The sequence below is a fragment of the Paenibacillus andongensis genome (assembly GCF_025369935.1).
GTDB lineage: Bacteria > Bacillota > Bacilli > Paenibacillales > NBRC-103111 > Paenibacillus_E > Paenibacillus_E andongensis.
In genome coordinates this window covers 765,172-940,000 of the sequence record NZ_CP104467.1, presented here as the reverse complement: position 1 = coordinate 940,000, position 174,829 = coordinate 765,172, and the positions used below count along the sequence as shown (strand labels likewise).

The following is a 174,829-nucleotide window of genomic DNA, read 5'->3' as shown; positions in this document are numbered from 1 at the left end:
TGTTGAGCTTCGTGCAGAGACGGACCTGTTCGTAGCGGTATCTGCCTGTCCCTGTTCCGAAAGCGCCTGTAATGGATATGTTTGCACACCTATTGATGTGGAAATTATGAACTAGGGACATTCACCCACTTTTCCTCCTTCGCATAGTATGCTCCGAATGAATGGAAGGAGAGTGTTGACATGGTTAACTTAATCTCAAAAGACTGGTTTGAGAATCATCAAACGGATCTACCTGAATGGCAGCAGGATGCATTTCGTAAATTTGGTCAAATGATTAATGATCCGGACCAGATGTACCCTTGCATCCCCGGTCGTCTTGGTTTTATCTCGAATAGTCTACGATTCGGATTTGCTGCAGATCCTAGGTCGGAAGAAGCCATTAATAATGTCGCTAAGCTCTTGCAGCAATACGGCGAATGTTCGCGTGAAACGGGTAAATATGCCTCTCTAGTGGTGTTTTTCAATACACCTAACGAACTAGCCGATGGCTTCTCCATAGAAGACTATGAACAATTGTTTTGGTCGGTTTTAAGCCGGGGAAGCGCCAAAGATCAGGCCCCATGGCCTTCACATATTTCGTCAGATCCTACCCATCATACCTGGGAGTTCTGTTATAACGGGCATCCGTATTTCGCCTTTTGGGGGCCCCCTGCGACCGAGATTCGGAAGAGCCGACGGACTCCATGTTTTCTCATCACTTTCCAGCCTCGATGGGTTTTTGAAGAAATCAACGATTCGACCTCCTTTGGCCGGAATATGAAAAAGCTGATTCATCAGAAGTTAGTCGAGTACGACGGCGTTCCCGCGCTTCAATGATAAATAAAGTTTAGCAAGCAAAGAAAAACCAGTACGGGTTGATGAGACCGATACTGGTTTATTTTCAAATTAGTGTACAGTTCCTGGTCTATTATTAGGTGGCATTTGCGGCATTCCTTGTGCCGGAACGAAGGTGTTAAGCATTTTTTGCATATCGGAGGCTTCAAGCTGTGGAACTTGGTAGTAGGCATTTCTATTTTGATACAAGAAAATTTCATAGGCCATCTCGATAAAGTTCTGTACTTGAGAAGCCAATACACGACGCACAGCAGGGTTAGTCACCTCAACGGAAGTCATCGTCAATAGCGCAGCATGAGATTTCACAAGGCCTAGCATATGTGCGCTAATGCCCGCATCCTTCACATCAGCTAATGATTGATTCGGCTTTTTGGGCTGTGTAGGTTTGATACCGTAGATCGGCTGGGATAGGTTTCGGATCATATATGTCTCTGTTTCTTGACTAGGTTTTTGTCCTGTAGCAAAGCACTCTGCTGTTATGTTGTAATGGAAAAGCGTAAAGTTGTACTGACGATCCAAAATATCCAGAAGCTCGTTATCTTGGACGAATTGTCTGAAGATCATGAACTGGTCCAGCACATTAATCGTACAGGCCAACACCTCGTGCAAATCAAAGAGCTCATGCCCCCCATGATTCATGTTCTGCATGCCTTGTGTCATGCTATTATTTGGCGTTTGCTGCTGCATCTCGAAGTCTCCTTTAATGAATGGAATAGTAACTTCGATAATATGAGTTATGTTGAGCGATTTTATTCGTGTTGCAGCTAAAATACCCCCGGCAGGTTGCCGAGGGTGTGGTTATTTAAGATATGGCCTTCTACGCAGCAGCAACTAAGCTTTAGGTTTATCGCCATTGCTGCTATTCGCGGCTTTGGCAGCTTTGGCTGCAGCTAATAGACCTTTACTTTTATAAGGTTTTGGGGCACTCTTTGCTCTATTGGCACTAGCTTGCCACCGGTTCCAGCCTTTACTGTCTGTTCCTCTGCCGGTTCCGCCTTTACCCTTCGCTTTGCTCATGTATTCACTCCATTATGTTGATCTCTTTATTTTTTCAGTAACGATGCCCATGTGGTTTCAAGCCATTGATCGAAGTCAGACCCTTTGTCACCTTCGTACGTATCATATACGTCACTTCTGGTCTTCTGTAACTTCTCTTTAAACTCCTCAAACGTATGACCCTCAGGCAAGCTCTTCTTAATGCGCACAAAAACTTTACCCGCTCCTTTAATCAAATCACCTTTTTTTCTTGGCGGCAGCTGAACATCCTCACCAAATGCCCGGAGTTTGCGGTAGGCAGCCTCTTGAATGGGATATACAGCATCGCTGTTCATCATACGCGTTAGTATGTTAATGGTTTGTTGGTCGTTATATTGGCCTAATGCTTCAACGGCTTCTAGACGTTCTCTCCAATTGGAGGTACGGTTGGCCGATTTTTTTAGTTCCTCAAAATTGGAAGGTATTTCGTTTTTTAATTCGATGGTCAAATGATTCAAGCTCCTTCTGTCTGCTGTTATTAGATTGATGTTACACTTTTTTGATGTAGAGCGCCAACTTTTTGGTGATTATATTTAAAAACAGGATATCAAAGTACCATTTATACAGGATTTTATATATTTTATCATATTATACGGGTATCTCATTTTATCAACGATTTCAATAACCTCAATTTGAGGTGAATGAGATGTCCGATTTTTTAAGACTAGTTGGCGAGCGTTTAAGAATGGTTAGAAAGTTAAAGGGCTTAACACAAGATCAGTTGGCTGAAAGAACAGGCAAAGACAGTATGAGTAAATCGCACATTTCGGATATAGAAAGAGGTCAAAGGAATATTTCACTTCTTACGTTGGAAATTTTGATGAATGCTTTGGAAATTGATCCCAGCGAGTTGTTTAATTTCCAAAAGTTTGATGGTGTGGAAGAAATCCACAAGAAAAAGCTGATCCTTGATATTCACAAAAGTATGCTCATGGAGAGAGGGCTTGATGAGGTTAAGTATGTCGTTCGGACAACGAATGATTTCCTGGATACTATAGATGCCAAGGAGTCTGGTAGGAGGAATAAGAATAAATAAGTATATAAAAATAAAACCATGCCGCTCATCAAGAGCTTAGTATGGTTTTCCTTTGATTCAGGGCTGCAAACTTCGAAAGAACAGCTCAAAACTAACGGCCATTTGCGTATTAAGCTTATCGTCGCCCATCCCCATCCCCCAGGAAATTAATACTCCCATATAGGTTTGAATGGCTTGTTCAGCAATCATTTCTGCCGGGAAGGTCGAAGTGAATTCCCCCCGTTGTTGCGCTTCTATAATGAGAGGAATCAGGATCTGTTTGAGTTCTTCCAACATGCGCTGCTGATTCGATAATGACTTTTCATTGCCAAGATTACTTTGGAATACAGCACGAACAAGCTGTCTCGTATAAGGCACAATCCTTACAAATTCCATAAGAAATTCGCGAAGGTGCGGGAGAATGGGTCCACTTTTATCCTTCAACTTTACGAACTCTGTCGTTGCCCAGAATGCTTGGATATCACAGAACACATCTTCTTTGCATTCAAAATAGTTGAAGAAGGTTCCCTTCGCTACACCAGCCCGTTCCGTAATCAGATGAACCGTTGTCGCTTCATAACCATGCTCCGCAAATAGCTCGAGCGCTGTGTCCATTATTTTTTTGCGTGTGGCACGCTTTTTTTCCTCACGGTTCATAAGTTCATCTCCGTTGCTGTTGTGTAAGTGGTATGGATTCAAGTATAGAGGAAATGTAAAGTTTGTTCAACGAATATAATGACCAAAGGTCCAATATTTTATAATATAAGAACATAAATCGTTTCATTTCCAGTTAATCTAGTCGAAATAAATCAGATAAAACGCCTAATTATTAATTATGACCACGGGTCTAAAATTAAACTTGACCAACGGTCATATTTGGAGTATAACTACAAATAGAAAAGTTTTTAGAGGAACAATAGGAGGCCATATCTGTATGATTGAAAAATGGATTAGAGCATTAGCAAGGACAAAATGGCTCGTCTTACTTATTTGGTTAGCTGTAACCGTAGGCTCAGTATTCGTCTTACCTGATCTGGGGCAAATCGTAAGGCAGACCGAATCCAAATTCTTACCATCGGATGCCCAATCCGCACAAGCGCAGGCGATCATTGAACAGATGGACCCGAATCGAAAATCAAAGTCCAACGCGATTGTCGTCGCGCAGCGGGAAAACGGGCTAACCGAACAAGATCAAACCTGGATCAAAGGAAAATTAGCCGATCTGAAAAAAGATCAGGATGCCATGGGCATCGTCAGCATACTCTCTGCTTTCGATGATCCATCGCTCGCTCAGAAGTTTATTAGTAAAGATAATACGACTGAGCTCGTCATTGTCGAGTTTCCAAAACAGGTACAGCAAGCCTCAACGGCGGACAGTGTCAAGCTTTTAAAGGAAAAATTCAATGCTCCGCCAAGCGGAATGTCCATTGAATTCACAGGCAGTGCGCCTATCTTCTTGGATTACAATACATCCACCAATGAAGGACTGAAAAAGACAGAGATTCTTACTCTCGTCCTTGTCCTTGGTATCCTACTCTTTGTTTTTCGCTCTCCTGTCGCGCCATTCATTCCACTGCTTACGATCGGGATGGCTTTCATCCTGACACGCGGGCTTGTGGCGTTATTCAGTAAAGCGGGTATGCCTGTATCCTCTTTTACAGAGACATTCCTTATCGCCGTATTGTTCGGAGCCGGAACCGACTACTGCATCCTCTTGATTCACCGTTTCCGTGAAGAGCTGTCCAAGACAACCGATCGAGTAACCGCCTTACTGCGAACCATTCAAACAGTTGGCAAAACAGTGCTGTTCTCCGGGAGTACCGTACTCATTGCCTTCTACTTGATTGGATTCGCTAAATTCGGCCTATATCAATCAGCGGTTGGCGTGGCCATCGGTGTAGCGGTTACCTTAGTTGCTGCCGTAACGTTGACTCCGGCCTTAATGCTTATTCTCGGTCCAGCCATGTACTGGCCTGTGAAGGTGAAAAACGGTGCCGCGCACGGAGATTCCAAGCTTTGGGGAGCTATGGCACGATTAACAGCCAAGAGGCCGATTGCCGTTCTACTTGTATGTTTGCTTTTGCTAACTCCGTTCGTCTTTCTTTTCCAAGGGAATCGCTCCTTCGATGACTTAGCCGAGATCGATCCTAGTATCAGCGCGGTCAAAGGCTTTCGCGAGGTGGAAGCCAAGTTCAGCAGCGGCGAGGTTCTGCCAACAACGGTAGCAATTACTTCCACCAGCTCAATGCGAACACCCGAAGGGCTGGCCGCTATTGAGAAAGTGAGCCAAGCCGCTAGCCAAATCGCTAACGTTAAAGAAGTGCGTAGCGCTGCCAGACCGCTAGGCAAACAAATTGCGGAGCTTACCGTACCGAATCAGCTAGAGCAAACGAATAAAGGATTAACAGAGCTTCGCTCGGGGATTAATCAGGTCAATGACGGCTTGAAAAAAGCACAGTCGCAGATTGAAACCCAGGCCGGAGATATAACCAAACTAAGCCAAGGTGCCGAAGAAATTGCACAGAAGCTTACTGAGGTTCAAGGCGGACTGAAGCAAGTATCAGGCGGGATTGTACAGTCCGAACAAGGAGCTCAGCAGTTGGTGAAGGCATCTGGCCAATTAAAAGGAACAGCAGCTTCTATGGGGGACGATTTATCAAAACTCGTGCAAGAGTACCCTGAACTAGCAAAAAACAATACGTATCAGACATTAGTTGGCAAACAACAAGGTTTAACCGGTGGATTAGTTCAAACCGAAGCCGGCTTGCAACCTTTAGCTAAGGGTCTAGCTCAGCTGGCGCCTTCGGTTAACCAGATATCCGGCGGAATCGGGCAATTAGCCGATGGACAGAAGCAAGTAAGCGGTGGGATCGGGCAGCTAGAAAACGGACTAGGCCAATTTGCTTCCGGGCTTGGTGAAGGTACTAGCGCGTTAACAAAAGTGTCCGATGGGATTACTCAAGTTGTGGAAGCCCAAAAGGGTATTGCAGATAACAGTTCCAAGCAGATTGCGGGCTGGAATGTGCCGAAAGAAGTGCTGGAGCAGGCGGATTTCAAGAAGTCTTTGGACTTCTACATGTCCGAAGACGGCAAAATCGCCAAGCTCGAAGTCGTTCTTGCGATCAACCCTTACTCCAAGGAAGCTATGGGTAAGATGGATGAGCTTAAAGAAACGATCGCCACGAGCTTGAACGGCACGACGCTTTCGAAGGCCGATGTAAAGCTGGCCGGACAAACAGCAAATTATCATGAGTTGGACAGTATCTCGCAGAATGACTTTTACCGCACTGGAGGATTCGTGCTAATAGGGATCTACCTGGTTCTGGCTTTACTGCTTCGCTCCCTCCTCATGCCGCTGTATCTCCTGCTGTCGTTGGTTTTTAACTACTTAATCACAATGGGGATTGTAGAATTTATATTTGTCAAACTGTTAGGCTTTGAAGGTCTATCATGGACCGTGTCCTTCTTCATCTTCTTGATTATCGTAGCTCTGGGTGTGGATTACAGCATCTTCCTCATGGCTAGGTTCAAAGAGGAATATCGCCCAGGCCGCATCATCGAAGCGATGGGCAAGGCCATGACGACGACCGGCGGCGTTATCATGTCGGCTGCGCTCATCATGGGCGGCACGTTCGCGGCGCTCATGTTCTCCGGCGTAGACACGCTGCTGGAGCTCGGCGCCGGCATCTCCATCGGATTAGCCATTTACACGACCGTGTTCATGGGGCTAATCGTTCCCTCTTTGGCTGTCCTTTTCGGAGAAGCCAATTGGTGGCCCTTTCCACGCAAAACCTTTGCGGTAGTGGAGAAAGCTGCTGCATCCCGTGAATCGAGGGAAGCTGCTGTGCAGCATTAATGTTTAAAGCCTGAGGCGTGTGCCTCAGGCTTTTTGTTGGGTTTTTGCAGCAAAATGAGCATTATTGTATACTCAAGTGCTTTGGCATTTCTCTGCTAATCTTTCCGCCAAATCATAAATCTCATTGTTACTAGCAAGTACGTTTATCCAAGTCTCAGGAATAGAATGAATGCCATAAATAATCCCCGCTAACCCACCAGTCACAGCGCCCGTAGTATCCGTATCTTCTCCTAAATTTACCGCCTTTAAGACTGCTTCTGCATAGGTTTCACTGTTAAATAGACACCATAAACTAGCTTCTAAGGTATGAACCACGTAACCAGAAGAATGAATATCCTCTTCGGCGTAGTTAGTGACACTTTTATCTAAAATTGCTTTAAAATGTTCCAATTCCTGTTCATCTTTGTAATAATCTTTAACCGACGTTTGCATCTTCGTATAGCTTTCATCAAGGTCAAATCCATTCAAAAGATAACAGGCAAACTCCACATAGATTACACAAGCTATGATAGAACGTATATGCCGATGCGTGATCGAAGAAACAGCAGTAATAATTGGCACTTTTTCTTCGAAGGCTGTGTTTTTCAGAAAATAAGCAAGCGGCAGTATTCTCATCAACGAGCCATTACCATTGCTGTGCGCACCTGTCATTCCCGCTAAATCGGGACGAATAAGTTCATAACACAATGTATCTAACGCCATGCGAGTTGTATTTCCGATATCAAAGACCTCACCATAAGGAGTCCAATACCCTTTGTGATACCACTGCACACACTTATGCCCAATATCATAAATATCATAACCATTACACAGACTCTCCGCTAAGCAAAAGGTTAAGGAGCTATCATCCGACCATGTACCCGCTGGTTGATCATAGGTTCCATATCCAATCATATCTCGAATAGGATTCTCCTTCAGATAGGTTCTAGGATTAAATTCAACTGGCACACCTAAAGCATCCCCTACACATAGTCCGAACAACCCGGCTAGTACTTGATCTTTCACATACACTACCCCTCTCTTTTGTATGAGATTTATGAGGTTTTTCAGTGATTTGATAATTTCTTTTTGATATTATCATTATGACATTATTATATTTATTGTCAAGGGGTCTGGCAAATTAAAGCATACTTAAATTGCTATTTAGCTAGATATAGAATGTCAAAAGTCTACAAAACAAAACAACGACCAGCCCACACTAATGCGAACTGACCGCTGCTTCATTTGCTATTCATTATATTAGCCTCAATTTACGACAACACCCCTACAGTACTTACATACTGCTGCATCGATGGCAATTTCCTCGTTACAATAAGCGCACGACTTATGTGTTTGCAATTCAACTGACGGTTCCACTTTGCGCTTCTTCACATTCATATAAATCAATAAACCAACCACAACCACGACAACAGCCAACAACCAATAAACCATACCGAAACACCTCCTAGTTGATAAACAACTTCTGATGATTCCGTATAAGTATATTCGGTCATTCTTGTCCATTTGTCTTTGTTGTGAATAAGTTATTCCCTTACATCATCATGGTCCGTTCCCGTAATGACGGCATGCCAGTCTGCAATGTCTTTTTCAAACCTTGCCGTCTTCTCTCTATACATAGCCAGCGTGTCATTGCCTAGAGGCAAATGAACCGGAGGCTTTTCAGAATTGACCAATTTAATAAAAGCTTGAGCGAGTTTCTTGGGATCTCCAGGCTGTTTTTTATTAACTTGTGTTGCAAAGCTTCGCATTTCTCCCACTGTTCCTGCATAGTCATCGATAACATGAGCGGTTCTTATCAAAGATGTTGGATCTAGAAATTCCGTTCTAAAAAAGCCTGGTGCCACGACGGTTGCATAGATCCCTAGAGGAGCTAATTCCAAAGCCATGGACTCGGTAATGCCTTCAACAGCAAACTTGGTGGAACCATAAATCCCCCAGCCTACATACCCATTCAATCCGCCCACTGATGAAATATTGATGACATGTCCAGAGCGCTGCTTACGCATGTAGGGTAAAATTGCGCGGGTAACGTTTAGCAAGCCAAAAACATTAGCATCATAAATTTGTTTCACTTCTTCATACGAAGCTTCCTCAACTCCACTCAGCAATCCATATCCAGCATTGTTGACTAGCACGTCAATTCTTCCGAATTTGTCTACTGCATGTTTCGCTGCAGTTAAAGCTCGAGCTTCGTCCGTAACATCCAGCACGGTTACAAATAAGTTTTCGTTGTTATCAAACTGCGCGGCTAATTGTTCAGGCTTGCTGCGAACGGTAGCTACCACTTTGTTGCCCTCCGCTAAAGCAGCTTTTGTAATTTCCAACCCGAAGCCTCTGGAAGCGCCGGTGATGAACCATACTTTTTGTTTTGTCATTATTTGTTGTCTCCTTCTCATCGTCATTTTTTGAATTGAATAACTCATGACCCAAGATTAACACAACACTATTCCGTCCTACTTTTCCAAAAAGCCCAAAGTTTTTGTCCATATAGCTCAAATAAAAAATCCTAGCCCGGCGGGTGCCGAACTAAGATCTCTGTTAGCTTCTAGCTTAACTGTTGCTTGTAAGAGGAAGGGGTATAGCCAAAATGCTCTTTGAAAACCCTTGAAAAATGCGCAACATTCTCAAAACCCGTCGTAAAACAAACATCCGTAACTGACATGGCTGAATGAGTCAATAATTCTTTGGCCTTCTCCAAGCGCTTCTGCCGAATCCATAGGGATGGGGACGTGTTGTAAATCGTTTGAAAATCCCGTTTGAAGCTAGACAAGCTTCTACCTGACAAATAAGCCAAATCATTCACTGAAACAGGATTCAAGATATTTTGTTCCACGACGGTTGATATGTCAGATCGTACCTGCTGCTTCAATTGAAGTAATTGCTGCATGATATTTCCGTTGGCATGGCTAAGATCAAACAGTAATTCCAACAACTTAATCTTAATTAATCCGTCCTCGATGTTATCGGGTTCATTGAAATATGGTTTTAACGACCCTAAATAGCTTAACAATCGTTCACTTATCGGATTTACGAAAATAGGTACTAACGCTGTTGGCTTCGTAGATTGAATGTCCGCCATTTTTATAAAGTCTTTGAGCAATTCATCTTTTAGAAAAAACATCATGTACTCTAATAAGTAAGCCTGATTAGATTCGCCTGATTTTTCATACTCAATAACGATGGATTTTTGCATCAACACCATTTCATGCTTATGTGCAACGTACACCTGATCACCGTAACGTACCGTATAAGTGCCATTTAACACAAACATGAGAAGGTAGTCTTCTAAGAACAGAGACCCTTGTTTCCCTACCGTATTGGTGCAGGATTCAATAACTGTGAGTCCTTTGAGTTTCAAAACGCTCTGATTGAATGGCGATTCTGCTAAGCCTTGCGGTGCTTTTATTATTCTTTGGGTCACGCGTACCCTCCTAGGAATTTTGATTCAATTATAAGAATACGATTATTTCCTTATTGTAACAGTTTGATTAACCGAATGGGAACCATTGGAAAAGGTAGACATAAATAAATTGTATGAATCACAGATACTTTGAAGATCCAAGATATTATTATTGACCTCGTTGAGAATGATGATAAGGATGAAGAGCTGTTACGAAATAAGAACAAAAAAACCTAGAAGCGTCGCTGCTTCTAGGTTTTCTTTAGATGTGAATAACCAATCCGTCATACGCGACAACGACCCCAGCAGGTTTAAAGATCTCGTCGAATTCATGATGAAGCAGCTTGGAATTATGGCTAAAATGAGTGACGACGATGGGCGCGTCCGCTTTTAATATGTTTTCTTCACGAAACACACGCTGAGCCTCCAATACGGTTTCGATGCACATATGGTTCCGATCACGGGAACGTCCTGTGTACCCATGCGTGCAGTCGAGTATGGCGCAATCTACCTTGGCTCCCTTTAACCATTCCCACGTTGCTTCCGGGAACCAACCTGAATCATGTCCGTACAGTAGTTTCTTGCCGCCCCGCTCGATCACATACAATAAACATGTTTCCATTTTGTCATGATCTGCCAAAAGGGGTGTAACAAGTGCATCGCCCACTTCAATCGTCTGGAAGGGACGCAGCAAATGGAATGCGTAGCGTTCACCCTCAAAGCGGCCGATCGCAACACGTGTATGATGCATCACGGCATCATTCCCATAAATATGTAAGGGATGCTCCAGTCCGTGGGCAATCCCCTCCCTCCGGCATTCAAGATCATAGGCATTAAAATGATCAGAGTGCGTATGCGTGACAAGCAAGTGCTCAATTGCTTGATAGCGATCTGCTTATTCTGTTTCTTCATTTCAACGGTCGGAGTTGGCTCATTTACCTGGAAAATACCTTTGTTGTCAGAGCGCCATTTTGCTGTCCGGAAAGGAAGGTCCCCCTTCTCGGCAAACGGTAAACGAGTCCCTGCTGAACCAGTTGTTCAAGCGCCAGCTTGCTCGTCATCCGGCTAACGCCAAATAGCTTCGCAAGCTCCCCTTCCGAAGGGACTGGATCATGAGGTTGAAGCCTACGTCTTTGAATAATGTCTCTTACCTTTTCGGCAAGCTGCAGATAGAGTAGATTCGGCTTTGTTGGCATTTGTTCATATTTCATATAAGGACATCCCTCGTTTACTTATAAAAATCATGATTATCGATCGACGCATTATTAATGGTGATTAGCCCTTAATGCCCGTAAAGGTAATGCCTTGAATGAATGATTTCTGCAGAAAAAAGAATAGAATGATGATCGGCAGAATCATTAAGAAGGTAGCCGCCATAAGCAATCCCCACTCTGTGCTGATCTCGTTTTGAAATTGCTGCAGACCGAGAGACAATGTATATTGGCTAGGGTCGTTCAGATATAACAACGGACCCAAGAAATCGTTCCAACTACTCAAGACCTGGAACAACCCGGTCGCCCAAAACAGCCGGCATCGCCAATGGCAGCATAATGCGCCAGTAAATATGGAATTCCCCAGCCCAATCTATGCGTGCAGCCTGCTGCAGCTCCGAGCTTGCAACCAAGGGAACAAGTGTCGGTAGATAAAAGAGCGTACGGTAGATCGCGATTCCCCTTACTCTCGTGTTCAACAGCAGCGCCAGCCCAGTACTTAGGATGATACTTAACGGAACGAAGACAAGTGCGTAATACACGGTGTTGTAAATAGAGCTCCAAAACACTTTGTCCTGCATCAAGCTTTGATAATTCTGAAGGCCGACAAATTGTCCGGCCTTCAGTATGCTGTATGAGGTAAAACTGAGAAAGATGGAACTGACAAGCGGGTACAAATAAAAGAGCAGCAGACCCACTATCCAAGGGGTGATGAATAGCCAGCCGGGCGCGTATTTCAATTTGATCTGCAGTACTTTTGCTCGTGCATCAACCGTACCCTTTGAACATATTATTAAAATAAAACGCTTCCAATATTGCTGTCGTGGAGAATTTTGTAGGAGACATTTATAAATAAGGAGTTGATGTCCATGTTCAACCCAAAAGAATGGACCAAACAACTGAAATACATTCAAGGCGTTGTAAGAACTATCTACATTAACGAACACACTGGACTGCCAAAGCTAAGCAGCACTTTCACCAAAGAGCAGCAGAAAGAGTTAGAGCGTGAAGACAGAAAGTTATCGCTTTCGTAATTAGAATTATGTTCAGAGTGCCATTTCTCAAACGGAAAGGACGCTGCTGCAGCGCTCTTTTTTACACAGTGTTAGAAACTTCAAGTTCGAAAAAGAAAGAGGACCCCACTCGGAGTCCTCTTCTCTCTACCCTAGTACTTAACTACATTAATTATTAATCTAAATGAATACCAAAATGCTCTTGCAAAGCCGCTTTATACGCTTCCTCGGTCTCCGGAGTGAAAGTTCTTACACCCGAGGATGTAAAGATGCGAAACTCTCGACCCGCCAGCGTTTTCCGTCCCTCTAAGGTGCGCATGGCTACCATTGCATTTTGGGTAAAAATTGAGTCAGGGGCATTCTCACACCAGAAGCTCGCAAAGATATAATCCTTTGGCAGCTGAGGTTCCTCCGTAAACGAGTAAATGCGATTCCATTCCTTGTTCTTCTGTTCACAAAGCATCCAACCGTAATCTTCATCGCGCTCAAGACGGTAGCACTCTCCGCCTTGGTGCTGTTCAAGACCTTCGATCCATGCGATCGGCCTGCGAGGGACGATACCGCCTACTCCAACATCGCACAAATAAGTCGTGCCTTCTGCCTCTACCTTCAGGACGTGATGACGACGTTTCGGTGGCGAATTCGGCTCATCGCGCCAAAATCGAGCGACCAAGTCAGTGGCCGAATAGCCAAGTTCCCGCAGCAGCCAGCCGAATAAAGCATTCAACTCGAAACAGTACCCTCCGCGCCCACGTACGACAATCTTCTGATATACATCCTGAGGATCCAACGATAAAGCTTTGCGGTTCATAATGTCCAAATTTTCGTACGGAACCGTGTGCAGATGACACTCCTGCAGGTCAGCAAGCAGCTTTGCGCTGCCATCGAGCGAACCTTCAAAACCGATACGTTCCAGATAGGTCTGAATCTGACTATTTTTACTGAACATGTTGAACAACTCCATCCTTTGAGAGTCTCCCTAGTTGCTATAGTTTATTTCTTTTTTCATAGATAGACAAGTTCGTGAGATTTAACAACAATATCTTTTTAAAAATACCATCATTACCCTATTTCTGCCTTATATTCCGTTTAACTCTTCATAAAAAGCTTACAAAACGACAACGGTTTTCGAGCGACATTTTAGTTCTAATCCGTTAATCTATGAAAAAAGATTCATAGGAGGTTAACTTATGATTCAAAACTTAGAGCTAATCACGACGGGCTTGTTAATTATCTCCATCATGTTTCATCTTTTTATAGATATAGTCAAAAAAAATAAAATCATTAACTATCCCATTCAAGAGGAGGAAGCCATCAAAGTTGTATACCCGCAGTACATCGACTGCAGCCGAAACATTAATCTTTCACTTCTTCCCAAAGAATATCTCTTTGCGGATGGACAGCTCAGTGAGATTCATTAATTGAAGGAGGCCATACTGTGTCAGACAAGGTAATCAGTGATGAAGAGTTGATGCTGCTGCTGTCCCCCACTAACAATAATGAAGAAAATGAGCCATCAGAGAAACCGAAGCTAACCATGAAATTACTATATGAGCTTATTAAAAAGCTTAAGCAAGAGAACATGCTGCTTGCCAAGCGTGTAGACGAATTAGAACAGCAATTGGATTTGCTGCATCAGATTCGAGATGAGGTGGCTACCACCCTAGAATTGCCGATTATCAAGGAACCCGAAATAACAGTAGGGATGGAAGCTGAGCTCGTTTCCGGCCTCCCGCAAACCATCCAAACCTCCCGCACAGAACGTCATCCTTCTAAAAAGAAGAAAAAGAATAAGATCTTTTGGACTTATTTATTGTCCCACTTAACCAATTTCCACTTCAATTAGCTTGAACTGTGTAACATCGACAATACCTCGGTTTGAAATCCGAATTTCAGGAATGACGGGTAATGCAATTAATGAGAATGTCATAAACGGGGCGTTCAACGGACAGCCAATTTGTTTCCACGCTTTTTCGAGCTCTGCAACCTCTTCAACGACTTCAAGCAATGATTTATCTGACATGAGGCCTGCGATGGTCATCGGTACTTGAGCCAGCACTTTACCGTTCTCTACAACGATCATGCCTCCTCCCATTTTGACAAGTTCATTAGCTGCGAAAGCCATATCCTGCTCATTGATCCCCATAACAATTAAATTGTGACTGTCATGCGCCACTGTAGAGGCTACCGCGCCTGTCTTCAATTGAAAGCCATGCGTAAAACCAAGTGAAATTTGACCCGTTCCACGGTGTCGCTCAATACAGGCTAAACGGATAATATCCTGCTCCGCATCTGGTTGGATGAACCCCTGCACAACACTTAGAGCTGCAGTCATTTTCTCTGTTCTTGCACTGTTTTCAATAATGCGGATGACATTGACCTCCGTCTTATTCTGATTACTGCGACTTGCAAGTTTGAAGTCCTCAGCCGCAAGCTCCCGCTTAACGTTCATGGAATTGCGAATGTGCTCGGGATAGACGAAATCGGGGAAATCAACCGTAAGCTTGCCATTATCAAAAACAACCTGACCATCAGTAATAACAGTCAAAGGCTCGACCTTCTGTAAATCATCCAGTAATAAAATGTCAGCACATTTACCGGGAGTAATGCTTCCCAAATCTTGCTCCATTTTAAAATAGCGCGCCACATTAATCGTCACCATTTGCATCGCTGTTACAGGATCGACACCCTCTTCGATCGCGCGGCGCACGACATGATTGAGATGCCCCTTCTCCACCAAAGTTTGCGGATTGACGTCATCCGTTACGAGCGAAATATTGGATGTGTTGACCTTATCTTCCGTTACCACCTTAATGACCTCTTTGACATCATGCCAGGCCGAACCTTCACGAATCATAAGGTGCATGCCCATGCGGACTTTGTGAAGACCTTGTTCCCGAGTTATGGTTTCATGATCGGATGTCACGCCTGATGCTATATAAGCCTGCAGCATACGATCATCATCACTTGGGAAATGTCCTGTGACCGTTTTACCGCTCTTGATCGTTTCTTCAATCTCCCCGCACATTTTCGGATCGCCGTAAACGACACCAGGGAAATTCATGACTTCGCCCAGTCCAACCACGTTGTCCCACTGCAGTCCCTCTTTAATATCGGTCACTTCTAAGCTTGCACCTGCATCTTCCAAGTCCGTAGTTGCTGGTACACAGGATGGGAAAGTCGTAAATACTTTAATAGGCAGCTGCTGCCCCTCTTCGTGCATCAACCTTACACCTTCTGTTCCAAACACATTGGCAATTTCATGAGGGTCCATAAATATCCCCGTTGTTCCTTTGGCTAATGCCGCTTTGGCAAACTCGGTAACGGAAAGCATCGTGCTTTCAACATGCATATGACCATCTAAAAATCCCGGGGACATATACTTCCCTGTGGCATCAATCACGACCGTTTGAGCCCCAATGGTATGGTCTGCATTCCCTACATACGCAATTCTCCCAGCTGCGACAGCAACATCCATATGCTCAAGTAATTCACCAGAATACACATTGACGAGTGTCCCATTCTTAATGACTACGTCGGCAAAAACTTCGCCTAATGCAACCTTAGCTAGCGTTCTGCTCACTTCAACTAGCTTATTTCTTTTATTTAGCGTTCTTTTATTTAGCGTCATGGGTTTTGTACTCCTTTATGTATTAATTAACTTTTACCGGTTCGGTGTCAAACGTCACATCTCCCTGAACCATCTGTTCACATTAAATTTACCATGAAAAAGGTTTTTCTCAAGGGTTTCATACTACTTCTGAGGATTCCCTATTTCTATTTATTAAATTATACGGAGCGAAGATCATTCAGATGTTAAAAAGCTTTAGGTGATGGGAATACCGATGTCTTTACGGACGGTCGAACCTCCTCGGATTTCTCATCCCTTAAAGAACAAATAAGCGCGGAAAACGCGCTTATCCAGGAGCGCCCCAACAAATAAGCGCGTTTTCCGCGCTTACAGCGAGAGCTCTGCGAGCCGAAAGAGTCTGAGAAGCCAGAAATCGACATTCGTTATTTAACATCACTTATCCACAAATCGGCATCTCACATATTTTCCTATACTCCTATACAATGAAAAAAGACCACCCGAAGGTGATCTTTTTCATTGAAGCGGGCGGCGGGAATCGAACCCGCGCGATCAGCTTGGAAGGCTGAAGTTCTACCATTAAACTACGCCCGCGTGTCTATCGGGACGACACGATTTGAACATGCGACCCCCTGCTCCCAAAGCAGGTGCTCTACCAAGCTGAGCTACGTCCCGATATGGTGGTAATAACATATGAAAAATGGCGCGCCCTGAGAGATTCGAACTCCCGACCTTTTGATTCGTAGTCAAATACTCTATCCAGCTGAGCTAAGGGCGCTTACTAAAATGGAGCGGAAGACGGGGATCGAACCCGCGACCCTCGCCTTGGCAAGGCGATGCTCTACCGCTGAGCCACTTCCGCATCGTACCTCAGGAGTATAAATACTGCTGAGGATTTGATGCGCGTAGAGGGACTTGAACCCCCACGGTCGCCCGCTAGATCCTAAGTCTAGTGCGTCTGCCAATTCCGCCATACGCGCATGCTGTAAATAAGGCAAATGGTGAGTCATGTAGGATTCGAACCTACGACACCCTGATTAAAAGTCAGGTGCTCTACCAACTGAGCTAATGACTCATGAAATTTTAATGGGGCCCCCGTAAAGTAACAGGAATTCGCTTCAGAGCTTACCTTCACTTTATGGGGTATAGTACTGGGGATCAAGGATTTGAACCTTGGCATGACGGAGTCAAAGTCCGTTGCCTTACCGCTTGGCTAATCCCCAACATAGTTTGGAAATGGAGGCTGATGGATTCGAACCACCGAACTCGAAGAGAGCAGATTTACAGTCTGCCGTGTTTAGCCACTTCACTAAGCCTCCACATATAAAGCCTTACCGGGCCCCGAAAAAGTAGTAGGCGTTGCTACAAAGCTTTGCTTCACTTTTTTGGGAATTGTGGTGCCGTCGAGAGGACTTGAACCCCCAACCTACTGATTACAAGTCAGTTGCTCTACCAGTTGAGCTACAACGGCATATTCATTTTCTAAAAATGGCGGAGCTGACGGGATTCGAACCCGCGGTCTCCTGCGTGACAGGCAGGCATGTTAGGCCACTACACCACAGCTCCATACTAGTAAATTGGTTTCTACGGGCCCCGAAAAAGTAATCGGCGTTGCTACAAAGCTTCACTTCACTTTTTTGGGTTGTATGGTGGAGGCTGACGGGATCGAACCGCCGACCCTCTGCTTGTAAGGCAGATGCTCTCCCAGCTGAGCTAAGCCTCCATGGGATCGAACTAGAAAATTATTGGTGACCCGTAGGGGACTCGAACCCCTGTTACCTCCGTGAAAGGGAGGTGTCTTAACCACTTGACCAACGGGCCAAACTTAAAAATTTACCAACGGAGAGAGAGGGATTCGAACCCTCGCACCACTTACGCAGTCTAACCCCTTAGCAGAGGGTCCCCTTATAGCCACTTGGGTATCTCTCCAATTTAATTAGTAGCGGCAGAGGGGCTCGAACCCCCGACCTTACGGGTATGAACCGTACGCTCTAGCCAGCTGAGCTACGCCGCCATATTGTCTTTCCTTTATTTAAAGAAACGGAGAAGGAGGGATTCGAACCCTCGAGACGCTTGTGACGTCTACACGATTTCCAATCGTGCTCCTTCGGCCGCTCGGACACTTCTCCATATATTTTATGGGATCCCCAAAAAGTAATTGGAATATGCTACGAAGCATCTCTTCACTTTTTGGGGGTTTGACTCCCCGAACAGGACTCGAACCTGTGACAACTCGATTAACAGTCGAGTGCTCTACCAACTGAGCTATCAGGGAATATTTGGTGGAGCCAAGCGGGATCGAACCGCTGACCTCCTGCTTGCAAGGCAGGCGCTCTCCCAGCTGAGCTATGGCCCCATAAAGGTAATAATATTGGTGGGCCCTGGTGGACTCGAACCACCGACCTCACCCTTATCAGGGGTGCGCTCTAACCAGCTGAGCTAAGGGCCCTAATGTGTAAAACAGTCTAGAGTGTGGCAAAAAAAATACCCACTAGGGGTATTCTGCTTGGCAACGTTCTACTCTCCCAGAACCCTGCGGTTCAAGTACCATCGACGCTGGAGGGCTTAACGGTCGTGTTCGAGATGGGAACGCGTGGGTCCCCTCCGCCATCATCACCAAACAGTCAAAGCGTGTTTGCGCCTTGAAAACTAGATACGAAACTTGCGTAAAGTAATCATGTGCATGGCTACGTTAGACGTAGGTGCTAGCTGCTTAGTCAGCTTTTTGGTTAAGCCCTCGACCGATTAGTATTCGTCAGCTGCATGCATTGCTGCACTTCCACCTCGAACCTATCAACCTCGTCGTCTACAAGGGGTCTTACATACTGGGAAATCTCATCTTGAGGGGGGCTTCGCGCTTAGATGCTTTCAGCGCTTATCCCCTCCGTACATAGCTACCCAGCGATGCCTCTGGCGAGACAACTGGTACACCAGCGGTACGTCCATCCCGGTCCTCTCGTACTAAGGACAGCTCCTCTCAAATTTCCTACGCCCGCGACAGATAGGGACCGAACTGTCTCACGACGTTCTGAACCCAGCTCGCGTACCGCTTTAATGGGCGAACAGCCCAACCCTTGGGACCTACTTCAGCCCCAGGATGCGATGAGCCGACATCGAGGTGCCAAACCTCCCCGTCGATGTGGACTCTTGGGGGAGATAAGCCTGTTATCCCCAGGGTAGCTTTTATCCGTTGAGCGATGGCCCTTCCATTCGGTACCACCGGATCACTAAGTCCGACTTTCGTCCCTGCTCGACTTGTAGGTCTCGCAGTCAAGCTCCCTTATGCCTTTGCACTCTGCGAATGATTTCCAACCATTCTGAGGGAACCTTTAAACGCCTCCGTTACATTTTAGGAGGCGACCGCCCCAGTCAAACTGCCCACCTGACACTGTCCCCATACCGGATTACGGTACCAGGTTAGAACTCCGATACGATCAGGGTGGTATCCCAACGGCGCCTCCACCCAAGCTGGCGCTCAGGCTTCAAAGGCTCCCACCTATCCTGTACAGATCGTACCAAAGTCCAATATCAAGCTGCAGTAAAGCTCCATGGGGTCTTTCCGTCTTGTCGCGGGTAACCTGCATCTTCACAGGTATTAAAATTTCACCGGATCTCTCGTTGAGACAGCGCCCAAGTCGTTACGCCATTCGTGCGGGTCAGAATTTACCTGACAAGGAATTTCGCTACCTTAGGACCGTTATAGTTACGGCCGCCGTTTACTGGGGCTTCAATTCATAGCTTCGGGTTGCCCCTAACCACTCCTCTTAACCTTCCAGCACCGGGCAGGCGTCAGCCCGTATACTTCGCCTTGCGGCTTCGCACAGACCTGTGTTTTTGCTAAACAGTCGCTTGGGCCTTTTCACTGCGGCCCCCTCGGGCTATTCACCCTACCGAGGCACCCCTTCTCCCGAAGTTACGGGGTCATTTTGCCGAGTTCCTTAACGAGAGTTCTTCCGCGCGCCTTAGAATTCTCTTCTCACCCACCTGTGTCGGTTTGCGGTACGGGCACCTTCGCCTGGCTAGAAGCTTTTCTTGGCAGTGTGAACTCATGACCTTCGGTACTTAAAGTTTCCCTCCCCATCACAGCCCAGCCTTACGGTTAGCGGATTTGCCTACTAACCAGCCTCACTGCTTGGACGAGCATCCATCAGCTCGCGTCACTATCCTTCTGCGTCACTCCATCGCTCATAACGGCTACGGTGGTACAGGAATTTCCACCTGTTGTCCATCGACTACGCCTTTCGGCCTCGCCTTAGGTCCCGACTTACCCTGAGCGGACGAGCCTTCCTCAGGAACCCTTAGGTTTTCGGCGGATCAGATTCTCACTGATCTTTTCGTTACTTATACCGGCATTCTCACTTGTATGCGCTCCACCTGTCCTTACGGTCAGAATTCAACGTACATACAACGCTCCCCTACCCATGCACATACGTGCAAGCCATAGCTTCGGTGGCGTGTTTAGCCCCGTTACATTTTCGGCGCAGAGTCACTCGACCAGTGAGCTATTACGCACTCTTTCAATGGTGGCTGCTTCTAAGCCAACATCCTGGTTGTCTGTGCAACTCCACATCCTTTCCCACTTAACACACACTTGGGGACCTTAGCTGATGGTCTGGGCTGTTTCCCTTTTGACAATGGATCTTAGCACTCACTGTCTGACTCCCGGATTTAAGTTTGTGGCATTCAGAGTTTGACTGGACTTGGTAACCCTTGGCGGGCCCCGCACCCAATCAGTGCTTTACCTCCACAACTCCACATCCGAGGCTAGCCCTAAAGCTATTTCGGGGAGAACCAGCTATCTCCGAGTTCGATTGGAATTTCTCCGCTACCCCCACCTCATCCCCGCATTTTTCAACATGCGTGGGTTCGGGCCTCCAGTGAGTGTTACCTCACCTTCACCCTGGACAGGGGTAGATCACACGGTTTCGGGTCTACGTCCACGTACTCAAGCGCCCTATTCAGACTCGCTTTCGCTGCGGCTCCGCCTTTTCAGCTTAACCTCGCACGGGAACGTAACTCGCCGGTTCATTCTACAAAAGGCACGCCATCACCCATATAGAGGGCTCTGACTTCTTGTAAGCACACGGTTTCAGGTTCTTTTTCACTCCGCTTCCGCGGTGCTTTTCACCTTTCCCTCACGGTACTGCTTCACTATCGGTCACTAGGGAGTATTTAGCCTTGGCAGATGGTCCTGCCGGATTCCGACGGGGTTTCACGTGACCCGCCGTACTCAGGATACCTCTAGGGGTTTCGTTCGATTTAAGCTACAGGGCTTTTACCTTCTATGCCGGACCTTTCCAGATCTCTTCGCCTACCGAACTAACCCCACATCGAGGTCCTACAACCCCAAGGAGCAAGCTCCTTGGTTTGGGCTATTCCGCTTTCGCTCGCCGCTACTGACGGAATCACTTTTGTTTTCTTTTCCTCCAGGTACTTAGATGTTTCAGTTCCCTGGGTATGCCTCTACTATTGCTATGTATTCACAATAGAGTAACTGCGCATTACCACAGCTGGGTTCCCCCATTCGGACATCCCCGGATCAAAGCCTGCTTACGGCTCCCCGAGGCATTTCGTCGTTCGCCACGTCCTTCTTCGGCTCCTAGTGCCTAGGCATCCTCCGTGTGCTCTTTCTAGCTTAACCGCTAAAAAAAGTTATTGATTCTGTATAGCCCGAAGACTACACAACCTAAGTTCTTACTTTACGTTTTGTTTCGTTATCTAGTTTTCAAGGAACAACAGTGATGCTCTTCGTTCGCTTCTCAGCGGCGGAATAACATCTTAACATCTCTTCTAAATGTCAGCAACATATAAATGTTACCAACACAAAAGCGATACTTGAAAGATTGCTCTTTCAAAACTGAACACGAGTGAGTAAGCGATTTGTGCTTTCGCACTTGACTGGATCTATCAGATCCGAGTCTCCATAGAAAGGAGGTGATCCAGCCGCACCTTCCGATACGGCTACCTTGTTACGACTTCACCCCAATCATCTACCCCACCTTCGGCGGCTGGCTCCCTTGCGGGTTACCCCACCGACTTCGGGTGTTGTAAACTCTCGTGGTGTGACGGGCGGTGTGTACAAGACCCGGGAACGTATTCACCGCGGCATGCTGATCCGCGATTACTAGCAATTCCGACTTCATGCAGGCGAGTTGCAGCCTGCAATCCGAACTGAGATCGGCTTATAAGGATTGGCTCCACCTCGCGGCTTCGCTTCCCGTTGTACCGACCATTGTAGTACGTGTGTAGCCCAGGTCATAAGGGGCATGATGATTTGACGTCATCCCCACCTTCCTCCGGTTTGTCACCGGCAGTCATCTTAGAGTGCCCACCCAAAGTGCTGGCAACTAAGATCAAGGGTTGCGCTCGTTGCGGGACTTAACCCAACATCTCACGACACGAGCTGACGACAACCATGCACCACCTGTCTCCTCTGTCCCGAAGGCCTACGATATCTCTACCGTATTCAGAGGGATGTCAAGACCTGGTAAGGTTCTTCGCGTTGCTTCGAATTAAACCACATACTCCACTGCTTGTGCGGGTCCCCGTCAATTCCTTTGAGTTTCACTCTTGCGAGCGTACTCCCCAGGCGGCATACTTACTGTGTTAACTTCGGCACCGAGGAATCGAATCCCCAACACCTAGTATGCATCGTTTACGGCGTGGACTACCAGGGTATCTAATCCTGTTTGCTCCCCACGCTTTCGCGCCTCAGCGTCAGTTATAGGCCAGAAAGTCGCCTTCGCCACTGGTGTTCCTCCACATCTCTACGCATTTCACCGCTACACGTGGAATTCCACTTTCCTCTCCTACACTCAAGTCAACCAGTTTTGGATGCGAACCGGGGTTGAGCCCCGGGCTTAAACACCCAACTTAATTGACCGCCTGCGCGCGCTTTACGCCCAATAATTCCGGACAACGCTTGCCCCCTACGTATTACCGCGGCTGCTGGCACGTAGTTAGCCGGGGCTTTCTTCTCCTATACCGTCACACAAAAGGCAGTTACTCCTCTTGCTGTTCGTCTAGGGCAACAGAGCTTTACGATCCGAAAACCTTCATCACTCACGCGGCGTTGCTCCGTCAGACTTGCGTCCATTGCGGAAGATTCCCTACTGCTGCCTCCCGTAGGAGTCTGGGCCGTGTCTCAGTCCCAGTGTGGCCGTTCACCCTCTCAGGTCGGCTACGCATCGTCGCCTTGGTGAGCCGTTACCTCACCAACTAGCTAATGCGCCGCAGGCCCATCTATAAGCCACAGATTGCTCCGTGTTTCATAGTTCTCTCATGCGAGAAAACCAGTTATCCGGTCTTAGCTATCGTTTCCGATAGTTATCCCGGTCTTATAGGCAGGTTACCTACGTGTTACTCACCCGTCCGCCGCTAACTTATCCCGAAGGATAAATCCGCTCGACTTGCATGTATTAGGCACGCCGCCAGCGTTCGTCCTGAGCCAGGATCAAACTCTCCATAATAGTTGAACGATTGCTCGTCCATATATCTGAAAGCTGAAATGCTCATTGACTTGCTAGCGAGATTTTGCAATCTCTTTTTTGAACGATTTCTCGTTCGTGCTTACTCACTCGTTGTTCAGTTTTCAAAGATCAATTTCTTTCGTTCACTGCCGTGTTACCGAAGCAGCGAGAAGTAATATACCATACTGATTTTTCTTTTGCAACTACTTTTTTTCGAGTTAGTTACTTTCGCCAGCCTGTCTTGCGGCCGGAGTGATAATATACCACGGTTCTTAAATGTATTGCAATGTTTTATTTTTCCAATTACAAAAAAGTTTCTAAGGGCTGATTCTTACCTACTCTTATAACATTACCCCACTAATAAATCCTTAAACAAAAAACACATGCCGTTTAAGCACGTGTTCATTATACTCACCTTTTTGAAATCAATCGCCAGGCCGATTAATGTTTAGTAATCAGAAAACAAAGGCATTATAATTTTGTTCACTCAGCTGCTTTAGTTTCCATCGTACGCTCATGAACTACATAACTGTTAACAATGGCAGCTGCAAACGTTGCCCGGTTGTTTCGAAAAAAATGAAATAAAATGCGAGCTTCCGGAGACTCTTCATTATATTGCGAAAAGTTGAAGAAATCATCATCTCCCCATCCTTCACTACGGAGGATTTCAATTGATTCTGCAATTATACTAGGGATGACTGGCTTGGTTATCGTTGTCATATTCCCACTCCTCGGAGTATATTCAGATACCGTTTATTACCCGTTTTTGCCCACATCAGGAAACAATAGCGATTATTTATAATAACGGGATTATTCGATGGCAGGATCGGCTTCTTTTGATTGGCTTTTTTCAGCATATTAAGATCACCTCCTTGCTTATTTTCATATGTATTTGTTATTCATTTCTATGTGTTACCCATTCTAACCAATCTATTAATCTATTAAACCTGACAAAGCTATTAATTTTGACCCGAGCCAAATAGAAGTAAATAAAAAAGGAGCAGCATTAACTGCACCTTCACACGGCATTTTTAGTATTCCATTGTTATAATCGGAGTACCTATGGTTAGACGTAACTTGCCTGTCGTAGACTCTTGATGCAAAGCTATTTGCAGATTTACCGTTTTGTCACCACTCTTAATAGAAGATTGGAACTCCCTCGAAGAGAGAGACGCACTTACCGTATTCTGGTCCTTATAGTTTTCTACGATTTTGCCTTTAAAAGCTTGAGCAATAGAATTTACCAGCTCTGTGGAACTCTTTTGACCAGACTGTTCTTGCTCATTTACATAACCTTGTACCATAACATTCCATTGTCCATTGATACCAAGTTTCTTCAATTGTTCGCCCGCTTGCTCCTGCCACATGACCAACTCCGACTGTTCGGCTTCATGAGAAGCATCTAATCGCAAGACGACATAGCAGGCAGATTGTCCCTGTGGACTTGCAACTGTTACGGTGCTGACCGCTCCGGGTACAACCTCAGATTTCGCTGTATAGGTCGGATGTGAATTGGATTCACTCAATACTTCTGCTTGAGGAATTCCAAAAGCGTGCGACAGTTTTTCCCCAACTTGCAGCATATCTCGATCAATACCACCGCACGTTCCGTAATAGCCTGTATATTTGAAGGTTATCTGATTTTCACTCGTCATGTACGGTTTCGCCGTGTTCAATAGCTGAAGTGCTTCTTGCTCACCATGCGCATCGGCATGTCGAACCCATCCAAAAACAATGCTTATAATGGTCATACACATGATCGATAATATCCAAGATTTCTGCATATAAAAAGGCACCTCTTTACTAGAATCTTAAACTCTAGTAGAAGGATGCCCAAATCTAGCAAATGTTATACAGAGGAGGTTTTCTCAAGCTCTTTTTCCCGGCGTATGATTTCTTCCATGGTGGTGTTGAGTGCGGCTTGTGGCCCAGGGAAATGATTTTTATAATAAGCCAAATCCATAATGATCAGAAGAATCAGCATCCCAGCTACAGCATAACCGGCCATTTGATTCGGAGGAATTACCATGACGATACAGATGAAAATGATCCACAAAAGCGCGACGATCGAAATGAATGTGCTGTATTTTCCGAGATTCCATGGCCCGAGATGTTTATCTTGAAATCTGCCTTCCGCTTTCGCTCTCAGCTTGAGATAGATCGGAATGCCGTAAGCCACATATAAGCCCACAACACTGACCGCGGTTAGGAACGCAATCGTCGTGTAAGTCGCATCGGGATTCACCATTTTGATGATATAGTCGATGAAAGCGAGCAGGAAGGATAGGATAATGGCCAGCCAAATGGCTTTGGCAGGTGTACGGTATTTCTTTGAAATTTGCGCCCATTGATGGCTCATCGGCATCCCTTTGTCACGAGAGAAGGCGTACATCATACGCGAAAAAGAAGTAATAGAAGCTAGACCGCAGAACCACATCGCGGCGGTGACCAGCCATAGGATAACGGAACCGAACGTCCCGCCCAGCGCTTGGCTGATGACATAGATGAATGCATTGCTTGAGCCAGCAGCAGCACCAGCATCCTTAATAGACAAGGTAACAAAAGCAAGCATAACGAACCCAATGACAAACGAATAGGCAACGGATGTGAAAATACCCCAAGGCGCGCGCACACGAGGGTTGATGGTCTCTTCGATGGTATGAGCGGACGCGTCGTAACCCGTAAATGTCCACTGCGCTTGCAAAAGCCCGATTAGAAAAGCAAACATATACGGTTTATCCGAGAATGTTTCGCCCACTTTGAATAAATAATCGACAGGATTCAAGTTGCCTTTGGTGAAAAAGGCAAGTGACAGAACCAGCACGGCCACCACAGCAATATGGTACCATGCGGAGAAATCGTTAAGCTCAGAAACGATACGAATCCCGACATGATTTAGGATACCATGTGTAAGTAAAATGATCGTGAAACAAATCAACACGGTTGTATTGTTAGATTCATAACCGAACACACTCGCGATGAGCGGATCGGCGAATAGGGCTACCGAATAATCGATACCGGCCACAATCCCGATTTGACCGATCAGATTGATCCATGCGGTGTACCAGCCCCAGCGTTTGTTTTTCAAAATAGCCGCCCAGTGGTACAAAGCGCCAGCCGTCGGAATAGCCGAAGCTAGCTCAGCCATGACTGCCGCTACAAACATGACAAAAAGGGCGACGATCGGCCAGCCAAAGCCCATCATACCCGCACCGCCATAGGTTAATCCGTGGCCGTATAACGATACAGCGCCAGTAAGAATGGAAATGATGGAGAATGAAATCGCGAAATTGGAAAATCCGCCCATACTGCGCAGCAGTTCTTGGGCATAACCGAACTTGTTTAAATCCCTTTTGTCTTTTTCATGATGATTAGAAGGTACGCTCATCTTGAATCCTCCTCATCAGATACATACGATTTGTACAAACAAGTCACAAGGCTCATTTCCCCAGGAAACTTTCATGCTTGCTTTCATCGAATTCGCGAATGCTTTTGTTGGCGATTCTGACAATCCATAAAGCAAACAAGCACGTTACCGCAATAATTACGATTCCAATCGTCAGTTCCATTCGGTCTCCACCTCCTTTTCGCGGAATCTTGACCCTTAGAATTCCTAGTTGATGAATGAAAACAAAAAGGTGACTAGGTGCAGAGAACAACATGTCGTTCTTGGACCAATGGCACCTTTGCCTGCTAGTTATGCTTTTGATTATGGATATGAGGGTTGTACAAGGAGTATTCCGTTTTTTATTTTTCTTTCAGCAAATAGTCACTCTTTGAGGAAAGACTAGGCTAGTTTATCTGTATTTAAATGTGTACATAATCCCTTTGACTACGAGATTCAGCAGCTTATTCTTGAAGCAGAAAGAAATATTGGTGCACTGGCAAGGTTGGGTCTAAAAAGTCACCCGCTAAAACCAAACATTCTGCGTAATTCATTAGTTAAGACCGCACATTTCACAACTAAAATAGAACAAAACAAATTAGAATACAAAGAAGTTGAAAAGCTCTATCAAGATTATAAAAAGAATCCATTAACCATTAAACAGAAAGCACAACTTGAAGTGAGAAACGTGTTTGAGGCGTATGAGTTTATTTATGAACTAGATCCCTTTAAAGATTTCTCAGACATGGATGAGCTTATTTTCAAAAAATTGCAACAATTACTAATGAAAGATTTAACCGGGTATCCGGAGGGCTATAGGCAAATTCCTGTTGCTCTACAAGACGGCGATGGAAACATTAGTTATCAGCCTCCCGCTTTTAATCAGGTCCCGCATTTGATGAATGCATTCTTCTCTTGGTTATATACTAGTGTAACTGGATGTATGAGTGCCTATGATTCTGAAATCATTCAAGAGAAAAAGCTTCATCCACTATTAATATCGGGCATTACCCATCATTTGATCGGATACGTTCATCCATTTCCTGATGGTAACGGACGGACAGCTCGGGCATATTCGACCTTAGTAGGACTAATTCATAACGATCTTTCTAAGATCAAAGATGCATTTAGCGTTGAAGAGTATTTCGACAAACGAATAGAAGATTATTATGATACTCTAATGATAGCTACACAAGGCGACCTAAAGCCCTTCCTCATTTTTTACCTTGAGTGTGTCAATGCCTCGCTTACAAGAGTTCTTAATGAACTTCAAAGGTATGATAAAATTAAATACATGCGAGAGATACTTGGGAAAGGCCACGCAAGGACTATGTTTGAACTAATAGCTAGAATGGAAGATGGCGAGGTCTTTCATAAACAATTATTCGACGATACCTTAGATGCATCTTCATCAAGCATTGCCAAGAATTTATCAAAACTGAAAGATTTAGGAGTAATAAAGCCTGGTGATAATCGGGGTGAATATATGATCTCTATCGTTGATTGAGAGTTAAAAGGAGATACGTCACAAGACGTATCTCCTTTTAACTGTTTTACCTACTCAATATCATCTTCATAGTCGGCTGCAAATTCATAATAAACCTCAACAAAAGCTTGCTGAATTCAGAAATCACTTTTTTTGCATCAGCCAATTTAAGCTCCGGTTCACAGCGATCGGGGTAAAACTGATGCAAAATTTTCTTTTGGGCTTCATCAAATAATTGATTTTCTGTACGTTCAGGCTTCAGCTAGCTCTTTACATCGCTACTTGATTTATAACAATCGATAATGATAGAGACCAACTCTTCAGCCTTATACGTTTTCAATTGTTTCTTAAGCTCCGGTATTGAAATCTTGGTCATAGTAACTCTCTTTCCTATCAGTTTAAGTGATTATTCTGTCTCAACTACAATTCCATCTTTTTTTTCCGAAAACCACACCCGCTCAATAAACTCCCCAGCCGGCAAAGGTTTGCTTATCAAATACCCTTGAACACAATCGCAACCTTGCTCACGCAAGTAAGTAAGCTGTTCACTCGATTCGACCCCTTCGGCGATTACTTTCATGTTTAAGCTATGCGCCAATTGGATAATACCGCTTATGATCAATTCATCTTTTGGAGACATGTTTAAGTTATCAATAAAAGACTTGTCCATTTTCAAATAATCGAATGAAAAATGCTTCAAATAGCTGAGTGAAGAGTACCCCACTCCAAAATCATCGATGGAAATAGATATACCGAGCTCTTTTATTTCTTCAAGCACCTTCATTGTATGTTGGGTATTCTGCAGCAGCATACTCTCCGTTATCTCAATTTCAAGCCACTGAGGATCAAGCTCCGTTTCCCGCAAAATTTGCCCAATCGTACTGACTAAATGATCATTCTGCAATTGAATGGAAGAAAGATTAACAGACATAACGATAGGTGGGAATCCTGCATCCTGCCAAGCTTTATTCTGCTTACATGCCGTCCTTAACACCCATTCCCCGATGGGCAGGATCAACCCACTCTCCTCTGCGATCGGAATAAACTGAACAGGCGACATAGGACCCAACTCTTGATTTTCCCATCGAATGAGGGCCTCTACTCCGTTAATTTTATCAGTAGTCAAATCGATCTTCGGTTGAAAATGTAAATAAAATTCTTCGCGCAGGATCGCTTTGTGCAAATTAGAATGTATCTTGTGCTTGGCTTCATTAAGCTCTTGAATATTTTTAGAATAAACGCTGTAGGTGTTTCCGCCGGATTCTTTGGCCCGATACATAGAGGCATCGGCATTTTTGATCAGCGTTTCCACATCGTTCCCATGTTCAGGATATATACAAATTCCTATACTAGTCGTTATATATAACTCTCTATTGTGTAAATAAAAAGGTTCAGCTAAAGCTCGTAAGATCTCATCGGCAACAGGTATGACCTCATCTGTATGGCTTAGATTTGGAAAAATAATCGTAAATTCATCACCCCCCAGCCTAGATACGATAGATCCTTCCGGAACAGATTGGATAATGCGTTTGGACACATCAAATAATAGAAGATCACCTGTATGATGCCCCAGCGTATCATTTACATGTTTGAATTTATCTAGATCAAGAAACATTAATCCAGCTAAGGAGTTGTTGGTACCAGCTTTCTCCAATGTCTCCGCCATGCGCTCCTGAAAGTTGCTTCGGTTCGGCAGCCCGGTGATTTCGTCGAAGTACGCCATCTTGTGAATAATCTGTTCTGCTTGCTTCTGTTCGGTAATATCCTTAGCAATGCCATAGACCCCAACAATTTGATCATTCACTACCGTCGGACCACAAGTTATGAACATATCACGGCTTGTACCCTCTTTCGTTAATACGCCAATTGTAAATTGTTGCGGATTTCCAAGCAGCGCTTGTTCTATACGATGTATAGCTTCTTGTTTCCCTGTAGAAATCACATATTCGAATAAATTAACGTCTAATATAGACTCTGGGGAATAGCCAAGTATTTTTTCTAACATCGGGTTAATACTCGTAAATTTACCTGATAGATCTAATGTAAAAACAATATCTGGATTACGGTCAAATAGAGATTGGTAGCGTTGTTTGCTTTCTTCTATTTTGTAGATATGCTTGTTATAGGCTGAGATTAGGAAGTTAATCAAAAGCATAAGAAAAGCTGCAATGATAACCTCAGTAATGAGATCAATAGCATTCGTAGACTGAACTAGATGATACAATAGAATGGTCAGTACTAATAAAGAAACTTGTACGCCATAAACTTTCTTTAAGGCAAATTCACTGAAAAAAGGAGATTTATTTACAAACTTCATGATTCCTGCACGTATTAATAAGTTAACGTTATCAAAAACGAACGTAATACCTAAAATTTGAACGATAAGTGGGAACTGATTCAAAACTTTCAGACTAGCCGCTGCACACATCATACTAATAAAATACATGCCTAACGTTGAAAACAATCGAAACCAGTTAATTTTATAAAAAGGTTTGCTAGCTGACAAAAAAAACATGAGTGTACTGAATATGATCGGAACCGTGCTTGCTGAGATACCTTTTGAATACATGATATAAAGAAAACTTAGTGTTGCACCGTTATACCAGAATCCATTTGGCAATTTTGTCGGAAATAGATCAACTATTGCTATTAATAAACATATTATTATTAAAGACTGCCAATCCTTATTGGATTGAATAAATCCAAAACAGACATATATCGTATATATTCCAGTTAAGAATAACACCATGGTGTACAAATTTTTGTCCTTCATGTTACTCCCTCTTTGAAGTGGTTCCTAATAGAAATCGAATAAATCCGAAACCCACAAAAACATCCCCTACACTTATCACATGTTTGAAAAAAGGAATCCAATCTCCCAACCACCAGAAGTTAGATGTATTCATTAGTTGATGTCGGGGATCGTCTGTCTCAAAAGCAGAACCATTATACCCAGACATCAAAAGAGCCTTTTCTGATACCGGCATTAAACCTCCGTGTATACTAATTGCTAATAAATTAAGCGAAGCCCCTACACATATAAAAATAATTCCTGGTAAATGCCTGTTCATCCATAGGCCTAAGATCATTATAGCAAACGAGAGTTCAAGTAGAATAGGATAATCGCGTTGTGTGCTGTTACCTAACCAAAAAATAAAAATTTGAAACGCAAACGTGCCGATCAGTAGGTATGGCATTCTGAAGGCTGCAAAGGAATCTACAAGCGTCAATAAATTGCGTTTCAGGATGATACATAATAGAACGCCTGCAAGTATAAAGTAAATCATATATGTTCATTCATTCCTTTATATAAAAAATGAAAAGGAACTAGGTCTCACCTAGCTCCTTCAAGGGATTATGGTCCCCATGGAAAAGGTACAACTGATGAATATACCATTGCTGTCAAAACCAAAGTCATAAGTACCCAACTCTTCCAATTTTTCATTTTCATTTCCTCCCCTTTGTTTGAAAAGAATGTCTAGTCAAATGGAAAAATCCATTAAAGAAATTATACTTTTAATGGATTTTTTATACAATAATAAAATTATTCAAAATATTCAAAAATTCGACCGAAAATGACTTAATGGCTACAAATTTCAGACCATTTCATAACATTCAGCCCCTTCAATTTATAAGTTGCAAAATGGACTAAGTTCCCATGTAAAGCAAACGTGGGCATTTGATAACTTATCTTTTCCTCTGCACCTGGAGCTGACTCTTTGATAATGTCTCTTAATCTGTTAAGTATCTCCTGCACCTCCTGTGAAAATGCAGAAATATATGTATCTGGGTTAGTTAATAACTTCGGCTATAGTTAATCACATAAAGCACATATACTGTAACCATTTTCACTACTTTCAATGACATAGAAACTTCGATAAAATATATAATGTCATCATGAACAATCTTCAGAACATTTAGTTTCTACTAAAATCAAGAGGAATGTGGGAGGATGAATCATGAAGTATTCGTACTTAGGGAAATCCGGATTGAAGGTCAGTCAGTTATGTTTAGGAACGATGAACTTTGGACCGGAAACCGAGGAAAAAGAAGCTTTTAAAATTATGGATGCCGCACTAGACGCGGGAATTAATTTTTTCGATACAGCTAACGTCTACGGCGGAGTTGAAAAAAGAGGATGGACAGAAGAAATTATTGGACGCTGGTTCAAACAAGGTGGAGGTCGTAGAGAGAAAGTTATTCTTGCGACGAAAGCCTACGGCGATATGAATGATCCAAATGATGGACCCAATGCTGAACGAGGATTATCAGCGTACAAAATCAGACGTCATCTGGAAGCATCGCTCAAAAGACTGCAGACAGACCATATAGAGCTTTACCAAATGCATCATATCGACCGCAACGTGACTTGGGATGAGTTGTGGGGGGTATTTGAATCCGTTGTGAACCAAGGAACTGTTGACTACATTGGCTCCAGTAACTTTGCTGGGTGGCATATTGCCTGTGCCCAAGCTGAAGCCAAAGCCCGTCATTTCCTAGGCTTAGTCTCTGAGCAGCACATGTACAATCTACTTGCCAGATTGCCGGAACTGGAAGTGCTTCCCGCTGCAGAAAAGCTCGGTCTTGGTGTCATTCCATGGAGTCCTCTTGCCGGAGGATTGCTAGGCCGCAACGCTTTGGCAGGTACAGGTGCCCGGAGTGCGCGTTCCGCCGAACGCATTGAGAAGCATCGGAGCCAGTTGGAACAATTTTCAGCGCTTTGCAAGGAAATCGATGAAAAAGAAGACGTTATCGCCTTGGCCTGGGTATTGTCTCATTCGGCCGTTACCTCGCCAATTATCGGACCGAGAACGATCGAGCAGCTCCAAGATTCGTTACGCGTACCTGAAGTCACACTTAATGAAGATACTTTGAAAAAGTTGGATGAGATTTTCCCTGGACCCGGAAAACCGGCTCCCGAAGCTTACGCCTGGTAGACCGGCAAACAGACATAAAAAGGCGGCTAATCCCTTTGAGGATTGACCGCTTTTTCAACTCCATAAACCCTTACTCTTGCTCGATGAATCAACCTCTATAGAAATCCCGAATCCAGCGATGCGGCTTCAGCTTCTCAAACTGTTCCTTTGATAATCCCAGCCCGTCTCCGACCCGCATATTATTCTCCACATTCCGAACCGAACGCATACCCGGAATGACCGTTGAAACAGCAGGATGGCCAAGCACGTACCGCAGTGCAATTTCCGGCATGGTATCAATGGAAATATCAAGATCGGAAGCGATCTTCTGAACGCGGTCATACACCTCTTGTTTTGCGGTCGCCTCGGAAATAGTTATTACGGAAGTCACCTTCACTGAACGTCGTATCCGGGGTAATTCGCCCCGTCAAGCCGCCTTCATCCAGCGAAACTCTGACAATGACGCCAACATTATGCTCCGCACAGGCTGGAAGCAGCTGATCCTCAGGGCTTTGATCGAAAATGTTATAAATGACCTGTACGGTATCTACGAGCCCAGATTCAATCAGCTTAATAGCATTGTTCGGTTGATGATCGTTAATCGATATGCCGAAATAGCGGATTTTACCTTGCTCTTTAAGCTTACGGATCCCTTCCAACCAATCTCCTTGACCGACCCACTCGTCCGACCAGACATGAAACAGCTGGACATCGATCGTATCCAAGCCAAGATTCCGCAGACTTTGCTCTGTACTCGAAATAACATGCTCCGCTGTATATGCCTCTTCCACAGGCACCCCGTCCCGAGCAGGCCATTGTCTATTTTGGGGTGGTATTTTGGTCGCAACATAAATCGGCTTATCGTGAGCCTTTACAACTTGCCCGACAAGTCTTTCACTGTGATCATCTCCATAGCCCAAGGCCGTATCGATAAAGTTCAGCCCCAGCTCGATGGAACGATTCAACGCTTGAATCGATTCGTCGTCGGATGCAACCCCCTCCCTGCTTTCCATAAACGGCAAACCGAAACAATAAAATACCTATTGACTTTTCACTTTATGAAGCATATTATTATCTCATAACTAAGAATCTTAAATTTAAGATAATTATACAACATTTACACATTCGAAGGAGTTGTTGATATGTACGATATCGCAGTGATTGGCGCAGGCCCCGCAGGAGCAAGTGCAGCATTGTTTGCAGCAAAAGCAGGAAAGAATACTCTACTCATCCATAATGATAAAAGCATGACAAAAAGGGCTTGGCTTGAAAATTATTATGGTATTGAAGAGATTTCCGGCCCTGATCTTATAGATATCGGGAAGAAACAGGCAGTTAAATTTGGCGCTGCAGTGAACGAAGAGAAAGTTCAAAATATCGTTAAACTAGATGCAGGTTTCCGCATTGAAACCAATATCAGCCAACATGAAGCTAAATATATCATTATTGCAACAGGAGCTTTAACAGAGCTTGCGGAACATTTGGGTTTGAAAACAAAACCAGCAACCGAACCGCGAATTAAGACGGTCATTGATGTTGATACACATGGTCAAACAAGTTTGGATGGTATCTGGGCAGCAGGTACAGCAGCTGGCGTTAGCGTCCATGCCATCATCACTGCCGGTGACGGTGCTAGAGTGGCGATAAATGTCCTAAGCCAAATAAATGGAGAAAGATATGTTGATCACGATATTTTGAAAACTTCTGAATAAAAATTGGCCAACTTTACACAAATCATAAAAGGAGTGGTTCACTATGCTTACCATTTTAAATAAAATTAATGAGCTTTCAAGAAAAGAGAAAGAAATCGGATTAACTGAGATTGAAAAAACAGAACAAGCCAATTTGCGTAAAGAATATCTTCAAATATTTCGTGGTTCCATAGACAGCTTGCTCTTGAATTCTACCATTATTGATCCGAACGGAGATAACGTTACCCCTGAAAGATTAAAAAATGAACAGGCCAAAATAGCTGCAAAATAACGTTTCCTGAGTGACAGGAACCAAAATATGTTAAAATTGAGGCGTACCCGTAAGGAATTCATATTCATTATTCAATGGAGGTTATACCATGGGCAAAATAGGAATATTTGGATTTGGGCGTATTGGCAGACAATTATTAAGAGTGGCTTTACAGGATCAACTATTCGTTCCCGTGTCCATCTCCGACATTAAAGACGCAGCAACACTTGCCGCTCTGTTCGAAGTTGATACCAATTATAAGCGCTGGCACGAAGCCGTATCGGCACAAGAAGGTAGTATGGTGATCGGTGGACGCGAAATTCAGTTTATCGATTCATCGAAGGAAGTCCCTAATTGGAAAGAATTAGATGTAGATCTGGTAATTGACTGTACAGGCCGCGCTGTCACCCGAGCTGTTGCTCAGGTCCATTTGGATCGCGGGGCAAATAGAGTATTAGTTAGTGGGCCTAGCAAGAGCCTTGAAGATTGTGATGCTGTCTTGCTGAAAGGGATAAATCTGGATAGTTTTGATCCGGAAAAGCATAAAATTATTAGCATGGCGAGTTGTACGACAAACGCATTGGCTCCAGTGGTCAAAATAGTCAAAGAAAACTTCGGCATTAAGTATGGCCTTTTCTCCACCGTCCATTCTTACACGAACACGCAGTCGCTAACGGATCAGCCTATGAAGGATCGCCGAGATTCGTGGGCTGCAGCTGAGAATATCATTCCTTCTTCATCAGGAGCTGCAAGAGCCCTTAAGTTTATCTGGAATGATTTGCAGATTACCGGAAAGGCATACCGGATTCCAACACGCACCGGAAGTATTGCTGAATTAAACCTTGTGACGGAAAAGCCATGTACGGTACAGCAGGTCAATGATATTTTCCGTAGTAGCGCTGCAGATGGTCAACTGAAGGGAGTTCTTGATGTTCTGGAAGGTGAATGGGCATCATCCCGTATCGTCGGCGACCCCCACTCCTCCATCATTGACCTTCCTTTGACCCAACTGCAGGGTGAAATCCTATCCGTTGCAACTTGGTACGATAATGAATGGGGCTACGCTTCGCGATTAGCAGAAGTTGCGGCTTTTCTAGTTAATAAGTAAAATCGCTACCTTTGAATAAGTAGGATCGCCTCCGTTTATATAGAGGTGATCCTTCCTACCTCAGATCGAGAATTAATTATACGACAACCATACGGTATTACCCACAACCTCAAAACCCTGCTTATACCAAAAATTACGTGACTTTTCTAATGAATAAACATACATTTTCTTATTAGGGTATGTCAGTTTAAGCCAATCCATGAAGAAAGCCGCGTAGCCCTTCCGCTCAAATTCTTTCAGTACATCCAATGCTTCTATAAATATATAATCTGTTTTGTTCTTGATATCAATATAGAAGTCTTGTTCTAAGTATTTTTCATCATCGTTGAAATAATCTTTCTCCGCTTTCTGAATTAACTGTTTGGCACTCGTGTATTCCCAAACCACGGCATACCCCACCATCGTGTTTTCAACTTCAATGAGATATACATCATTAGGCAGTTCCGAGCTTTCCTTCTTACTCAATTCCCCTGCATGATAGCCGGATTGCAATTCACTTAATATTGTTTGGAACTCTTGATCGAATGGTCTTTTCGTAATCGTAGGCATTATAAATCTCCTTTTCACAATGTCGCTAACGGAAGTATAACATATATCTACACTACATCCCTTATGTTGGTTAATAGTGTTAACTATAGCTAATCATGGTTCGAGTGAAAGCAAAAAAACCTAGAAGCAACAGCTTCTAGGTTTTTGTTTGTAGGCTGCTTATATTGGGTTGTCGGTAACTACATTAGTTTGATTGTGTAGGCATATGATGCTGTTGGTGATGATGATGATGGGTTTGCCCTGTATGATGGTGATGTTGTGTATGTTGAGGATGCTGAATATGGTGTTGAAGATGATGCATGGGATGATGATGCATGTAATGATGGTGTGGGTAGTAGGCAACGTGATGATGCATCGGATGGTACGCAAGATGATGCATGGGATGATAGGCATGATGGTGTTGTGGGTGATGGTAATGATGATGCGGATGGTAAACATGGTGAGGCTGTGTATAATGAGTATGTTCGTGATGTGGATTCATTGGATAATGCGCTCCCGGTGCTGCTGCAGGCTGCTGATAGATAGGGAGGTTATCTCCCGTTGGAGCTTGTTGAGCTGGATGGTAGGTCTCCGTCAATATCGGAGTTTGTTGAGCAGGATGGTAGGTCTCCGTCCTTGTTGCAGCTTGATAAATAGGGAGGTTATCCTCCGTTGATAAATTGCGATTTGTCATTTTCTTTCTCCCTTCTGGAGTAGGCATACGTCATCATATGCAGGGTCTCGCAAATAGGGCATTGTCTATATAAATTGGGCTCATTTAACTTATTTTGTTAAAAACCCGGTTGTTTCGAACATAAATCCAGTCTCCTACTTTCGCAATAATGGGTTTCTCCCGTACACGATGCTGAAATTCTGCGAAGTAAGAGAAATCCGGATGAACATAACGATCTGTCAGAAATGCCGATTGTGTACTGCCAAGCATTCTGTTGTTATTCAGGACTTTAATGACTTCTTCCCCAGAAATAATTCCGAGGCCATGTCCATGTCCATAAAAAAGGTCGTTTTCCATCAGGACGACGTTTTCTCCTTTCCACCAGGGTACCGTGGGTACAAAGTCGGGGTTCTCAAAATAGAGCACATCACCAATCACAGCTTCCTCCTTGTATGTCCGGTCGATTAGGTGCAATTTGCTGTTGGAATGCCAATCAAATAATAAAAGGTCCGCGAACAATATATCGAATTGTCTAGGATCTATGGATTCTAATAGGGCTTTGTACAAGACGACGACAACAGCCATTGAGCATTCGAATGCGTAAGAGCTGCCATTTGTAAATATATCCCGTATCGCATCTTGTGGAGCACATCCGCTATTCAGCTGGAACCTTCCTTGATTAGTTAAGTGCCAATACATCGGGTTACATAGCGTTTTTTTGAAATCTGCAAAATAGACACGAGCTTTACTCAGCTCTTTCGCGGACTCCGCAATCTGTGTTCGCATGTACAGTTCAAACAACAGGGTATAAACGGAATCATACCGATACTCAATAGGGCTGCTCTGCTTCTTTTGATAAATGGTTAGTTCTAACTCAGACAGCGTACCTTCTCCAAAGGCTATTTGGCTGGTACCTTCGATTAAGATCATGGACTTCTCCTCATTATGAAAGATCTACAAGCGTGATTCACCTATTTTTATATGTGGAATTTCGAAGTTATGTGAATGCGTAACTTTTCCTGTCTTGGGATAAACACCTTTCATATATTTTCATGCAGTAGGGTTCAATATGTGAGTTCTAACGGATTATCCCGTTTAAAAATGGCTAAGAAGCAAAAGAACCCGAACGATTTGTGTAATCGTTCGGGTTCTTTAGTAGATGGGAATGTTCTGTTAATTTTCAATAATTTTGTAATCCAGACTACAGATTTATGTCTAATTTTTACAATATAATACTTATATCTAATATATAGATTGTAAGGAAGACTAGTCGCGCTTCAGGACAGTCACTATTTTGTTTTCAATACTAATAACTTGCTCTTCTTGAATTTCCTGTAGCAATTTGGATACTGATTCACGAATAGCGCCTACCATGTTCGCTAATTGTTGATGTGTCAGCTTAAAGGGAATGATAATTCCCTTTTGAGAGTGGACACCGTGCTCCTCTGCAAGACGCATAATAATCTTTATTAGACGAGACTTTAAATCACGGAAAGTCAAATCATAAATTTGATCATTCGCATTACGAAGACGTTCCATAGTTTCTTCCAGAAGCTTGATACTCATTTTAGGGTTGTTCTCTAAAAAATGAAGAAAGTCTGTTCGCTTTAAGGAATAAATAATGCCGCTTTCTATTACCTCCGCGGTTGCTGATCGGGTCAAGCCTTTTTGCATCATTGCCATTTCACCAAAATAATCGCCTTTTCTTAATAACGCTAAGGTTATTTCTCTCACTTCATCCATACGAAAAATTTTAACCACACCGGATTTTATAAGATAGCATTCTTCCCCTAGGTCACCTTCCAAAAACAGAATGTTGCCTTTGGTGAACCGTCGTTCCTTAAAAAGGGGTGCAAGTAATTCAATATCCTTTTGTTCGTATCCTTCAAAGAAATACACATTTTGAATTAGTTTTTCAAAGGTTTTCATATCTTAATTCATCTCTTTCTTTATTAAGTCTAACATTGATAGCAGTAGATAGAGCAAGAAATCAAATTTGGGAGCTATGAATTCGAATCTTTATCTGGGCACTTTGATTCGTTGGAGCTGTTAGTGCAACCGACCATCTTCTTTAGGAGATGGTCTATTCTATTTTAATTTCGGGGGGTTGTGGTATGAAAAAAATGGAAATAAACATTGAAATGGTTATTAAGCAACTTGGAATTGAGAAAAAACAATTTGAGTGTTGGAAAAAGAAAAATATAACACTCCATAAAAAAGAAGAGTACTAAATTAAAGCACCTTATAAATAGTAATAATATACCATTTACCATCGAATGTCTCTCATTTTGGCTATAAAATTCGCTTGAAATCGTGCATAAAATCCTATCACCGTCTCTTCGTTTTCTTAAGCAACAAAAAAACCTCCGCCGCTTGATCCGGGGAGGCTGAGCTTAATAACTAGTTAGAATCTAGATTTTAATTAAAGAAATTGCTAGCTCGTTAGTATACGCGTGCTCCTTTATGCTGTGGCAGCCCTTGTGATCCGAGAGAGATGCTAAAATAAATCATCGAGAACCCGCGCCGAAGCCTCCCTATCCGCCTTCAAAAAGTATTCATGTCTGCCGAATTTCGATAGCGCCTCATGGTCGGGCAGCCATACCCATTCGTCGATTTCGGTCTGGCAGCGGTGGGCCCGAAACGCGGCGAGCTTTGCTTCCAGATGATCATGCACGTCGATTTTGATGACCTCTTTACGGGAATACCCGTACCGCTCCGGACGCTCCATCGCGCCTCCGAATGTAATGAAATATAAAGCGCCCCGATGTCCAGTTCGCCCAAAAGCAGCCGTCGTCGCTTTTCCAATTGCGCAATGATCTGGGTGCCCACCCAGCTTTTCGTGAAACGTAAGCACGACATCGGGATCCACTTCGTTAATGAGAGTCGCAATCCGTGCTGTCAGGCTATCCTCATCGACAAACTCAACTGTCTTGTCGCGGATATCCAAAAATAGGAGCTGCCGGATGCCCAGGCTCTCGCAAGCCTGCCGTAGTTCCATTTCGCGGGCAGCCGCCATCGATTCCCGGTTGAGATAGGGTGGATTACCCATGCGTCGTCCCATTTCACCTCGAGTGGCGCTCACCAGCGTAATGTCGATCCCCTCGCTGGCGTATTTGGCAAGAGTACCTCCACAAATAAACGACTCGTCGTCAGGATGTGCAAACACCGCGAGGAGCTTTTTGCCTTTATCGATATTGTTCATTCTGGAAACGGCTCCTTTCCCAAGTGCAGAGCAACATTCATCCGACCTCTGTCATCATATCCGGCCAGCAAGAGACGACCATTTCCATCTACCTCATAATGCGTCAGCGCCTCCATTCGCAGCCAGCCATGTCCATCGAATCGCAGAGCGGCACGAAAAGGGCCTTCCCCCGCTATAAAGACATGAGTAACCTTGACCTTAAAATTGCGAACGAAGACAAATGAAGTCGCTTCGCTGTGGATATATGCGTCAGTCCCGACGAAGGCCTGAAGCTCGGCTTCTACTTTCGACCTGATTATTTTGATCATCGTGTTTGGCTCTCTTTTCTGAAAGGATTTAAATTGCTAATAATCGTATCACAAAATTAGCATCTTTTAGCCCAATATTCAAACGCCCCCCTGCCGCGGACATAAGAAAAATATCCCTACATCACTATTCACGATGATGTAGGGATACTATTTTGCAAAGACTATTTCATTGCTCGATTGCGCTACCAAATACGGGTTATGTTCGCATTAGAAATTAAGGAATTGTCCACGACTACTCTCATTGATTAAATATCTGATAATTCGTTTCACTACATAATTTGCAGCTTCTTCGGTTGAAAACTTGCTTAAATCGACTTCGATTTCCGGGTTCCCAGGTGTATCATTTGTGCCCCGGCTGCCTGGAAGAGGTCTGTTTACATAAACTTCAATATATTCTTTGCCAATGATGTCTCGCGCGGTTTCTCGGTCGTCTTCGATAGGGGAATTATTCGATACCAATGCAATAAGTCCAGCATCGTTCATTAATTTAGCAACTTCTGCTAATCGCTGCAACGATTCTCCCTGGCCATTCCCCAGTAACATGGTATGGTGGCCTGTCGATACCAAACGTTTTTCGACTTCCTTCGCAAGCGTTGATTTATCCGAAACCGCACCGGTGAACCAGAGGGTTAATGGATTCTGTCCTTTTTGCTGGGCACGAACATCTCTGGTGATTTCCGCATCTAGCTGTACAGAGCTGTCAGAGCTTAGAAGGGCTTGGTCAATCACTCCGCAAGCGGATGTCATATTGGTTACACGATCGATCAGAATAAATCCGCCAATGCTTTTATTATGTTCAAAGGAATCAAAAACGATGTCGTCCGATAATGAAAATTCACATTTTGCCACTTCATTTTTGACAAGATGATCGGCTGAGACAGTGTTGCCTGTATTAATATCGATTTTATGTTTAATTGCCGTCACGGTACCTGGCAGGACTTTCGTTCCTACTTTGACCAGATAATTCTTGCCTGGCGTCAGTACGGAATCATCCATCCAAAGAATCGTAGCGGAGAAACGATCCGCCTCTTTGATTTGACTGTCCTTCGTAAATACACAGCCCCGCGAAACGTCAACTTCCCGATCCAATTGAATGGTTACGGGTTGTCCAGCAAAGGCTGAATCCCTATCTTGGTCTGTCACTAAGATACGTTTGACTTTCGCTTTTTCACGACTAGGTAGAGTCGTCAACTCATCGCCAACCGCGATGCTCCCAGCCTCAATCTGGCCTTGGAAACCGCGGAACGTATGGTCCGGTCGACATACACGCTGAATCGGCATCATAAATTGCTTTGAGTCGTCGTTTTGATGAACGTCCACATTTTCCAAATACGGCAGCAAAGCAAGCCCCTCGTACCACGACGTATTTAGTGATTTTTTCGTAATGTTATCCCCTTCTGTAGCAGAAACAGGAATCACCTGAATGCTTTCAAAGTGAAACTCAGCGGTCAATTGCGAGAACTCTTGTTTGATCGCTTCAAATCTCGTAGGATCAAAACCTACTAAATCCATTTTGTTCACAGCTAAAACAAGATGTTTAATGCCCATGAGTGCGCAAATCCGAGTATGGCGCTTGGTTTGAGTAATAACGCCTTTCTTTGCGTCCACAAGAATGATGGCAAGATCGGCAAAAGATGCCCCTACAGCCATGTTACGTGTATACTCTTCGTGCCCCGGCGTATCCGCTACGATGAAGGAGCGGTGATCCGTCGTAAAATACCGATAAGCCACATCAATCGTAATCCCTTGTTCACGCTCGGCCAGCAACCCGTCAAGAAGCAAGGAATAGTCAATTTTGCCGCCGCGGCTGCCAAGTCTGCTGTCCAGCTCCAACGCTCTTTCCTGGTCAGCGAACAAAAGCTTAGCCTCATAAAGCATATGTCCAATTAAGGTGGATTTCCCGTCGTCTACACTTCCGCAAGTGATAAATTTAAGCAGACTTTTCATTTTAGAAATAACCCTCCCGTTTACGTCTTTCCATGCTTCCCGCCGCTTCTTGGTCAATAACTCGAGTTGTCCGTTCGGATGAAACCGCACCAAGCGTTTCTTCGATAATGGCATCTATCGTATCCGCCTCCGACTCAGCTCCGCCAGTAAGAGGATAGCAGCCTAATGTGCGAAACCGCATCTTCTTCATTTCAACTTTTTCATGAGGTTCGAGTCTCAAGCGATCATCATCCACCATGACCATATGTCCATCGCGATTGACGACGGGTCTTTCTTTTGCAAAATAGAGAGGTACAATATCAATGTTTTCTCTGCGAATGTATTGCCAAATATCTTTTTCTGTCCAATTGGATATTGGGAAGACGCGGATGCTTTCTCCTTTATTAATTCTTGTGTTGAAAAGTTTCCACATTTCCGGCCGTTGGTTTTTCGGATCCCACGCATGGTTTTTATTCCGGAACGAGAAAATCCGCTCTTTCGCGCGCGACTTCTCCTCATCACGTCTTCCGCCGCCAAAAGCAGCCGTAAATCCGTATTTGTCCAATCCCTGCTTCAGAGCTTGGGTTTTCATAATATCCGTATACGCGGAACCATGATCCATTGGGTTGATCCCTTGCTCAATCCCTTCCTGATTGGAGTGAACAATCATCTTGATCCCGAATTCTTTTGCTTTGCGATCGCGGAATTCGATCATTTCTTTAAACTTCCACGTTGTATCAATATGCATGAAAGGAAATGGCGGCTTCTCAGGATAAAAAGCCTTCAGCGCCAAATGCAGCATCACCGAGCTATCCTTCCCGATCGAATACAGCATCACGGGATTTTCACATTCCGCCGCTACTTCTCGTATAATATAAATCGCTTCAGCCTCGAGTTGATCCAGATGCGTCATTTCTTGTATGGAATCAAGCATCATTTTTTCCATGGAAAGGTGCCTCCTTTTAATTCTCACTAAGTCTATCGTATTTCTTTATATCCTATCAGATTCTGGCTTTTATGCAAAGTGGAATAAAGTGAAATTCTCTATATTTCTAACATTTCCCTCGAAAAATGTCGCATTTTTTCGAAAAGCGGCACTCTTTAGCAAAATAATCACTGAAAGTTTACTTCGTCACGCCTGAACAGCGGATTCTTCACGTTGGAAAAAGGATTCAGAAAGGCATGTAGAATCGAACCCCTGTTCATTTATCCATGCGAGCATTAAACATTCTACTCATAATAAATTAAAGTTTCTTTACAATAAATATTGGGGACGCAACATTTCGCGTCCCCAATTAGTCAAAACCCTATTAATCTTTTACTTTAAATAACCCGCTCCGAAGTTTTTAAACGTGTTGCACCCCTTTAAGCTGTTCCAAAATATGCGGATCTTTGATTTTCGTATCTTGTGCGAGCATCACTATTTTGGACAGTATCTCTGATGTTTTTGGGTCTTCATCCATAAACGGAAGAAATAACTTGCCACGATGTTGGGAATGGACAGGCAAGATATACAGAGTGCCGGCAGCTTGCTTCTGTACTGTTCCGCTCCCTAGATGAACCCCGTATTCTCCAAGCGTTCCGGTAATTCGGGCGAAGTTTCCTTCCAAGCGTACGTTGGTAATCTTCATGAGCCTCAAAGATTCAATGACGATTGCTTTTCGAAGTTCAATCGTTGTTAGGCTCGCTTCAGGATCAACACCGCCAGCGTGTGCTATACTCACGACCAGATCCACATCCCGCATAATTTCCGAGAAGATAATGCCAGGAATGCTGCTGATTTCAAGCGGCTTATATGTTTTGCGATCCATGAAAGAGACAGTCTCAAGGGTAGGCGCCTCGATATCTGAAGGTGAGAACCAGTCCGCTAAGGCATATACCTGTGCAATGATATTCTCTTTATGGAATACCTTCTGCAATCCCTCTTCGTAGCTGACTGTCCAAAGCCTAGTTTTCAGCAGAGCGGCAGCCCGCTTTGGCTGAATTTGATGGCCGGCGTACCGTCTCGTAACTGAACCGTTCTCCAACTCGTCTTTATTTGGCAAATACAGCTCTCTGAATACTTGTTTGAACGGCTGTTTCAACTGCCGATCGAAAAGAGACTTCTGGTACAGGCTCCACTCTCCGCTTTTATACAGATGGAATGGGTGCGCAATGCAAAGAATATCTTCAGTGGACAAAGGGTAAGCTCCACCGCCAGTCGCGTCGACTAAATGACCGTCTTCATAGAACCCGAGTCTATCTCCGGTTTTAAAGACAAGTGTTCGAAGAAGAGGAGCGATTGTAGGATTCTTCAACAAACTCGAAAGCTCTTTAAGTGTAAAGGTGCTCTCCGATTCCATACATTTCTCAAATTCGCTCTTCGCCCGCTTATATTGATCCCTTAAGCTAGTGACCGTTTCTTTCAAGGAAACAATATAAGGGTGCTTGTTGTACTTGGAGGGCAAGGATTTCAGTATCTTGCCTTGCTTGGCTACCTCAATGTCTGCTCGGCCGGACTCATCGATAACAAGCTTCACTTCCATATCATCAATCACCATCGGCTCGAGTAGATGAAGTATCTCTTCCATTTTCCGTGCTTCCATATCCCATTTGAGCCGAATCACATCTTGGTACCCTGCGTTTCGAGACAAATTATCGAGTGCAATGATCGCAGCTTTTGCTTCGCTGGCACTGCGCTGCGCACCGAATTTCTTGCTCTCTTTGAGAAATTGCTGAATATATTCATATCTTCCGAGCACATCCCGGTCGCGATCTTGGCCAATCGGAATTAAGCTGTAACTAAGCAGATGGTCTTTATTCCGCTTGGCCTCCACAGAAGCCCGGATTTCATTCAGGTCCAGTTTGCCAAGAACAGCATCCGCGAACAACTGGGACCTACGGTGATTGGCTCCTGCGGAAATATATTTGGCACATTGATACAGCACGTTGAATCGCTTCTCGCCTAATTCCTGATAAGCATCCTTGAACCAATGGATATCGAATGCCCCATCGTTGAATTCCGCAGGCGAGATCGGTGAATAGTGGGCGACTATCGTTTCTTTCTCTGCGGAGAAGCTATCATTGACGTGGGCATGAAAGTACCACGCGGCGCTTCGAAGTCCGTTCCACTTCAAATGCTCGGATACAAGCTCGATCCATTGCGGAGCGTACATCGCTGCCTCCAGCAGCCGCTTATCGGAAATGCTTTTCCCTTTCAGCATTTCTGCGAGCTTCTGAGCATCGTCGCCTTCTTTCGGATGACAGACGCGAAGAAGATGGCTAAGAGCCTCCTTCTTGGTCCGATTGCCGTAAATATAACCACGCACAAACGCATCCTGGTCGAGGCCAGATAAAATGGCTATGAAGTATTCGATCCCCTCATAATAGCTTATACCCATCGCGAGGTCGGATACGTCCGTTGGTAAATCACCACGATTCAGTTCCAATTCCAGAATTACGGAGAGTACTTTCTCCTTAAACCTATGTATCGAGGAATTTTCCTTCACAAAGTCGATCCTCTTCTCGGTGATCGTTCTGATGTGCTGCTGGCTCCTTCGTTTTCGAGTCATGAGTTCTCTATAAAGTTCATCATCATCAATGAGGCCCAAATCATGTGCTCGGACAAACTCTTTGAGCTCCGGGTGAAAATCTTCATAATGAGTAAGCCTATCGAGATTCAGCGTCATCGCGAAATACTCAAGAAATGAATGATCGTCATAGGTGAGACTGCCAGACCAGGAGCTCCATGGTGACGTAAGGCTAGACCACGCTTTCGAGTTTTCCTCCAGCTCCATCCTTTGCAAAGCTCCGATGATTTTATTTAGGATCTTGCTGGACATAGAGAACCGTTCTTCCTTATCACTGTCATGGAAGTAGGCAAATAGGATTTGCCGAACTTGCTGGAGATACGGCAGGTTAGGGATAAATTCAAAGAAAGCATGAATCGTTTCCATTGGATACAGTTCCGATATAAATTCCTTCCCCCATTCTCCCAATGGCTTATACCGATTCATTTCCCAGCTTATCAGTTTATCCGTAACGTACTTATAAAGGGGTTCCGAAGTGAAATAAAAAGCAATCTGAGTGAGCTCTTGAGGCGTACATTCGCTCTCTTGTAGGTAGTGCTCCCATACTTCCGCTAGCGGATAACCTTCCAAGTATGTCTTTTCACGCTCTTGCTTCTGGTATCCCTTTAGACGATCCAACCTTGCTCCCAGCAGATGGTTCTCCTTACTGCCTGCATACCCTTCGACTGTATATTCATAGTCCCGATTTGTATGGATCAAATCCGATAAGCCTTGTAGAAACGCTTTGATCTTTGCGATCGACATCTCAAAGAAGTCTTTTACGCGGACATCTGGATAGTCCGGAAGCTTGTGGAGGTCCTGTTCCCTATTTAGATCGAATAAACCGAAACCGTTATGGAGGCCCTTCTGCTCCTCTTGATGCAAGCGATCTACCAGTAAACGCTCTTTATCAGATGGCTCCTTAATGGACGCAACGTGATGCTTCACCCGCTCAAACTGGGTAACTCGCTGATCATCTTCCTTCAACACACAGAGCATCTCCAAAGCGCCTAAACGCTGCAGCTCCACTGGACTCTCGAGAAGCATTTCAATGGAATGGTCAAGCTGATCTAAGTCCTGCTTTAGCAGAATCTTGATGGCGCTTTGCCGAAGCGCGCCGGTCTTTAGTTTTAAAAGACCTTGAATCATTTCGGCATCCAGCGGAGTAATCTTCATTTCGTTAATTCTAGTTAACGCCGCTTCACGATTGGATATACTTTTATCGGATAAGGAGTCCAAAAGAAACTGTCTCTGCACCGGATTGGTTACATCGCTCGTAAAGGACCGGATCAAAGCATTACGTAGGTCGGGACTGACCCGATCCTTAAGGGCTATAACCTGAGCGGTCAAATCAGAGTCCAGATCATAAGCCGTGAGATACAGCATCTTATTGGCGATTGCATCGGTGGAGTGGGAATATGTCATCCAGTCAAAAACTTTCGACTTTTCCACCACCTCCTGCTTCGGCATGTGGACCAGCATCGTTTTAAATAGCTCGAATTGCCGGACCCTCTCCTCTTTCCTTTCTAGTATGGCGACTCGTTCGACGATAGGTTTGTTTTTTATGGTTTCATAATCCGGATGAGCTCGCCAAATGCTTGACCACTTATACACGTAATTGGCAATGACAAGCGACTGCAGCTCCAAGTCGGATTGCGCTATATAGGGAACGGAAAGGGAAAAACGCAGTTCGTTATTTTGACTTTGTGCCAGGAAATATTGAACTGTGATTTTTTGGTACGTTGCGCCATTTTCCATAATGTGCTTGATTAGGTCATGGAGTCGATCCTCTTCTCTAGCGGCCGTAGCCCATAGGGAGAAATACAGCTTATGAACATCATTACTTCCCGACCACTCATGACAAAGATCGTCATCGTTCAAACACGTGTGCGCATACTCGATGCATTGCTTGACGACCCTGGTATTAGCCGCTTCAAGCGCAAGGCCCGTCCATACATCCAGTGCACGAATGACGGAGCTGTAACGGATGAAATCATTGTCGATAATGACCTTAAGTAAATACGTCAAGGCTTCAATCGTGCCCTCGTCCATGGATTCGACGATACTTTGGCGCAAGCCCTCCTGCAGTCGCGCAGCGATCAGCATCTGGCTGAGCATTTGATGAGCCTCTTCTTGATGGCAGAAGAAGATGCCTCGAATCATAGCCCGATTCAGTAGAGCAGTGTTGTTATCTCCAAATAAAATCTCCTTAAGGGCATCAAACACTTTACGATTGTTTTGATCTAGTTCAAAAGCAAGCATATAGGAAACCATCGAACTGTCAATTTGGTTGATTGGTGTCGTGAGGTACTCTATGAGCGAAAAGTTGGTCCTAGTGAGATCGTATAGAGCAAACAGCTTACGAACCATATTTTCTACATGAACACGAGGGTTCTTCGTACGATATGGCCTGCGTACATACCCAGTGCTGTAGGGGTACTCAGTTATATGTATGGATAAATACCGCATGATTTCAGCCGGATACTCACCAGCCTTTTGTTTGAGGATAGAAACGAAAGGGGCAAAATAAGAATCCCCCGTTTCTTGCGCATAAATTTGATCGAGAAGTGCACCGATCTCTTGATAGGTCATGCGTCTTTCTCGAGGCGCCTTATCCAATTTCTCAAATATCATTAGTTCCAGTTGCTTGGTTGTTTCGTCTTCCCGTTGAAAAAATAGCAATTAGGTTCCCTCCATTACCAAAGTCGGCCGGCTAACATCGTAAATTTAATAAATGTAATGTCATCCCCATCCTGAATGTCTATCCTTGAACTCAGATCGGAGACTTCCTCTTCGCGTAAAAACACCCGGTACAACCCATCCTCGTAGGCTAAAAGCGCAGTTTGAATGGATTCTTCTTCGTTCGCCTGTCTATCATCATACTTTGAGCCGAACCCCACTTTCCCTTCAATTCCTTTAGCGTTAATTTCTTCTTCAGTTAAAAATGCTAAGAGTTGGCTCTCCTCAGTCCGTTCATTATATTCTCGTACATGGTGAGCGACAATTTCAGTAATTAACTCCCTGAGAGTACATGGTACAGATGCGAGGATGTATTCCTTCTTCATCAAGAAAGGCTTTCTCTTACCGACACTTTTTACGGTAAAATAAATTCTCATTGCAGCTCCGTTTCTACCTAGATATATGGCATATTGACTATTTAAACTAATATATAAAGTCTAGGAACCCTTAATACCTTTTTAAACACCAACTCTAATGACTTCGCCGGAAGGAAGAATTTCCCTCTGACTTTGTCGAAATTTAATAAAAGCCTCAATTCATTCTCCCGACTTTTTTAAAAATTGATGAAAAAAACAGGTGTGGTGTAACCCTTCATCGGCCACTCGGGCCATTACACCGAGACGAAACAAAGACACCCGGTATCCGCCGTCGAATAAGGCCAACCCAATCACATTCGTTCACTCTCCCGCACGTTATTCTACAACACAAAAAAGGCACCACGGAGGGTGCCTGCTGTTAATCGATTATTTGATCATTCACCGACGTCGGAAACGCTTCTTCCAGACTTGCTAGGTTATCCTGCTGACTGCCCGCTAGTTCCTTAGTCGCTCTTTTATTATCCCCCTACCCACTAGCTGGTGAAGCGATTTGTTTTAAACCGTTTATAGACCCTATTCGATAGCCCTCCATCCTACTCCACTCCAATCCCCAAAACCTCACTACCCAAATCCAAATGCTCCCGATCCAGCGTCACCTTAACTTTACCCACACGCCGCTTCTCTCGCCATTCCTGCAGCTCCTCCTACTGCGTTTCATAAAAGCTCGGTGTACACACATCACCCGAACTCCAACTAATTTTAGCCCCATTCAAAAGAGACCACCAATTAAGGCAGTCTCATATTTGTTCTATGTAACTGATTGATTTTAAATTAATAAGCACATACATGCACCGTATGCGAGTCAATTCGGCCTTCGGCTAGAACCTGTTTCAATCCGCCTGAAGCCTTGATTTTACAGGATTCTTCGACTCTACTATCGGCTCTAGTAGGCAGCTTATAGTGGGTTACTGCTACACTTTATAACCAGTTTAACACCAATTTTCCACCAATATTTTGCAATAGAGGAGCAATAATTTGCCCTTTATGCCACTTCCAAACTACCCTATCCTAAGATATAAGGATAGGGTTTTATCAGATAAAAAATCACTTTACTGCTCCAATATATCTTTGCAAACTATCCTCTACACACCCAGCAATTAACTGAATGAATCGTTTTACATCATGGCCTATACTTGCTAATTCTAAAGTTTCATAATATCTCAAACGAGGATCGTTTGCGGCTTTTACAATTACCGGTGAAAATCCGTATTTCATTAAAACTAGATTCAATAACCGGAACCACTCCTGTTTGACTTACAGTTCTCCATAATTCCAAACATCAATCTTAATCGGAGTAGCTGCGTTTTGATGATCTGATTTGGAAGAAACTAGCTTTAAAAATCTTTTAAGAAAATAGTCACCACTATAGTGTGTTCCTTTGGAATCAAGAAGCCAAGCAATAATGTCGAAATGTCTATTTTCCGCTTCTGCTATACCTGCAACTTAAACAAATTGAACTCCGCCTGGATCTCCTCCAAATCATGCATCGAAACAGCCAAGGAGAATGGATTGAATCCCTTTGTCTATTTGACCTATGTGTTTGAGATATTACCTCAGCTGGCAAACCCAAACGATAAGGAAGCGCTCGATAAACTGCTTCCTTGGTCTTCAGACACTGCCCTTGACCTGCCGTGTATTTAATACATAGCGTAAAATAGCCCCTATCCTTTAACAACAAGGTGGGGACTAGTTTACGCTTACTAAAAAGACACCTCTTCACTAGAATCTCCAAATCTTGTAAAAGGATGCCCAATCTAGTAAATGATAAACCAAAAAATATTACTAGCTTTTTTGATCTGTAATGCGTTTAAGCTTATTCAGTGAGCTTTTCAAAGAATCCAGCTCTAATGAATCAGATCCTTTACTGTCCAAAATTGCCTCACTCCAAAATTTCATGGAGCCAAGTGTAATCTCAATATCTCTTATATTCTCATAATCATTTGATTTGCTAAAAAACGCATCACTTGATGCTTTTTTTACTGTACTTCCCCATTTTTTATTGAAGGTAATACAAGTATTTGCTAAATCTGCTGCTTTAATATCGATATTAATAACCAACAAATCAGAATTCAAATCAGATATCCACGTCGTTGAAACAGGTGCATTTGTTTGCACTGTAGTACCACTGACGACATCTGGTATCTTTTTCTTCTGTTCTTCATTTAAATTACTTCCTGAAACAGATTGGGACAAATCTTGATTCACTTTTGATAAATCTGACGAACTGCTTCTAGTTGTTGGACTATTCGTTGCCAAATTACTACTCGAATCATTCGAAACACTCAAATCGGCTTTAGACTTGTTAATTGGGATCATGAACATGATTACAAAAACAATGATGATTAAAAGGATCGCAAATAAACCGACTTTATTTGTACTTACATGTTGATTTTTAGTTATTGTCATTTCACGCCTAATTCTAAGTAAACTTACCAAACTCAAAGCAGTTTTTTCGGCAATATGTAACTTCCTTGTTAATTGCTCATCATTAGAGAGACTACTAATGATCTCGGTTAGAAATCGAATTTTTTCGGCGATATCATTCTCGCAGTCGGTAATCTGATCATTGCCGCATCCGAAGTCCGTCTCGCTTTTCAGTTGTTCCTCAAGCCTTTTGATTCTCTCTTGCATCTTATTCACATCAGCATTATTTCTCATTGTTCTTCTGGCTTCATTCATAGATCCGCTGATCACTAGCATTTTAAAGTAAGGTTCTTTGCCACGAAGAATAGCACCTAGAGCATTCGGCTCCTTTTTCTTTTGTAATTGTTTCCCTACAAAAAACAAAGAAGTAACAAAAGCCACAAATATCAGATAAAATAGGGCTCTAAAAACTAACATTTTCTTACTCAACAGCGAACTTAGGTTATTGACACTCAACATTTTATCAAAATTACCTGCGAGCAAATCGTTCAGCGGGATCAGCTTTCCGATCGCCTGAGGAACAACAGCAAAAAACAGGATAATGCCAATAAGGCCAATGATAACGGGGGCCAAATAAATCGCCCATATGAAATCCTTCTTTTCAATTGGTGCAGTATATTCACGATATATTTTTTCCGTTGGTCTCGACAAAGGATCATCAGGCATCGTAAATAGGTTCTCTCGAGCTTGAGACTCAGCTCCAGCTGCCACATTTTGTGTTGAATAAATTGGAGTGGCGCCTACGGACTTGAACAGATCCTTGTTATTAATATGATCAATAGTATTTGTATATTTATCGCCTAAAATTTGTTTCCCTGATGCATTTCCCAACACATTGGCACCGATTGTTTGATCATAATCTTTGGAACTCGCATCTCGAAAACCCATGCTATTGGGACGTTTCGTTTGGTGGTTAGCTGTGGCTACAACAATATGCTTATTGATAACTCGTTCAAGCTCTTCCCTTGGCAAACGATGCTTAATTTCTACTAGTGCATCTGAGAATTCCTTCGCATTCTTAAACCTATTTTCCTTCGAAGAAATAGCTTTAACAAGAGTGTCACCCAGTTCATTTCGCGCGTTTGCCGGGCGATCCGGAATTTCACCTAATAAGCGTCTTCCGATCGCGCGATCAACGTCATCCATTTCATAAGTCGCTGGATAATCAGGCAGAAATGGTAGTCTAGAATAATTCAATAATTTATACAAAACAATGCCAAGTGAATACAAATCAACAATATGACTGTACTCTTCTTGGCCGGAGTAAACTTCAGGCGCGATAAAGGCAGGGGTTCCTTTCACTGAAGCAGCTCTTGATGTATCCTTCAAAACTTTGGCGATTCCGAAATCACCAAGTTTACATTTTCCATCTTTATTTACAAATATATTATCATCCTTAATATCTCTATGAATAATATGATTGGAATGGCAGAGATCTAGAGCCGAAAGAATATCAATTCCCAAATCTAGAATATCCATAACTTTCATCTCATGGGTTCTTGCATAGGCTGTCAGCGGAGTCAAATACTCCATTCGTATATAAATATCATATCTCAAGGGGCTTTCCTGTTTAACAATTTCATTATCATAGTAGATAACGACGTGATTACTATTTTTCTCTGACAATGAACTTAAAATATTAATTTCGTGAATGATGTCGGTAAGCACCGATGTAAAATAGTTATCCGCCTTGGAATAATCCCCCCCCATAGAACTCAGTACATCGTTGTACTGCATTTCTGTCGGAATCGTAATATGCTTCATTGCATAAATAAACTCACCACTCACATTGGTCTTTGACACTTTATAAACGGTGCCGAAGCCACCGGAGCCAATTTGCTCTTCAACATGATAACCCAAAATCATTTGTCCTGTCAGATCCTTCGGATTCTCCATACTCACTTCCCCCTGCATGATTCGGATGATGGTGATATTTCAACTATCATTGCTGTTATATTATCGCTTCCTCCATGTCTGCCGTTCACGCCATCAAGCGCTGCTTTTACTAAGGTCTGTACAGCTTCTTTGATATTCCCGAATTTATAGAATTGACCTAGTATCATTTCAATCATCGAATCAAATACTACATCGCTCAAACCGTCGCTGCAAAGTAAAAACCACTCTCTTTGATGGATCGGGAAAATATCTGTTGCTTCTCCCTTTAATATAGCGAAATCGTCATTCATTCCGAGATAACGACTTAATGCTTTCCTAGACTTAAAGCTCTCCACTTCTTTAACCGTTAATAGTTTCAAATCCAATAGTCTTTGGCCCTCTGTATGATCTTTGGTCATTTGCAGAAGATTCTCTCCGTCGTACTTGTATACACGGCTATCGCCAATATTCACAGCGACCACACTATCATTTTTTAATATCAAAGAAGATAAGGTTGCTCCCATGCCATCTAAACCGGAATTTCGGTGAGCCTTGTTACATATTTCTCGATTCACTTGGTTCACATATTGTTGATAACGTTCAACTGAAGCCTCAATTTGCTCCGTATTTAATATATAATTTCTGGCATTATTTAAGTAAGCTACAGCAAGCAGGCTAGCAACCTCGCCCGCATTGTGTCCCCCCATACCATCACTAACAGCAAAAATACCCTTCGCAGCGTTATTTGCCGAATATTGCGCAGAAACAAATGACTCAGGATTCAAAGAGTTACCATTAATGATAATGGTTTTTTGCTGTTCTTCGGAGATATAAGATCCATTGTTCAGCAAGAAGTTGTCCTCATGATTCGAGCGAACTCGACCTATATGAGACATTACGGAAGTGTTAATTTGACACACTTTCCAGAATCGTTCCATATCCGCTTACCTCTATTGTTTGTCATATAATTGCTTTAGGTAGTCCATAAATGCAAATTCCTCTTCGTCTTGAAAACCTATAAAATATACTCTTTCGATCTGCTCATGATCAAATAAAAAAGATTGCTCAGGATTAATATTTCCTTCCGGATAAAGGCATGAGCAATAATCCCATGTTTTAGCATCCTGCCCAACTTCCTTTTGTACTCGACCAGTAATCATTACTCTTCTCGTACTATCCTTTAATAAGACAATTGAACCAATAGGCAATAAATCTTTCATGGTCATTTCCTCCTCATACTCGTACTTAAGTTTGATATCGGGAAAACAGAATCGCACACTATACACTGATATAATATTTGGACCTCATTGAGGTCGTATTCCTTATATGTGGTGTTTAAGATGGAGCTATTGTTCCTTTTCCCTATTCCAGCATATTCAGTCTTATAAACTCTTTTCAATTTCCCATTACATTTTAGACATTTTTTTCGGCATAGGAAAAAATAGATAATGTCTTTTAGCGTTAAGCTGACCTCGTAATAATTTCTTCTACCCTCTCCCAATTCATCAACTCCGGAATATTTACCTATTTTTTACCGATTTCTAATTCTAGCCCCGCACCAAATAATGCGGATGCACTTCCGCCTATCTTGAACTTTTGACGCTCGACATCAAATTGCGCCTCTCCCTCTACACCTACTGAGAGAGCATCACCTTTTAATTTAATTCCTATTTCATACCCAAGAATTTCAAATCCACCCTTCACCTCACCTGCAAAGGCGGATGCTTTCAATGAACCTTTGGCATCTAATTCAAGTTTTTGCAAATCAAATTCTATTCCCGCTTTTGCTTCTGCGGAGCCTACAGTTCCTTTGGCCTCACCGATAAGAGCAAGATCATCGTTGCCAACTTTCCCCTTCGCTTCTGCTTCAATCAGATCAACCTCTACGCCTCCCTCTAGTGTTAAATTAGGATTGAACTTACCTGTCTCCCATTTTTTAGTAGTCTCATTATAGTCCTTAGTCCACAATCCTGCATGCGCATCCCAATTTGCCTCTGTTTTCCCTACATAAGTATTTACTTCGCCTTCTGTAATCCCATATTTCCCGCTTGCCGAAGCCTTCCCTACATAGGCTTTTACAGATTTATCGTCAAGCTCATATCCCCCGGCATATATTCCTGTCTTCCCATTTTTTCCAATGTTCTCTTTCTTATATGCATGGTAACTATCGTTAGTATCCTTAGTTGTTGGAGAATTGTTTCCTAACAGATTCCTTCTTATTACTTCTTCTGACAATAACAGACTAGCTAGCCCAGGATTTGAAGATAACAAACCCAATTTCAATAGTGTAAGCCCATTACTTGTACCAAACCACTTTAGGATATCACTTACAATACTCTGATTTTGAGGAGTAACAACCGTAGGGTCTACGACCTTCTGAATCTCCGCCAGCTGCTCTTTGTCCAGCTTTTCATATTCCTGTAAAGCATGGACGAAGAAAGCGGCCAATTTATTCAGTACGTCGGCTTGCTTCTCAAGATCATTATTCAACGCGGCAATCGTTCGATCGATTCCAGCTGAGGAGCGGATATCCCAATCCATATTGCGTCCAGTCGAAATTAGATCGTCGTGGACTCTTCTTACATCGCCGCTAAGCTTTTTCGCTGTACCTTCAAAGCCTCTAAATCTGGATCTATCAACTACAATGAATGTCACCAGATCACCTCCTATGTAATTGCGCGTTGTACAAATGACAGAATTTGCATCTCTTTAACCACAGCGTCGCAGACATGCAAATTCTGTCTATTTGCATCCTGCTGCTTAGGTGTCGCTGCGTTGGCTTTCTGCAGCTTGGAGATTTTCTTGGTTCACCTTATCCCATTCCTCAGCTGCTTTCACTAAGAAATTGGCGTATTCGTTGATGGTATTGAAACGGTTGTCAAAATCATCCTTAAGGTCGTTAAATTTCTTAACCGTTGTTTCGGCAACGTCGCCTTCCCAAGAGGATCTTAGACGGTTGATTTCGTTCGTCATTTCTTCCGTGAACGTCTGGATCGACTTCGCGATCCCTTTCAGAGATTCCGCTTTGTCTCGCATTACCGTTGAATTCACTTTAATCGATGCCATGTTTAATCACCCTTTTTTATGAATTAGCGTCCTGAGTTTAAGTTGCTGGCAGCGTTTTTCAGCGCATCTTCCGTTTTTTCGATTTTATCCGCTGTTTTCACCAAGAAGTCCGAATAGCTCTTTAATACTGTGGCGAGCTCGTCGAAATCGTTGCGATATCCCTCGATCTGTCTATTGAATGCTTCGCTGGATTGTCCCTGCCAGTTTACCTTGAGATTAGCAATAACGTCGTTGTAAATCTTCGAATACTCCTGCACATACTTCCCTGTCTTGTCTTCAATCAACTTCGCAGAATTTCTTAAATCCGTTGTTTCCACTCGCATACTGTTGTTTGCCATTCGTAAATCTCCTTTCAGATATAAGGTTTTATTTGAAAACGCCACCGCCGCCGATTTTCCCTTGGGACAATCGCCTTGCCCTCTCGGCAGCAGCTTCGTCTTCACGCTGGATTCGATCTGCTACTTGCTTGATCGTACTTGAGACATCTTCCATTTGCCTGAACGTTGCGTTCATTTCCGTCTTTAATAATTCACACTGCTTCAAACACGCTTCCGCTGCGGGACCTTTCCAAGCACTCTTCATCTGCTGCATCAAGTTCTCGAGCCCGCTTACATTGGTGTTCAAGTTGCGAGCCAAATCATGAATATGATTCGCTTGGCTTACGACTTGTGAATAATTAATGCGAAAATCCATTCAACTTATCACCTCCTTATAAGAGCATCAGTTTGCTCCCGTTAATAACTCCCAACTGTTTGCAAGTACACGCCTGCTGCATGACCTTGTTGCTTCTCATATCCATAAGTGATAATTGCTTGGAATCGATCCTGATCCCCGGGTACTCCTCGGATAGGATGTTCACCATGAGGCTAATGATTTTGCTAATACTCATCATTTCCGGGACTAGAAAGTCATGTTTACGACCAACCGCCGGAACATGAACGTTTAATGAAATCTTGTTCATCCTTTCACTCCTTATGAATAAGTAGCGAGACTTCCGTATTGGGTCATTATGAGTTGTTTCATGGGCTGTAAACACTGTTCTACGGATGCTTTGGTCAGTTTCAGTGCGGTGTCTTCTCCGCTTGGAACTTCAATGATCCAGCACGCCTTCACGCCAAAATAAAACATAATCATTTTAGATACTTCTACCTCATCGGTAATTCTAGAGCAGCAGAAGGTGACGAATCGGCCCTTATTAATGAACCCTGAGGCCGCATCCTGGGCATCCTCTTCGTTCAAACCAACTGTCGTTAAGAGCTCGGCGGCCTTGACCAAGTTCTTCATGTTCAGGGCAGCAATGAAGGAGAAGTACTTCGACTTACTTAGCGCAGTCTCAACGAATTCTTCCGTGTCGGCATAATTGGTCGCATACGGATTCCAGGTTTTCTCCAAGTGGTCCGTAACGTCCGTTACTTTCTCATAGTGCTTAAGCGCGATCTGAGCCCGCGAACCTTCCGGTGAATGAATGGTTAGAGAGACAATGCCATCGGCATTGAAGTAGTAGTTCGTATGCAGGCTCTCGGCTTTGTGCTCTGTCATTTGGGCAGTAAACAAGAGTTCCGGATGGTGGCAAATCGAAAGCAAATGATAGACGGCAGCATCCACTTCAAGCGTTTGATCTTGTTCATTGCCGATGTATCGCTTTTCCTGCAGACCTACCTTGACCTTGACCCAAATGTCCTGAAGTTCAGCCGCGGATTTCTTCAACAAACTCTCATTGTCCTCTATACCAACAATTTTGTCAGCCCCCAACAACAAAGAGAGCATAATAAATTCTTCTTCAGAAAATAGTAACTCCAAGAAGGCACTAGAGCTCACTTTTCAATCCTCATCCTCTCTTAATAGGGCATAGTAATCACTTCAAATTTGTTGTTATCGAACAGAAAGCCATGACCTGCTGGCAAAACTTTGTTCCGATCTTGCTGATTCATATTCTCGAAGGTAAAGATAGGCTGTTTGCTCACGGAACCGCCCATGACGATCCCTTTCTCCGCTTTAACTAAATGTAAATAGAGAGGGGTTGGGGCATATTCCTTCAGCTCTGCAAAGTTATCCATCGTAATGAAATAGATGTTTAGTCCTTTACAGATCGGTATGAGCCGATCCAATTTGTCTGCTGCATCGTCGGAAATCATATCGTAGAAATCCGAGAAGCCGTTGATGAAGATAAATTGCTTCTGATACTTCAACATGAAACCATACACATCGTCTTCCGTTTCCACATTCGTACGGAGCACCTCATATTCCGTACTTCTTTCTTTAACGATTGCAGCAAGCTCCTTGATAAAGTCATCAACTTCCGATGCCAAGGACATATACCTATCAACACGGGCTTCCTCGCAGAATGACTGCAATTCTTGATTGTCCCGATCTATAAACATTACTTGCCTGCCCACGTATTGATTCATATCAGTGATTAGGCTCTTCAGCATAGCTGTCTTTCCGGTTTCTTCTTGCCCACCGATAAAGAACGTATGAAGATCCTTGAGCGCTAAGCCTTTGGGAGCATTGTTCCTTGGTGAATTCCCAACATACAGAGCATGCTCGTCGATTTCAATCAATGGTAATGCGTGATTCGTGTCTGATCTTAGAGATGCCGATTGAGGCTTTTGTTTGGACGCTTTCGCCTCCGAAGCCGCAGCGACATACGCTACCGCCTCATGTACACCGTCGAGCGCCGCTTCTTCCCCTGTCCATGACGCACTCATTCTAGCGATTTGCTCGCGAATATAAGAGACGAGTTCAATCTCATTGTTCTTCTTGGCAACTAAGGCCGTCTGGAACTCTATGACTTCGCCAACGACCGTCAGACCTCTGCCTCGGACGTGATCCAGGTCAAGCGGAACGGACGTGTTTAACACTTCGCGATAATGCATGCTGTCATTCAAGCGCAGCGTAACAAAGTTGGATACGTGTTCGGTAACTTTATAGAACACGGCTCCTTTGCTGTTCCCTGTAATGATTAAGTAAATGCCGTACGTTTTCCCGTTACTTGCTAGTTTGACGATATTGTCTTCTAAGCGATAGAACCGCTCCTTGAGAACGGAATAGTTGTCTACAACTAAAACTACAGCTGGAAGCTTCTTCTTCGTTGCGGATATGTATCCATCGAACGATCCGACGTTATTTTCCGAAAATAACCGTTTTCTTTGCTCCATCAATTCAAGAAGCCCGTTCACCGTATCTTCAACTCGATCTTCGTCATCCGCATAGAACACACCGCCGCAATGCGGGAGCTCGGAAAAATACCCCAATGTCCTACCGCCAAAATCAAACACGTACATATGGATATCATCAGGTGAATACGTATAAGCCAAGCTGTAAAGGAGCGTCTGGACGAAAGTGGTCTTCCCCATACCCGAGGTACCGTACACAACGATATGGCCGTCTTTCATCAAATTGACTGTCAGCGGCAGCTGCTTCTGCTTTCTCGGGAAATCCGCCAAACCAATCGTAGCCTCTAGGTGTTTGTCCGACTCCTGCCACTCCCGGCCGTTAAAGCCGTAAGCTCCGAAGCCCTCGATCTCACTGAGTGCAATCTCCTCTTGGAGTGGCTCCATCCAGAGCCGAATAGGTTCGATTTCGTTACGGGCCGCAATCTCAATAACCTTATCGATCAAAGACTCCAATTGCGATTTCCCCGTCTTCCGGCCTTTCATCTCTTCCTTGGCGACATGCAGCGGCGTTGCGGTATTGTTGATAAGACTTACGGTTCTATCTTCCTCGTCAATATAACCGTCAACAGGGACGTATTCGCTTCCGCTATAGCCGGATTGCACGAATTCGAAGATTTCGTCGTAACCGACCTGTACATAACAGCGACCAGGCAGCTTGATCATCGCTGCATCCGGCTTCTTAATCATTTCATTGCTGTCGTACTTATCCAGCACCTTTAAACACACTCGAAATTTCGAGTTACTCCAAATTTGATCGTCCACGACACCTGACGGCTTCTGCGTGGCCAGAATCAGATGAATTCCTAAGCTTCGTCCAATCTGGGCAACGTCAATCAGCTCGCGCATGAAATCTGGTTGTTGGGTCTTCAGCTGCGCAAATTCATCGGAGATAATGGCAAGATGCGGAAGCGGAATGCTCGCTTTGCCTTCTTTATAGAGCTTTTGATATTTGTCAATATGATTGATGCCATATTGGTTAAATAACAGCTGCCTTTGATTTAATTCGGCTTTGATCGAGATTAACGAGCGATTCAATTGGCTTCCGGATAAATTCGTTATTTTACCCGCGATATGTGGCATCCCATCAAAAATGTTGGCCATACCGCCGCCTTTGTAGTCGATTAGGACAAAGGACAAATCGTGAGGATGGAAATTAATGGCTGCGGAAATAATATACGTCTGCAGAAACTCACTCTTACCGGAGCCCGTCATTCCTGCTACCAAACCGTGGCAGCCGTGATAGTTCTCGTGAATATCGAGTGAGAACAACTCTCCGCCGGCTTTAATTCCAATAGGGGCAGCCAGCGATTGATAAGATAAATTTTCGCTCCAAAATCGCTCGATATTCAATTCCTCGATATTGCCGGCCTTATACATGCCCAAGAAGGATACGCGCTCAGGCACGCTAAGGTTCATACTTTCAGTTTTGACCGAAACCGTAGAAAGGCGTTGAGAGAAATCGACCAAATCTTCGTTTCTCACTTCATCGGCAGTAAATTTCATTAATCTGTTGTTCAATTTATTCTTATAATAAATGCCGCACTCCGAATCGTCGTTCTGGATAATTACTTCACAATCTTTAGGCAATTTGGAAATACCACCGTAAATAAACACACCGGAAATGCTCACGACATTATGCGGATTCGCGATGTATCGCATAAGCGGCTCATTATCTACTAGTTTCTCATCCGCAATGAACACGACAAAGTGTGGCTTAAGGAGACCGTTCGAGCGGGAATCTCTCGACGAGCCTTGTTCGCGTTCTTTGACAGCCTCATCAATGGCGTTAAAGAGCTGATGAACCTCATTCTTGTTCGTGGCAACATAACGAATATTTCGATTGGTGCTCCAGACGTGAGGCAACTCCTTTGTCCATTCGAAATGTGCGCTCTCAAACTCGTTGTAAACGAACACCATCTTCACTTCATCGTAAGCGTGCAGACCGGCCAAATGTAACGCCATGCATTTCATGTTGTTCATAATCTTCTCGCGATCGCCGATCAAACCGACCGTTCTTTCATCTAACAACGAAACAGTGATGGGAGCATCGTGCAGTTTGGCGTATTTCTGCGCAAGCTTAGCAGGTTCATTGATAAGCGGATCTTCATCCAGCATGAAGCCTTGCTTCGGAAAGGTTACCTGAACCTCAAAGTCCCGTTCGCCCTTTCCTAGGCGCACTTCCAGAAAATCCGAATCGCTCGGTTTACGTTCCCAGAGGCGACGTTCACTCTCTTTATTTTTCATAATATTATAAATTTGGTTAGGACCAGGAAAGTGCGTTTCTTGAAGAATACGGCTATTTCTTTGATACTTGTCATCAAGAATCGCCTTCTGCTGTTCGATGTATTGAGCATATCTCTTCTGCCGGTAGTTCTCATCTGCGAGTTCTAACCTTTTCTGGTACCGGTTCATTAAAGTGGGCCACAGGATTGCCCCGATCATCATGCTAACCGTCATCGTTAAGCTCATCGCAATTGAGGATCCCGAGGAGGCACGGGCAATCGTGAATCCAAGACTGGCCAGCATCGCGATCACCATCGTTAAAGAGGGACCGAGTGTGAAGATCAACGGCATTCTTCTGCTCTTTTGGATTGGCGGCGGCGCATCAATCTCGAACACTCCGGATTCTAACGTTTTCATAATTCGAGGCGAGCGCGTGTAGAATGTGTTTCTGGTTTTGCTTTCGGCAAGAGGCTCTGCGATGTTGGGTTGAAGGAACGGTTGCAGCGTAGCTCCCGCTATATTGCTGCTAACCGCAATGTACCCTCCCATATAGACGATCTTCAGACCAATGATGAAGACGATGTCCCCTATCTTAAGTTTTGCGGAGTTCATTCGTTGGCCATTGACATAAACGCCGGTTTTACCAGACAAATCCTCGATATACGTATCCCCATTGGCCTCCACTCTTAATGCGGCATGCTTTCTGGAGATCATGTTATTTATGTTGAAATAAATATCACTTTCCGGCAATCGGCCGATAAAGATATTTTTGTTGTTTTCTAAGTAATATTTGTGAAACTCTAATGCATGCTTCTCTAAAGAAAGGATAAGCAGGCTGTACTGGATATCATTCTCTACATCTTTAACCGTAATATAATCGGCGTGTTCGATGATTTTTTCACTGACTTCTTCACTATTAACCGTTATGATTGCTTTGCTTCTATCAGCTATTCCCACCATCCACGACTGATCGGACTTATAGAACGGTAAGAGAAGATCTACGCTACTGTCCAGAAACTCACGATCTAGCACTGAACCGGTCTGTTTACTTAGCAGAGTACTAAGCTTTAACTCTTTTACGATGTTGTCTATACATATGGCTACCAAAAAGTCTGACATGTTATCACTCCGCTCTCTTGCACTCAAGAATCCGGCTCGTCCAGTGTGTTCTCAAGTACATACTGAGACTGGATGAGCCTTGATTTGTTTGATAACTAACCGACAAGCATTTCTTCTTTTTTACTCCTTACTAAGTTGCGCATGGCCATGACTTGAGTATCTAGGATGGAAGTCTCCACGTCCGCAAGTGCATGAGTAGAAGTTCCCGATGTAACAACCACTTTAAAGTATTCGAATTTCTTGTTAATGATTTTCTTCTTGGATAAAACCTTCTCCATCTTTTCTCCAGTAATTACGCAGTCGATATCCCGATAGAAATATTCCAATGTAGATTCCTCGAAAATGTCCCCACTGCAGATATCGTAACAAATGTCATACACGTAAATTTGGCTATCGCTGAAGAAAAACATATGTGCCTGTATTAAGGAGTATCTAAGTTTATCATCACTGCCATACTTGAACTTCAATTGGGTTGTATATGTGAAAAACCGGTAGATTGCCTTGAATAGGGCTGTAAATATATTGCTTTTCACTTTCAACTCTGTATGCCCGTAATATGGGCCTAATACCTTAATTGGTGTAATGATGCTAACCTGCTCGTTCACAAGTCCAAGCTTTTTCAAAGCTCTCTCCCTGAAGTTACTAAGATCTGCTTCGATGCAAGCATCAATAACATTTTCCTGTTCCTTTTTCATACCGAATTTTTCCACTAACGCCCAAATGATGGCACCAATGATCGTTAGTAAAGCGAATATGATACCATAGGAAGGACCTCTATAACTGGAAATGGAGTGCCCAAACATAAACGCGATGATGGTACCAACGGTCCCTAGCAATTTAGGGCCTTTTGTGCCGTAAAAATATCGTTTTGCAACGCTTCGATCAAGGATTACTGAATTCATCTGAAGAGCCTCCAGGTTTAATGTTATTAGTTAAGAAACTTTTCTTTGTTTACTACTATTTTTCTTATCTCGAATAAGATTTCTCATAGCCATGACTTGATTTTCCAAAATAGATCTCTCTGTATCCACCAATGCATATTTGAATTCACCAGACGAAACCATAACTTTGAAAAACTCAAATCTTTTCTTGATAATCCCACTTCTTGTTATGATTTCTTCCAGTTTTTCGCCAGTTAAGACATTAACCACATTCTGATAGAAGTATTCCATTGTCGATTCCTCGAATATCTCACCGTTACATAAATCGTAACAAACCTCATACACATAAATTTGAGTATCGTTAAACAAATAAATTTGCGCTTTCACCAAAGAATATCTGATCTTATCGTCGGAACCGTTTTTTAGAACTAACTTTGTCATGTACGTCAACAAGCCCATGACATATTTCTGAACGCTGCGAAACAGGGAGCTTTTTATTTCAGAATCCGAAAAGCCGTTATAAGGACCCGTTACCTTGATCTGATCGATTAAGCAAACTTGTTCCTCGACTACCCCCAACTTAAGCAAGGCCCTTTCTTTAAAGTTTCTAAGGTCAGATTCGATGAACGAATCGATCAACGCCTCCGATTTAGCATTAACTCTAAATCTTTCTACAAGAAACCATACCAGGGCAGCGATTAAAGTCAGGACTGAGAAGGTCAAACCTAGATGATCTACGGAGAACAATTTGCCAATCAAAGCACCTAGTCCTCTTGGAACTTGGAGAATCGTTAAGAGAACAAGAACAACTGGCCATTTCGAACCGTGAAAATAGTACACAACCGGCATTCTCGCTTTATCCGATATCTGTATTAATGAGATAACAAGTTCCTTCAACGAGACGAATAACGCGATGGTTTTACGCCATGCAATACCGCCATAGTGCACAACAAGAGCTTTGAGTTCTTTGTCCGTTAAACCGTCTCTAGTCGAGAGCCGTTTTATTAGTAAAAGGAGACCAAATGCAACACCCACCAGGAGTATTAGACAAATGACGACTACAAGAAGGACACCAGTCCAATACAATTTACTACCCGTATAACTGATGTTAGCTCTAGCTGGAATTGAAGTCGTATAACTCTTCCCAATGTCCTTTTGTAAACTCTTGCCCGTAATTGATAGTTGCTTGATTGTTTCACCGGCATTACCGTTGATGGTATAATTCAAATCTTTGTTGTAACCGATTCTAGACATAAATTCAGTCAAATTGACTGATTCCGTATAATTTCCTTTCAAAAACACCAGATGATACTTCTGGGAACTATATTGAATGGCATTTCCTTTACCAAATAAGGTCGTTAATACCCCATTTACCTCTTGAATGTTTCCGTTAATACCGAATTCGAATACCTGTTGTCCACTTTTAATGGCGGATACACTGGATGTAAGATTCGGGATATTCAGGGAGTCGACATACAGTTTGGCAATGTCTCCCGCTTCACTAGGAACATTGTCTGCGTAGGTTACGGTTACATGTTTGCTAATTTGAGTAGCAGATTGAACGGCTGTTGTTACATGAATGGAACTAACCGGAAACTTCCTTTCAGTAACTAACCGGATTTCCATCGTACCTGTACGAACATTTCCAACAAAAGTATTTGTATTACTTGTTGGAACATTGTCTCCGTTTCTCTGAGCAACCGTACTGTCGTTACCAGCAGCCATATATTTATACTCAATATTGACTCGATTTCGACTGTCCGAAGCAAAAGCACTGAAATCCAAATTCTCATACAATTCCATGTACTTATGGAAGGGGTTCTTCCCAATTATATTTGATTCTTTCAGGCTGCCTAATTTTGAGCTTAAAGCTGTTGAGGTTTTAGTGGACAGTTCGGCGGTATCTTTTGCGTTATATGTGATCGTAAAGGTTTTTCCATTGTCATTGGTCCAAGCTCCTGTATCACCCTGAGGAACAATACTTTTCATAAAATTATTAATATCTTCTGTTTTAGCGTTATATGTAGAGTTAGGAATCACATATTTAATGTTTCGAGAGAAACTGCCATCGACATTTTTCGTCGTATTGACACTAATTTTATCTATGGGGTAATTCATAATATCGTTGATATTGATGTTCGCCCCAGTCAAATAGGGCTTTCCGTTAAAAGTAAAGCTCGTATCACCAAGTTCCCATAGCTTTGTTGTATCGTCCACTAGCTTTTCATTTTCAACAGCTTTACGAAACCATTCCAATAAGTCTATGCTGTTAAAATCTTCGGAAACCACCACGCCGCTTGCAAACACATTGTTTGGCGTAGACACGAGTATCTTGGCTTCCCTACCGATGAGTTTGTTCACCTTTTGTTTGTACTCTTCTAAGGATGCAAAGGGTAAACGAAGTGTATAAGTAAAATTGTTTGCATCTTCTGTTTTTGTGTAGGTAAGTTCTGGAGGAAGGTAGTTGATTAAAATCTCATCGATTTTGTTCGTTCCGCCTTTAAACTTGTCATTAACTTCACTTTTGCTTACAACGCTAGTAATGACTCTTTCTCCAGAGAAATCCTTATTCATCGTCAAGCTCGTAGATACTCTTGCTCCACAGCTGCACAGCACTAGGACCATTAGTATAAATGTTATGGTTAAGATTCCTTTTTTCAAGGATTGATTCATCGCTTATTCTCCAAGGTTTTTATATATTGTAAGATATATCGAACACAGCAGGATAAGAATGTCCACCAATACGGTTTCAGTAGGTTCGACTAGCAATAAACGGCTCAAACCTATTGGTGGACAAAGTGTTTGGTTATTACACCGCTTTTTTCTCTCTCAGTATGTTTCTCATCGCTTTTATTTGTTCTTCAACCATTGAAATATCCATAAGGCCTTTTCTTTCAGACATAGCCGTTCTATCTTGAACATTAGCCTGAATGGAAGTGCCACCAGAAGTTGTTAGCTTGAACACCTCAACATCATGAACCACGGGTTGATTGGTCTTCTTATCTGTAACAGGCAAACCTTTTTCGTTCAAAACTTGGATTTTCTCAGATAATGTTGCAACGGAAACAATATCTTTATAGAAATATTCATCTGTTGTTTCAGTAAATGTACTACCTGTACAAAAATCGATAACTCTCGTGTAACAGTAAAGTTGGTTTTCAGTAATATAGAAAACGGTAATTTGACCCAAAGAAAATCTCAATTGTCCATCGCCACCTCTTTTGTAAAGGAGACGAGTCTCGTTATTTACATGCTTATAATAGGCACCCTTAATAACAATTGGCTCTTTTAACTCCATTTCTTCAACAATACCAACTTTATCTCTACCGCGTTCAACAGCTCCCAAGCAATCCTGCTGAATAGCTTCATCAACTTGTTGGTCTGTTGCAGTAGCTTTACCGAAGTACATGAAATAGAGACCTGCACCCGCGATTGCAAGAAGAATAATTCCAAAGAGCGCACTTCCTGAGAGAGTGATTAAACCAATTAAGCCTACAACTACGGTCCAAACTGGAAACTTCTTGGTGAAATAATTTTTTACTAATTTACGATCGACCTGACTCATGCAAATTCCTCCAATATATTTTTAATAAATACGAATTACCTAGTTATTATAATGATACGGCCATGTAATCAACGATCATCTGTTTATCATCGTCACTGAATCCTGCATCATTGGCATTTTGAAACAGACTTTGAGAATCAGGAGAAGTGTTGATACACTTTTTATGATAAAAATCATTCTTAACTATGGCATGTGCATAGTAATACTTTCCCTCAGCAGGATTGAGACTTACCGCAGCTTCCAGTAACTCTTCAGCTTTTCTAATTACAGAGAGTGTCGATAAAAAAGGCCGTTTGCCCTTTAAAAGACTCAGTGCCGCATAAAAGTATACATCACTATTTTCGACCATATCCTCTATGGCCTTCAGATAAAATTTAGATGCAAAGTCGTATAACCCAAGTTTTAAATAACACATTCCAAGTGCTGCATTGATTTCGTTATTATTTGGATCAGTAGCTGCTGCTTTTTTGTAACTTGCTATGTACTTATCAATTCCTAATTTATTGAAACTATTCAAACCATTTAGTGATTTGATCAGAAACTCGGCTTTACAGTATTGACAAACGTTGCTCTGTAACTGTGCCGGTGCCCCACATTGGGGGCATTCATGAATGACTACCTCTTCGCTCATTTACTGTCATCTCCCATCAATGCTTCCTTCCGCAGTTGCCACAGAAAGAACTTGTAGGCGCACTCTCCGCACCACACTGATTACACTTTTTATTGCCAACCGCTTGACCACATTCCCCACAAAATTTCATGCCGGCAGGAACTTGTGACCCGCATTTGGTGCAACTAACAGTTACTTGTAGTTTATCTCCGCAACTACCGCAGAATTTCATACCCGATTGATTATGTTCACCACATTTGGGGCAAATCGTCTGTCCCTGACTAACATTATTGGAAGTGCTGTTCGTCGGTGCAGCCGCATTAAGGTTCGAAGCAATATTAGCAAATGCCCCACCAGCTGCAGCGCCAGCCCCCAAACCCATGCCTAACCCCATTGCCGCATTAGCCATGCCACCTGATGAGGGATTATCAGCAAGCTTTTCCAGTACATCAAATGAACGTCTTCTATAATAATCCTCTCCAAGGATATTCAACTCAGCCTTTTTTTCCTTCAATATTTTGAGTTGCTCCGTATCCTCTTTGGGTACATTCACCGACTCTACATAAAAATTCAATATTTCAACGCCGAATCTAGCAAATTCTTCATTAATGGCTTCTTTACAAATGCGCGAAAGATCACCAATGTGGGATGTTATCTCCAAAAAAGAAATCTTCTTTTCTATCATATAGAAAGCTACAATTTCTTTAATTTTACTATTGATAATCCCATCAAAATATCTCGTTACAATCTCATAATCGGTTACATGACCACCGTTCATTGCACCTATCAGTTGGGACACAAATAGACGAGAATCCAATACCGTTATGCCATATTGTCCAAAAGCCCTGACTGAGATCAAATTACCGTACTTCGGGTCTTCAACCGGAAATGGTACGGAAGTCCCCCACCTCATATCTAAGCGTGAAGTTTTGTTAAGGTAATAAATCTCTGCAGTAAAAGGCGTTTGTCCGCCGAAGGGTAGATTTACCAGCTTATTTAAGAGCGGCAAATTCCCCGTTACTAATGTGTGAGTCCCAGGACCAAATAGATCGAGGGCCTCCCCTCCTTTAAGAAAAAGGGCTTCCTGACTTTGATTCACAATAAGCTGGGAGCCCAGTGTGAATTCTTCAGACGGATACTTATAAACAAGCCATGGATGTCCACCCGAGGGTCCGTCATATTTGATTCTATCGAAAAGTGCCATAACTAGATCCCCCTCCTTTCCTTATTTATCAGATTCATAATTAAAGAAATCAATGAGTTCCTTATTGTAAACATTAACTGCGGGCAATAGCATTTTGGTTGATTCATTTTGCAGAAAAAAAAGTGTTAAGGTAACAAACATATGCCATGACATAACCCTTTTACCCATTTCAATTGCTATCAATGTTTGTCTACTAATGCCAATTTTATCGGCAAGCTCAGCCTGTGTTATTCCTAGTTTAGCTCTTAAAACAGGAAGGTTCTCAGTCAAGTTCTTGATGAATTCGTCTTTGGTTTCAGCATCAAGTCCTTTGGGCATATTAGGTCATTTCTCCTATGTTTATGGTACTATATTCTTATATGTGCATAATATATTACACTTTCGATGGTGTCAACTAATTTTTGACAAAATGTGCCTCGATTTTACATTAATAAACTATAAATGTTTTATGTATTGATAGTTTTCCACTGGATCTATTAAAATAATTCTGCCATTCTATTCAAAGCACCACTTACATTCATTATCTGTGTAATTTTCTATAGTCATATATAAATGTATACCAACCATCTAATTTTTAAGACAACTTGTTTGTGAATCCTGCTAGTTGATGAAATATACAAATGCATTATGTATGTTTTGAAAAACTAATCTTCGCCACAGAGTCATGTTTGTATCATTTATAATTGCATTATGTATGTTTCATTATTTCCCACAACAAAGCAGGAGGTACCGCGGCACCTCCCTATTTACTATCAGATAAAACAGGTCAAAATAGGAATTGAATAAAAAGTTATAAAAATTAACAAAACATATCCTTAAGCACCCAATTAAAAATTCATCTATACACCAGAATAGACTCGAGGATAAAATAGAAGTTAAAAAGAAGAGATTGTAGGAGGAAATATTTATGTTAGAGGTAGAAGAACAAAGTATTTGGGAAACAAAAGACATATTTAAATGGATAGATTACATAAACGCAACCTCTCTACTTGATAAAAATTGGATATTTAGAGGGCAAAAGTCAGTAGGCTATGATTTATCCACATCTTTTTATAGGACATTGAAGGAATCTTTGGCTAATTTGGATTCAATATCACTTAAAATTGACGGTTTTTATATTGAAAAATTCCTTGTACAAGAATTTTATGATAAATATGATAATTACGCAGACATAACCATAAGAAATGACAACATAACATATAACGACCATGCTTACTCTCTTTTATCAGTAATGCAACACTATGGGGCCCCAACAAGACTGCAGGATTGGTCTAGATGTCCCAAAATAGCTTCTTTCTTTGCATTTGATGGAGCAACTTTAGAAGAAGACTCTTGTGTTTATGCACTAAATACAAAAGTACTAGAGGATATATATTGGGGGAAAATAGAAAAAAAGTTTGGTTTGGAGAAAAGTCAGGGTAGGGATAGTTACAAAAGTGATATTGAATTTCGCAATCAAATAGATAGCTCCTTCGGTCAGGAAGATTTTGATCTTGATATGTCAAACCAAACTATAAATGTATTCGAACCACTTATTTTAAATAAAAGATTAAGAGCACAAAAAGGAGTTTTTATTGTACCAAGTCAGCCTCATCTTACTGTTTCTGACATTCTTAAACATTATGAAATAGATAATGGGTATTACCAGGGACAGTCTATAGCCAAGAAATTTATCTTTAAAAAAGAGAATTTAATAAATTTTATAAAAGTTCTAACACAAAAAGAAAAAATAACACATGAACAAATGTATCCAGGTCTAGAAGGGCTATCCCTCAGCTTAAAACAGATGGTTAAATATAATAATTTTACACCAAAAATCGGAAAAGAGGAGATGGAACACTATATGAAACGTTTAGAACTCCTGTAACTTTATATTTATTAAAGGGCCCTGTTTATTTCGCATATCCGAGTTCACGATTTATTAATAGCACTATAAATGAACAAAAGCTAAAGCACCTTCTGAGGGCTTTAGCTTTTGTTAAATAACATCAAATCTACAGGGATGATTAACTACATAAGTTGAATTCACAGAGGTAAGTTTGTTAGAAAAGTCCGCCTGAACTACTTCCATTCCCATTTTCCATACCAAATTAAATTGGCGACAAATGGGTGCATGTAGTATGGTTCAAACATCATACTTGTAACTGTACAGCTAAGTCTTCACTGCTTACGCTTAAACTCATGATGAGGCACTGTGTTTTTGCGATCTACTTAAACTTCTAGAAAAATTGAATGAATACGTTTTGAGTACAATGAGGGTATCTGTTCGATACCGAGATGTTTCGTTCTAAGAAAAATGGAAATGATACAACAAATGAAGAGAGTAATTATATTTTAATAAATAACCACAAGGGACATTTCCCCTGTGGTTATTTTGTGTAATTAAATTAACTTTTTTGAATCCCTTAGTTAGACAAGTTCTATTCCTTCCTAATATACAGGAACCAGTAGACTATCTATTGTATGCCAAACTCTCTGGTAATATCTCTCGTTAATTTAGCAAGAGGTCTTTTTCCTAGATCATTTAAAGCAACGAAGTTATTGGTAACTAACCTAATTACATCTTCTCTTCTAACGAATAAGTCTCTAAATGCTAACATTAAGAAATCTATTGCATCCTCGTTGTACTCCCTAGACTTTATTAGCAATTCAGAAACATAGTCACTATGACATTGTTCATAGATTTCTTCGAGATGGAAGGTTTTTATACTCCCTTTTGCACGTTTAGAAAAATCTTTGTCATTGTACGAATCTATTAAACGTAATCTAAAAACTTCGGAATGGGGAGTAAACCAAAGAGAGACATAATCAATTTTAGTTTTACTGCCTTTTAAGAATTGCACGGAGAATTTAACCTTATCATCAAAACCCTCCTCATATGGATTTATATGTTCCTCAAGATAAAAATCCTTGTCTGATTTAAAACTCGAATTACAAATATAGCAACTGGGAATTAAGTTAAAGAAGGAAATAGAAAAAAATGGATATATTGACTTAGCAAAAAAATGATCAAATTGAGGGCGCATTGAACCGCCCTCTTCACCAACAAATGTATGAGTATATTGACGATTACAGTAAGGACAAACATTTACTTGTAACTCATTGGCAAGAGTGTATGCTCCCCAAGCATGCTTTGGTTGACTTGTAAATGCTTCATAATTAAATATCTCTGAAAAATCATTTATTATTTCCTCCGCCACCATTCTATGTTTCTTTAAATCTTCAGCATATTTCAACTTCTGGTATTTTTTTATTGTCTCAACAACTAATTTAACTGAATACAATTTTTGAGTATCTTTTGCATGAGAATATTTTATTATATTCTTTTTAGCCGTAGCGATACGTCTGTTGATATTTCTAATATCAATACTAATTGATTTTTTTTCTATATTATAGAATGTGAAGGCGTACATTATCCGTTCGTGTCGACCAAAAAGGTACTCGATTAATTCCCTAAGTCGAGTGGGTGCTCCGGTAATAATATCATGTATATTATCAATAATATCGTAATAGAATGATTTCTTATCGGGATTCTTCTCATTTCGATAAAGTTCATTCAATAAATGACTATTGTTATTCGCAATAAAGAAGTCATTATAATGTTTTTCAGATAGAATATTTAGAAATTCTCGTTCAACTTTTATCATTGATTGCCCTCAATCTTTTTTAGTCGTTCTTGTATTAGAGCTAAGTCCTTTTCAAGAGAATTGATTTCTCCTCTAATACCCATTAAATCAATAACCATACGTTCTTCAAGCATCTGAAAAAGTTTATTTTTGATTAGTGGTTCTCCAATTATTCGTATTGACTTGTCAATGAAATTTTTCTTTATTTTTATCTCAGCATCGGTCCCATTTATAAGAAGATGAATAATTTCATTTATTTTATCCTTTGCAAAGCTACCTATAACCCCATCTTTCAAGAAAAAAGTATGGGCTAGTAAACCATTAATATTTGATGCAAATGTTTGAGGTAATTCATCTAATCCGTAAGATACAACCGTTTCACCATTATTATCTTTTAAGAAAATAATGTTGGTATTTGGTAGGTCCGATACGATAAATGGTGAATTTGAAGTCATAATAATTTGTAGTCTTTTCTGTTTGTTTGAATTTCTCTTTCTAAACGCAATAGAAAAAAAGTCTATTATGTTCCGCAATAATTCCTTTTGCCATTGCGGATGAAGGTATACTTCTGCTTCATCTAGCAAAATCAACACATTCCCCCCTAGGATATTCCCCCTTCTGTTTATGATATTGTAGAAACGAGAGAAAATGGTTAAATATGCTTTTTGGCCTGAGCTTAATTCTCGCCAATCGAAAGTAAGGTATTCGTCAACACTTACAGACTTACCGTAATTTCTTAGGAGATCAGCAAGAATAGCTTCTTTGAGTGCAATTTTGACAGAACCATTTCTATCAATGCTTATTTCACCAGATTTATGAGCCTTTAAGATTGAGTATATGAACTTGTTTAATCCCTGAATTAATGATAGTAATTTTTTGGTCTCTGTTTCTGTACTTCTATATTGTTTATGAAGTGAACCAAGATGGTTTTCGAATGATTTAAGAAAATCAAAAACAATTTCAGCATTATTTCTACTCGGACCTGGTTTAAAGTTTTTTGCTGCTTCTGCTAGTACGTTGTGAAGTTTCTCCTCCAAATCAGACCTAATAAGTTCAACATATATGTGCCTAAGCGTGGCAAAGGCTAATTGTTTTGGGAACTGCTCTAAGTTAAAATCGTTATTTAGATTATCAACAAATTTTGAGAATAATTGTGGAATTAGTGGTTCCCGACTTATATTGAACAAAGTATTTTCCTTATACCAACCACTGTCAATAAAGTTTATTGTTAAGAAATCTGGTGCATTAAAAGGAACTTTAGATCTTAACAGTGAACCTGCTCTAACGAAAAAATTCACCTGCCATTCTATCTCCTTGGTTCTGTACAACGTTACGTTATCACTAAAACCATTTTGATTTATTAATAAATAATTTGTTGATAAATTAATTAGGCATCCTCCCTCAACTTCTCTTTTTGAATCAAAAATATTAGAAAAGTAAATAATTGAAGTATCTTTCTCAATAAAAGAAAAAAGCTCTCTAGCTTGTTCATATGTGTAAAGGTTAAATCCATATTCTTTGTAGTTTCCTGATTTTATTTGTATATCTTTATGATGAAAGATGCACTTTCTTAATTCATTGTCAAAAAGAAATTCCAAAACCAATATACCTTTGGTATTGTAATATTCGGATGAAAAAATCATCTTAATATAGTCAAGTATAGTGGTCTTTCCAGTACCATTTTCACCGACAATCGCACATATGTTTTCTATTTTTGCTAATTGACTATACCTAGAGTTTTCCAAGTTATTAACAGAGAAGAAATTTGGTATGTATAGGGTATTATTGGTAATATTTAGATTTCCACGAACTTTATCAAAGTCAATCTTAATTTGACTATTAAGATTTAGTCCCTGTTCCTTAATTCCTTTGAACTGGTCAATCCATATAAAGTTAAGTATCAATTTTAGGCACCTCATACGTTTTGTGATAAAAGTATTAATTAAAGATCTGTAAGAAAACAACGATTATATCCTGCACCCTTATATTTCTAGAATATTTTACATTACCCTCCATAATAAAAAGCAGCACCTTGAAATACTCAAGTGCTGCTTAGGTCTACTTCGTTTACTTAATAATAGTGTATATAAGACTATACATAAACACCATTTTATCATCAAGTGATATTATCAATAATTTTCAGACCGACAATCTATTGAGAAATGGTGTGAACTTTATTATTGTAAAGCATAAATATACACCGTTTCACGGGAGCCATTAGCTTTTTGAGAGATTGCAGGAGAAGTTGGATGACTTCCCAGTAGTCTTGAGTTAGGCAGTATGAATCGCTCAATAATAAATTTTTGTATATTATTTTTTTGAGGTTGTAATTGAAAAGGGTTAGCTAAGAATTTTATCGCCATCATAATTATCCTTAAGTATTTCCAATAATTCTTTAAGATAATTATAATATTCTTTCACTTCTACATCATTGGGATTGATACTTAAAATGAAATTTGCCTTGCCAAGTAACTGATAAACATAATGTCGTTTATTAGTTTCAAATTCGAACGTATGACGCAAATGACTCTCAAGTCCATATTTCTTTATGTAATACATGACCTGCCTAAGTGACTTGCGATAGCCTCTCGACACTTGAAGCTTCTCATTAACTACAATTCCTGTTACTTCCTGTTGTTGATTACGATGTCTCGTTCTTGTTTTTTGTTCATTAACCACAAATTCTTCCGAACGTAGTACCTCATTAATAAATTTAATGACCTTATCTTCATTTAAATCACCAGAAAAGGTCATATCATCAGCATAACGTGTATATCTAATTTTACGTCGAGAAGTATAGTAAGAGATCTTTTCATCTAACGTTATAGTCGTTAGGTTAGATAGCATAGCACTTGTAGGTGCTCCTTGTGGGAGTCCATTATTTAAAATACACAGATTTGTTAACGCTACTGCTACTGATTTGCAGTAACCAATTTTCATAAATAAATTAAGTACCTTTTTAAAACCGATTGATACAAAGTAATCTTTTATATCAATAGTTAAGACTGTTTTTTGATTGCGGTGATACTTTGCATTATCCTTTATAAAATAGCCACGCCTATATGCTTTTGCGTGAGGGTTTGGCGAAAGGTTATATAAAATTCCGTTTAAAATCCAGTGTTGTATATTTTTCAAATTAGGCAATGGCTCTGAGATCTCTCTATATTCACCTTTAACTTTTTTCGGTATCTTGAATGTCCTATAGAAATAACTTTGACTATTACATACCTTTAAAATATACGATTCTTTATAACCAACTAACATTGAGAGATGCTCTAGATCGTATATGACTGGGAGACCTTGTCTAAACAATTTCTCTGCATAACTTAAACAAGTTTGTATGTATAATTCATCTTTACCAGAGAATTTTGCAAGGTAATAAAACTTATCTTTATACATTTCCCAATTCATGTGTTCCACCTTATATTAGCTCCTATTACCCAATCTAAAATATTAAATATCTTCAAAACTCGTAACGTAGTCTCCGACGGAGAGAAGAGTTTACCGGCCCTTTAGGCTCGAAAGCAAGGTCCTTCTTAGCTTGGCGACTCGCCAAACTCGTGGTATAAAACCCACAATGCATCTAATAGGAGCTATATAAGGTTTTTAATATCTTTAGGTAAGTATATCTCATATTTATCAACCTTGTCCATTCTGTACTCAGTTTGTGGACTAATCATTGCCTCATAGGCTTTTCTATTCAGTAGTTTGTTAAGCTCCTCAAACTTTCGTGCCCCCTCTTCTGTCAATGAGAATTCTATGTCATCGTACTTGGCTAAATTATCATTTATAGCATTACTAAGCATATTTGCAATTTGTGAATAATCCAATCCATGATTCCTTAGGTTTTCTACATTGCCATTATTCTTGATAATATGGAGCAATAATAGTAAATGTTCACTTTTCCATTGTTGACTTTGCACTTGTTCACCTCGGAAATGGAGCAATTCTTTTCTTGTTTTGCTTCCAAAAAACTGGAAACGTATTATTCGGTGTACGTATTAGAGTAATTAACGCTTCTGAGCCTCTATACCCTAGTCTTTCATTTTCGTTTATTTTTACAACTTTAGGAGATAGTTTATTCTCTATAGATTTCATAAGAAACAACTTTTCAGCTGCTTCGTGACTAGGATAATAATTACTTATGCCCTTATCATATTCAAAAGCTGTAAAAACTTTTATACCCATGTTTGAGACTTCTTCAAGACCATGTTTCATAGCAGCTATGGATAGAACAACAATTTTATTTTGTTGAACTCCAGTTGTATTAACTAAATAGTTTATTGCAGTACTAGCTGTTTCCCCTGTACCTATGAAATCATCTACTAAAAATAAAATACTGTGTTGCTTATTGACCAAATCAGCATCAAAATCAAGATCTTCAAAGTATTTACACAATTTCTGTGCGTATGTAGCATTGTATCGGAGAGTGTTGTTACCTTTAAGCATATACAACACCATAGTAGAACTTTTAGTCTTCCCCTTGTCCTCAGGTAAAATTAAAGGCGCAAAGTATATGTTTGTAATATTATTCAAGCTAAACGTCTGACTTTGCAATATATTTTGAAAAATAAAATCAAAATGTTTGTAATAGTTTTCAAATCTAAGCCATACGAAACGATTGGTAAGTTCAATAATAAATTCTTGTTGCTCTTCGTCTAATTCCCCTAAAATAGAACAGAACCGATTAAATAAACTGGCCTCATTAAGAGAATTATCTTCAACCACCCAAGCATGCTTTTGAAAGACAGTTTTTAATTTTAATATCGCACCAGGTTTTATGTTTTTCTTATTGGGATTCATTACTCGCTCTTCTTTAAATTATTTGTCATATAAACCGATTATACTTGTTTTCAAAAATAAGGGAATAGTACGGGGTAAATCAATTTTAGAGATACTCTCTAAAATTCGCACTTTAAAATCCCATGTATATATAGCAAACCAAAACCTGCCGTCGTATTAGGGAATCCTACTCGTATAGTTAATATTAGACCATATTTAATACCACTTTATCACCAAATTGATATCTTATAATCAATCCATCCAATTTCAGTGCATTTTTTTATTAATTGTATTATAAAAAATGCACCGTTTCACAGTAAAAATGTAAACAAAAAAAGCCCATCAGCAAGGAGTGTGGGCCGCATCTGTAAAAAAGTTAAAATCCGTTTATTCTATTTATTCAGGTAACTTAGTCATCCAATGTAACATTTTTATGTATAAGCCTTAAATGATGAAAATTCAAATGATCTAGGTTTGACTTTCTCAAAAACCTCCCTAACATTCTCCTTAACCCCTCAAAATTATAAGGATCCCCTTTAGTTGTGAAAAATATCAAATCGTTATCTGAGCTTTCCTTAATACGACCATAAGAATAGTTTTTCAACTCTTGTAGCAGCCTTGAACTTACTTTGATTGTTGTAATTCTAAGCGATTTCCTATGTTGAACATTAATCACTGATTCGGAAAAGTTAATATCTTTCCATCGGAGGCTTGGAATCTCCCCCAATCTCAATCCATAATGCATTACAAGAGAAAATATTAGATATAGTGATATATTCTGTGATTTTATTATTGACAATAATTTATCGATATCTTCCTTCTTGGGTAATGGCTTGTCAAAATCTTTCTCACGACTTACCTCATGTGGACTTTCAAAATATTTTTTATATCTCATAAGAGCCGAAAAAGAATGATACGCCTTTTCCGCCTCATCCCTTGAAGTAAAACCGGAAACCTTTATTTTACCCACATTGCTCCAATCATTAAATTCTTCATTTAAAGTAAAAAACCACGTCAATCCATCAGTATGTATGTTCATATCATCGACCTAACCTTTCTATTTGAGTTATGTCTTTAACTTTGGATATGTCAAATTAGCTTAGAGAGGTTGATTGAAAATATCCATCATCTTATTTATGTTTACACCAAATAGCTCTATTTTCTTTCGAACTTCTTTAAAGTACTCTAGTTCTAGTTTCAAAATTCTATTTTCCTCCAATGTGTCGTTTAACTGTTTTTGAATGTCAATGTATCTTTGTTCCATTAAATTCTCTTCGAGTATATGCGCATTAAGAAAACTCAACACTTGTTCCCAATTCAAATTTTTAACGGATTCATTTTTATTAATAAATTGTTGCAATGGAATGATAGTTCCTTCTGATAGTTTATTTATTTTCTGCTTTGCAATCCGTATTTCTTCATTATGTCGTTGTCTTAAAACAGAGTTAAATCGAAAAGCACATGCACCAGGGGTCCGACCTATTTCATGAGCTGCCTCCTCGAAAGCACGCTTTTGATTACTACCCCCAGCTAAATGTCTCAAAACAGAATTAAGTAAGAAAGTATCTTGTTCTAGTGACCAAACTTCATTTCTTGACCTTTCAACACTCATAGTTATCCTCTCCCATAATAAAATTATAATTCTATCTTTTAGTTTTTCCAGAAATTATAGTTCTATTCAATTGTGGTAGATCATAAACCAGTTGTTTTTAGCCAGCTATCTATCGAGTCCCTGTGAAACAAAATACGTCTTCTAACTCGAACATATGGAATCTGTTTCTCACGAACCATTGCGTATATACAATCCTGAGAAACACACAAATAACTAGAAAGTTCTTTTACAGTAAACATTGCCTTTTCATTAGTCGCATAGGAATCTTGTGAGATCGTATCTATATTTACTTGCGATGCTGCTTTCTTTTCTTCTTGATTCAATAGTAGCCTACTTTGACTTAAATCCACTTCATCTTGCTTATCCATCCACTCTTCGATTAATTCAAGCAACTGTTTACGCCTTGCTTCGCTAATTTTGACCATGCAAATAACCCTCCCAAGTCTTTTAATGGAAGGGTTACCCTAGTTACATTGCTTAAATCAGAATTACATCATGTTGTTAGATTTTCTCTAAAAACAGTTACAAATGTATACTTTCTTAATCTCATCTCTTTTAATGCTTCTATTAACTGATCATTTCTACTTGAGAAATTTCTGTACAATATTACTTTACTGGTCCCACGTAATAATGCTGATGTATATACAATCGCATCTATTTGAAGATCCTTTGTATTAAGGTAATGCGTTAGTGGAATTTCATAAACACTATACAATTCAATAGTTCGGTATTGCCTCCAACTACGCAACTTTGCAACGAATGAAGTAGAAAGAGAAAGCGGAAAATCGATCTCAACTTTATAATAATCTATTTCTTTCTTATTAGAATTAAAAATAGTCAATACTTCATTGCTGTTAATTGTATTTTCAACACGAAGAAGATTGTTAAAGTTGTTGCGATAGTAAGATATGTCATCATAAAGCAAAAACTCATCAGGGACATCAAGTAATTTTGCCAATGATGATATGAGCCCGGGGGCAGATCCTGTCCGTTTAGGTTTACTGTTCTTTTGAAAAAGGGAATTGATTGTCGTCACTGGCTTATCAAGTAATTCAGCTATTTCTTTAGCTGATTTGAATCCATTTAATGCAGCTAGGGCATGAATCCGATCATGTGAATTTAATTTTTTCAATAACAAATCACAAACCTGAATATCCCGCAAAAGGATCTTAGCCTCCGGCCATTTCCGCATTTGCAGTCCTGCATGAGCATCAATGAACCCATCATATGACAGCCAATCTTGAACAAAAAAATAAACAGCTTTTAAATTTTTCTCAATGTAACCTTGTCCCGCCTTTGTAAATTGAATACTTTTCAACCACGTTTGGAAGGACTGTTCTCTTCTTACTTCTTCTGGGCTTTTATCTTTTTTGGTCATTTCATCACCATTTATTATTTTATAAAAAACAAATGAAACCGTCTGATCATAACGGCATGTTGTTAGTAAAGTTAGTTTTTGTAAGGAATAGTTTGAAATAATTACAGGATCTTGCTTTATAGATTGGGGGGAGATAATTTCTGACATAATAATGAAGGTAAACACAATGGGGATAGAGAGGAATCCTTAATTGCATAAAAAACTACTTCAACTTTGGTTTAGGTTTTTAAATAATCTAACGGTCTAATGCAACAAAAAAAGGAAATACCAATTGTCGATTGACAATTAATATTTCCTCATAAACTCATATGGGTGATAGCCGTGCTTCCCCGATTACACTTTAGCTAAATAAAGGGAGAATTTGATAAAGAACAATTTATCAAAAATAACTGTAAATAAATGACAAAAACCATTTGCAGCCTTCCCTTGCACATAGGTGAGGCATAATCGCCTTCCAGCTGAGTCCAATGGAACACAGCAGATCTTTATGATCACTTATACTTCAGATCATCACATCAAACCAAGGATGTTCAACTTGCCACACTAAGTGGAAACGCGAACTTAATCGCAAAAAAATCTTGTTTCTTCTATTCTACTACCTGTCTCGAATTTTTTCAACAATCTATGTTAGAGAATAAGTATAGATAGAATCGATGCGGAAACACTGAATAAAAAGGAGTTGCAAATCTGATGATTCCATCAAATCTACTATTGAAGGAAAGCAACAATAGCAGCAAAAGGGACGTTGAAAACAAACCTACAGGGTTCAAGCTATTTCTCACTGAGTCAGGTGTAAGGCGTACTGCCATCATCGAAAACAATGTGCTTCTGTTCTTTGTCTATTCACTCAGTCATCAGTTAATTAATGATCACGAAAACATAAACGGACCACAGCTTGCGCAGCCCATACTTACCTATAAGCAGCACTTAGAAGATCTATTGAAGGAGGGTAAGATATTACCCTCTGAGAGGCAACAATATTTGTACAGTCTCGATTTTTATATCCGATATTTACGGACAAAAAATATTTATGTTCCGCTGGACAATTATCTGCTTAACCAAGAAGTCCCCCACTTCGATGATCTCGGATGTGCGCCCTTACGGGAATATATCGAGGAGCTGTGCCGGTTAAATAAACTGTGCGTTACAACTGAATTACGCAACATCAAATCAATTCTAAAGCTGCTCGACCCTGAAATCAGACAAAACATCAGACTGTTAACTCAGACCCACTTGACGGATATTGAAAACCACTTCTTAAAACGCATAGACGAAGAAACCATTTTGTCCAGGTCAGCTTATTATCAATTAAATGTATTGCGCAGATTTCTCCGGTTTCTAAAAAGAAATCAGTACATTTATTTCGATTATGTGATACCAGAACAGTTTGATTCCACAGTCGTTAGAGAGAATTCTTTTGTTACCAATGAAGACAGAATGTCCTTTCTTAATGGAATTCTTCAGGATCAGTACAGCCCTTTCCAAAAAAGGGATCTCTGTGTTGTCCTCTTGATCATGTTTACCGGTTGTCGCCCGATAGAAATATGTACACTACGGATCCAGGATGTGTTAAAAACGGAGTCACGTATATATCTGTATTCACTCAAATCTTCCCAGCGTTCCATCCAGCTGGAGAAAGAAGTGATGCTTATCCTTCGATCCTATATCAATAAACAAAGAAACGGCGCCAGCTTAATAGACCCGCTATTCGTTACCGGCAGAGGAATGAGAATAGAAACAAAGCATATAAGCAGCATATTTAATAAATACAATAGGAAAATATTTGGTATGAGTAAAGTTTCTGCTAGAGCTTTAAGACACACCTTCATTACAAGTGCACTAGATGATCATTCTGGCAATGAGCTCACAGAAGTTTCCAGATCAGTTGGTCATTCGGATTTACGTTCAACCATGCATTACTATTACCGAAACATTAAAAGACTGGTTTCTAATGCCCTGCCCTATCTCACATAATAGAAAAGGAGTAGCCCCCATGAGTATCGAGATCAATCCGAAATATAACATTATAGAAATCTGCCAAGCATTTAATATCTCCGTAAATGACTTCAGTAATCTTGTGCAAAAATCTTCTAACAGACAAGCAGAGACTTTGAAAGACATTGCTGTTGCAGAAGCAATCCCCAGATTTTTGCAATGGTTTGATGACAAAGTACAACAGAAGAAAAAATCCATTAATTCATTAGCACTTTACAGAGGATACTTAAAAAAGTTTTTACACTTCATTGAAGTAACAAATCCCGAAATTAAAGTCACACAGCTTAATGAAGACCTGCTCTACGAATTTCTTCAGACGTATGAGGGTCGGAACAGCACGTCGACTTTATCTCCCTATACGACTAACAATTTCATTGCTATAATCCGCAGCCTGATCAAATTTTGTTTTAAACAAAGACTTATCAGTACTGATTTTAGGAGAGATTTTGAATGGGAGAAAACAAACCCCCTTCCCAAATATCTGAATCCTGAAGAGCTATCGCAACTGCTGAGTGCCTCCCTTCAACTAACAAATGGATACCGTTCATTTGCCATACTCACTTTTTTGGCTGGAACGGGTGTAAGAATAGGCGAGGCACTTGACTTAAAAATTAATGACATTAATTTTAAAGAAGGGTTCTTTCTTATCCGAAACGGAAAAGGAAATAAATCACGCCATGTTCCATTAGATCCTAATGTTCGTGACGTCCTGCTTGACTATCTTAACATTACCGGAGTAGACCATATTGAACCCAATTTAAACGGATACATATTTACAAAAGATTATGGAGCTCACAGACCAACAAAGTTAACCCGTGAGGCTGTAGAATCAATGTTTCGTAAGCTATGTCGCAAACTGAATTTAAACCAATCCTTTACCGTCCATTCCCTTAGACATACCTTTGCTGTTAACTGTTTGCGCAGAGGAATGCCAATACATGTGCTTCAACAAATTCTAGGACATAATGATCCAGCAACAACGGCGATTTATACCAAGCTTTTCCCAAAAGATATATTAGCCGAGCTAAACAGACACTTCCCTTTTCAATTTGGTAAGTTGATGTTAGAAACAGTTAAGGAGGACGTTAACCATTGAGGGTTTTCCAGGATGATGCTCATCGTTTTATTACAAATTCAAGCTTCACAGAGCGGATTAAGCAGAAATACACGAAATATTTAAATGAGTTTGGCGATTTTCTTTCTGCCCGGTTAAACCAGCCAATAGACTCGACCGATCTTGAACGTATTTATGTTTTTAGAGATTTATCAGGAATGAGTCTTTATGGCCCCCTAGATGCAAAATTAGTGGATGAATATTTCACATCAATTCGTTCATTAAATTACTTCCACATCATAGAGACCCGCTACACCTTAGGCAGTTTTTTTCAATATCTAGAGCGAAACTATAAATTTAAAAACCCTATCCCTATGCTTTCTTTTGATTTCAAAAGCCTGAAACCAAATAAAAGACCTAATCGTTCCCTTTCCAAGCACGAACTTTTACGTTTGCTGCATACGATTATAACGAAGAGCCCGATGCTTGAGAGGGATCTACTGCTTTTCACCCTTCTTCTTTCAACTGGATGCAGAATATCTGAAATTGTATCACTCAGAATTAAAGACTTTGAATTTGAAAGCAACATCTTTAAAATTGAGAAAACCAAAAATAAAAAGCAAAGAATCGGTTACTTAGTGGAAGGAATGACCTGCGCTATTCTACAATACTCAAATAAACAATTACTAGCATCAAGTGATTATTTATTTAAACTAGACGAACAGAATCGCTTAACTGCCAGCAAAGCCCTTTCTCTGTTACATTCATATTGCGATATTGCAAAAATACCACATTTTACGTTGCACGGCACTAGACACACGTTTACAACCATGATGAAAGAGGCAGGATGTGATATTACTACCATACAGCAAATACTTGGACACGAACCAAATCATTTTAAAACTACACAAAGATATATTGATGAGAATGTTTTGCGTAATAAAGGAATTACGGTTAAAGAAAATGAGGAGTTACTTCACTTTCTTAAAACAAATAAAGGGAATTATCAGTAAATAAAAGGGAACGCGTATAGTCGATAATGCCGTTTCCCTTTATTTACCCTATTACTCGAAATATTTGTCCGTAATATCCTATATATTAAATAGATATACTAATTTGATTTTAGTATATTTTTACCTTTGCACATCCTTAGTTGAAACTCTCAACAAATTTCACATCAGCTGGTGCAAATTCAAACTCCCTCAACTCTTCTATCCGCACCCAACAAGACTCATCATGGTCAACCAGTACGATCTCGCCACCCACAAACCTCGCTCTATAAGCAATCAATTGAATATGAAGCGCCCCATACCAATGATCATTCATTCCAAAAAATTCATACGGCTCAATCTTAATGTTCATCTCTTCCTTCAGCTCTCTTACTAAACAAGCTTCCGGCGACTCACCTTCCTCTAGCTTCCCACCTGGAAATTCCCATAGCCCGCCCTGAGACTTCTCAGGCCGACGTCTAGCTATGAGCAGTAACCCTTCTTCATTTTCTATAATCGCTGCAGCTACTCGAATCATTTCATCACACTTCCTATACGATGCATTTATTAGCAGCCGGCACCATCACGGGCGGCATCTCCTCTTTTAATTGCCAAACGAAACTCATGGGCTTACTGCCCTCATGTTTCACATATTCTGCTTCCCCTAGGAAAACAAATGGTGACGTATAATCATTCTCTTCCTTATATTCACGAACAAATAGGGCGATTCGGTTGCCAGTCTCTCTTTGATGAATATACCTTTGCGCTGTTTTGGTATCCTCTGATATCCGGCTTTGGGTCTGCCAATGAAATAAACGCTCACTAATGGCATAGTCTTCATACAATGTCGAAGGTGAAAAATCCTTATCCGATTTATTTAATGTGATAAAGAATATATCCGTCTTCTTATCTTCAAGATGTTTTACACCTTCTCGAAAAGCTGGTGCTTTCTCTTCATTCCAGAGTCCAAATGCCGCTAAAATCTGATCGGTAGAGTATTGGCAATGAATATCGATCGGGCACGGAAATGGAAAATCATGTTTCTTATCGACGAAATCAATATGGGCATAGTTATATTTAAAAATTTCAATAATCTCATCCCGAAATGCAGTACTAGATAAAATGGATTTAACTCCTGCTTCTATTTCAACAAAACCATGCTTCTTAGGCTCTGCCCGATAAAAGGTATAATAGAACATGTTTAGCATGAGATGCTCTTCTTCTGTTTCTGGTTGCTTCTCTTCCTCTATATATGAAATTAAAAATTTCAATAACCTTCGTGAGTTCAGATTTAATAATGCTGGAATACGTTTTACTAATTCTGTTGGAGGAAGTTCAAAAGGCTCTAGCACGCCTGCCTCAACCATTAATCCCCTTAAGAATCTGTTACCGTTGCGACCACCATATAGTTCAAATGCAGAAATTCCATGGTACTCAATGAAATTTGTCAAGGTAAGCATGAGTCCCGTATCATCTGCAAAATATTTAATCTTATTAATTAAACTTCGTCGATTAGTTGACGCCTGCTTCAAATTTCTTAGGATGTAATCCTTTGCTTGTTTTTCAAGTTGAACAAAGCTTCCCCTAGGTAAACTAGAGAAACCATTCTCTACATAATGCTGAACGGAGTGTTTAGTTTTGCCTAACAGAGAACGGAATTTCTCCTGAAAGTTATACTCCTTATGTGCTTGCCCAATGAAGTCAAGAACGGTAAGACATTCTTTCCCCTCTGCCAAACGCAAACCACGACCAAGCTGCTGCAGAAAAACAGTCAAGCTTTCTGTAGGACGTAAGAATAGAATGGTGTTCACTTCCGGGATATCCACCCCTTCATTGTAAAGATCCACTACAAAGATGAGCTTAATTTCACCACTAATGAGCCGGCCCTTTGCCTGACTTCGTTCTTGTTCATGAGAGTTCCCGTGCAGCGCAATTGATGGGATTCCCGCTTCATCAAATACTTTTGCCATATATAATGCATGCTCGACACTTACGCAAAATCCTAAACCTTTTACTTCGTCCAAATCTGTTACGTACTTTTTGAGACTATTCAAAATCTGTGTAGCGCGAATCTTATCGCTTGTGTATAGGCCCTCTAGCTCTCGTAGATCATAACCTCTCCTCGACCATTTCACTTGAGTCAAATCCACATGATCGGTTACTCCAAAATAATGAAAGGGTGAAAGCAACTTTCGGTCTATGGCGTCTATTAATCGAATCTCAGCAGCAATGGTATGGTCGAAATAGGCTAATATATCCTTCCCGTCCATACGTTCTGGCGTTGCCGTCAAACCTAGCAAAATCTCTGGCTGATAGTGGGTGAGAAGCTTTTGATAGGATGGCGCGGCGGCATGATGAAACTCATCCACAATAATAAAATCATAGAAGTTACTTGTCGTGATCTCTGCTAATTTCATTGAGTTGAAACTCTGTATACTGATAAACAGATGATCGACCGATTGTGCTTGATTGCTACCTACATGCAGTTCTCCAAAATTAAGATCCTTTAAAATAAACCTAAACGTATCCCGGCTCTGCTTCAATATTTCTTCTCGATGAGCAACAAAAAGAAGCTTTGCTCCTGGATTTTTTGACCTATATCGCTTGAAATCAAAAGCTGATATCACCGTCTTACCAACACCTGTCGCAGCGAGCAATAAGTTTTTCATTCTTCCGTATAAGGTCCTCTGAGCTTCAAGCTTTTCCAAGACTTCCTTTTGGTAATCATAGGGCGTCAGGTCGAAATGGAAATGAAGTGCTTCATGCTCATTAACCTTCTTTTTCCCTAAAGCTTCCTGAAGTTGAGTCTCGTGTTCCACGTTCTCAGGAGAAAAGAGCTTGAATTCCCTATCGTTCCAATAGCTCTCAAAAGTGGCCTCGATCTTTTTAAGGACATCATAGGAATCTTTTTCTGTCACCTTCAAATTCCATTCTAGACCACTAGTAAGAGCAGGGTTAGAAAGATTAGATGAACCTACGTAAGCTGTTGTAAACCCTGTGTCTCGCATAAATACGTAGGCTTTCGCATGAAGTCGGGTCCTATCCGTATCATAGGATATCTTAATTTTTGTATTTGAGAGCTTGCTTAATTCTAATACAGCTTTGTAGTCAGTCGCTTCCATATAAGTAGTCGTAATAACACGAAGCTGTCCACCGCTGGAAGTGAATTGTTCTAGCTGCTCCATGAGACATCGAAGACCGCTCCATTTGATAAATGATACTAACAGATCTATCCGATCGGCTGTCACAATTTCATGCTTTAATTCATTCATCATGTTGGGTTCCGAGTGTGAACCTGTAAATAACGAGCTTTGAGATAGTGGTGTTGCCGGCCGAAGCACCTTTTCATTTTTAATACCACGAACATGATTAAGCTTTGAGTAGACGTATGTTAATACTTCACCCTGCTCGTCAAGCTGCAGCTCCTTGTATTCCTCTTGCCCCAGAGTTTCCTTTAGTGTAGCGATAATCTCATTACAGGTTCTGACCTGAGCAAGTACGGCTTCTTCGTCACTGCTTTGTTCCCTCACTGCTTTTAGCGCTCTACGAGTGACCGTAGCCAAATAATTGGATAGCATCTTTCTCGCTTCCTCAGCATCTAATCGTTCCTTGCCTACCTCATATAAAGTCGGGTCTAGGGCTGATAACTGCTTCGTAGTTATGTTGTTTATGATCTGTTCGTAGAGTCCTTGTTTCATAAGGGCACCTCTCTCTATAAAAAGAGCACCACAAGGGTGCGCAATGTCAATTCCAGTCTTATACAGATTGTTTATGTAATGACGTTTGCTGGCTTCTTTTCTGAATAATCTCGTCTAAGTATTGAGTGAATTTTGATTCCCCGCTATAAGTCAGGAACAACCACTCCAATGCCCGAGTCATACCAATATAAAAGAGAGAGACCTCTCTCTCTTCTACTTCTTCAAGTGGAAACGGCATATTCTCAATGTTGATAATAAACACTGCCCGAAAATCGAGGCCTTTTGCACTGTCGATGGTAGATATCTTAATCTTATTTTCATCTCGCACAAAATTTCGTTTGGACTCCGCATTTTCTGTAATCCATGTATACGGTAATTCATGCAGTTCCAAACTGTTTTTTATTTCATCAAAGTATGAAGTACGATGGCTATTTTTAACCCGATATAATATGGCTATATCCTGAAAAGGTATGTTTTTGTGTTGGTTTAGGAATGTAACTGACTTGGATACAAAATTCATTTCCTCTCGAATATCGCGAAACCCTTTAATCATAGGTTCCGGACCTTTTCTCTTCGTTGATTGCGGAGGGATGATTTCCACACCATCTACCGAACCTTCCTGAACCTTATTCTTTAATTGGGAATGTTCTTGATAAAACCCCCAAGCGAACTGAACAATTTGCGCAGTATTACGGTAATTGATAGCAAGAATTTTTGATCGCCCACGAAAATTAAGACCAATATCCTGAGCCAGGCTTGTTTTCCTATTAAAAATAGTTTGTGCTCGGTCTTCAACTAAGAGCAACGATTGAGTATCTGGATTTAAACAGCAGCTTAACAGTTTCAGCCAAACAGGTTCAAAATCCTGGCCTTCATCAATCATAATCGCATCATATGTCGGAAGGATTGCCTCCTTATTGTTCACTTTCTCCAATAGTGTAGGTATTTCACTATCTTTCATATGTAAACTGTTCCTCAGCCACTCATGAAAATTATATACCTCTACTTTCGATTCTCTTTGATTATCCGATGACCCTAAGTTGATTAGATCCAACAAATCTTCAGGCTCATTCATCATTCGCTCGATCATTTGTTTTAAGCTTCGGGATAATGGAATTCCGTAACATAGTACAAGAATCTTCCAATCTGGATGAGCCTTAGCTAACATCTTAGCGCGGCTGGCAAGAACAAGCGTTTTGCCGCTTCCTGCAACCCCTCTAATAAGTCGGTGTTTATCGCCGATTTGTTTCGCCATATTTTCTTGATGAAGATCCATTGTTTTGATGTTATGAAGTGAGAGAAGCAACTGATCCTGATGTTTAATAGTAGGCTTATACTCTGCACTGATCCGCACCTCAGGAAACAGGTGGAAGCGAATGGCTTGTATATCTTCATTGGTTAAAATGTTCTTTTTCTGACTCCAAACCGTGAACATGCCATGGATTTTTTCCTTTAATATTTCTTGAGAAAAGCCATCCTCATCCGGATCAACTTCATCTCTGCATAGTACAAATTGAGGCTCAATCACTTGGTATAGATCGTGTTTGATAAAATCCTCTTGCTTAAGTCGAGTAAAGACTGTGCCAAAACCATAAGGGAACTTCAAATAAGAACTCGCGTCTTGTACGAGATTCTTATCTTTTTTCAGGTGCTCCGATATTAAGCGAGCATTATCCCTAGCTTGTTTGAGCGGACTTTTCGTAGTCACCAACTCACCGGCAGTGTTTCGCAGAGTCCACTCATCGTGATTAACTTGGTACAATGTACCTTTGGTATAATCCTTAACCTCAAGAATAACGAGCCCCAAATCAGGGCCTATAATGACAAAGTCGGGTCTTCTACCCCGAATCTCAGGTTCATAATAAACAATATAGTCACTCGGTAAATGATCTTTTAAACTTTCAAACAAAATACGTTCTCCAGCCGTTGCACCTCTGGGGATCGTTTCCGGTACCATGTAAGCCATATTCTGTCTCTCCTAGTACGTAATACCTACTAGCACTATTATAGTACTAAATAGCCTGGAATGAATATACAGAGTATGACAAATATCCTTATTTTTCACTTAACCGCTCTAATCTGTTGTCGGCCATTGGAAATCTCTTCGATAGTAAGTATCTTTTAATTTCTTTAAATCGTACTCCCATTCAAAAATGGCGTGCGAATACTTATTTGCACCGCCTTTTTGGCGCTTTCTTGCTTTTACATTGGTTGCAATTACATTAGCTACTTTTTCTAGTCCGAGTTTTGGTAGCGCCTCATTTTCTAAGATTATCCATCTTTTCGATCGATTGCTATCTGTTATTTTATATCCTAATTTGTGAAGGGGGCTCTCTAGACCAAATCGGTTTCCATCTTTATTGCCTGGTTTTAATGTTTCCACAGCATATGTACTAGGCCACTGAAAATCGTGTTTTTTAGGTTCGGTTACAGGGACCATGATTTTGGGTGTAATTCCCCAATCATTAATTTGGAACTGACACCCTGATGCCTGTTTTTTTATTTGGATTAAATTACTCTCATTTGCACAGACATATTTACATACAGAGCAAGCCCATGCGGATGTTCGTACATAGCCCTGAATCTTTCCATATTTAAAAGAAGCAAGCTCAATTGTTTCCGTTGTCAAAGTGCCGGAACAGCGATAGCAAGTTTCGGAGTCTTCAGGTTTTCTCCAAATGGCTGCCATTTTTCTGAAACTTTGCTCTATTTTTTTTGGAGGTGGATTTTTCACAGGTTGTAGAATTGGTTTTGGCGGTTTCGAATTATTTTTTTGTTTGTTAGTATTCTTTTTTGTTTGATGTTGTTTATGCGGCGGCTCCTGAATTGCCTTGTTAGGAGTATCCTTAGAGCTAGGTTCATCTGGATCAACTACCGAGGATTGAGCTGCTTCTAGTGCATCGAGATTATTAGATACATGATCTTGAGAGGCGCTTTGATTCATTTGTTTGATCAGGTAAATACCTAAGATAACAACTACAATTGCAATAAGTATATACATTTTTCTATACTCACCTCTATCAAAAATTCTCGGCGGCTTCTAGATATTCATTGAGCTCCTCTGCTAATTTAGAGCAAGGTGACACCTTACTCATTTTATCACGCTCAGTTGTTACCTAAAGGTTACTCATTTCCACTCCTTACCTTTCAAAAGATTAGCGATTTCTGCTGTATTCATTTTTACATTAAATCCGGCTATGGTAGAAACATCAAAATATCGTTTCCCCATCATCCCATTTTTTGAAATCTTAATGAATTCAGTTTCATAGAACTTGTCTACGAAGAAAAACCTATGATTACTAGCAAGATCATAGCCGAACTCACCATATGCTTCTTTAATTACTTGTCTTAAGACGCCTTTCTGTTCATCAGATAAAACACCGAGTTGAGTTGAAACAACTCTAATTTCATCTTTTTTATTGTCATACTCTATATCAACAATACAAATTATTTTACCAATTCCTCTGACTGCTTTATTAGTATAAAGCCCAATGTAATTGTGGTTTTGGTATCTATTAGAACTTGGATCATAATATACGTTGTACTTTATATTTTGTTGAAAAGTTACCCCCGTTGGAACGAAACGAAATTTTGTCTCAATGTTATCAATCAACCCAGATTCACTACAGAACGCTTCATAATCTTGGATCATATCTTTCATCTCAAAGTCATAATCGTTTAAAGTTTCATTGAAGTTTTCACAAATTTCTTTAAATGTTACTGACGCAAAAGATATACTATTAATCCTTAATGCATTAATTTTGTTCAGTTCATTGACTATTTGACGTCTGTAGTCCTCTTTAATAGACTCTTTATTTATCCATAAAAATATTTGATTTTTTTCATCTTTAAATTCGCTGAAATGTTTCTTAATCTGGCTAACATTTTGTTGTCCATAAAGTTTAGTTTCAATTAGTATTTTAAAAGTTTCTTGTTGGATATAAGCATCAGGAACACTTCCATTACCTTTTTCTTGTTGACCAAATTTAATAGTCATGTCCAGATTAATCCCGGAATTCTCAAGAATTGAATTTAGATACCTATTAAATTTCTCACTACTGTTGTTGGATAATCTTTTAAAGAGCAACATTGTATTGTTCGTCACCATGTTCTCTTTCTGAGAATACCTTGGAAAATAATGAATCAATGACATTAAGACCTCTCCTTGTCAAAGCTTAGTATAAGAATAACCTCTTTTTGAACAGTACTATATGTTTTTCATAAACCTATCAATGGCTCTTTCCAAAGCTGGATTACTAGGTCCTCCAGGAACCATTTCTATAGCCCCCATACGATACTGCTCATGATACCACTCCTGAAAGTATCTTGGTTCTTCCTCCCCCTTTGAGGGAGTAAGAATAAATACATTCTCTACGGCAGGGGTCTCTTTATGCTTAACAAGAATCCCATCTCGATATTTATGCATTTCTCCTAATGCTGTGCTCAAATTTGTTGGAACTCGATACTTAGGATCAAAAACGAGAATTCCTTCATGACTCTCCAAAGTAATATCCGGTTCCATTCGTTGTGTGAACGAATAAAAATGATCAGAATTGTACTGAAAAACTCTTTGATAAAATAGATGATGGCCGTTAGCAAGCGATACATGACTTTCTTTATGTTTAGCAAGCGATAAAAAGAAACGATCCAGCGTAGACTTATAGAGATTTGCAGAATTCTTAATCAGACCCTTTTCCCTCAACAATCTTAATACCTGCATGTAACACCATATTTCATACAAAGCAAACGTATCCTTAAGTGGAAAGGGATACTCGAATCCAATTCGCTCGTTACCATGTTGATATAAACGATCAAACCACCTGTAACATAAACGATAAACAGGATGCTTACGAAAAATTGTTGAGACCTGTATAGGTCCCTGATACGAAGTAATCTCTTGGAAAATGCCCTGTCTCAACCAATATCTCACCAGATCCCCGTACTTTGCAGCCTTCTTTGAAACATCGCTTAAACTGCAGTGTATATATGTAACTAAAAGGCTTTGAAGATCTAAAAGATATCTTTTTATGACCCTATTTTCATACATATCGTAAGTGTCTATTCGAACATGTGTTAATACGTTAGCTGGAATTACACTCGAAGGATCTTTAGCATAATGTCTTTCTAGCCATTGCGATGTTCTGTTCGTAACGACTTTCATTTGTTCCCGCTTCAGTAAAGTATCCTTCTCAGACAGCCGCTTTAACGGATGTTCCAGAAAACGCCGAATATAGGAAGCAAGATCCTTAATCCCATGATCGATATAACTCCATTGCGCCCATGAGACATCCCTTGCTCTGTCCTGAGTGCTAATTGGAATCGTGAGCCCTGCATGATCAAAGCATACCGCTGCTTCATCCAAAATTTCAAGAAGCATAATGTCATATTGCTCTGCAGTCATTTTTCGATCATCTGGGTATACGTAGGTCTCGTATGCCTGTTGTTCTACTGTAAAAGTCAACTGCCCACTTTGAAATGGAGTCATAAAATGACCTGTAACTCCACCATCTACTTTCCGATAGGTTAGAGGAATACCCTGCATCAGCAAAATAGAAATGTCTATTTGTTCCCATTGCCATTCATATTCTGTTGCCTCGGTTAAATAAGCTTTTTCAATCGGGAGCCATTCACTGCCTCTTGAACGGACTAAAAAGCTATCTCCAAAACTGAGCGGCTCCATATCGCGCAATCTCCTTTTCCATCCGCTCTACGATACTTAAGGCAGCAGAATCCGATCCGAACTTTGCTTCAAAAACCTGATGAAGTTTAGTTAACATTTCTGAAATGGAGTCATCACCGCGAACTTTAGGGAGCACTTTTTCAATAATGACCTTTTCAAGAGCCTCCGTTTCATTCATTTGAATATTCGCTTCCAAGTTTTTATTATGTGATAATTTTTGGAGCATCTCATTCATAGAACGATAACCAAAATGAAGATAATAGGGCTTTAGAATACTATGTACTTGTTTCAAAAAGTCAAACTCTATCTGAAGCTTAACCCTTACATCCTCAGCGGATCTATTCCATAACGTATCGAAATCCACTTCACTTAACGTCATAACAAATGCCCGATCCAAGACTTTATCAGAAATTGAATGAGTCGTCTCGTCTACATTTACCGTCCCAATCACATACAAGTTCGGTGGAATTGTAACAGTCTTTGGAATATCAATAAGATCAGCTCGGTTATGTAAAGGAATTTCCTTCCTCGATTCCACGCCGCTCAAGTAATCACTAAGATAATATTCCACTCTCGCCAAATTCATTTCATCGAAGACCACAAAATGCGGTTTCTCACGTTCTTGATGAGCTTTCAACACCATTCTCAAAAACTCAGGAATGACATACCGATTTTCGAATGAGCTGTAATAACCGAATAAAGAACTAGAATCCGTCCAATCAGGCCGTACTGGAATAACAGACATGTAAGGGTTGTCCGCCTCATATTCCATACCGTATACCGCGTTAGCATATAGCCGTGCCAGTTGAGTTTTCCCAGTACCAGATATGCCGCTCAAAATTACAAAATGCTTATCGTCTAGTGCCGTCAAATTTAAATGAAGATCCCGAATGATTTCTTTTGCAAAAGTAAAGCTGCTATTTGCGATTAGCTCCAGAATGGACGTAAGTTGGAAACTCGCAATGTATTCTTCTTCCTCTGGGTCTCCTTCTTGTTCATCAGCCTCATCAATAATAGGCCCCATATCATCTACCGTTGGAAGCTGTAGCTTCTCACTAGCATGAGCAAATAGTAGTGCTGCAGTAATCAGCCTTTTTTTGACAACATCCGCTGCCTCTGTAAAGGCTTCAGAGACATTGTCATAAGTACCTGCGAGATATTCGCTCTCTTTAACTTCTAAACCGTGTTGCCTTAATAAAGACATTCCCGTTTCCAGCACCTCAGCATTATTCAAAGACTGCGTGGCAAACAGCTTACGAATCCACCAATCCTTCGTTCCTCTACCGAGCAGGTTGCGAACGTTTGTATATATGTGGCTATGTCCATCTAATTTAACTGCCAAGACTTGGTGCGGCGATTGTTTTTCCTGAAATTGATAATAAACTACGTAACCCTTTACGATCAGCTGCTCTTGATCTTTCAAAGAAAATTGCTGCCTGCAGACACCCGATTTTACTTGCTCCACGGAACCGTACTGCAGTTGATACGATCTGTGGAACAAAGTCATTTCCTGGTTTGCATCTTCAACCTGCACAAGTGTTAGAATATGTGCTGCTTGGATACTGACTTTCTTCTCTTCCTGCAAATAATTACGAATAGGTTCTAAGTACTGCCATGCTTCTTTCAATTCATCAAGCAGTTTTTCTACAGACCATTCGCCTTCTAGCGGAATACATTTAGCAAAATACAGCCATGGTCTTTTCCTAGGCTTAATACAAGACTTAATAAAATCCTCTAGCTCTTGTCGTTTAAGAAGTTCTCGAATTGTTGATTCCTTGGATTGGCTCGAAACAAGTACATCTACAGCGGGATTCAGCTCATTGACAATACCATTAATCCTATTCAGTCGGACTACTTCCCAAATCGGATAAAAATTCGTTTCAACAGAAAGTAAGACTTTCCTCTCCATCCCATTAAACTCAAGCGTAAGTGCATTTACCTCAGAATCCCCGATTTTCTTCATGATCTGAATAAAATACTTTCGACCGATATTGCTTTCTTTTCTTTGTTCAGCATATTTAGGATTCAATGCATCGTGATAAGTAGTTGTTAAGGTGACACCATATGTATGGAGGTATAGACTAGGATCGTTAAAGCTATCCAAAAATTGTTGCACGATTGGCTTTAAAGGAGCTTCAATTTGATCAAGAACTTGCTTACAACGTTCGTGTGTGATGTCGTGGTTGAAGATTGTTTGATACTCATCGAGATTTATCATTAATGGTACTCCTCTTAAAGAATGAGTTGAAGTTAGATTCGTTTGTAATTTTATTTCTTGATATATTTCTTTCACTTCTTCACTTGTGTCCTTCACCCACGGCTTACCGCCATTACGATCAGCCTTATAGTGTACCATCATGAAGTGATTGAAATCTGCGGAGGGATATCGATTGAGGAGCATAGTTATTCCATCTATCTTTGCTCCACGGAGCCTGTTACTCACTACCCTTTTCTCATGAAGTAACTTATCTTCTATAAAGCGAACTTCATACTGATCGTCATTTTTCTTAACTGTCAACAGATAAAACTTTGTTGGTTCGCCAATTATGTATTCTTTATTAGCAATACTTCTCTCTAGTTCTTTATCTTCTATACCTTGAATAATTTGGTTTCCGGATCGTTCATATTGATTAATTTTATTTTCATATTTGGAGTTGAAACTTAATGCCTTAACTCTTTCCCTGCCAATATTCCAAGGGAATTCCAACAGTTCTTGTAAACTGAATATATAACAGTTAGTCTGACCATTTTTAGGTACTAAAACAGCAAAATATGCTTCACAATTATACTTTTCTTTTAGATTTTTGATAGTTTCTAGTTTTTCATCGTTATCTATAATATTGATTTCAGGCTGTTCACTTTGGCGTGTTATAACATTAATAAAAAGATGTTCACCTAATAGATTTTGCCCGAAAACCCACTTACTTTTGCTATCTTCCGTTTGAATTATTTTATAACCCTGAGAATCCAACCAAGTTAATATCCTAGCATCTGACTCATTTAATTGCAGTGTCATCTTTAACCCCTCCTGACTATATTGTTAGATTCCTAGTATTTTAATAAGTAATCATATGAATCTTTAATCTACACTCCGTTTAAAAGTAATAACAGGTAAATTTACTCTATCTACTTCCCAACCAGCATAAAGCCAAGCCTTAGCTTGCGAGTGCGTTACATCATTCGCCCACCAAGCCCTATATTGGTGAGCTGATGTAGGCAACGCAAAACCAAGTAACTCCTCCAGCTGATCTACCATCAACTCTATGATTGAGCCTTGCTGAGTATTTAAGTAAGTAAAAAGTGACGTATACTTTCCAGTAATCTTTGATATAGGTTGCTTCTCTTTAATTTTTGGCGGCTTATCTCCATCTTTAACTAATTGCTCACTTGCTACCGCAGACTCTTCCTTCCCCTGAATAGCTTGAGTCAATTTTTGAAGCATATAGCCAATACCAGTGCAGTCACTTAAAGGTAAAGTAAGACTTTGATTCTGATGTAAGATCGCATTTATTCTATTTACATAATGCTTTCCCCCAAGTACAACAATCTCCTGATAGTTGTAAAAGCCTTTATGTATAGCTTGCACTTTCAGAGACTCTAAGCTTATCGTTTCCTCTGATGGCTTAATGAAAGAAACATTGTACGATTCCGGAACAACATCTTCCGGATATAGAAATCCATGCTTAGCAGATAGAATCACCCAATCAACAAAGAATGCTTTTGCATAGTTTTGACAGGCAACAGCAAACACTCCTGTGTACACAGATTGAGCTTGTGTAGGACCTCGATTCGCATCTTTATCCCAAATCTTTGCAGATCCACAAGGAATGATGCACAATCTCCTTTGGTTGTTCATAGATGACTCACCAACCGTTCCATATCTAATTGAGATAGTGGCTCTTTATATAGTTCGTTAACCTGCCATAACCCGCTTTGTTTTATTTTCTCCACAGGTGAAGATAACCCAAACCATTTGGAAGATGAATGACATTCCGTACAACACGATACAGTTGAGATCATTCGTGCCTCAATATAGAGACGATCCTCTTTTGAAGGCATATCTATCACACAGAATGAAAAATTATTTTGTATGTATTGGCTAACTTTCAACTCAATGTCCCTTTGATATTCGGCCTGAATTAGATGCCCATTTTGTGCTTTGGCTTGCGAGGTAGTAAGATCTAGTTCCCAGATTTTAAGATATGGATCCTTTTCGCTATTAAGCAGACTGCGGCCAATATTCTTCCGAAAGATGCTTCTATCTTTCTTCTGTTGGATAAAATGTTGCTTTAGGCGTGAGCGCAATTGGTGATCTCCTGTATGAGTACCTACTCGAACAATACGGTCCCCACCATGCCCAGTCTCACCATTTTCAAACAAAATATAGATGCCGTTCTTAGGGATCTCTTTATTATTGAAAGGAAAGCGATGCCTTGGTTTTGCATTTGCTATTTCGTGCAACTTTAAACACAATTGGCTCATAGATCATGCATCCTCTACTTTAAGTTTCAAAAAGAGCCTTCAATACATTAGTAAAGAAGGCTCTTTTTACATTCTACTAATTAGTAGTTTTCTTAGAATAAATTGTTGTCGTTATATTCTTTGGCACGATCAAAACAGGCCACCAGAACTTCGCGCCGCGCCATCCATTTTCTACTAATCCATTTTGACATAACATAATTAATGCCGGAATGTCAGTTGATAATCGTCTCGCAACTGTAAGTTCCCCTCGCTCACCCTTAGGTGTATCAGGCGAATTTTCATATTTATTATTATCATCTTTCCTTTTTATGTTGCGATTTTCCCGTCTAACAACCCAAATAAGACTTTCAGGATTTTGATCTACTTCCTTGGTCAAGTAATCCAATATGGAGTAGTACTCGCTGATCTCCCATGCATAACCATCTTCCATTTCTACTGTTGAATGAGCGAGAGTTAAAATCTCTTTTGCCAGCTCGACAGATATTGTAAAATTGGATTCGTCTCTAAGGGCACTTTTTTTCTCCGCATCAACTAATAACTGACTAATCTGATTGACCGTTTTCTCAATTGCCGTTCTAGATTTTGTATTGAATCCCACTGGTAAAATCCGTTTATGGGGCTTCAAGACAGTAAGTTGCGATAGCATGATTTTATTAGGGCTGCACGGAACTATTTTATTGGCCAAATCTTTTTGAATAAAAATAATACCTTGCTCATGTCCACCACGCTCAAATGCTTCACGAAGGGCAGTATCAAATTCATGGATTTTATTCATGATATTCCAAATATGCTGCGTAGTGTAAAAGCGGGTAACGGCAACGTCCTCTAATGGTCGTGCACCATACATCCGTGAATGTTGAAGCACCGTATCTTGTTGAAATTGTTTAGGATTCCGCCCATAAAAGAATCCAATTAAGTTATCGATCGTAACCCCACGATCCAGAATTTGCCCACCTATGAATATATTAAATGGTGAATCTAATCTTAGTTGGCCGGTCTCATCTAACAAACGATCAACATCTTTTTCAGAGTTAACGATTGATATCGTTACTTCCTCTTCAATTAATGCTTCTTTTACAAGTTCGACGACTTCCTCAAATGATGGAATAATAATATCTATAGTAGTTAAGGAACGTAATACATTAGAATAGGCCTCTTCCATTAATTCTTGAAAAATAGGTTGATTCTCATGAGCTGCAATTCTTAACTCCTCTTCCAAGTCGGACATTATCAATTCCTGCCACGCATGTGCTCCCTTTCCCCTCTCCGTATGTACAATCAAGGAGTACTTTCTCTGTTTCTGTTTCAATTGTTGCTGCTGCCACCGACGAATTCCACCGCCAACTAGAAAATTCACAAGCGCATTTCGCATAGAACGGATATTTTTATGTGTGATTAGTGAGTTCCCTCGTGTCCGCCGCTTATCTATTTTTTTGAGAACATCTAGCTCATTCTCTGTAACCTCTTCGAATAAAAATTTAGCCATATGACCATCAATTTGTGAGTTTTCAAAATACATTTCACCACCGACGTACTTATCATGAATTGGCACCAACTCAGTAAAAGCAGGGCGAACAGGCTCATACTTTTTAAACTCATGGACAATCATATCTTCAGGCTGTAAATAAAGAGAGTATGGGGTAGCCGTAACTTGTAAAAATGAAGAATCACTCAAGTCGGCTCTCATTTTATCTATTTTACTTGCAATTGTCCTCAACTCCATGATCTCGCTCTCTTTATCTTTTTCAAACGAGATACTGGCTAAGTCAGCCTCATCATCAATAAATAGAATTTTCTTCTCCGCTAAAACTGGATACCGCTCAAAGAAAGCATTTCGAAGTTTATCCATATTTTTCGTTTCTTTTTTGACGACGAATGCTAATTTTTGCCTTAAAGCATACTTTTTCAGATGATCCGGTAATTTCATAATGTCATAAACACGCATAAGTTCATTATCTATAAGCACATTGAATTCCCGGGCCAACCTCTCCGTTGTCTGTTGGGCTAATGCATTAGAATTTTTAGTTAAAATAATAACAACATCGAATCCTTGATCATAAGCATATGCCATTACCCCAATAAACGTCCGCGTCTTACCTGATTGAATTTTTCCAAGTAACATCCCTGGGCGTTTAGATGTGTCTTGGGACTGCAACTTTTCAACTGTTCTTGTTATACATTTTTGCATTATTTCATCATAGTTATTAAGTTCCAATAATCTAGGATAGAAAGTACCTGTTTCTTTATTCTCAGTCAATGTAACCATTCTGAATTCCCTCCAAAGAATAATTTTTCTTAATAACCCTTGTTGTTTACTACTATACAAGAAAGCCCCGACATTAGACTGTCAGGGAACGTACTTTCTCATTGCTTACTAAACTGTTGTAAAATTTCATTTTCCAGATCAAGTTTCCGACTAGAAACTATTATTGAAGAGGCCAGCTCTTGTTTCTCAGATAAGATTCGGTGAACAATCTCTTCAACAGTCCCCTGCTTCAACACGCCTTCATTGTCTGTGACAATAGGACAATATACATGAACAGGTTTATCTTGACCGATCCGGTATGCACGATCTGTTGCTTGATTCTCTACGGCAGGATTCCACCAACGTGTATAATGGATGACATGATTTGCTGACGTAATCGTCAAACCCGTACCTGCAGCTTTTGGAGACAAAATTAAAACATCAAATCCTGGCTTTCGGTTAAACTCATCGACAACCAATTGTCTACGATCAGTCATACCATTAATAACAAAAGGAATAATACCAAATCGATCTCGAATCGCTGATTTTAAAATATCCTGCATCTTAAGATACTCTGTAAAAATAAGTACTTTTTCACCTTTAGATTTAACGTCATCTATAATTTGAAGCGTGTGCAATAGTTTAGGCACCATTTCCGGAGGAAGATTAATCCATTCAGGCGCGATGAGTCCAGGGTGTGAACTTAACAGTTTTAACCGTTGAATCGCCTGCAGTCCATCCATCATTTTTGATTTTACCAGTTCAATGATTTCGGCATATAAGCGTTTCTGAACATCCCCAAGAGGAACTTGTATAACATGATGATGCTTGGGTGGCAGCTGCCCTGCCAACTCCTCCGATTTCGTCCTTCTTTTGTATACGTAGGATAACTTGGCTAGCAACCGTTGCTCCACAACCGAGTCACCTTCACCGGCTTCAAGTGGTGTAATAAACTCCCGTTTAAACTCACTTAAACTTCCAAGTAAGCCTGGTTGAACGTAGTCCATGATCGACCATAGTTCGCTTAGGCCATTCTCTACAGGGGTCCCTGTCATCGCTAATCTGAATTTCGATTTCATCGCTTTAAGCACATGGCTTGCAGCGGTAGATGGATTCTTTATCGCCTGGGCCTCATCGCAAATAATTGCCTGCCATTCGACCTGTCCAAATACAAGCTGATCACGAACTAACGTATGATAGGTTGTTATGGTTATTCCTATCTGTCTTAAGGCTTCAGGTGACTTAATCCTGTCTGTACCCCGATGTAAATACAAACTCGGCAGTAAAAAAGGAGCGAATTTCGTCATCTCCTTCTCCCAGTTATCGATTAAGGTCTTAGGCACAACGATTAAAGTAGGAGTTAATCGATTCGTTTGCTGCAGATAAGACAGAAGTGAAATAACCTGAATAGTCTTACCAAGACCCATGTCATCCGCTAAAAGTCCGCCCCACTTCCGGAAGTGAAGCATTTTCATCCAAACATACCCGTCTTGCTGGAACGCTTTTAATGTAGCCTGGAAGGAACCCGGAGGTGTACGATCCAAGACACCTTGATCTCGTAATTCTTGATGCGCCTGCAAAATGGGTGCATTGAATTCAAGTTGGCCTATATTTTCGTATATTTCCAAAATATAAGGAAGTGAGGTGATATCAACCATCGGTTTTTCACCAAACTGTTTATGGACTTCTCCCGTCGATCGGATAAAGTCATCCACTTCAGGTGGAATGCGTAACCAGTTTCCATTCCACTCAAAATATTCATTCCCGCTATCTCTAGCTTGGCGAATCAGTGCCTGAAACTCATCAGGTTTGAAGGATTGCCAAATTTCTCCAGTCTCATCTACTGCTGAAAAACCTGTTTCAATTTGAAACCAGCCTCGTTCTGATGGTTTCGCATGTACGAATGGCTGTGCTCGATATACGCGAATTCCCAAAGATTTAACTCGTTCACCAAATAAAGATAAATCTAACCCTTCAATGTCCGGTATAAAGGCTTCTGGATTCTCTGCAAATCTTGGAATGTCATCTCCTTGAATGGGTGGAACCTCTTTAATTTTGTTAGCATGTTCCCAGACTCTGGGATCCACAAATACTTTTTCACGACCTGCTCCAACCGCGAATCTAGCTCCCTTGTCATTCAAACTCTCTAGTAAAGTTGGATCTATCTCATTTGATACATAGGCTGGTTGTATATGAATTTTCTTATTATCGTACTCGACCTGAAGCTCAAGGTTATCGACGAAGAGATATTCCTGACGCTCAAGATATGTATCTAGTGGAATACCTAACCGATTTGCCCTGTTACGAACTTCTGCAACATAGGAGAATATTTGTTCAGCATCCCGAGGATCTGGACTATTGCGAATCATCTGATCTATTTCATATGTGTCAGGATCCAGTAGGTGCATGGAACCATCAGGAAGAGCCACCCATGGTCCAACTATTTTAGATGTCTGTTCAACATTACGCCACTGCCCATAACTCTTATGTAACACAAACTGAAAACGAGAAGTACCAACTGCCCCTTCGTGGCCTAGCAAAAGCTCTGGTTTTTCTGGATCAAGTATGCCCATGAATTCCCTTACTTCACTAGGAAGTTTAAGTATATCTGTGTACTGCAAATGATATCCATCCGATTCATCATGTAGTAATTCGTCATACCATAAGGTTTCAAGTATTTCTAAATTTTCCAGCTGAGTTTCCTTTTTTAATTGAGTAATCGTTAAGTTAAGTGGGAAGCGCACAAGTTCCTCGACTCCCTCACGGACCAGAGCAAGGCTAAGACCGCTTTCGATAAATTTCTTCTTAATCTGAATCGGTCTATATTCGTCGTTCTTCTCATTGCCAAAAAAACGCTTAAATAAAGACATCCCTTAGCCTCCTAACTAAAATCGACCGTCTAGGTAGTTTCGCATGTATTGGGTGAACTTAGGTTGCCAATTGCCGCGGTGATCATGTTTATCAATAAATAATGGAATTCCATTCTCTTCCGTATATCTACGTTTTAACATATCCTCTCTTTTCGCACGTCCACTGTTTCGGAACTTATATGAATTAGAAAGCGGTTTAATAATCTCTTCAAAACCTTGTTTATGATAGAAATAGGCAGCACCCATGATTCCAAATTCAACGACAACAAATCGATTAAAATAAATAAATGCTGCTTTGGGTTCTTTAATTACGTCTACGTCCAAAATGTGATCCTGATTCAAATAATTTTTCCAGTAGTCAAATCGTGTATTATTCTCATCCTGCTCAAAAAATTGCTTCAGTTTGTTTTGAAGGAGCCACTTCTGTATTTGTTCCATCGCAGTAGGAGTTAAGAAATCCCATTGCATAGCTTTCTCCAATGGATTACCTAATCTTTTGATTGCTTGATTCATCACTGCATATTCAAATTCCTTGAATGACCTAAACTCTACATATACGGTAAGAAGTTCTTTATATTCATCCATTTCAAATCGTTCTAACTTCTCAGTAATATAATTAACTCCATCTCGTTGAACAAATGACGGCTTCGCGAGACCCTTTAGAAATATGCCTTTTAAGAGTTCTTTTTCTAGAAGGACATCCTGTTGTATCTTTAAATGGTTTATTTGCTCTTTTGTTGAAATAGTTGAAGATATCATCGAACCGATCAAACCTGTGACGATTCCAGCACGATCTAACAACGCTATTCGAATCGTTTCCCGAATCTTTTCATTCGTAACAACAAATTCAAATTGATCTACATTGTAAATTAATCTAAGGAGATCCTGCAGAAACACCTCATGAGGATCTTTTTGAAATAGCCCCCAAGCAGTTTTACCTACTTGAGCCGAGTACCGATAAGATAGAATAAGATTAATTTTACGTCTAGTTTCATGACTTTCATTAGGAAATGGATAATCGTATAGGAGAACAAGTACCTCCATCCTCTTTAACTCGCGAGCAAAACTATCCAATGAATCAAATGGAACTTTTCGGATTTGTTCTAACAAACGAGGCAACTTACTATGACTAACTTGTTTAGCTATTGCCTGATCCACATCACGGAACGTTTTTTCAACTTGAGTACGTTGTTCCTTTAGTTTCTGAGGAGCAAACGTATAGTGATAATAAGGTTTATTTTCCATCAGCTTGCATCAACCCCTGAAGTTTATCAAGAAGCTGTTCATCTTTTAAGCGAAATTTAAATTCAACACGTCGCGATTTATCAGCATCTACGGTGCCATCCTGTTTATAAATGGGAACTGCAAATGAACGACCATTTGCCGTAATCACTTGTTTTAATTCATCCTTGTATTTGAAATTAGGAAAGCTCGGTGCAAAGATTTGTTGCACAACAGAAAGCGCCCTATCCTGGGAGAGTTTCAAATTATAAAGGTACGTACCATCCGTGTCAGTATGTCCCTCTACAATAATTTGAGCGACTTGTCCTCTAAATTGATCAGACATAAGAATTCCAATATACTGTGGAATGAACTTCTCTAAATATGCTTTTCCTGTATCAGATACAGCGCTACTATCCGTTCCGAAAAATACTCCGCCGGAAAATCGAATTGTTCCCGTTTGCTGATCCACCTGAAGATTGAGTTCTGAATCTTTGAAAGCCTTCACTAATTCCAGAATAATTTTTGACTTTACACCGAGTACCTCCTCGATGAGCTTGTCTTTTTCCTTAATAGCATCTTCTTTCTGTTTCATGACTTCAGCTTTATCGTCAATAGCAGATTTAGCCTCTTCATACGCTGTCTGTGTATCAAACATCATAACCATAAGAACTAGCGCAAATATAATAAGTAGTGCAGACATAAGGTCCGTGTACGATACCCAAAAGCTTTCTTTTTCTTCCTCCTGGCCATGTGGGAGGAAACGTTTCACATTGCGATAACCTCGAGACATGTTTCTCCCTCACCTTATGCTGGATTGATCATACGTTTGGATTGTTTGTTTAGTTCTTGTACAGTTTGTTTTAAAGTCTGCATTTCATCTGGAAGTTCAACTAAACTATCCTGAATAGCTTGTACCACGCGGTGAAGAAGATTTACTGTAGTTCCAAGTTCCTCATCAAACATCTCAAAGGTATGTTTAAGCCCTCGATGCATATCATCCGTAAATTGTCCCATCGACTTCGTCAATTGATTATTCATCTTCGTCATGACATCACTTGTAGAATCCCAATGTTCTTTCATGGTTTCTACTCTAGTATCCATTTCATCCAGTTGACCGGATAACCTGTTAATCACATCTTGTAACACTTGATCCATACGTTTACGTTCGCTTTCGGTTTGCTTCAGTACGCCTCCCATCGTTTCTTGAAGCTCAGTGAACGTCTTCGCATTATTTTCCACCGACTCTACTAGGTTTGCTAATGTTTCACTAGACCTCTGCGTATGAGTAGCATAATCTGCCATTGTTGCGGCTAGCAATTCTTGGCTTTGTGTCGTATCCGTCATTCCTTTAAGGTTTTGTTCAAGTTTATATTGTAACTCAACCTGTAACTGTGTTTGTTGAACGATGGAGGTAACATTTTGTTGAAGCATACTGATGCTTTCATCGAAATGATTGTGGAATACATTCCGCTCTTCAATCATTCTACCAAGTAAACCAGAAGTCGCTTCATGAAGTTCCGTGTTTCTCTCAGCCGTTTGATTTAATTGAGCAACTGTTCTTTCAAGAACATCTTGATGCTCTGTGATTTGTGACGTATATTGATGAATATGATCGGTAAGCACCGTTGTTTTCTCAACCATTAAGGATTGTTCCTTCGCCGAATCTTGCATCGATTGAACCAAAGCACCCATTTCCTCATGAACACGCTGCTGCCACTCAATCGTAGTCCGCAAAGCTTCTCCTAAATCTTTCATATGGTCGCCGGTAATTTGGTTCAATTGTGTAACAAAGGCATCTACCATGTCGCCCATACCTTGCATCTGATTAGCGCTTGCCGTTTGTAACATCTCTTTCATCATCACTTGCGTTTGTTCCAAATGAGGTGTTAAGGATTGATCCAACGCGTTGGTGAAGCCTGACATCATCTGTGGTATTAGTTGTTCAGACATAAATACTTGAAAGTCCATCATATGCTTTTCTTGATTGTTCAACATACGGAATAGGACCGTAGATTCTTCTTGAGTAGGGAACGTTTCGTCGAGTGTGTCTCGAATCGTATAGAAGCTATTCGTTAGCCAGTGGTAAAAGTATAATTTATCTAATCCTTGCCATATAAGAGAGACTAAAATACCTACAATGGATGACGCGAATTTTGCTTTCATACCCGCTAGGAGAATGCCAATGCCTCCCTTTAGCACCGTTGAGTCTCCACTCGGATCTAACCCAGAAACCCCCATTGCAATCCCTAAGAAAGTTCCGATGATTCCTAGTGCAAGAAATACACCTGGTAATGTTTCCACCAGCTTACGCTGTCCAAAGCGGTGAATAAATCTTTCTTCTTGAAAGAAATCTAATACATCCGGAGTAATTGCAACTCCATTTTGCTGATATTGCATGAACTTTGCACGAAATGAATTCCATGCAGGTAACACTGTATGATCTATGTATTTATTACCCTTTTCTGACTTCAACCAAGTATCAAACTGATGAAAACGTTCGATAGATGATTCTTCTTTTTGTAGTCCTATTAGTTTTTTGCGGATATTTTCTGCCATTTTCTTTGCATGATGATAAGGAGTAACAATAAAGTAGATCCCCAGTGCAAAAATTACGACCATTAATCCAATAAGAAAATAAGAAATTAATGATGTCATAACGAAGCCCTCCATAAAGTGATTATAAAGTGAAACATCCCCCGAATTTGTCGTCAGGGGACATAGGTAACAGCCTGTTTCCCTAGCTGCTTCCAGCTTTCAATGAATGGCTGCTTTGCTATTTTCTCTGCTTTTTTCCCGTTGAGCGGGTTATTCACGTACACATTTTCTTCGTCATAACCTACTAGCAGAACAGCGTGTTCTTCAAAAGTAGCATGAATTGTGCTGCCATCTTTGGCCTTCCATTCAACCCATTCATTTGAAGGAGTGAAGTTTGATGTTGTCCAAATGATAACGGGATGGTCGAGTGCAACTTGTTTCTCAACCTCACTAAATTCATTCCCAGTCATATCAAGTGCGTGGTCATTATAAATATGTGCAAGTAAATCTCTTATAGGCTTATGATATACCCCATAGCCCATATCACTTCCAGTAATATCGCCAACAAAGCCTTGGTTTGGATCTCCCCATACATCAATTGAACCGTCTTGACCACCCTGACGTGGAGTCACATCCTTAGCTAACATATTGATAAGATCCTGCCTGTCATATGGGAGTTTCAGATAAGTAGATAGCATGGCCAAGCTCGTAATCTCGCAGCCATTTACGTACTCAGGATACTGGGACATAACGGGGACATCTATATGATGTTCCTTGTCGAAATGACTCTCACTAATATCATTATGGATTTTAAATGTATTTGGTTTGTCAGATGTTGATACCTTTGTTTCTGGACCAACAGATGTCATACTAAGTTGCCTATCTCTGATAGTGGATAACGCATGTTCTTCATTAGCGCACGCAGCACAGAAAATTAATAGAATTATAAGACTTAACAAATATAGCCTAGACATAACTCTCCTTATGAAACTACGTAAACGTGTGTGGTAGCTCATCACTCTATTAATGTATCTTGGAAGTTCAAACCACTCATTTGTTTCCTACTTTGCACTTCTCAAATCCTTATAAGATTCCCTTGCGATTTCTTCCATTACAGAATTATAAAACTTCTTATCTTCAAAAAGCTTGGAGAATGAGGTCATAGAATCCATATAGCATTCCTGTGCAATCTTTTTAAAGATTTCAGGGAAGATGCTTCGTTCAAACACTTCTGCATCATTATTTTTGGCATAGGTTTTAAGCTTATTGTTGTCTTTTACAACCCTATTATAAATTGTTTCTACGATAACCTTATCACCCTCTGTAAACACACCATTAAAACGTTCATTAATCTTTTTAATAATATTGTCCAAAAGCTCATCATCACTTACAATTATAGATTCTGGAACGAATTTTTTTGGATTTATGAGTGTTTGATAGGTCGAATTGGTTTCAAGAACAATATCACCTTTGAAAGTTTCCTCAAGCTTATAAAACTCTAAGCGCAGCTTGTCTTCTAAATCAACTTTCTTGTCATTTTCTTTTGGTAGCAAGTTAGCAAGATATGAAGTAAAGGCAAATTCCTTTTGAAGGCTCTTGTCAAACATTCTTATAATTTGTGCAATATAAGAATACCACTTGTTAAAGTTTCTAATGGTCATGCGGTATTCATAACGACCTTCTGCATCAAGATTATTGTATCTTTCAACCACAGGCTTCAATAAAGCTGTCATTTTGCCAAGGTCTTTATCTGTCTGCTGTCCATCCTTGTAATAAATCTTAATGAAATTTTCTATGTCAGCATCGTTGTATAGCTTAAATTTACGTAATAAACTCTGTGCCTGATAAATTAGGTTGATATTTATTTCTTCATTTAGTATGGTAGCTTCATAAAAACGAGAGAACGATTTTTTCATATCCTCTGTGGAGTTTACAAAGTCCAAAATAAATGTATCCTCTTTACCACGGCAAGTGCGATTTAGCCTTGATAGTGTTTGAACAGCTTTTACGCCATCAAGTTTTTTATCAATAAACATTGTATGCAGCAAAGGTTCATCAAACCCTGTCTGATACTTTTCTGCAACAATTAGACAATTAAAATCGTGATGAAATTCTTCTGGCAATTGCTTCTCTTTAATGGTTGAGCCGTCTTCTCGCTTATTCATACCTTCTTCTGTATAGGCCTCTGCGTCGCCGTAATCGTTAAGGTCATTTATGACGCCTGAAAAAGCGATTAGAATATCAATGTCATCATACTTATTTTTTTCGACATAACGCTTAAACTCGTGATAATAACGCACAGCATGAAGACGAGATGCTGTAACCACCATAGCCTTAGCATTACCACCAATTTTATTTTTTGTTATTTCTCTAAACTGCTCTACCATTACCGCTGTTTTTTGTTGCAAATTATGTGGGTGCAACTCCTGATAACGGCGAACTGCCTTTACCGCCTTTGTGGTTGGTACTTCTGGGTTTTCTTCTGTATTCTTTGCAATTTTATAGCAGGTCTTGTAAGTCATATAGTTTTTAAGCACATCAAGTATAAATTCTTCTTCAATCGCTTGTCGCATACTGTAAATATGAAAAGCACGGAAAGTGCCATCATCTTGCTTTTGACCAAACATTTCAAGGGTTTTCTCTTTTGGGGTTGCTGTAAAAGCAAAGAACGATAAATTCTTGTGTCGTCCGTGGGTGATTAACTCTTTTACAAGGTTATCTTCCATATCTTCAACTTCGGACTCTGCTGCGTTTTCAATCTCGGCATATTCTTTTAAGGCTTCTTCCACATCTGCCAAAGCTGCTTTTAATTTCTTAGCACTATTACCAGTTTGAGAAGAATGAGCTTCGTCAACAATGATAGCAAATCTTCTACCTTTGTTATCGTCTATTTCTTCATAGATTACTGGGAACTTTTGAAGTGTTGTGATAATAATTTTCTTGCCATCGTTTATAGCATCACGTAAGTCTTTTGAGGTTTTCTTATCGTCAATAGTTTCAACAATACCTTCTATATGGTCAAAGCCTGATATTGTGTTTTGAAGCTGATTATCAAGCACACGGCGGTCTGTTACAACGATTACAGAAGTAAATACGCTGTTATTGTCCTTATCATGTAGGGTTGATAAGCGATAAGCAAGCCATGCGATAGAATTACTCTTACCAGAACCTGCTGAATGCTGAATCAAATAATTCTTTCCGCTACTATTTACTTTTACATCTGATATAAGTTTTGTTACAACATCAAGCTGATGATAACGAGGGAAAATTATTTTCTTGCTTGTCTTTGTCTTTCGTTTGCCATTTACTTTTTCGGTTGATTCCGAAATATCTAAATGTATATATCTTTGTAATATGTCAAGCAAGGTGTCTTTTTGTAAAACCTTTTCCCATAAATAAGAGGTAACATAGCCTTTACCATTGCCTGCTGGGTTGCCTGCACCACCAACTTCACCTGCACCACTAGAGCCTTGATTAAACGGTAAAAAGTAAGTATCCTTGCCCTTTAGCTCAGTTGTCATTGCAATTTCATAAAGGTCAACAGCAAAGTATACAAGTAGCCTGTTATTAAAACCAAAAATGAACTCTTTTGGATCACGGTCATACATAAACTGCCTTTTGGCATTGTCGACCGATTGTCCTTTAAGTTGATTTTTCAACTCTATTGCAACAACTGGGATTCCATTAAGGGATAGTACCATATCAATAGAATTTTCATTTTGTGTGGAATATTTAAACTGGCGTGTACAAGTTAGAATATTTTCGTTATATTGTTTTACTACGTCAGTATTCAGGCTTGTTTCTGGTCTAAAAAAGGCAAGTTTAAACTTGATGCCGCGGTCAATGATGCCGTGCCTTAATACTGAGATTAAACCTTCACTATCAATATTGGTTTGTAAACAGCGATAAAGCCGAGCCTCTGCGTCTGCTCCATCACGCTTAACTTGGCGTTCCCACTCTTTTGATTGCGAAGAGGAAAGAAAGGTAACGAGCTTATCCATATCAATAGCTTTGTCACGGTTATATGTTTTAAGATCGCCTTTGATGTAACCTCCCATAGGGGAAAGCAAAAAACTCTCTATATCCTGTTCAAAGCGTTTTTCATTGTCCTGCATCTATTTACACCTCCTTTTTGCCAGTTACACATTCGCATATTAGGGATTTTTTATACGTTTCGAGTTCTGAAATTATCTGATGTTTTTGAGTTATTAAATTGTCAATTTCAGTGCATTTGGCATCGAGATAATCACAGATTGTTTGTTGTTCATTTAACGACGTAGGATAAACAAAAGTTGTATTTCCAATAATATCTGTATTCAAATTTGGTTGCCCTTGTCCCATAGAAGCAACTTGCAAAAACCATTTTGTTTTTGCTTTCAACGAGTAATACATAAATAGCAAGTTTATAGTTTCCTTAACATCTAAAAATGCTGCAATTCCATCATTAAAAGTAGTATCAAAAGTAGTTATTTTAGGAACACCCAATGTTGCCCCACTATTAGTTAATAATAATGTTCCGCTGTTTACCATCCGTGTGTTAGATAACCCAGCTTCTTTTATGCTTGCAACACAAGAATTAACATAAATTTCATCATCTTTTGTAATGTCACTAATTTTCATAAAAGGTATATTACCGTCATAATATCTTAAATCTCCTGCTGGTCTAGGAGAACCGCCTCTAACTATATTGGCAACTAATTTCAATCTACATACTTCCCAATGTTCTGGTATCTCGCCAATCCATGCTTCACCGCTGTCTTTCATTAGTTCATTAGGATTTAAGCCTTTGGTAACCACTTCTGTGATAACCGATTGCTTATACATCTTGTACTCTTCAATTGATGTCCTTGTGTTTTGAATAATACTATCAATTTCAGTGCATTTTTGGTCTAGGTAATGGGCTATGGCTTGTTGTTCTTTTATTGGTGGTAAAACAATCTTCATATACTTAATTCCATCAAAAGTTAATCCTTGCCTTACACCAGAGCCCATACCATAAAAACCTTTGCGAATATCAAAACTATGAAGATAATAATACAAATATTTAGGATTAGCATCGCTTACGTTTCGTAATGTAATATAGGCAGAAGTAATAATACCTCTTTGGGTTGATAAACCTACTCTCAAACTAGTACGGTCATTTTGCAAATCAGTTAATCTAAGCACAATATCATTTGCTTCTATAATGTTATAGCCCGAAAAGTTTTCTGGAAGCAAACCGCCAGTTGCATTAATGTTTCTTTGTTTTATCTTTCCGTAGCTCAAAGACAACAAATTTGTTTCTTGCATATTATCATTCTTGCATTTTACTTCGTTGAACAATTGAGTTAGCATATTAATTCCCCAATGGCTTGGTATCTCTCCAATCCATTCAACACCACTGTCTTTCATCTCTCGACTCATTTTATGTCACCGCCCTTTGAAAACAGCCTTTCAAGGGAAGAAGAAATGCTTTGTTCAAGTTTGCTTATTCTATTTGCTATATCCTCGCTTTTTTCTGTGGAAACATACTTATAAAAATATCTTGTAAATGGAATTTCATACCCAACGGTTGTTTTACTTTTGTCAATCCATGCATCAGGATTAAAAGGCTTTACTTCTCTTTCAAAGTAAACATCTATATCCTCCGTTAGTGGCACATTTTCTGTATCTCGTTTCGAAGTATCTGGAACTTTCTTTTTAGCCTTCATAACTGGCTTGCCGTTTTCGTCAAGTAATGGGCTTTCAATAGTTATCTTGTTAAACCCAAAGTTAATATTTTCAATTATTTTAGATTCACAGGTTTTATCGCCAATTGTGTATATCTTATTTTGATTTTCACCGTACGCCTGTACGATAATATCTCTGCAAACATCTGTTATATCATTTCTCTTATTACCAATTGCTTTTCTTCTTTGCTCGTACATGTTAGAAGCATCAATAAGTTGCACTTTACCTTCTCTGTGTGAAGGCTTGTTTTTTGTAATCATCCAAACATAGGTTGCAATGCCCGTATTGTAAAAAGCATCGGTAGATAGCTGAATAATAGCATCAAGCCAGTCATTCTCAATTAAATATCTTCTAATTTCGCTTTCACCAGAGCCAGCAGCACCAGAAAATAGTGGTGAGCCGTTTTGGATAATCGCCATCTTGCCTGTGTCCTTTAGCTTGCTTACACCATTTAGCATAAATAGCATTTGACCATCTGATATTTTGGGTAGTCCTGCACCAAATCTGCCTTTGTCTCCAAGCTTGTTTTCTGCTTTAACAGCGGCTTCTTCACGTTTCCAGTCAATACCAAAAGGTGGGTTTGAAATACAGTAGTCAAAGGTGTATCCAGAAAACTTATCATCAGAGAGAGTGTCTCCAAATTTCATATTGTCAGCACTACCACCTTTGATAATCATATCAGCCTTTGCAATAGCGTATGTTTCAGGGTTAAACTCCTGCCCAAAACTACGAATTTCTGCATCAGCATCTAAAGCACGAAGGCGTTCTTCCATACAACCAAGCATCTGGGAAGTACCCATTGTTTGATCATACACAGTCTTAACAACGCCATTTTGTACAAGAGCATCTTTTTCATCACAGATTAAAAGGTCTGTCATTAGATAGATAATATCACGGCTTGTAAAATGCGCTCCTGCTTCCTCGTTGTAGGACTCTGAAAAGGTTTTTATCAAATCTTCAAATATGTAACCCATGTCAACTGCGGTGATAAGGTCTGCACCAAGGTAGCTTGATTTTTTATTAAACTCTTGAATTATATAGAAAAGAATATTATTATTCGCAAGCTTTGTGATTTCCTTATCAAATTCAAAGTGAGCAAGCACATCTTGAACATTATCAGAAAAACCATTGATGTATGCACGAAAATTATCTTCAATATGAGAAGAGTCCGCCAAGAGAGACTCAAAAGTAAAGGGACTTGTATTATAAAAGCTTAACCCAGAAGCAGACTCTAAAAAACCATCTTTAACTTCAAAGTTTTTAACCTTCTCATAGGTTTCAAGCACTTTTTCTCTTGTTGGTAAAAGAGTATCGTGAAACCGCTTGATAACCGTCATAGGTAAAACAACCTTGCCATATTCGTGGGGTTTATATAGCCCTACCAAATGGTTTGCATTATTCCAAATCATGGTTGACTTTTCTGAAATGTTCACTGCTGTTTGTTGGCTTGAGTAGATATCGGACATTTTTGGTTATCCTTCTTTCGATTATCTTATTTGATAGTTTTATTTCGTAACACTCAACTTTTCAACCATTTTAAAGATATTCCTCAGATCCTAGACTCACACTATTATGATTTTCTAATTATATTGTCCTTACTGCGATTTCAAGGATTATTCAAAGGCTTTAGATAAATCTTGAATACCCCGTCCACTAACCCAAAAGGCGCCGCTCCCGAATCCATCAGAGCCTCTGTCTCTTGCAGAAGATCCCCATGATGCGAGAACGCATACTCTCTCAGTTTTCTCCTCAATTTAGCCTCTGGAGCAGATCCCCCAAACTCTTTGCGAAGCACATAAGCAATGAAATCCGTATTCGATTCAATAAAAGAAGGATTCTTTCTCTTCAAGACAATATGCCCCTTGGAGCCCAGGAGTAGGAACCTTTCATCCCTTTTCAAACAATCTAACAGCAAATCCCGCGACCAATGTAGTTCACCAGTCAGTTCAGGTAGGAATTCTGACTTAAGCTCCTCTTCAATGATGACAAATGGTTTCACAAATGAGATATAAGCCCTATCCAACATCTCATTTATACACAGATGGAGTCGCTCTTTGAACGGATCATTCCAGCCAAGCACATCCTCATGAATGTACTCTCCTTGCTGTCCGCGGGTGTAATAGAAGATCTTCGTTGACTCCCGAAGTGCCATCTCCAATTTGAACGAGGAGGTTCCTATTTCTTCCGTCAGCCAATACAGTATTTCTTCCCGAGATACGACTTCTCCTCGATCCAGAAGATAGTTTTCAATTAGTGATGTAAAGGAAATTTCTTCTTCCTCCATCCCTTTCTGAACGATATGAGGCGCTCGTGGACATGAGAATTGTTCTTGGCAATACTCCCTAAGCAGACTATAAAGTAAATAGGGGGTGTTAATATGCAAGGAGAGGCATTCCGACTCCATCTCATCGAATACCCTTTTTACATCAATGGAAGTATTATATATAAGAAGTTTCTCGATTTTGTTACTAATTTGCTTTAGCGATGATTCATCCAGGTGGGCATAGAATTCAATCAACCCGTAAGATCCGTGGTCAACTTGAATAATCTCAGAATCGGTCGATAAATTAATTTCCAGTGTGAACGACTTCCAACCTTTATTCACCACAAATTCGGCAAATAGCTGTTTCCGCGTCACATGGGTCCCTTGCTCACGGATATATTCTTTAATTAAATCACTGTTTCTAAGGCTTCCTGTATCTCCAAATCGTGTAATCTTCGGAAATTTAGGCACAGTAAAGTAGGTAGAGAAGTGCATTCTCAGCAAGGTGTAGAGGGCATATTCGTTCGGAATGTTCCTCTCTTTCAACTCTGCTTCGAATATCCGATAAACACCTCCAACCGAAATGGTTCGTTGGTTTTCTAATTGCAGGGCAATTTCTTTCGCCACTTTTTCTAATACATCCATATCAGGTTGTACGAAAGAATGATGAATATAAACGCCACGGCCCCATAAATAGAATTTATCAGATTGTTCATCCCTGGTTACAACGGAATTAAAGTCTCGATCTTTCTGGAACGAGTGGGGAACGATCTGATTTCCTTTATCTAGGAGTTCAGAAGCATTCTTATATATTTCCACGCCCTCTGGATATTGCAGCATGACGATGGTTACAAGGTCAACTTTCGAATAGTTTGCCAGTATGAATTGCCCCGAAGCTGTTTGCGTAAAGAACTGCTCAACTATAAAGCGGATAACTTCAGCAGTGATACCTGTCTCGTTAGATCGTAAGGAAAGCATCTCATTTAGCTGCGTTTCATCAAGGAGTCTTCCGTTACATTGGCGATCCAACCAACTATCAAGTTCCTTCTCGAGAGCAGCTAACTCTGCTTTGCTTACTGTAGAGAAGACATTGCGGCCGTAGAAAAGGTAAATCCCCTCATTTTCCAATGCTTCAATAATCAAATGATCACTGAAGTTCTCACTCCCCAGCACTTGGTTTAACACGAATCCCTTTTGCTCTTCTAATCGCTCTTTCAGCATAGCTATCCAGTTGTTACCTCTAAGGGCAATTTTCAATACTGTTTTTTTGATAATTTGGCGGATGCGTTCACGTGTCAATCCATACTTTTGACCACATTCTTCTAAAGTGAATCGCTTCCCATTCTGAACACTTTGGAATCTTTCCAGAAGAATGTCTAATGTCCTGGGTTCAATATCCAACTGTTGGCATATTGTATCTGATGTAATCATGTCTTCTATCGAAGTGGCGAATTGCTGAAAATAGTGGTTTTCTAGCTCATCTTGAGGTATGAGGCTGGTCCTCTCTAGTTCTAACTGCTCCTCGTGCCATTTCTCTAATTTGAGTTTCAGATGTTCAAAGAACTTGGCGACCACTCCTTTACCAACAGAGGGCATACGTGTTAACTCAACAAGATTTCCCGGTAACTGTCCATAAGTGTCTAGCTTATTAAATGCCAATCTAGAGATGAGCAACGGACAGGTTAGGAAATCCCTCACGTCCATTTTCACATCTAATATCGTGTTAGGTAAGTCTACATATTGCTGCTCAAAACTGATTCTCTTGCCCTCACTGGGATCCGCTGTAGCTGTCTCTTGTTTGATGAAAAGGCTAGCGTCCATTTTACCATCAGCTACTATACGTACCAATTCTGCGAAAAACTTACGTAAATAGTTAGTACCTATCCCTTTCATTCCTTCGAATGCCTGAAGCTCTGTGGGCAGATCTCCGATTGTTTCCATTCCGTTCTTTTGTAAATACCAAACTAATTTGTTGCAACCCTTAAAGGTTTCATAGTTGATAGGGAACGCTGATTTCTCCGGTGTAATAACGACATATTCTCCAGAAAAGCAAACTTGTTTCACCGTCACTTCCGGCGTAGCACTGTTTACTTGTTCTTGTTCTGCCTCTAACTCTTCAACTTCTTCAATTACTTGTTCATCCTCATAGAAATAAGGTTTAAGTTTGGCGAACACTTCTTCATAATGCGCATTCATCAGCCACTGTAAAGATGGAACCGGAATATGATTCAATTGCGATATGTGATGAATGCCATAATGGAGGAATCTTTCCGCCATACTCGCAGGCAAAAGCTCACGAATTTCACCACTCAAAGGCTTGGCTGTATGTAAAGTGATTGTGTTTTCTTCATGATTTAGAGTAAGCAACCCTGCAAGCTTTCCTGTGAATCGTGATCCTAGAAACCACAAATGCGTAATAATATCATAAAATTTTTGTTGATCTTTCGCGTAAATCGTTCTTAAATGTTCATCATTAATTTCTTTAAAATAATGAATGCCGCATAGTCCAATTAACTCGGTCACCGGACCAGAAGCGTAGACCTCAAGCTTTGTTTGCATAAGATAAGCTGGTATTATGATTTGAGATTCTACAACTTGATTTACCTGCTTGATTTCATTAGGTTCATTTTCAGTGGAGGTTTCTTTTTTACCTAACAAAAACCAGCCGGGCTTTTTCTTCGTGGCCCCGCTTCCTTTTGGGGTGAATTTGAAATAGATCCCGCGCTCTTTTAACGGAAATAGAATTTTATTAAGACCCCAGCCCCCGACAATCCAAAGAGCACCACCGGCATCTCGCTTATCAATAGGCTCAACTTTATTTTCCTTAAGATATTCGATTAGATCAAAATCTTCTATCTTTATTTGTTTAGGTGCTTCCACTTCAAATTGTTTCGTATTCTTAGCTTCTTGGACAATTTCTTTCACGTTCTCTACTTGCATCACAGTGCTTGCAATGGAGGAACGCATGACCTCTTCTTGCATTTGACGAATCGTACTTTGAATAGAAGGCATTAGTGTATTCTCTAGCGTACTCTTCAACACTTGAGAGATTAAGGCACTTATTTCATCTTTATCGATACTCCCTGCTCGTTCCATAATAGGAAGTCTGTACGCTGGGGCCTTAAAATCTAAGTCCCCATATACTTCAAATAACCAAGAGGACAAATCGTAAAGAATTCTATGTGCATTCAAAGATAACTCAACAGTTCCGTATTCGGTTTCGTGGGCAGCTTTATTCCCTTGTACTCTCAACCAATCCAAAGCATTTCGAATGTCATCGTTGATGACTTGTAATCGGAATAGTTTGTGGATTCGGTCTGCCTGTTTAACATCAAAGACCTCGTTAATATCTTCTTGTTTTGTAACAAGCTTCGCGAACTTTTCACCAAATAGTCTTGCCTTGACAAGAACAACATGGGGATCCGCATAAACACTTCGCTCAATACTAGCTGCTAACTCAGCAAGATCTTGATATTCGGTTTGCAAAAAAGAAAATAACTCTTCTTTCGCTTTCATGTTCTCCTCACACTTCTTCTCATTAACTTTATTACTACAAATATTACATTACTGCTATGACAGCAAGCTGTCAGAAAACACATGTTCCTATCGACAAAAAGGACACGATTGTCCTTTGAAGATGACATTCGTGTCCAGAATATAATTAATTGATAAACCATCCAGATAATAAGCCATGCTTTGGCACTCCTTTGTGACTGAAGAACTAGTTCTAGGTATCTGGATAACATTCGACAAATTTGGAAATAACCCTCTTTTTGAGTTATTCTAATTATTTCAGGCCAACATAATTCTGTTAACAAAATAATGCCGCCAAAGAACTAAGCTACTCAACATCACTTGAATACTCAATTGACTAAGACAAATCAATCCGTTCAGTAAATTGGCCCAATTGATTGGAACGGCGATTTAATGCCCCTAACGGGGCATTTTTCACTTTGTAAGGAGTAGCCGATCGACATAGAATTTAACCAACCACTCTCGTTCTTCAGCCGACCACACTCCGTGTTTAAGAATAACATACGCACATTGCTCCCAACTCAAAAAAGCCACTCTCCCGCTTATTTTTGCCAGATAATCAATATCATCATTTCGCTCCGCGAGCCTTGGAATATCTAATGCTAGAGCCCGTAGATCCTCCTGATATTGCTTCAGTTTGAAGTAATAAAGACGACTTCCTGGATCCTTTTGATAGCAGAAAGGTGTAAGCAGCACCATATTAAACCTCTCTATGTTTCCCATTACATGCGCTAGCCCTACATCAATGCACCTAGCTAACTGATTTCTCGCAGTGCAATGGGTTGTATCAATCGAGATATCTGAAGTGTACTTGGCTTCAATAAAGACCATGATATCCTCCGTCAGTGTAATAACGGCATCAAAATCAGTCACGCCTTCTATCGTCTTCTTGATATCCGCCGCGTCTCTCACATACTTAACCGGATGACGTAGGGCATCGGATCTTAAAGAAGCTAATATCTCTGGGCTAGGCGAAATTCCTTTTTCCAACTCTATCTTCGGTTTATCCATAAACTTTGAATGCCAATCTTGAAGAGGGAATGCCTGTTTCAACAACTCTTCCCAAGCAGCCAAACCGACTCGAGATAATGCGGCAAAAGTAACTAATGTTATGCTAGGTTCATCCTTATAATATTGTAAAGGTTCTTTCAATCGATTAACCGATTTGGTGACACGCATTAAAGGATCCTCCTCTGCTTTTGCAGCTGAAACGAGTAAGTTTTCAAAATGACTTACTCTAGCTTCCTTATCGCCAGCATAAAGCCCAAGCAGCTCTGATCTTTGAAAAATATGCATGATGGCCTCCTCCTTGTAAAAGAACCGAACCGAACAGCACTACTCGAGTACCATCCGGTTCTATCCCTCGCCCATTAAATACATACATACTTGTGTTTATCAATAAAATAAAGCCCCGCTTCCTTCACTTTACCGCCAACCGTTCGCTCCCACTCCTCCACGTAAGCAACCACTTGAGGTCTATAATAATCCACAAACTGCTGCTCATGCTGCGATTCATAGCGATCCGTCTTGAAATCCACGATAACAAAACCGTCTTCCTCTTCAAATACAAGATCAATAACACCGCGAAGCAACGTGGTCATAGACTGTCCCTGCTCATTCTCATTCATTCGACGAGCGGTCATGAAGGAAAACTCATGGCCTCTCCAATTTGCATTCATACAGCGACGCCACATGTCGCTCTTAGTTACCTGCAGTACCGTTGTTTCCGCCTGCTCCAGCCATTTCACCTCAACGCCCTCTTCTTCCGCTGCCATTCTGCAGAAATCCGATAGGTCTTTGGCATCCATGCCTTCTCCTAAAGCCTGCAAGCATCGGTGAACCAAGCTGCCATAAGCCATTCCCTTGCCTTCAGCTGAGCGTACAAGCACTACTTCGCTTGAAGACTTAGCTAACTTGGTTACGCTTGCCACATGATAAGTAGGAGTTGCCGCACTTTCCAGTCGACTTTTCCATTCGGCCAAGCTTGCCTCTACGTTCGGAATTGCTTTTAGCTTTTCAGCCCGTACTGGACTGATCGGCGTCACATCCAGCTCCATCTGCCGCTGCAAGGATACGGCCAAAAGGCTCCACGGATCAATCGCTGGTCTAGATGGATATTGGCTGACAACCAAAAGCTGCTTGGCTCGTGTAGCAGCCACATACAGCAATCGATCCTTTTCCGCGTGCATATATTCACGCTCTTTCTCGGCGAGTTTCACCCAATCTACCGGCTGGGCAATGATCTCCGAACTGTAAGCATCCTTTGGTCTGGTAATTGTAAAATAACCATGCGGAGGCTCAGACATTCTGTCAATATGCTCCTCAGCATCATGGTCTATATAACCACAAGGACAGGCCATGATGACAACTGGTGCCTCTAACCCTTTCGCCTTGTGAAGATTCATGATCTTCACGGCTTCCCCTTTTCCTGCAAAGAGGCTAGCCGATTCCAATCTTTCCGTGTCCGTAAGCTTACTCAGTCGCTCTGTTAGCGCACGCCAATCCATGGCTGCATCCGAATCTCCTTGCAGCAGCTCTATCAATTTGATAAGTGTACCGCTGCGGATTGCTCCTGATTCATTAACTGCAGCTGCAGGTACGATGCCAATGTCTTGAATCATTTGCGAAAAGGCGGATAGTGCAGGTAGTTCTTTAACCCATTCGGCATATTGGCGGAGCTTGCGAAGCGCTTCATCGACCATTATGTTTTTCGCCGAAAGAACGGAAGAATCTAGAGAGGAATACAAGCTAATGCTGCCACCAGCGAGTCGATAGTGATACAACGCATCGTCGCTGATTCCAAACAACATCCCCCGCAGAACTGCCAATAACGGAACCCGATCGGTTGGATCATTCAGCGTTTCTGCCAGCAGGTATAGAGCGTTCAATTCCTCGAACACGGCGTGGCTGCCCGATGTATCCGATGCGATCCCATAATGCTCCAGAAGCTCCGCATACAGGCTAATGAATTTTCTATAGTTAAGCAAAATCATAAAATCGCTCGGACGCGCTGGCCGTGTTATCGACTTTCCATCGCCATCCTTATCCTCTTGAATCAAGAGGTTCCCATCACAGGCCCACGCCACAAACTGCGCTGTACGTTCAGCATCGTGAATGGCTATATCCGCTTGCCGATCTCTCTCCTGCTTAAGTATGGTCATGGTGTACACACCATACAGCGCTTTTTTACCAAAAGGATTTAACCGCTGTGTAATCATTTGTACGTAAGGCGCTTGGAAATCCGATGTTTGCCCTGGCAAAATGAATTTGCTCTCAAACGCATAGTTCACGAAATCACCAATCGCCTTAACGGAGCGAAAGTTACGTGTTAATTGGAGCACGTCTCCGCATTGTCTGATTCGTTCTTTCACAAAGTTGTAGGTCGAAATGTCCGCTCTGCGAAATCGATAAATGGACTGTTTAGGATCTCCTACTACAAATAATGAACCTGGCCGAGGGAGCTGCTCCCGCCAATTCGACTCGGACGGATCAGATCCTGTAAGCAGCATCATCATTTCCGCTTGAATCGGATCTGTATCCTGAAACTCGTCAACAAAAAGCCGGCTATACCGTCGTCCGAAATAGCTTCTCACTTCAGGATAACTCCGCAGCAACTCCGCGGCTTTCATCAGCAGATCTTGAAAGTTCAGTCTTCCTGCTTCCATCCTACTGCTTTGACAGTATTGGACAGCCGGAAGAACAAAAGTGATCAACTTAGGGTGTAAGAACTCTCTCCATGCCTGTAAAAAAGGCCGAAGTGTTGTCGTCTGCCAATCATGAAACTGCCCCTTCATTTGCTTAGCCAACTTGGGGTCCGTCCAGCGATTTAAAGTAACGTTCAATGTCCGGTCAAACAACTTTGCTAAGACCAAAACATTCATATCATCCGACATGTCCTTACTTCGTAGATGACGATTAGCTGTGCGAATAGTTTTTTGCAAGTCGTCCCAATCCTTTTCCGGCTGAACCGTCGGGATGTATCGGAATGCTTCCTCCATCATTGGAAATAACGATTCTCTGATCACAAAGAAATCTGGTCTTTCCGACTGTACGGTATGTATAGTCACATCCTCATACTGTGACACTTTGTTGTAAACAGCTCGTAAATCCTCTACATGGACTAGTAAAGCAGCCAACTCATCGATATGGGAATCTTCTCCACCTTCACGCAATTTCTCCAAATAGTCATCCCAGCATTGATCCCGAAACTCTTGGTCCTCATGCTCATCCATTTCCTGAAAAGCCGGATCGAGCTTCGCTTCGATGGGACGTTCCCTCAAAAGCCGGCCACAGAACGCATGAATCGTTCCAATGAAGCTTTCTGGCACCTGCCGCACAGCTTCCAGCAACGCTTCCCTCTCTGGACCTTGCGGTGCTTTGCGCAGCTCTTGCTCGAGCTTGATTCTAAAGCGTCCCATGAGCTCGGAAGCTGCTTTATTCGTGAACGTAATGGCGGCGATGTCTCGCACTTGTGCTTTGCCTGTTTTAACAAGTGCAATCATCCGACCCACGATGGAGGTTGTTTTGCCCGAACCTGCTCCCGCTTCTACCAAGAACGTTGTATCCAGGTCGGTAGCGATTCTCTCACGAGACGCCTCATCCACATGAAGCTCTTGCTCTTTAAGCATAGCGGTTCACCTCCAAAATGTGACCAAGTCTATGGGCGTTTTCAGGCGCAGTCCTTTTCTCCTCAAACTGCTCCGCATGGGCTCCACAAACCACTCTGTATTCACACCAGCTGCAAATCTTCGGCTCATTCGTTGGTGGAAAAACACCATGTTTCATTGAACCCAGTATGGCTTGAAGCAGTGATGTCAAGTCGTCCCTCCGCGTTTGTGAACGACTAACTTCCTCTCCCATTCCCCGCTCGGTCGGAAAATAGTATGCTGAATCCACGACCTGCGCCTCTGGATCAAAACCGCTCTCTCTCATCCACTGTTCTACCGCAGCCCCGTATAAAGGAAGTTGCAGCTGTGTGCCGCCTGAAAAGCATTCATTTTGCTTGTATTTTCTAGGATTACCGGTCTTGTAATCGAAAATTTTGTAACGATGGGGAGCGATCTCATCCACACGGTCCACATATCCTCTAATTGGAATGGTTAACTCGTCACTCAACTCTAACTGCATAGGCAATTCTTCTCCATGAAGCTGCAGCTCCGTAAATACGGGAATGGAAGTCCTATGCTGTTCGTTCGCGTAAAAAATCTCAACATCCTTCAGTATGCTTGCCGCTTCCTTTTGAAAAATATGTGCGCTCGGAGCAGGTACTTGAACCAAATACAATTGAATAACTTCCTCAGTTATGGCGTGCAGCAGCGATTGATCATGCGTTATAGGGTCCGTTGAATGAGTGCGGCGACTTTTTAGCTCCATCAAATATCGACTGTAAATTTCATGCACCAAGCTTCCACGCTGCATCGCATCCAACCATCGCGTACGATTATAGACCGCTGCGTCTTTTACACGAACCCCCAGAATCTCCTTATAAAAAAATTGCAAAGGACATCTTGCGTACTGCTCAAGCTTGCTAGCGCTGAAATCCATATTTACCGGCAATTGATCAGGCTGCTCTCCCATTTTAACGAGTCCATCGTAAGAAGAACACTTACTATCTAATCTAGCCTCTACCGCCAATTTACCGTCTTTCAAATGCGAGTAAGTAGCATATACAGCTTCTTGACCATTAAAAATTCGAGATTCGCTCGAGAGAAGATTTGGCATCCACAAATCAATTGCATCCATGAATATATCAGATCGATCGGTAACATATCCCACGACCTCTTTCATATCCTGATGCATAGCTTCATAATCCGCATCGACTAGACCTGATTTCCTGCGGAATATTTGCAGCATCTCAAAGGCTGGCATGCACTCCTTTTGATCTGCTAGATCATAAGAGCAATAACTCATTACGCAGTGACCCTCAATCATATCTAGCCGACTATTCCGCTCATCTATCTTTCGCGCTACCCGATCAGAGCTAACCTGAAGATTCGGGCTGATTCTAAGCCGCTCATCGTCTAGCAGTACAGGATCCTGCCGAACGGAAAAAGCCCAATTGCTTTCACTCATACCGACAATAGAAGTATAGGGTCTGCCGGTTTGGCCTCCAGTGTTAAGGGACGCAACGTGAAGATGTCCGGGCGAAGGCGTACTTGTGCATTGTATCCGCATTTGATCCAGATCACTGCGCAGATACTGAATAGCTAACGATGTATTCATCGATAGCTCACCGGCAGCTTTCAAAGATTGTTCTAATGCTTGAAGTCCACTGAGGACTTGATAATCATTTTCTTCTTTTAGCAGGCAGTGGTTTTCCAGAAAATCCACGACTGCATGGATCAGTTTCTCAGGAGAACTTAATGTTGCTTCCGTTAATTGATTGAGTAGCTGATGAAAAACACGATCAAGAGTCAGAAGAGATTGGCTTCTTTCCTCTGTAACTTCTTTCAAAGCAGCCAAGTGTCCCAATAGCTTATATCTTTCTCTTCCCCAGCCAATACCTGCACACTCCAATTCACGCACCTGGCTCGACGTGGTCACTCCTTCATACCGCTCATCTTTGAAGCGAATAATCCCTTGTTTTAGGGCAGATAAAATAGGGTCAACGTTATAGCCTGATTCCAGCCAATCTAGGTATAGCTTTACTGCCTTGCCTGCATTCGTAATTCCAATTGTTAGCCCTTCCGAGAATGTACATCTGACGCCTACAGAAGAAGTAACCGTATAAATAGCGGCAGCGTACTTTTCATAGTCGGAAGCAATGATCTCTACATGATCCCATGCTATCGAGCTGCCCATCATTCGGCGCATGACTTCACGCACTTCCGCGATTGGCCCCAATGCATGGAAGAATTCCGAGTTTTCAACAGGGAAATTGGCGCGCTGATCCGTAAATTCGTGACCAACAGATAATGTAACATGCTTTCCACGCGTGAGTGCTTGCAGCAGTTTGTGTTCCATCTCTGTTCGAATCACGAAAGGGTCTACGATCATGCTCTCATTTGTTAGCTGAACCTGTGCAGTAAGTGTACTCAGTCCTGCAAAATCTACAAGTTTATTTCGATGCAGCTCTTCCTCATACCGTCCGAGCAATTTTTTTACAAACAGACCTTTTTTCTCATTCTCAAAATCCTCGACGAGCAATTGATCCGCTGTCACACCTGCACCGCGCAGCTCCAAAACCGAACGATGGAACGCATGGTTAAACCCGGGAGTTAATGCAACCCCTGAGAGATAGGATGATGTGGACTCTGACTCTTCCTGAAGCAATCTATACAGGATCCACTTCGATTCTGAATGGGGAATAAACCGTAACTTGCGCTTCGCCAATTGCAGCTTGAGGCGTTCCATTGACCATGATTCCAGCGTTCGCACCTCGGTGTTTAATACCGGCCCATACACTCGGCTTATCTGTTCCAGCCATTGATGTCCCTGCGCAAGACTTGGTACAAGTAGCACCTTACGCTGCAAAGGATTCTTGTTCATGATCTCATACAACTGTTGAATACGCGTCAATGAATCCAGATCTCATCCCTCCATCCATCCTATTCAAGCTTCGTACAAGGTTTTCCAACGCTCCAGCTTCTGCCGCATGACTTCCCGATAAGACTTCGGCTCCAAAATTTCCGCATCCGGACCGTATTGACTGACCCAATTCATAAACTCACGCTCATGATTGACCGTTACTTCAAACAAAAGACTTCCATCCTTCTGAGGGGTCATTTTCGGCTTCACAAAAAGCTCCTCTTCCTTAACATAACGAGCTATATCCGCGTGAAACTTAACTTTAAACCTAATTTGTTCTTCCCCACGCTCGATGGACCATGTATTTTTCATGTACGATCTTAAATTAAAATCGCCTTTATCAAATGATTGATTAAGCAACTTTACATCACGAAATCGGCTGATCCGGAAGGTTCGAATGTCACCAGCCGAATGACAATAGCCAATCAAGTAGAAGCGGTGGTCCCGTGGCACCAAATAGTAAGGATCGATACTTCTTTGAGACTCCTCATTGCGACTCTGTGTATAGTAAACGGTTTGTATCGTTTGCTGAGAGAGAGATGCCTGAATAATATCGTAGAGAAACGAAGTTCCGTCTTCACGGTAGGCAGGTGTACCCATTTGAATGACATCCGTGACATGCTGCACAATATCGGCTCTTTTCGACTTTTCCTTTTGATGTACGCCCATAACCTTTTCAAAAGCAGAATCAAAGCCTTCCGGGAGCAAAGGTTTGATTTGTTCCAAAACAGAAGGCATCATGGAGAACGACAACGCTTCCTGCTCCGTCCAATCTAGCGGATACATGGAGAAATTACTGATAAATGCATAGCCTTTGCCATGGCCGTAATTCGAAATTGGGATATTCATCGCATGAAGCGCTTCAAGATCGCGATAGATGGTCCTCTCCGCTGTCTCGCATCGTTCTGCCAACTCCCTTGCCAAAATGCCCGGTTTGGATTGTATCAAATTAATAATACGCATCAATCGAATTAATCGTTCAGTCACGTCTTGTTGTCTCCTTCACATTCACATGATCTAAAAGTACTAATTTCAGTAAATTCGACCTATGCCTAGGAGAGTCCTGCTATTTCTTTCTTTTCATCTGCCTGTACTTCTGCTCATGCAAGGATTTTCTCGTTTTGCTTGAAAAGCTGAAATTCTCCAAATGGCTATAAAGCATTTGAGCTTCCTCACGCAGCTCTGCATCCTCAGATTGTACCGCCGATAGTAGCATTTCATCCGCTTGCTGTTGGAGCAGCATTTTCCCCGTTTCCTCATCACCTTGGTCGAAAGCGATTATCGCATGCTCGATTGCCATGGCCGACTCAATGATTTTGACTTGTTTTTCAACATGGGGGTTCGATGAATTCATGATCAAATTGAGATCGTTCGTAAAATTGGCTTCGATTTTGTATTGGATCGCGCACAGCTTTGCTCCTTCCGTCATATCTACGTAGTCCCATTGGATATTAAGAACTTCGTGTTTACCAAAGGCATGAGGGAAGAACGAGATTTCAAGCAAGATTGACTTAACCTCTTGGTCGAAAATATCTCCCATGGACAGCTTCAGTCCATTATTGTCATCTTGGGCTTTATAACCATAGACTCGGGTAATGAGTGTTGTTTCTGAAGGTTGTATTGTCAACTGTACATTTTGGGCAACAACTGATAATAGACCATCCAGTTCTTTGGAGAATATACCAGGGATGTCTTCCGGCTTCTCAATAAAATAGAAGTTTCCGCCGCCATGGTCCGCAATGCCTTCCATAAGCTCCTCGTCGAACCCGTCCCCAACGCCCATTGTTGTTACACCAATCCCCAGACTATGAAACTCCTTTGCAATGGACTGCAGCTTCGCCCGATCTGTGATGCCTTCATTCGCATGTCCGTCGGATAATAATAGAACCCTGTTGACACTACCGTCTACTTTTCCCTGCACCACATACTGAATCCCCTGCAGCAATCCCCCGCTCAAGTTGGTACTGCCACCATCTTGTATAGTCTCTATCTTTTGTTTCATGGCATCCTTGTGAGTCATATTCTGTGGCGCAAACACCGTATTTACCTCATTATCAAAAGCAACCATACTGAGTTGGTCATCTTGGCTCATTTGATCGGTTACGAACTGGCAAGCCTTCTTACTGTAAGCAAGCGGCGCCCCAGACATGGATCCACTGCGATCCATCACTAGTGATATATTCATTGGCGCTCTGTCAGAGCGAGAGCCAGCATTTCCTTTTAACTCGAGGAGCAAAAATGCTTTTTCTGCCCCTCCCATTGGCCAATACTCATTATTCCATGCATGGGTCATTTGAATAGGTGAACTCATGTGTAACATCCTCTCTCATCTAGTTTCTGATAAGAATGTAGCATATGCTTTGGTCAACATGATGTCAGAGAATGTTCGTTCGCATAAAAAAGACGCGGACATAATGAGTCACACGTCTCCTTATTACGTTAGTACCGTTTTTCTTTTCTTGAACTTACGATTGCATTAGCCATATTTAAGAAGCTAGATACATCATCACCTGAATTCATTCTATCTTTTAGCAGTTGCAACTCGTTGATCATTTCATCCCTTGGTCTAGCAGATATATAATTCATATATATATTGATGAGTATGGCCTTTGTATTTTTTGATGAGGTCAACACGACCTTACTTGAAACAAAGCTTTGTAGCTCTTTTACCGTTTTGAACGCATCTTTAGACAAAAGCATTTTATTTAATTCAAAAAGCAGCTCCTGGATCTCAGGATCCGTATTATCATAGCTCGCCGAACCCTTTGAAATCGTTTCCTTTTTAGGGCGAGTATTTGATTCAGTTCCAGAAATACCATCTAGCTCTTGTACTAATTTGACGACATGGGCCAGAAAGGGCTCCGAACCTTTCATTAGTACGTCAGCAACCTGCTCGAATTCTTTGCCGCTATACCGCACTTTTAACTTCAACAAATCAAGTAACAATTCTTTGGACTGGTTCGTCATTCAATACCCACACTCCGTAAAAACTCGTCCCCGACAGCGTAAAATTCTTCCGTAATATGACCTCGCGCCCTAGTATCCTTGAACATCGGCTTTCCTTCACGAATACCGTTAACATAAGTTTTGGATTCTCTAACTTCATTATCGAATACATGCCAGTTGTTTTCTTTAGCAAAAGCTAAAACCTCTTTCTTAGAAATACGGTTTTCAGGTATGTCTCCTGCCTCTACATTATTAAAAATAATTCCAGAAACGGAAATCTTGTATTCTCCTTCGTTGTCCTCATTAAAATCCTCAATACTTCCCTTAAGCAGTGGCAGTCCTATGATCGCTAATTTCTCAGGCTTTACAGGAATAATTAACGAATCGCTGGCCAAATAGCTGGCCACTGATAAAATGGAGTCCGTCGGTGGACAATCTATCAGAATCAGGTCGTAATTACTCTTAAACTTCGCTAAAAATCGGCGCAGTTTATGCTCCTTCGTCGTTGGATTTTTCAAAGTTTTAGCTAACTCAGCTCTCGCTGGAATTAGATGTAGGAGACTACCGTCCGTCCACTCATCAACAGAATGAATAATAGCAGTTGTGACTTTGCTGCTGTTTTCAAAAATGTCGACAATAGATTGCCTAGAACTTTCTAAATATTCCCGATATCCGTCGCCCCCCATAAAAATTTGCGTTAGATTCGACTGGGGATCAAGATCGACGACTAATACTTTGTACATTTTTTTATAAGCAGCATACCAAGCTAGGTTGTAGGTTAGGGTGGTCTTTCCGACTCCGCCTTTCATATTAAGCATAGAGATAACTTTTGGCACTCTACCCGCTCCTTCTACCTATTATTGAATTTGGTTCTAACATTATGTTCATTCATGTTTGTTCAATAATACGTACGGAGTTTCCCACATATGCGTCATCGTTTGCATAACCCAAAAATGAAAAAACAGCCCGCGTTATTTGGGCTGTTTCACAATTATTCATACTCATATTTTAAAATATCTACTCCCACATTATACAATGATCTCCAGTAGCTTCTCGTGAATCGATCTCCAGTTTTTGCTTAGATCTACCGTACATACTTTAACCTCATGCCCAGAAACACGATATGTTAGGTCTACTGACTGATCTACTTTTGGATATAGCAGCATCCCTTTCAGTAATTTGTTTTGTGGCAGTTTTCTTTCATAATTTCTTAAATACGCATAAAGCTGATAAAGATTAGCACTCTTAACCTTTTCCGTGTCGTAGTGCCGAGATAAAGTTTCTATGGAGTATTTAGTATCGATAATCCACTTGACGCTCTCGCTTTCCAAAGAAATATCTGTCTTCATTACAGGTAAGTACGAGTGATCATTGTCATCCACCTCCCATTGAATGATGTCCCTCGATACCTTGTAGGTTAGCAATTCTTTTCTATAAAAATTCCGGACAAATTCTTCGAATAACTCGGCCATCTTATAATGGTTCCGTTCAAAGTCAATAAATCGATAGTTGCCGTCGTCTTCATTGATTAACAGTCCCTGATACAATAGCTTACATATATTTAGAATAAATCCATAGTGCATGTTGCTGCGCTGAAGAGTTACCCTCTGAAACAATTTGTAATCTAGTTTTAGAAGCGAAACTTCACCCAAATATGGATATACCATCATAATTTGGTCACGATAGGACTCACTTAAGTCCCTTGTCTTAAGTAACGCGTAGAGTGTTGATTTGATAATTTGGTTATGCAGAATATTAGGGCTTAGTTCATCATATGTGATTACCATTTTGCTACGATGAAAGGATAATTCTCGAATCGATTGGGGGAAATCAATTTTCCCTCTCAATGTAGATGACTCTTCATGAAATGGTTTATACTCACGGTAAAATCCCTTTTTCATTAACGCAGTTAATCTTATAATTAAAATTCTGGTTAGAAGATGATAGATGTCCTTATCCTCTTCTTGATTTATCGTGACTTCGTCCTTCTCTTTTAGCCGATCCCAGGCATAGCAAAGCATATAGTAAAGGTTGCGAATTGGAATTTTGTTAGGCTCGTTCAAGCAAACCCCTCACTTTATCTTCATCATCAAACCAGTACTCCCGTAGCAGCGGCTCCACTTCCATTTTTAGAATATGCTTGTACCAGGTCTCTTCATCTTGAACATTAGCCATTGGACAGAAGTAACTGTGCCCAATCTCGTAGCCTTTACCTAAGCTCACTTTATCATTTAAAATTTCACGATTGATGTCGTTCATGGCAGATACGATTCGGTCGATAAAACCTTGGCTAATGCCCTTACCTAGAAGATGTTCTTTAAATTGCAGTGTATGATAAGCTGACTCGATGGAAATAAAGGCGAATCTTCTCCTTAAAGCATAATCCACTAGCGCAAGTGATCGATCAGCCGTATTCATAGTTCCAATGAAGTAAAGATTTCTAGGTATATAAAAGACCTCATGGTCTTCCGAATACGTCAATTTGACAGCATAAGCCCTAGATCGTTTGTCGGCTTCAATCAACATCATGACTTCGCCGAAAATTTTTGACAGATTACCTCGGTTAATCTCATCAATAATCATGTAATAGTTATGGTCAGGATCCTTCATTGCACGATCACAGAACTCATAAAACAGCCCATTTTTAAGGCCAAAACCTCCGTTGCCTACTGGCTTATAGCCTTGAATGAAATCCTCATATGCATAGGATTGATGAAATTGGATCATTGCAATGCGACTATCATCTTTCGCACCATTATGATAGTAGGCAAGACGTTTTGCAACGTATGTTTTACCGACTCCTGGAGGTCCCTGTAAAATAATATTTTTCTTAATCTCTAAAGCTAATCGAATCTCCTCAATCTGTTCTGCAGAAATAAATACTTCCTGTGTCAGTTGATCAAGCCCATAGGGTTCCAAGGTCTGTTCATCTTCAACTGGATCTTCTTCGTTCTCAACAACTCCATCAAGAGGCTTGCTTTCCCCCATTAAATTAAGAACTGTTTCTATAAAATCTTCGTAAGGAGTCAAATTCGTAAGGGTCTTTAAGGCGAGCTTAGAATCAGATGGAAGATTCCAATTTCCACTCTTCAGCCAAAGTGCGGACCTGACCGATTTATAGTCAGAGCGTGAAAGGTCAAATCGATATTCGGACGTTATTTGACCAAACGCAATAATGGACCGGATACCTTTTTTAATAAAAACATAATCTCCAACTTTCATCTCATATAAAAATTGATAATTTGCCAATGCATCGTTGCTCGGATTATGATCGAGTCCATTTACTTCTTTCAATCTATCTGCAATTTCTTGTTTGGTCTGAAATTGCTGTAAATCACCAATCTCATCCCAGTTTACCGCGATGATTCCATTCTCGTGGAAGTCGTTCCACCGATGCGCATCTTCACCGGCAGCAAGAACCCAATACTGTGCTTCCCCTTCAGTTTGCTTTAGTGGAGTCTCCTTTTTTCCATACTTCACAAAGAGGAAGCTGAAAAATTGATCAATTTCCAAAAATATAGGAAGGTCCGTCTGCTTTCCTACTATCTTCAGATACTTATTTACTATTTCATGCTCCTGAAGACATGCTTGGAATTTAAGGAACTTAAGTGCCGTGGAATCTCCTTTGGCATAATCGGGCTTCAATTGCAAAACATTTTCGACTGCCACTTTATCTCGCTGGTTATAAAAGCAAAATTGGTCAGGAAACACGTTTCCAATTATTTCACTTGCGACACTTTCACCAAAACCAAATAATTTATATTTATCATCAGTAGTAAAGCGCTCGATTCGTTCTTCGATCGGATCTTCACCGTAGAGCAGATATAAGAAACTGCTTCGATACTTTTCAATTGGCTCGTTAATGTTTCCAAGCGCCCTCTTTTTGGCAAGCGCCATACCAAAGGCATTTATATGATCACCAAGTCGCTGAATATCCTCCCATTCAATGGTCTTTAAATAGTTTCGATCTTTGAATGTATTAAAGAATTCAAAGTTCCCTTTGAGAAAATTGCAGTTGTCAAACCATTTAGCCGCTTGGTTTCTAAATGCCAATAAATATTTCTCTAGAAGTGGTAAATTCGACTGCTCCGATAATTGACTCGGCGAATTCCAAAGCTGCAGCAATGTTTCATATTCACTTTCTAAGATTTTGTAGTTGGTAGCCTGATTCATTTTAAAAATAGGTAAGTCCGCGGTTTCGGGTAAATCTCTGAGTTCATGCCGCAATAACATGCCATCGTCCGGTATTACACGGTGTTCAAGTATTTGAAGTTCAACTCTCCAACATTCCCTAGTCTCATCGAAATATGGCTTAGCGGCTACCTTACACCAGCCAATGATTCCTCCAGAATTCTTCTTTGCTCCGTCTGATCTCCATAAAAAAACAGGGTCATGGATGGCAATTTCATCTTTATAATGTTTTTGTCTTATGTCCCAACTGATTCTTTGGTTTTCTGATACATAAGTGTCTATATCAAATTGTTTCGGGTTACCTTGAAAAATCCAATAATTCATTTTTGTCCCACCTATCATTTATTTTTGAAAACACCTATCTCTTTTACCTGCGTTAGTTAATTATTGGTAAATTCAACCCTAAGTTTAAAAATCCTTCTAGTCTCCTCCTTTCATCTGACCTTACTTTTAAACCAATTGAATTGATGATCAACTTATGATAAGAATTTAGCACTTTTTTCTGTCATTAGGATGACAGCGAACGTACGTTTTTAAAGGATTATTTCCAAGGAGGAAAGGGAGTTTGAATTCAATGCCTGCCATATGTATCGGTCAATATTGAAGTGGTGATACTTGTAATGTGTGTCTATTACACTGGAGGTCATTGCTATGGCGAGTTTAGAAAAAAGAGGTAAGAATTCATGGAGATTGACCGTTAGCATTGGAAGAGATGCAACAGGTAAATATATACGTCACGGTAAAACCGTTCATTGCCGAACTAAAAAGGAGGCTGAACTTGAACTTTCCAAATTTGAGATTGAAGTCCATGCCGGAGCTTACATTGCTCCTGAAAAATTGACGTTGCATGCTTTTGTGGATGAGTGGAGGGACAAGTATGCATTGCAGGAACTTGAAATAAAGACATTTTCCATATACATCAGAATTTTAAACAAACGAATTCTTCCAGCTATTGGACATTTACGATTAGATCAAGTGAAACCCTTGCATATCGCTTCCTTAATAAGCGAATTAGGCAAAGAAGGCCACAGACAGGACGGAAAGGATGGAAAGCTTTCATCTGGAACCATTCAGTACGTTTACCGTGTGTTGAAAAATGTCTTCTCAAGAGCAGTCGAGTGGAGAGTTATTAAATCTAATCCTGTTGCCGATGTAAAATCGCCTAAAGTCGTGTATAAGGAAAGTCAAGTATACGATGAAGATGAAATTCAATTATTATTTGAGGCATTAGAAAAAGAAGCTTATCATTGGCGCATGATGATCACTCTTGCTTTAACCACTGGTCTTCGCCGCGGCGAATTAGTTGGCCTAGAATGGAAAAATGTTGATTTGGAACAAGGCACAATTTATGTTAAACAGAGCATTTCAGATTTCATAAATGGCAATCCCGTTATTAAGGAACCGAAGACGAAAAAGTCTACGCGAAAGATCAACCTCTCTGATGCAGTATGGGAAGAATTGAGAGAATATCACGATTACTGCAAGCAGTTATGGGTTGAATTGGAGAAGACCAGAGATAACGATCATTTCTTTGTTTTCTTTAATCAGTATGGAAGAGCATTCTATCCGGAAAGCCCTTATCTGTGGTTTCGCGGGTTTTTAAAGAAGCAAAATTTAAAGTACATCAAATTCCATGATTTACGTCATACTTCCGCCACCTTATTAATCAACCAAGGTGTTCATGCCAAAATCATTTCCGAACGTCTGGGACATGCCAACATCACGACAACGATGAACATCTATGGGCATGTTTTATCAAAGGCTGATAAAGAAGCTGCCAATAAGTTCGATCTGATCATTCCATTTAAAAATCGCAAAGAAGCATAAGAACCCGAACGATTGCTGTACTAATCGCTCGGGTTCTTATGTTTAATGCTAATAAATAAAAAGAAAGTCTGCATATCCCCCTATCAGATACGTTAGTGCCTAAAAATTACAGAAATGATAATTGTTTAGAATAATTCCATCTGCTCAAGCCCTTCCATGTACACTCGGACTTCATGTAGCTTATGTTTATCAAGCACCTTTTTAAAATCTTCATTTTCATAAATCAGTTCATCTGATAAATCATAATAATCCAATATAACATCAATTCTTTCCAATATCTCATCCACTTGTGGAAATTTTAATTGATCATCAATATACATGTCGATAGCCTTCTCTATAGCTTGAACCTTATCTAACTGTTTATGTTCATAAATACGCTTAATAGATCTATACTGATTTAAAATTCTTTGAAAAAAACCATCATCATTTGCAGATTCTTTTTTCAAATGTTTTGCTAATTCCGATCTACTTTTAATTAGTATTGAATCTATTCCCGTTTTAAATGTTATCTTATTTTCATGTGTATCTTTATCTTGGCCTTCAACAGTATTTACAAATCTATTATCTGTTCCAGGATTTCCTTGGACAAAGGCTATAAACTCTTGTTTTACTCCCTGCATTTTTGAAGAATATTCATGCTTGTTATTTGTCCGAACCAAGTATCCAAATCTACCTGCGTCAAACAAATATTTTGAGTTTATTTTTTGAATCTCAACTTGAAATATACTCATATCCTCAAGTTCTTTAACATCTTGCTGTAAAAAGACATCCCAACTATTGTTCAATCTCTCTTGCGATTCACTTAGCAACTTATAAAATGGTTTTATATTTATTTTTCTATTTTCAATTTTAATACCTCTAAGTTGAATTTTTAGTAATTTATAATTATTTCGATAAAAATGAATCCTCTTTAATTTGTTTGGATCAACTGGAGGGTTGCCCTCCAACTTTCTCAAGGTATCATCAATTTCTTTCTCGATAACCTCTTGATGAGACGATTCAATACGTTCTAATTCAAAAGGAATTTGATACTCTTCCATCTCAGGAATATCTATTTCCGTGACTGGAAATTTATCTAAAACCAATTTTGTAATATCCATATCTCCGTACAAACCATTTGGGAAATTATATTGATAAGAATCCTCATCTAAAAAAGTTATTTTGGGCATGTAAAATAAAGTTCGATTGTCAACAACGATAATTGCCATTCTAATACAATCTTTGAGTTGCGGATGTAACAAGTTTCTATTCTCATTTATCATTTTTAATGCATGTGTATCGCCAAATCCTGCCCTTATTGCACTATCATTTTTTTCCACGTATAACTCACAATAAACTTGTCTTTTTTCAATAATATTTAATACTAAATCTATTTCCCATTTATAATAAGCAGGCTTTACAAAAATAATTCTTTTTTGGGCTTGTTTTAAAAACTCCTCTATTCCTTTGTCTGTAACGCTGGCAAATTGTAAACTACTCATATTTCATCTCCTGACTGGATTATGCCGAATAATCGCAGTGGTCATATGTCAAATTCTCTAATTTGGTAATATTCTCCTATGACTCCATTTAATCCTGCTAAAAAAGAGTGACTGACTGATTATTTTAAAGAACGAATATACGGAAACAAATCCATATCACGCTTACCATCTTTGAACCTTTTTCCTATATATACCTTAAAGAAAAATGAGAAAATTCCATTTTCCTCCTTTCGCGATTTTCAAATTTGCTATTTGAAGCCCCTACTATGTAGACCAAAAAATAAGGTTTTACCTCAATTCCCTGACCCTTGTCGCTGTTCCCTGGCAAAAGCAAAAGCCGAGCGAAGACCAGGGGAAATGCCTGAAGATCGCGCGACTGAGTGGCAGACTAATTTTCGACTTATAACAGCTTAAATAAATTCTATTTGATCATTCCATTTAAAAATCGCAAAGAAGCATAAGAACCCGAACGATTACTGTACTAATCGTTCGGGTTCTTTTCTTAAGGACTATAACAGTTTATTCAAAATGTGCCCTGTTTTAGGCTCTTTTCGGGTGATTTCAGCTAATTTCGGATTATTTATGTTGAATTTTTACACCAACTTTACACCAATGGCCAAAAAATCACTAAAAATCACTTCTGTATTACTAATTCAACCCTGCTGTTTCATCGGAAAAACCCAATATTAATAAGGCTTTTCAGCATCTGTTTCATTTCGTACAAGCAGCGCCACGCACTCCACATGCACCGTATGCGGAAACATATCCACCGGCGTCACCTCCGCGACGCCGTACCCGCCATCGACCAGTACGCGCAAGTCGCGCGCGAGTGTCGATGCGCTGCACGACACGTAGACGACGCGCCGCGGCTGCAGCTCGAGGATCGTCGCGAGCAGCGCCGGATCGCAGCCCTTGCGCGGCGGGTCCACTACGATCACGTCGGGCCGGACGCCCTGACGTGTCCACTCGGGGAGGACCACTTCCGCTGGGCCTGCCTCGAAGTGCACGTTCGTCATGCCGTTTAACTCGGCATTCTTCCGTGCATCGGCGATCGCCTCCTCGACGATCTCAACCCCGTACACCTGTCCCGCCTTCTGAGCGAGGAACAGGGAGATCGTTCCGATGCCGCAATAGGCATCGACCACAGTCTCGCCGCCAGTCAGCGCGGCGTACTCCAGTGCCTTCCCGTACAAGACTTCCGTCTGGACGGGGTTCACTTGATAGAACGATCGCGCGGAAATTGCAAATTTCACATCGCCGATATAGTCATAGATGACTTCGCTGCCCCACAGGACGCGAGTCTCATCCCCAAAAATAACATTGGTCTGTTTCACATTAATGTTATGGCAAATGCTCTTCACACCGGGCAGTGCAGCCCTAATGCCCGCGACCCACTCGGCGACACGAGGAATTTCCACACCATTGGTCACCAAAACAACCATGATCTCACCCGTGCGGAAGCCGACTTTGACGACGACGTGGCGCAGCAGTCCGTCATTACGCTCTTCATTATAAGCGCGAATGCCGAGCCGCGCGCCGATCTCTTTCACACGAGCGACGACTTCGTCGTTCGACTCATGTTGGATCAAACACTCATCCATATTGATGATGCGATGGCTTCCCTGCGCATAAAATCCTCCGATGAGTCCGCCCTGCTCTTCCCCAAAAGGAACCTGAGCCTTGTTCCGATACCTCCATGGATCGGTCATCCCCAGCGTGGGATGAACAACAATACCTTCCTCATCTGAAGAGGAAGATCTAACCTGCAGCTTCCCAATCCGCTGCAAATTATCCACAACCTGCTGGCGCTTCACGCGAAGCTGCGCCTCATAACTAAGGTGCTGCAGCTGACAGCCGCCGCATTCCTCATATATCCCACAATCCGGCTTAACCCGATCCGGACTCACTTCCAGAACTTCCACAAGCGCAGCATAACCATACTGCTTCTTCAAATGCCCCACCCGCACAAGCGCACGCTCACCAGGCAGCGCACCAGCGACAAAAAGGGTAAAGCCGTTCACACGGCCCACCCCTTCGCCATCATGGCTGATCCCAATGATCTCAGCCTCATATTGCTGCCCAATCTGCACCGGCAGACCGGCCATCCAAGCCGGAGCCGCCTTCGCGACGGAATTCCCTGCTTTTCCAGAATTCCCAGTCCTACCGGAATTCCCTCTATTCCCTGCCGTCCCAAAATTCCCAGTTCCTCTATGTTTACCTGACGCTGAGCCAGAACTACCTTTTGCTTTCATATGACCCTCACTTTACTCAATCCTTGTTTCTTAATCTACCTAGTTCCGGACGCGGCGCGCAGGGGTAGTTTTTTGAAACTCCCTACTCCTGCTCCTCATCCCCATGACCCTGCACATTCCCTCTCAAATGAAACGGCGTGGTCAACGTCTCTAGGAACGTCTTCTTATAAATCGACTGCCCCGATTCATCCACAATAATCTGCAAATGACTCTTCAAATTCGTCATCACACAAGGCAGCGTGCCCCCGAACTCTCCATCCAGATTCAACTGGACGTAGTCCGGCGAATTAATCTCGATATGATTCGTTTGGAAATAAATCATATTCGGATCGCTCAGATGCTCGCCGCGCAGTGCGAGCGTGACCACTCTTATAAACTCAGCAAGATTACACTTGCGTAGAATCAACACATCGAACAGCCCATCATTCATACTCGCTTCCGGAGCCAGCTTCTCGAAGCCGCCGACGGAGTTGGAGTTACCTACGAGGAACATCATGACTTCCTCATGAATTTCCTTGTCGCCTGCCTTGACGTACAGCTCAATGGGCTTCAGCCTAGGCAGCTTCTCCAGTCCCTTCATATAATAGGCCAACTGGCCGATCATGGTCTTGAGCTTGCTTGGGACTTCGTACGTCAACTCGGTCATCGAGCCGCCGCCGGCGATGTTGATGAAGTAGCGGTTGTTGATTTTGCCTACATCAATGTCGGTTGTGTACTGCTGAACGATCAGATCGCAGGCGTACTCCAAATTCTTAGGAATGCCTAGCGCTCGGGCAAAATCGTTGGTCGTTCCCAGCGGCAAAATGCCAAGCGGGGGCCTGCCTTCTCTCTCGGCCATGCCGTTGACGACTTCGCACAGAGTGCCGTCTCCGCCTGCCGCGATGATCAGATCGAAGCCTCGGCTAACAGCATGGGCCGCTGCGAGTGTGGCGTCGCCTTCACCGATGGTAGCGTGTGTGGAGGTTTCGAAACCGCCGCGCTCTAAGCGCTGAAGAATTTCTGGCAAACGTTTTTTCATTTCTTCCCGGCCAGAAGTCGGATTATAGATCAGTCTTGCTCTTTTGACCATTGCGTCTCATCACCTGTTTCGCCTTCTGCGATTTCTGAAGCAATCTGCTTCTCGATCCATTTGGAAATTAGCGGACTAGGCAGCAGCGCCCGTCCATTATACCGATATTCGAACCCTTCCATGCGGGAAGGGATGACTTGTGTCGTGAAATAGCCTTCACTTAGAAAAAGCGGCGCAACGACGATCGTCTGGTCTGGCTTCTTCTGGGCCCACCAGGTCATCTTCTGTTTCACTTGATCTGGCAAAAGCATAGCGACATCCGCCTCGTCGTAGCCGCCTAGCGCTTTCAACCGCTCAGCGAGCAGCTCTAAGCCTTGGCGCCATTTGAGATGGAAGCCCTCTTCCTTACTTCCGTGACCGATGAGCAGGACGATTTCCTGACTTGGCGATTCGGAAAGCTCTTTGATTTTCGCATAAATAATCTCAGCAATCACGGGGTCGTCATCAATTGGCGATGTGAAATGAATGCGCGCCTTGATATCAAATGGTTCCATATCTGTCTCGAGAAGCGGCTGGTCTATCACACCTAGGGCGTAGCTGATTTCATCAATATGTGTACTCCCAGAGGACACGAACAGGGGAACGACGATTATATCCGTCACACCTTGCGCCTCTAAACTGTAAATACCATCTTGAATTAATCGCCCTTCCACCAACTCCAAATAAGACGCGTAGATCGGAACATTCATCGGCATCCTGACTGCAGACACGGCATCATCAACCAGCTGAACCCAGCCTTCATCCCGAGATCCATGGCTTATTACTAGCACACCATACTCGCTCATTTTGTTTTCCCCACCCGTTCTAACCATGCCTATAATCCTATGCTAACGAATGTGTTCACACATGTCAATTGACCTGCAAATAAACAGGAAAAATCCCGCATTACGCAAGGTAACGCAGGATCTTGAATTATTTTCGAACAAACGACTTCATTAACGACCTAAACGATCCAGCGTCAGCACGTAGCCGTCGTTTCCGTAGTTCAGGCATCTTTTGACACGAGAAATGGTTGCTGTTGATGCGCCCGTCTCGGCTTCGATCTGGTTATACGTACAGCCCTTGCGCAGCATGCGAGCAACCTCTAGGCGTTGGGAAAGCGATTGAATCTCGTTCACTGTGCATAGGTCATCAAAAAAGACATAGCACTCTTCAATATCTTTGAGCGTCAGCACGGCTTCAAAAAGCTGGTCTATTGCTTTATCATTTAATTTTTTTAATTGCATAGGTTGTCAACTCCCGGTAGAAAAGCATGTTAGCTTATAAGATCAGTTTAAGCTCCTGTGTATCATTCGACACTTGACGAATAATTCCTTCCTTTAGCTTTGCGAAACGTTAAAATTTCTATGCGTTAATGAGGTGAATTTAGACAATTAACTAGACCCGTGACATTCGTCCATACCAACGGTAGGCAAGTGACATATCCTGTAGGAGACAAATCTGATATAAAGGATCGTGAATCCTAGTGACTAACCAAAGACAAATCATTGGTAATGGCGGTATTCGACCTGAGGTGCATACAAGAAGCTTAACTTTACCTCCGCAAATTGGCGATGGCGGCTTCGGGCAATATCCCGGCTTAGGCGGTGGAGGCAATCTATTTTCACAAGGCGGAGGATTTCCTACTCCTTTCGATGGAGGCGGCAATCTCTTCGGTGGCCCAAGCGGCGGTAATGCGGGTGGCGGATTGTTTGGTGGCGGCGGAGGTAATGCGGGCGGAGGATTTTTTGGCGGTGGTGCAAATCCTAGCGGCGCAGGTGGTGGCGGAGGAGGCGGTTTCCTCAGCAACCTCTTAGGCGGCGGTGGAGCTGCAGGTGGGGCCTCTTCTAACCCGCTTAGCGGCTTGAATATGAAGCAAATCTCCGGCTTCATTGAACGTATGGGTGGTATTGACGGCATCCTCGGCACCATGGGCAAGGTCCAGAAGTTCATGAGCACCTTTCAACAAATGGCTCCTATGGTGAAAACTATTTTGAGCTCGATTGGCAAAGGAAAAGTGAATTCATCGGCTGACTTGGAAGAAATCATTAAACCTAAACGCAAACGCCGTAAGAAATCAAGCTCAGGCCCTAGAAGAAAAGGCGTTTCCAAAACCGCCTTAACCAAGCGCAAACGCCGATAAAAGTAAAGAAAAATGAGCAGACCACAATCTGCTCATTTTTCTTTAATTCACAATTCCAATTCTTTCTTAACTGCTAGACTCTCTACTTTTACGTTTACTTCCATAACTCGAAGCCCCGTCATGTTTTCCACAGCTTCTCTAACGTTTTCTTGAAGATCACGGCATACCTGCTGAATATTAGTGCCGTAATTGATGATGACACGTAGTTGGATAGCGGCTTCCGACTCTATAACCTCGACTAAAACACCTTTTTTCGCATTTTTTCCGCTCAGGCGCTTCGTAAAGCCCTCGGAGATGCCGCCTGACATAGAAGCAATCCCAGGTGTATCTTGGGCGGCGAGCCCAGCTATGATAGAAATAACATCGTCGGATATACGTATTACTCCGTATTGTGATTTCTCGGGCAAATGAATCACTCCTACTTAGTTGATGGAAATTCTTTGTATTCCTTTAGACTAGGCTTGTTTGTTCCTTACACTTGAGCCGTTTTCTTTCCCCATTTGTGTAATTCAATGTTATTTATGGCTTGCCCAAACTCATGAAAGTCTTTGATTAGGTAATTGAGCCTCTTTATTAAGTGAGCAGCAATGTCCGAATGATCAGCAAATTCGATCTCATCAATAAGATCATCCAAATCCCTAGCCAATACAATGAAATCGAGATTGTTCTTATCTCTACTCAACTTACGTTTAAGATCATTCGCTAACGCTTCGCCCAGCTCTCTCATCATAGGAACTTCAAGATGTGTCGTCATTTTCACTATTGGAGGAGTAGAATCCTTTCGAAATTCAATACCAGGAACTTCATCCCAAAATGTATCCCAATCTTTCATCAATCCTGCTTTGTAAAATAATAATTTTAAGTATCCGCATAACCATGACGTGCAGCTTGTATTTCTATTCTGACAGCCCACACCGTCAACTAAGTGACTACAACCACGACAACAAGAACCGCTATTTTGAATGCATACTTTACAAATATGGTCTGCCCCTAATCCATTTAAATGTCGCATGCCATAGTCGATAAGGTACCTTCTTGTAGCTATATACAATTCGTCACCAACGAGCATTCAGCCCCAACCTTTATTCTCGTATTTTCAAATAACAATATATTTGATTTTTTGAATATTTATAATTTATACTATAACTGAAAAGTATTTAATATTGCAAAAGGATTTTTACTTGCTTCCATGCTTTCCAACTTGTGATATGATATTCTATATATTCAAATGTTCGAATATTAATATGTAGGGGAGAACGCTATGTATCAAGAAATACAGCATTTTAAAGCGGATTTTTTCAAGGCGTTAGCGCACCCACTGCGTATAAGAATCCTTGAAGTTTTAGTTCATGGCGACAAAACCGTTAATGAGATACAAACGATATTGGGCAGTGAAGGTTCTGCCGTTTCACAACAATTAGCCGTATTAAGAAATAAAAACGTAGTTCGTGGAATTAAAGACGGAACCTCTGTTGTATACTCGCTAACTGACCCATTAATTAAAGACTTGCTTACGGTTGCCAAGCAGATTTTTGACAATCATCTTGTGAATGCTATTTCAATGTTAGAAAATATAAAAAATCAGTAATTCAAAAAAGGAGTGAATCGGGTTGTAGTTCTCGATTTACTCCCTTTTTTGTTTATTTCCCTTGTTTATCTAGAAATATCAAATTGACACCTAATACCTTTGGATATATGATTTTATATATATTCAAATAATCAATTATTTAGGCTGGTGAGATTAGATATGAAACCTTCTTTTAGTGGCAGATTCCAAGGCTATAATGGAAAAAAATTTCAAAAAGACTTGATTTCAGGTCTGATCGTAGGTATTGTCGCCATTCCATTAGGAATGGCGTTTGCAATTGCTTCAGGCGTAAAGCCGGAATACGGATTATATACTACGTTTGTAGCAGGCATACTAATCTCATTATTTGGTGGTTCTAAATTTCAAATCGGCGGTCCTACCGGAGCATTTATACCCATTTTATTTGCGATAGTGATGCAGTATGGCTACGAAAACTTGCTTATTGCAGGTTTTATGGCAGGTGTCATTTTGCTATTCATGGGGATTTTTAAATTAGGTGGCGTCATTAAATTTATTCCACGTCCTGTCACCATAGGTTTTACCACAGGAATTGCTGTTACGATCTTCACAGGACAAATTGCTAATTTCCTTGGATTGCATAATCTTCAAAAACATCAAGAGTTTCTTTCCAATATGAAGGAATTAGGCATTCACATTTCAACCATCCATATGTACAGTCTCTTAACTGCTGTGATTTGTCTCGTGCTTATCATTCTGACACCAAAGCTGGTACCCAAAATTCCTGGTTCATTAGTGGGTTTATTGATTTCTACAGTTATCGCATCCCTATTCTATCCTGACAAAATCGCGACCATCGGTTCTACCTACGGCGCAATTCCAAATAGCTTGCCTAGCCTTCACTTGCCTGCACTCTCCATTGAACACATTCAATCTTTAATAAAACCCGCTTTGGTAATAGCCATGTTAGGCGGCATTGAATCCTTACTTTCAGCCGTAGTTGCTGATGGAATGGCAGGAACCAGACATAACAGCAATCGTGAATTGATTGGTCAAGGTATCGCGAATATGATAACGCCGTTGTTCGGGGGTATTCCTGCAACAGGGGCTATTGCACGAACTGCAACAAATATTAAAAGCGGAGCGGAGTCTCCCTTCTCTGGGGTCATTCACGGTATTGTTGTTCTGTTGGTTTTGTTCTTATTTGCTCCTTATGCATCGAATATTCCGCTTGCGAGTATGGCACCCATTTTAATGGTTGTTGCTTGGAATATGAGCGAACGCAAAGAGTTTGTACACGTTTTAAAAACCAAAACGGCAGAGTCATTCGTTCTGCTTATCACCTTTTTTCTAACTGTTTTTACAGATTTGACGACCGCTGTTGAAGTTGGATTAGTCTTGTCAGTCATTATTTTTGTGAAGCATATGAGCGGCCTTCTCATTACTGCAAAGGTGTTACCCGACCCTTCCGAGAAAAATGAAGAAGTAGCAGCACACATGGTTAATGAACAACATAATTGCCCTCAAATCAGTATCTACACCGTCGAAGGAGCTTTGTTCTTTGGGGTTGCAAATATGTTTGAGAAATCCATTATGGACGAAATCCATTACAAACCCAAAGTATTAATATTGAAAATGGGCAATGTTCCCTATATGGACACAACAGTCGAATCCAATTTATCCAGTATCGTCAAGCACTTTAACAAGCACGGTGGCACCGTAATCATTTCCGAAATACAAACCCAACCACGCGATATGCTTCGAAAAACAAGATTAGACGAATTCATTGGGCAGGAACACTTTTTCGAAAAAACTGGTGACGCGGTTAGCTTTGCATTAACCAAACTTAACCACTCTCAATGTCTTGGGTGTAAGCATTATGCGTTCCGTGAATGCTATCAACTATCAACCCGAGAGATTAATTTCTGATCAAAATAATTAGAAAGGGACTCCCGTCTTTTCAGACGAAGGAGCCCCTTCATTTTGTTCTACTTAGCTAATTTCAATGATCTTAAGATGATGTCAGAGTTTTCAAAAGAATTGTTACTGCTTCTGCTCTTGTTGTTTGGCCGGAAGGATCGAATTTATTCCCCTCTTTACCTTCTACAAGGCCAAGTTTCTTCAGTGATGTCACTGCGCTTTTCGCCCATGTAGGAATATCCTTATCGTCTGCGAAGCCTGCTGCGGCATTTGTATCGACTGACGGAGTCATCGCTTTGGCAAGCATAACTGCCATCTCTGCGCGTGTGATTTCTGCATTCGGACGGAACGTACCGTCCTCATATCCAGCAATGATACCTGCTTGCACCGCTTGTGCAACCGATTTCTGTGCCCAAGCTCCGATATTTGCTTTATCCGCGAATGTCAGTGCCGCTCCATTGCCTTGCGGTTTCAGCGTACTCATCAGCATCACTGCAAATTCTGCGCGGGTCACCGTATGATTCGGCTTAAATGTGCTGTCTGGATAACCGCTAACAATACCGAGGCTTATCCCCTGCTTGATGTTGGCCTCAGCCCAGTGTCCGGCGATATCGCTTAGGGTAATCATCGGCTTGGCAGGCTCCACTACGGATGAACCTACGGCCATTACCGCATACTTCGTAAAGTGATTAACCTCTACGGTGATGCGATTCCCATTAACCTTGCCGCCCTCGACTTCTACCCACACTTTTTTCACTTCGTCATAATAGAAGACAGATGCCTTTTGATCGCCCTTCAAGCTTGTCGGATCGAAAGTAAACGTCAACGTTACAGGTTTACTGAAGTTCTCTGAATAATTTTTGAGAATCTCATAGATCGGACTAGCTAGAACCTCATTATCCGTTAAAAGCTTCTGCGTCTCAGACAATTTTTCGATTGTTAATTTTAAATCTTTCATTGAAGCATCAGCCGGAATCAAGACTGTGACCGCATTTTCATAACTAACTTCGCCCGTTTTACCTGTTGGAAGCGTTAATTTACCATCCGTCGAGGTCACTTTATCGTCACTCGGAGTAGATGGCGACGACGGACTAGGTCCCGTTCCTGGATCGGTCACTATCGTTCCTGTTGTAAATTTCCAAATATCCGACTCCTTTCGGCCTCCATACATATCTGCTGCGACTGCATACCATTGGTAGTTGGTATTCGGAGTAAGATTGCGCCAGACAATGGATGCCTGCTGGCCGCTCTTCACATGCTCAACGCTTCCGATCGTATTGGACGTATACACGTTTACCCCGAAATAGTCCGTAGCCACACGTTTGGTTACCGATTGCAGATCCAAGCTAAGTGAAAACTCATCTTTACCAGGATGTTCAGCCGGTTCATAGTAGTTATAGTCATCCAAATGCGGTGAATAGGTCTTCATGTTGATTTTGCTGTTTTTCATATCAAACTGCATGAGTCGGATATAACCAAGTCCGCCTTCAGGCGCCCCTTGATAGTCAGCAAGCATTTGATACACGTTGCGGTCCGGTATGCCGTCCCCATTATCGTCAATCGGATCGACTTTCAATTCAGCATCGTGATAATGGCCGGAAAGGGCGGCAATGACGTTCTTATTCGGTTTGATGACCCGTTCGAACACTTTTTCCGCCATCGGTGCGCGGTTATTGGAAACAAGCATGAACTCATGGAAGTTCAAGATTGCCTTCCGGTTCGGGTATTTTTTCAAAACCTCGTTAATCCAGTCAATTTCTTTGTCACCATAACCCCAACCCATGTAAACAACGATAAAATCGTTGCCGTTCGAGGAAACTAGGTCATAATGACCGCGATTGTTATCGTAGGATTCGCCGTACGTCGGCTGACTCTTAAACCGATCTTCCCCAAACCATTTAGCGTAGTAGCTGTAATCATTGTTTTGATGACCCACGTCATGGTTACCAGCCAATACACCGTAAGGGATTTGCGCATTTTCCAAGACTTTCATATCTTTATCCGCTTCTACCCATTGGTATTCTTGGTCAGCATTATCGACAATGTCGCCGGTGTGAATGACATATTTAATTTTGTTATCTTCTTTGTGATCAGCGATCCACTTGACAATTTTTTGATAAATGTGAGGATAGCTTTTGGAGTAATATTGCGTATCCGACATCCATACAAATGAGAAATCGTAATTCGCTGGATCACTGCTGCTAATTGGATTTTGAGTGACGGCAATTTCATCCTGAACCATCACCTGGATCTTATGATTGTTGGCATAATCTCCAACAGTTACAGCCGCTTTCAGCTCGAAATCCTCACTACCCGCTATAACTGTCTTCAGTGGACTCCATGCTTGTCCGTCTGGACTCCATGCATACAAGCTGACTTTACGGCCTTCCAGCGACTTTCCTTTCCAGCTAATTTCTACTTTATCTGAGTTTTTAATCGAATGATCCAACGAAATCTCAAATCGCTGATACGGGAATTTATCATCGGAATCGTCTACGAGATACTTCCCATCAAGCGCTCTGATTTTCTCATAATCCTCTTTGACAAAGACTGACTCTCCCTCAGGTTTTTCCTGTTTAGGAGGCTCGGTGTCTGATGCACCGCGATATCCGGCGAATGGCCCCTGCGTACTTGCATCGTATTTGAAGCCTTGGTTGAATATCACGTTCATGTCGTCATTCATCGGATCCGTTACCTTAACGCTTAACCCCGCATTGCGGTCCACGCCAGCTGCGCCTTGACCTGGTGCAATCTGTACGGGCATATCCGGGATTTCATTCGGTACCTCGAAGTTGATCGTTGTATGCGTGATATTTCCTACTTTATCGGTTGCCTTAACGCTGAATACATGCTTACCGCCTTGAAGCTGTGCGGACGATGCCGTATTTGGCAAGGTGATCGGCTGTTCATCGAGTGTAGCTTCTACCTTATCTACCCCAGCCAGCGCATCGGATACTTGCGCATCCAACGTGAAGGCGCCGCGGTACATGACTCCTTCTTCAATAGAAGGCTTAATAACCGGAGCTGTGTTATCAACCGTCACCGTAGATGTAACTGTACCCACATTGGCGTTGCTTACTGAAATCTGATGATTGCCATCGCTCACGGATGCCGTATTCCAAACATAGGCTTTGGATGACATCTGGCTATCCGGAATGACGAAGTTAAAATCAACAACTGGATATTTGCCTTCGCTGTCGCCCATTTTAATCACTTTAGACGGATCGTTATATTTAGTATCATAAACAATCGTACCATCAGCAAACACAAGACGAACGTTTCTAACATCAAAATCATCTTTATTCTCTTCCGCACGATCGTCGAATGGCGAAGATTTAGAACCCGATCGGATCGAAATCACATTGCTGCCTTCCTTCAAGCGATCAGCCTGAATCGGAATCGATAACGTGGTGTAGCTTTCAATCGGGTCTTGGAAGATAGTGAGGATTTCCTGCCCCTGTGTGACTCCGTTTTTGAAATAGTAATCAACACCCGTTACATCGAATGCGAAATACGCATCATGTTCAATGGCATGAAAGGTAGATTCCGTCAGCTCGGTTCCATCCATCGCAAGCTTCAGGTCGGTCGAACTGAGCCCCTCGCCTGTTCCTTTGATGACCTTCGTTTTGGAGACCATTTCTCCGTCTTTCAAATTAAGGCGCAGGCTCGAATGATCCGATTGTCCTTGAATGGAAACCCGCTTCACGCCCGACGTGATCTCATTCGTGCCATCAGAGGCAACAAAGTAATAATCCAAGTAGGCATTACCAATAAGCTCTGGGGAATAGATCATATAATGGTATAACGTATCTGCGAAACTCTCTTTTAAATTCCGTTTAATATAATGAGACTGTTTTTCCGTCTTATAATAGAGAGTTACAGTTTTCACTGCGCTATCATCTTTCGCATCCCCGATGATTTCGAGATTCTTCGACTGATCAATGACGGTCTGTTTGGTCAAATCCGCCAGGGTAGGTTTGAGCGTATCTGGTGTCACTTTCACAGTCTGCCCAGGTATTTGAACCTGATCCAGTTTACCCGGCGTTGCGGCTGCAAGTGCCGAACTGTATTTAAGCATCGTCGTACTGCCATCAAACGGATAGGCATACAATATCCCTTTATTGGCCTTGGCATCGCCTGCCACGTAATAAGCTGACGAAATTTCGGTACCTGTATTCGTCGCAATCAGAAGGCCTCGATTGGAACCATTCGCCATACCGTCGCTGTGAACGCGTACAATATCGGTGCCTTCGACCAGATTGGTATTATAATTGGCATTGAAGTCAGCGACGGTAGAATTCGTATTCTGACTGTTGATGATCCAGAAGACAAGTGTGCCTTTCGAAGGAATGACCATGTCTTCTTTGTCTGCTGGCCAAGCGACATCCGCACTCGGTCCTGAATCGGTATAGCGGTAAACTAATTTATAGTCTTTAAAATTAACGGCTTGATCCGTATTATTATAAATCTCAATAAATTCATAGCCATCTAGCGAGCCCACATTAGTGGAATCCGGTACAATTTCTGTCACCAGAAGCGGAGGAACCTTCGAATAGTCGGAAGGATCGATTGTAACATCTACACTGTAAACGTTCGTTCTTACCGAATTAAAACCGTCATCAGCTTGTACGTAATACCTCAACTGACTCTCGCTCAGCTTCACCTTGGGAATGACAGCTTGATAATGGTTATTGCCTGTTACTGTCATAGGAACCGATTCATAATTGGTCTGAGATCCCATTTGATAGTACACAGCAGCGGATACTGTTTCATCTTGCTCTACATTGGAAATTTGTGCTTGCAGAATCAGATCGTTCCTTTGATCCGCTTGCGTAACCGGTGCGTGATCGATGACCGGAGGCTCAGAGAAGTTCAACGGTACGGGTGGAACTTGATTGGGATTCACAACTCCTGGTGTAGCAGCAGCCGGATTTGTATCGGCTCCTGAACCGGACATGACCATATTCTTCGTCCCATTCACTGGATATTGGTAAAAAATACCTTTATCCGGTTTCGTTTGATCATCGTTCTGATAACTTGCAACCACGATATCGCTTCCGGATTTCTCTTGAATTACCAGGTCTCTTGGGCTGCTGTTGTGCATTCCCCCTCCACCCTCTACACGGAACAAATTGACATTCTCCAGCAGGTTCGTGTGGTAGTTTGTGTTGAAGCCCGCTTCGGTCAAATCTTTGTTTTTAGTGTTCATAACCCACAGGACGATGGAAGATTGGGCGGGAATCGACATGCTCCCGTTTGGATTCCCGTTGTTATATGCCGGCCAAATAGCTTCAGTTCCGGGATAACGGTAGACCAGATTGTAATCTTTAAAGTCCAACACTTTGTTCGTATTGTTATAAATCTCAATAAATTCATAAGCATCGTAACTGATACCAGTAACATTGGTGGAATCCGGGACAAGCTCCGTAATCAACAGCTTAGGTACTTTTGAATAGTCGACAGTGCTGGTCTGTGCGCCGTTGTCCACAGCAATCGCCATCGGCGTCAACATGCTGAACAGCATCACAAATAAGGTCAAGCCTGAAATGATTCGTTTTAAGCTCTTGGTAACCAACTTTTAAACGCCCCCTCATCATTTAATGGTGTTAACTATTTATTGGGTGAGAACTCTCTCTATCAACCAGTAAAGCCCGAATACGCCGATAATCCCGGAAGCATATAAGTTCCAATTGATTTTCAATGGCATGCGGCGGATCAATAGGAGCACAGGAATCACAACCGCGACTACGACAAGCTGTCCAATTTCAACACCTAGGTTGAAAGAGAATAAAGGCAGCGCCATATGTCCGGACAGCGTCCCTCTCAGCACCTCTGCAAATCCGAAACCATGCACCAGTCCGAACAGCATCGTGACGACTACACGAGCACTCTCCTTTTTCTTCCATATATTTTCAGCTGCGATATATAGAATGCTAAGGGCAATTAAGGGTTCGACGATTTTGGGTGAGAGATAAGCGATCTCTAGGGAAGACAAAACAAGCGTAATACAATGACCTATTGTGAATGCCGTTATCAATTTAACAATTTTCCACACTCTTTGTTCAGCTGCCAGCAGCAGTCCAAATAGAAACAGCATGTGATCAAGCCCCGACCAAATGTGCTCCATCCCCATGAGGATGTAGGTCTTCAGCGTGCTCTGCCAAGAAGCATTTGAAGTATCTGCCATAGGTATTGCCACAGCTGGGGCTGACGCCATTTCTGGATTTCCTGCAGCGGGTCCTGGCCCTTGAATCTGCACAATATAATTCTGACTGCCGAGCACCTGCTCGATGGTCTGACCTCCGACATGAATGGTTGCATAGTTACTGTGATTGGGATCGATCCCGGTGTACCAGAAGAAATTATATTGCATGAGATAACGCTTCACAGTGGAAGCAAACTTATAGCGAATATCGATGCCGATCATCTCCATGCTGGCTCGCTTCTCATGCTTTGCGTTAACAATGACTCCTGCTCCAACTTTGCCATCCCCTGTAACGACTACACCGTCATTCACAAGCTTTGCAACTGTATCCAAGGAGCTAGACAATTGGTTATCGCTAATCTTGTCGCCCCCATCCGCTTTATCAGGGAAGATCTGAAGGAAGTCATGTTCCAATATAGAAAGGTGGTATTGTATCGTGTCCGAACCCACCTTGATATCGGAGTAACCGGTCGAGGAGAAATGCGCCCCTGCCGAACCGACTAAGTTCATGCACACAATAACTACCAAAACTAACACAAAGCAGCTTTTTTTGACGTTCAAAACGGTTCTATTATGCACGTGTTCCATTCATTCCTTTTCCCCTCATGTTCATTTGCACTTGCCCCTTTGAACCCTTGCCTGCCTCTCCTTCCCATGAGATTCGTTCATACCCTGCCCATCATATCCAGAACCCTGCACCTTGCCTATACACATCATTTCCGATCTTTTCCCATTGTTTCGATTCTTCTTTAAAGCTTTTATGAAGCGGAAAACAAGTAAAAGTGCGAAGGTTCCAAAAAAAAGCCCATACCCTAATTATCGTTTTTGCTCTACAATAAATGGTATACAGCTCGCCGGAAGCAAATAGCGTAATGATCAGAGGAGCCTGCGACTTATGAGTATTTTTACAATAAAAAGATCCATGTTTCGAAATATACTGGCCAGCTTCATCATCCTGATTCTGATCTTCTCCACCTTTAATCTTCTGATCTTCTGGCTCTTGAAAAGCCACCTCCGCAGCGAGATGATCGAACAGAATCGTCTCACTTTGCAAAAAGTGGCTGAACGTTACCAATTTCAAATGGATAAAGTAAGAGACGCCCTATTTAAACAATTTACGGATAAAGATGTCATTTCTCTGAACAATCAAGTGGGCTTAAAGAAGGATTCCGATACGCTGAATACCCGTCCCATTGTTCTGGATATTCAAAGCGTCGTGAGCGATTCCGAACTTTATTTAGACAATATGATCCTTCTCTTTCGATCCACGAATTTGACCATCAATAAGTTTGGCTCTGGAACAACGAAAGACTTGTTTACTGATCTTTACACCAGCACGCTATACCCGCTCTCTTACTGGCAAACACAGTTTCAACGCAAAGACAATTATGTTCTTCATCCGGCGGCATCGTTTGGGAGCTTACCCGCAGATTCACCAGCGAGAACACTGATTCCGTATTCGATTAAGCCTTCACTTGCTGATGATATGCTGATTGCTATGATTGACGCAGATCGGTTGCGAGACGCCATTCTTAAAGAGCATCCTGCGCTGCATCTAACGATTCTGGGACCAAATGACGATCTCATTTATCAAACGAATGACGATTCCTATGAACTCCCGAAGCAGTTACTGTCAGCCCAATTGGCTGGAGATGAGAAAAAGCAATACCTCGTCGATAACGGGATTTATTATATTGCGTATGAAAATGGCGACGGCCTGCGTTACATCATGAAGGTTACGAGTCAAGACTTCGCTGCCAAGCTCGTTCGCTTGGACAATCTCATGATGATTCTCTTGACCATTTCTATTTTCATCGCTTTAGCTGTCGCTATCTTTTTCAGCAAACGAATTCATAAGCCTGTTCGACAGCTGCTCATCGAAAAAGGTGAGATTCAACAGGCACTGCAGGACCAACAATCCTTGCTAACGAACTATCGTTACATCAATAAGCTGAAGAATATCAATCATGAATCGGTTGAATGGCCTCACATTCAAGGAACCGAGGAAACCTTCACCATCGTACTTTACGAGCTTCGCTTCCGCTCAACCGCTTTCGTAGACATACCAATGAGTCGGGAACACATTTCGCAATCCATTGGTGAGCATCTCAAGCAGCTTACGGATGAGCGTTTTCCTTATTCGCATACCTTTCAGATGGAACATCATCAATTTCTATCTGTCTTCCTGGGCAATGAGAGGGAGCGAATCGCAGCCATGCTGGAAGAGTTGAAGCAGGTTCTGGACCGTGATCGACGCTACTGTTTAGTCACTGCTGCTGTCAGCTCTGTATTCGAACATTCCGTACAGTTCGGACATGCCTACCGACAGGTCAAAGAAATGGCCATGCAGGCCAGGCTGCTGGAAGAAACCCAAATCGTCAGCGAGTATCGCTCGGATCGTTCTAACTACGTCCTGACACTCACGCAAGAGCAGGAACTGACCACAGCCCTCAAGGCAGGGAAGGAACTTGAATCGCTGGATCTCTTCATCCCTTGGTTGGAGGAGCTAGACCACAAGGAAGCGTCCGTGGACATGTTTAAGCATCTGGCTCTTGCTGTAACCGATAAGGCCAAAAAGGTTCTTGAACATTATAAAATCCAGTCTGATATCACCTGGCAGCTTAAGCCGATCATGCTTCAGTTAGAAGAGTGCTGCACACTTGAGGAGTACAAAATAACTTTTCAGGCCTATTTCCGAGCAGTCACCCAAATCATTCGTGATAAAAAAGAGGTCAACGATCCGATCATCGATCATGTACTAAGTGTTATTCAGGATCATTATGCTGAGGATCTTTCACTCGATACGCTGGCTGACCAACTGAATTTAAGCACTTCCTACCTCTCTACGTATATCAAAGAGAAAACCGGAGCCAATTTCATGGAGCATTTGCATGATCGAAGAGTGCGCAACGCGCAGGAATTACTGCACCATACAGACTTGAACATTCAAGAAATTGGCATTCAAGTGGGTTACCGGAATATCTCTTCGTTCAACCGGATGTTTAAAAATCGTACCGGGTCCTCCCCCGGCGAGTATCGAAGAATGAATCTAACGAATCGAACATCGTAAATGCAAAAAAAACGAAAGCCGGTAGCGGCTTTCGTTTTTTCATTTCAAAACCTCATTGTAATTCTCGATTTTGGTGCTGATTTCCAAGGCAGCTGAGTCGAGCGCGTCCTGCGGCGACTTTTGACCGCTTAACGCCTGCTCAATCGCATCCTCTGTAAGCATTCTGGCCTCTGGATATACGCCCAGAATGCCGCCTTGCGTCGCTTTATTCATTTTCGCAGCGTTATGCTGGTCAATTGCCGTTTTAAACTGCGGGAACTGTTTCATATTTTCCTTCACAATCTGCTGATCATACGCTTCCTTCGTAATCGGGAAGTAGCCTGTGTTCACATGAAAGAACGCTTGCTGGTCAGCTTCGGACAAATATTTGATGAATTCCCAAGCAGCCCTCTGCTCTGCCTCATTCTTGCTGTTCATAATCCAATTGCTCCCGCCGCCTACCACAACACCGCCATTATCTACATCGACTGGCTTGGGGAAGAAGCCTGTCCCCACTTCGAACTTGCCGTCAACCGAACCAAGTAGATCCCGCAGCGCTGCCGTGGTGTCGAAGATCATCGCGACTTTTCCCTCGGTAAACATTTTTTTCGATTCATCGTTTTTGCCTGCTGAGTGAAGTGCAACCTTGCTGTCAACAAGCCCCTTCCACCAAGTGAGCGTCTTAACACCTTCCTGGCTATTTATCCGCCAATCGGTAGCCAATCCATCACGCCCGTTGCCATTATTCAGCAGTTCAGCACCTTGATTGGCTACATACTGCTCCATGAACCAACTGTTAATACCGAAGTATACTCCACTTACGCCGTCCTTTGTTAGCTTTTTGGCCGCTTGTGTGAGCTCTTCATATAGAACAGGCGGTTTTTCGGGATCGAGCCCCGCAGCTTTGAACATGTTTTTGTTGTAATACAAAATAGGATTGGATGCGTTAAAAGGCATCGAATACAGCGTATTTCCCACTACATAATGGTTAAGAATAGCCTCGTCCAGCTGGGAAGTGTCATACTTATCTTGATTCATCAAATCTTGGATGGGCGTAATCGCCTTCGAATCGATCATAAATCGGGTCCCGATGTCGTACACCTGAACCATCGTAGGCACCATTTTCGAGCCGATGGATGCTTTCAACTTTGTCAGATTATCATAGTAGGAACCCTGATATACCGCTTCTACGTTGATATCTTTATGAGATGCGTTGAAATTGGTTACGAGCCTGTCCACCACTTTGCCATTATCACCGCTCATGGAGTGCCACCAGACTACTTTCTTAACCTCATGAGCTGCCGATTCCGTTACAGCTCCTGCCTCATTTCCTTTAACGACGACTTGATTTCCCCTTATCGAATAACTGATTCCAAAGATGCCAAATAGCAATATAATAAATACGATGTAAACGGGTATCGAAATTTTACGCTGAAATGTATTCATGTTCTTCCTCCTATGACTAGTAATCATAGGATTCTTATGTTCGGGCGTGATTAGATGAGTGTAAAGGGATTGTAAAATATATTTACTCCATCTTAAGCGCTGTGCCCTCAGGTACGATTTGAACCCAAGTGTTGCCCGGCAGCAGCGGCACTTCTTTGCCACCCTCGGCATAGGCGCGAAGCATGCCATTTTTGCGTTCCCAAGTGATCTGCTGCGACTTGCCCTCTTGCAGGATAAGACCTTTACCGGGTCCGAATACGTCGACTTCACGGCGACCTTCTTTGTCCACAATCTTATGCTTGCTTTCGAGGACGAGCAGATTCGTGGTTTGCAGCTGTTTGCCCGTCTCCCTGTCGAGATGCGGCTTGCCCTCCATGCTGCGCTTGTATACACCTTCAACGGCACTGTATTCATAGGAAACGAAATACCCTTGAATATAAGGAATTTGAATATAATTCACGGCTGCGCCCGTAAGTTTACTTTGACCCTCCTTGGCAAAAGTGAGCAGCGGTCCGTTCCATTCGGAGCGGAATTTGCGCGCCTCGGCGCCCTGCTTCATTTTATCCACAGAGGTATAGAGGTTGTGCGGTGCCTTACGATCGGTCGCGCGCCAGTAGTAGGCGCCATCGCCGTACACTTCATCGAGATGGGCCAGCTTGCGGCCTGCCATCATATCCATCGCTTCCTGGCTCCAGCCGGCATGGACGATAACCGCATCGAGCGCGTCGCCGATCTCCACGAAATAAGGGCGTATGCTGCGCACGGGACCAATGGTCTTCGCTGCTTGGCTCTGGAATACCGAGACGAATCTCGTAATCTCGCCCTCTGCGAGAATCTCATAGACGATGTCCGCTTGATCTAGGCCGGTTTGGGGCCTGGCTTGCGGGGCATTTTCGACCATGACCATGAAGGGCCGGCTCTTCACTTCTTTATCGGTAGGCAAACCCGTTAGCGGGAATTTGTACGGCAGCTCCGTTTCCACGGCTGTGGCAGCAGGTTTGGTGGCTGGCGATGCGGCGGCGGGCGTGGCCTCAGCGGCATTCGGGCTGGCGGATGGCAAGGATGCAGGCGTATCGCTGCAACCGACAATGGCTATGACTGAGCATCCAAGGACGAGCCAGGCGCTAAGGTTTTTGGGGTGGAATAAAGGCAATGTTTTCAACAGGGCTGCACCTCTTCTCTTAATCGTTCTAGTAAATGTATATGCTAGTAATGGGATAGATAGAAGACTTTTTGTGCTGTGGGTCAAAAGGTAGTTGGAGCCGCGTCTGAGATTCGGTATAGTAAGGGTAGATGATTGGCTTGTTTGCGGAGTACTTCTGTATGCGTGATGATGGGCTTGGTTGCTGGAGTACTTCTGTATGCGCGATGGGCGTGTTTTAAACAAGTTAATGCATTTTGTGCATCAAATTCAGCTCAAACAGGCGTTTTCAGTAGATTTGCTGCAAAAACTACAGCTAATTCGTCCAAGACAAGTTGATTTGGCTAAAATGGGCCAATTTTGCTGCACTATTTGCAGCTTCTACCTTATAGACGGTCTGACCACCGGAATTAGATGCACTTTTTGCATCAACTGCTCATCTATTCCCTACTCGCCAAAAAGGAGGCTATTCCATGACCAAGCTCACCGATGACCATGCCATCGTATTGTTCGACGGGGTCTGCAATCTGTGCAGCGGTGCTGTTCAGTTCATCCTGCGGAACGACCCGAAGGGGATTTTCCGCTTCGCTTCCTTACAATCGGATCGCGGCCAAAAGCTGCTCGAGCAGCATAACCTGCCTACCGATATCATCAGCACGATCGTCCTGATCGAAGGCGGCCGCTCTTATACCCGTTCGACCGCTGCGCTGCGCATTGCCCGGCGTTTGCGTGGCGCTTGGCCCCTAGCGTATGCGGCCATCATCATTCCCGCTCCGCTGAGGAATCTGGGCTATACATTCGTGGCGCGCAACCGCTATCGCTGGTTCGGCAAAGCCGAGCACTGCATGCTGCCGAAGCCTGAGTTCAAGGCGCGATTCCTGGATTAGCGATCGGCATGGTTTTACGCTGAGTCTTCGCTCGGTTCCATTCGTTTTCGATTAGTTTTCCGCATGGCTCCCGCTCTGTTCCAGCACGTTCTCATACACTTCTCGCTCGTTCCATTTCTGTTCCAGCACGATTGGTTCAGCCCTATTTCGTCCCTACGACCTCCTCATCCCGCCAAACATCCAACAGCACAAACTCAGCGTGCCCATCTGAAAACTATGATGCAGCATCTTCGCCCTGCGTGTGGTGTCTGCCGCACCTAGTGCAAGCAGCAAGGGCACAAAATGCTCCGGCGTCGGAACCGCCTCACGCGCGTTAGGCGCTCTTTCGTCATATCGTACGAGCGCATCTAAATTCCACGTCTCCAGCTGCTCCGCCAACCACTCATCGAATTCCACCGCCCATACCTGCGGCACAGGGTTATTGCGATCCAGTCTGCGCAAGTTGTGGACCGTCCCTCCACTGCCGAGGATAAGAACATCCTCTTCCCGCAAGGGGCCTAATGCCGCACCGATGCGATAATGCTCTTCCGCCGTCAGACGCGGATTCACAGAGAGCGCAACCACCGGTATCTGCGCATCTGGATACATAATATGCAGCGGTGCCCACGCCCCGTGATCCAAGCCTCGCTCATCATCGAGCTCACAACGAATGCCCTCTTCCTGAAACAACCGCTGTATACGCAAGCTTAGCGTCAAATCCCCTTTAGCTGGGTACTTAATGTCATAAAGCTGTTCTGAAAAGCCTGAGAAATCATAGATCGTTTCCAGATGAATCGCCGAGCTAATCTTCTGCACGGGACTTTCCCAATGTGCGCTGAACAGCACGATGGCTTTGGGCGCAGGAATGCTCTTGGCCAGCTTCTGCAAAAACTCGGTATAAGCATGCTGCTCGATCGCCAAACTCGGTGCTCCATGGGCAATGAAAAAAGATGGCAGCATGGCAGATCCCCCTTCTTCCTAAAATGGTAACTTTTTACCAATATACTATACATTATACGCTTTTGGGCACAAATAAAACCTGGCCGATGGCCAGGTTCTTGTCTAAAGCCTACGTTTGAGCATGGGGAACTCGCTCGTTTAGATTATGGGCAACGGAAATAAAACCGCCCTGATAGCGGCGGCTTCAATACTAACACTGGGGCATAGCCCACTCTCTAGCTCATCGGCTTTTCAAAAACTGCTCAATCCCGTCTGCGATACCTTGGGCTAGCTTCTTCTGATATTCCGCTTCGGACATCAGCTCATCTTCTTCCGGATTGGTCATGAAGCCAAGCTCGACCAGCACAACAGGCACTTTGGACCAATTGAAGCCTGATAAGTCACTGCGTGCTGACAGTCCTCTTCCAGCTGTGTCAGTAGCTGCCTTCAGATGATCTAGAATAAAGCCAGCTGCTTCATGGCTTTCTGCTGCGATGGGCTTCACCGCTGCTGTGGAAGCCGACGGATACAGCACCGAAAACCCTTTGGTTTTCGGTGAACTATCGCCATCCGCATGAATGCGCACAGCCAGCGCTGCTCCTGCTTCGTTCGCCAGATCCGCGCGCTGCTTGTTGCTGATATCGACCTCATGCGACTCGCGGGTCATCGCAACCTCTATGCCGCGGCGGAGCAGCTCGTCCTTGATCAACAGGGATATCTCTAGATTGAGAACATATTCCGGTTTTTTCGTCCGTACGCCGACCGTGCCGGAGCTGACCTTTGGCTTGGTTTCCCGCGTATCCGGGCCTACCGACTCTGGAGCATTATTCCCATAACGCTGATGCCCGGGATCCAGCATGACGAGCTTCCCTTGGTGTGGTTTGGCAGCGGTTTTGGAAGCCGCGGGCTCTGTTCTAGGCTTTGTTGCAGACTCTTGCAACGGTTCCTCAGCAGATGAACTTTCCGCTGCCGGCTGCATAGTCACGCTACTCGTAACCGCAGGCGTTTCCTTGTTTCCGATCGGCGATTCCTGCTGTATAGCCGGTCTATCCAATACTTGCGACGTACAACCAGCCGCGACCAGTACACAGACTATCCTTACGGCAACACGCATGAAAGCCATCCACGGCTTCCAGTTTTTTGCTACCTTCACGGTTCTCCGCCTTTCATGTTGTTGCTTGCCCGATGCATGAAACCAACATCTCCTGCCAAAACTATCCTCCATATAAACAAAATAGAAGGAGGTACTCACATGAATACTTTCTGGAGCTTTATTTCTCACCACTGGTTATCGATTGCTTTAATCGTTGGTGTTCTCGTTGCCTTTTGGTACGAATACAAAAACAAGGACAAGTATATCAGAGGCACCGATGACAACTAAGTGAGATTCTCAAAACTTATTATACCTTAAATACTTTCACGACCTCTTGGAGCTCGTCAGCCATTTTGGACAACGATTGGGAAGCTGCGCTAACTTCTTCCATGGAAGCAAGCTGCTGCTCAGCTGCTGCGGCTATGCTGTGTGTGCTCTCTAGCGATTTACTGGAAATGGCACAAATGTGCTCGACAACCTCAACCATATGTTTCGAGTCGGATTGAATGAAGACAGCCGATTGCGAGACTTCTTTCACATGTCCAAAAACATCCTCCACCGCTTGGAGAATAGCCAGAAATGCCGCCTTCGCGCTTTCGCTCATTAACGTTCCATCATTGACCGCTTGGGTACCTTTATTCATGGATTCTACTGCGCTGTTAATCTCCGATTGGATGTCACCGATTAAGCTCCGAATACGGTCCGCTGCTGTCGCGGATTGTTCAGCCAGCTTGCGAACTTCAGTCGCAACGACGGCGAATCCCTTACCGTGCTCGCCAGCTCGCGCTGCTTCAATCGAGGCATTGAGTGCTAACAAGTTCGTCTGACTGGATAAAGAGGTAATCAACGTGATCATTTCCCCGATTTGCAGCGATTTCCCGCTCAGCTCATCTACAATCATGGACGATTGCTCCATGTTGCGATGAATGAGCTTCATTTGCTCCGTTACCTCGCCTACGGCCCTGTTCCCTTTTTCAGCTGTCTCGGCTGTTTTTTCTGTCGAAACATTTACCTTCTTAACGCCGTCAACAATCGATACAAGCCGCTTGGCAATGTCGGTTACTGTCTTTTTCGACGTATCATTCATGTGACTTTGCTCATCGGCGCTTGAAGCAACTTGCTGGATGGAATCTGCAATCTGCTCCGTCGCTCTCGAAGTTTCCTCTGCGCTTGCCGATAACTGCTCGGACATAGAAGCAACGGTGTGCGTGTGCATCGAAATAGATCCAAGCATCGTACGAAGCCTCTGAATCATTTCATTGAAAGAATGCCCCATCTGCCCTAATTCGTCACTCGTTTTTACTTCCATATGCTGCGTTAAATCACCTTCCGCGATGCGGCTTGCCATCACTTTGGCTTTTCGTATTTGGTTAATCAGATATCGACTGAATAAAATAATCACAAGCACCATGATGACCAGCGCGATCAGGCCGCCTATACCCAAAGAAACGACAAGCTTATTCACCGGCTCTAGCAGCTCTTTCTCTGGCATAACGAGCGCAATGGTCCAGCCGGTTTCCGGTACTTTTTGATAATAAATACGATTAATTCCCTTGTCATCTGTGATGGTGGACTGGCCCCTTGGCTGTGAAAGCAGCGTTGGCGCCAGCGCACTTATCGACGGGTTCGGGTCCTTATCCATGCTGACCTTCATCACCTTGGACTTATCCGGCAAAGCTAGATAGTTCCCTTTGGCATCAACCATGAACGCCCAGCCTGTGCGGCCTACTTTCGTTTCTTCAACAAGCTTTTGCAAGTGAGCAAGGTTAAAATCACCGGTGACTACCGCGAGAAACTGCTTTTTTTGATCATAGATGGGCACGCTTGCCGTCACCATGGTTACTTTCGTTGGTTCATCATAGTAAGGATCGGAATACGCAAATGCTTGCTTCGTGTCCTGAGCCACCTTGTACCAATCCCAGTGCGGATAATCGTAATCAGCTGCGTTATAGTCTTGTGTTAAGTTAATTTTGTCCCCTTCTCGGAACGCGTAAGTCGAAAAATATTTCGTTTTGGCATTGTACTTGAACGGTTCAAAGAAAATTCCAAGGCCAAATGTATCTTCACTTGTGCTCAAATCATTACTTAGTATTTTGTTATAGTTGTCCAAAGTCAGCTGGTTAGGTGCAAACTCGACCGTTCTGGCCAGCACTTCTCCCACTTTGCGATGCGCTACTAGCTTTCCATTAATGCTGCTTGACACACTTTCGAGCTGCTGCTGCATCTTGAGCCCAATCTCGTTATTAATCAACCCTTTGCTCTCAACGTATGCGAACGCGACGATGCCAAACAGAGTAACAACAATAAGAGGAACAAGCAGCAGCATAAATTTACTTTGAATACTTTTTAGCTTCATGACCTTCATCGCCCCCACCTATCTCTAGGATATAGATTATCACTAGAAATTCCACGTTTTTTCGACAAATACCTCTTATTTCCGACATAATTTTTAGTAAATTTTTTGTTAAGATCATTCACTAGTAATCGACCTCATTAGAAGTGGTTTATCGCAAGATAAACCTAGTCTGTGACTAGGTCCTTTAAGTTTTTCGATCACCGGCTGTGAAGCACATGAATAAGCAAGTTTACCTTGCTTATTCGTTCTAATATCGGAGAATTTCGTCAGATAAGACCACAGCACATGCTTATTAGCTGATAAACGAGACTTCTATGGTGTATTAGCCAACAATAAGCAAGCCTAGCTTGCTTATGCAATCATAGCCGGGGTCATTAGGACAAATAAGCTGCTTCAGCTGCCTTATCCGCACAATGAACTGCATAGATTACTCCAAAACCCAAATCATATAAATTCTTATCTATTGAAAAAACAAAAAACACAGCCTTTTACCATGCAAAAGGTTGTGTTTCTGCTTTCAATCTATTTCAAGGTTTTCATCGCGTCGCGGATGCCGATATCCTTTACTAGTCAAAATAAATCGGATTCGTTAAAGCAGCCATAAGGGTCGTGTTGACCTCATCGAAATGCCGCCAAACTTCAGCGCGTACAAACGTTGTTCCCTGTGCGTCAAAATAGATGGCAATGACCCCGTCTGAGGACACTAGTACTTCCTTTTCCAATCTGAGGTTGCTGAACAGTTTGATTTTATCTCCGGCCATCAAATCCTCGGCTTGCAAACACACTTCTCTGCTCCGCTCTCCTGCCGGAACAATATCTCCCACCTTATATGGACCGCAGTTCAGCTCCACAAAAGGCCCGTTTGGCGCATAGGTAATGACCACATGACCCAGCCCAATTGCGCTCAAAATGCCATCCACGGTTTTCTCAGAAGCGTACACCCATGTGCATGGCATCGCATGCTTGACGTATGGATCCGGGCGATGGGTATCGCTGCCGCCAACAGCAACAAGCCATCTGCCAGTGACGAGTTGACTATGCCACCAATTCAGCGCTCTAACATTCCGCTCGGTAAAGGGGCCATTCCATACTTCTACCCAGTCATGATCTACACCCAAATCCCATTCCCACGGGCAATACTCGCAATGCGGATGATTGATCACGATTTTGGCTCCGTTAGCACGGGCTTCGGCAATCTTGGCATTGACGTCTTCCTGATTCTTCACCCGGAAATCACGGATTGGATCGGTAACACCCAAGAAATTGCTGTGTCCGAAATTCGTTGTAAATTCCATCCCCGGTATCATGACAACGCTTGTATGGCGCGGATAGGTCATATTTTGGCTGACTGTATTGTGATCCGTCATGGCGATGAAGTCGCAGCCAAGTTCCTCCATCCTTGCGGCATTCTCTTCCAGCGTAAACGTGCCGTCGCTGTTCACGCTGTGCGTATGCAGATCGCCTTTGAGCCAACGAGGTGTCTTATAAAGGAATTCGATGGTGACGGTAACAGAACACCCTTCGCTTGGCACCTTGTAGGCGTTATGCAGAACCGCCCAGTTTCCCGGCGTTAAATCACCCGACAAATAGCCGGGAGTTGATTGTTCCTGCCCAAGTCGAAATGCTTTGCGCGCTCCTCCGCTCCAGCCTCTCACTCTGCCGGTGTCCCTCAGACCTAAATCGATTACAGCCTTCTGTTCACCGTGTGATTCGATCACGTAAGTGACCACCATTTCCTCCACATGCTCGGGCATTTTAAAAGGAACTTCGATATAGGCGCTTTGCTCCAAATGAGCAATTTCTCGCGTAATTGTAGTAATTGAACGTCTTCTTTCCACCTGTTTCATCTGTCGCTCTCCCTTGATCTGTTCATATCCCGCACTGGTCTTTGCCTATTCTTTTACCGAACCAAGCATGATTCCATGAATAAAATACTTTTGCAGAAACGGATAAACGATCAGAATCGGCACCATCGACACCACGATTTTGGCAGCGTTGAGTGTCTTATCCGATACTTTCATCAGTAACTCAAGCTTCGTTGAATCAAGTTCCAACACGTTCTGGTTGACAACGAGCTGCTGAATATACGTTTGCAGCGGATAATTTTCCGCACTGCGCATAAAGATCATACCGTCGAAGAACGAATTCCAGTGACCGACAATACTGAATAAAGTGACAGTAGCCATTGCTGGCAGCGAAAGCGGCAGATAGACTTTGACCATCATATACCAAGGTCCCGCACCATCCATGTACCCCGCGTCGCTCAGCTCCTTCGGCAAGTTCCGGAAGAAGTTCATTAACAAAATAACATTAAAAACCGGCACTGCGCCTGGCAGCACAAGAGACCATATCGAGTTAAACATCCCTAAAGATTTTACGGTCAAATATAACGGAATAATCCCGCCACTGAACAGCATCGTAAACAGCATGAACCACATATACACGTTCCGGTATGGGAATTCTTTGCTGGTTCTCGACAACGGGTACGCCATCATAACGGTCAATACGAAATTGATTCCCCCGCCCAGCAAAACCCGTTTGACAGAAACTAAGAACGCATTGAAAAAATGCGGTTCTTCCAAAATTTTACGATACGATTCCAAAGAAAAGCCAACAGGCCAAAACTTAACGAACCCCCCAGCCGCTGCCGCGTTGTCGCTAAACGAGACGGAGAACACGTGCACAACAGGCGCGAGCGACATGGCTGAGATGACTAGCATCACTAAGACTAGAGCTGCTTCGGTTATACGAGCCGAAATCGTTTTATTACGTACCACTGGCATTCACCTGCTTCATCAGAAAATTCTGTAGTTCGCATACGTATAGGCAACTCTGTACGAAATAAAGATGAGAATGAAACCGATTACTGATTTCAGCAAACCGACGGCCGTAGCTAAGCCATATTGAGCCTGTACAAGACCTACCCGGTACACATACGTATCGATAATATCACCTGATTCATAGACAAGCGGATTATACAAATTGAATATTTGATCAAATCCTGCATTCAAAATATTACCTATGCTCAAAGTAGCCAGCAAAACAACAGTAGGAACCAAGCTCGGCAGCGTCACATAAACCAATTGTTTCAGTCTATTAGCTCCATCCATTTCGGCCGCTTCATAGAGGGAAGGGTTAATGCCAGCTAATGCAGCTAAATAAATAATGGCAGCAAATCCGAACTCTTTCCAAATATCAGTGCTAACGACGATGCCAGGAAACAAGCTGTTTTTTGCCATAAACATAATCGGCTCGAAACCTAACGCTCTCAGCGCATGGTTGATAATGCCGTCGAGCGACAGCATATCCATCACAACACCCGCCAAGATAACCCAGGATATAAAATGCGGCAGGTACACAACCGTCTGCACCCATCTTTTGAAGATCCTGAATCTTATCTCATTGAGCAGAATGGCAAATGTAAGCGGAATGATGAGGTGCGCGATAATTTTACACACGGCAATAAATACTGTATTAAAGAAAATAACTTTACTGTCTCTCAGTTGAAACATGTACGTAAAATTTTCTAAGCCGATCCAAGGTGAGTCCCATATGCCCAAACCGATTTTGAAATCTTGGAACGCAATCGCGATTCCGAACATCGGCACCAGATGAAAAATAATGAGAAGCACGATACCCGGCAGGAGCATCAAGTGGTAGTGCTTGTAAAACGATTTTATGTTCATGAACGATACACCTCTGTTCAAACTTATCCGTTTTTAATGGTAGAAAGAGAGCGCACCACCATTCGGTTAGGCGATGCGCTCTTCTCATTACACGTTACTTTTTGGATTTGCTGATTTCATCCGTAACTTCTTTCGTGATTTCATCGCCGCCTTGCGCTTTCCAATCGGTAACGAACTTATCAAACGAATCAAGGGGTTTCTCACCCATTACGATACCGAAGAACGTTTCATTCTCTAACTTTTGCAGATTAACCCATTTTCTTTCCATCGTTTTCGTATTCGCCGTAAATTCACTGTACACCTTATTCATACTCTGCTTCAGCAAATCTGCTGGAACGGTGTACCCGAAATATCCTGACCAATCTTTCAGATCTGCTTTCGGATTAGCTTTGTCGCGAGTTGCCTTCGCAAACATTTCTTTCATTTCCGGATTCAGCTCTTCAGGCTTGATCTGTCCGCCCATCGCCTTTTTCAATGTATCGGACTTTCTTTCAACAGCATCCGCATAATCGTAGGTGGAATTTCCAATCGGCCAGTACTCTGCGCTTACTGTGAAGTCTAATTTCAAAGCGTCCGGATCTACTTTACGCTGCGCATTGATAAACGTATTCGCGTAAATCATAGCCGCTTCCGGATTCTTCATCCCTTTCTTCACCACAATAAACTGTGTGCTTACCGGCACCATCATCGTGTTCACAGTCCCTTTGGCATCAGGGATCAAATAAGGCACGAAATCAACCTTCGGATTAAGCTTCATAGCATCAGCAGCCAACCCGCCGGACCACCAAGGTCCGAAGAACATACCCGCTTTGCCGGATACGATGTTCTCGTTTGGATCTTTGCGCAAAGCAAATTCCTTATCAACTGCGCCAGCTGCATACATGTCACGCAGCTTGCCGAGCGCTTGCTTCGTTTCAGGAAGGATCGAAGCGTAAACGACCTTGCCCGAGCTATCCTTGATCCAGTTGGAAGGATAAGCGCCGAACGCTTGGAAAATACCTTTGAAGTCGCCCCGCTGTGCTTTACCGCTTACCGTTAATGCTTTCTCAAAACCAGCGATTCCAATGGTATCCGCTTTGCCGTTCCCGTCTGGGTCTTTCTCTACGAAAGCTTTGGCAATCGCAGCGACATCGTCCATCGATTTTGGCGGCTGGAGTCCCAATTTATCCATCCAGTCCTTGCGTACCCAGGCCATACTTGCCGCATCCGCTTGAACGCTAATATTCGGAATACCCATCAATTTACCTTTATAGGTTGCTTTCTCGATCGCTTTATTGTTCGTTGATGCATACAATTCCTTGGCTAATGGGGACGCATATTTGTCATACACTTTACTTAAATCCTCAATTTGTCCAGCTTCGGCGAGGGAAAGGAAGATTTGCTCGTTTACAAGCATAACATCCGGCAGATCATTGCTCGCGATGGCCAGTTTCATCTTTTGCTCATAGTCCTGTGAAGCTGCATACCATAAAATTTTAAAGTTGATATTTGTTTTTTCTGAGATATATTTCATGTACTGGTTGCTTTCGACGGTATCTCCAGCTGGTAACTTTGCGCCTGGGCTTAAGCTTTTGAAGGTAGTCACTTCAATGGGATTAGGCATCTTAAAAGGGTCCACCTTAACGTTCGGACTAGCTGCTTGCCCGCCGCCATCCTTGCTGGTCCCTGCGTTGTTGCTTGAACATGCCGTCATCAGAACAACCAATGCCATCATAGAAATTAGCGTTATTTTCTTTTTCATATTGCCCCTCCTCATTAATAACCCTGCACTTACATTTTAAAGAAAATGAAAGACATTCGGGTCGGTTAATGTCTTACGTTTCGGAGCAAATCGTCTCTTAATTCAGCATTCCGGGAACGTTTAGGAGACAAAAGTGCACTTCTTTGGAGACGATTTGTGTTACTGTCGTTTTGAGATAAGCCCGAATTTAATTCTGGCTCCTGCGAAATTCACCGGGCAGCATCCCCGTCAACTCACGGAATACCTTGCCAAAATATTTTTCATTCGGATAACCAGCCTGTATGGCGATCCAACCAATCGTTTTCCCGGTCTGACTAAGCAGCACTTTCGCGTGATTTACTCGCACTTCCCGAATAAAATCGTTAAACGTTTTCCCCACAATATCCCGAAAACAGCGGCTGAAATAGCTGCGGCTCATATTCACCCTTTTCGCGATGTCCGGCAGATGAAGCTCATTTTGAAACTCTTGATGAATAATGTCTACTGCCTTCCAAATACTTGCTTTCACTTCAGGAGAATACGGCCCCTCATCCTCTTCGGCAAACAGATGGTTCGCCACTTTCATTTCCCTTGTTCGTACATGCTGCTCCTGCATTTTACCTACAATTCTTCTTAGTATTTCGTCCATCTGTTCATGTTCAAGTTCGACCTTGGTCATATAATCCAGCGCTCCAAGGCGAAGCGCCTCCTGAATCAGTTCAAAATCTTGATGAAACGTCAATACGACCATGCTAATATCCCGATAACGTTCTTTCACACACCTCATCAAATCAATACCTGACATGACAGGCATCGCTAAATCGGTAATGAGCAAGTCCACCTGATTATTCTCCAGAAACTCCAACGCTTTTTTGCCGTTACCGGCTTCTCCAACGACCTCTAGGTTATGCTCACGCCAAGGCATCATTGCGATGAAGCCTTTACGCACCAAGTGATCATCGTCCACAACCATAACTTTTATCATCCGAGTACTCCTCCTATTGGAAGACGAAGTATGATCGTCGTCCCAGAGCCGATTGTGCTTTTAATATGAAAACTCGCGGCTGCTCCGAATTGGAACTTCACCATACGGTTTACATATTGCAGCCCGATTCCCATACCTACCTTCTTCTTCTCTAACGTGTTCTCGCTCATTAATTGACTAATTTCTTCCTCTGTCATCCCGTCTCCATTGTCTCTAACTTCAATAATGACATGCGACTCGCCGTCTTCGATGACACTGACTTCGATCACGCCTCTATCTTCCAACCCGTGATACAACGCATTTTCAACAAGCGGCTGTAAAATAAACCTTGGAACCGGCAGCTCAAGCGCCTTGGAATCAGCGTGGATATTCACATCAAAGTGGAAGTTATAACGGATGCCCTGCAGCTCAACATAATTTTTCAAAGCTTCAATCTCATCTTTAATTCGAGCAGGGCCGCCTTTACCGAGATTATAATAGAGCACCTTGTTTAGCGTTGAAACCAAACGGTCAATATCTTTCTGCCCATTGGCACGAGCCAGCCAGCGTATGGTATCGAGCGTATTGTGAATGAAATGAGGATTAATTTGCGTCATTAATTTCTCGACTTCAAGAAATGCTTTGCCTTGTTCCTTCTGCTCCACCTCGCCGATTAATTCGAAGATGCGCCTTCTCATTTCGGCAAACTCTTTATAAATAACGGCAAACTCCAAAATCTGAGATTGTCTTCTCGGGAAAACCTCGTTATTGCTTTTTACATTGCGAATATCCGTACTCAGCAGTTTGAGCGGACGATATACCGTTCGCCAAATCAGCCAGGCAATGAAGCAACTTGCTATAAGCGTTAGGATGGCAAAGAAGGCGAACTGCTTGATCCACCTATTTACTTCGAGATTGTAGACCGATTTGGGGACAGCGGCCAATACCTTCCAAGATTGGTTGCTGGTCTCCTCAAACATCATATATTTGCTGTCTTTATTCGATGGGTTATTGGCACTATGCAGCATGCCGACAGGAAAATCAGTCGAATTCTCGCTATAAACAATTTGCCCATGATTATCGACGATAAGATGTACCAAGTTGCCGCCGAATTGATCGTTGTCTTTGAGTATGCTTTCCGCCAATTTAAAGTTAGTTTCAATATAGACATACACATCGTCACGATCCGGCAGCTCGACTTTGCGCAGGATGGACAGCACTTCATTGCCGTCAATCGGGTTTAAAGAAAGATGAGGTCCCATATAAGTAAGTTTATCGAATTTGATAAGTACAGGCAGCTGCTTAAGGTCATAATCGTCACGAACGTTAAAATTCTCAAATAATCGCTGGTTGTCTTTCTCAAAATAATAAAACATTAATCCAAGGGTCGGGTTCGTAAAATGAATCAGGCCTAACTCGCTTCTAATATCATCGTTCAATCGTTTCTTTTCAAATAAATCAGCTGATAAATAATTCTCTAGGCTTTTGCCAACCCTTCCATCAAAAGCGAGCTGCTGAGAAGTGTGATTTAGCTGACCGAGCGTATCTTCAAGCAATAGCCTTACCTGATGCAAATTGCTTTGGACCCCGCCTTCTGCTTTATTTTGTAAAATCGCATACATGGAGAAATAGGAAATGCTCCCAATAAGAATTAAGGGTGCGAGTGAGCTGATAAACAGGATCAGGATTAGACGATATTTCAACGAATGCGGCTTCGGATGCAGCCCCGCAATTTTAAGTATGGTCATGATTCAACCTCGCTTCTACTTACCCAATATTGCCTAGTATACCTAACATATAAAACGCTTACAACGGTCAATTAATTGCATCTTTTTTACAAATAGACGGAGAAAAATGAAAAAAGCACAACCCTTTGATGATCAAAAGGCTGTGCTTTATAGGCTTAAGAGCAATTCAAGCTATTTCAAAGCTTTCATCGCAATATCCGTACGGTAATGCTTCCCGTCAAAATGGATCCGGTCCGCATCCGCGTAAGCTTTCTGACGAGCTTCAATGATATCCTTGCCAAGGCCTGTGATTCCCAGAACGCGTCCGCCATTGGTGACAATTTGGCCATCTTCGATGGCAGTCCCCGCGTGGAACACCAGCGAGTCTTGTACTTGATCCAGCCCAGTGATCGGCAGCCCTTTCGGGTACGGACCCGGGTAACCAGGTGAAGCAACAATCACACAAACTGCCGCGTCCTCGCTCCACTCGATCGACTGCTCCGCCAACGTTCCGTTGTTGATCGCAAGGAAAATATCAAGAAGATCGGTTTTGAGGCGAGGCAAAATTACCTGCGTCTCTGGATCACCGAAACGTGCGTTAAACTCAATGGTTTTCACGCCATTCGGGGTCAAAATCAAACCGGCATAAAGCACGCCCTTGAAGGGACGGCCCTCTTTTACCATCGCATCCGCTGTAGGTTGAACGATGTTCACAAGCGCTTCCTGTACGATCGACTCAGGGATATGCGGCAGTGGGGAGTATGTGCCCATTCCGCCCGTGTTAGGCCCTTTATCGTTATCAAAAACTGGCTTATGATCCTGCGATGGCACCATGAGGCGAACCGTGGACCCATCAACAAAGGCTAGCAGCGACATCTCTTGTCCTGTTAGGAACTCCTCAATGACCACGCTCGCGCCGGACTTACCAAACACTTGATCCACCATAATGTCTTTAAGTGCGGCTTCTGCTTCTTCCATCGTCTGGGCAACGGTCACGCCTTTACCAGCAGCTAAGCCGTCCGCCTTGATAACGATTGGTGCTGTTTGGCTGCGCAAGTATGCAAGAGCTGGCTCATAAGCGTCGAAAGACTCATAAGCTGCTGTAGGGATGCTGTACTTTTTGAGCAGTTCCTTCATGAATACTTTGCTGCCCTCAATAATCGCTGCGTTCGCGCGAGGTCCGAAAGCTTCGATCCCTTTGGATTCCAAATGGTCAACCAAACCTGCTGCTAATGGATCATCAGGTGCTACCATCACGAGGTCAATCGCCTGCTCCTTCGCAAATGTACTAATCTCTTCGAATTGCAGTTCCGTAATCGGAACACATTCCGCTAGGCCGGCAATCCCGCCGTTCCCCGGTGCGCAGAACAGTTTGCTGATCTTCGGGCTTTTGCTAAGTGCCCATACAATCGCGTGTTCGCGCCCGCCTCGTCCAATAACTAATACACGCATCTTTGGTAACCCCTCTCATGGGGAATGCCCACGGACCGGTTAATGATCGTGAGCATTCTCAATTGTTTTAGTGTTTAAAGTGACGAACGCCTGTCATGACCATGGCAATGCCATTTTCGTTCGCTACGCGGATGGATTCTTCGTCTTTGATGGAGCCGCCCGGTTGAATCACCGCTGTGATTCCCGCTTTTGCTGCCATTTCAAGTGTGTCGCCCATTGGGAAGAACGCATCGGAAGAAAGGACGGAGCCTTTCGCCTTGTCGCCAGCTTGCTCAATAGCGATTTTGGCTGCGCCAACGCGGTTCATTTGACCAGCGCCCACGCCAACCGTCATGTCGTCTGCAACGAGTACGATTGCGTTAGATTTAACGTGCTTAACTACTTTCCATGCGAAAAGTAATTGTTTCATCTCTTCAGCCGTCGGTTGACGCTCAGAAACGACCTTCAGATCTGCTTCGGTTAGCTGGTAAGCATCGCTAGCTTGTACGAGCATGCCGCCTTCAACCGTTGTAATCACTGGCTCCGCTTTGCGGCCAGCTATTGTATCTAAGCCGCTTACTTTGAGTAGGCGAATGTTTTTCTTTTTGGAAAGGATATCGAGCGCTTCCGGTGTAAAATCAGGCGCAATGACGATTTCCAGGAAAATCTCATGCAGCAGTTGAGCTGTTGCTTCGTCAATTGCACGGTTCGCAGCCACGATACCACCGAAGATGGAAGTCGGATCTGCATTGTACGCTTTCGTGTAAGCTTCAAGTACGTTTGTACCGATACCTACGCCGCAAGGATTCATATGCTTAACTGCCACGACAGCAGGCTCGCTGAACTCTTTGACAATTTGCAGAGCTGTATTCGCATCATTAATATTGTTGTAGGATAATTCTTTACCATGTAATTGCTCAGCCGTTGTAATGTTGCCAGCAGCCGCATTCGGCTTACGATAGAAAGCCGCGCTTTGATGCGGGTTCTCTCCGTAACGAAGCTCCTGCATTTTCTCATAAGTCACTGTGTAGCGCTCTGGGTAAGGCTCGCCTTGCAGGCCTGTCAAGTAGTCACCAATCAACGCATCGTATGCTCCTGTGTGACGGAACACTTTGGCAGCTAGACGTTTGCGCGTTTCCAGCGTAGTGTCGCCAGTCTCTTGCACTTCTTCCAGCACCTTCGCATAGTCGGTTGTATCCACGATAACGGAAACGAACGCATGGTTCTTAGCTGCGGAACGAAGCATCGTCGGCCCACCGATATCGATGTTCTCAATCGCATCCTCATAAGTCACATCAGGCTTCGCAATCGTTTCAGCAAAAGGATACAAATTCACGACAACCAGATCAATATACTCCAAACCGAGCTTCTTCATGCTCTCTTGGTGCTCCACATTGTCACGAACCGCCAGTAGTCCGCCGTGAACATTCGGATGCAGCGTTTTGACGCGGCCATCCATGATCTCCGGAAACCCTGTAACCTCGGAAATACCGATAACCGGCACCCCTTTATCCTTCAACAAACTAAGCGTACCGCCCGTAGAAATAATCTCAACGCCCAGCTTCGACAGCTCGCTCGCGAATTCAACAATTCCCGTCTTATCGAAAACGCTGATAAGTGCTCTTTTGATTGCCACTCTGCTTCCTCCCAGAAATAATATTTGTAACTTCTCCCGCTCATCCCAACTTAGCTATGAAAAACATCCTTACACACTCTCCGGCGGCGACCCGCGCCGCAGAAAAATCTAATTTGTTTAAATCCCGTGCGCACACTGAAGAGTTTTGCGTAGGGAGCCGAACATCCAACCCCTACAGCCGCACGCCAACTCTGCGGCCATCTAGGCTCACGCGATCCTCGCGCAGCCAGCGAATTACCTGCGGCAGCAGCACGTGCTCAGCCGCATGGATGCGCTCGGCCAGTGAGTCC

134 protein-coding genes, 18 tRNA genes, 3 rRNA genes, 3 pseudogenes and 1 riboswitch (2 of these 159 running past the window's edge) are annotated in these 174,829 nt (G+C 42.0%); of the genes and pseudogenes, 25 read left to right on the top strand and 133 right to left on the bottom strand.

Features of this window, described 5'->3' with window-relative positions; genetic code table 11:
* Together NYR53_RS04280 and NYR53_RS04275 are read left to right on the top strand one after the other, a co-directional pair.
* Nucleotides 1-115: the final stretch of a DUF1989 domain-containing protein gene (locus tag NYR53_RS04280; RefSeq protein WP_261304068.1), read on the top strand. The gene continues 278 nt to the left of window position 1, outside the view; only the last 115 of its 393 coding nucleotides appear in the window; its start codon lies beyond the left edge, outside the window; it ends in the stop codon at nt 113-115.
* Between the two features lie 65 nt (nt 116-180).
* Nucleotides 181-816 (top strand): YqcI/YcgG family protein, encoded by a 636-nt coding sequence (locus tag NYR53_RS04275; RefSeq protein ID WP_261304067.1) that lies wholly within the window; start codon nt 181-183, stop codon nt 814-816.
* A gap of 69 nt (nt 817-885) precedes the next feature.
* Here the strand turns inward: NYR53_RS04275 and NYR53_RS04270 are convergent, their stop codons facing one another.
* From NYR53_RS04270 to NYR53_RS04260, 3 genes are all read right to left on the bottom strand, one after another.
* Complete coding sequence (locus NYR53_RS04270) at nt 886-1,521, bottom strand: spore coat protein (protein ID WP_261304066.1); 636 nt, start codon at nt 1,519-1,521, stop codon at nt 886-888.
* Nucleotides 1,522-1,665: 144 nt separating this feature from the next.
* Nucleotides 1,666-1,851 carry a DUF3934 family protein gene (locus tag NYR53_RS04265; protein WP_047685459.1) on the bottom strand — a complete coding sequence of 62 codons (186 nt, stop codon included), beginning with the start codon at nt 1,849-1,851 and terminating at the stop codon, nt 1,666-1,668.
* 26 nt (nt 1,852-1,877) lie between these two features.
* Complete coding sequence (locus NYR53_RS04260) at nt 1,878-2,318, bottom strand: HEAT repeat domain-containing protein (protein WP_437180129.1); 441 nt, start codon at nt 2,316-2,318, stop codon at nt 1,878-1,880.
* Nucleotides 2,319-2,515: 197 nt separating this feature from the next.
* Between NYR53_RS04260 and NYR53_RS04255 the strand changes: the two genes are divergently transcribed.
* Entirely contained in the window at nt 2,516-2,905 is a 390-nt protein-coding gene (locus tag NYR53_RS04255; protein WP_261304064.1) for a helix-turn-helix domain-containing protein, read from the top strand.
* A gap of 57 nt (nt 2,906-2,962) precedes the next feature.
* Here the strand turns inward: NYR53_RS04255 and NYR53_RS04250 are convergent, their stop codons facing one another.
* Entirely contained in the window at nt 2,963-3,541 is a 579-nt protein-coding gene (locus NYR53_RS04250) for a TetR/AcrR family transcriptional regulator (protein ID WP_261304063.1), read from the bottom strand.
* Nucleotides 3,542-3,818: 277 nt separating this feature from the next.
* Between NYR53_RS04250 and NYR53_RS04245 the strand changes: the two genes are divergently transcribed.
* Nucleotides 3,819-6,740: an MMPL family transporter gene (locus NYR53_RS04245; protein WP_261304062.1), complete on the top strand. Its 2,922-nt coding sequence runs from the start codon at nt 3,819-3,821 to the stop codon at nt 6,738-6,740.
* A 72-nt stretch (nt 6,741-6,812) separates the two neighbouring features.
* Here the strand turns inward: NYR53_RS04245 and NYR53_RS04240 are convergent, their stop codons facing one another.
* The 8 genes from NYR53_RS04240 to NYR53_RS04205 form a co-directional block, all read right to left on the bottom strand.
* A complete protein-coding gene (locus NYR53_RS04240; protein ID WP_261304061.1) occupies nt 6,813-7,745 on the bottom strand; it encodes an ADP-ribosylglycohydrolase family protein in 933 nt (310 codons plus the stop codon).
* Between the two features lie 240 nt (nt 7,746-7,985).
* Nucleotides 7,986-8,171, bottom strand: coding sequence for a hypothetical protein (locus NYR53_RS04235; RefSeq protein ID WP_261304060.1), 186 nt, complete (start codon nt 8,169-8,171; stop codon nt 7,986-7,988).
* Between the two features lie 92 nt (nt 8,172-8,263).
* A complete protein-coding gene (locus NYR53_RS04230) occupies nt 8,264-9,115 on the bottom strand; it encodes an oxidoreductase (RefSeq protein WP_261304059.1) in 852 nt (283 codons plus the stop codon).
* A 170-nt stretch (nt 9,116-9,285) separates the two neighbouring features.
* Entirely contained in the window at nt 9,286-10,161 is an 876-nt protein-coding gene (locus NYR53_RS04225) for a helix-turn-helix domain-containing protein (protein WP_261304058.1), read from the bottom strand.
* A 241-nt stretch (nt 10,162-10,402) separates the two neighbouring features.
* A complete protein-coding gene (locus NYR53_RS04220) occupies nt 10,403-11,008 on the bottom strand; it encodes an MBL fold metallo-hydrolase (protein ID WP_261304057.1) in 606 nt (201 codons plus the stop codon).
* A 67-nt stretch (nt 11,009-11,075) separates the two neighbouring features.
* Nucleotides 11,076-11,351 carry a GntR family transcriptional regulator gene (locus NYR53_RS04215; RefSeq protein ID WP_261304056.1) on the bottom strand — a complete coding sequence of 92 codons (276 nt, stop codon included), beginning with the start codon at nt 11,349-11,351 and terminating at the stop codon, nt 11,076-11,078.
* Between the two features lie 64 nt (nt 11,352-11,415).
* Entirely contained in the window at nt 11,416-11,637 is a 222-nt protein-coding gene (locus tag NYR53_RS04210; protein ID WP_261304055.1) for an ABC transporter permease family protein, read from the bottom strand.
* Complete coding sequence (locus NYR53_RS04205) at nt 11,630-12,091, bottom strand: carbohydrate ABC transporter permease (RefSeq protein ID WP_367618615.1); 462 nt, start codon at nt 12,089-12,091, stop codon at nt 11,630-11,632. Before NYR53_RS04205 ends, NYR53_RS04210 begins: the two co-directional genes overlap by 8 nt.
* A 129-nt stretch (nt 12,092-12,220) precedes the next feature.
* Here NYR53_RS04205 and NYR53_RS04200 point away from each other — a divergent pair, with 129 nt between their 5' ends.
* Nucleotides 12,221-12,385, top strand: a complete 165-nt coding sequence (locus NYR53_RS04200; RefSeq protein WP_261306624.1) for a hypothetical protein — start codon at nt 12,221-12,223, stop codon at nt 12,383-12,385.
* A gap of 154 nt (nt 12,386-12,539) precedes the next feature.
* On the opposite strand, the gene NYR53_RS04195 is transcribed toward NYR53_RS04200, so the two are convergent.
* Nucleotides 12,540-13,313 (bottom strand): arylamine N-acetyltransferase family protein, encoded by a 774-nt coding sequence (locus tag NYR53_RS04195; RefSeq protein WP_261304054.1) that lies wholly within the window; start codon nt 13,311-13,313, stop codon nt 12,540-12,542.
* Between the two features lie 241 nt (nt 13,314-13,554).
* On the opposite strand from NYR53_RS04195, the gene NYR53_RS04190 reads away from it, so the two are divergent.
* Both NYR53_RS04190 and NYR53_RS04185 read left to right on the top strand, forming a co-directional pair.
* A complete protein-coding gene (locus NYR53_RS04190; protein WP_261304053.1) occupies nt 13,555-13,785 on the top strand; it encodes a hypothetical protein in 231 nt (76 codons plus the stop codon).
* Between the two features lie 17 nt (nt 13,786-13,802).
* Nucleotides 13,803-14,210 carry a hypothetical protein gene (locus tag NYR53_RS04185; protein WP_261304052.1) on the top strand — a complete coding sequence of 136 codons (408 nt, stop codon included), beginning with the start codon at nt 13,803-13,805 and terminating at the stop codon, nt 14,208-14,210.
* On the opposite strand, the gene ade is transcribed toward NYR53_RS04185, so the two are convergent.
* From ade to NYR53_RS04055, 26 genes are all read right to left on the bottom strand, one after another.
* Nucleotides 14,187-15,995 (bottom strand): adenine deaminase, encoded by a 1,809-nt coding sequence (ade, locus tag NYR53_RS04180; RefSeq protein WP_261304051.1) that lies wholly within the window; start codon nt 15,993-15,995, stop codon nt 14,187-14,189. The genes NYR53_RS04185 and ade overlap by 24 nt on opposite strands.
* A 481-nt stretch (nt 15,996-16,476) precedes the next feature.
* Nucleotides 16,477-16,547 (bottom strand) — tRNA-Gly (locus tag NYR53_RS04175).
* 7 nt (nt 16,548-16,554) lie between these two features.
* Nucleotides 16,555-16,628, bottom strand: a tRNA-Pro gene (locus NYR53_RS04170).
* A gap of 26 nt (nt 16,629-16,654) precedes the next feature.
* Nucleotides 16,655-16,731: transfer RNA gene (locus NYR53_RS04165), tRNA-Arg, on the bottom strand.
* A gap of 9 nt (nt 16,732-16,740) precedes the next feature.
* Nucleotides 16,741-16,815, bottom strand: a tRNA-Gly gene (locus NYR53_RS04160).
* A 38-nt stretch (nt 16,816-16,853) separates the two neighbouring features.
* A tRNA-Leu gene (locus NYR53_RS04155) sits at nt 16,854-16,933 on the bottom strand.
* 19 nt (nt 16,934-16,952) lie between these two features.
* Nucleotides 16,953-17,028: transfer RNA gene (locus NYR53_RS04150), tRNA-Lys, on the bottom strand.
* A gap of 76 nt (nt 17,029-17,104) precedes the next feature.
* A tRNA-Gln gene (locus NYR53_RS04145) sits at nt 17,105-17,176 on the bottom strand.
* Between the two features lie 14 nt (nt 17,177-17,190).
* Nucleotides 17,191-17,272 (bottom strand) — tRNA-Tyr (locus tag NYR53_RS04140).
* Between the two features lie 76 nt (nt 17,273-17,348).
* A tRNA-Thr gene (locus NYR53_RS04135) sits at nt 17,349-17,424 on the bottom strand.
* A gap of 18 nt (nt 17,425-17,442) precedes the next feature.
* Nucleotides 17,443-17,519, bottom strand: a tRNA-Asp gene (locus NYR53_RS04130).
* Nucleotides 17,520-17,600: 81 nt separating this feature from the next.
* Nucleotides 17,601-17,676 (bottom strand) — tRNA-Val (locus tag NYR53_RS04125).
* 23 nt (nt 17,677-17,699) lie between these two features.
* Nucleotides 17,700-17,774: transfer RNA gene (locus NYR53_RS04120), tRNA-Glu, on the bottom strand.
* A 19-nt stretch (nt 17,775-17,793) separates the two neighbouring features.
* Nucleotides 17,794-17,882: transfer RNA gene (locus tag NYR53_RS04115), tRNA-Ser, on the bottom strand.
* An 11-nt stretch (nt 17,883-17,893) separates the two neighbouring features.
* A tRNA-Met gene (locus NYR53_RS04110) sits at nt 17,894-17,967 on the bottom strand.
* A 27-nt stretch (nt 17,968-17,994) separates the two neighbouring features.
* A tRNA-Ser gene (locus NYR53_RS04105) sits at nt 17,995-18,082 on the bottom strand.
* Nucleotides 18,083-18,155: 73 nt separating this feature from the next.
* Nucleotides 18,156-18,228 (bottom strand) — tRNA-Asn (locus NYR53_RS04100).
* 5 nt (nt 18,229-18,233) lie between these two features.
* Nucleotides 18,234-18,309: transfer RNA gene (locus NYR53_RS04095), tRNA-Ala, on the bottom strand.
* Between the two features lie 16 nt (nt 18,310-18,325).
* A tRNA-Ile gene (locus tag NYR53_RS04090) sits at nt 18,326-18,402 on the bottom strand.
* Between the two features lie 55 nt (nt 18,403-18,457).
* A 5S ribosomal RNA gene (gene rrf, locus NYR53_RS04085) occupies nt 18,458-18,574 on the bottom strand.
* Between the two features lie 104 nt (nt 18,575-18,678).
* Nucleotides 18,679-21,594: ribosomal RNA gene (locus tag NYR53_RS04080) — 23S ribosomal RNA — on the bottom strand.
* Nucleotides 21,595-21,880: 286 nt separating this feature from the next.
* Nucleotides 21,881-23,422 (bottom strand): 16S ribosomal RNA (locus tag NYR53_RS04075).
* Together the 16S, 23S and 5S rRNA genes with 18 tRNA genes alongside form the textbook arrangement of a ribosomal RNA operon.
* Nucleotides 23,423-23,905: 483 nt before the next feature.
* Nucleotides 23,906-24,142 (bottom strand): hypothetical protein, encoded by a 237-nt coding sequence (locus NYR53_RS04070; protein ID WP_261304050.1) that lies wholly within the window; start codon nt 24,140-24,142, stop codon nt 23,906-23,908.
* A gap of 311 nt (nt 24,143-24,453) precedes the next feature.
* Nucleotides 24,454-25,206: a YwmB family TATA-box binding protein gene (locus tag NYR53_RS04065; RefSeq protein WP_261304049.1), complete on the bottom strand. Its 753-nt coding sequence runs from the start codon at nt 25,204-25,206 to the stop codon at nt 24,454-24,456.
* 65 nt (nt 25,207-25,271) lie between these two features.
* Entirely contained in the window at nt 25,272-26,810 is a 1,539-nt protein-coding gene (locus NYR53_RS04060) for an amino acid permease (protein ID WP_261304048.1), read from the bottom strand.
* A 52-nt stretch (nt 26,811-26,862) separates the two neighbouring features.
* Nucleotides 26,863-26,991 carry a hypothetical protein gene (locus tag NYR53_RS04055; protein WP_261304047.1) on the bottom strand — a complete coding sequence of 43 codons (129 nt, stop codon included), beginning with the start codon at nt 26,989-26,991 and terminating at the stop codon, nt 26,863-26,865.
* A 321-nt stretch (nt 26,992-27,312) separates the two neighbouring features.
* Here NYR53_RS04055 and NYR53_RS04050 point away from each other — a divergent pair, with 321 nt between their 5' ends.
* Complete coding sequence (locus NYR53_RS04050) at nt 27,313-28,314, top strand: Fic family protein (RefSeq protein ID WP_261304046.1); 1,002 nt, start codon at nt 27,313-27,315, stop codon at nt 28,312-28,314.
* A gap of 385 nt (nt 28,315-28,699) precedes the next feature.
* Here NYR53_RS04050 and NYR53_RS04045 read toward each other — a convergent pair whose 3' ends face one another.
* The 3 genes and pseudogenes from NYR53_RS04045 to NYR53_RS04035 all read right to left on the bottom strand — a co-directional run.
* On the bottom strand, nt 28,700-31,066 hold the full coding sequence (locus NYR53_RS04045; protein WP_261304045.1) for a sensor domain-containing protein: 2,367 nt from the start codon (nt 31,064-31,066) through the stop codon (nt 28,700-28,702).
* Between the two features lies 1 nt (nt 31,067).
* The gene (locus tag NYR53_RS04040; RefSeq protein ID WP_261304044.1) at nt 31,068-31,523 is read right to left on the bottom strand and encodes a DUF5317 domain-containing protein; all 456 of its coding nucleotides are present in this window, start codon (nt 31,521-31,523) and stop codon (nt 31,068-31,070) included.
* Nucleotides 31,524-31,921: 398 nt separating this feature from the next.
* Nucleotides 31,922-32,071 (bottom strand): annotated as a pseudogene (locus NYR53_RS04035) (iron chaperone); the annotation flags it as partial.
* A gap of 181 nt (nt 32,072-32,252) precedes the next feature.
* On the opposite strand from NYR53_RS04035, the gene NYR53_RS04030 reads away from it, so the two are divergent.
* Nucleotides 32,253-33,230: an aldo/keto reductase gene (locus tag NYR53_RS04030; RefSeq protein WP_261304043.1), complete on the top strand. Its 978-nt coding sequence runs from the start codon at nt 32,253-32,255 to the stop codon at nt 33,228-33,230.
* A gap of 88 nt (nt 33,231-33,318) precedes the next feature.
* On the opposite strand, the gene NYR53_RS04025 is transcribed toward NYR53_RS04030, so the two are convergent.
* Nucleotides 33,319-33,555 carry an aldo/keto reductase gene (locus tag NYR53_RS04025; protein WP_261304042.1) on the bottom strand — a complete coding sequence of 79 codons (237 nt, stop codon included), beginning with the start codon at nt 33,553-33,555 and terminating at the stop codon, nt 33,319-33,321.
* Complete coding sequence (locus tag NYR53_RS04020; protein WP_261304041.1) at nt 33,548-34,222, bottom strand: aldo/keto reductase; 675 nt, start codon at nt 34,220-34,222, stop codon at nt 33,548-33,550. The genes NYR53_RS04025 and NYR53_RS04020 overlap by 8 nt, the downstream gene beginning before the upstream one ends.
* 129 nt (nt 34,223-34,351) lie before the next feature.
* Between NYR53_RS04020 and NYR53_RS04015 the strand changes: the two genes are divergently transcribed.
* The 3 genes from NYR53_RS04015 (at nt 34,352) to NYR53_RS04005 (ending at nt 36,279) form a co-directional block, all read left to right on the top strand.
* Nucleotides 34,352-34,921 (top strand): FAD-dependent oxidoreductase, encoded by a 570-nt coding sequence (locus tag NYR53_RS04015; RefSeq protein ID WP_261304040.1) that lies wholly within the window; start codon nt 34,352-34,354, stop codon nt 34,919-34,921.
* A 43-nt stretch (nt 34,922-34,964) separates the two neighbouring features.
* Complete coding sequence (locus tag NYR53_RS04010) at nt 34,965-35,192, top strand: DUF896 domain-containing protein (protein WP_261304039.1); 228 nt, start codon at nt 34,965-34,967, stop codon at nt 35,190-35,192.
* Nucleotides 35,193-35,280: 88 nt separating this feature from the next.
* Nucleotides 35,281-36,279, top strand: a complete 999-nt coding sequence (locus NYR53_RS04005) for a type I glyceraldehyde-3-phosphate dehydrogenase (protein ID WP_261304038.1) — start codon at nt 35,281-35,283, stop codon at nt 36,277-36,279.
* A 72-nt stretch (nt 36,280-36,351) separates the two neighbouring features.
* On the opposite strand, the gene NYR53_RS04000 is transcribed toward NYR53_RS04005, so the two are convergent.
* From NYR53_RS04000 to NYR53_RS34385, 12 genes are all read right to left on the bottom strand, one after another.
* Nucleotides 36,352-36,828: a GNAT family protein gene (locus tag NYR53_RS04000; RefSeq protein ID WP_261304037.1), complete on the bottom strand. Its 477-nt coding sequence runs from the start codon at nt 36,826-36,828 to the stop codon at nt 36,352-36,354.
* A 184-nt stretch (nt 36,829-37,012) separates the two neighbouring features.
* On the bottom strand, nt 37,013-37,501 hold the full coding sequence (locus NYR53_RS03995) for a hypothetical protein (RefSeq protein ID WP_261304036.1): 489 nt from the start codon (nt 37,499-37,501) through the stop codon (nt 37,013-37,015).
* Between the two features lie 84 nt (nt 37,502-37,585).
* Complete coding sequence (gene tgl, locus NYR53_RS03990) at nt 37,586-38,410, bottom strand: spore coat transglutaminase TGL (RefSeq protein ID WP_261304035.1); 825 nt, start codon at nt 38,408-38,410, stop codon at nt 37,586-37,588.
* Between the two features lie 336 nt (nt 38,411-38,746).
* On the bottom strand, nt 38,747-39,409 hold the full coding sequence (locus NYR53_RS03985) for a Crp/Fnr family transcriptional regulator (protein ID WP_261304034.1): 663 nt from the start codon (nt 39,407-39,409) through the stop codon (nt 38,747-38,749).
* Nucleotides 39,410-39,469: 60 nt separating this feature from the next.
* Nucleotides 39,470-39,553: riboswitch (cyclic di-GMP riboswitch) on the top strand.
* A 424-nt stretch (nt 39,554-39,977) separates the two neighbouring features.
* The gene (locus NYR53_RS03980; RefSeq protein ID WP_261304033.1) at nt 39,978-40,682 is read right to left on the bottom strand and encodes a PIG-L family deacetylase; all 705 of its coding nucleotides are present in this window, start codon (nt 40,680-40,682) and stop codon (nt 39,978-39,980) included.
* On the bottom strand, nt 40,679-40,990 hold the full coding sequence (locus tag NYR53_RS03975) for a DUF1806 family protein (RefSeq protein WP_056830839.1): 312 nt from the start codon (nt 40,988-40,990) through the stop codon (nt 40,679-40,681). The genes NYR53_RS03980 and NYR53_RS03975 overlap by 4 nt, the downstream gene beginning before the upstream one ends.
* 207 nt (nt 40,991-41,197) lie before the next feature.
* On the bottom strand, nt 41,198-42,937 hold the full coding sequence (locus NYR53_RS03970) for a GTP-binding protein (RefSeq protein ID WP_261304032.1): 1,740 nt from the start codon (nt 42,935-42,937) through the stop codon (nt 41,198-41,200).
* 1 nt (nt 42,938) lies between these two features.
* Entirely contained in the window at nt 42,939-43,862 is a 924-nt protein-coding gene (gene cysD / locus NYR53_RS03965; RefSeq protein WP_261304031.1) for a sulfate adenylyltransferase subunit CysD, read from the bottom strand.
* A 400-nt stretch (nt 43,863-44,262) separates the two neighbouring features.
* Entirely contained in the window at nt 44,263-49,146 is a 4,884-nt protein-coding gene (locus NYR53_RS03960; RefSeq protein ID WP_261304030.1) for a DUF4132 domain-containing protein, read from the bottom strand.
* Nucleotides 49,147-49,160: 14 nt separating this feature from the next.
* Nucleotides 49,161-49,529 carry a hypothetical protein gene (locus NYR53_RS03955; RefSeq protein WP_261306274.1) on the bottom strand — a complete coding sequence of 123 codons (369 nt, stop codon included), beginning with the start codon at nt 49,527-49,529 and terminating at the stop codon, nt 49,161-49,163.
* A gap of 1,095 nt (nt 49,530-50,624) precedes the next feature.
* Nucleotides 50,625-50,810 (bottom strand): hypothetical protein, encoded by a 186-nt coding sequence (locus tag NYR53_RS03950; protein WP_261304029.1) that lies wholly within the window; start codon nt 50,808-50,810, stop codon nt 50,625-50,627.
* Nucleotides 50,811-50,834: 24 nt separating this feature from the next.
* Nucleotides 50,835-51,014 carry a PD-(D/E)XK nuclease family protein gene (locus NYR53_RS34385; protein ID WP_367618659.1) on the bottom strand — a complete coding sequence of 60 codons (180 nt, stop codon included), beginning with the start codon at nt 51,012-51,014 and terminating at the stop codon, nt 50,835-50,837.
* 45 nt (nt 51,015-51,059) lie between these two features.
* On the opposite strand from NYR53_RS34385, the pseudogene NYR53_RS03945 reads away from it, so the two are divergent.
* A pseudogene (locus tag NYR53_RS03945) lies at nt 51,060-51,228 on the top strand (transposase domain-containing protein); the annotation flags it as partial.
* 134 nt (nt 51,229-51,362) lie between these two features.
* Here NYR53_RS03945 and NYR53_RS03940 read toward each other — a convergent pair.
* From NYR53_RS03940 to NYR53_RS03865, 16 genes are all read right to left on the bottom strand, one after another.
* Nucleotides 51,363-53,900 carry a serine/threonine-protein kinase gene (locus NYR53_RS03940; protein WP_261304028.1) on the bottom strand — a complete coding sequence of 846 codons (2,538 nt, stop codon included), beginning with the start codon at nt 53,898-53,900 and terminating at the stop codon, nt 51,363-51,365.
* A 2-nt stretch (nt 53,901-53,902) separates the two neighbouring features.
* The gene (locus NYR53_RS03935) at nt 53,903-54,730 is read right to left on the bottom strand and encodes a PP2C family protein-serine/threonine phosphatase (protein ID WP_261304027.1); all 828 of its coding nucleotides are present in this window, start codon (nt 54,728-54,730) and stop codon (nt 53,903-53,905) included.
* Between the two features lie 99 nt (nt 54,731-54,829).
* Nucleotides 54,830-55,099 carry a DUF4176 domain-containing protein gene (locus NYR53_RS03930; RefSeq protein WP_261304026.1) on the bottom strand — a complete coding sequence of 90 codons (270 nt, stop codon included), beginning with the start codon at nt 55,097-55,099 and terminating at the stop codon, nt 54,830-54,832.
* Between the two features lie 304 nt (nt 55,100-55,403).
* Nucleotides 55,404-56,534, bottom strand: a complete 1,131-nt coding sequence (locus NYR53_RS03925; RefSeq protein ID WP_261304025.1) for a hypothetical protein — start codon at nt 56,532-56,534, stop codon at nt 55,404-55,406.
* 105 nt (nt 56,535-56,639) lie between these two features.
* Nucleotides 56,640-56,945 carry a WXG100 family type VII secretion target gene (locus NYR53_RS03920; protein ID WP_261304024.1) on the bottom strand — a complete coding sequence of 102 codons (306 nt, stop codon included), beginning with the start codon at nt 56,943-56,945 and terminating at the stop codon, nt 56,640-56,642.
* A gap of 23 nt (nt 56,946-56,968) precedes the next feature.
* The gene (locus tag NYR53_RS03915) at nt 56,969-57,283 is read right to left on the bottom strand and encodes a WXG100 family type VII secretion target (RefSeq protein ID WP_261304023.1); all 315 of its coding nucleotides are present in this window, start codon (nt 57,281-57,283) and stop codon (nt 56,969-56,971) included.
* 28 nt (nt 57,284-57,311) lie between these two features.
* Nucleotides 57,312-57,638 (bottom strand): WXG100 family type VII secretion target, encoded by a 327-nt coding sequence (locus NYR53_RS03910; protein WP_261304022.1) that lies wholly within the window; start codon nt 57,636-57,638, stop codon nt 57,312-57,314.
* 16 nt (nt 57,639-57,654) lie between these two features.
* Complete coding sequence (locus tag NYR53_RS03905) at nt 57,655-57,906, bottom strand: hypothetical protein (protein ID WP_261304021.1); 252 nt, start codon at nt 57,904-57,906, stop codon at nt 57,655-57,657.
* Between the two features lie 11 nt (nt 57,907-57,917).
* Nucleotides 57,918-58,745, bottom strand: coding sequence for a hypothetical protein (locus tag NYR53_RS03900; protein ID WP_261304020.1), 828 nt, complete (start codon nt 58,743-58,745; stop codon nt 57,918-57,920).
* Nucleotides 58,746-58,783: 38 nt separating this feature from the next.
* Entirely contained in the window at nt 58,784-63,463 is a 4,680-nt protein-coding gene (essC, locus tag NYR53_RS03895; RefSeq protein WP_261304019.1) for a type VII secretion protein EssC, read from the bottom strand.
* Between the two features lie 95 nt (nt 63,464-63,558).
* Nucleotides 63,559-64,365: a hypothetical protein gene (locus tag NYR53_RS03890; protein ID WP_261304018.1), complete on the bottom strand. Its 807-nt coding sequence runs from the start codon at nt 64,363-64,365 to the stop codon at nt 63,559-63,561.
* A 30-nt stretch (nt 64,366-64,395) separates the two neighbouring features.
* On the bottom strand, nt 64,396-67,017 hold the full coding sequence (locus NYR53_RS03885) for a hypothetical protein (protein ID WP_261304017.1): 2,622 nt from the start codon (nt 67,015-67,017) through the stop codon (nt 64,396-64,398).
* A gap of 136 nt (nt 67,018-67,153) precedes the next feature.
* Nucleotides 67,154-67,909, bottom strand: coding sequence for a hypothetical protein (locus tag NYR53_RS03880; RefSeq protein WP_261304016.1), 756 nt, complete (start codon nt 67,907-67,909; stop codon nt 67,154-67,156).
* A gap of 46 nt (nt 67,910-67,955) precedes the next feature.
* Complete coding sequence (locus tag NYR53_RS03875) at nt 67,956-68,540, bottom strand: hypothetical protein (protein WP_261304015.1); 585 nt, start codon at nt 68,538-68,540, stop codon at nt 67,956-67,958.
* Between the two features lie 16 nt (nt 68,541-68,556).
* Nucleotides 68,557-69,723 (bottom strand): SPFH domain-containing protein, encoded by a 1,167-nt coding sequence (locus NYR53_RS03870; protein ID WP_261304014.1) that lies wholly within the window; start codon nt 69,721-69,723, stop codon nt 68,557-68,559.
* 21 nt (nt 69,724-69,744) lie between these two features.
* The gene (locus NYR53_RS03865) at nt 69,745-70,041 is read right to left on the bottom strand and encodes a helix-turn-helix transcriptional regulator (RefSeq protein WP_261304013.1); all 297 of its coding nucleotides are present in this window, start codon (nt 70,039-70,041) and stop codon (nt 69,745-69,747) included.
* Between the two features lie 589 nt (nt 70,042-70,630).
* Here NYR53_RS03865 and NYR53_RS03860 point away from each other — a divergent pair.
* Nucleotides 70,631-71,590 (top strand): FRG domain-containing protein, encoded by a 960-nt coding sequence (locus NYR53_RS03860; protein WP_261304012.1) that lies wholly within the window; start codon nt 70,631-70,633, stop codon nt 71,588-71,590.
* A 589-nt stretch (nt 71,591-72,179) separates the two neighbouring features.
* Here NYR53_RS03860 and NYR53_RS03855 read toward each other — a convergent pair.
* The 9 genes from NYR53_RS03855 to NYR53_RS03815 all read right to left on the bottom strand — a co-directional run bounded on the left by NYR53_RS03855 (nt 72,180) and on the right by NYR53_RS03815 (nt 81,268).
* The gene (locus tag NYR53_RS03855; protein ID WP_261304011.1) at nt 72,180-73,370 is read right to left on the bottom strand and encodes a hypothetical protein; all 1,191 of its coding nucleotides are present in this window, start codon (nt 73,368-73,370) and stop codon (nt 72,180-72,182) included.
* Nucleotides 73,367-75,253, bottom strand: a complete 1,887-nt coding sequence (locus NYR53_RS03850; protein WP_261304010.1) for an AAA family ATPase — start codon at nt 75,251-75,253, stop codon at nt 73,367-73,369. Before NYR53_RS03850 ends, NYR53_RS03855 begins: the two co-directional genes overlap by 4 nt.
* Nucleotides 75,254-75,689: 436 nt before the next feature.
* Nucleotides 75,690-76,760: a reverse transcriptase domain-containing protein gene (locus NYR53_RS03845; RefSeq protein ID WP_261304009.1), complete on the bottom strand. Its 1,071-nt coding sequence runs from the start codon at nt 76,758-76,760 to the stop codon at nt 75,690-75,692.
* A gap of 182 nt (nt 76,761-76,942) precedes the next feature.
* Nucleotides 76,943-77,272 carry a hypothetical protein gene (locus NYR53_RS03840; RefSeq protein WP_261304008.1) on the bottom strand — a complete coding sequence of 110 codons (330 nt, stop codon included), beginning with the start codon at nt 77,270-77,272 and terminating at the stop codon, nt 76,943-76,945.
* 4 nt (nt 77,273-77,276) lie between these two features.
* A complete protein-coding gene (locus NYR53_RS03835; RefSeq protein ID WP_261304007.1) occupies nt 77,277-78,152 on the bottom strand; it encodes a phosphoribosyltransferase-like protein in 876 nt (291 codons plus the stop codon).
* 388 nt (nt 78,153-78,540) lie between these two features.
* Complete coding sequence (locus NYR53_RS03830; protein ID WP_261304006.1) at nt 78,541-79,170, bottom strand: tyrosine-type recombinase/integrase; 630 nt, start codon at nt 79,168-79,170, stop codon at nt 78,541-78,543.
* Between the two features lie 60 nt (nt 79,171-79,230).
* Nucleotides 79,231-79,743 carry a hypothetical protein gene (locus tag NYR53_RS03825; RefSeq protein WP_261304005.1) on the bottom strand — a complete coding sequence of 171 codons (513 nt, stop codon included), beginning with the start codon at nt 79,741-79,743 and terminating at the stop codon, nt 79,231-79,233.
* 80 nt (nt 79,744-79,823) lie between these two features.
* Nucleotides 79,824-80,168: an excisionase family DNA-binding protein gene (locus NYR53_RS34380; RefSeq protein WP_367618614.1), complete on the bottom strand. Its 345-nt coding sequence runs from the start codon at nt 80,166-80,168 to the stop codon at nt 79,824-79,826.
* A gap of 68 nt (nt 80,169-80,236) precedes the next feature.
* Nucleotides 80,237-81,268, bottom strand: coding sequence for a hypothetical protein (locus NYR53_RS03815; RefSeq protein WP_261304004.1), 1,032 nt, complete (start codon nt 81,266-81,268; stop codon nt 80,237-80,239).
* 543 nt (nt 81,269-81,811) lie between these two features.
* Here NYR53_RS03815 and NYR53_RS03810 point away from each other — a divergent pair.
* Genes NYR53_RS03810 through NYR53_RS03800 form a run of 3 tightly spaced genes read left to right on the top strand, consistent with a single transcriptional unit; the run spans nt 81,812 to nt 85,183 of the window.
* On the top strand, nt 81,812-83,095 hold the full coding sequence (locus NYR53_RS03810) for a tyrosine-type recombinase/integrase (RefSeq protein WP_261304003.1): 1,284 nt from the start codon (nt 81,812-81,814) through the stop codon (nt 83,093-83,095).
* 19 nt (nt 83,096-83,114) lie between these two features.
* A complete protein-coding gene (locus NYR53_RS03805; protein WP_261304002.1) occupies nt 83,115-84,212 on the top strand; it encodes a tyrosine-type recombinase/integrase in 1,098 nt (365 codons plus the stop codon).
* Entirely contained in the window at nt 84,209-85,183 is a 975-nt protein-coding gene (locus NYR53_RS03800; protein ID WP_261304001.1) for a tyrosine-type recombinase/integrase, read from the top strand. Before NYR53_RS03805 ends, NYR53_RS03800 begins: the two co-directional genes overlap by 4 nt.
* Before the next feature lie 136 nt (nt 85,184-85,319).
* Here NYR53_RS03800 and NYR53_RS03795 read toward each other — a convergent pair whose 3' ends face one another.
* The 29 genes and pseudogenes from NYR53_RS03795 to NYR53_RS03660 all read right to left on the bottom strand — a co-directional run bounded on the left by NYR53_RS03795 (nt 85,320) and on the right by NYR53_RS03660 (nt 134,387).
* A complete protein-coding gene (locus tag NYR53_RS03795) occupies nt 85,320-85,697 on the bottom strand; it encodes a (deoxy)nucleoside triphosphate pyrophosphohydrolase (RefSeq protein ID WP_261304000.1) in 378 nt (125 codons plus the stop codon).
* A 13-nt stretch (nt 85,698-85,710) separates the two neighbouring features.
* Entirely contained in the window at nt 85,711-88,857 is a 3,147-nt protein-coding gene (locus NYR53_RS03790; RefSeq protein ID WP_261303999.1) for a DEAD/DEAH box helicase, read from the bottom strand.
* A gap of 58 nt (nt 88,858-88,915) precedes the next feature.
* On the bottom strand, nt 88,916-90,823 hold the full coding sequence (locus NYR53_RS03785) for a 3'-5' exonuclease (protein ID WP_261303998.1): 1,908 nt from the start codon (nt 90,821-90,823) through the stop codon (nt 88,916-88,918).
* A 108-nt stretch (nt 90,824-90,931) separates the two neighbouring features.
* Nucleotides 90,932-91,858 (bottom strand): hypothetical protein, encoded by a 927-nt coding sequence (locus tag NYR53_RS03780; protein WP_261303997.1) that lies wholly within the window; start codon nt 91,856-91,858, stop codon nt 90,932-90,934.
* Between the two features lie 126 nt (nt 91,859-91,984).
* Nucleotides 91,985-93,010 (bottom strand): hypothetical protein, encoded by a 1,026-nt coding sequence (locus tag NYR53_RS03775; protein WP_261303996.1) that lies wholly within the window; start codon nt 93,008-93,010, stop codon nt 91,985-91,987.
* 54 nt (nt 93,011-93,064) lie between these two features.
* Nucleotides 93,065-94,537 carry a DUF2357 domain-containing protein gene (locus NYR53_RS03770; RefSeq protein ID WP_261303995.1) on the bottom strand — a complete coding sequence of 491 codons (1,473 nt, stop codon included), beginning with the start codon at nt 94,535-94,537 and terminating at the stop codon, nt 93,065-93,067.
* Nucleotides 94,512-97,553 (bottom strand): McrB family protein, encoded by a 3,042-nt coding sequence (locus tag NYR53_RS03765; RefSeq protein WP_261303994.1) that lies wholly within the window; start codon nt 97,551-97,553, stop codon nt 94,512-94,514. Before NYR53_RS03765 ends, NYR53_RS03770 begins: the two co-directional genes overlap by 26 nt.
* A 63-nt stretch (nt 97,554-97,616) precedes the next feature.
* On the bottom strand, nt 97,617-97,859 hold the full coding sequence (locus tag NYR53_RS34595) for a DUF7662 domain-containing protein (RefSeq protein WP_437180160.1): 243 nt from the start codon (nt 97,857-97,859) through the stop codon (nt 97,617-97,619).
* Between the two features lie 78 nt (nt 97,860-97,937).
* A pseudogene (locus NYR53_RS03760) lies at nt 97,938-98,393 on the bottom strand (DUF6884 domain-containing protein); the annotation flags it as partial.
* Nucleotides 98,390-99,019, bottom strand: coding sequence for a GIY-YIG domain-containing protein (locus tag NYR53_RS03755; RefSeq protein ID WP_261303993.1), 630 nt, complete (start codon nt 99,017-99,019; stop codon nt 98,390-98,392). The gene NYR53_RS03755 and the pseudogene NYR53_RS03760, both read right to left, overlap by 4 nt.
* A gap of 76 nt (nt 99,020-99,095) precedes the next feature.
* On the bottom strand, nt 99,096-101,285 hold the full coding sequence (locus NYR53_RS03750; protein WP_261303992.1) for a Z1 domain-containing protein: 2,190 nt from the start codon (nt 101,283-101,285) through the stop codon (nt 99,096-99,098).
* A gap of 98 nt (nt 101,286-101,383) precedes the next feature.
* Nucleotides 101,384-104,134, bottom strand: coding sequence for a DEAD/DEAH box helicase (locus tag NYR53_RS03745; RefSeq protein ID WP_261303991.1), 2,751 nt, complete (start codon nt 104,132-104,134; stop codon nt 101,384-101,386).
* A 15-nt stretch (nt 104,135-104,149) separates the two neighbouring features.
* On the bottom strand, nt 104,150-105,379 hold the full coding sequence (locus NYR53_RS03740) for a hypothetical protein (RefSeq protein WP_261303990.1): 1,230 nt from the start codon (nt 105,377-105,379) through the stop codon (nt 104,150-104,152).
* On the bottom strand, nt 105,369-106,148 hold the full coding sequence (locus NYR53_RS03735) for an OmpA family protein (RefSeq protein ID WP_261303989.1): 780 nt from the start codon (nt 106,146-106,148) through the stop codon (nt 105,369-105,371). The genes NYR53_RS03740 and NYR53_RS03735 overlap by 11 nt, the downstream gene beginning before the upstream one ends.
* A gap of 14 nt (nt 106,149-106,162) precedes the next feature.
* Nucleotides 106,163-108,013 (bottom strand): hypothetical protein, encoded by a 1,851-nt coding sequence (locus NYR53_RS03730; protein WP_261303988.1) that lies wholly within the window; start codon nt 108,011-108,013, stop codon nt 106,163-106,165.
* Nucleotides 108,014-108,066: 53 nt separating this feature from the next.
* Nucleotides 108,067-108,762, bottom strand: coding sequence for a C39 family peptidase (locus NYR53_RS03725; protein WP_261303987.1), 696 nt, complete (start codon nt 108,760-108,762; stop codon nt 108,067-108,069).
* Between the two features lie 192 nt (nt 108,763-108,954).
* Nucleotides 108,955-112,008, bottom strand: a complete 3,054-nt coding sequence (locus NYR53_RS03720) for a type I restriction endonuclease subunit R (protein WP_261303986.1) — start codon at nt 112,006-112,008, stop codon at nt 108,955-108,957.
* Between the two features lie 4 nt (nt 112,009-112,012).
* Nucleotides 112,013-113,296: a restriction endonuclease subunit S gene (locus NYR53_RS03715; protein WP_261303985.1), complete on the bottom strand. Its 1,284-nt coding sequence runs from the start codon at nt 113,294-113,296 to the stop codon at nt 112,013-112,015.
* The gene (locus NYR53_RS03710) at nt 113,293-115,068 is read right to left on the bottom strand and encodes a type I restriction-modification system subunit M (RefSeq protein ID WP_261303984.1); all 1,776 of its coding nucleotides are present in this window, start codon (nt 115,066-115,068) and stop codon (nt 113,293-113,295) included. Before NYR53_RS03710 ends, NYR53_RS03715 begins: the two co-directional genes overlap by 4 nt.
* Nucleotides 115,069-115,208: 140 nt before the next feature.
* Nucleotides 115,209-119,381, bottom strand: a complete 4,173-nt coding sequence (locus NYR53_RS03705) for a sigma factor-like helix-turn-helix DNA-binding protein (RefSeq protein WP_261303983.1) — start codon at nt 119,379-119,381, stop codon at nt 115,209-115,211.
* A gap of 432 nt (nt 119,382-119,813) precedes the next feature.
* Complete coding sequence (locus NYR53_RS03700) at nt 119,814-120,695, bottom strand: hypothetical protein (protein ID WP_261303982.1); 882 nt, start codon at nt 120,693-120,695, stop codon at nt 119,814-119,816.
* A 74-nt stretch (nt 120,696-120,769) separates the two neighbouring features.
* A complete protein-coding gene (locus NYR53_RS03695) occupies nt 120,770-124,027 on the bottom strand; it encodes a UvrD-helicase domain-containing protein (protein ID WP_261303981.1) in 3,258 nt (1,085 codons plus the stop codon).
* The gene (locus tag NYR53_RS03690) at nt 124,020-126,887 is read right to left on the bottom strand and encodes a PD-(D/E)XK nuclease family protein (protein WP_261303980.1); all 2,868 of its coding nucleotides are present in this window, start codon (nt 126,885-126,887) and stop codon (nt 124,020-124,022) included. Before NYR53_RS03690 ends, NYR53_RS03695 begins: the two co-directional genes overlap by 8 nt.
* A 63-nt stretch (nt 126,888-126,950) precedes the next feature.
* Nucleotides 126,951-127,913 carry a helix-turn-helix transcriptional regulator gene (locus tag NYR53_RS03685; RefSeq protein ID WP_261303979.1) on the bottom strand — a complete coding sequence of 321 codons (963 nt, stop codon included), beginning with the start codon at nt 127,911-127,913 and terminating at the stop codon, nt 126,951-126,953.
* 79 nt (nt 127,914-127,992) lie between these two features.
* A complete protein-coding gene (locus tag NYR53_RS03680; RefSeq protein WP_261303978.1) occupies nt 127,993-129,237 on the bottom strand; it encodes a vWA domain-containing protein in 1,245 nt (414 codons plus the stop codon).
* Nucleotides 129,238-129,365: 128 nt separating this feature from the next.
* Nucleotides 129,366-129,893, bottom strand: a complete 528-nt coding sequence (locus NYR53_RS03675) for a hypothetical protein (RefSeq protein WP_261303977.1) — start codon at nt 129,891-129,893, stop codon at nt 129,366-129,368.
* Nucleotides 129,890-130,708, bottom strand: coding sequence for a ParA family protein (locus NYR53_RS03670; protein ID WP_261303976.1), 819 nt, complete (start codon nt 130,706-130,708; stop codon nt 129,890-129,892). The genes NYR53_RS03675 and NYR53_RS03670 overlap by 4 nt, the downstream gene beginning before the upstream one ends.
* 192 nt (nt 130,709-130,900) lie before the next feature.
* On the bottom strand, nt 130,901-131,935 hold the full coding sequence (mcrC, locus tag NYR53_RS03665) for a 5-methylcytosine-specific restriction endonuclease system specificity protein McrC (RefSeq protein WP_261303975.1): 1,035 nt from the start codon (nt 131,933-131,935) through the stop codon (nt 130,901-130,903).
* Complete coding sequence (locus NYR53_RS03660) at nt 131,922-134,387, bottom strand: DUF8426 domain-containing protein (RefSeq protein ID WP_261303974.1); 2,466 nt, start codon at nt 134,385-134,387, stop codon at nt 131,922-131,924. Before NYR53_RS03660 ends, mcrC begins: the two co-directional genes overlap by 14 nt.
* 327 nt (nt 134,388-134,714) lie before the next feature.
* Between NYR53_RS03660 and NYR53_RS03655 the strand changes: the two genes are divergently transcribed.
* A complete protein-coding gene (locus NYR53_RS03655) occupies nt 134,715-135,890 on the top strand; it encodes a tyrosine-type recombinase/integrase (RefSeq protein WP_261303973.1) in 1,176 nt (391 codons plus the stop codon).
* Between the two features lie 125 nt (nt 135,891-136,015).
* Here NYR53_RS03655 and NYR53_RS03650 read toward each other — a convergent pair whose 3' ends face one another.
* From NYR53_RS03650 to NYR53_RS03630, 5 genes are all read right to left on the bottom strand, one after another.
* The gene (locus tag NYR53_RS03650) at nt 136,016-137,371 is read right to left on the bottom strand and encodes a hypothetical protein (protein ID WP_261303972.1); all 1,356 of its coding nucleotides are present in this window, start codon (nt 137,369-137,371) and stop codon (nt 136,016-136,018) included.
* A 686-nt stretch (nt 137,372-138,057) separates the two neighbouring features.
* The gene (gene rlmD / locus NYR53_RS03645; protein ID WP_261303971.1) at nt 138,058-139,476 is read right to left on the bottom strand and encodes a 23S rRNA (uracil(1939)-C(5))-methyltransferase RlmD; all 1,419 of its coding nucleotides are present in this window, start codon (nt 139,474-139,476) and stop codon (nt 138,058-138,060) included.
* 229 nt (nt 139,477-139,705) lie between these two features.
* A complete protein-coding gene (locus NYR53_RS03640) occupies nt 139,706-140,692 on the bottom strand; it encodes a diacylglycerol kinase (protein WP_261303970.1) in 987 nt (328 codons plus the stop codon).
* Nucleotides 140,671-141,504, bottom strand: a complete 834-nt coding sequence (locus tag NYR53_RS03635; protein ID WP_261303969.1) for a sirohydrochlorin chelatase — start codon at nt 141,502-141,504, stop codon at nt 140,671-140,673. The genes NYR53_RS03640 and NYR53_RS03635 overlap by 22 nt, the downstream gene beginning before the upstream one ends.
* A gap of 123 nt (nt 141,505-141,627) precedes the next feature.
* Nucleotides 141,628-141,918 carry a YerC/YecD family TrpR-related protein gene (locus tag NYR53_RS03630; protein ID WP_029198698.1) on the bottom strand — a complete coding sequence of 97 codons (291 nt, stop codon included), beginning with the start codon at nt 141,916-141,918 and terminating at the stop codon, nt 141,628-141,630.
* A gap of 239 nt (nt 141,919-142,157) precedes the next feature.
* Here NYR53_RS03630 and NYR53_RS03625 point away from each other — a divergent pair, with 239 nt between their 5' ends.
* On the top strand, nt 142,158-142,814 hold the full coding sequence (locus tag NYR53_RS03625; RefSeq protein ID WP_261303968.1) for an aminotransferase: 657 nt from the start codon (nt 142,158-142,160) through the stop codon (nt 142,812-142,814).
* 47 nt (nt 142,815-142,861) lie between these two features.
* Here the strand turns inward: NYR53_RS03625 and NYR53_RS03620 are convergent, their stop codons facing one another.
* Both NYR53_RS03620 and NYR53_RS03615 read right to left on the bottom strand, forming a co-directional pair.
* On the bottom strand, nt 142,862-143,221 hold the full coding sequence (locus NYR53_RS03620) for an Asp23/Gls24 family envelope stress response protein (RefSeq protein ID WP_261303967.1): 360 nt from the start codon (nt 143,219-143,221) through the stop codon (nt 142,862-142,864).
* Between the two features lie 65 nt (nt 143,222-143,286).
* Nucleotides 143,287-143,883 carry a hypothetical protein gene (locus NYR53_RS03615; RefSeq protein WP_261303966.1) on the bottom strand — a complete coding sequence of 199 codons (597 nt, stop codon included), beginning with the start codon at nt 143,881-143,883 and terminating at the stop codon, nt 143,287-143,289.
* A gap of 192 nt (nt 143,884-144,075) precedes the next feature.
* Here NYR53_RS03615 and NYR53_RS03610 point away from each other — a divergent pair, with 192 nt between their 5' ends.
* Together NYR53_RS03610 and NYR53_RS03605 are read left to right on the top strand one after the other, a co-directional pair.
* Nucleotides 144,076-144,402: an ArsR/SmtB family transcription factor gene (locus tag NYR53_RS03610; protein ID WP_261303965.1), complete on the top strand. Its 327-nt coding sequence runs from the start codon at nt 144,076-144,078 to the stop codon at nt 144,400-144,402.
* 159 nt (nt 144,403-144,561) lie between these two features.
* Nucleotides 144,562-146,289 (top strand): SulP family inorganic anion transporter, encoded by a 1,728-nt coding sequence (locus NYR53_RS03605; protein WP_261303964.1) that lies wholly within the window; start codon nt 144,562-144,564, stop codon nt 146,287-146,289.
* A gap of 82 nt (nt 146,290-146,371) precedes the next feature.
* Here the strand turns inward: NYR53_RS03605 and NYR53_RS03600 are convergent, their stop codons facing one another.
* Nucleotides 146,372-151,855, bottom strand: a complete 5,484-nt coding sequence (locus NYR53_RS03600; protein WP_261303963.1) for an S-layer homology domain-containing protein — start codon at nt 151,853-151,855, stop codon at nt 146,372-146,374.
* A gap of 39 nt (nt 151,856-151,894) precedes the next feature.
* Nucleotides 151,895-152,995 carry a HupE/UreJ family protein gene (locus tag NYR53_RS03595; protein ID WP_261303962.1) on the bottom strand — a complete coding sequence of 367 codons (1,101 nt, stop codon included), beginning with the start codon at nt 152,993-152,995 and terminating at the stop codon, nt 151,895-151,897.
* 385 nt (nt 152,996-153,380) lie between these two features.
* Between NYR53_RS03595 and NYR53_RS03590 the strand changes: the two genes are divergently transcribed.
* On the top strand, nt 153,381-155,555 hold the full coding sequence (locus tag NYR53_RS03590) for a helix-turn-helix domain-containing protein (protein WP_261303961.1): 2,175 nt from the start codon (nt 153,381-153,383) through the stop codon (nt 155,553-155,555).
* Between the two features lie 39 nt (nt 155,556-155,594).
* Here NYR53_RS03590 and NYR53_RS03585 read toward each other — a convergent pair whose 3' ends face one another.
* Together NYR53_RS03585 and NYR53_RS03580 are read right to left on the bottom strand one after the other, a co-directional pair.
* Nucleotides 155,595-156,980, bottom strand: coding sequence for an ABC transporter substrate-binding protein (locus NYR53_RS03585; RefSeq protein WP_261303960.1), 1,386 nt, complete (start codon nt 156,978-156,980; stop codon nt 155,595-155,597).
* 82 nt (nt 156,981-157,062) lie between these two features.
* The gene (locus NYR53_RS03580) at nt 157,063-157,881 is read right to left on the bottom strand and encodes a DUF3048 domain-containing protein (protein WP_261303959.1); all 819 of its coding nucleotides are present in this window, start codon (nt 157,879-157,881) and stop codon (nt 157,063-157,065) included.
* Here NYR53_RS03580 and NYR53_RS03575 point away from each other — a divergent pair.
* Both NYR53_RS03575 and NYR53_RS03570 read left to right on the top strand, forming a co-directional pair.
* Complete coding sequence (locus NYR53_RS03575; RefSeq protein ID WP_261303958.1) at nt 157,880-158,236, top strand: hypothetical protein; 357 nt, start codon at nt 157,880-157,882, stop codon at nt 158,234-158,236. The genes NYR53_RS03580 and NYR53_RS03575 overlap by 2 nt on opposite strands.
* Nucleotides 158,237-158,594: 358 nt before the next feature.
* Nucleotides 158,595-159,008 (top strand): thiol-disulfide oxidoreductase DCC family protein, encoded by a 414-nt coding sequence (locus tag NYR53_RS03570; RefSeq protein ID WP_261303957.1) that lies wholly within the window; start codon nt 158,595-158,597, stop codon nt 159,006-159,008.
* A gap of 153 nt (nt 159,009-159,161) precedes the next feature.
* On the opposite strand, the gene NYR53_RS03565 is transcribed toward NYR53_RS03570, so the two are convergent.
* A complete protein-coding gene (locus NYR53_RS03565; protein ID WP_261303956.1) occupies nt 159,162-159,947 on the bottom strand; it encodes a DODA-type extradiol aromatic ring-opening family dioxygenase in 786 nt (261 codons plus the stop codon).
* Between the two features lie 220 nt (nt 159,948-160,167).
* Nucleotides 160,168-161,079 (bottom strand): N-acetylmuramoyl-L-alanine amidase family protein, encoded by a 912-nt coding sequence (locus tag NYR53_RS03560; RefSeq protein WP_261303955.1) that lies wholly within the window; start codon nt 161,077-161,079, stop codon nt 160,168-160,170.
* 99 nt (nt 161,080-161,178) lie between these two features.
* Between NYR53_RS03560 and NYR53_RS03555 the strand changes: the two genes are divergently transcribed.
* Complete coding sequence (locus NYR53_RS03555; RefSeq protein WP_261303954.1) at nt 161,179-161,307, top strand: hypothetical protein; 129 nt, start codon at nt 161,179-161,181, stop codon at nt 161,305-161,307.
* 19 nt (nt 161,308-161,326) lie between these two features.
* Here NYR53_RS03555 and NYR53_RS03550 read toward each other — a convergent pair whose 3' ends face one another.
* The 10 genes from NYR53_RS03550 to purN form a co-directional block, all read right to left on the bottom strand.
* Nucleotides 161,327-163,375, bottom strand: a complete 2,049-nt coding sequence (locus tag NYR53_RS03550) for a methyl-accepting chemotaxis protein (protein ID WP_261303953.1) — start codon at nt 163,373-163,375, stop codon at nt 161,327-161,329.
* 566 nt (nt 163,376-163,941) lie between these two features.
* On the bottom strand, nt 163,942-165,222 hold the full coding sequence (locus NYR53_RS03545; RefSeq protein WP_261303952.1) for a CehA/McbA family metallohydrolase: 1,281 nt from the start codon (nt 165,220-165,222) through the stop codon (nt 163,942-163,944).
* A 45-nt stretch (nt 165,223-165,267) separates the two neighbouring features.
* On the bottom strand, nt 165,268-166,152 hold the full coding sequence (locus NYR53_RS03540) for a carbohydrate ABC transporter permease (protein ID WP_261306272.1): 885 nt from the start codon (nt 166,150-166,152) through the stop codon (nt 165,268-165,270).
* Between the two features lie 18 nt (nt 166,153-166,170).
* A complete protein-coding gene (locus tag NYR53_RS03535) occupies nt 166,171-167,061 on the bottom strand; it encodes an ABC transporter permease (RefSeq protein ID WP_261303951.1) in 891 nt (296 codons plus the stop codon).
* A gap of 94 nt (nt 167,062-167,155) precedes the next feature.
* Nucleotides 167,156-168,802 (bottom strand): extracellular solute-binding protein, encoded by a 1,647-nt coding sequence (locus NYR53_RS03530; protein WP_261303950.1) that lies wholly within the window; start codon nt 168,800-168,802, stop codon nt 167,156-167,158.
* A gap of 187 nt (nt 168,803-168,989) precedes the next feature.
* Nucleotides 168,990-169,766 carry a response regulator transcription factor gene (locus NYR53_RS03525; protein ID WP_261303949.1) on the bottom strand — a complete coding sequence of 259 codons (777 nt, stop codon included), beginning with the start codon at nt 169,764-169,766 and terminating at the stop codon, nt 168,990-168,992.
* The gene (locus tag NYR53_RS03520; RefSeq protein WP_261303948.1) at nt 169,763-171,493 is read right to left on the bottom strand and encodes a sensor histidine kinase; all 1,731 of its coding nucleotides are present in this window, start codon (nt 171,491-171,493) and stop codon (nt 169,763-169,765) included. The genes NYR53_RS03525 and NYR53_RS03520 overlap by 4 nt, the downstream gene beginning before the upstream one ends.
* A 171-nt stretch (nt 171,494-171,664) precedes the next feature.
* On the bottom strand, nt 171,665-172,924 hold the full coding sequence (gene purD, locus NYR53_RS03515) for a phosphoribosylamine--glycine ligase (protein WP_261303947.1): 1,260 nt from the start codon (nt 172,922-172,924) through the stop codon (nt 171,665-171,667).
* Between the two features lie 67 nt (nt 172,925-172,991).
* Entirely contained in the window at nt 172,992-174,539 is a 1,548-nt protein-coding gene (gene purH / locus NYR53_RS03510; RefSeq protein WP_261303946.1) for a bifunctional phosphoribosylaminoimidazolecarboxamide formyltransferase/IMP cyclohydrolase, read from the bottom strand.
* Between the two features lie 172 nt (nt 174,540-174,711).
* On the bottom strand, nt 174,712-174,829 hold the end of the coding sequence (gene purN / locus NYR53_RS03505; protein WP_261303945.1) for a phosphoribosylglycinamide formyltransferase. It continues 494 nt past the right edge of the window; 118 of the gene's 612 nt are visible here — the last part of the coding sequence; the start codon falls outside the window, past its right edge; its stop codon occupies nt 174,712-174,714.

Bases quoted from the DNA above. Each gene is read 5' to 3' on its own strand.
- NYR53_RS03710 (WP_261303984.1), bottom strand. From the start codon at position 115,068: ATGTCCGATATCTACTCAAGCCAACAAACAGCAGTGAACATTTCAGAA.
- NYR53_RS03980 (WP_261304033.1), bottom strand. From the start codon at position 40,682: ATGAACAATATCGATAAAGGCAAAAAGCTCCTCGCGGTGTTTGCACAT.
- NYR53_RS03545 (WP_261303952.1), bottom strand. From the start codon at position 165,222: ATGAAACAGGTGGAAAGAAGACGTTCAATTACTACAATTACGCGAGAA.
- NYR53_RS03525 (WP_261303949.1), bottom strand. From the start codon at position 169,766: ATGATAAAAGTTATGGTTGTGGACGATGATCACTTGGTGCGTAAAGGC.
- NYR53_RS04270 (WP_261304066.1), bottom strand. From the start codon at position 1,521: ATGCAGCAGCAAACGCCAAATAATAGCATGACACAAGGCATGCAGAAC.
- NYR53_RS03715 (WP_261303985.1), bottom strand. From the start codon at position 113,296: ATGAGTCGAGAGATGAAAGACAGTGGTGTTGAATGGATTGGAGAGATA.
- NYR53_RS03860 (WP_261304012.1), top strand. From the start codon at position 70,631: ATGTTAGAGGTAGAAGAACAAAGTATTTGGGAAACAAAAGACATATTT.
- NYR53_RS03580 (WP_261303959.1), bottom strand. From the start codon at position 157,881: ATGGTCGAAAATGCCCCGCAAGCCAGGCCCCAAACCGGCCTAGATCAA.
- NYR53_RS04020 (WP_261304041.1), bottom strand. From the start codon at position 34,222: ATGGAAAGCAGGGAGGGGGTTGCATCCGACGACGAATCGATTCAAGCG.
- NYR53_RS03675 (WP_261303977.1), bottom strand. From the start codon at position 129,893: ATGACGAACCAGTCCAAAGAATTGTTACTTGATTTGTTGAAGTTAAAA.
- NYR53_RS04215 (WP_261304056.1), bottom strand. From the start codon at position 11,351: ATGAAATATGAACAAATGCCAACAAAGCCGAATCTACTCTATCTGCAG.
- NYR53_RS03790 (WP_261303999.1), bottom strand. From the start codon at position 88,857: ATGAAACAAGGACTCTACGAACAGATCATAAACAACATAACTACGAAG.
- NYR53_RS03765 (WP_261303994.1), bottom strand. From the start codon at position 97,553: ATGACACTGCAATTAAATGAGTCAGATGCTAGGATATTAACTTGGTTG.
- NYR53_RS04235 (WP_261304060.1), bottom strand. From the start codon at position 8,171: ATGGTTTATTGGTTGTTGGCTGTTGTCGTGGTTGTGGTTGGTTTATTG.
- NYR53_RS03745 (WP_261303991.1), bottom strand. From the start codon at position 104,134: ATGTCTTTATTTAAGCGTTTTTTTGGCAATGAGAAGAACGACGAATAT.
- NYR53_RS03610 (WP_261303965.1), top strand. From the start codon at position 144,076: ATGTATCAAGAAATACAGCATTTTAAAGCGGATTTTTTCAAGGCGTTA.
- NYR53_RS03845 (WP_261304009.1), bottom strand. From the start codon at position 76,760: ATGAATTGGGAAATGTATAAAGATAAGTTTTATTACCTTGCAAAATTC.
- NYR53_RS03640 (WP_261303970.1), bottom strand. From the start codon at position 140,692: ATGGTCAAAAGAGCAAGACTGATCTATAATCCGACTTCTGGCCGGGAA.
- NYR53_RS03720 (WP_261303986.1), bottom strand. From the start codon at position 112,008: ATGCAGGACAATGAAAAACGCTTTGAACAGGATATAGAGAGTTTTTTG.
- NYR53_RS04015 (WP_261304040.1), top strand. From the start codon at position 34,352: ATGTACGATATCGCAGTGATTGGCGCAGGCCCCGCAGGAGCAAGTGCA.
- NYR53_RS03885 (WP_261304017.1), bottom strand. From the start codon at position 67,017: ATGAATCAATCCTTGAAAAAAGGAATCTTAACCATAACATTTATACTA.
- NYR53_RS03730 (WP_261303988.1), bottom strand. From the start codon at position 108,013: ATGACATCATTAATTTCTTATTTTCTTATTGGATTAATGGTCGTAATT.
- NYR53_RS03930 (WP_261304026.1), bottom strand. From the start codon at position 55,099: ATGAAAGATTTATTGCCTATTGGTTCAATTGTCTTATTAAAGGATAGT.
- NYR53_RS03985 (WP_261304034.1), bottom strand. From the start codon at position 39,409: ATGAAAACCTTTGAAAAACTAATTCAAAATGTGTATTTCTTTGAAGGA.
- NYR53_RS03520 (WP_261303948.1), bottom strand. From the start codon at position 171,493: ATGACCATACTTAAAATTGCGGGGCTGCATCCGAAGCCGCATTCGTTG.
- NYR53_RS04045 (WP_261304045.1), bottom strand. From the start codon at position 31,066: ATGAAGGACAAAAATTTGTACACCATGGTGTTATTCTTAACTGGAATA.
- NYR53_RS03905 (WP_261304021.1), bottom strand. From the start codon at position 57,906: ATGAACAAGATTTCATTAAACGTTCATGTTCCGGCGGTTGGTCGTAAA.
- NYR53_RS03825 (WP_261304005.1), bottom strand. From the start codon at position 79,743: ATGAGTGTTGAAAGGTCAAGAAATGAAGTTTGGTCACTAGAACAAGAT.
- NYR53_RS03810 (WP_261304003.1), top strand. From the start codon at position 81,812: ATGATTCCATCAAATCTACTATTGAAGGAAAGCAACAATAGCAGCAAA.
- NYR53_RS03915 (WP_261304023.1), bottom strand. From the start codon at position 57,283: ATGGCAAACAACAGTATGCGAGTGGAAACAACGGATTTAAGAAATTCT.
- NYR53_RS03740 (WP_261303990.1), bottom strand. From the start codon at position 105,379: ATGGAAAATAAACCTTATTATCACTATACGTTTGCTCCTCAGAAACTA.
- NYR53_RS03920 (WP_261304024.1), bottom strand. From the start codon at position 56,945: ATGGCATCGATTAAAGTGAATTCAACGGTAATGCGAGACAAAGCGGAA.
- NYR53_RS03910 (WP_261304022.1), bottom strand. From the start codon at position 57,638: ATGGATTTTCGCATTAATTATTCACAAGTCGTAAGCCAAGCGAATCAT.
- NYR53_RS03590 (WP_261303961.1), top strand. From the start codon at position 153,381: ATGAGTATTTTTACAATAAAAAGATCCATGTTTCGAAATATACTGGCC.
- NYR53_RS03805 (WP_261304002.1), top strand. From the start codon at position 83,115: ATGAGTATCGAGATCAATCCGAAATATAACATTATAGAAATCTGCCAA.
- NYR53_RS04195 (WP_261304054.1), bottom strand. From the start codon at position 13,313: ATGTTCAGTAAAAATAGTCAGATTCAGACCTATCTGGAACGTATCGGT.
- NYR53_RS03530 (WP_261303950.1), bottom strand. From the start codon at position 168,802: ATGAAAAAGAAAATAACGCTAATTTCTATGATGGCATTGGTTGTTCTG.
- NYR53_RS03680 (WP_261303978.1), bottom strand. From the start codon at position 129,237: ATGAGTTCACCTATTCAAATGACCCATGCATGGAATAATGAGTATTGG.
- ade (WP_261304051.1), bottom strand. From the start codon at position 15,995: ATGACGCTAAATAAAAGAACGCTAAATAAAAGAAATAAGCTAGTTGAA.
- NYR53_RS03700 (WP_261303982.1), bottom strand. From the start codon at position 120,695: ATGCATATTTTTCAAAGATCAGAGCTGCTTGGGCTTTATGCTGGCGAT.
- NYR53_RS04200 (WP_261306624.1), top strand. From the start codon at position 12,221: ATGTTCAACCCAAAAGAATGGACCAAACAACTGAAATACATTCAAGGC.
- NYR53_RS03875 (WP_261304015.1), bottom strand. From the start codon at position 68,540: ATGAGCGAAGAGGTAGTCATTCATGAATGCCCCCAATGTGGGGCACCG.
- NYR53_RS04010 (WP_261304039.1), top strand. From the start codon at position 34,965: ATGCTTACCATTTTAAATAAAATTAATGAGCTTTCAAGAAAAGAGAAA.
- NYR53_RS03550 (WP_261303953.1), bottom strand. From the start codon at position 163,375: ATGAAGCTAAAAAGTATTCAAAGTAAATTTATGCTGCTGCTTGTTCCT.
- NYR53_RS04230 (WP_261304059.1), bottom strand. From the start codon at position 9,115: ATGACAAAACAAAAAGTATGGTTCATCACCGGCGCTTCCAGAGGCTTC.
- NYR53_RS04265 (WP_047685459.1), bottom strand. From the start codon at position 1,851: ATGAGCAAAGCGAAGGGTAAAGGCGGAACCGGCAGAGGAACAGACAGT.
- NYR53_RS04250 (WP_261304063.1), bottom strand. From the start codon at position 3,541: ATGAACCGTGAGGAAAAAAAGCGTGCCACACGCAAAAAAATAATGGAC.
- tgl (WP_261304035.1), bottom strand. From the start codon at position 38,410: ATGATCTTAATCGAAGGTACCAGCCAAATAGCCTTTGGAGAAGGTACG.
- NYR53_RS03955 (WP_261306274.1), bottom strand. From the start codon at position 49,529: ATGAAGAAGGAATACATCCTCGCATCTGTACCATGTACTCTCAGGGAG.
- NYR53_RS03880 (WP_261304016.1), bottom strand. From the start codon at position 67,909: ATGAGTCAGGTCGATCGTAAATTAGTAAAAAATTATTTCACCAAGAAG.
- NYR53_RS03970 (WP_261304032.1), bottom strand. From the start codon at position 42,937: ATGAAAAGTCTGCTTAAATTTATCACTTGCGGAAGTGTAGACGACGGG.
- NYR53_RS03855 (WP_261304011.1), bottom strand. From the start codon at position 73,370: ATGATAAAAGTTGAACGAGAATTTCTAAATATTCTATCTGAAAAACAT.
- NYR53_RS03630 (WP_029198698.1), bottom strand. From the start codon at position 141,918: ATGCAATTAAAAAAATTAAATGATAAAGCAATAGACCAGCTTTTTGAA.
- NYR53_RS03755 (WP_261303993.1), bottom strand. From the start codon at position 99,019: ATGAGCCAATTGTGTTTAAAGTTGCACGAAATAGCAAATGCAAAACCA.
- NYR53_RS04275 (WP_261304067.1), top strand. From the start codon at position 181: ATGGTTAACTTAATCTCAAAAGACTGGTTTGAGAATCATCAAACGGAT.
- NYR53_RS03595 (WP_261303962.1), bottom strand. From the start codon at position 152,995: ATGAACTTAGTCGGTTCGGCAGGGGCGCATTTCTCCTCGACCGGTTAC.
- NYR53_RS03995 (WP_261304036.1), bottom strand. From the start codon at position 37,501: ATGACAAATCGCAATTTATCAACGGAGGATAACCTCCCTATTTATCAA.
- NYR53_RS04030 (WP_261304043.1), top strand. From the start codon at position 32,253: ATGAAGTATTCGTACTTAGGGAAATCCGGATTGAAGGTCAGTCAGTTA.
- cysD (WP_261304031.1), bottom strand. From the start codon at position 43,862: ATGGAAAAAATGATGCTTGATTCCATACAAGAAATGACGCATCTGGAT.
- NYR53_RS03830 (WP_261304006.1), bottom strand. From the start codon at position 79,170: ATGAACATACATACTGATGGATTGACGTGGTTTTTTACTTTAAATGAA.
- NYR53_RS03615 (WP_261303966.1), bottom strand. From the start codon at position 143,883: ATGCTCGTTGGTGACGAATTGTATATAGCTACAAGAAGGTACCTTATC.
- NYR53_RS03725 (WP_261303987.1), bottom strand. From the start codon at position 108,762: ATGACATCTGTTGGTCCAGAAACAAAGGTATCAACATCTGACAAACCA.
- NYR53_RS04070 (WP_261304050.1), bottom strand. From the start codon at position 24,142: ATGACAACGATAACCAAGCCAGTCATCCCTAGTATAATTGCAGAATCA.
- NYR53_RS03780 (WP_261303997.1), bottom strand. From the start codon at position 91,858: ATGTATATACTTATTGCAATTGTAGTTGTTATCTTAGGTATTTACCTG.
- NYR53_RS03635 (WP_261303969.1), bottom strand. From the start codon at position 141,504: ATGGTTAGAACGGGTGGGGAAAACAAAATGAGCGAGTATGGTGTGCTA.
- NYR53_RS04065 (WP_261304049.1), bottom strand. From the start codon at position 25,206: ATGCAGAAATCTTGGATATTATCGATCATGTGTATGACCATTATAAGC.
- NYR53_RS03975 (WP_056830839.1), bottom strand. From the start codon at position 40,990: ATGATCAAAATAATCAGGTCGAAAGTAGAAGCCGAGCTTCAGGCCTTC.
- NYR53_RS03575 (WP_261303958.1), top strand. From the start codon at position 157,880: ATGACCATGAAGGGCCGGCTCTTCACTTCTTTATCGGTAGGCAAACCC.
- NYR53_RS34380 (WP_367618614.1), bottom strand. From the start codon at position 80,168: ATGGTCAAAATTAGCGAAGCAAGGCGTAAACAGTTGCTTGAATTAATC.
- NYR53_RS03565 (WP_261303956.1), bottom strand. From the start codon at position 159,947: ATGCTGCCATCTTTTTTCATTGCCCATGGAGCACCGAGTTTGGCGATC.
- NYR53_RS03890 (WP_261304018.1), bottom strand. From the start codon at position 64,365: ATGAATTCAGTAATCCTTGATCGAAGCGTTGCAAAACGATATTTTTAC.
- NYR53_RS03795 (WP_261304000.1), bottom strand. From the start codon at position 85,697: ATGATTCGAGTAGCTGCAGCGATTATAGAAAATGAAGAAGGGTTACTG.
- NYR53_RS03785 (WP_261303998.1), bottom strand. From the start codon at position 90,823: ATGGCTTACATGGTACCGGAAACGATCCCCAGAGGTGCAACGGCTGGA.
- purD (WP_261303947.1), bottom strand. From the start codon at position 172,924: ATGCGTGTATTAGTTATTGGACGAGGCGGGCGCGAACACGCGATTGTA.
- NYR53_RS04000 (WP_261304037.1), bottom strand. From the start codon at position 36,828: ATGCCTACGATTACGAAAAGACCATTCGATCAAGAGTTCCAAACAATA.
- NYR53_RS03815 (WP_261304004.1), bottom strand. From the start codon at position 81,268: ATGTCAGAAATTATCTCCCCCCAATCTATAAAGCAAGATCCTGTAATT.
- NYR53_RS03660 (WP_261303974.1), bottom strand. From the start codon at position 134,387: ATGAATTATTGGATTTTTCAAGGTAACCCGAAACAATTTGATATAGAC.
- NYR53_RS04245 (WP_261304062.1), top strand. From the start codon at position 3,819: ATGATTGAAAAATGGATTAGAGCATTAGCAAGGACAAAATGGCTCGTC.
- NYR53_RS03735 (WP_261303989.1), bottom strand. From the start codon at position 106,148: ATGTCTCGAGGTTATCGCAATGTGAAACGTTTCCTCCCACATGGCCAG.
- NYR53_RS03705 (WP_261303983.1), bottom strand. From the start codon at position 119,381: ATGAAAGCGAAAGAAGAGTTATTTTCTTTTTTGCAAACCGAATATCAA.
- rlmD (WP_261303971.1), bottom strand. From the start codon at position 139,476: ATGGCCGGTCTGCCGGTGCAGATTGGGCAGCAATATGAGGCTGAGATC.
- essC (WP_261304019.1), bottom strand. From the start codon at position 63,463: ATGTCAGACTTTTTGGTAGCCATATGTATAGACAACATCGTAAAAGAG.
- NYR53_RS04190 (WP_261304053.1), top strand. From the start codon at position 13,555: ATGATTCAAAACTTAGAGCTAATCACGACGGGCTTGTTAATTATCTCC.
- NYR53_RS03775 (WP_261303996.1), bottom strand. From the start codon at position 93,010: ATGTCATTGATTCATTATTTTCCAAGGTATTCTCAGAAAGAGAACATG.
- NYR53_RS03770 (WP_261303995.1), bottom strand. From the start codon at position 94,537: ATGGAGCCGCTCAGTTTTGGAGATAGCTTTTTAGTCCGTTCAAGAGGC.
- NYR53_RS03865 (WP_261304013.1), bottom strand. From the start codon at position 70,041: ATGCCCAAAGGACTTGATGCTGAAACCAAAGACGAATTCATCAAGAAC.
- NYR53_RS04005 (WP_261304038.1), top strand. From the start codon at position 35,281: ATGGGCAAAATAGGAATATTTGGATTTGGGCGTATTGGCAGACAATTA.
- NYR53_RS03535 (WP_261303951.1), bottom strand. From the start codon at position 167,061: ATGAACATAAAATCGTTTTACAAGCACTACCACTTGATGCTCCTGCCG.
- NYR53_RS03940 (WP_261304028.1), bottom strand. From the start codon at position 53,900: ATGGAGAATCCGAAGGATCTGACAGGACAAATGATTTTGGGTTATCAT.
- NYR53_RS04255 (WP_261304064.1), top strand. From the start codon at position 2,516: ATGTCCGATTTTTTAAGACTAGTTGGCGAGCGTTTAAGAATGGTTAGA.
- NYR53_RS03655 (WP_261303973.1), top strand. From the start codon at position 134,715: ATGGCGAGTTTAGAAAAAAGAGGTAAGAATTCATGGAGATTGACCGTT.
- NYR53_RS03650 (WP_261303972.1), bottom strand. From the start codon at position 137,371: ATGAGTAGTTTACAATTTGCCAGCGTTACAGACAAAGGAATAGAGGAG.
- NYR53_RS03695 (WP_261303981.1), bottom strand. From the start codon at position 124,027: ATGCTTAAAGAGCAAGAGCTTCATGTGGATGAGGCGTCTCGTGAGAGA.
- NYR53_RS03585 (WP_261303960.1), bottom strand. From the start codon at position 156,980: ATGAATACATTTCAGCGTAAAATTTCGATACCCGTTTACATCGTATTT.
- NYR53_RS03835 (WP_261304007.1), bottom strand. From the start codon at position 78,152: ATGAATCCCAATAAGAAAAACATAAAACCTGGTGCGATATTAAAATTA.
- NYR53_RS03870 (WP_261304014.1), bottom strand. From the start codon at position 69,723: ATGGCACTTTTCGATAGAATCAAATATGACGGACCCTCGGGTGGACAT.
- NYR53_RS03570 (WP_261303957.1), top strand. From the start codon at position 158,595: ATGACCAAGCTCACCGATGACCATGCCATCGTATTGTTCGACGGGGTC.
- NYR53_RS03750 (WP_261303992.1), bottom strand. From the start codon at position 101,285: ATGGTTACATTGACTGAGAATAAAGAAACAGGTACTTTCTATCCTAGA.
- NYR53_RS03555 (WP_261303954.1), top strand. From the start codon at position 161,179: ATGAATACTTTCTGGAGCTTTATTTCTCACCACTGGTTATCGATTGCT.
- NYR53_RS04055 (WP_261304047.1), bottom strand. From the start codon at position 26,991: ATGGAACTGACGATTGGAATCGTAATTATTGCGGTAACGTGCTTGTTT.
- NYR53_RS03605 (WP_261303964.1), top strand. From the start codon at position 144,562: ATGAAACCTTCTTTTAGTGGCAGATTCCAAGGCTATAATGGAAAAAAA.
- NYR53_RS04060 (WP_261304048.1), bottom strand. From the start codon at position 26,810: ATGAGCGTACCTTCTAATCATCATGAAAAAGACAAAAGGGATTTAAAC.
- NYR53_RS03690 (WP_261303980.1), bottom strand. From the start codon at position 126,887: ATGAACAAGAATCCTTTGCAGCGTAAGGTGCTACTTGTACCAAGTCTT.